Consider the following 230686-nt stretch of genomic DNA (forward strand, 5'->3'; position numbering starts at 1 on the left):
CCTCGCCAGTCCAATCTGGCCCACAGACGCGGCAGCCTGAGCATCGGCCAGGCTCGCGCGCCCCCCGCGCTCCAGCCCCAGACGTGCCGCACCCAGCGCAATTGCTCCGGAGCTGACGATCACGACCCGCTGGCCGCGCGCACGCATACTTGCAATTTCCGCGACCAATCGAGTCAGCCACTCCTCCCGCGGGTTGCCGCCCTGATCCACCAGCAAGGCCGAACCCACTTTCACAACCAGCGTTCTGCACTGGTCAGTCGAAGCCAGATCACGGAGTGAAGCGATAATCATGGTTCAGGACTAGCTCCGCCGCCCCGTGTTTTGAAGCATGCTTAGACGGACCGCATCAGATGGGCGACCAGGGTTTCGCATCGGCCAGGTCCTCCTCTTCTGCAGCGTTGGTTTCAGTCGAGGTGCGATCAGGCAGAAAACCCAACACGGCATCCATCAAATCATCAATGCCCTGCCCTGTCGCGCCGGAAATCGCGAAGACCTGCTTGGCGCCCGCGTCACGTAATTCCTTGGCAAAGCCCCGCACCAGTTCGGTATCGGCCAGATCGCGTTTATTGAGCACGATCAATTGCGGTTTATTTTCCAGTCCGCCGCCGTAAGCTGCCAGCTCGTTTTGCACGGTGACCATAGCCTGCGCCGGATCGTCACCCGAAATATCAACCAGGTGGATCAGCGCGCGGCACCGTTCGATATGACCCAGAAACCGGTCACCAATCCCCGCGCCATCAGCCGCGCCTTCGATCAGGCCGGGAATGTCTGCAATAACAAATTCGCGGCCCTTGTGCTGGACCACGCCAAGTTTGGGGACAAGAGTGGTAAACGCATATGCCCCAACCTTGGCTTTGGCGTTGGATACCGCATTGATGAAAGTGGACTTGCCCGCATTTGGCAGGCCCAACAGCCCCACATCGGCAAGCAGTTTCAGGCGTAGCCAAACCCACATCTCTTCGGCTGGTTCGCCCGGCTGATGCTGGCGCGGAGCGCGGTTGGTGGAACTTTTGAAGCTGGCATTGCCGCGGCCGCCCATTCCGCCTTCCAGCATGGTGACCCGCTGACCGACTTCGGTAAAATCGGCAATCACTGCGTTCTTATCTTCGGACAGAACCTGCGTGCCCACCGGGACATGGATCACCAGATCGTCTGCCCCGGCACCGTACCTATCGCGCCCCATGCCGTGATTGCCGCGTTTCGCCTTGAAATGCTGCGCATACCGGAAATCGATGAGCGTGTTGAGGCCTTGGACTGCCTCGAATATGATGTCTCCGCCCTTGCCGCCATTGCCGCCGTCGGGGCCGCCAAATTCGACGTATTTTTCACGCCGGAAACTGACCGCCCCCGGGCCGCCTGCGCCTGATTTCAAAAAGATTTTGGCTTGGTCGAGGAAGTGCATGACGCGGCCTTTAGGCAGAAATCTCTGGTATGGCGAGTCATCACCGCGAAACGCTATGGCGGATCGCAAATAGCCGATGCGGCCACCCAGACAGGCCTTTGGCGAAAGCCGCCCGGTTTACTCGCCGCCCGTCTCATCCGCAGGCGATAATGCCGGTTCAGCTATTATAAACGGATCGGATGACGCAGGCTGCGACGGGGATACCTCAACGTCAAAGACGGGCCCGGTATTCACGCCGCTGGCAGGCGGCCCGAACAGTGTATTCGGTACCGCAGCGGCTGGGGGGGCATATTCGGCATCCCATGCTGCAACGTCAATCTGATATTGCTCATACCGGGAATAGAAATTGTCAAACACACCATCAAGAACGGGCAGATTGGCGAGCGCAAAACCCTCCAGCTCTGCAGGTGCCACAGCGATTGAAGCGGTCGCGATCTGCAGAGCCGTGTCGCAGAAATCACTCTGTGCCGGTGGCAGCGCGAAATAATTATACACTTGCGTCATGTAATTATCAAACGCGTCGCGGAATGCACTGCCATATTGCGCGCGATATTCACCCGTAATGGTATCGTTCACGCGTTTCAGCTTGCTGCGGTTCTCCTGCAACAATGACGAATAGGCCGGTAGAATTCCAGCATGCTCCGCCGACTGGCAATTGAGTGCCGCGACATTCAGGCCGGACCGCAAATTCCACACAGCTTGCGCCGTAGACACGCCGTAATTGACCGACCGGCGAATACCATCGGGGCCGCGCGGCGGAATATACATGCCCAGCGCAGCATTGCCCGGAGGAACAGGGCGAGCGGGAATTATTTTTACCGGAGGCGGCGGGGGCGGCGGCGGAGGCGGCGGAGGAGGAGGCGTTACGCATCCGGCCAGTAAAGCCAGCCCCATCAGAGTTCCAGCGAGGCGAATTGTGGCCATAGGCGATTGAAACATGAAAACGGCGCCCTCCTTAGCGCATAATTTACATCAGCTGATTGAGTATGACTATAGTCTGAAGATCAACCCTAATGCCCTAATATCGCGAAAGAAATGCCCGAAATACGCTTGGCACTCCGGGCATCTCAATTTTGGTTCAATGCGTTATTTTACAGTGATGCGTGGCAATATCAGTCTTGGCTACCCAGGAAACTGAGCAGGAACTGGAACATGTTGATGAAGTCCAGATACAGCGTCAGCGCGCCCAGAATGACCATCTTGCCGACCGGATATTGCTCTGCCACGGCCGGATTCGTGATCTTTGCGTGCTGGACAGCCAGATATTCCCGCTTCAACCGCTGCGTGTCATAAGCCGTAAGACCGGCAAAAATAAGCACACCGATAAAGCTTATGGCGTACATCAGCGGTGCGGATTGAATGAACATATTGGCGATCATCGCAACGAGCAGTCCGATAACACCCATGATCAGGAAGCTGCCAATACCGGACATGTTCTTCTTGGTGGTGTAACCAAACAGGCTAAGGCCCGCAAACGCCGCCGAGGTGGCAAAGAATGTCACCGCAATCGATCCGCCTGTATAACGCAGGAAGATTGTCGAGAGCGATACGCCCATCAGGGCCGCAAACGCCCAGAACATGATTTGTAACGTTGCCGTGCTGAATTTGTTGCGGCCAAAGCTCATCGCAAATACGATCGCGAGCGGTGACAACACCACAAGCCACATGATCGGGCTACCCACCATCGCAGCGGCATAGCCGGCATTGGCGAAGACCATTGCAATGATACCGGACAGCAAAACGCCCGATGTCATATAATTATAGATTGAGAGCATGTGCTTGCGCAGGCCCTCGTCAAAAACGGCACGGGTCCCGACGTCCCCTACGGTGCCGGACATGTTGCCGAACCCGCTTCTTTCCTGACGGGTGTCGTTCCAATCAGCCATATCAAATATAACTCCTTTTCCCGGGATCCCGATAGATTCCGGCTCTGATGGCAATATCGGGATTTACGCAGCGTTTTTCAAGCAAAACCGCACATTTTGCCGTTCGATTATGTTAACTCTGTTTGCGGCCAAGTTCCGCCATTTCCAAGCCCCTATCGCGGGCAGCGCGTAAACATTCAGTCAGCAAATTTCGCAAGGCGTCATCCGCATCAAGCACATCGAGCCCCTTTTGCGTCATGCCACCCGGGCTTGCGACGCGTTGCGCCAGATCGCCGGGTCCATCATCGGATGCTGACGCCAAAGCGGCAGCGCCATCGACCATAACCGTGGCCAGACGCACCGATTGCGTCTCATCCAGGCCCAATTTTGCCGCGCCCGCCGCCAAGGCATCGATAAAGCGGTAGACAAAGCCAGGACCAGAGCCTGCAAGAGCCGTCACCAGATCAAACTTGCTTTCATCCTCCAGCCATTCCGCAGTGCCGATATCGGCGGCCAGCCGGGTGACGGCTGTGCGGCGATCATCGTCAAGCCCTTCGGCAATCAGCGCATTGGGCGATTTGCGCAAAGCAACCGCAAGATTGGGCATGAACCGCACCACTCCGGCGGCATGCGGGAAACGGTCACGAAGGCTGGACAGTTCAATCCCCGCCAGCACCGAAAGGACGGTCGCACCCGTTGCAGTAAGGGGTTCCAATCCGCCCGCAACTTCATCGAGCATATGCGGTTTCACGCCCAACAAAACCGCATCAAAACCCGTCTGCGGCCAGTCATTATGGATCGTAAGCCCATGATCCACATGGGTTTTGGAAGGGTGGTAGACTTCGAATGTGGATACCGGATACCCCGCTGCCATCCATCCATCCACCATCGCCCCGGTCATGGTGCCAAACCCGGCGATCAATATTTTCTTGAACTGCATAGCCTGCCCTTGTTTTTACGGACGGCCTTAAGCCTCACCCGCGGCATCAACAAGCGCGCTATCCAGCGCATCACGCGGGGCCTTGTCACCCCACACCACAAACTGAAACGCCGGATAAAACCGGTCGCATTCTTCCACCGCCGTCTCGATCATGGCCTGCGCCTGATCAAGGCTCAGCAAACCCTCATTGCCGAGCATCACGCCGTTGCGATAGACCAGCACGTGGCCGGTGGACCAGATATCGAAATGCCCAAGCCACATTTGCTCATTCACCAGCGCGAGCAGCTCATAGGCATTGCTGCGTTTATCCTTCGCCACGCGAACATCGGGCAGACACAGCAACTGCAGGACCTTATCCTCTGCCCGCCAAATGGCGCGCAATTGATATTTCGCCCAGCTGCCTTGAATTTCGCCCGATATCTCTTCGGTTGACAACGCTTCAAATGGCCATCCGCGCGCTTCGAAGAGAGCTGCCAGCATATCGACGGGGGCCGCGTCATCATTTCCGGGAAATGCGGGTTGGATGGACCTCATACCGACCCGCTCTGCTTAAATGCGGTTGTACACTGTGGTTTGGCGGGGGTTCTACCGGTCATGAGGACCAACTGACCGCGCGCCGGATTGAGCGCAATGGCACGGCTTCGCAGTGCTGGGGAGAAGTAAAATTGCCTGTTTATACACTGTGCAAAAGCCGCTCTGACGCGGGTCAGTCCGATCAGGCAAAGATCTACAGCGTGATCTACAGCCTGATCTACAGCGTGTTGATTTCCTGCCCCTCCGGACTGGTGAAAGTGAAGCTGTCTATCTCTTTTTCTTTTAGCGAATTCATCATATTACGCGCCGCGCGGGAACTGTCATACGGCCCGGCAAGCAGGCGGTTTGATTGTCCCCAAGGCGTTACGAACGGACCTTTACCGTCCAACGCGCCGCCAGCTTTGCGGTTGATGCGCCGCCAGTCGAACCGCAATGCACTGGTATCTTTTCCAGTGGCGATCTGAACCCAAAAACGGCGCGGATGGTCAGGCTTTTCAGGCCTGGACGCTTCGGGCTGTGCGGATGTGGCAGACGCTGGCCGTTCGACTTCACGCGGCGGGTCAATCGCAGTGATATCAACCCCGCCGCTCGGCCGCGTCGCCGGCCCCGGATCAAGATCAAGATTGGCGAACGCTTCCGCCACGCTTTCGGGCTTTGCAGGCTGGGAGGCAACGACGTCAATTGACGTCACGGCCTCAACCTGCCGCGTGCCCACATTGGCCAAATCGAAGCTGTCAGGGCGCGGCGCCGCAGAGATTGATGGCGTAGACGCCTCCGCGATCACTGGTGCCGACGGTTCGGGTGGTGGTGCGGCTGCAGCCTGTGCCGGGGCCGCTTCTGGCGATGCAGCAGACGGACTGACCGCAGCGGGGACACGGTTGCGTGTGCGGGTCCGCGTGAAGGGATCCGTCGCCGCTTCCAGATCCACTTTGGCGACGCGCGCAGGCTCTGCAGCCGGTTCTGCGGCAGCGACTGCGCTTGCCCCACCGTCAGAGGGGAGGCTTGGGTTCGCATTGGCGGGTCTGGGGCCAAGCGGCTCTCCCTGAGGGGCCAGCCGGGCATCGGCATCACGCCCTGCCCGCGCGGTCCCGGCGTAACGCGCGATTTGCGGTGTATCGCGGCCGATTTGCGCAGCACGCGGAAAAATGCCGAGATTGGCAGCGGCGGCTTGCTGCGCCTTGGTTAGCCGCCGCATATATCGCAAATAGGGCGTAATCCGCGCCGCCATATCACGCGGCATGACCGCCTCGGTGATGCTTATGGCTTCATCCTCCTCTCCCAGAATAGCAAGCCCGAATGCGCGCGTCCGGTACGATGCGAAATCCTGGGCCTCAAGCAGCGGCAATAAGACCGCCTCAAATTCTTTGCGGTTACCGGTAATGGCGTGGCTCAAAGCAAACCGGCGGCGGGTCTCACTATCGCTATTGTTGCCAAGCGCCTGAATATAAAGCTGCTGCGCAGAAGCATTATCGCCCACCAGATCATAGGCAAGGCCGCGATCGGTCGCCAACGCGCCCGCCGCAACGCCCGCCCGCTCTGCCTCGTTAAACAGAGCCAGCGCATCTATGGGCCGCTGGGTGCGAACAAATGCCGCCGCCAGCCCCAGCTTGACGCGCGGATTATTGGGAGAGAGATCATCTGCCCGCCCAAAAAAACCGATCGCCGCATCAATATCATTCACGCCGAGCGACGCATTTCCAGCGTCAATCAGTGCATTCACATCTTGCGAATTGCGCGCCAGCTTGCGCAATGCCGCATTGAGCTTCGTCACTTCTGCAGGTGGTAATTGCTGCACCACTTCGCGTGATACGAACCCGTCCGATGTTTGCGCCGCAACAGGCGCACCGAGCGTGATGGCCGCAAGCACGCCTCCGAAGGCCAGTGACTTTGCAGCGCGCGAATAGGCGTCAATTGTTCCGGCAAAAGGCACGGGAAACCAACCTTCTCATCGTGGCAGATTAATGGTCACTACCCATCCTAGCATGAACCAGTTGAAAACGGACAAATATGTCAGCTGTCACGGTGCAGTTATTGGTTGTTTTGCCGGCCGAGGAAGCGCGGAATATTGAGCGAAGATCCGTCATCGCCGTCTTCACCATCATCATCGTCCTCGCCCGCGTCAGTTTTGTTTGTGCTACGTGACAGATTGGCCATCCGCTCGAACAGCGTTTTCCCGGCCACCGCGCCGCCGTCCGAAGCAGCCCCTGCACCAGCGGCACCGCCTCCGCTTTCAGCATCTTTGTCGCCGTCCCCGGCAACAAGACCGCGCCTGCGGCCGTCCCCCTGCTTCACCGGTTCATTTCCGGCAGACAGCGCATCGGCATTGCGCAGCAGATCATCCTGCGGCTCGTCTGCTTCTGCGACAAGATCGAGCGGCTCGGTATCACTGGAAGAGCTCACCGGGCCGGGTGCACCGGAAGTATCGCCCCAATCGTCAATGTCGTCCTCAACCTCAGCGCCTGGCGCCTCGTTTTCTGCAGTCGGTGATATGACAGGCTCGGGCTCGGGCTCGGGCTTAGGCCTAGGCTTAGGCTCAGGCTCAGGCTCAGGCTCGGGCTTAGGCTCAGGCTTTGCTTGAGCCCGACGAAGCCCGGCCAAAGGGTCAACGATTTCATTTACATCATCGTCATCGTCATCTTCGTCGTCTTCGCCAAGCGTCAGATCAGCGAAAGGCTGCGGAACAGCCTTACGCTCGGCCGGAGCAGGGGCGGGCGCGCGTGCAACGCTTTCATCCTCCTCTGGAAGGTCCAGTACCGGGCGTTTCGGCGCGCGGCCTCCGCCCAGCGATAGCGAATGCGTCTCGCCCGAACCATCTACCATGCCGGAACCCGGCTCAATACCTGTGGCAACAACCGAAACGCGGATTTTGCCATCGAGATCAGGGTTGAATGCAGAGCCCCAGATAATATTGGCGTCTTCATCAACCAATTCACGAATATGATTGGCCGCCTCGTCCACTTCGAGCAGCTTCATATCCTCGCCGCCGATAATCGAAATAATGACACCCTTTGCGCCCTGCATCGACACACCATCAAGCAGCGGGTTGGCGATGGCGCGCTCTGCCGCCTCCAGAGCACGGTTTTCACCCTCACCCTCACCTGTACCCATCATCGCCTTGCCCATTTCCTCCATCACCGACTTCACATCGGCGAAATCGAGATTGATTAGGCCAGGCATGACCATCAGATCGGTAATCGACCGCACGCCCTGCTGCAGAACCTCATCAGCGAGCTGAAATGCCTCCTTAAAGGTCGTATCGGCGCTGGCGATCAGGAACAGGTTCTGGTTCGGGATGACGATCAGAGTGTCGACATGCTTTTGCAGCTCTTCAATACCCGCTTCTGCAGCGCGCATCCGGCGCACGCCTTCGAACAGAAACGGTTTGGTGACCACACCGACCGTCAGAACGCCCTTCCGGCGAGCGGCCTCGGCAATTACTGCCGCAGCGCCAGTACCGGTCCCGCCGCCCATCCCGGCTGCGATGAAGCACATATTCACGCCTTCCAGCGCGTCTTCAATATCTCCGACCGTTTCTTCCGCAGCGGCCTTGCCCACTTCCGGCCGCGCGCCTGCACCCAGACCGCCGGTTATTTCCGGGCCAAGCTGGATGCGCATATCGGCAGCCGCAGTATTGAGCGCCTGCGCATCGGTATTGGCGACAATGAAATCGACGCCTTCAATCTGCGCTGCGATCATATTGGCAATCGCATTTCCGCCCGCGCCGCCAACACCGATCACGGTAATTTTTGGGCGAAGTTCGTCAGACGCTGCTGGGCCGATATTGATACTCATTGGGTGTCCCTCCAAGGGAAAATACACAATTATTGAAAACTGTTTCTAGTTTGGCACAAACCGAATCGCCCGTGCATAGGGTTAATGTTCTTATCCACAGCGGTGGATAAGTTCGGCTGACTTAGAAATACTCCTTAAGCGCACGAAAAACCTTTCCGGCCATTGCCGTACCGGTGGCTGTGACGGTTTCCTGATGCCGCGACTGGATCGCGCGAATATCCACTGGATCATCCGCCGCATACAGGCAAAGACCTGAAAGCGTCGCGAAACCCGGTGTCGAATGTGCCTCCGGCAAACCGCGCAATGACAATGCCTTGCCAATTCGCACTGGCCTGCCCAGCGCGCTTTGCGTGAATTCGGCAATACCGGCCAGTTCGGCGCCGCCGCCGGTCAGCACAACCTGATTTCCGCGCGCGCCGGCAAAACCCAGTTCCTTCAGCGCCTTGTTGATCGCATCTGTCAGGCGTGACAATTCCTCTGTAACAACAGATACCAGCTCAGCCCGCGGGATACGGTTTTTGTCATCAGCGCCGCGCGCTGCGGGCCCCGCGCCATTATCGCCAGGGCCGCCAATCGGTATCATTTCGCGGTGATCAGTCGGGCTTGCAATGGCCGACCCGGCAACGCATTTCAGCCGTTCTGCCTGAAAACGCCTGATCCCAAACGCGCTGGCAATCGCATCGGTGATATCTGCCGCGCCCAGCGGTATTGCCTTGAGCCCGAGCAGCATACCGGCTGCATAGACCGACACGTTGGTTACATCACCCCCGATCTCTATCAATGCCGTACCCAGCTCGCGCTCTTCGGGGCTGAGGCAGGCATAACCGCCCGCAATCGGCGCAGCAACCACGCTTTCCACATCAAGATGGGCGTTCTGCACCGCCTCTATCATATTGCGTATCGGTGCACCGTCAGCCAGCATGACGTGAATATCGACGCCAAGCCGTTCTGCATGCAGCCCCTTGGGATTGGCCACACCATGCGCGCCGTCAAGCGTGTAATGGGCTGGCTGCGCGTGGAGCACCATGCGGCCATCGGGCTGGATTGAATCGCGGGCAGTCACCAGCAATTGCTCGATATCTTCTTCCTCAATCCGGCGGCCGCCAATATCAATTTCGACTTTGGCGATCTGGCTGGCGAGCCCGGCCCCGGCGCAGCCGATCCAGACGCTGGAGACGCTGGCACCTGCATTTTTCTCGGCGCGCTCTACCGCGTCGCGGATGGCGTAGGTTGCAGCAACCATATCCGTCACATAGCCGCGTTTAATCCCTTGGCTGGCGCGGTGACCGGACCCCAGCACAATCATCTCTCCCGTTTCGGAAAGGCCCATTATCATTGCCGAGATGCGGAAGGATCCAACATTCACGGCACCAAAAACCTTGCTGATACGCGGCATCGCCATCAGCTGCCCCCGCCTGTATTCAATCTTTCTTTGGCACGGCCTGGAATACGCATATAAATCCGCTCGGGCGCGCGCATATCAAATGTGGCAACTTTTCCGCCGAGCAGGCGGCTTTTTCCATCGAGCTGGGCAAACTGCACCAATGCGGCAGCAGAAATATCTTCGCCCTGGGGCAGGGCCAGCATCTGCCCTGTTCCAAAGGTCAAATTCCAACGGCGATTGCCGATCCATTCGGCCTCTGCAACCTGCGGGCGTAGCGCCGGAGCGGCATTGAGCAGATCGGCCAATTCCCTGACATATTTGCGCGCACCGGGGCCGGAAATCACCAGCATACCTTTGGCATTGGTTTCTGATATCGGCTCCAGATCGTGACCCTCTGCATCAATCAGCACAAAACGATCGGGCTGCTTCAATACTGCATGCGGGGTCCGCTCGACGATATCGACCACCACCACATTGGGCAATTGACGGGAAATACGGGCATCCTTGACCCAGTTGAGCTCCAGCAGGTCAGACCGGATCGCTTCCAAATTGACGTCGGTCATGGGCTGGCCCAGTTGCACCCGCTGATACACTTTGAGCTCGTTCATCCGGTCAACACCGCGCAAAGTGACATTGCGCACTACGAAACCGCTATTTTCTGCCAGTGCAGAAACTTTCTGACCAGCCATTGCAGGAACTCCGGCCAAACTGGCCACGAACCACGCCAGCGCCGCTGCGCCGCCAATGATCACTGCCAAAAACACACGGTGCAGCTGGTCTTCGGTAAACGGCAGCAGTGCCATCGCCGCATCCATGACCGAACCGGTCTTCGCTTTCGCCCGGCGCGCTGTATTGGCACGGCTGGTTGCAGCGGCTGACCGGCGCACGCCCTTTGCCTTGCGTCTAACCGTCGCCATGCGGTACTTCCTTCTGCTCAAAATCGCCAGTGTTATGGCCATGTAATGTATGACAGCGCAAAGCCTCGGCCACAATTGCCTCGACCAGATCACCGTAATCCATGCCGCAATGCTGGGCCTGTTCCGGCACCAGGCTGAGCGGTGTCATGCCTGGCTGCGTATTGGTTTCAAGCACGAACAACCCGGCCTCACCCCGCGTATCATCCCAGCGATAATCTGTCCGGCTGGTCCCCTTGCAGCCGAGCACCTGATGTGCGCGTACTGCATAATCAAGGCACAGCTGCGTGATGGCGTCCGGCAAATCGGCAGGGCAGATATGATCTGTCATACCGTCTGTATATTTGGCATCGAAGTCGTAAAATCCGCGTTTTGGTACAAGTTCGGTGACGGTCAGCGCGCGCGGCCCATCGGGGCCATCAATAACCGCTGTGGTCATTTCACGCCCGCGGATGAAAGGCTCTGCCAGCAGACTATCAAACTCCTGCCACGGCCCCGCCGCATCGCGCCGGATGGGGTTGCCGCAATGGCTTTCATCGGTGATGATCGCCACCCCGACAGAGGATCCTTCATTAACCGGTTTGAGAACATAGGGTCGCGGCAGCGGATCGCCCGCATACAGATCTTCGCTCGCCACAATACGCCCGCCTGGCATAGGTATGCCCGCAGGGACGAGCGCCTGCTTGGTCAACACCTTGTCAATTGCGACAACCGATGTGGCAAGGCCGGAATGCGTATACGCAATGCCCATCAGGTCAAGCATGCCCTGCACTGTGCCATCTTCGCCCGGCACGCCGTGCAGAGCGTTGAATACGACATCGGGCTGCGCGTCTGCGATGCGCGCGGCAACATCACGGCCCATATCAATGCGGGTCACTGTGTGGCCGCGGCTTTCCAACGCATCGGCGACACCCGCCCCCGACATGAGCGAAACAGGGCGTTCATTGGCCCAGCCGCCCATCAGGACTGCAATGTGCAGTTTTTCAAGCATGCTCATGGCCGCCCTACTCGTTGAATTTCCCATTCCAGGTCGACACCCGATTGGGCATAGACGCGTCGGCGGACCTCTTCGCCGAGCCCTTCAATATCTGCGCTGGTCGCATCACCTGTATTGATCATGAAATTGGTATGTTTCTCGCTCACTTGTGCGCCGCCAATGGTCAGACCCCTGCAGCCTGCTTCATCCACCAGCTGCCATGCCTTGTGGCCATCGGGGTTTTTGAAGGTGGAGCCGCCCGTTTTGCTACGCAGTGGCTGAGAGTCCTCGCGGGCCTGCGCAATCCGGTCCATTTCTGCGCCAATATCAACCGGATCGCCCGCGCTTCCCTGAAAGCGTGCACCGGTCACAACCGCTCCACCGGGCAAGGCGGAATGGCGATATGTGTAAGCGAGATCGCTGGCCGGCAGCGTCACGGCTTCGCCGCTGGGCAGGGTCACATCGCAATCGATCAATATATCGGCCACTTCGCGGCCATAGGCGCCGCCATTCATGCGCACAAACCCGCCCACAGTTCCAGGAATGCCGCGCAAAAATTCAAGACCGGCGATCCCGGCATCGCGGGCGGTGGACGACACCAGAATGCCGCTCGCACCGCCGCCACAAGCAATGACGTGATCGTCTGCAACGCGCACCGTTGCAAAGGGTTTACCCAGCCTAATGACAATACCGGGGACGCCGCCATCGCGAACGATCAGATTGGACCCAAGACCCAAAGCCATAACCGGGAAATTACCGTCCAAGCGACCCAGGAATTCAGCCAGATCATTCATATCTACCGGTTCAAACAACCAGTCGGCACAGCCGCCCGATTTGAACCACACCAGCCTGGCAAGCGGCGCCTGCGCTGTCAGCTTGCCGCGAATACCATCGACCGAAACGGGCGCATCAATGGTCCCGCCAACTGCACAGGAAGGGGCGCAGCCATCATCATCATGCGCGCTCTCGCCAGCCTGATAAGCGGTCATTTTTCCGCCCTTTCCGCCTCGATTGCGCCTGCCAGATTGGCCGCCCATTTGGTGATGTCACCAGCGCCCAGACACACAACAATATCATTATCTTCCAGATCACCGGCCACTCTTTTTGCCAGATCGCGCTCGTCCGACACCGACGCGGCAAAGCGGTGTCCGCGTGATTTTAATCCCGATACCAGCGATGCCGAACTCACCCCTTCAATCGGCTCCTCGCCAGCTTCATAAACGGGTGTGATATAAACCCGGTCGGCATCATTGAAGCAGTTCTGGAAATCATCCATCAAATCATGCAGCCGCGTATAGCGGTGCGGCTGCATGACCGCGATTACACGGCCCTCGCCGCGCGCCGACACCGTTTCGCGCGCCGCGCCCAGCACTGCACGGATTTCAACCGGGTGGTGTGCGTAATCATCAATGATCGTCGCCCCGCAAGCGGTGCCGACTTGAGTGAAACGGCGGCGAACGCCAGTAAATTCGCCAAATCCACCGCGAATGACGTCATCAGCGCAGCCCATTTCAACCGCGACCGCAATCGCGGCAAGTGCGTTTTGGACATTGTGTCTGCCGGGCATGGGCAGTTCAACCCCTTCGATCCGTCGGTCTTCTTCGCCTCTCTGGCGGACGACGACATCAAAGGCGCTTCCGCCGTCTACCGGGCGTATATTGACGCCGCAAATATCCGCCTGGAGCGAGAAGCCATAGGTGACCACACGCCGGTCACGGACTTTGCCCACCACAGCCTGTACCTCGGGATGATCGATGCACAGGATCGCGGCGCCGTAGAACGGGACATTGTGGATAAATTCCACAAACGCATCTTTGACGCCGTCAAAATCGCCATAATGGTCAAGATGTTCCGGATCGATATTGGTCACCACAGCGATCGTTCCATCGAGCCGCAGGAAACTGCCGTCGCTCTCGTCGGCCTCCACGACCATCCAATTGCTGTCACCCATGCGCGCGTTGGAACCATATTGCTCGATGATCCCGCCATTGATCACCGTCGGATCGACCGCGCCTGCATCCAGCAGCGCAGCGATCATGCTCGTCGTGGTGGTTTTGCCGTGCGTTCCAGCCACCGCAACCGTGCTTTTCAGCCGCATCAATTCCGCAAGCATTTCTGCCCGGCGAACAACCGGAATGCGGTTTTCCAGCGCATAGGCGACTTCGGGATTGGTCCGCCTCACCGCAGTGGATGTGACGACCACAGCTGCGCCGTCCACATTTTCTTTCGCGTGGCCGATGCAGATCGTGATACCGCGCTCGCGAAGACGCACGACGCCGGGGCTCTCGGCAAGGTCAGAGCCTTGTACCGTGTATCCCAGATTGTGCATCACCTCGGCAATGCCGGACATGCCGATGCCGCCTATCCCGACGAAGTGGACCGTCCCGATATCGGTAGCAACACCCTTCATCGCGCAGCATCCTTCGTTGCGCCGGTTGGCATGCGAACGGTCTGCTTGGCGCCGCTCGTTTTGTCAGCGCCGACGCGGATTACATCCATCATTTCTGCGCCGCCTGCATTTTCAACAAGATCGGCGAGATCCTCGACCGCTTTGGGCCGTCCGCAATTCCAAGCGGCATGAGCCGCCGTGGCAAGCGTATCGGGCCGCTGCGCCATCGCCTGAATTTGTTTGGCCAGTTCCTTGGCCGTGAAAAATGGCTGTTTGATTGCGCGCGCACCTCCCGCCTTGACTATTTCACCGGTATTGATTGCCTGATGATTATCGGTTGCAATTGGCAGCGGGATCAGAATGGCGGGGCGGCCCACCGCCGTCAGTTCCGCGATGGTAGAGGCGCCTGCCCGTCCGATAAACAAGTGGGCATCGGCAAGGCGCGCAGCCATATCTTCAAAATACGTGCCCAGCTCAGCGGGGATATCATGCGTGCGATAGCGTTCACGCACCGTATCCAGATCCTCCGCTCGGCATTGCTGGGTGACTTGCAGACGAGACCGTAGCGCAGGTTGCAGCATTGCCAGGCCATCGGGCACGACATCCGACAGGACACTCGCCCCCTGACTGCCGCCGGTGACCAGCACTCGCAGCAAACCGTCTTCGGTAAATGGCGGAAAGGGTTCATCGCGCAACTGCAGCACTTCGGGGCGGACAGGATTGCCGACAAGATGGACTTTGTCAGCATGTTTGGGCCGCAGCCGCCTGACACCGGGAAACGCGGTAGCGATCGCCTGTACCCGGCCAGCAAGAAACCGGTTCACTCGCCCCAGAACGGCGTTTTGCTCATGCACCACACTCGGAATTTCTGCTGACGTAGACGCCAGCAAAGCAGGCGCTGCCGGGTACCCGCCAAATCCGATTACCGCGCTGGGCTTAAAACTCTCAAACAGGCGCAGCGCCATACGCCGCCCCTCCACAATCGAACGAATGCCCGAAATCCAGCTCAGCGGGTTTTTGGTGATGCGGCCGGCGGGTAGAACATGCGCCGGCAGGAATTCCGGTTTGCCAGGGATGTTGGCACCGCGCGCGTCAGTAATCAGCGCCACGTGATGGCCACGTTTTTCCAGTTCTATCGCCAAAGCAAAAGCGGGGATCAAATGCCCGCCCGTTCCGCCCGCAGCCAGAACGAAATGTTTGCTCGCGCCGCTCATGGGCTGTTCCTCTCGCGAGATGTCCCGCCAATAGTCGATATGTGATCGGCCATAATGGTCCGCAGTCCCGGCGATTGCCGTTTCAAATATGGATTACGCCGTGTTATCGCGAGCAATAGTCCCACAGCCAGGCACACTGCAATAGTCGATGATCCGCCATAGGACACCAGGGGTAACGTCATTCCCTTGGAAGGGAACAATTGCAGGTTGACCAGAATGTTGATGAAGGCCTGTCCGCCGATCTGGGTGACCAGTCCGGCACCGGCCAGCAGTGTAAAAAGAGAATCCTCATCCGATAATCGTTTGAGCACCTGGATCACGATTGCGAGGTATATGATCACGATGGCGGCACAGGCAATCAAGCCAAATTCCTCGCCAATAACTGAGAAGATATAGTCGGTATGCGCCTCTGGCAGTTTGTTCTTGCGCACACCAAGCCAGATACCGCTGCCGGTCCATCCACCCGCCAGCAAGGTGCGCTGCGCCAGATCGACCTGGTCAAACGCGGTCCCGCCGCCCAAAAACGCGTCAATCCGGTGGCGCGCATTATCATACAGGAAATACGCAGCGGTCAGCAGGCCAAACGCACCGGCGACCACCATGCCAAGTCGCTGGACCGGCACCCCCGACAGCAGCACGAGGACAAACCAGACGCCGCAAAACAGGATCGTCGCGCCCAGATTGGGTTGCAGCATTAACAGCCCGCCGACCAGCACCATGATGGCGCTGACCGTGCGCAAAACCGGCAAACTGGGATCACGCAATCTCCAGGATAATATCCATGCCAGCATAATAGCAAAACCGGGCTTCAAAAACTCCGATGGCTGGAAACGCATGCCCAGATTGATCCACCGTCTGGCGCCATTTACCTCATAACCGATCAGCGGCACCAGTAACAAAAAGAACAGCATAGAGCCCGCCAATACCACCCCCAGACGGCGGGCATCCTCGCGCGATAGCATCGAAGCGCCGATCAACACTGCAAAACCCACAATCTGCCAGCGGATATGCGCCCAATAGAAATACAGTTCGGGCAATGTCACATCGTCTGTCGAAAGGCGCTGCGCACTGGCAGGAGATGCAGCAAAGACGGCAGCTGTACCAATTGCCATCAATGCCATCACCAGAAACAATAATGCCCGGTCTATCTCGCGCCACCAGATGCGCAGTTCAGCATAGCGAGAGCTTTGATAGCGTTCAGCCGAAGGGCTGCGGTCCGCGCGCGGAATATAGGGCTGGCTATTGTTCATGCGCAGCTCCTGCTGGCGGCCGGTCATGGGTAAGGGCGGAAACGATCTGGCGGAAATGTTCGCCGCGTTTTTCGTAGTCACGAAACTGGTCAAAACTGGCGCAGGCAGGCGATAGCAGAACCACATCGCCCGTTTTGGCGTTTCTGACTGCCCGGACAACCGCTTCGCATAGCAGCTCTGCCTTATGCACGGTAACAGTTCCTTCCAGCAGTTCCGCAAAACGCGGGCCAGATTCCCCAATTGTGTACGCAGCAGCGACATTACCGAGATAACGCGCGCATTCGCCCAAGCCGTCCTCTTTCGCTAAACCGCCGACAATCCAGTGGACCCGTTTATCGGGCGATGGCGGATAGGCGGCGAGTGCGGGCGCAGAGGATGCCTGATTGGTGGCTTTACTGTCATTGATGAAAGTGACACCGGCATGCTCGGCAACAATTTCCATTCGGTGCGGCAGACCTGCAAAGGATTCAAGCGCGCGGTGGAGATCGGCATCGCTAATACCCAAGGCGTGGCCCGCAGATGCTGCAACAAGCGCGTTTTGCAGGTTGTGCGGGCCCTGCAATGCAGGCCAACGCCGCTGATCGGCATCTGGCAAATGGCTCAGGTCAACGACATCGTCTGCGCGGCCAGCGGCTCCAAGTGCCTGCATGATGTCGAGGGACTTTTGATCCGCGCCTGAAATGATGGCGGGACTGCCCGGTCCCATCATAGAAAACAGCCGCGCTTTGGCTGCGGCATAGGCATCAAAACTGTCATATCTATCCAGATGATCGGGTGAGATATTGAGCAAAATGCCGATGTCGCAATCAAGATTATATGTCAGGTCGATCTGGTAACTCGACAGCTCCAGCACATACACGGCATCGCCATTCTGGTTGGGTTCCAGCGCGGGCTGTGCCATGATCGGCAGGCCGATATTGCCGCCCATCAGACTGGGCAGACCAGCCTCTTTGCACATATGCTGGATCAGTGCAGTGGTGGTCGATTTACCGTTCGTACCGGTTACGCCGACAATCCTGTGCGGCGGCAGGCTGCTTCTTGCCAATGCAAACAATTCTATATCGCCAATTACCGGCACCCCATATCTGGCCGCATGCGCCGCAATGGGATGGGTATTGAGCGGCACGCCAGGCGATACCACCACGCCGTCATAGCCAGTCAAATCAAGAGCGAGTGGATCAGCCAGCTCTGCGCGGCCTTCCGACACGGCATCGGTCAATGCCGCGCGGGCTATATCCTGGCGGTCCCACGCCGTAATCCGCGCGCCGCTGGCCAGCAGAGCCTGCGCCGCCGCTAGGCCCGAGCGCGCAAGCCCCAGTATGGCGTACCGTTTGCCATGAAAGGCGGCCGAGGTGATCATGAACGGTTCATCGCAGTTTCAGCGTTGCCAGCCCCATGAGTGCCAAAACAATCGACACGATCCAGAAACGGATAACCACGGTCGATTCTGCCCAGCCCTTCTGCTCAAAATGGTGATGAACAGGCGCCATGCGGAATACCCGCTTGCCTGTCCGCTTGAACCAGAACACCTGAATGATGACCGACAAAGCTTCCATCACGAACAGACCGCCGACGATGGCCAGGACAATTTCATGATGCGATGCCACCGCAATCGCACCGAGCGCCCCGCCAAGCGCGAGACTGCCGGTATCGCCCATGAAAACTGCGGCGGGCGGCGCGTTGAACCACAGAAATGCCAGCCCTGCCCCCATTATGGCCGAGCATAGAATTGCAAGCTCACCCGCACCGGGTACATGCGGAATACCAAGATATTCCGAAAAGTCAGCGCGCCCCACAAGATAGGCGATAATTGCAAAGGTACCCGCCGCGATAATGACTGGCATGGTGGCCAGGCCGTCCAACCCGTCGGTCAGATTGACCGCATTTCCAGCGCCAACGATCACGACCGCCGCGAATACGTAATATAGCGGGCCAAGCGGGATCGATACATCCGACAGGAACGGCACGTAAAGATTGGTACTGATCTGGCTGACAATCATGTAGGATGCGATACCGGCTACCATAAATTCCAGCAGCAAGCGCGTTTTGCCCGACACCCCCTTATGGCTTGCTTTGGAAACCTTGTCATAATCGTCCAGAAAGCCGATCAGGCCAAAGCCAGCGGTTACTGCCAGACAGGCCCATACAAACGGATTGCGCAAATCCATCCACAGCATCATCGACAGCACCAATGATATGATGATCATCAATCCGCCCATTGTCGGGGTACCACGTTTTGCCAGATGGCTTTGCGGCCCATCTTCGCGGATCGGCTGGCCTTTGCCCTGACGGACGCGGAGCATATTGATAAAACGCGGACCGATGATGAGGCCAATAACGAGCGCGGTTATCAGCGTCGCGCCCGAGCGGAAGGTCTGGTACCGGACCAGATTGAATATACCTTCAAAATTTAGCCATTCGGCTATCAGATAGAGCATCAATGTCCCTCTTGAGGCAGAAGCGCCTCACGGCGGTTTAAATTCTGGCCGTAAAATGTTCGACCAGCCTGCCAAGACCCACGGAATTTGATCCCTTGACCAGAATAGCGTCACCTGACGTGATGCCGAATTCCTCAAGGGCGGAAATCGCCTCTGCAGGACTTTCGCAATGGGCGAAGCTCATGCCTGCTGCAAGCGCCCCGCCCGCGCCTTTCCCCAAATCCTGTGCAAGGGCTTTCATCTCTTCGCCGACAAGGACCGCGTAATCGACGTTGGCTTCGGCCAGGGGCTGGGCCAGCTGGGCGTGGAAACGCGGAGCAAAATCACCCAATTCCTTCATCGCGCCCAAAACCACCACCCGGCGCGTTGCAGGCGTCTGGCCAAGCGCGCGCAAAGTCGCCCGCATCGATGCCGGATTGGCATTGTAACTCTCGTCAATCATCAGCGCCTTGCCGCTATGGGCGGCAATCCGATGCCGCGCACCGCGCCCTTTCAGACCGCCCATTTCTGCCAGCGCCAGACCAGCAGAGCCCAGATCACCCCCGACCGCCTGAACCGCTGCCATCACGGCGAGCGCATTACTGACCCAGTGCTCGCCTGGCTCCGCAACGGTAAAGCACACCCTTTGATCGCCAAGATCCGCTGTCACCAGTGAACCGCCATTGGCCGATGGGATCGCATCGAGCAGACGCACATCGGCATGCGCGCTTTTCCCAAAGGAGCGGATGGTCACGCCGCATGCCAATGCAGCGGCACGCAATTGCGTATATTGCGGTATGTCGGCGGGGATAACGGCAATGCCGCCTTCGACCAGCCCTCCGAAAATCTCCGCCTTCGCGTCAGCAATCGCCTCGATACTGCCGAGATTTTCAATATGCGCAGGGGCGATGGTGGTGATCACGGCAACATGCGGTTGGACCTGGGCGGTTAATCCAGCGATTTCTCCTGCATGGTTCATGCCCATTTCAAACACGCCGTAATGGCTGCGCACGGGCATTCGGGCGAGGCTGAGCGGTACACCGACATGGTTGTTGTAACTGCGGACCGAGCGATGGGTATGGCCGCGGCTGGACCGGTCAAGCGCGGCAAAAATCGCTTCTTTTACGCCAGTCTTGCCAACCGAGCCCGTAACCCCGATCCGGCGTGCGGCGCAGCGGTCGCGCGCGGCGGCGGCCAAGTGTTTCAGCGCGGCATGGGTGTCAGGCACCAGAATATGCGGATAATCAACCGCGCGGTCAACGATGGCAGCTGCGGCGCCATTGGCGAACGCCTTATCAAGGAACCGGTGCCCGTCCATCGTCTCGCCCTGCAAAGCAAAAAACAGATCACCGGAGCGAACATCGCGCGAATCAATCTCGACGCCCGACACCTGAAATGCGCCACTGGCCGAACTGCCCAAAGCTTGTGCCAAAGCCTCAGAATCCCACAGCGCCATGCGCAGTGCATCGCGCCGCTCGGCGGGCCAACTGCGCAATATGGTCAGAGCGTTCATTGTGTGATCCCCACCTGCGCCGCGCATTCGCGCGCGGCAGTAACATCATCAAATGGCAAAATGCGCATTGCCGCTCCGCTGCCGACAATCTGGCCTTGTTCGTGCCCCTTGCCAGCGATCAGAACGATATCATCGTGGTTGGCCTGGCGGATGGCCGCAGCGATCGCTTCACGCCGATCGCCAATTTCTGCCGCATCGCGTGTCCCGCGCATAATCTGCGCGCGAATGGCGGCGGCATCTTCACCGCGCGGATTATCATCGGTTACGATAACCACGTCAGAATGGGCCGACACTACCTTGCCCATTGCGGATCGCTTGCCCTGGTCGCGGTCGCCGCCTGCACCGAATACCGTAATCAAGCGGCCTTTGACGTGCGGCTGCAATGCAGCGATGGCGGATTCCAGAGCGTCCGGCGTATGCGCATAATCGACATAGACGGGCGCGCCCGCCTGCGTAATCACGGCGCGTTCCAGTCGCCCGCGTACCGGCTGCAGACGGGCGACTGCGTCAAACACAGCGGACGCCTCTGTACCGGTGGCCAGCGCCAGTCCCGCCGCGACGAGCGCGTTGGCGGATTGATAGGCGCCAATGAGTGGCAAATTGATCGTGCGGCGAACACCATCATGCTCAATCTCAAGCTGTTGCCCCAGTTGCGTCGGGGTTTGGGTGAGCAGACGGATACCATCAGGGCCATTGCCCTGCTGTTCGCCCCTCTGCTCACCCACTCTGAACACGCGCAAGCCTCTTTGCTCGGCATGGTCGATAGCCCGGCCGGTCCACTCGCCAGTTCCCGTCCAGACAACAGCAGTCGCAGTATCGCTGACGACTTCATCAAACAGCCGCATCTTGGCCGCGAAATAGCCTTCCATCGTTTCGTGATAATCGAGGTGATCGCGGCTGAAATTGGTAAATCCCGCCGCGCTGACAACCAGCCCTTCATTGCGATATTGCGACAGGCCGTGGCTTGACGCCTCATAGGCGACATGGCTCACTCCTTCGCGCGCCAATCCGCTCATATTGGATAAGAATGTGACGATATCGGGCGTCGTCAAACCGGTCGAGACCGACCCGTCGGGCGTGGTTACACCCAGCGTTCCGATAGACGCTGCGCGGTGGCCGCACATCCGCCAAATTTGCCGTGTCATTTCGACAGTAGATGTTTTTCCGTTCGTACCGGTGACCGCGACAATAGTTTCCGGAACAGGCGTAAAGAACTGCGCCGCCAACTGCGCAAAGGTTTGTCGTGGCTCTTCCGACACGATATGCACTGCGCCAGAGACCTCGGCTTGCGGCCGGGCGACAACGGCTATCGCACCCGCTTGTATCGCGGCAGGAATGAAATCCTCGCCATTCACCACGGTACCCTGAAATGCACCAAACACAGTGCCTGGTGCGACTTTCCGGTTATCGATGGCAAAGCCGGTCACTGCCGCGTGACACGGGCCGGGCAAGCCAATTCCGGCAGCTGCGGCAAGAGCGTCTAGTGTCATCGGCGCGCGCCTGGCAATAGAGGCTCAAGATCGCTCATATCGATATCACGCGACATGTCGGGGCGGACACCCATCACGGGGCCTATGCGCGGTACCAGGCGGCCGACAATTGGGGCCGCATTCCATGATGCTGTCCGCTGGAAGGAGCTTGCGGTCGTGCCTTTCGGCTCATCCAGCATCGCAATCACGACAAAACGCGGCTTGTCCATCGGGAAGGCTGCGGCAAAGGTCGAAACGAGCGAAGTCTTGCGGTAACCGCCAGACCCCGGCTTTTCCGCGCTGCCGGTTTTACCACCAACCCGAAACCCCGCTGCGTTGGCATTTTTGCCAGTGCCATAAACGGCAATCATCCGCAGCAATTGCCGCATTCTTGACGAGGTAGAGGCTTTGAACACCCGGCGACCCTTTGGCGCGGCTCCCGGCTCCAGCTTGCGCAACGTTGCCGGTCGCCACACACCGCCATTGACCATTGCGGCATAGGCGCTGGCTAGATGCAGCGGAGTAACCGCAATCCCGTGTCCGTAGCTTACTGTCATATTGCGCAGACGCGGCCAGTTTTTGCCCGGCCAGATGGGGTGACCGCGCGCAGGCAGCTCAATGTAGGGACGCTCACTCATGCCCAGATCCATCATGGTCTGGCGCATTTTTTCCGGGCCCAGTTCGTCAGCGATACGCGCCGTGACCGTATTGGATGAATGGATCAGCGATTCCGCGACATTGAGATGGTTGCCCAGGAAGTGACTGTCCGTGATTTCAAACCGGCCAACCTTGATCGGCCGGGCGTTGTATCGGCGGCCGAAATCGCGCACCGTACCGGCATCAATCGCAGCCGCAACCGCCAGTGGTTTGAACGTAGAACCAAGTTCATACACCTGGTTGGTCACGCGGTTGAAGCTGGCTGGCACATCGCCGCGCTCCATCCGTTCCTTGGGCAGGACGAGATCGCTACTGCTGACTTTATTGGGGTCAAATTCGGGCAGGGATGCCAGCGCCATAACCTCGCCTGTGTCCACATCCAGAATGATGCCCGCGGCACCCTTGGCGTTGGTGGAAAGCATTCCCGTGCGCAGTTCATCCTCCAGCGCGCCCTGCACCCGCATATCGATCGATAGCGGCACAGGCTCACCCCGCCGCGCCGGATCGGTCAGCTGATCGTTCAGAACCTGCTCCATCCCGACGCGGCCCTGTCCGTCAGTATTGACATAACCAAGCACATGCGCGCCCATTGATCCTTGCGGATAATGGCGATCGGTCTCTTCGGGCAATTCCAGCGCAAGCTCACCCAGTTCATGAACGCGGTTGGCATCATCGGGCAATACGCGCCGGACAAGGTATGTCGCGCGGCCAGCCTCCAGCTTGCGGATGGTTTGGCCGACATCAAGGCTGGGAAAAATCTGCGCCAGACGCGCGGCAACATCGGGTGCACTTTTCACCAGCGGATCATCCGGATCACCAAGTGCTTTGGGGTTATACCACAAAGCATAGGCCGGAAATGCACGCGCCAGGGGGACGCCGTTACGATCTGTCAGCTCTCCGCGCGGAGGGAGCAATTCTTCCGCCATCGACGCTGTGCGCACGCCTGTATCGCTCAACCCTATATAACCGATGCGCAAAATGGCCGCTGCAGCAATCAGTGCAAAGATCATCGCGACCCACAATACACGCAATTGCGCAACAGCAAGAGAATGCTGACGCGCCGACACCGAATGGACGCTGGCGCGCGGCATGGCGGTACTGACAGCGCCCATATTGGCGGTTATCAAATTCATTCGGACGCCTCGGCCAATTGAGCGCCGATGGGGTTATGTATTGCAAGCCTGTCTGCCAGAGACTGGCCGTCCAGGCCGGCATCATCGGTGGCTGGACGTTCGCTGTCATCGCTGTCATCGCGGGCATCGCTGGCCTCATTTTCATCACTTGCAAGCCCATTGCCAAAGGCCCCCCCGGTCAATGGTGACACCAAAGCGGGGAAGCCAGCTTCAAAATCGCTTTCATCCGCAGCCCGCGCCACACGGATCGGGTTGGGCGCGTCTAGGCCGCGCGGCACGCCCAGACTTGCCAACTGTCTTTCGCCTTCAAGATACTGCCCCGCATCAGGAGCTGCGTAACCGAACTCAATACGGTTCCAGTCGGCCAATTGTTGCTGGTTGGCGCGCGATTGAAATTCAGTCTCAAGCTGAATTTTCTCCTTTTGAAGTGCGACAATCTGACGCTCCGCCAGACGCACTTCGCTTTTAACAGCATTGACGCGGAACGTGAGCGCGGCGAATGCGCTCAGGCAGACGGCGAATAATGCGGCCCAACCAATTTGACGGATACGGCTTCCGCGGATCATCATGCTACCTCCCTCGCTGGCACGGCAGTACGAAGGGCATGACGCAAAGTGGCCGAGCGGCTGCGCGGATTTCGGCTTACTTCGCTGGCAGAAGCCCGAATGGCCTTCGACACATTGCGATAGACAGGCGGCGCTGGCTCCACCGCCGGCAAATGGCGCGATCCGCCGCCGGTCGATGATGCCTCTTTCAAATATCGTTTCACGATCCGGTCTTCCAGGCTGTGGAAGCTGACCACCGCCAACCTGCCGCCCTCGGCCAGCAATTGCTCGGCCCCAGCCAGCCCGGCTTTCAATTCGTGCAATTCGGCATTCACATGAATGCGGATTGCCTGGAAACTACGGGTTGCAGGGTCTTTGGGCGCACCAATGCGGTACCCCAGAACCTTGCGGACAGCCCCGGCCAGATCGCCTGTCGTTGAAAGCGGACGGGCCGCTACGATCGCGCGCGCGACACGGCGAGACTGACGCTCTTCTCCGTAATGATAGAGCACGTCGGCAATGGTTTCCTCTTCAGCAGAATTAAGAAATTGCGCCGCCGTTTCGCCGTCCTGCGACATCCGCATGTCGAGTGGTCCGTCGGCGGAAAAGGCAAATCCGCGCTCTGCCTGGTCAAGCTGCATCGACGATACACCGATATCCAAGGTAATTCCGTCAACCCGGTCAACGCCGATATCCTTCATGGCCTGGACCATGTGCGAAAAACGCTGTGCATGAAGGATAAGGCGTGGCGGCTTTTCCTGCGTTTCTGACCAGGCCGCCCCTTGCGCAATAGCATCGGGATCACGGTCAAAAGCATGGACAGTCGCGCCGGCATCAAGCAGTTTTCGCGTGTAACCGCCAGCACCAAACGTCGCATCTATCATGACATCCCCAGCCTGCGGGGCGAGCGCAGACAGTACTTCATCGAGCAACACGGGAACATGCGGGGCGGTATCGGCGGCGTAAGTCACTTCCCCTTACCTCCAGCCTTGGCGCGTTTGGCCTTGGCTGCCGCTTCGGCCATCATATCAGCGCATGCGGCCTTGGCACTTGCCCAGCCATCATCCTGACAGGCGAGCACTTCGGGGCTCCAGATGGTAAAGGACGAGCCAGCCCCCTGAAAATACAGCGCATCGGTAATTTTACCTAGCGAGATCAGATAGTCAGGCATGGTAAAGCGGCCGCTATCATCGAACGGGATCTTCTTATAGCCGTATAGCTGGTTGGAGCGTTTGAGGCGGCTGAAATCACGGCCCAGACGGATGGCGCGGTCTTCCTCGCGGTCCAGCATGGCTTCAAAATCATCCTCGCGGGACAGACCAAAACCGACCAGGCAATCGAACTCCTCGTCTTTCAACAGACACAGCGTGCGGCCTTCGCTGGACAGCTTTACGGTATTGCGAAATTCCGGCGGCAAAACGAAACGACCCTTGTCACCCAGAAGAGTGAGAGCCTGTCCATTATATTTATGTGGTAGCGCCTGCGCCACATCATCCCCGATATTTCTCACCCCGACGACAGACACATCTTCCCCGCTTCCACCCGCGCATGAAAACGGGTATCCGCCTTGCAGAGGCAAAGCATGGCACGAGACAATCTGTCTGATGGGATATGGTTCTAACTCGCGATAAGCGGGGATGCTAGGGGAAATTAAGGGATTGGCGGGGATTGACCGCTAAGCCTCTGACAAACAAACGAAATTATCGTTAATTCACGCCCGTGGTCCGTTTCGAAACAGGCAAAACGAGCTTTAAATCCGTGGGTACATGCCCGAATCCTGCCCAGATCCCGTAAAATTCCCGATCTAATCGGGTAATATGCCGCGCTATCCCGCCTCATCCCCAAAAACGGCGTTAATCGGCAAACGCGGCATCCATCAGCGCCCTCAGCGCGCGGCTTTTCGCTGCTGTCTGGGGCTCTCTTGCAAGTAGATGGGCATCCAGCACGATAATCGCCCGTCCCCTTCCTACCTCGCATTGGGCGATCACGCCGCCGCTGGTGATCGCGCAAGGCCGTACGTCATTTCGCGCGGTAAACAGTCCATATTTATGAACTGGCAACACGATATTTCCGAACGTCACGGCGGAGGGTTGCGCCGACTGGGCGATATCGAATGTCTCTGTCAGACCAAGCCGGTTTATCAGCGGGGATATGGTCGCCATATCCTGCGGGCGGCGGCGATCCCCAAGGCCAAACCCGGTTTCCTCTGTCAGCAGCGGATCCGCGAACAGTAATAGGCGCCCCCCGCCGCGCACCCAGCTGTCCAGCGCCACCAAATCAGCGGGCGGCAAGGCGGCAGGCTGCGCCAGCAAAAGATATCGCAGCTTCGCCAAACGCGGATTGGGGGCAAGGCCGTCCGCTTCGGCCAGGTTGTCGAGCAGAATAATGTCGTAACGCTTTTGCGTTTCGGCGCGTACCCAGTGAACCGCATCCGGTGCGTTTTGTGCGGTATCGAGCATGTCCGACAGATCACCGCCAGACCAGTAAATCGGCAGCGAAGTGATCATGCCCAGCGGCTGTCTTTCCCGCTGTGCCACCGTACCCCAAGCCGTGAAACCGATTACCAGGACGGCCAGCAGGCCAGCACTCACGCTCGCAATCGTGAGCCTACTGCGCACTGTTACCCTGTGCTTGCGGTGCGGCCGGTGCAGATCCCGGTTCGGGCGAAGCGGTCGGCTCTGCGGGCAGATCAGGCACTACCCCTGCCTCGACCAGCGGGTCGCTTTGCGGGGTCCCTGTTTCCTTGGCAGCTACGGTCGATGCGGCTTCGGGTACCGCAATCGATTCGGTCTGCGCTGCGCGGTCCTGAATGAGGTCAGCCAGCGCCACCAACAGGATCATTGCAACAACCCCGGCCACCCCAACCTGCAGACGCTGAACCGATTGTGCGCGGGTGCCGCCAAGCGGCGCAGCATCAGCATCAGAGGGTCCGTAAAATATGCGTTGAAGGATTTTGTTTGCCATAAGCGTACTGCTAGCCGAGCCAGCTTTACAGTCAACGGTCGATGCAGCCGTCATGCTGGCTATTGCGGCGGTTCCAACCAATCAAACACTGGCAGGCCCTTAGCCTTGAGCCATTGCGCGTTATAGAGCGAGGACAAATACCGGAAACCGCTATCGCACAGGATGGTCGCCACGCGCGGATTCTTACGCCCTGATGCAATCAAATGCTGCCCCAGCGCAATTGCGCCCGCCACATTGATGCCCGATGATAATCCCAGACACAGCCCCTCTTCGCGCAGCAGACGCGCAACCCAGACCAGACCTTCTTCATCCGAAATTCGAAACTGCGTATCGATTGGCGCATTTTCCAGATTGGCCGTTATGCGTCCCTGCCCGATCCCCTCTGCGACAGAGCTGCCTTCGGATTTGAGTTCGCCTTCTGCGTAGTAGCTATAGAGTGCGGCGCCATGCGGATCGGTCAGGGCGATCTGCACCGTTTCGTCAAATTCCTTCAGGCCCAGCCCGACACCGCAGATGGTTCCGCCCGTACCGGCGGCACAGGTGAACCCGTCAATACGGCCGTCAAGCTGATGCCACAGCTCTGCCGCTGTCGTTTCTATGTGCACTTTGCGGTTCGCGATATTGTCAAACTGGTTGGCCCAAACCGCCCCCTCGGTTTCCTCTGCCAAGCGGCGCGATGTATGGACGAAATGGCACGGATCAGCGAATTTGGTTGGCGGCACCAGCACCAGCTGCGCACCCAAAGCACGCAGTGTGTCCATTTTTTCCTGAGACTGGTTGTCGGGCATAACGATGATGGTTGTATAGCCCAAGGCATTGGCGACCAGCGCGATACCGATCCCGGTATTGCCCGCAGTCCCTTCAACAATGGTGCCGCCTGGCTGCAATTCACCGCGCGCCTCCGCATCACGAATAATGCCCAGCGCCGCCCGGTCTTTCACCGACGCGCCCGGATTGACAAATTCGCACTTGCCGTAGATCTCGCAGCCAGCCGCCTCGCTCGGACCTTCCAGCAGGACCAGCGGCGTATTGCCGATTAATTCAAGCGTGTTGGCATGCGGGTGCATCATTTTCATAGATGACGATTTAGGTCAGTTAAGGGGGCGGCACAATGCAGTTCCGCTACCCTGCCCCACACTCAATCTTCTGGCGCAATCGTCACCTTCAGGCCATCTAAATCCGCTGTCAATGGAACCTGGCAGGAAAGGCGCGAGGTTTCAGCACGGTGATCGGAGCTTTCCAGCAAATCATCTTCATCTTCGGACATGGCAGGCAATTTATCCGCAAATGCTGGATCGACATGGATGTGGCATGTCGCGCAGGAACAACAGCCGCCGCACAGCGCCAGCAATTCATCAAACCCGTTGTCACGGATCGCTTCCATAACGGTCAGGCCATCTTCTACGTCGATCGTCGATTCTTCACCGGCACGGTTGACGACAGTCATCTTGGGCATGATGGGGGACTCCGAATTAATGCGTGGCCGGAAAATGGCCAAATGGTGTGGCCACCAATATCAGGGCTGCTAAAATACCGAGACACGTTTGGCAAGCAGCCGGGGGACGAGATGGGATTAAGCGCAGAGCAAATCAAGCGCGGTGTTGATCACATTGCCGCGCTGGAACCTGCTTTCGCGCGCGGTTTGGCGGTGGCGGGATATCCTGAACCGCGTATTCGGGCGACCGGATATCGCACATTATTGCGTACCATTGTGGGCCAGCAAGTCAGCGTTGCAGCGGCGGCATCTGTATGGAACAAGCTGGTATCTGAGCTAGGCGAAGATATTTTGCCCGATGCGTTACTGGCGCGCGATTTCGATACGCTGCGCGCCTGCGGCCTGTCGCGGCAAAAGCAGGGCTATGCGCGCTCGCTGTGCGAATTGGTGGTAAGCGACGCACTTGATCTCGATAATCTGCCCGGCGATGATGAGGAAGCGATTGCCCAATTAACGCAGATTAAGGGCATTGGCCGCTGGTCGGCTGAAATTTATCTGCTGTTTGCAGAGGGCCGTCCGGACATCTGGCCTGCCGGCGATTTGGCCGTGCAGGTGGCGCTGCAGAAAATTTTGGCCCTGCCCGAACGCCCAAGCGAAAAAGCGGCACGCTCGCTGTCGGTCAACTGGCGGCCGCACCGGGGTGCAATCGCAATATTTGCGTGGCATTGTTACGATAATCCGGCGCTTTAGGCGGTTAGTCGATTGGTGCTCGCGCTGGGCAATTGGTTTTGTAAGCCATCCTTTATGGTACATATGCTTTTTTGTTCTGCAGGAGAAACGAATGCTTAATCCCTATGCACAATCATTCCTCGCAAGCTGCGCGCTTGCGGCAATCAGCACAGCCTTACCAGCGGCTGCACATGCTCAACCCAGAGAGACCTCACCAACAATGACCATTCCGGCAGAAGCTGTTCCGATGATCCCGCGCGAACATTTGTTTGGCAATCCAGAAAAAGCAGGCGGCCAGATTAGCCCTGACGGCCAGTGGCTAAGCTGGCGCGCGCCCAAAAACGGAGTGCTCAATGTGTGGATCGCCCCGGCATCTGATCCATCCGCTGCCAAAGCGATGACCAGCGCCGCCGACCGGCCGATTTCCCAATATTTCTGGGCCCCCGATTCGCGGAGCCTTCTTTACATCCAGGACAAGGGCGGTGACGAAAACTTTCTGCTCTACGGTGTCGATATTGCAACCGGCGCAGAGCGGACCTTGACTGATTTTGAGAATACGCGGGTTCAGCTTATCGGCACTTCGGAAACTATCCGTGATAAAATTCTGGTTGGGCTGAACAACCGCGATGCCCGGCTGCACGATGCGTATTTGCTCGATTTGAAATCAGGCGAATTAACGCTGGTGCAGCAAAACGATGGCTTTGCCGGATTTCTGGCTGATGACAATTTGAACCTGCGTATGGCGCTGCGCCCCAATGCCGCAGGCGGAATGGACTTTTTCACAATTACCGACGGCGTGATTGCGGCAGCACCAACTGACAGCACGGCCCTGGAGGATTCGCTCACTACGCAGCCGGCCGGGTTCACTACCGACGGCGAAACAATGTACTGGATCGACAGCCGCGGGCGCGACACCGCCGCGCTGATCGCACAGAATGTTGCCACCGGCGTCAAGACTGTCATCGCGGAAAATGACAGGGCCGATATTGGCGGCGCAATGACGGACCCGAAAACGGGCGAAATAGAGGCCTATTCCTTCACCTATCTCAAAACCGAATGGACTGCGATTGATCCCGACATTCAGTCGTCGCTCGAATGGCTGGGCACCCGGCTTGAGGGCGAATTTGGCGTGTCCAGCCGGACCGAGGATGACAGCAAGTGGATCGTATGGAACGACCCGGTGACCGCGCCTTCACAAACGTTCATTTATGATCGCAAGGCGCAATCCCTGGCCAGCTTTTATGTCGGGCGGCCAGAGCTGGAAGGCGCGCCGTTGCAACCGATGCAGACGCTGGAACTGACCAGCCGTGACGGCCTCACTCTGCCATCCTATCTCACTTTGCCGGCCGGAAGCGATGCGGATGCAGATGGAATTCCCGAAGCAGCCGTGCCGATGGTGCTGCTGGTTCACGGCGGTCCGTGGGCGCGCGACAGTTATGGTTACAACAGCTACCACCAATGGCTCGCCAATCGCGGCTATGCTGTGCTCAGCGTCAATTTCCGGGGTTCGACAGGGTTCGGGAAGGGGTTTATTTCAGCGGGCGACCTTGAATGGGGCCGCAAGATGCACGACGATCTGATTGATGCGGTCAATTGGGCGGTCGAACAGGGTATCACGGCCGATGACCGCGTGGCTATCATGGGCGGTTCTTATGGCGGATATGCGACGCTGGCAGGTCTGGCCTTTACGCCAGACGAATTTGCCTGCGGTGTCGACATTGTCGGGCCATCAAATCTGGAGACGCTGCTCGCCACTATCCCGCCTTATTGGGAGCCGGTAATCGCCCAATTCCACGAACGGATGGGCAATCCTGATACACCTGAAGGCCTGGCCATGCTGAAGGAGCGGAGCCCGCTTTATTCCGCTGGCAACATCACCAAACCGTTGCTGATCGGACAGGGTGCAAACGACCCCCGCGTCAACCAGGCGGAGAGTGACCAGATCGTGTCGGCCATGAAGGATAAAGGCATTCCGGTCACTTATGTCCTATATCCCGATGAAGGGCACGGTTTCGCGAAACCTGCCAATAACGTTGCCTTCAATGCAGTGGCCGAGAACTTTCTTGCCACCTGTCTGGGGGGACGGTCAGAACCGATTGGCGATACAATTGCCAATTCGACCGCGGAAATTGTTGAAGGAGCTGAATTTGTAAAGGGTCTGAAAGACGCGATGGGCGGCTAATACCCGGTCCATAGCTGACAGACAGATCGCACGGGGGTAGGCACCGCTGGATAGCGGCCTGCGGACCCGTGCGGTTTTTTTGTCCCTGTTTGGGGACATCCGTGTTACGGCATATCGCTGTTAAGGAGAGCCGTGTTGAGCACCAGAAAAGCCATTTTCATTACCGGCGGCGGATCGGGCATCGGCCGCGCGATTGCGCAATATTTTGGGGAACGCGGATGGTTTGTCGGGCTCGGCGATATTGATAGGCAAGGTATGGCGGGCACCGAGGCGCTGCTGCCCGGCGGCCATTGTTACAGCCACACATTCGATGTGCGTGACCGCGCCGCTTGGGACACCGCGCTGGAGGCATTTTCTGTCGCGGCTGGCGGGCGAATTGATGTGATGGCCAATAATGCCGGAATCCCCATCGGCGGGTCGCTGACTGATAATACCGTCGGCGAGATAGAACGCTGCCTCGATATCAATCTGAAAGGCGTGCTGTTTGGCGCGCAGGCAGCCTTTCCTTATCTCAAGAAAACCGCGCCCGGCAGCTGTCTGCTCAATACTGCCAGTGCCGCCGGAATCTACGGAACACCGGGCGGATCAGTCTACGCCGCGACCAAATTCGGCGTTCGGGCGGTGACAGAATCGCTCGATGCAGAATGGGCCGCAGACAGAGTCAATGTTCGCTCCTTGATGCCCAGTTTTATCGAGACACCGCTGCTCGACCACGCTCCCAACCATACGACCAATCAGGGTATCCGCGAACGGGTGATCCGGGGCGGTATGGAAATCACGCCCGTGATCGAAGTGGCCGAGGCGGCATGGAACGCGGTTCACGGCAACAGTTTGCACACAGTCGTGGGCAAGACCGCCAAGCGGGTGGCGTTTGCAGCGCGGTGGATGCCAGGGCGGCTGCGCAGACAGGTGCGCACTTCGCTCAGCCCCCTGGGTGACTAGACGTCAGTTGAGCGCATCTATCGCCTTGGCCAGAGTTATATCGCGCTGTGACAAGCCATCTGCATCATGTGTGGTCAGCGTGATCTCGACCCGGTCATAGACATTGAGCCATTCAGGGTGATGATCCTGTTTTTCAGCAAGAATGGCCACACGCGCCATAAAGCCGAAAGCCTCGACAAAATTATTAAACGTAAATGTCCGCTCCATCGCTGCGCCATTGCGGGCAAGCGACCAGTCGCCCAGTTCTTTTAAGGCTGCATTGCGTTCTGCTTCGGTCAATTTCGCGGGGTTCATCAGGTTATCCTTGTGCTGATCAGGTGCTTGTCCAGTACCCGCCTTTCCCCTATCGCTGCGCGCCATGCAAGCCCGCAGCCTTACTGCCCACGATATCGTCTGCCGCAGGGGTGACAGGATCCTGTTTGGAGGCGTGAGGATAGCGGCTTCGCCGGGCGAGGCATTGCATATCACCGGCGCGAATGGGATCGGCAAAAGCAGTTTGATGCGGATTCTGGCCGGGCTGATGGCTCCGTTTTCGGGAACCGTAACACGGACGGGTACGATCGGAATGGTTGATGAGCGCCCTGCTCTCGATCCGCAATTGCCGCTCGGTGCAGCAATTGCTTTTTGGGCACAGCTTGACGGCGCGGCCAATATGGATCGTCACGCGGAGCGGTTGGGGCTGGCGGAGCTGCTTGAGGTGCCCGTCCGCTATCTTTCGACAGGCCAGAAAAAGCGGGCCGCACTGGTCCGTCTGCTCGGCCAAAATGCGGATATCTGGCTGCTCGATGAGCCGCTCAATGGCTTGGACAGGGACGGTGCGGAGCTGGTCGAAGCGTTAGTTGCCGAGTATCGCGCCGATGGCGGCATAGCGATTATCGCATCGCATCAATCCATCCGCTTGCCCGCTGTCAAAACGCTCGATCTGCGGGAGTTCATCGTATGATCTGGCAGTTGCTCAAGCGTGATCTATCCTTGCTTCTACCCGGCGGAAAACGCGGCGGAACAATGCTGCCGCTGCTGTTTTTTCTGGCGGTCGCAATGCTTTACCCTTTTGCGGTGGGGCCGGATGCGCCGCTGCTGGCGCGGACCGGGGGCGGGGTTATCTGGGTCGCTGCATTGCTTGCCGCTATCCTGCCGCTTGACCGGTTGATCGCGCCCGATCTGGAACTGGGCGTTTTCGATCAACTGGCCTTGCGCGGCATATCGGAAGACATCGCAATTGCCGTGCGGATTATCGCCCATTGGCTGAGTTTCGCGCCGCTCCTGCTGCTGGCAACGCTGCCAGCCGCCGCTTTACTGGGGTTGGAAGGCGAGACAGTGGGTCTGGTGCTGCTCGGCTTGCTGGCAGGTACGCCGGGATTGGCGGCAATCGGCGTGATGATTGCCGCACTCACCGCAGGGTTACGCGGCGGGGCGGCCTTGTCCGGTCTGATGCTGATCCCGCTATCCGTACCGATCCTGATTTTCGGCGCTGGCAGTCTGGCGCGCGGAGACATTACCGGCATTGCGCTATGCGGTGCGATCAGCTTGCTCTTGCTTGCCGCCGGGCCGTTTGCTGGCGGTGCAGCGATCAGAGCGGCACGTGAGAGTTAGTTATAGGGGGGCTTGTGCAAGCCCTTTCCACTGAGTGTGAAAATCTCATGGCCGGTTTCGGTAATTGCCAGCGAGTGTTCAAACTGAGCAGATAGCGACTTGTCGCGGGTGACCGCAGTCCAGCCATCGCTGAGCAATTTGACCCACGGCTTACCGATATTGATCATTGGTTCGATAGTGAAGAACATGCCGGGGCGCAGTTCCGGCCCGGTGCCCGCTTTTGCGGCATGAACAACTTCGGGCGCATCATGAAACAAACGCCCCAAGCCATGCCCGCAAAATTCGCGCACAACGCCGTAACGGTGCTGCTGCGCATGCTCCATAATCGCCGCGCCTATATCACCCAGCCGGTTGCCGGGCTGCGCCTGTTCGATACCAATCATCAGGCATTCATGCGTCACATCAACCAGTTTGCGCGCTTTCAAGGCGACATCACCGACCAGATACATCCGGCTGGTATCGCCGTGCCATCCATTCAGCAGCGGCGTAACATCAATATTGACGATATCGCCGTCTTTCAGCGCCTTTTCACCCGGAATGCCGTGGCACACGACATGATTGATCGAAATGCAGCAGCTATGCGTATACCCGCGATAGCCCATTGTGGCCGGAACCGCCCCGCCCGCCAAAGTCAGCTCGCGCACTTTGTCATCAATCGCCCCGGTGGTCACGCCGGGTTGCACCATCGGAGCGATCGTGTCGAGAATGCTCGCGGCAAGCTGCCCCGCCTTGCGCATTCCATCAAAACCTGCCTCTCCGTGCAGTTTTATTGTGCCGTCGCGGATGACGGTTTCGTTACCTTCGATAGTCTGATATTCGGTCATGGAATGCCATATAGAACGCGCGCGACCAAATTGCGAGCTTGGAACGCGCCGCCGCCTTGTCTACATATCATTCCATGAGCAAAACCACCCAATTAATTCAGGCCGATCGCGGCCAGGATGCTGTCGCTATTCATCTCGTCACCAAAGACAGTTTTTCCGATTTCGCCAAGGCCCTGCCAGCGGGCCAGCGCGCCGCTTTATCAGGCCAGAAATTTGACGGCAGCGCGTTTCAAACCGCGATTGTGAGCGACGGCGATGGCTGGTTTGCAGTGGGCGGCATTGCCGATCCGGAAGATCTCGGCAGTTACTGCCTTGCCAAATTGGCCGAAGTGTTACCGGGCGGCACTTACCGTCTGGCGTCAGGGGAACCGATGGCAGCGATGCATGGATGGGTAACCGCCCAGCACACATTTGACCGCTACAAGAAAGCTGAAAATGATACCGGGCCGCGCATTTTGTTAAGCAAACAGGCCAGGCATATTGACGCCGCCCTTGCCGAAGCGGAGGCTGTTAATCTGGTGTGCGATCTGGTGAATACGCCCGCTGAAGATATGGGCCCTGCCGCATTGGAAGCTGAGGCAGAACGTCTGGCCAAAACCCACCAGGCGCAGATCTCTGTCACGAAGGGCGATAGGCTGGAGCAGGAATATCCGATGATCCATGCGGTCGGCCGCGCTGCCGCCCGCCATCACGCGCCGCGCCTGATCCAGCTTGAATGGGGCGATCCCTCGCATCCGCGCGTGGCCATTATCGGCAAGGGTGTGACATTTGATTCCGGCGGACTGGATGTGAAATCTGCCGTCGGGATGAAACTGATGAAGAAAGACATGGGCGGCGCAGCCCATGCCCTCGCCCTCGCCGGTCTCATCATGCATGCCGGGCTGAAACTGCGTCTGCATCTGCTGGTACCTGCGGTGGAGAACGCGATTGCGGGCAATGCTTTCCGGCCGGGCGATGTGCTCGCGACCCGCAAGGGGCTAACCGTAGAAATCGGCAACACCGATGCGGAAGGCCGCCTGGTTCTAGGGGACGCTTTGACCCGTGCCAGCGAAGACAATCCCGAGCTGATGATCGATTTCGCGACTTTAACCGGTGCAGCGCGGGTTGCACTCGGCCCTGATCTGCCCGCCCTGATGACGCGCCGCGATGAAACCGCTGACGCACTGATTGCAGCGGGCCGCGCGCATGATGATGAACCGTGGCGCTTACCGCTTCCCGATGAATATCGCGAATGGCTCAATTCCGACATTGCTGACCTCAACAACGCCCATGCCAACCCCTATGCCGGGGCCAGCGTGGCGGGATTATTCCTCGACCGGTTTGTTGGCGACGGGATCGACTGGGCGCATTTTGACACGTTTGCATGGCGGCCCTTTGCCAAACCGGGGCGGCAGAAGGGCGGCGCTGCGTATGGACTGCGGGCGGCATTTCACATGCTCGCCGCGCGCTACTCCGGCGCATAAACTTGCCGCATAGCGCCTTAGCGTATATGCGCGCCCATTCGTCCACCGGCATGGGTTAGCCGCACGGGCGCTAAAGGGGCGAAGAACACTTGTGAGTGATGCTGCGAAATATGGAATTCCTTCAGGAGTGCTTGGGCTGAAAGGGCCCACCGCGCATCCAAGCGAGGGAAGCCTGCCCATTCGCGGTGATCTGGCGCATATCGCCTTGGCTGACCGCTATCTGGTCGCGCATTATGTGGAACCGCAGATCCGCATGATCGGGTCGAGCGACATCCCGTTGCATATCCGTCCCGATATTGGCTCACCAGCCATCACTACCCTGCCCGCCGGATCGATATTTGAAGTTCTCGATTTTTCGGGCGGATGGTGCTGGGGCTGCCTCGGCGCAGAAGGCCCTGCAGGTTATGTGCAGGCTGCGGCGCTTGCCCCGCTGGGCACATGACAGTTTCCGTTTTCATTGACGGTGCGGCTGGCACGACGGGTCTGGAAATACGTGATCGGCTGGCGGCTCGCAGCGAATTTTCGCTGGTCACTTTGGAAGAGGAGCGGCGCAAGGATGTGTCCTCACGCAGACAGGCGCTGAATGATTGCGATGTTGCAATACTCTGCCTGCCCGATGATGCAGCGCGCCAATCCGTTACCCTGATTACAAATGACACTACGCGCGTAATCGATGCCTCGACCGCGCATCGGACCGCCGATGGGTGGACCTATGGTTTTCCCGAACTGATCGGCAGGGATGCGGTGGCAGCTGCAAAGCGGATCAGTAATCCTGGTTGTTATCCTACCGGCTTTCTGGCCATAATTGCGCCATTAATACGCGCGGGTATTCTGCCCGCAGATTGGCCTTACACCGTCAACGCGGTGTCAGGATATTCGGGCGGCGGAATTGCGCTGATTGACCGGTTTGAGAGCGAGCGAACTATTGCTTGGCGCGGATATGGTTTGGGCCTTGGCCACAAGCATATCCGCGAAATGCAGCTCTATGCAGGGCTCGCTCATGCGCCCCTGTTTGCCCCGGCCGTGATCGATGCGCATCGCGGTATGGTGGTTGAGATCCCCGTTCCGGTCGGTGCGATACCCGGCGCCGGAAATGCGCAGGCCATACACCAGACCCTGCATCAATTTTACGCGGATGCGGCGCTGGTGAACATCGGTAAGCTGAACGAGGTGCCGCACGAATTGCTGATACATAGGGATGCTGCACCGTGGGACGGCATGATGATATATGTGGCGGGCGATGAAGAGCATGTTCGCCTGATTGCTCGGCTCGACAATCTGGGCAAAGGGGCAAGCGGCGCCGCTGTTCAATCGCTCAACCTGATTGCCGGTCTGCCAGAGGAAACTGGTTTAATCACCGCTGCCTAAATTTTGGGCATGCTTTGCCAGCTATTGAGGCAAAACAGGGTGTTGGCCGATGGCCGTTGAAAGCCCGAGATTCGCCGTTACACTTGGCTGGCTGGCGCGATTCCACGAGTCGCAGCTCCCGCTTTTCGCAGTAACCACTGGGCGGCTGATCTGGCACGGTTCTTGGATGGCTTTTTGCAAGAAATTGGTGCAATCGTTGGTCAGATAGCATGCGGCGGAACATCAGTGCCGGAGCATCGTTTGGGAACTGGGTTCAAAAAACGCCCGAGAGAGGCCACGTGTGAAAAAAATTGAAGCGATCATTAAACCTTTCAAGCTGGATGAAGTGAAGGAGGCGCTTCACGAAATCGGGGTGTCGGGTATCACGGTCACCGAGGCGAAGGGTTTTGGCCGTCAGAAAGGCCATACGGAGCTCTATCGCGGGGCGGAATATGTCGTCGATTTTCTGCCAAAGGTAAAACTCGAGGTGGCCGTGTCTGACGATATTGCCAGCCGCGTGGTCGAGGCGATTGCGTCGGCTGCACAGACTGGCCGCATCGGTGACGGCAAGATTTTCGTATCGCCAATTGAAAGCGCGCTGCGCATCCGCACCGGCGAAACTGATAACGAGGCAATCTGAATCCCGTCGGGAGGCAAGCGGGCCGGCCCCGCACGCCATCCTTTCAATCTTAATACTCGCACATTTTTAAGGGAAATATTATGGCTACCGCAAAAGACGTTCTCGACCAGATCAAAGAGCATGATATTGAATGGGTCGATCTCCGCTTCACAGACCCCAAGGGGAAATGGCAGCATCTGACTATGGTTGCCGGCGTACTGGGTGAAGATGAACTGGAAGACGGACTGATGTTTGATGGCTCGTCTATCGCCGGGTGGAAAGTCATTAACGAATCCGACATGATCCTGCGCCCTGATCTGGACCGCGTCTATGTCGATCCCTTCAGCGCGACACCGATGCTGATCCTCTTTTGTGATATTGTCGAACCATCGACCGGTGAACTCTACTCCCGCGATCCCCGCTCGACCGCGAAACGTGCTGAGGCTTTTGTGAAATCCTCCGGCCTGGGCGATACGATTTTCGTTGGTACGGAAGCCGAGTTTTTCATGTTCGACGATGTGCGTTTCGAAGACGGATACGCAGCTTCGGGTTTCGCGCTGGATGATGTCGAACTGCCGACCAATTCGGGCAAAGAATATGAAGGCGGCAATATGGCGCACCGCCCGCGCGCAAAGGGTGGCTATTTCCCTGTCGCGCCGGTCGATAGCGCCGTTGACATCCGCGGTGAAATGGTTGCAACCATGATCGAAATGGGTCTGCCCTGCGATAAACATCACCACGAAGTGGCTTCTGCACAGCACGAATTGGGGGTGACCTTTGCAAGCTTGCTGGAAACCGCCGATAACATGCAAATCTATAAATATGTGGTGCAGCAGGTTGCGCATGCGTACGGCAAGACCGCGACTTTCATGCCGAAGCCGATCAAGGATGATAATGGCAGCGGGATGCACACACACATGTCGATCTGGAATGACGGCAAAAACACATTCGCCGGTAATGGCTATGCCGGTTTGTCGGACACCTGCCTGTACTATATCGGCGGCGTCATCAAACATGCCAAGGCGCTGAACGCGTTTACCAACCCGACCACCAACAGCTACAAGCGGCTGGTCCCGGGTTTTGAAGCGCCGGTGTTGCTGGCATATTCGGCGCGCAACCGCTCTGCATCATGCCGTATTCCGTATGGTGCGGGCGAGAAGGCGAAACGCGTTGAATTCCGTTTTCCCGACGCGTTGGCCAACCCGTATCTTTCCTCAGCTGCCTTGCTGATGGCGGGTATTGACGGGATCAAGAACAAGATCCACCCGGGCGAAGCGATGGATAAAAACCTGTATGATCTTCCGCCTGCGGAATTGGCAGAAGTACCGACAGTGTGCGGTTCCTTGCGCGAAGCCCTGGAGGCGCTTGAGGCCGATCATGACTTCCTGTTGCAAGGTGATGTATTCAGCAAGGATCAAATCCTGGCTTATACAGAACTCAAATGGGAAGAGGTCAGCCGGTGGGAAACGACCCCAAGCGCAGTTGAATACGACATGTATTACAGCGCGTAAGTTTTACGCACCACATCCTTACTGTTGTAAAAATATGACGGCGGTCGGTTCATCTCGGCCGCCGTTTTACATGTCGCAACTATACTATAGGCGAATCGGGTCGGCATGGTTACTCAAAGCTATCGGGAAACGTAACGTTTCGTAAAATCTGGGGTATTCACACAATGACACGTTCCACCAATCGTCTTCTGCTGAGCAGCGCGCCTTTTGCTCTGGCGCTCGCTGCTGTAAGTTCACCGGCCCACGCTATTGTGCCTGGCGAAAACACCAATTCCGACGACATTGTCGATGAAGATGATGAATTTGCCGGGGTTGGCCAATTTTTCTCCAATAGCGGGATTGATGGCGATACCGGGCTGGGACTGTGCACCGGCACGCTGATCAACCCACGTACTGTTCTGTTTGCCGCGCACTGTGTCAACAGCTTGCCCGCGACTGCTTACAATGACGGCACACGGATCAGCTCGTTCGGTTTCAATGTCGATAATCTTCCTGCCGTGCGCGAATGGCTGGCGCCTTTTATCGACCCGGAAGGCCGCTTTGTTTTCAGCACCGCCAGGCTGACGCAGGAAGAAATCGATGCGCTGATCCCCAACCCTCTTTTGCGCTCCACCTCCATTGCAAACAATCTGTTCAATATCAGCCAGATCCAGTATGATCCCAGATCACTGCAAAACCCTCAAGCGCGCGGCTTTATCGAAGCCGATATTGCACTGGCCACATTGGATACACCCGCAGCAAATATCCCGACATGGGCGTTGCTGTTCTCGATCCTTCCCGCCCCAGAGAATATCAATTCGATTACCGGCACAGGTTACAACGTCAATATTACCGGTTATGGCGGTACGGGTAACGCCTTCGAAGGGGACGTAGAGGGTATCGATTTCCGCCGCCGCGCGGCAGAGAATGTCTTGGGCGGTTTCTTGTCGCTCGACGATGTCGACAATGCCATCTTCGGTCCGGCTGGTCCGAACCTTCCGCAAAATCTGTATCAGACCGATTTTGATTCCCAAACACCCGATAATTTCTTCTTTGATTTTAATATTCACGGTGATGCGGCACGGCCTAATGAAGGCACCACCGCAGGCGGCGATTCCGGTGGCCCGTTAATTCTGGATGCGGCCAACAATGCTATCACCGATGAAGATTTGGTGATCGGCGTGCTGTCTGGCGGATCTTCCTTGTTGGGCCGTTTCAGCAGCATCGGCTCTTCCAGCTTTTATCAGCCTCTGGCCCTGTATTGGCAATATATCGTAGCCGCCAACCCCTACCGTTATGTCGGCGCGGTCAGCGGCGATGGCGATTGGGAAGACGGCGACCATTGGGTTAGCCTGCTTGATCCGAACTACCGCGCAATTGATGCTGACGGAAACATCGTCAACGCTCTCCCGACTACTCCTGAGCTGGGGCTGAACGGTACCGGCGGTGACTTTGGCCTCGTATGCGTTGAAGGTATCAGTGGTCCTGCTCTTGGGCCAAACGAATGTTTGGATACTGCAACGGGCGAAGTCAGCCGTTCGGGTGTCCCGGCTGACAATGGTGATGCGGCGGCGGGCGCAGGTTCGACATCGGTAACCGGATCGGAAACGTCCATAAACAACATCGGTTGGGCCGATATTGGCGTGGTAAACGGCCTGGGTTCCGCCACATTGGTAGGCGGCGACACTGCAACCGGCAATGATGCCGCAACCATCAGCGCCCTCGCACCGCCTTCGGAAAGCGCCGAGATGGAGGCAGCTCCCACGCTTCCGGACCCGACAATTGAAAATGGATTGGCCGGCGCGACAGGCTTCGTTCCGGACAATATCAATCCCGGCTTTACTGCAGCCGGAGAGGTTATCAATGGCCGGTATTTTGATGTTACCCTGTCGAACACCGGCACCACCACTCTCAACAGCGAGCGTGAGATTGACCGCCTGACGGTTTCCGGCATGGCCGGGCTCAACATCACGAGCGGCGCCAATCTGGATGTGCTGATTGACATCAGCCAGATGGGCGGCATGATCAATGTTGATGGCGGCCTGTCTTCGGTTGGGGATTACACCCTCTTCGCCGGCATGTTAACCGGCGGCGGTACCGTAACTGCGCCGTTTTTCACCAATATCGCCGGCGCTATCTCGCCAGGTGAGATGGGCACGATTGATACGCTGACGATTGATGGCAATGCCATCCTGTCATCCGCTTCCACTCTCATGATTGATATTGGCCCCGACGGTGCGTCGGACACGCTGGATGTCACCGGTATTGCCAATGTCGGCGGTTTGGTCAGCGTCGGTTCGGGTATCTTTGATCAGGTCAATCTTGATGGTACGCAATATACAATCGTCACCGCTGATGTCGGTGTGAGCGGTACATTTACAGAGCGCCGCCTCTCGGACCTGATCAGCCAGTCATTTGTTTACGGACCAAAATCTGTATTGCTGCAGATTGACGTGGCGAGCTTTGCGACGGTCATTGATCCTGATAATGCGGTTCAATCTGCCTATGCCCAATTGTTCGATCAGAATCGCGGCAATGCCGCCGTTGCCGGTCTTTACGGGCTGGACTTCGCGTCTGCCGCAGTGATCAGGGATACGTTTGACCGGCTGGCACCAACATCCGAAACCGATATTCGGACGCTGACTGCACAAAGCTTCAACCAAATGATGCAGTTTAATGACCGGCGGCTGAATTCTTCACGCCGCTCAAATGCTGGCGGAACTTTGGCGACGCTATCCAGTCCGTTTACCGGTATTGGCGATCAGTCGGCGCGGTCTGCACAGCCGCAAACTGCCGGTGATCTCGGTCTGGCCGAAACCGATATCGAAGAAGGCGCCGTTGCGGATAACATTGCGATATACTTCGCTGCCGGTTCGATTGACGGCCGGGGCGAACCGATGTCGGGTGTGGCGGTGAGAGATACCGATTTTGACGGCTATTATCTGGGCGGAGGCATAGATGTTTTCGTGAGCGACAACACTATGGTCGGTGCCTCGGTCTATTATTCGGATCTCGATGCTAACGGTGCATTCGGTAATCAGGCCAATAGCGAGATGTTGACCGGCTCTGTCTATGGACGGATCAGTTCGGAGGCGGGCCTGGCTGTAAAAGGCCAATTCAATATTTCAGATTACAAAACCAATACCTCGCGAACTGTTGATTTCCTCGGCACGGCGCAGACATTGGTCGCTGACCGCGACAGCACCGGCATATCGGGTGCGGTAGGCGTGTCGTATGATCTGAACGCTGCCATCGGAACATTTTCTCCTGGTGTAGAGCTGCGCTATTCAAAAGTATCGTCGGCGGCAGTGACCGAAACCGGCGGTGTTGCGGCGCTATCGTTCAACCGTGAAAAGTTCGAGAGTACGCAAGGCCGTTATGGAATTGATTTTGCGACCTTGGATGACCGGGCCGTTCAGTTCCGTGCTGGTGTGGACTTCGTACACGAATTCAACGATGGACCGCAATTGTTCCAGGCCAATTTCGCTAACGGAACTGGCCCGACAGCAGCCTTTGCTTACAGCCCGACTGATCGCAACTGGGCCGAGTTGAGCGCCTCCACGACATTTGGAAACGGGCCGCTCCAGCTGGGCGTCGGTGTCGACACAGTAATCGGCCGTGAAAACTTTAACGCGACCACCCTATCTGCAAGCGCAACGATCAAATTCTGATGGTTTGATCGCAGCGGTTCAGGCCAACACCAAAGGCGTCCGGAGCGATCCGGGCGCCTTTTTTTCGCATGCGGATATATCGGAAGCTTTTCGCTATTCTATTGTAACGCGCTGGCCGTGCTTCGTTTAGGCCTCCGGGCCCTTCTGACGGATATGCCGGTATATCCGTGATGTCGGCTGGTACATCTCTCTTCGTTTCCGGTTGGGTTGTATGTGTGTGGGCGGTGCCGCTTTATCTGTTCTTGATGTTTTGACGGTGTGCACCGCATTTTTGCCTGGCCGATAAATGGTGCGTATGCCGCCAATCGGCTTAAGGCACAAAGCCGAGCACGACCCAAATTGCGAGCGTCCGAAGAAATTTCAGGAGACCGGCAAACGCGGACGGTCCGGTATTGGACACAGTAGCGGATCGGTCGCTGTGATCAGTCATTCTCAGGCTCCCACTCGTCAATAAACAGTTCCGGCACCGGCATGGCGAACAGCTTCGCCACGCGTAGCGCCAATGGCAGGCTGGGATCATACTTATCGGTTTCCACCGCATTGATGGTTTGCCGCGATACGCCAAGCCGCCGGGCCAATTCGCCTTGGCTCCAACCATGTTCCTCCCGGTAATGTTTCAAGCGGTTATTCACCGAATTATCCTCGCTGCCTGACAAGAGGTCTGGACACTATCCCCTTGCGACAAGTATGCCTCGACTCTGGTGGGGGCAGTGATATGAGTGGGGGATGCTCAAATATTTCACAAAGGCTGATAGCTTACTGGATGTCGGCCAACGTTGGTGGCCTGTTCTCGGCGTTGTCTGGCTTGCACTATCTTGGGTGTTCAAACAAATGACCGCTCTCGGCACGATCAATTGGCCGGAAGCAGTGATTATTGGTTTCTTCACCACTCTGTTGTTGATGCTCGTTATTTCGATTGGATTGGTCGCAATCCGAATTTTTCGACCTGTCAAAAGCGGTGAAACGGACTCTAAAACTGTTGTGAAAGACGATCCGAATTTGAAAAATGAATTAAGGTCTCTGCATACTAGGACAACTTCATCGCAAGACAAGATAGCCGCTATTCTTCCGATTTTAGATGGGTTGCCCGATAAATACGCATCGCGAGCTGCGCACGAACGTCTCGCAGAAAAAATCCAAGAATTGGAAGTTCTTACCGATTGCATCCGACACAAGCAGGAAGAGGCTTTAAATCAGCAGACCGCAACACATGGAAGCCTTGTCCGAGATAGTGCCGCTCGAAACCACGCATTACGGAAATTACCCATACTTGTAAGCCTCATGATCGGGTGCGCCTCCATCAAGCGGTATGTCGACGACACTTTGAGCAAGGACAAGAAACCAGAAGCTGAAACTGTCGAGGTTTGGTTTAAATCTGCCTTGAACCTTGGAAAAGAAGCAAGACTGATCGAGGGCGAAAACGAATATTCCATGTCTGAATTTGGCCGCGATATAGAGTGCATAGAAGACTACCCACCTGATCCGTTCCCTGATGAGACCAATAGAAGAGAGGGGTGGGGGGAAGACGCCGGAAAAATCATATACCTTATTCGGTTCAGCCGTGAGGTGGCATCAAAATACTGCGATTTAGATTTCACCCAGAAAATTGCGACGCAGCTATATTGTGAAGGCGAGGTACATTGATTCATTCAAAAGAGGGCGCGCGCTTCGACCGCCTCTTGGAGGCCATGACAGGCCCTAGCGCTGAAAAGCCAGCATCAGCTCGGAAAGCATCGTCTCGGGACGGTTCCGGCGATTGTGACGAAACTCAAACTCGCCCAGATACTTCACGAGATGCTTCCCGCTGACGTGGATGTGCGTTCCGTTGATACCGCGTTTTAGGTTCGCCCAGAAGCCCTCGATCGTTTGCACGTGGCTATCACCGCGCACCCATTCGTTGCGGTTATGGTTCACTGCTGAATGATTGAAGCCCATGTGAGGTAGGTTGCGATAGGTGTGGTTCTGGTCGGTGTGAACGTCGCTGCCGCGCACGATACCGGCCTTTACGACTGGCAGCAGGTTGTGCTTGCGGACGTTCGGGATGATGCGCGTCATGACGTTGCCGCCGCGTTCGGCCATGCCGACCACGACCGTCTTGTTCTGGCGATATTTACCTCGCCCGCCGCCCTTCATCGCGCCGCCGATTAGGGTTTCGTCCACTTCCACGGCCTTGCCTTCGCCGCCTAGCGGTTCGTCACCGTCGATCTGCGCCATATACTTGCGGATTTCATGGCACATCCGCCACGCCGTCTTGTAGGTCACGCCGATCTGGCGCTCGACTTCCTTGGCAGCGACACCGTTGCGCGAGGTCGTGAACAGAAACATCACATGGAACCAGTCACGCAGGCTTGTGCGGGTGCGATGGAACGGGGTGCTGGCGGTAGGATAGACCTGCGCACCGCAATATTCGCAGGCGTAGGACCGACGCTTCGCTACCCGATAAAACTTGGCGTCCTTGCCGCACCTTTCGCAATCGTGACGCTCACCAAACCGCACTAGTTTTAGATGCTCCAGGCAGCTTTCCTCTGTCGGGAAGCGATCTTGAAACTGGCGGAGTGTGGGGGCTTTGGACATGCCATTTTCTAGCACAACCCCTTACTTGTCGCAAGGGGATAATCGCCAGAGGTCTTTACAGATCTTGTTGCAGCGAGTTGATTTCAAGCCTTTCTTTCGGAGGGGCTTACTGCCGCAGGATCTCCTGCTAGATCATATAATCGGACCCCATTGAAAGGTTTCCCAATAGTACAAAGCAGTAATTTTAGATCGTCAAGCCATTGTTTGCATTCACATATATTCTATTGTAAACGAGTGTATTAAACAGGTTTTATCGGAGTTTTATAAATGAATCGCCTCTCTCGGTTTGTTGCATCTGCAACTATTTCTGCCGCTATGTTTGCTATGTCTGCCCCAGCACTCGCAAACTGGCGAGTTGCCGAGACAGATCACTTCATATACTATAGCGAAGCTCCAGAAGAAGAATTACTAAAAACAGTCAAAGAGATGGAAACTTTTGATACGCTTGTCAGAGCCCTCACGAAAAATGATAAGCCAGCCAGCCCAGTCAAAGTCGTAATGTTCGAGGTAGCGACTATGGACGATGTTAATAAAACATTTCCATACCCATCACAAGGCGTAGGCGGATACTACAGTAGCACCACGTCCGGGCCATTTTTAGTTACTTTCCGCAATACACTTAGACGTGGTCGAGGGAGTGTTAGGAAAACAGAACAACGTGCATACGCATGGGGTCCCGAGGTTCGCCAGCACGAATATCTTCATCACTATATGTACCAATACTTTTATACCAATTACCCTAGTTGGTATTCTGAAGGATTTGCCGAATATTATGGGACGATGGCCTTTCCTGAAGAAGGAGTAGTTGAGATAGGCCACGCTCCTTTCTTCCGAATGGATGCTATTCGCGGTGGGAGCTGGGTAGATGCTAAGGATCTGCTAACTGCAAAATCCTATGCTGATATTGATGACGTTTCAGCTTTGTATGCACAAGGCTGGCTACTAACCCATCTCGCATCGCAAAATCCCGAGATAGGTAATCAGTTGCAGAACTATCTCGTGAAAGTCGCCGGTGGAGAGGACTATCTCAAGGCAGCTGAAGCTTCGTTCGGAGATCTTAATCAGCTCAATAAGAAATTGAAGAGCCATCGTAGGAACATTAAGGCAATGCGCCTTTCTCTAAAACCTATTGATTTTGGCGAAATACCAATCCGCGAACTGACTGACATGGAGAGCGAATTAATGCGTTATAAAATTCGCCTTTATTCTGGGTTCGAGTATTCCGATCTTGCCTATATCCTTAGAGGATTTGACGATATTACCGCCTCTGATCCAAACAATGTCATGGGTTTGGAGATTAGATCTCAATTGGAGAATTTAGCAGGCAAACATTCTGATGCATTGCGCTCTTCAGACGAGCTGCTTGCAATAAATCCCGGCAACGTAGAAGCGCTGACACAAAAAGGAATCGCTTCGGCCGCCCTTTTGTCACCGAGCAGCGCAACTAGCGACTGGGATAAGGCGCGCGAACCGCTCAATCTGGCTATAGAAAGCTCGTCGATTGCAATTGCCCCACGTGTCGCCATGTTCAAAACTTTTTTAGATCAAAAAATAACCCCTTCAATCAAAGCTCAAAACGCGTTGGTAGAAGCTTTTTCACTAATGCCGCAGAATGATGAAATCAGGTACCTGCTTGCACATGATTTTGAAAAACGTGGGCTTCTCGACGACGCTATCGCAGTTATCAAACCGTCGGCATTTGGGACATTCGACGGTGATGAAGGAGAAAAACGCAAGCGTGATAAATTCAGACAAGAGGCTGCTGACCGGTTCACTCATATTACCGCCTATGAGGACGCAAAAGTTATGCTGTCTCGCCTAGAAGCCAAACGCGACGGCAGCTGGGATGAAGCTTCCCAATCAATAATTACAAAAGACGCTTCAGACGATCAGACCAGTATCTCATTTTTGTCAGGTCAGTAGCCTTCAGATATAAAATTTCGAGTTTTGCTAGGAATCTGTTTTGAACGGCTGGTGAAGTTTTGGGTATGCTCGTTATCACCGTTATTACGGTCTGATCGTAGAGAGACGATGTCAGCTTGGCGTTTAAAAGACTGAACGCAGCGATAAATCATTTTCCTACTCGCGCATTATCTGCCTAATCGCTGTGCCTCCTTTCCAGACCGCAGCGAGGCCCCGATGAAGCGCGAACCGATTTTTCAGACTGTCCGAAACATTTTGGGGCGCGGGTTCCGGCCTGCTGAAGTTGCGCAGATTGACGCCGCGGTCGATTGCGCAAGCGGAGAAGCCGCCGCATGTGACGCGCTGCACAGCGGCACGGTCCCCACCCGCATCGGCCCTGCAGGAACTGCGCTGATCAAGGAATTTGAAGGGTGCGCGCGTGTGCGGCGTGACGGATTGGTCGAGGCGTATCCCGATCCCGGTACGGGCGGCGATCCATGGACAATTGGCTGGGGCGCAACCGGCACCGGCCTGAACGGGCAGCCGATCGGCCCAGGTACTGTCTGGACCCAGCAGCAATGCGATGCCAGGTTGGAGCGCGACCTGCTGCGATACGCCGATGATGTGGCGCGCGCTCTGGGTAGCGCCCCGACGACCCAAGCCCAATTTGATGCTCTGGTCAGTTTCCACTATAATACTGGTGCCATCGCGCGCGCGACTTTGACACGGTATCACAAGGCCCGCGATTACGCAGCTGCGATTAAGCAGTTCGCCCGCTGGAACCGCGCTGGCGGACGGGTGCTAAAAGGGCTAACCCGCCGCCGCCTGGCAGAAGCCGCATTGTATGGAGGGCGCGGATGACCCAGCCGCTATCAAGCGACGCGATGGCGATATTGTCGGCCCTGAAACCCCAGGAATCCGCGCTCAGCCCCAAGGCGCAAGCGGATTTGTGGGTCAAGCTGGGCATTGCCACATTCAGCATTGTAATGATTGGCGGGTTCGGCCTGATCATGACCGAAATTTCGCGCAACGGCATGGCGACATCAGCCAATAGCGAGAAGATTGATATTCTGACCGAGAACGTCACACAGCTGGTCATCGCATCGCAAAACATGCAAGGCGAATTGACCAAGCGCGGCGGCTGGATGGACGGTCAGGATCTCTATTCCGAACAGTCCCGGCTCAAGGATCAGGAACATGATCAAAGGCTGACTGCGTTGGAGGCCAAAGGTGATTAGGCCGCATTTCTGCCCGAGCAAGAAACCGGTCAGTAATCACGGCTGACCTCGGCCACCACACTTTCGCGTCCGATCGTCGACACACTGCCAAGCAATGATAGCCAGCTGGTCACCCGAAATTCAGCCTCGGTTGCGCTGTACCCCCGGCCGTCCGTAATTATCTCTACATAGAATTTGCGGCCAATATTCTTGCCGAGCGCGACCCCGGTCTGACGGCCCAGAGCGGCATCGGCGCTGACTATGCGCAACCGGTCCAGCCCGATCGCATTGCGCAGCTGGTTGATTGGATCAAGCCCGCCGCCACCGCCGCGCAGGCTTGCCAATGCTGCGCCCAATTGCAGCGCATCGGTCGCAGCAAGTTCTGTGATGGAACCGCCAAACAGCAATTGGGACAGAATTTCCTCTTCCGGCAGAAGCGGATCGGAAGTGAAAGTGATTTCGGGTTGCAACGCATTGCCTTGAACACTGACAATCACCTCAACAGTATTCGTTTCAGTTTCTGCACGAATATCGAGACGCGGATCAATTGGCTGTTCCTGATCAAATTCAATCTGCCCGCGCGTCAATTCGAACCGCGTACCGGCAAAACTGTAATATCCACGCACGACCCGTGCCTGCCCGCCAATACGCGGATCGGCGGTGGTGCCGCGCAGCCGAATATCGGCGCTCCATTCGCTTTCCAGACCGAGCCCGTCCACATCAATACGGCGGGCTGCGCTGGCATCGATCAGATATCGCCAGGGACGCGTTACCGCATTGGCAGGCGCGATATCGGCGGGCCGGTTGATTTCCTGCGTGCGGATTTGCGGCAATCGGTCAGCGGAGGTCGCAGTGCCCAAATTCCAGCCTGCACGGTCGACCTGAAGACGCCCGGCGATTGTGCCGCCCAGACCGCTTGAAACAATCCGCAGCGGCCCTGTAACAACCGCATTGAGGCCAGCTGCTTTAAGCAAATTGGCGTTCTTAGCGGAGATCCGCAGATCGATTTGCGGCGCTCTGGTGGCAAGATCAAGGAACCCGATCATGCCGCTACCCGTCACGGTGCCGCCATTCGACGTCGTCCCGGCAAACCGCCGCAGTTTCAGCTGTGAACCGGAGAATGTCCCGCGCACTGACAGGTCCTCCACGTCGGTTCCCGAAAGCGAACTTTGGAGCCGCAGATTATCGCTTGATACAGACCCGCGCACAACCGGATCGGTCAATGTTCCCGTCACGTTCGCGGCGGCTTCAAGCGGCCCTGTCAAATCGAACCCTTCCACACCCGATAACCGCCAGACAGATGCAGCAGGCCCGTCAAACCGGAATTGCGCAAACAAGTCACCGCCCTCCAACCGCTGGCCAAGTCCGCCTGCAAGCGGCATGTTGTTGATCCGGGCTTGCAACCGGCCACGTTGCTTTCCGTCTTCCCTGATGATCGTACGCGCCTCCAAGCTGTTTGCAGACAGATTGGTGACCAGCGCCAGATCTATTGGTTTAGACGTTAGAACGAGGCCGGACCGCGTCAGATCATCGACCAAAACCCGCGCCGTACCGGTCGGTGCACTGCGGCCTGTGTGTTCAAAGCTGATCAGACCCGACACAGTCCCGCCCAACCCGATATCGGCCAGTGCGAGATCGACCAGCGAGAGCGGCATTGTATCCAGTTTCAGGGTCCCGCGCAGCGTATCCCCGCCAAACGCGCCCGATGCAAGCATCGCGCCGCTGCCATAGGATATTTGTGTTTTGGCCAGCGTCCATCCGCCGCCGTCCTGTTGGTCCAACACTGCGCGGCGCGGCATCCGAATTGCCTTTCCAGCAAAGTCGCCCTGCGCTGCTATCGCGATCTGTCTGGGGACAAAATTGGCATTGAGCTGTAAATTGAACCGGTTACCCCGCCGCCCGGCCACCGAGGCCGTGACATTGCCCCGGCCATTATCAATCTCTGCCTGCCCCGCAATGCGGCCCAGAAACAGCCCGCCATACGTTAGACCTTGGCCTCGAAAATTACCCTCAACTGTACTGGTTCCATCTTTCAGATATCCGCGAGATTCCAAATTCGCGCGCGTGATGGAAATCGTCGTATCGCCGCCGAAACGGGCATTATCGGCAGTGACCTGTGCCGCAAATGCCTGCCCCCCTTCGCGCGCTGCCAGGCCGATGCGGCCATCCAGCCCGCCTCCGCTCAGCATCAGGCGGCCATCAGCGCCCCCTTCACCCAAAGCAATATTACCGGTCACCGCTGTGTTCCAGACGTTCAACCGGTCAATCGCAATTTGCGCGGGACCGTCTGCGGCGGCAAGCAGTCGCAACGATCCGTCAAATCCACCCAGCAGCGATTCGCCTGTTGCATCAATCGCCAACCCGTTATCAGTCGGCGCGATAGCCACGCGCACATCCCTCAGACCGGCTGCGGGCAGCGGGCTGGCGAAAACCAGAACGGCGGTGGGCCCGGTATCATTCAGCGCAGCCTCGATTGTGAAATCGCCATAATCCACCTGAGAACCGCTGCCTGCGACGGAGGTAGTACCGGGCCGAACTGTGCCATTCAGCGATAGCGACAGTTTGTCCGATGCCAGCCGCACCCGGCGCAAATCCAGCGGTGCGGCGCTGCCCATTGAAACCCCGCCATCAAGCCGCAGCGATGGTCCCGCCAGAGTGACAATGGTTTTATTGGTGACGCGCGGCACCCGCGCATCAACATCCGCCGCCAATGTCCACGCGTCATCCCGGCCGATGCGGAGATCAATATCCGCCGAACCATTGACTGCACCGATACCGTCAATCGGCAATCCGTTGGCAGCCACCGGACCGGCCAAAATGTAGGAGCCCGCAGCACTATTCCCGCGCAGCGCCAGCCGTGCATTGGCAGAGGGGAATGTCAATGCGAGATCATCGGAAAACAGAGTGTCACCGGCATAGGTCAAAACTCCGCCTATGGTCCCGCCAACCAGTTGCGGATCGATCAGCGCATTGTCGGTAATAATACGCGCAACCGACACATTGAGCGGCACGGTCCAGCGTGATCCGTCATAAGTCGCTGTCGCTTGCTGGACCAGACCGCTGAGCGTGGTCCTGCCCGATCGCGCCGTGCCCACGGACAGGCGGTAATCGACCGACAGATCACGAAATCCACCGTCCACCGCCGCCTCCAGCGCCGTATCATTGAGCACCAATGCCTCACCAAACAGTTGCGGATCGCGCAGGGCCGCGGTGATCTTCAGATCATCAACCGCATTGTTGGCCAGATCGGCGGTGCCCGCTATCCGCGCCTGGAAAGCCCGCCCGACAAAGTCGATCTGCCCTGCAGCAGTGCTGTCCAGCAGCGTACCGGCCGCGGCCACGGACACTGTTTTACCGGCGGTATTTGCTGGCAAACCGGTTAGCAGATCACCGGGCTGCGCCTGACCCAGTACCCGGTATTGCCCTGCGCGGTTTGTCAGAGTGAATGCAGCCAAGCGGGCATCGCTGCGGCGTATAACCGCAGCACCGTCCCATTCGGTCCATGTACCCTCCCCCGCGATCTTGGCACTATAGCCCTCTGGTGCATCCAGCATGGAGGCAATCGCCCCTCCGGCAGGAGCATTGTAATCAAGCCGGATATCAAACTGGTCATCGCCTGGCTGGGCGTCGATCAGCGCGAGAAGCCGGTCCCGGTCGCCCAGCTTGCCGCCAGCTTTCAGCATAACCCGGCCCGTGCGGATGTCGGCTGCAGCCTCAAAATTGGCAAGCAGCGCCGCCTCGCCCGCAACACCGGCAGCCAGCGTCCAATCCTGCACCGCAAACTGGCCGACATAGACATCAAAATCAGGCAGCAAAGGTGCATCGGGATCACCGGGAAGAAGCTCGGGCAATCGCGCTAAAGCGCCGCGCCGCATAATCAGCGTCTCGACGTGCAGTCCGCTCGTCAGCCATTTCAGTGGCCGCCAGCTAAGCGTGATCTCCGGAATGGTCAGGAATTCGCCTTTCGGGTCCAGTACCGCGACATCGTATAACACCGCATCGCCAAACACATCGCCGTCGATACGGCCAATCTCTAACCGCAAGCCGGAGGCAGGCGCCGCGGCAGCAATCTGGTCAGCGATAAAGCGTTTGCCGATGGGGCTGTTAATGAGCGCAAAGCCAAGCACGAGCACGCCCACCAAAGCCAGTATGCCGCGCCAAAGCCAGCGGCTGATACCGGCTTTTTGCGCGATTTGGCCGCTCTGCTGATCGGGCTCAGTCTGCTCACTCTGGCGCATCAGAAGGCTTGACCCAGCGAGACGTAGACGGCGACTGGATTATCGTTGGGCCCTGGATTGAGCGGCACCCCGACATCCACGCGCAACGGGCCAAAGCCGCTATCGTAACGGATACCCAGACCTGCACCAAACCGGATGTCATCAAAATCGGGCGCTGGATCGCTGCCGATCGAGCCTGCATCTATGAACGGCACGGCCCACAGCGCGCCGCCGAAAAAACCGGTTTTTATGCGGGCTTCAAGTGCGCTCTCGACCACTGAGCGCCCGCCACTTGGCGCGCCCGCTGTATCGCGCGGACCGATTTGCTGGAACCCGTACCCGCGCACAGAACTGCCGCCCCCTGCATAATAGCGCCGCGAGGGCGCGATATTGTCCAGTGACGTGCCCGGTATCGTGCCGAGCCTGACCCGGCCTGCAAGCACCAGACCCGGATTGACACTGTGATAGGCGCTCGCATCAAATTGCGTGCGAATGTAAATGCTTTGTGTTCCGCTATTGCGTGAAATTTCAGGCGATAACCTGCCGCCTAACCGAAATCCCTGGCTTGGGTTGAGCAGATCATCTGTCGTGTCATACAAAATCGTCGCAGGTACGGCGCCGGTCAGAAAAGTTTCTCGCCGTGGCTGAGTTGCGCCCGCATTTGGTGCCCTCTCGCGCGATCCGACCAGCTCAAAGCCGACGCTCCATCCCAATTGCTTCTGAAAAAGTAACGTCGATGCCCGCTCATATGTTCCGATCAGCGCGATCGACTGCGCATCAAATGCATCGCTGTCGAGAGTGCTGACAAAGGCATCAAACGTCAACACGCGGTCGCGGCCGCCAAAATTATTCTTGCGGAAAGTTATCCCGCCAAGCTGTTCTTTGGTACCCAATATTCCGCGCAGTTTCAAAGCCCCTTCGGGCGGGAAAAGATTGCGATGTTCCCAGCTTGCCTGGACGCGGACCCCCTCTTCCGCGCCGTAACCAATCGCGCCCGCAATGGTGCGCAGTTTTGCCTTGGTCAAATCAATATCAAGCGCGGCGGAACCGGGCCGTCCGCGTGTCGGCGGGGTTAACTCACGCGGGGTGATCGTGGCCGATGACACCAGCCCCGTCGCGGTGATTGCCCGCCGTAAATCCGTAACCAGGCTGCGCTGATATATATCACCTGCATCAAACCGTGCGATAGTCGCCAAATGCTGGCCGGACAGAAAATCGGGTTCAGAACTGACAATAGCGGCAATGACATATTTGCCGTTAGGGCGCACCGCAAGTGTGATGTCGCCCTCGCTCCGGCTATGATCAATCAGCAGCTGCGGGGGATCGATCTCGGCAAAAGGATAACCGGTTTCTCCCAAGGCAAGATTGAGTGAAAGCTGGCTGCTGACAATGGTATCGCTTGAAAGCAGGTCACCGCTGGCAATTGGAAACTGGCCCCGCAGATAAGCAAAATCGGGCGCGGTGTGCAATTGCCCCAGATCAATTGCGCCAACCGTATAACGCTGGCCCGGAATGATATCGAAACGCACGCCGGGCGGGCCGTCTGCCTCACTCGCGCCAGACGCTGCGCTGCCAATGGTGCGCGTGATCTGCGCGTCATAATATCCGTATACGCGCAGCAGATCGGTCAATAGCGTTTCATCCGCCCGCGCCCGTGCGGCAAGTTGCGCGACGCTTTCGGCAGTGCCTGACAAATCGGTGATGGTTGACAGCGTTTTGAACCGGGAAACGAATTCCTGCCGCAATGGGAACGCGGCAAAATCCGCCGGGAAGGCGATTGTGAGAGTTGAGCCGATTGCCTCAACCGTGCCGTTTTGCAGGATCAGTTGCGATGCCAATGCTTCACGGGCAAACGCGATATCTGTTTCAGGGTCCAAAGTCTCAATCGGCGGGAGAGACAGATCCTCCGGCCAGCCGATCGTTAATTCCGGCACGTCAGCCATCGGCGTATCGCGGGCCGAAGGGGTATCATCCTGTACCGGTGATGCCCGAGATTGCGTTGCGTCAGCCGCCCAATCATCCGGGTTGTTGACGGCTGCATCAGGGATCAGATCATCCAGCCGGAGCGGTGACGCTGTTTCCTGCCCGCATGCCGGCAGCGCCGAGAAGAAAACTACGCCTGCTGCCAGTGATGCAGCCGATCGGGCGGCCGCATCGATTCGGGCTTTAACGACGGACGCTGGAATACTGCTGCGGCGTTCCGTCTTTATGGGCTGACGCAGTATCGGCAACAGGGTCGGTTTCAACTACGTTCTCTTTATTGCTACTCTGCGCGATCAAGGCCGATTGTTCATCAGCGGTCATGCGCTGCCAACCATTACGGGTCAGGCGTTCCAACGGACGATACCGTACCTTGTACCGCATCCGGTCAGACCCTTCGACCCAATAGCCCAGATAAACATAGGGAAGGCCCTGCTCAGCCGAATGAACAATATGATTAAGGATTATGTAGTTGCCGAGGCCTGAACGCTGCGAATGGTCAGGATCGTAAAAGCTGTAGATCATCGACAGGCCATCTGCCTGCCGGTCAGTAAGGCATGCACCCACCAGACGGCCGGGCGTTATGCCGTCGCGCGATGGTTCGCGGTATTCCATGACATAGCTGCTGACCGGCGTATGCTCGACCATGTCGGCATAATCGGTCTCGTCCATTGTCGCCATACCGCCCCCGGGGTGGCGCACGCCAAGATATTTCTGCAGCAGTTCAAACTGTTCATCGGTCGCCCACGGACGGCATTCGGTCATGACCAGATCGCTATTGCGGCGCAGGTTGCGGCGCTGGGTTTGGCTGGGTGAAAATTCGCTCGCGGCAACCCGAACCGACACACAGGCCTGGCAGCCCGCACAGCTGGGCCGATAGGCGACAGTCTGGCTGCGGCGGAACCCGATCCGTCCCAGAGCCTCGTTCAATTGTTCCGCGTGCGGGCCTTTTAACTCGGTGAACACTTTGCGCTCGCTCTTACCGGGAAGATAAGGGCAAGGCGCAGGCGTCGTCACAAAAAAACGGGGAAAGCGAACAGGAGCCGTCACGGGTGCAGGCACATCCTTTTAAGCGGGGAATCGGTAACAAACGAAGGCATTGTTATGGCTCGCCAAGCGCCGCGGTAAAAGTCCCTTAACCATCAATTACGGTTAACCTTTGATTATTTTGCACAATTTCACCGGCGCTTAAGGCTTTGACCGGCCAGTGTCCTAATTCAATTCAACTTGATTCACGGTGTAACCGGCTGCGCGCAGCGCGGCGATAAGCGAGTCGAGCTGCGTGCGATCACGCGCTTCGCATTCAATATCGGTGATCAGACCTTTGGCGGGCAGGCTGGTGAAGACGCGCTGATGATAGATCTCAATAATATTGACGTTGTGATCATCAAATACGCCCATGACTTTGTACAAAGCCCCGGGCCGGTCCTGCAAAGTCACACGCAAACGCGCCAGCCGCCCTTCGCGTGCCAGATCACGCAGCAAGACATTGGCAAGCAGGCGTGTATCGATATTGCCGCCACATAAGACGAGGCCGATTTTCTTGCCGGTGAATCTTTCCGGATTGGCGAGCACTGCGGCGAGACCCGCAGCCCCAGCACCCTCGACCACGGTTTTCTCTATTTGCAGCAGCAGTGATACCGCTTTTTCCAATGCAGCTTCATTAACCAGCAGAATATCATCGACGCGCTCGGCGATGATTCTAGACGTAAACTCACCAGGCGCTTTGACCGAAATACCCTCCGCCAGAGAATCCCCGCCGCAGTCCATATTGCGGCCCTTTACCCGCGCATACATGGAAGGGTAGAGCTCTGCCTGTACGCCAATGACTTCCATGTCCGGCTTGAGCGCGCGCGCGGCCGTCGCCATGCCGGACATCAGACCGCCACCGCCAATCGGGGTGACAATGCAATCCAGATCGGGCGCATCGGCAAACATTTCCAGCGCCACACTGCCTTGCCCGGCAGCAACATCGGGATCATCAAACGGATGCACGAATGTCAGCCCGCGCTCCTGCTCCAGCTTTAGCGCATGCGCATATGCATCATCATAGGTTTCCCCGTGCAGCACGACATTGCCCCCGACCGCTTCAGTTTGCATCACTTTTACTGTCGGCGTCGTGCGCGGCATGACAATGGTTACAGGTACACCCAAACGCCGCCCGTGATAGCTAAGGCCCTGCGAATGATTGCCAGCCGAGGCCGCAATGACGCCCTGTTGGCGTTTGTGTTGTGGCAGCAGCAGCAAAGCGTTGAGCGCGCCGCGTTCCTTATAGGCAGCAGTGAATTGCTGATTTTCAAACTTCAGCCAGATTTGCGCACCGGTAATTTCCGACAGAGTAATCGAGTGCATTGTGGGCGTATGCACCACCGCGCCCCTAATCCGGTCGGCGGCCGCACGGATATGGTCGATAGTCAGGCGGTCTGTTGCACTTTCAGTCATGGCGCAGGACTAGGCGAAATGCAGTTTTTGGGGAACACATGATTGCGTTTAACCCCCTATGCATTTGCTTTGCGCGCCAGATTGCCTAATCCGTCAATATGACACGCAAACCTGCACTCGCTTTTCTGGGCCTGGGCGTTATGGGCAGACCCATCGCCGCACATCTTGCCAGAGCCGGATATGATATCGCGATTTACAACCGCACAACCCAGCGCGCGCAAGATTTAGCCGCTGCTCTCAAAGGCGAGGGTTACGAGGTCGCCATTGGGGTAACTCCGGCAGAGGCTGCGGCGCGGCGCGAGATCATTATCACCTGCGTGGGCAATGATGATGATCTGGCACATGTGCTGAACGGCCCGCACGGCGCCCTATCGGTGATGCACGGCAATGTCTTGATAGATCACACCACCGTGTCACCGGGAATGGCGCGCAAAGTGGCCAAATTATGCGCGGCCCGTAATATTGCCGCTGTCGACGCGCCTGTTTCCGGCGGACAGGCAGGCGCCGAAAACGCAGCTTTGGCGATTATGTGCGGCGGCACGGCAGACGCCTTTGCCAAGGCAGAACAGGTGATGAAGGTTTACGGCAAAACGATTGTCCATATTGGCGAAGCCGGGGCGGGCCAAACTGCCAAAATGGCAAACCAGATGTGCATCGCAGGAATATTGGGCGGGCTCAGCGAAGCAATCCGGCTGGTGCAGGCATCCGGCGTCGATGCGGAGAAAGTTCTGGCGGCGATTTCGGGCGGTGCCGCCCAAAGCTGGCAGATGGACAATCGCTGGCCAACTATGGTGGCGGGTGAATTTGATTTCGGCTTCGCCATTGATTGGATGCGCAAGGATTTGGGCTATGCCCTGCAAGAGGCAGAGCGGCTTGGATTGGACAGTCCGGTCACGCAGCTGGTTGATACGCTGTATAAAGACGTGCAAGAATTGGACGGCGGCGCGCGGCAAGATACCAGCGCGCTCATTCGCCGGTTACCGCTGAAATCGGGGAATGAGTAAATGAGGAAGCCCATGAAACGCCTGTCACTCCGGCGAACCGTTCTTTCAGGACTGACCGCCACTGCCGCTATGTTCAGCGCAACCGCTTACGCCGATACTCTGGTGGATAATATCCAAGGCATAACCATTGGCGACAATGGCCAGGTTGAACGCTTTTCCGCTTTATGGATTGATGATGACGGGCGGATCAAGCAAGTGCTGACTCGCAACGATGATCTACCGCGAGGGACCGACTTCCGCGTCGATGGCAAGGGAAAGTACGTCATCCCTGGTCTGATTGATTCGCATTTGCATGTGATGGGACTGGGCTTTGGCGCGCTGACACTGGATTTGTCCGGCACAAATTCTCTTGCTGAGGCGCAGGTACTGATCGCGCAATATGCTGCGGAAAATCCGGGGCGGCGCTGGATCATCGGGCGCGGCTGGAATCAGGAGAAATGGGGCCTCGGCCGCTTTCCGACCGCCGCCGAGCTGGATGCAGCCGTGGCAGACCGTCCGGTTTGGCTGGAACGGGTTGATGGCCATGCAGGCTGGGCAAATAGCCGGGCGATGGAGCTTGCAGGCGTCACCAGAGCGACCAGGGCGCCATCAGGCGGCAGCATCACCCGCGACAGCAATGGTAACCCGGCCGGCATTTTCGTGGATAATGCCGCCGCCCTCGTCCAGGGCTCTGTCCCGCAGCCCCGCCCCGAAGATCGCGATCTTGCCTTATCCAGGGCGCAGGACATTCTGCTCAGCTTCGGTATTACAGCTGCTGCTGACATGGGCACCACTATCGAAGATTGGCAATCCTTCCGCCGGGCTGGCGATGGCGGATGGCTGAAAATGCGCATCCTGTCCTATGCTGCCGGGACAGAAGCGATGGAACTGATCGGCGGTCCGGGCCCGTCACCCTGGCTTTATGACGATAAATTGCGCCTGAACGGTGTGAAGCTGTATCTTGATGGCGCGCTTGGTTCACGCGGCGCATGGCTCAAACAGCCCTATAGCGATGATGCTGACAATATCGGACTACCCCTGCAAACCGGCGCGCAATTGCGCAATCTGATGAGCCGGGCGGCGCTGGACAAATTTCAACTGGCAATCCACGCCATCGGCGATGCAGCCAATAGCGAAGTGTTGCAGGCGGTCGATGAACTGTCGGGCACATATGATGGCGACCGCCGGTGGCGGGTCGAACATGCGCAGATCATCGACCCGCAAGACATCGCTGCTTTCGGCAAGCACGGAATAATCGCCTCGATGCAACCGGTCCATCAAACATCCGACAGGACTATGGCGGAGGCTCGGCTTGATGAGCCCCGACTGGAAGGCGCTTATGCGTGGCGCAGCATGCTCGCGGCGGGTGCTCGATTGGCGTTCGGATCGGACGCGCCGGTCGAATCGCCAGATCCTTTTGCCGGTCTCGCGGCGGCAATGTCACGCACCGGACCCGATGGGGAGCCATTTGGCGGCTGGCGCGCGAAAGAAGCGGTCAGCAGAGAGCACGCTCTGGCCGGATTTACTTCCGATGGCGCCTATGCCGGATTTGCTGAGGGACGATTCGGACGATTGGTAGCTGGCGAGCGTGCCGATTTCGTAATCATCGACCGCGACCTGATGCTGTCGTCACCCGCGGACATCCGCGCGACTCGCGTTTTGGCAACATGGGTCGGGGGCGCCGAAGTCTATTCGGCTGCGCCAAACCGGTAATGCCATGCTTCGGATCTTGCGCGGCAAACGCCTTGTCGGGTTTGTGGAACGCTTGAACCACAGACGCCTGACGATTGCGCGCGTTAATAAAAACGAAACGATAGACGGGCATTGGCCTGACCGGTGGACGCCAGGCACTGCGCAAGCTTTGCTGCGGTAGACTATGCGGTTGGGCGGATGGTTGGGCCCTGCGGAATATCGTTACAATCCGGTAACATTTTCGGCATTTGATACAAAGTTAGGGGTTGCCTCATTGAGACCAGTCCCCTATCGAGACATCGAGAATTAAACAATTAAAGTGCTCTAAGGAGACATCAATGAAGTTTCGTAATATTCTTGCTGCAACTGCTGCAGTAACCTTGGCTGCTTCGCCAGCCGTTGCACAAGCTGTTGAAGCTGATCGTGACGCCGCACCGGTAACTGGTGAGAGCGAGCTCGGTGGTAAAGGTGGCGCGGGTCTTATTCTTGCTCTGCTGGCAGCTGCGGCGATCATCGGCGGTATCGTAATCGCTGCTGACAACAATGATGATGATAACCCAGTTAGCCCATAAGCTTACTACTTTTGAATTGAAAAAACGGGGCTTTCGGGCCCCGTTTTTTTGTGCGCGTCACAAATTGGGCCCTAACCAGACTTCACAGGACGAGATTTTCATAGAGACCGCAGCCACGACACAAGGAGGGTAAGCGGGCCACAACGGGCGGGGCAGCGATTACGATGCACCGCTATTGCCCAGACATGTTGTCCTATGCTGGGTCCGGTTTTGCAGCCTTGCGTTCACCAAACCGCATGATCAGCAGAGATCCTTCGAAAAGCAACAAGAGCGGGACGGCGAGAATGAGCTGGGACCCTGGATCGGGCGGTGTCACAATTGCGGATAGCGCGAACACCAGAACGATTACATAGCGGCGAGCGCCCGCCAGTTGCTGGCGGTTCACGATACCTGCGCGGTTGAGCAATAACAGCAACACGGGCAGCAGGAAACTGATGCCAAATGCCAGGATAAACTGCATCACGAGCGACAGATACTCGCCAGCTGCGGGCAATGCTTCCAGCTTTACGCCGCCGGTTACGCCTTCAAAGCCGATAAACCACCGGAATGCGGTGGGCATGACGATATAATATGCCAGCGCCGCCCCGGCGCCAAACAATATCGGTGTCGCGAATAGAAACGGCAAAAATGCCCTTTTCTCGTTGGCGTAAAGCCCAGGCGCGACGAACGCCCAGAGCTGGTTAGCTATAATCGGAAATGTCAGGAAGAACCCGGCAAACAGCGCGACTTTTAACTGCACGAAAAACGCTTCATACAGCTTTGTATAGATCAACGTCCCTTCCCCGGGCGGGAATGCTGCCTCCAACGGCCGTACCAAAAATCCATATACTTCATTGGCGAAATACAGCCCGATGCCAAACCCAATCACCAATGCGATGATGCAGCGCACCAGCCGCCCGCGCAGCTCGATCAGGTGGTCGAGCAGAGGGGCTTGCGACTCGTCGATATCATCTATGCCAATTGCCATCCGGGCTACTTCCCGCGCGGCTTGCCAAGCGGCAGCGTGGGTTCATCGGCATCAGGCCTGTCAGTGCCGGACCGCGATGACTGCCGGGGGGACTGCCGGGGGGACTGTTTGGCAGACTGTACTGGCGTGATATCAGCAGGTCCGGGCGGCAGTTCGCCAACATTGTCTTGCCGCTTGGTTGGCGTGGGCCCGGCATCCGGGCCGCTTTCACCATATGGGTCCGCAGCGGTTTCCAGCGGGCCCATTTCCCCTGCGGGCGTTTCTGCCATGATCCGGGCGTTCTGTTCTTTCCACTTTTTCTCCATATCCTCCATCTCGGCTTCACGAACGATAGAGTCGAACCCGGCCCGGAACTGCGCGGAGGCATTGCGCAATTTACCGACCCAGCGCCCTGCAACACGCAGAGCCGCAGGCATATCCTTTGGCCCGATCACTATGATCGCAACCACGGCGATCATCAGCAGTTCGAGAGCACCAATATCAAACATGGAAAAAGCGGTGCCTTAGCGAATATCAGGAGGGGTCCGGGGTTTTGCTCTTGGCCGGATCGGAGGCGGCGGCGTCTTTGGCAGGCGCTTCCAGAGAACCGGCGGATTTGGCATCTGCGGTATCATCCTCGTTCATGCCTTGTTTGAAGCTTTTGATACCTTTGCCAAAATCGCCCATCATTTCAGAAATACGTCCGCGACCAAACAGGACAAGGACGACGAGAGCGATAATGATGAGCTGCCAGGGACCTAGCGACATGATTGAGTTCCAATTCCAAAAGCGCGTATCTTCCCGGCCGATATAGGTATGATCAGAGCGAAACGCCAGTGTATCGCCATTGGTCACACCTTCTCATCATCAGCACCGGAGGCGGAACCGCTCTCAATCTCTTCTGCGCCGGTGAGAAGACCATAGGCCTCATCGACCGGATCAAGCAGACCAGCGGCGCGCAACTCATCCATCCCGGGTAAATCGCGGCGCGACTTGAGCCCGAAATGCTGGAGAAATTCCGGCGTCGTGGCGTAAATAACCGGGCGGCCTGGTACTTCACGCCTACCCGCCGCGCGCACCCAGCCCGCCTCCATCAATACGTCAAGCGTCCCTTTTGCGGTTTGCACGCCGCGTATTGATTCAATCTCGGCGCGGCTGACCGGTTCGTGATAGGCGATAATCGCGCATAGTTCGGTCGCCGCGCGTGACAGGCGGCGGACCTGCTCCTTCTCGCGCCGCAGCAGATGCGCCAGATCGGCAGCGGTCTGGAAATGCCATGCCTTTGCCCGCTCAACCAGAGTGATACCGCGATCCTGATAATGGCTTTGTAACGCGGCAAGACCCTCTCGGATTGTGCCTTTTTCTGCATCTCCCAAATGTGCGGCCAAAGCGTCAACGCTCATCGGCTCTTCCGACGCGAACAAAGTCGCCTCCAACGCCCGCTCCAGCGAACCGGGTACGGCCTCGCTCATGCAGAAGCGCGCCCGGCCAATCGGCGCAAACGCAGCGGACCGAAAATATCGTCCTGCTGCATTTCTGCCTTGCCCATACGCGCCAGTTCCAGGGCCGCAACGAAACTGGATGCCAAGGCAGAGCGGCGCAGGCGCGGTTCGGCATGCGGCGGCAAGAAATCCTCCAGCACCATCCAGTCGAGCGTTACACTGAGCATGTTGGAGACCCGGTCAAGCGCGCTTTCCAGAGTCATTACCGGACGGTTGCGAACCATGTGGACCGCCGGTGCGGTGCGCGCTTTCACCCGCCCATACGCCTGCACCAACGCATACCAATCGCAGCGCCACTGCGTTGTCCGGTCAGTGCGCAGCCCCTCGGGCGCGCCGCGCAAAAACACGTCCCGGCCGATCCGGTCACGCGCCATCAGCCGCGCCGCCGCTTCTCGCATTGCGCCCAGCCGCTGAAGCCGTAATTGCAGTTTTAACGCCAGTTCTTCGGGGCTGGGATCCTCCTGCTCCTCCTTGGGCAGCAGCATCGAGGATTTCAGGTAAGCAAGCCAGGCGGCCATCACCAGATAATCTGCCGCCAGTTCCAGTTTGAGCGTCTCCGCCCGGTCAATATATTCAAGATATTGATCGACCAGATTGAGAATGGAAATCGCGCGCAGATCGACTTTTTGCCGCCGCGCCAGATCGAGCAGCAGATCGAGCGGCCCGGCCCAGCCATCTAACTCCAGATAGAGCGCGGCATCGCCGGGTTCAGCCGCAGTCCGAGCCGTCCAGTCAGCATCGCTGGACGGTTTAGCTGGCCCTTGGGCGGGCGCTTCAAACATGAAGCCGCCACCGCGCGCATCAGTGACAGCCTTTGCACTGCCATCAGCCTGTTTTACGCCGCGCTCCTGATCAATCATGCGGCGGATTTCGCAATGGCCAGAAACTCGTCCCGCTTGACCAGCAATTCGGTCTTGTCGCCCGGCATTTGCAGTTCGTCTGCGTAGTGTAAGGCGCGCTCGAGCCGCTGTGACACTGTTTCAGACATAACGGGAATACGCGCGGTCAATTGCTCCATATCAGCCATCTTCGCCCAGCAATTGAGAACGATATCGCACCCTGCAGCTATGGCTTTTTCAGACCGTTCCGGCACGGTCCCCGGCAACGCCTGCATATCGATATCATCGGTCAGCAGCAGCCCGTCAAAACCGATATGTTCGCGGATTACTTCGCGAATAATCGTTTCGGACAGCGTTGCGGGATTATCTCCATCCCAGGCAGTGAACAGCAAATGGCCAGTCATGCCTACCGGCGCGTCGGACATGCTGCGAAATGGCGCAATATCCCGCTCCAGCTCTGCCCTGTTCGCTGTGACAGTCGGCATTTCCTTGTGCGTATCGGTGAGTGATCGCCCGTGGCCCGGCATATGCTTGATACAGCCAGCCACACCGCCGCGCGCCAGCCCGTCCAGAGCCGCCCGCCCCAATGCCGCCACCTGTTTGGGTTCGCGCCCAAATGCGCGGTCGCCGATCACATCATGCGCGCCATCCTGACGCACATCGAGCGGCGGATAATAGTCGACGGAAACGCCCATCTCGGCCAGTTCGAGCCCCATCGCATAGGCATTGAGGCGGGCTGCCTCGATCGCACTGGCCGGGGCAATCTGATACAGCGCATCGAACGCCTCGCCCGCTGGAAAGGGGGACCATAATGGCGGACGCAACCGCGCCACGCGCCCGCCCTCCTGATCGATCGAAATCAGCAGTTTCTCCCGCCCGTGAATTGCGCGCAGAGAATCTGTGAGAGCACGCAATTGCCCCGGAGTTTCGCAGTTTCGCCCGAACAGAATATAGCCTGCCGGATCAGCCTCCTTGAAGAAGGCTGTCTCATTTGGCGTCAGAGCGGTTCCGGCCAATCCAAAAATTGCAGGTGTCATCACCGATAAGCGTTGCACCAGCCCGCGCTTTGCGCAAGCATTTGTGGCCGCCCCCATGTGCAAAAGTTGCCGGGCGCAGCAATCAATCGCTGCGCCCCCTTACCCCTCACTTCACCTGACACGCAATCCCGTCAGCCTTCAAAGCACGGCACAGCTGATCGGCCGCAGCCCGGTCGCTGGCGATGGCTTGCAGGCGGAACACAGTGCCAATATCGGCCTGCCCTTGCTCAATCCGGTATGTGAAGCCATTCAAGGCATCGGTTTGGCGGGTCAGACGGTTCCAGCCTTCGACCGCGCTTTCCCGTGTCGAGAAGGCAGCGACCTGAACGCCGACACCGCCGGACCGCGCGGCTGAACCACTTGCAGAGGCATCGGCATTATCAGCAGCACTGTCCGAACCGCCACCTCCGGCGCCGATTGTGGCTGCGTCAATACTCGGTTTGGCGCCCTCGGCATTGCTGCCATCAGCACTACCGGTATTCATCCGCCCTTCCCGGCTCTGACCATCACCCACGACCGGTGCGACATCGCCAGTGCCCGCAAATTCCTTGCCGCCAGCGTCTTCCGGGCGCGTTTTCATCGGCCCTTCGGGCGCTGCTATCGTGCTGCCATCGGCAACCAGCTCAGGATCAGGACCGCGATTACTGAAATAGTATATAGCGCCCAAAATTAGCGCGAGCAGCAGCAATGCGAGAAGGCCAAGACCGATAATCCGGCCGGTATCCACGCCCTCATCCTCCTCATCGTAATCCGATTCCAGCCACGGCAAGGGGCCGTCATCTTCCACGAGGGAGAGTTCGTCACTATCGCGGTCGATTTCGCCCGTTGTCACTACGGTATCATAGCCGGTTTCAGGGCCGGTCTCAGGGCCGGTTTCAGGGGTGCCATCAAGATCGGTCATGTCATCACCGGATGCATCACCACTGCGGCCATTATCATTCTGAATAGTCATTACTTCACATCTCCTCGACCGCTTCGACACCCAGCAAAGCCAATCCGTTTCGGATAATCTGCCCGATTTGGGACGCCAGGAACAGCCTTGCCGCGCTCAAATCAGCTTGCTGTGCCACGATGAACCGCTTTTCAGGCCGGTCATTGCCGAGATTGTAATAGGCATGAAATGCTCCGGCGAGGTCGTAGAGATAAAACGCAATGCGGTGCGGTTCGCGCGCCGCGGCTGCCGCTTCGACAATCCGCGGAAATTGCGCCGCTTGTTTAACCAGATCGAGCTCTTCAGCGCCCAGCAGTGCCGTATGATCGGGCGACGGGAAAAACCCCTCTTTCGCACCCTTGAGCAGTGTCGAATGGACGCGCGCATGGGCATATTGAACATAGAATACAGGGTTCTCCTTCGACGCCTCTATCACCTTGGCAAAGTCAAACTCCATCTGCGCTTCGGGTTTGCGCGTCAGCATCGTGAAGCGGACAACATCCTTGCCCACTTCCTCGACCATGTCGGCCAGGGTTACGAAATTGCCCGATCGTTTGGACATTTTCAGCGGCTCGCCGTCGCGCATCAGCTGGACCATTTGCACCACCTTCACGTCAAACGGAATGGTTTTGCCTTCGCCTTCGGCCAGCGCAGCAACAGCAGCCTTGATCCGCTTGACCGTGCCCGCATGATCGGCACCCCAGATATTGATCAGCGCATCGGCATTTTCCGCCTTCTGCATGTGGTAAGCGAGATCGGCCCCGAAATAGGTCCATTTGCCGTCTGACTTTTTGATCGGGCGGTCCTGATCATCACCGAACCTGGTCGAGCGGAACAAGGGCAATTCGACCGCTTCCCAATCCTCCGGCGGGGCCTTGCCCTTGGGTGCCTCCAGCACGCCATCATACACCAGATCATGCTGGCGGAGCCATTGTTCCGCAGCGTGCGGCTTGCCATCGGCCTGCAAGACCGCTTCGGAAGCGAACACATCATGATGAATGTCAAGCGAGGCAAGATCAGCTTTGATCATGTCCATCATCGCTGCAACCGCATGTTTACGGAACGGTTCCAGCCATTGGCTTTCATCCGCGTCTTTGAACCGGTCGCCAAAATCTGCGGCGAGCGTCTGGCCAACCGGGATCAGATAGTCCCCGGGATAAAGCCCTTCGGGGATCGCGCCGATATCTTCGCCCAGCGCCTCGCGGTAGCGCAGATGAACCGACCGCGCGAGCACATCGACCTGGCCGCCAGCATCATTGACATAATATTCGCGAATAACGCGGTGGCCCGAATATTCAAGCAATGCCGCCAGCGCATCGCCGACCACGGCCCCGCGGCAATGGCCCATATGCATCGGGCCGGTCGGATTGGCAGAGACATATTCGACATTAACCGACAAGCCGCCACCCATTGGGGACCGGCCATAATCAGCGCCCAAGGCGGCTATTGTGCCGAGCTCTTGCTGCCATGCGCTGTCCGACAGACGCATATTGATGAACCCCGGTCCCGCAATTTCCGCTGAGACAATATCCGGATCAGCGGCCAGCTTCTCAGTGATTTTCTCGGCCAGAGCGCGCGGATTGGTTTTGGCGGATTTGGCCAGTACCATCGCGGCGTTGGTTGCCAGATCACCGTGGCTGGGATCGCGAGGGGGTTCAACCGCGACGTTGCTGCGGGGTGTTGCGGCGGGCAAAGCGCCTTCGGTTTCCAGTGCGGCGAGAACGGCATCCACCTTTGCGGCAAAGGCTGCGTGAACGGTGGTCGCGGCAAGCGCGGCGGCGGCAGCGGCAGGGGCAGGTATTTCAGACATCACGCGCGCCTAGCCGAATTGGGCAGAATCGCAAGAGTGCGGCGTCGCACCCCGAAAAGAGACAGCAAACCAGTTACCGGGTGGCGTTATAGGCCAATTGCTGTTGAGTCAGCTGAAAACCGATCAGCAGTTCAAAAGTTGCCCGGTTCAATGCAGCGCGCACTTGCGGATCAGCCAGCGGATCAAGTGCGGCATCGGGATCACCGGCCTTGCGGCGGCGGGTGATTTTCTCGCGAATATCATCAGGCAAGGTGGCCGAAGCACGGTCCACAAAGGCGCCGGCCCTGGCAATGCCCTGCGCGCGTTCAGCACCGTCAGCAAAGGCAATCGTCACAGTGCCGATGCGCTTGGCCTGAACCGCCGAGCCGCCTTGCAATACGGTGGAAAAAAACGGCAGTTCAACCGTGCGGGCCCCGCGTGTGTCGGTGCGGCGTGCCAGCACGTCAAAGCGTGCCTCGGAATAGACTTTCGCACCGGCATCACTGCATGTGCTACGTACATTGGTGATGGCCGCAACCACGTCAATCTGGTCGGCAGTGGACGCACCAGCAGTTCTAAAAGTGGTGATATCACCGGTAAAATCGGGAATGCCCACCGCCGGACAGGCCGAGCGGACCGCGGAAATACCGACCCCCTGATCCACAATCAGATCGCCTTCGCGCGAACAACCCGCCAGAGCAGCCATCAAAATCAGCGCAGAAAAAATCGGTCGGCGAAGGGTCATGCAAGGTAGCCTTTAAAAATCGAACGACGCGGCTCTAGCGGTGCGCGTGGCAAAACGCTAGAGGGGTGGATATGAACGCCCCCTTGCAATCCCCCGAGAATAGCGCGGCCAGCCCCGCCCTCACGCTCCTAATCGCGGCGCCGCGCGGCTTTTGCGCCGGTGTTGACCGCGCGATCGAGATCGTCGAACGCGCGCTCGACCGTTATGGTGCGCCCGTCTATGTCCGCCACGAAATCGTCCATAACAAATTCGTGGTGGATGGCCTGAAGGAGAAAGGCGCGATCTTTGTCGAGGAACTGGACGAAGTTCCCGATGGCGCGCCGGTCGTGTTCAGCGCGCATGGTGTACCCAAGGCTGTTCCCGCCGAAGCAGAGCGGCGCGGCCTTGATTATCTCGATGCGACGTGCCCGCTGGTCAGCAAGGTTCACCGGCAGGCGGAACGGCAGATCGAGGCAGACAGACATATCATCTTTATCGGCCACCGCGGCCATCCCGAAGTCATCGGCACGATGGGTCAGGTACCCAAAGGCATGATGACTCTGGTAGAAACGGTAAACGATGTCACCGCCTTGTCATTCACGCTGGAAGAGCCGCTGGCATTTTTGACGCAGACGACATTGTCAGTCGACGACACAGCCGAAATCGTGCAGGCGCTGCAAACCAAATATCCACAGATCGTCGGGCCGAAGGCCGAAGACATCTGCTACGCCACATCCAACCGCCAGGCAGCGGTCAAACAGATCGCACCCGGCAGCGATCTGATCCTGGTGATCGGTGCCCGCAACAGCTCCAATTCCGTCAGACTGGTTGAAGTGGCCGAAAAATGCGGAACCGATGCCAGGTTGATCCAGCGCGCGAGCGATATCGATCCGGCATGGCTGGACGGTGTTGGCACACTTGGCCTGACGGCGGGTGCCTCTGCGCCCGAGCAGCTGATCCGCGAAGTCGTCGATAAAATTGCCGAATGGCGTATTGTCGAGGAGCATACCCTGGTGACGGCGGAAGAAAAAATGGTCTTCAAACTTCCGCGCCAGCTGACCGACTGAACCGCGCCGCATCATGGCAGTGTACACCCATCTTGGCGCGGAAGTTCTGGCGGAGCTGATCAGCCATTATGATGTCGGCGCGCTGGTATCGGCCAAGGGGATTGCAGAGGGTGTTTCAAACAGTAATTGGCTGATTGAAACGACTGGCACCGCTGGCGCCAATACGCGGTTTATACTGACCATGTACGAACGGCGCATTGACGTGCGCGAATTGCCATTTTTTCTTGGCCTGCTTGATCACCTCGCGGCACAAAATTGCCCGGTTCCTGCCACGATCCATGATCGCAGCGGCAATGCGTTCCGGCAATTGGACGGCAAACATGTTGCGCTGATCGAATTTCTGCCCGGCGTTTCAGTGGATGAGCCCACCCCTGACCAAGCCCGCGCAGTGGGCACCGCGCTGGCGCAAATCCATACCGCATCGGAAAGTTTTGCGGCGTGCAGAGCCAATGATCTGCGCCCCAAAGACTGGCAGGATCTGTTCGCGCAGTGCAGCAACGGCGCCATGACCGCGATCGACGCGGCACTGCCCGAAGCCATCGCGCGCTATCTACCCGATCTGATACATATGTGGCCGGATCATCTACCCACCGCGACCATTCACGCCGATCTGTTTCCTGACAATGTCCTGATGCTGGGTGACCGCGTGACCGGACTGATCGACTTCTATTTCGCCTGCACCGATATTGCCGCTTACGATTTGGCCGTAACGCATGCAGCGTGGTCTTTTTCAGATGATGGGAGCCGATTCCGTGCAGATATTTCTGCCGCCTTGATCGGCGGCTACACCGCTGTAAAGCCGCTCAGCCCGCAGGAAGCAGACGCCCTTCCGATCCTTGCCAGAGGCGCTGCAATGCGTTTCGCCGCAACCCGCACGTTTGATTGGATCAATACGCCAGATACCGCTTTGGTCGCGCGTAAAGACCCAATGGCATTTATCCGTAGACTGCACCATTATGATGCGCTTGAACACAAAGCCTTCCAAACACATATCTAAACGGGCAGAGCAGCCATCATGAAACGTGTTGAATTATTCACCGATGGTGCTTGCAAGGGCAACCCTGGCCCCGGTGGATGGGGCGCATTGCTGCGCATGGGCAGCCACGAGAAAGAGCTGTCGGGCGCGAGCGCGGATACCACCAATAACCGGATGGAGCTGACCGCTGCAATCAGGGGCCTGGAAGCGTTGATCGAACCGTGCGAGGTCGATCTGTATTCGGACAGCAAATATGTTCTCGACGGGATGACCAAATGGGTCGAGGGGTGGAAGAAACGCGGCTGGGTCAATGCCAGCAAGAAGCCTGTCCGCAATGCCGACTTATGGCATGAGCTGATCGAAGCTGCGGCCCGCCATAGGGTTCATTGGCATTGGGTAAAGGGACATAGCGGACATCCCGAAAATGAACGGGTGGACCGGCTCGCATCTGATCAGGCGGACAGTGTCCGATAAGCGTGACCCGAAACAAACCAGCCCGACCCTTACCGATCGGGCTTCTAATATAGAGGCCAAAACCCCCTATTTGGTCGTATCGACCACTTCAGCGGCCGGGCCGTTTTTGAGAACCGATTTGATCGCGTTTTGCGCAGCCGCTTTGGAGCTGTAGCCTTCTGTCCACCAGATTGTTTCCGAATTATAGATGAAGTAGGATACAAATTCGCCTTTTTTATTATTCCGGATTTCAAAACGGTGTGCCATCAATTATTCTCCTTGCATGGTGGTACCGCGCGCATTCTAGCCGGTGAGGCGAGAAAATCTAGGCAAAGCGGCGTGATGCGTATTGTGCTGCATTGATCTGCACCAGATCATCAGGAACGGTGTTGCCCAGCATTTGTGCAGCAACCAGTCTGGCGGCCGCCGGTGCCGTCTGGATACCCGATCCGCCTTGCCCCGCAAACCAGATGAAATCGGGATTGTGACTATCCGGCCCATGAACTGGCAAACGGTCAGGCGCAAAACTGCGCAGCCCCGCCCATTTCCGTTCAACCGCCTGCACACGCCAATCGGTCACTTCGCCCAAACGCTGAATCGCCAGCGCCACGGCCATCTCTTCGGGCGCGGCATCGCAGGGCTGTGACACCGCCTCGTCATGCGGGCTGAGCCATATTCGCCCTGCTTCCGGCTTGAAATAAAAACTTCCGCCAATATCCAGTACCAAAGGCATATCGGCCGGTGGCTGCCGGTCGACGCGCAATTGTATAACGGTACGCCGCAGCGGTGTGATCCCCACCGGCTTGCATCCGGCCAGCCGGGCAATCTCATCTGCCCAGGCGCCAGCTGCATTGACCAGTTGTTGCGCCCGAACCATCGCGCCGGATGTACTGCGGATGGTCCAGATGCCATCGGAACGGGCCGCACCCGCCATTCGAAACCGCGTATGCAGAACGGCCCGTTGCCGCCTTGCCCTGGCCAGATATTCGGCATGTAGGCCGCCCACATCAATATCGCAGCAGGCCGGTTCCCAGATCGCGCCTGTCCATTCTGAACGGATACCGGGTATATGCGCCGCTATGTCCGATTGGCCGATGCGGCTGATAGTTGCGCCTGTTTCAGCAAATCTTTGCATAAAGCTATCAAGCGCCGCATGGTCGCTGCCGCGCCCGATATACAGTGCCCCGCGCCGGTTCAGGAACCCGCCAGCGCGCAGCGCGCGTTCAGACGCAAGCGTCAGCGGGACTATATCGGGGCCGCCATAACATTCTTCCCAGAAAGCAGCCGAACGGCCAGTCGCATGATAGCCTGGATGATCTTCGGCCTCCAGCATCACCACATCGCTGGTGGTGGAAAGCTCGGCTGCAAGGCTGGTGCCCGCAATACCGGCACCGACAATCGCGAAATCGTGGACCGGCGTCGTCATCGCCCTCATCTTTGTCATCGTCAACGTGCTCTCACCGCGCTGGCAAAACTCGGTCAAGGAACCCGGCAATCGCATTCATCGCGCGATCGCGAACCGGATCGACTTCACGCAGGATTTCGTGGCGCGCCTCTTTGCCGAATTCAAACAGCTCCCCGGCAGGCAGTCTGCGCGCAGCGTCGCGAATCGCCTTGTGATCGACCAGCTTGTCATGGCGCGTGGACACCAGCAATACCGGCGTATCGACCGCTTCCAGGCGGCCTGGCGCAAAAATCGCTTTCATCGAGGCATACCCGCGCTCCACCCAGCCCCAGCTGCCTGGTCCCATGACCAGTTCTGGCCGGTGCTCGCGCCACCACAGCTCGTCTTCATACCGCTGCGCATCATGAGTCAGCAGATTGATCCGGCCAATCGGTACTTCACCGGGCTTCTCGCTCCATTTCCACGCCTGGGTTTTCGCGCCGCGCCAGTTACGGATCCATCTGGCGGCCCGGTGCATCAGCGAACCGGGCAGGACATTGCCGAAAAAGCCAAGCATTGGCGCTGACAAAAATACCGCATCAGGCGTAACCCGCTGCTCCACCACGCCGCGCAGGACAAGGTGCCCGCCCATAGAATGGCCCGACAGGACATGCGGCCCCGGCGCCGTGTCGCTCCACTCATTCCAGAACGATGCCAGATCATCGATCCAGATCGAATAATCATCAATGTGACCGGTGACCGCATCATCCCCCAGCCGCCCCGATCCCGCCTGTCCGCGCCAGTCCGAAGCGGTGACATTCCAGCCAGCATCATACCATTGCTGCAACGCTTCGAGATATTTTTCATAGGCATCGCCGCGGCCCGGAAAGAACATGATTGAGCCTTTTACCGTTGCGGATGTGTCGCTGTGCCGCCAGTCGATACGCCGGACCGCCTGGCCATCTCCTGCGTGCCAGACGCTTTCAGCGGCGGTGCCGGGAATGCTTCGCCGGTCGAATATGGAAGCCATCATGGCTAAATTGCCCCTTTGCCTAACGCCGCATTATTGCGCTTGGTTACTATTTGGTAAGTGATCGCCTGTAGCACCCTGATCGACGCCACTTTTTGGGGATTACAATGCTTGGTGAATACATCCATTACGGACTGCTCGCAGCCTTGGCAATCGCGCTGCTTTTTGCAGCCTTTACCGATATTCGCCGCAGGCAAATCGACAATTGGCTAAATATTGCGATTGTCATCGGTGCTCCGCTCTTCTGGTGGTCGAGCGGTCTGTCTCTATGGCCGGATGTGGCCATGCAGCTGGGGGTGGCGCTGGCCGCCTTTGCGGTTCTGGCCGGTTTGTTCGCCTTGCGCGCGATGGGCGGCGGCGATGTCAAACTGCTTACCGCACTGGCATTGTGGATCGAGCCAAACGCATTCATGCAATTGCTGATCATGATGGCGCTGCTGGGCGGTGCCCTCACCATAGTGATGGGCGGCTGGCATGTCATGCGCCGCCAGAAAGACCGGCTCGCCATCCCTTATGGCGTGGCGATCTCTGCCGCCGGTCTTTGGGTGATCGGAACACAATATATTCCTGCGGAAAGCATGAAAGCCATGTTGGGGTGAACCCGATTTTAACCAATCACCGCGTATTAGACACAATTGTAAACACGTTCAACACGATCCCGCGCCAGTTGCGGGCCGAATTAGGGGGCTAGATTAGCCATGGATAGGAAGAAAATGGTACTGCTGATTGGGGCGCTGATCATCGCGATCGGTACCGCATTTGCAGCACGCAGCATGTTTGCCGGGGCAGGCGCTCCACAGACAGAAGCCGCTCCTCCCGTACCCAAGGGCCCCAAAGTGCTCGTGGCGCAGCGAGGCCTGCCAACCGGCACCATCATCACAGCTGATTCGATCAGTTTCCAGATGTGGCCCGAGGAACTGGTCCAGGATGCCTACTTCATTGACGGCGAATCAGATGTACAAAGCCTGATCGGTACAGTCGTGCGCCATCAGATCACGGCTGGCGAGCCGGTGACCCAGGGTTCATTGGTGAAACCGGGTGATCGCGGCTTCCTTGCGGCGGCACTGGGCGCTGGTATGCGCGCAGTCACTGTTCCTGTATCAGCCAAGACCGGCGTTGGCGGCTTCGTCTTTCCGGGTGACCGCGTCGATCTGGTGCTGACCCAGTCCGTCAAGGGCGAAGATGGCGGAGAAGGCATCAAGGCATCGGAAACGATCCTGAGCAATATCCGCGTGCTGGCAACCGACCAATCTACCACGCAGGAAACCGTCGAAGGCAAAACCGTCGTTCGCGCATTTCGTACCGTGACACTCGAAGTGACCCCGCGCATCGCGGAAAAGGTCGCTGTTGCACAGACGCTCGGTACTCTCAGCCTGTCACTGCGCTCTATCGCAGACAATCAAGGCGAGCTTGAAAAAGCGATTGCATCGGGCGCTGTAAAAATCCCTGACAATGCCACTCCCGAGGAAGAAGAGCGTTTGCTGGCCCAGGCCGCATCGCGCCCGACCGAAGGGGCGACAAGCTTTCAAACCGGCGGTGACGTGTCACGTTTCCAACGCCGCACGATCGAAAAGGTCGAACCACGCGTCGCGACTGCCCCGCCCTCCATCGGGGTACCGGCTGGCACACCGCGCGCAGTGGTCGCAGCGGGCCCGGCAGTTCGGGTGACACGCGGCAAGAACACCTCGCAAGTTCCGGTTGCACCGATCGGCGGCATGGCCGTCCAGAACAGCCAGGACGAGAGTGATGACGATTATGAGGGTGAGGACGAATGATGAACCGTATTCTATCGTCGGTGCCGCCATTTGGCGCTCGATCCGCCCATCAAACCGGCAGCAACGCCGCTTCCAATCCTCAAACTAGGGGCACGACCATGACACGCCGCCTTACTGCAACTTTACTGATGGCCGGATTGGCCGCTGCGCCCCTCGCTGGAATTCCAGCCGGCGCCGCCAATGCCCAGTCAGTCCAAAAACCGCGCGGAGACATTGTTCTTTCGATCGGCCGCGGCGAACTGGTCAACGTGCCTGACGCGATGGCAGATGTGTTCATCGCCAATGATACGGTCGCTGACGTGCAGATCAAATCGCAGCGCCAGCTCTATGTGTTCGGCAAAACCGGCGGTGAAACCACCGTATATGCCAGCAACGCACGCGGCGATATTGTCTGGTCCGCCAACATCCGTGTCGGCTCCAACATCGACAGCGTCGATCAGATGCTCGCACTGGCCATGCCAGAAGCAAAAGTCTCTGTCGCCACTATGGGTGCCAATACGATGCTGCTGACTGGCACTGTCGCTGCTCCGGAAGATGCGTCCGAAGCGGAACGGTTGGTAAAGGCATTCGTCGGCGACGATGTGAATGTGATCAGCCGCCTGAAAATGGCCACCCCGCTGCAGGTTAATTTGCGCGTCCGGTTTGCCGAGGTCAGCCGTAGCTGGGTCCGCGAAGTCGGTGCCAATCTGGCGACTTTCGACGGGACTGACGGTTTCCGCTTTGGTGTCGGCAATGGCCGTACCGGTGCGATCCCGCAATATAGCGTGGGCGGCGGCGTGTTCACCGGCGTTACCACCGGCTCGGCAGGCACCTCTGTGGTGACCTCGCAAGGCACCGGTTCAACCATCAGCGGCTTTGGGAAGTTTCTCGGCCTTGATCTGGCTGGCGCTCTTGATCTTGCCGAACGTAACGGCCTCGTCACCACATTGTCCGAACCGAACCTGACAGCCTTGTCAGGCGAGACGGCAGATTTCCTTGCGGGCGGCGAATTTCCGATCCCGATCAGTCAAGGTCTTGGCACGACCGCGATTGAATATCGCAAATTCGGGGTCAGCCTGGCTTACACACCAACAGTTCTTGCCAATGGCCGGATTTCCATGCGGGTTCGCCCCGAAGTATCCGAATTGTCGAGCCAGGGTGCGGTGACACTGAACGGATTTCAGATCCCCGCTCTCACTATCCGCCGTGCTGAAACAACTGTGGAACTGGGTTCCGGCCAAAGCTTCATGATCGCTGGTCTGATGAGCAACAATGCGCAAAATTCGATCGATAAAGCGCCCGGAGTTGGCGATGTGCCAATCCTTGGTAACCTGTTCCGCTCCCGCTCATTCCGCAAGGGTGAAACCGAGCTGGTTATCGTCGTGACACCATATTTGGTGAAGCCGGTGAATGACAGCGACATTGTTCTGCCAACTGACGGCTTCCGCGCCGCAACCGAGCTGCAATCGCTTATCGGCTATCGCGGCAGTGACGGGGTTAGCGGCGGAACGCGCCAGGGGCCAACCGCCCGGAATGCTGATGGTTCACCGCCAGAAGTATCACGGATTGATCCCTCAACAGTTCTCGCGACCGGCGAGCCATCCAATGAACAGCCTCGCGCAAGCGAACGCAGTGCCAGTGCCCCAGCCGCACCTGGCTTCAGCCTCAAGCAATAAAGGGTATTACGATGCGTATTGCAAACAATAGCAAGCTAGCCGGTGCCTTGGCACTTTCGATCGGCCTTACCCTGAGTGCGTGCGGCGGAATGGCGACCAACCGCAGTCTCGAAAGCGTCAAGCAGCCTGTCGTGGAACGGACCAATTATACATTGGACGTGCGCGCGGGTGGCAGCGGTCTTTCCATTCCTGAACAGCAGCGTCTGTCTGACTGGTTTGAGGTGATGGACCTGCGGTATGGTGACCGCGTTTCGATCGAAGATCCAATGATGAGCAAATCCACGCGCGATGCGGTTGGTGCCCTGGCCGCGCGCCACGGTATTCTGCTGAGCGAAGGTGCGCCTGTTACATCGGGTTATGTCAATCCGGGTAATGCCCGGATCGTCATCACCCGCTCGACCGCCAGCGTGCCGGGATGCCCGGACTGGTCCGCCAATTCGGATTCCAATTACAACAACGGCACAAACCCCAATTATGGCTGCTCGGTAAACAGCAATATGGCGGCGATGATCGCCAATCCGGAAGATTTAATCCGCGGCCAGACCGGCTCCGGTCAGACCACCGTCTCCACCTCGACGAAAGCTATCGATAGCTACCGTGAGCAGCCCGTTACCGGGGCAGGCGGTCTTTCTAACACCAGTCCGAGCGAAGGAGGTTAAGCCATGAACGCACCTTGGAAACCAGGCGCTGGCGGTAACCGCGATCCATTTGCAGCCTATATCTGTGACGAAGCGGCGCTGGATATTTTGCGTCCTGTCGTGATCGAATTGGGCTGGCAGCCGGAAAAATGCAACAAAGGCGGCCTGCGCAATGCCGTGCAATCCCTGTCTGTCGCAGCCAGCCCGAATATCTTGATGGTCGATCTGTCAGAAAGCGGCGACCCGCTGAATGACATTAACGGTCTGGCCGAAGTGTGTGAGCCGGGCACGGTCGTTATCGCGATTGGCCAGGTCAATGACGTACGCCTGTACCGCGATCTGCTGGCCAGCGGCATTCATGATTATCTGCTGAAACCGCTATCGGCGGGCGCATTGCGCGACTCGCTCAATCAGGCTCAGGCTGTGTTTGCTGCACCGCGTGCGAGCGACCCGGAAGCAGCCAAACGCCACATCTCGACCGCTGTGGTCGGCACGCGCGGCGGAGTCGGCGCGTCGATGCTTGCGACATCGCTGGCGTGGCTGTTCAGTGATGAGCATGAACTGCCCACCGCACTGCTCGATCTTGATGTCCATTTCGGTACCGGCGCTCTTGCGCTGGATCTGGAGCCTGGACGCGGACTGACCGATGCGATTGATAATCCTAGCCGGATTGACGGTCTGTTTATTGAACGCGCTATGGTCCGTGCCAACGAAAAGCTCGCCATTTTGTCAGCCGAGGCGCCGATCAACGCGCCGCTGATGACGGATGGATCGGCATTCGTGCAGCTGGAAGAAGAATTCCGCCAGGTGTTTGAAATGACGATGATTGATCTGCCGCGCAACATGCTGATCAATTTCCCGCATTTGCTGGCGGACGTAAACGTGGTGATCCTGGCGACCGAGATGACGCTGGCTTCGGCTCGCGATTCCATCAGGATACTCGCATGGCTCAAAACCAACGCGCCGCACGCTCTGCCGATCGTTGTCGCCAATAAGGTACAAAACGGTTCCGGTGAGATCAGTAAAGCCGATTTCGAAGCCTCTATCGAACGGAAGATCGACTTCACCATCCCGTATGATGTGAAAGCATCGACCAATGCGGCGAAGCTGGGTCAGACATTTGTGGCGGCGAACAAGTCCAGCAAATCGACTGCGATTGTGAAGCAGCTGGCCGACCGAATCATGGGTGCAAGCGAGGAAGAAATGGGCGGCGAGGAGCCTGCCAAGAAATCGCTTCTCGGCAGCTTCGATCTCAAATCGCTCATGCCCAAGAAAAAAGCCAAAAGCACGCAGCAGGCCCCTGCTGACGCTTAGGCTTAAACTCTACGGTAAACGTAACCGGGCTGCCGCCACTGCGGCTGGCAGCCCACAATATCCGGGTACTTCCGGCAATAAAGTAAGGAAAGGCAGGTCAATAGCATGAGCATTCTACAGCTCCTGCTGGTAGGCGCAGGGCTTATGGCCCTGATGGTGATCGGATATTCGTTATTCGCCGGCCCTTCCGCTGTTAAAGAAGGCCAGCGCCGCCTCGACGCTGTGCGTTTTCGCCACTCTGAAAGCACCGACACCAAGGTGGAATCGCAGCTCAAGAAAGCGATTGCCGCGCGCAAACCGAAAGCGCACAAGGTTGCCGGTTCAACCTCGCGCATAGAGGCTCTTGCCATCCGGCTCGACCGGACCGGCAAAAGCTGGACGGTCACGCAATATTTCTATGCAACTTTCGGTCTCGCTTTGGCGATTGCCCTGGTGATCTATCTGCGTAGCGGGGCGGCACTGTTGTCTGCCGGTATTGGCCTGGTCATCGGTGCGGGTCTTCCGCACATGGTCGTCAATTTCTTCATCAAGAAACGAACCAACGATTTTACGGCAAAATTTCCCGATGCGATCGAACTGCTGGTGCGCGGGCTGCGTTCCGGTCTGCCGGTCACCGAGACACTGGGTGTGGTCGCGCAGGAATTGCCCGGCCCGGTCGGCACCGAATTCAAAGGCATCACCGAACGTATCCGCATCGGTAAATCGATGGACGAATCGCTCCAGGATGCAGCTGACAAAATCGGTATTCCAGAATTCAATTTCTTCTGCATCACGCTTGCCATTCAACGCGAAACCGGTGGTAATCTGGCAGAGACACTGTCGAACCTTTCCGACGTGCTGCGCAAGCGGTCGCAAATGAAGCTGAAAATCAAAGCGATGAGCTCGGAATCCAAGGCCTCTGCCTATATTGTGGGCGCATTGCCCTTCATCGTGTTTGGCATGATCTATTGGATCAATCCGGGATATGTCGGCGGTTTCTTCTACGAGGAGCGCCTGATCGTGACCGGTCTTGGCGGACTGGTATGGATGTCGATTGGCGCATTCATCATGGCCAAAATGGTCAGCTTCGAGATTTGAGCAAGGACAGAGAGAAATGATCAATCAAGCTCCTGGACCGACTCTTCTTGGTGTCGATGTCGTTTTTGTCGGAACCATTCTGGCAGGCGTCGCTGCGTTCATGGTGGTGCTGGCAATCTATGCCGCCGTCACCGTGAAAGATCCGATGGCAAAGCGGGTCAAGGCGCTCAATTCGCGCCGTGACGAGCTGAAGGCGGGCATCGTGCACAGCCAGGCGAAAAAACGCGCCAGCCTGATTCGCAAGACCGATCAGACCGAAAAAATGAAAGACGCTTTGTCAGGCATGAAAGTGCTTCAACAAAGCCAGATCGAGATTATCCAGCAGAAGCTGGCCCATGCCGGTTACCGCAACAAGGAACTGGCGGTTCTGGTCATCGCCGCACGGTTGGCCTTGCCGATTGTTCTGGGCAGCCTTGGCTTCCTGATGATCTACGTCGTTGATTATTTCCCTGACTGGGGTGATATGAAGCGCCTCGGCGCGTTCGCAGCTTTGCTGGCGGTAGGCTATAAAGGTCCAGAGTTTTACCTGAAGAACAAAGCCGGCAAGCGCACTGATCTGATCCGCAAGGGTTTGCCCGATGCGCTCGACCTGCTGGTGATTTGTGCCGAAGCCGGTCTGACGGTTGACGCTGCATTCAACCGCGTCGCCAAGGAACTTGGCCGTGCCTATCCCGAACTGGGTGACGAGTTTGCGCTGACTGCCATCGAATTGTCCTTCCTGACCGAACGGAAAATGGCATTTGACAACCTTGCTTACCGGGTCGACCTGGAAGCGGTCCGGGGGGTTGTGACCACTATGGTCCAAACCGAACGCTACGGTACGCCGCTGGCCTCTGCTTTGCGAGTTTTGTCCGCTGAATTTCGTAATGAACGGATGATGCGCGCTGAGGAAAAAGCGGCGCGTCTGCCAGCGATTATGACAGTCCCGCTGATCCTGTTCATCCTGCCGGTTCTGTTTATCGTGATCCTTGGCCCTGCGGCCTGCTCGATAACCGATGCCTTTGCCGCCAAGCCGGGGCAGTAAATACGCAGTAAATACAAGGCATTTAAGCCGCGGCCCCGGCGCAGATGGTGCGGCGGGGCCGTGTGCGGGCCGAATGCAGCTGGCGTGCAGAATTACCGCGCGGCCTTCCGGTCAGCATGACTGCGGACCAGGTCCAGCAAATCCCGCAAAATGCGCTGCTGCGATTTACTCAGCGGCGCGAGCATGTGGGCTTCACGCTCCAGTACAAGCGGAACAATCGCCCGGTACATGGATAGGCCATCACCGGTTAGCTCAAGGTGATGCGAGCGGCCATCCTGCTGGTTGGGTGACCGGCGGGCTAGGCCGCGCATTTCCAATGCTTTGCACGCACGGTTGACCGCCACTTTATCCATCAATGTTTTCGCGGTCAGATCACGCTGGGTCATCGGGCCGCCATCGCCGAGCATTGCCATCACGCGCCATTCAGTGACTTTGAGGCCAAATTGCTGCTCGTACACACCCGCCATATCATTGCTGACCGCATTGGACGCGACGGACAATTGATAGGGCAGAAATTCTGCAAGATGGAAGCTGTCAGTGCTCATCGATCCGGTTACTAATGCAACCGGTTTACTTGGCAAGAGCGAAGTGCCTCCCGCCGCCGCCCGGGCGGTGGTCAGGCGTAGCCCGGCTCGTCCCACCACGGATAAAAGTCTGGCATATCTTCGCTGACGCTGCCCGAATATTCGGGCGCGCGTTTTTCTAGAAAGCTCTGCACGCCTTCCGCCGCATCCTTACCGCGCGACAATGTATAGATGGAGCGGCTGTCAATCCGGTGGGCCATCATCGGATGGTTTTCCGAGGGCAAGCGCCACAGCATCGCCCGCGTAATCGCGACCGAAATTGCCGATGTATTCCGGGCAATCTCCAGCGCCAACCCGCGCGCCGCGTCCATCAATTCAGATGGCGGGTGGATCGACCGGATCAGCCCGCCCTTAAGAGCTTCCTCAGCACCGAATATGCGCCCGGTCATGCACCATTCCAGCGCCTGCTGCTGCCCAACCAGACGCGGCAGGAACCAGCTGGATGCCGCTTCCGGTACAATACCGCGCCTGGCGAAGACAAATCCATAGCGCGCCGTATCCGATGCAAGCCGGAAATCCATTGGCAGCTGCATCGTCGCACCAACCCCCACAGCGACACCGTTACAGGCGGAGATGAGCGGTTTGGCCGATTGAAACATCCGCAGGGTCAGCCGTCCGCCGCCATCGCGCACAACATCGTCGGACAGATCAGTCACTTCCGTAGTGCTGGAAAATGGCTTCGTACCATCATCAGGCGTCAGATCGGCTCCGGCGCAAAAGGCGCGGTCCCCCGCCCCGGTGATAATGACCGCGCGGATATCATCATCGGCATCGGTATCATCGAATGCCGCGATCATTTCCGCCATCATGTGGCGGGTATAGGCGTTCATCTTGTCCGGCCGGTTGAGCGTAATCGTGGCTATCGGTCCGTCTTTTTCAAGCAGGATCTGGCTATATGCGCTCATCGTTCTCTCCGGAAAAAATATGGCCGTCAAAGGCCCCGCTTGCGCGGAGCCTTCGTATAGCGGCGGATCAGCGCGGCGCCATCCGGATCGAACCATCCAGCCGGACATCCTCGCCATTGAAATACCCGTTTTCGATCATGGTCATGGCAAGATGCGCATATTCTTCAGGGTGGCCCAGGCGTTTGGGGAACGGGACCGATGCAGCCAGTGCGTCCTTCACCTGCGGCGGGGCAGCGGCCATCAGCGGAGTCTCGAATATACCCGGCAGAATGGTGTTGACCCGAATGCCTTCACTCATAAGGTCGCGCGCGATGGGCAAAGTCATGCCGATCACGCCGCCTTTCGATGCCGAATATGCCGCCTGGCCGATTTGACCGTCTTCACCGGCAACCGATGCGGTGTTGACGATAGCGCCGCGGTCGCCATCATCGCTCAGCGGATCGATGCTCATCATGCCCGCTGCGGATTTGGCAATGCAGCGGAATGTACCGACAAGATTGATCTGGATCAGCCAGTTGAACGCATCGAGCGGGAAGTGCGAGATTTCGCCGGTGTTGCGGTCACGCTTGGCCGTTTTGATGGCATTGCCGGTACCAGCGCAATTGACCAGGATACGCTCCTGACCGTGGGCTTCGCGGGCTTTGGCAAAGCCTGCATCGACCGACGCGTCTTCGGTAACATTTACTTCGCAGAAAATACCGCCAATCTCGGAAGCGACTTTCAGGCCCTTTTCTTCCTGGAGATCAAAAATGGCGACCTTTGCGCCCTTGGCAGCCAGCGCGCGCGCAGTTGCCTCGCCAAGACCTGATGCGCCGCCGGTAACGACTGCGGGTGTGTTTGCGCCGATTTCCATTGTGTACTCCTTCTCAAATTCTAAAATCAATTGGGGTTTCAAGGCGTTAAATTACAGCGATTCAACAATTGTGACATTGGCAACACCGCCGCCTTCACACATCGTCTGCAATCCGTATTTCTTGCCGCGCGTTTTCAGCGCATGAACCAAAGTCGCCATCAATTTGGTACCCGACGCGCCCAGCGGATGGCCCAGCGCAATTGCGCCGCCATTGACATTGAGCCTATCCGGATCGGCACCGGTATGTTTGAGCCACGCCAGCGGAACCGGCGCGAAGGCTTCATTCACCTCGTAAAGATCAATATCGCCGATGCTCAGGCCCGCGCGCTGCAACGCCTTGTCGGTCGCAAATAATGGCTCCTCCAGCATGATAACCGGATCGCCAGCGGTCACCGTCAAATTGTGAATACGCGCCAGCGGTGTCAGATTATGCGTTTTCAGAAATTCTTCTGATACCACCAGCACGCCGCTCGACCCATCGCAGATCTGGCTGGCGCTCGCCGCCGTCACAGAGCCGCCTTCCTGGATCAGTTTGACCGAGCTGATGCTCTCCAGAGTGGCGTCAAAGCGAATGCCCTCATCGACGGTGTGCTGCTGCTCCCCCTCGGGGGTTTCGATGGTTACCGGCACGATCTCGTTATCAAACGCCCCTGCATTGGTCGCGGCGATCGCTTTCTGGTGACTAGCGAGCGCGAACCTGTCCAGATCGTCTTTGGACAATCCGTGTTTCTTGACGATCATTTCCGCGCCCATAAATTGCGAGAACACGATGTTCGGATATTTCGCTTCAAGGCCCGGTGATTTACAATGTCCCAGCCCTTCCTTCATGTGGAAGGTCGCATTTGATCCCATCGGGACGCGGCTCATGCTTTCGATCCCGGCGGCGATAACCGCATCCTGCGTGCCCGACATCACAGCTTGCGCCGCAAACTGGATCGCCTGCTGCGATGATCCGCACTGGCGGTCAATCGTCACCGCCGGGGTCGATTGCGGCAGATGCTTGGATGCCATCACCGCGTTGCGGCCAACCTGCATCGCCTGTTCGCCCGCCTGGCTGACGCAGCCCATCACCACATCGTCAATCGCGCTGGGATCAACGCCAGTGCGCTCCATCAATGCATCAAGCGACAATGCCGCCAGATCGACCGGGTGAACACCCGAAAGCCGCCCCCCGCGGCGCCCGCCCGCCGTCCGCACTGCATCAACAATATAGGCTGCGGCCATAATATGCTCTCCTGAGAAGGTTCACTTAGTTACCTATGTTACGGGCAATGAGGTAGCATCGCAGGCTTTGCCGTCAAGCTGCGACGTTTGAAATTCGGACTGCCAAATGAACAAGCAACTCTTCATCCGGCACTGTTGCAGCAATGTTACATGACTCCATGAAACTAGGCCATTCATAAGCTTTTGCGTTGCTTGCAAACCAGCAGAGACGCATCAGGCGGCAATGCAACTGCCGTAATTTGCGTAAGGCAATTGTTAATCTGAACGTTTCGGAACTGGTTTTACCAGTTACAAAGGGGACTAATTACCTATGAAAAAATCTTCTATTTTGAAGGCAAGTACAGCACCTCTTGCGCTCGGGCTTATGCTCGCAGCGTCGCCTGCTGTTGTTGCTGCACAAGAGGCTGACGAGGAAGGTGCTCAAGCTGAAGTCATCACTCCAATCGTCGTTACCGGTTCGCGGATCGCCCGCCCTAACCTTGAGGGCTCGAGCCCAATCACAGTGGTTGGTTCAGAGCAGATTGAACTTACCGGTACGGTAACGCTCGAAACTTTGCTGAACGACCTGCCGCAGGTCATTCCCGGCAACAACCGTTCTTCAAACAACTCCGGCGGTGAAGCATTTGCAACTCTGGACCTTCGTGGCCTCGGTCCAAACCGTAACCTTATCCTGGTCGACGGCGAGCGTCTTGCGGCGTCTTCGACTACCGGCACTGTTGACATTTCGCAGATCCCGAATGCTCTTATCGAGCGGATTGAAGTCGTAACGGGCGGCGCTACTGCTGTTTATGGTTCCGATGCGATCTCGGGCGTTATCAACTTTGTCCTTAAGGACGATTTTGAGGGAGTATCCTTGAGCGGTCAGGCAAACATCGCTGAAGAAGGCGTTGGTTTCAACCACAACATTCAAGGTATTTTCGGCGGAAACTTTGATGACGGTCGTGGTAACTTGACCGTTTCCGCGTCGTACTTTGACCGTGATAGCGTAAGCCAGGGCCGCTTTGACTACTCGCGCGTTTCTGCCGGGCTAGGGCTAGTTAACGGCGTATTGAGCGTGATTGATGATCCCATCAATGATCTTGGTGCGGGCGATTCCATTCTATTCTCTGGCGGATCAGGTACGAACCCATACGGCACGGTTGTCAATGATGGCACTAATCCGTTCCGGAACCTCAACACGATCAGTCCAAACTTTGCCAGCTTCGATAATGATTGTAACCCCGCGACTGCAAACACTACAGTCACTGGCGGATCTATTTCATTTACGGACGCTGGTACAATTCGGCCTAACTCGACTGGTGGATTTTGTGCAATTCCGGTCAACGGTTCGCGTCGCTTCAACTTCGCACCGCTAAACAGCCTGGCAATCGCCTTTGACAGGTTCAATTTCGCATCAACCGGTAGCTATGAATTCTCGGAAAATACTTCTGCGAAAATCTATGCCAGCTATACGCGGACCGAATCAACTGCAGAACTCGCTCCAACTCCGGCAGCGGGCGGTACTGGTTTCACAATCGGCGTAGACAGCCCGCTCATCCCTGATGATCTTGCTGCTGCACTTGCATCACGTACTTTCTTTACGCCGTCCATGTCATCCGTACGGTTTGGTAGTCAGGCCGCATGTGAAGACACTGACGGAGATGACGTGGCGGATCGTGCGTGTACCGAACAATCTGGTGCAAACGACCCATTTTCGTTCAACCGCCGGTTCTTTGAAACGGGTCCCCGGATTGCTACGACTGAGTCTGAAGCGTTCCAAATCCGTTCGATCGTTGAGCACCGTCTTACTGACAATCTGACAGCCAGCTTCGTCGCGAGCTTCGGTCGCTCAGAGCTCGATCAGCGCGGTCAAGGTAACATCAACCGTACTGCGGTTGAGCAAGGCTTGGCAGATTGTATCAATGCTGACGGCGTTCGGAATGGTGCCGGAATACTGCCAGGTTGTGTGGCGGTAGATATCTTCGGTATCAACACACTGACCCCTGATATGGTCAACTTCGTACAAACTGATACGTTTGATACAGATACATTCGAACAAATTCGGGTTGCAGCCAACGTTGCAGGTAGCCTGTTCGATCTCCCAGCGGGGCCTTTGGGCATTGCTGTTGGTGCTGAATATCGTAAGGATACCGGTGAATCGGTCCCTGATGATGCCAAGCGTCGCGGTGAAATCATCGGCTTCAACCAGGCTAACCCGCTTTCCGGCGTTATCGACGTTCGCGAAGTTTACGGGGAAGTTCGTATTCCAGTCCTGGGCGGTGATGCTGGTATTGTTGACTCGCTCGTTTTGGAAGCGGGTGCACGGTACTCCGATTACAACCTTATCGGCGGATTGTTCAACTGGAAGGTTGGCGTTGAGCTTGCACCGGTAAACTGGCTGCGGTTCCGTGCTGCTTACAATAAAGCGGCGCGCGCTCCGAGTGTCTTCGAACTGTTCCAGAACGGTGACCAGGGCTTCCCATCCTATACGGATCCTTGTAACGCCATCAACGCCGGTCGGGATGATGCGTTTTGTGTTGCCCAGGGTGTTCCGGCTTCGGCACTTCCTACTTTTGCGCAGGCAAATAGTCAGGTCCAAGCCTTTGCGTTCGGTAACCCGAATCTGAGCGAAGAAAACGCTGAAACTTACACCATTGGCGGTGTGTTGACGCCTGACTTCTTCCCGCTTGGTCGCTTGTCGTTGACTGTCGATTACTACAACATTGAAATTAATGATCTGAACGCTGCACAAGGCGCACAGTTCTTCATCAATGATTGCTTCAACAACCAGACAGTTGATTCCTGTAATCGGATCACTCGTGATACAAGCGGTCAGATTGTTCGTGTAAACACAACTCGTGTGAACAGTGCCAATGCTCTGAAAACTTCGGGCATTGATGCCGGTCTTAACTGGTCGATTCCGATTGACGAAATCTTCGGTAGCGGTAACGGTCGGATTACTATCGACGAACTGTTCACATGGGTGGACTCGTACTCAATCGGTGGTACTGAATTCGTTGATACAGCAGATGCAGGTTTGGGCGGTATCACATCCGAATTCGCATCGACACTCACAGTCGGCTACCAAAATGAAGGCTTCACTGGCCAAGTTCGCTGGGTCTACAAGAGTGGCGGTGAGCAAGGTGGAAACCTGTTCGGTACTGATGACCAAACCGGCTTCATTACACCACGTGTTCCAGATTTGAACTCAGTCGATCTGTCCTTGCGCTATAACTTTGGCGGTAATTTCTCGCTGACAGGTATTGTGCATAACGTATTCAATGAACTTCCACCGCAAACTGCGGTTGGTATCTTTGAGCAGGCAAACTCAAACGTATCGTTCTACAACCCGCTTCTGTTGGGCCGGAACTTTACCGTTCAAGCGCAAGTCCGCTTCTAAGACCTGAGACATTGAAAAGGGGTGTCGGAAGCAATTCCGGCACCCCTTTTTGTTGTAACATAGCCTTTTGGGCTGGGCTCCTCCGAATTTTTCGGACTTTTGGGCTCTGACTACGATTAGTCTGGGATGACATCAAAAGCAGCGGTCAGCCGTGTTTGCTCTCCCGGGAATGGAATGGTCCCATGCCACAAATAGGAAGGGAACAACACTACCATTCCGACTTTCGGCTGGATCGACAACTCCGACGCTAAATCCAGTTCCAATCGCTCTGGCGGAACGCCGAATTGCAGCCACCCTGCACGATTACTTTCGGTACCAATACTATCCGGCAATTCAGCATAATATACAGAGCTGATCCAGCCTTGATCATGGAAATGGGCGATATGATGGCCATCTCCGTTGAGACGAACCGACCAAGACCCCCGAAAGCGAAAATTCCGCGACGCCCTTGCTAAAAAAGGGTGCTCAGGATCTTGAGGTAAATTTCGAATTTTGGAGTCGAGGATATGCGTTAATCGCTCCCGAAAACTCGCAAGAAACTCGTCTGACCGATTAAATAGGCTTCCAGAAGTCTGCGTGCCCTGGCGCAAGGACTGATTACCGGGGGCAGTGTGAGTTTTGTGCAACCGCTTCAATGAATTTGCGAGGCTTGATACGTAATCATTCGTATCAGCAGTTTGGACATCGATATTATGCGTGGTCACTAACGTGTCGTAATTGCACAGCCAGTTTTTGCGGGGATGATCAAGTAATCGCCATGCAGTCGAACGATAGGCCCATGCTGCTTGCGAGAACGGCTCACTCTCTATGACTTTCGCAGCATAATATTCTGCGCCATCAGGGTCATTACAAGCAAGCCGTATTTCAGCCAACGTGAGGTTAAGCGAATGGTCTTTCGGCGATAGGTGGACTAGTTTTTCGAGTATATCCAGAGCAATTTCGCGATTGCCAGCCCAAGCTTCTCCGAGCGCCCTGAAATAAGCGATTTTTGAATTGTCTGCGTGTTGCGTGGCTGCTTCATTTGCTGCACTCAATAGGCGCTCGTATTCTCCAAACGCTAATATTGCTGTCAAATATGTGTCCCACCAGGCAAATTCACCCGGATTAGAGCGCGCACGATTTCCAAGGTGCTCAAAAGGATCTTCGTGCAGTAAGTACTCATGACGCAATCTCACCAAGGCTTGACCGGCTTCTCCGTCGCCGGCTGCGAAAGCGCGCTTATATAAAACCTCTGCAGCTTCCACTTGATCCAATTCCAGCAGAACCGCCGCTTTTGCGGAATCGATCTGCGGTCCACGGGTACCCAGCCTTTCTAACTCCTCATATACTGCTAATGCCTCGTCATGCCTTTCACCTGCTCGCAGAGTAACTCCTCGGTTGAATAGAGTAACAGCGCGGCCCGGCTCAAGCCGCAACGCTTGATCGAAAGCTTTGACCGCGTCGTCAATCTGATCCAAATTTTTAAGGATAGTCCCCTTAACAGACCACATTCGAGCATTTTCAGGAAATGTGCGCAGGCTTTCATTTATCAGGGTCAGCGCGTGTTTTTCGTCGATCTTTTGGGCAGTAATCGCACGATTTATATGCGCATCAACAAGGTCTGGAAATTTCCCAAGAATTTTCTCAAACTGAAAGAGAGCTTTATCATTTTGACCATCAGCGGACAATGTATTGGCGTAGATATTGGCAATTTGTGGATCGGATGCATTTCGCGATTGGGCTTTACTGAAACAATCCAAAGCGACATCAAAACGGCTTATGTCTCGGGCCATCAAACCTGCGGCCATCAGAAGCTGAACATTATCACTGCCCCGCGAAACGATTGGCAATAATATGGCCAACGCATCGCTAATACGCCCTAACTGATGCAAATTTTGCGCCTTAGACAGTGCTTGGGGCTCAGTCATCGAAATATTCATCGGAAAATGCTATTGCTGACGTTTAACACGTATTCCTAGGCCGTCATTTACCCTAGCCATAAAACTTCCCAACGCTGCCCGTTTAATCGTAATAGGGTCGCCTCGCTTGGGCCGATTGATATATGTTGTGTCGGTCTGATACCAGACTGAACCATCCTCTAGCGTGAAAATATACCCTCGACGGCCTTCAGCTGCAGCTTTGATAATAGCGGTAATCTCTTTGACCTGTAGCTCTTCCTGATCATCACCTGATCTGCCGGAAAACAAGCCTATGCGGGGTAGTTGAAGGCCGAATAGGCCTCGCCTTTCATTACGTACATCCTCCCTACTGGCCACCAACAAATTGTCATTTTCTTCGGCGCTGGCCAAGGCGGTTACCGCTAAATCGTAACAAGTGACACGAAGGGCATCATCAACAATCGCCCGGCACTCCAGAACTTTGGTGAAGACCTCCGGCCTCGCCCGTTCGTCTTCTGCCAAAGCGACCGACGATGTAACCAGAGCCGCGATTGAAAAAGAGCTGGTAAATATAGTTTTTTTCATTCGAAACTCTCCGTTACATGCACTTTTTTCTCAATAGCCACTGTAGCGAAAAAAATTGATGAACGAAACCGTTCTTGAACGTTCGTTCGGTGGCTCGCTTCAGAAATTTTTAAACCCCCACCACCATCTCCAGCGCGCCGTCGCCCTCGTCGATGCTCACTGTGCTGCCGTCGGGGACTTCGCCCTGCAAGATCATCTCGGCAAGCGGGTCCTGCAAATAGCGTTGCACTGCGCGTTTTAGCGGCCGGGCGCCGTAGACCGGGTCATAGCCAACCCGGCCCAGCCAGCGCAGAGCGGCTTCGCTCAGATCGAGCGTGATCTTCCGGTCAGTCAGCAGTTTCTGTACCCTGCCCACCTGAATTTCAACGATTGGGGCCATGTGCTCTTGTCCCAGGCGGTGAAACAGGATGATCTCGTCCAGCCGGTTGAGAAATTCAGGGCGAAAATGCCCGCGGACCACATCCATCACCTGCGGTTCAACGTCGGCAACCTTCTGATCGTCCTCCATATTGGCGAGATACTGGCTGCCTAGGTTGGAAGTCAGAATGATCAGCGTATTCGCAAAATCGACCACGCGCCCCTGTCCATCGGTCAGGCGCCCGTCGTCGAGCACTTGCAGAAGCACGTTAAATACGTCGCTATGCGCTTTTTCCACCTCGTCAAAAAGCACCACCTGATAGGGCCGGCGGCGTACGCTTTCGGTGAGCACGCCGCCCTCTTCATACCCGACATAGCCCGGAGGCGCGCCAATCAGCCGCGCGACTGCGTGCTTTTCCATAAATTCGCTCATATCGATGCGGACCATCGCGCTGTCATCGTCAAACAGAAACTCTGCCAGAGCTTTCGTCAGCTCGGTTTTGCCGACCCCGGTGGGGCCCAGGAACAGAAAGCTGCCGAGCGGACGGTTCGGATCTTGCAGCCCGGCCCGCGCACGGCGGATGGCTTTTGACACCGCTTCAATGGGCTGGCGCTGGCCGATCACGCGCTTGCCGATAATCTCCTCCATCTGGAGCAGCTTCTCGCGCTCGCCTTCCATCATCCGGTCCATCGGAATGCCGGTGGCGCGGCTGACAACTGCGGCGATATCGTCTTCGGTCACTTCCTCGCGCAGCATCGCATTTTCGGTATGCTGGCCTGCGGCGTCGATCGCTTTTTCAAGTTCGGGTATTTTGCCGTAGGACAGCTCGCCCGCTTTGGCCAAATCGCCTTCACGCTGCGCCTGCTCAAGCTCAAGACGCGCCACGTCGAGCTGCTCCTTCAGCTTGCTCTCCGCATTGATTTTGTCGCGCTCGTTCTGCCAGCGGGTCGTCAATTCGGATGACTGCTGCTCAAGATTGGCGAGTTCCTCTCGCAGAGCGGTCAGCCGGTCTTTTGACGCGCTGTCTTTTTCCCTCGACAGCGCCGATTCTTCGATTTTCAGCTGGATGATCCTGCGGTCCAGCCCTTCTATCTCTTCAGGCTTGCTTTCCACTTCCATACGGATGCGGCTCGCGGCCTCATCCATCAGATCGATCGCCTTATCGGGAAGGAAACGGTTCTGGATATAGCGGTTGGACAGTGTCGCAGCCGCCACGATTGCGCCATCGGTTATACGCACGCCGTGGTGCAGCTCGTATTTCTCTTTCAGTCCGCGCAGAATGGAAATGGTGTCGGCCACGGTCGGCTCGTCAATATAAACCGACTGGAACCGCCGTTGCAGCGCGGGATCCTTCTCAACATATTTCTGATATTCATCGAGCGTGGTTGCCCCGATGCAATGCAGCTCACCGCGTGACAGAGCGGGTTTCAGCAGGTTGGACGCATCCATGCTGCCTTCCGATGCGCCGGCCCCGATCAACGTGTGCATCTCGTCGATGAACAGGATGATCTGGCCATCAGCGCCTTTCACCTCGTCGAGCACAGCCTTCAACCGTTCTTCAAATTCGCCGCGATATTTTGCGCCGGCAATCAGTGAACCCATGTCGAGGCTCATCAGAGTGCGGCCTTTCAGGCTATCGGGCACGTCACCATTGGCGATCCGCAAGGCAAGGCCCTCTGCAATGGCGGTTTTACCTGTTCCGGGCTCACCGATCAGGGCCGGATTGTTCTTGGTCCGGCGCGCGAGTATCTGAATTGTGCGGCGGATTTCCTCATCGCGGCCAATTACCGGGTCCAGCTTACCATCGCGCGCGGCCTGAGTCAGATCGCGGGCATATTTCTTCATCGCATCATAGGCATCTTCGGCGCTCGCCGTATCGGCTGTGCGCCCGCCGCGCAGTTCGCTGATTGCCGCATTGAGAGCTTTGGGATCAAGCTGCGCCTCTTTCAGCGCCTGTCCGGCGGTCGTGGTCGATGCGAGAGCCAGGGCGACGAGCAACCGTTCAACCGTGACATAGCTGTCACCGGCTTTCTCCGCGATGGTTTCTGCCTGATCAAGCACCCGTACTGCATCATTATCAAGACCCGGCGTCTGCTGCGCCCCCCCGCCCGATACGGCAGGAATTTTCGCCAGAGCGTCATCCACCATATCCTGCGCCGTACGGACATTACCGCCAGCACGCTGGATCAGGCCAGCTGCCATCCCTTCATCATCCTCCAGCAGCGCCTTGAGCAGGTGGGTCGGGGAAATACGCTGGTGGTTGTTGCGGATCGCGACCGTCTGCGCCGATTGCAGGAAACCTTTCGCGCGGTCAGTGAATTTTTCCAGGTTCATCGAAAATCCTTTGTCAATTGCTGGTCCAATATGGTGTGATATATCAGCAACACAAGATGTGGCAGCAAACTCTGTCCGCTGTGCTCCCGGTATAGCGGGGTGCGCGCAGCCAAGCTGCAATCTCAACCATATAAATTCACAGCCCTTTTCCAATCGTGCGCGCTTCACCTGCCGTCAGAAACCGGCTACGTCTGCGGATGAAAGAGAGTGTCGTATGAAGAAATGGCTGGCGCGTTCCGGATGGCTGCTATTGACTGCGGTATTGGTGGTCTTGGTTGGGCTGATGGTATGGGAACCATTCTTGGCGCAGAAAGGCCGCGCTGCTGAGGGGTCAGCCAGCCGGACATACGAGGCAGAGATCATCCGCAGCGAATACGGCGTGCCGCATATTTACGGCAAGACCGACGCCGATGTCGCTTACGGGGTGGCTATTGCCCATGCAGAGGATGATTTCTTCACGCTGCAGGATGTGATCGCAATGGCGCGCGGGCGCTATGGCGCGATTGCCGGGGAGGAAGGCGCGCAAGTTGATTACGTCTATCATCTGCTCGATGCACGCGGCACAGCGCGGCGCCATTATCCGGGTCTGCCCGCTGATACGCGCGCTCTTTTTGAAGCCTATGCCACCGGCCTCAACCAATATGCTGAGGAGAACGCTGGCGAGGTGAAATTGGGCAATCTGTTTCCGGTCAATGGGGAGGATGTCGCGACCGGCTTTGCGCTGCGTCAGCCGTTTTTCTTCGGACTGAACAATGTAATCGGTCCGCTCGTCGCGGGCGAACCTTTGCCGCCCGAATTCGGCCCGGCCATTCCGGGATATGACCCATCGGAAACAGCGCCGCCAATCATGAACAATCCCGATGGGAGCGAAACCGCCGCTGCCCTGCCCATTCATATGGGGGAAGACGGCGCAATGGCGGGGTCGAATGCATGGGCCATCGCTCCGGCAAAGTCAGGCGACGGCGTAACCCGGCTCGTATCCAACAGCCACCAGCCTTGGCGCGGCGGTGTCGCATGGTATGAACTGGTGGTTGAGAGCGAAGAGGGCTGGCATTATGCGGGGGCGAACTTTCCTGGCAGCCCGTTTCCCTTCCTTGGCCATAATGAGCATCTGGGATGGACCAATACAGTCAACCGGCCTGACATGACCGATATTTACAGGCTGGAAATGGATGATAGCGGTACGCGCTACCGGCTTGATGGCGAATGGCGCGATCTGGAAAGCACAACCGTGACACTGCCGGTCAGGATGGGGCCATTGGTGCTGCCGGTTCGCCGGACCGTTCACCGCAGCGCGCATGGACCTGTGATCATAAATGACAATGGTGCCTTCGCGATCCGCTATGGCGGGATCGACAATATCGGGCAGCTTGATGCCTATTACCGGCTCAACAAAGCCGAAACACTGGCCGAATGGGAAAGCGTTCTGGCACGGATGGATATCCCTTCGACCAATTTTATTTACGGCGATAAGGACGGCAATATCGCCTATGTCTATAATGCGGCGATCCCCAACCGGCAGGCCGGGCCCAACTGGCGCGGCATCCTGCCCGGCAATGATAGCAGCCTGATTTGGCAAGGCGCTGTCGATTACAACCGGCTGCCCAAAATCATCAATCCGGGCAGCGGGTGGCTGTATAACGCCAATAACCAGCCCTATTCTGCCGCTGGCCCCGCTGACGATATTGACCCCGGCAGCATTGCCCCTGAACTGGGGGTAGAGCTGAAAATGACCAATCGCGCGCGGCGGACTGAGGAATTGATGGCGCAGTTCGACATCATTGACCGTCCGACATTGGAACGGATCAAATATGATACGGGATACGTCCGGGCGGATTATGTCTCCACGATGATGGACGGGGTCGCGGCGATTGATACCACAGGCAAACCGCAATTGGCGCAAGCGCAGACACTGCTCGCCAGCTGGGATATTACATCGGACAATATCGGGGATGCCGACGCGCTGGCTCTGCTGATGATCCGCCCGTGGATGGGCGCAGAATATCAGAATCAGCCGCTGCCAGACGCAGAGGAAGAGCTGCAACAGGCCGCCGATCATCTGATGAAGCATTTCGGTACTCTGACCCCGCCGATGTCGGACCTGCTGCGATTGCGGCAAGGCCCCGGCAAATATGCGGTCGATCTGCCGCTCGATGGGGGCAGCGATACCCTGCGCGCCTCCACATTATGGAATGTCGATGAAGATGGGCGTTTATCCGTCCGGCATGGCGACAGTTTCCTGATGTTTATCGAATGGGAACCGGGCCAGCCAGTACGCAGCCAGTCGATCCAGCCATTTGGCGCCGCGACGACGCGGCCAGACAGCCCGCATTTCACCGATCAGGCGGCGCTGTTCGTCAGGAAGGAATTGAAACCGGTTCATTTCTGGCGCGTTGATGCGCTCAAAAACGCACGCAGCCGCAAAACTGTACGCAGCAACTGATTTCTGCCTATCATTCAAGGGACGATTACATATGCGCCTTACCCCCATTACCCGCTTTGCCTCGGCCAGCATTTTCGCTCTGTCACTTGTCGCCATGCCCGCCTCGGCGCAGGACCGCGCCGCCCGCGCAGGAATGGCTGCAAATGAGACTGCGGCGCCCGGTGATGCTGCGGCACCCGCCCCTGTGTCGCAGCTGATCGATGCAGTATCCATTCCGTATGAGCAATTCACGCTGGACAATGGCCTGACGGTGCTGGTCCATGAAGACCGCAAAGCGCCCGTCGTGGGCGTATCCGTGTGGTATGATGTCGGCTCCAAGCATGAACCGGAGGGCAAGACCGGGTTCGCGCATCTTTTCGAACATTTGATGTTTAATGGCAGCGAGAATGCACCCGGCGATTTCTTTGAACCATTGCAGCAAGTCGGCGCGACCGATTTCAACGGCACCACATGGTTTGACCGGACCAATTATTTCCAGACTGTACCGACCGGCGCGCTTGACCGGACATTAATGCTCGAAAGCGACCGGATGGGCTATCTGCTCGGTGCGGTGACGCAGGAAAAACTCGATAACCAGATTGGCGTTGTACAGAATGAGAAGCGCCAGGGGGATAACCAGCCTTACGGCCTGGTGGAATATGAACAGCTGGAAAACCTGTACCCCTCAGGCCACCCGTATCATCACTCCACCATCGGTTCGATGGCGGACCTGTCGGGCGCAACGTTGGATGACGTGAAGCAGTGGTTCCGCGACAATTACGGACCCAACAACGCCATTCTAGTGCTTGCGGGGGATATAGATACTGACACTGCCAAGGCCAAAGTCACTCAGTGGTTTGGCGCTATTGCACGCGGGCCGGAAACCGCTGCGGTGGATGCACCGGTCCCGACACTGGATGCGCCGCAAAGCAAAACTATTTACGATCAGGTCGCGACCCCGCGCATTTACCGCATGTGGGCCGTCCCCGGCCTTGATAATCCTGAAAACCTGCCGCTTTCGATGGGCGCCACCGTGCTGGGCGGCCTTGCCTCCTCGCGGCTTGATGAGGCGCTGGTGCGCGGCAAGCAGCTTGCGGTTCGGGTCGTCGCCCGCGCCAGCATTTTTTCCCAGGCGGGACAGTTCGTTGTCTATGCCGATGCGCGGCCAGGCGTTGATCAGGCTGTTCTGGCAGCGGCCCTGGACGAGGAAATCGCCAAGTTCATCGCCGAGGGGCCGACAGATGCAGAAATCCAGCGCGCCACCACGGTCTATGCTGCGGGCCAGATACGCGGGCTGGAGCAGGTTGGCGGGTTCGGCGGCAAAGCGCCCACACTGGCGCAAGGGCTCCTGTATGAAGGCAATCCCGCCGCTTACAAAGCCACATTGGAGCGCGCGGCCGCCTTGACCCCTGAAGAAGTGCGTGAGGCGACAGCCAAATGGATATCGCGCCCGGTCTTTGAATTGATCGTCGAACCCGGAGAACGCCGGGAAGGCGGTGAGAACCGTGCGGGGTTCGTGGTTTCCCCAGAGGGAACCGGTCCTCAGCCAGCGTTCTATATCAATCCCGTCACCCAGCAGGGTTCGGCTGCGGTGCCCGCGATTGCCGAAGCGGACCGGTCCGAGCTGCCGCCAATCGGTGAACTGAAACCGCTTGATTTCCCGGATATTGAACGGGCCACATTGTCGAACGGGATGGAGGTGTTTTTCGCCCGCCGCGATGCCGTGCCCGTGGTCAGCGTGCGTGTGTCATTCGATGCTGGTTTTGCCGCTGACCCTGAAAACCGGCTCGGTCTGCATTCGCTGATGCTGAGCGCGATGGATGAAGGGACCACCAGCCTGACCGCTTCGGAATTTTCGGTCGCCCGCGAATCGCTTGGTGCAAGCATTTTCGGTAGCGCCAGCGCCGACACGACCTTCTTTGGTATGGACGCGGTCACGCCCAATCTGCTCGGTTCTCTCACTCTGCTGGCCGATTTTATTCGCAATCCCGCATTTGATGAAGCCGCTCTGGAACGCGTGCGGGCGCAGCAGCTGACTCGTATCACCGCAGAGCTCAACAGCCCCGTCGCAATCGGCCAGCGCGTGCTGGCACCGATCCTGTTCGGGGCGCAGCATCCCTATGGCAATCCGCCATCGGGCACTGGCAGCGCCGAAGTGGTTTCCGCCATCACGCGTGAGGAGCTGGCTGAGTTCCACAGCAGCTGGCTGCGGCCCGATCTCGCCAAAGTGTTTGTTGTTGGTGATACCACGCTGGCCGATACGGTCACGCAGCTGGAGGCCAGCTTTGGCGACTGGGCCGCGCCCGAAGCGGCTGCGCCTGTAAAAAGCTATGCCGCGCCCATTCCTGCGCCCGAACCCAAGATTGTGCTGGTGGACCGGCCCAATTCCCCGCAATCGATTATTTTTGGTGCGCGGGTGCTTGAACAGAAGGGGACTGATGATCTGACCGTGCTGAATGCGGCCAATGAGGTGTTTGGGGGCAGCTTCCTGAGCCGGATCAACATGAATCTGCGAGAGACCAAAGGCTGGTCCTACGGCGTGCGCAGCATAGTGCAGGCCCCGCAAGACCGTGCGACTTTCCTTATTTACGCACCGGTCCAGGCCGACCGTACGGGCGATTCGGTGGCGGAGTTGCGGGCCGATCTGGGCTCCTATGTCAGCGGGAACGGGGTCACCGCGCAAGAACTGACGCGGCTCGTCAACGGCAATGTCCGCGAACTGCCCGGACGGTTTGAAACCAGCGGCGATGTCCTGGGCGGGATAGTCAATATTGTCACTTATGAACGGCCCGATGACTATTATGAAACTCTGGCAGAAAAATATTCTGCGCTGACGGCACAGCAGCTCGACGCTGCGGCATTGCAGTCTTTCAAGGGAGACGAGCTGACTTTTGTAATCGTTGGCGATGCGCAGATTGTCCGCCCACAGCTTGACGCGCTGGGCCTGCCCGTGGAAGTGCGGGAAACACTTGGCGAATAAACCGTTAGAGACACAATAAAAGGAGAATATATATGTCCGTAGCAGGTACCTATGACTGCGTAACCAAAAGCCCGATGGGCGACCAGAAAAGCACTGTCACCATCGTGCCAAACGATGATGGAACCGAATTCACCGGGACCAATCAGGGCGCGATGGGCGCAATGGATCTGGAAAATGGCAAGATTGACGGCAACAAGCTGACATGGACGATGAACATGACCGTTCCCATGCCAATGAAACTGGAAGGCGAAGCCACAGTCGAGGGCGATCAACTGGTGGGTGAAGTCGATGCGGGCGCATTTGGAAAAATGGCCATGACCGGCGAACGCAAGAGCTGATAACTGCTCATACCGCGCTCGTGAAAGAGCCATGAGCGGCCCCGCATTTCGTGATGGAATGCGGGGCTTTTCATATCTCCTGTCAACGGACAATACGGCTTGTCGATACCGGCGGTGGATGGAATGTCCTGCCCGGAGGGTTCGCGGCGCTTTGCGAGCGGCCGCCAGAGGGGCCAAGGCAACTGCGCGATCTGGATTGGAACCGTGCGAATTGCATGATGCCTCGGCATGCACGCAAACGTGCTCCTCACGAATGCGACCTGCGGCTAGCGAAATTGCCCGCGCAATGCCTGATAGGCAGCCGCCGCAACCGCGTTTGCAAGATTGAGAGAACGCACGATATCGGACCGCATCGGCAGATTGACCATCTGTGCGCTGTGCGCCGCCACGATGGCTGGCGGCAACCCCTTGGTTTCCTGGCCGAACACCAGATAGGCATCGGCGGGATAGTCTGGCGCGTAAAAACTGCGCGCGCCATATTCCTCAAACAGGAACATCTGATCCGCGCGCGGGGTACGCGCAGCAATGAATTGCTCCCAACTGGGAAATTCCGCCAGCCGTATATGCGGCCAGTAATCGAGGCCCGAACGCTTCACCCGCTTGTCTGACAGGTCAAAGCCAAGCGGATGGATCAGTACCAATTCCATATCCAGCGCCACGCAGGTCCGCCCGATCGCGCCCGTATTGCCGGGAATTTCCGGCGACACGAGGACGATGGACATACGCGGTGCGGTCATCGCCCGCGTATCAGCCCAATCACAAACATCAACCACCCCGCCAGCACAAGCACGCTGGAGCTGATGATCACTGCGCTGCTCGCCAATTCGAGCGGCGGTGACGCAGAGTGCCCTGCGCCCGCGATCGGCAAGGCTTCACTCGCGCCGGTCATGGCCGCCAGAGTGATCCCCAGCCACAGCCCAACCATCCCGGCAGAAAGCGCCCAGCGGGCGATTTTCTCCGTGAAAGGGGCCCATTTGCACGCGCTCCAGAAGACTGCGGCGATCATCACCGCCATGCCGCTTTGCACGGCATCGAGATGCGCGGACAGCGCCATGCGCGGATTGGCAAACTGTTGGACCACCAGCCCCTGCAACAGACCGGCCAGAAAGAGCAACGCGCCGACAAACGCCAGCGTCCTCGCACCTTCTTCCAGCCTGATCTGCATCAGCCCAATTTCGCTTTCAGCAATTGATTGACCACTTGCGGGTTCGCTTTGCCCTGCATCGCTTTCATCGTTTGGCCCACAAAGAAGCCGAACAGCTTGTCCTTGCCCGCTTTGTACTGTTCGACCTTATCCTGATTGGCAGCAAGGATTGCGTCAATCTCGGTTTCAATCGCGCCCGTATCCGATAGCTGTTTCAGCCCTTCTGTCTCGGCAATTTCGGTGGGTTTGCGGCCGGTTTTAAGGACAATCTCGTAGATTTCCTTGGCCTGACTGCCAGAGATATCGCCCGCGCCCTGCATACCCAGAATGGACGCTTGTGCTTCGGCAGTGGCATATTCCAGATTTGCCTCATCACCCAGCGACTTTACCACGCCGGGCGCGGTGGACATGGACCAATTGGCAACCGTGGTCGCAATCTCTGCCTCCGGCTTACCCAGATGCTTGGCGGTAATCGCCAGCAGCGTTTCAAACCGGGCGAATGTCTCGACCTCCACCGTCAGCACCGCCGCATTGTAATCGCTCAGGCCCAATTTTTCGACATAGCGGATGTGCTTGGCATCGGGCAGTTCGGGCAAGCTCGCGCGGCATTCCTCCAGGAAGGAATTCTCCAGATTCACCGGCAGCAAGTCGGGATCGGGGAAGTAACGATAATCATGCGCGTCTTCCTTGCTGCGCATCGAGCGTGTCTCGTTCTTGTCCGGATCATACAGCCGCGTTTCCTGCACCACGGTGCCGCCATCTTCGATCAGATCAACCTGACGGCGCGCCTCGCTTTCGATCACCGCCATCACGAAGCGGACCGAATTGACGTTCTTGGTTTCGGTGCGTGTGCCCAGCTCGGTATCGCCAACCTTACGCACCGATACGTTGACGTCCGCGCGCATGGAGCCTTGCTCCATATTGCCGTCGCACGATCCGACATAGCGCAGGATCGAACGCAATTTGCGCACATAGGCACCGGCCTCTGCGGGCGATGTCATATGCGGCATGGAGACAATCTCCATCAGCGCGACACCGCAGCGGTTGAGATCGACATAGGACATGGTTGGGTGCTGGTCATGCATCAGCTTGCCCGCATCCTGCTCGACGTGAATCCGCTCGATCCCGATGATCTTGTCTTCGGCGATACCGGCCTTCTCGTCTTTCTCGATGAGCAGCTGCCCCTCGCCCACGATGGGGTGGTACAGCTGAGAGATTTGATAGCCCTGCGGCAAATCGGCGTAGAAGTAGTTCTTCCGGTCGAAGCGTGAATATGTGTTGATCTCGGCCTCGATAGCCATGCCGGTGCGCACCGCCTGACGGATGCATTCGGCATTGGGCACGGGCAGCATGCCGGGCATCGCCGCATCGATCAGGCTGACCTGCGTATTCGGCTCCGCGCCAAAGGTCGTATCCGCACCGCTGAACAGCTTGGACGCCGATGTGATCTGCGCATGGACCTCAAGGCCGATCACGACCTCCCATTCGGCGCTCACGCCCTGGATGCGGTAGTTAGACATCAGAATCAATCTCCACAGTGCTTTTCTTCGGACCAATCGCGCGATCTAGCACGCCTTCATATTGCCACGGAATCGTGAATTCTATGCGAGACACGGTCTGAGCTTCATCCGCTCCCTTACCACCGACATCAACACCAGCCCCAAACACTTGTAACTTCAAACCGCCGCCAGCTTCCTTTGACTGTTTAGCAGTTACCGCGATATCGAACTTGACGTCTTTAGGCATTCGGAAGGCTTCTGCCCCAACTGGGCCAAACGCTTGAGATATCCCAGATTTCTTAATTCCGTCATTTATCGCTCGCAAAGACTGTGCAATGAACTCTGTCAGTTCATTATCTTCTTCAGTTTTAGCTTCGTCAGGCATAATTCACCACCACTTCTCCGGTTTCGCTGTGAACCCAGCACGCTCTTCAATCGCGAGGCCAGCGTTCATCACGCCTTGCTCGTCAAAAGCTTTGCCGACGATCTGGAGGCCCAGCGGAAGCCCTTCCGAGTTCACACCGCAGGGCACGCTCATCGCTGGCAATCCCGCAAGCGAAGCTGGCACAGCGAACACATCGTTGAGATACATGCCCAGCGGATCATCCGACTTCTCACCCAGGCCAAAGCTGGCGGTGGGCGTAGTCGGCGCGAGGATTACGTCGCATTCCTTGAACGCATTCTCAAAATCCTGCGCCACCAGCGCCCGCACCTTTTGCGCCTGCGTGTAATAGGCATCGTAGAAGCCCGCGCTCAGCACATAAGTGCCGATCAGAATGCGGCGTTTGACCTCGTCACCGAAACCTTCAGCGCGAGTGGCGGCGTACATATCCTGCAGGCCTGCGCCCTCTGGCAGATCGCGCAAACCATACCGCACCCCGTCATAACGCGCGAGATTGCTCGATGCCTCTGCGGGGGCGATGATGTAATAGGCAGGCAGCGCATATTTGGTGTGCGGCAGGCTGATATCGACCACCTGTGCGCCCGCATCTTTCAGCCATGCAATCCCGTTATCCCAGCTTTTGAGGATTTCGGGATCGGTGCCCTCCATCCTATATTCGCGCGGAATGCCGACTGTCTTGCCCTTCATGTCCGAGTTCAGGCCAGCGGCCCAATCGGGAACGGGCATGTCGAGGCTGGTCGCATCCTTGGGATCAAACCCCGCCATCGCGCCGAGCATAATCGCGCAGTCGCGCACATCATGCGCCATCGGGCCGGCCTGATCGAGGCTGCTGGCAAATGCCACCACGCCCCACCGGCTGCACCGGCCGTAAGTCGGCTTCACGCCTGTGATGCCGGTGAAGGCTGCGGGCTGACGGATCGACCCGCCCGTATCTGTGCCTGTCGCCGCCGGGGCGAGGCGCGCTGATACGGCGGTCGAGCTGCCCCCCGAAGACCCGCCGGGGCTCATCGGAGTATTCGACCCATCGGGGCGGCGCCACGGCGATGTGACGTTGCCGAAGTATGATGTCTCGTTGGAGGAGCCCATCGCGAACTGGTCTAGGTTCAGCTTGCCCAGCATCCCTGCGCCAGCGGCCCACAGATTGCTCGACACAGTGCTTTCATATTCCGGCGTGAAGCCTTCGAGAATATGGCTCGCCGCAGTGGTCTGCACACCTTTGGTGGCAAACAGATCCTTCATGCCAATCGGCACGCCGGCCATAATGCCCAGCGGCTTGCCCGCCGCACGGTCAGCATCGACGGCATCGGCGGCTTCGAGAGCCTTTTCCGGCGTCGTGACAATGAACGCGTTTAGCGCGCTGGCAGCGGCAACATTGGCGTTGAACGCCTCCGCCACTTCGCGCGCAGAAAAGATTCCGTCTTTTACGCCATCACGAATGGCCGCAACGCCCAGGTCGGTGAGGTTGGTCATATCTCGTCACCCTGAACGTGTTTCGGGGTCCATTTTTCCATCAGCTCAGTTTTCGCGGCAATCATGCAGAGTCCTTGTTTCTGGATCCTGAAACACGCGCTGCTGCGCAGCTGTTCAGGATGATTGAATGAAAATGCAATCTTCATTCAATCACCTTCGGCACGCCAAAAAATCCATGCTCGGCAGCGGGAGCATTGGCGAGAATATCATCGCGCCGGTCGCCTCCGGTTTTCGGATCGGCATTCACTTCATCCGCACGCAAGCGCAGCACGTTTGGAATAACGGCCGTCATCGGTTCGACATGGGTACAATCGACCTCGCTCAACTGGTCGACCCAGCCGAGGATTTGATTGAGTTCCGGAACCATACGCTCCAGCGCGGCATCATCCATTTTGATCCGCGCCAGCGCGGCGATTTTCGCAACGGTGGTCTTGTCAACGGACATATCGTGTGCCCTTTTTGATAGTCTATAAGAAAGCGCCGCCGCTATGGCCGCGCCCGGTTTTTACTGGCCAGAAGGCGGCCCCGCAGGAGGCGCGCCCGGAGGTCCACCCGGTGCGCCATCAGGCCCGCCCTGTTGTTGCTGCATCATTTGCTGCAACCCTTGCAAGCGCATCTGGAAATCTGATCCGGCCATAAATTCGGTCACTTCAATCTCGAATATGAGATCGGCATTTGGCGGGATCGGCGCGCCTTCTGGCGGGTTGGCGCCATAGGCTTTGTCGGACGGGATCGTCAGCACATACTTGCCGCCGGTCTGCATCTGGCGCAGACCTTCCAGAAATCCGTCAATCGCCGCCCCTTCTTCAATCGGGAACGGGTTGCCCTTGGGGAAAATGCCCGGCGGGATCGGCGGATCCTGCGATTCGTCGAACACCGTGCCATCGGTCAATTTGCCGACATAGTTGATGAATACCACATCGCCCTCGCTTGGCGTCGGGCCGGTGCCTTCGACCAGAGTTTCCAGCGAAACGCTTTTCGGGACAGCGGACCATGCAATACCCGCACCCACCAAGATGGCGACAATAATGCCGAGCCATAATTTGGTCAGCGAGCCTTTGGCCACGGGTTTGATTGGTACGCGGGTGACTTCGGTCATTGAGGATTCCTGAAAGTTTGGCCCGATAAACAAAAGGGCGCAGATTGCTCTGCGCCCTGATGGCTTATCACTGAACGCAGTTCAAGCGAGTAAGTGATGTAATGCGGCGATTATCCGTCACGTTCCATCCGCTTGCGATCCATCTTGCGGGCGCGGCGGACGGCAGCAGCCTTCTCACGGGCACGCTTTTCGGAAGGCTTTTCAAAATGGCGGCGCAATTTCATTTCGCGATACACGCCCTCACGCTGCAGCTTCTTTTTGAGCGCGCGGAGAGCTTGATCGACATTGTTATCGCGAACCATAATTTGCATAAATTCAAAAACCTCAAAAACGACACGAGCGGTTGCCCCGCCAGAGAGCGGAGGATGCCCTGTAAATACCACATAGAAAAGGGCCGAATCCGCGCGGGACCGGCTCAATATATGAGTCATGTAGCGAAACACGGCTGTTCTGGCAAGAGTTAAGGCGCCGAAGATGCAGCAGCGATGCAGCGTCGATGCAGCAGCGCGATGGCGAAGCCACTGGCACTGCGGCGCGTTCATGGCTAAGGGGCACCGCATGTCTTCCCTCTCACCATTGGCCGCCACGCTCAATGTCGCAATGGGCGGCGCTGCGGGCGCGGTGCTGCGATATCAATTGGGCCGCAGCCTGACGCAGTGGTTGGGCCCGCACGCAATGGTGGCATTCCCGTGGGCCACGCTGGCGGTGAATGTAATCGGCAGCTTGCTGATGGGGATGCTGGCGGGATGGCTCGCCAAGCATGGCGGCGAGCATAATGGCGAACAATGGCGGCTGCTGATTGGCGTGGGTCTGCTCGGCGGATTTACGACATTTTCCAGCTTCAGCCTTGAAATGATGCTACTGATCGAACGCGGGCAATGGGGACTGTCCTTTACCTATGCTGCGGTATCGCTGCTGGCCGGTCTGACCGGCCTGTATCTCGGTTTGATAATTATGAGGCTGGCCGCATGAGCGCCAATAGACATAATGACGCGGATGAAGGCTCCGGCAGCAATCCGTGGGATGCGGGCAAATCGCCCGACACGGTCCGGCAATTCACCGTTAGGCCCGACGATAATGACATCCGGGTCGACCGGTGGTTCAAACGCAATCTGCCGCAAATTGGCTTTGCGATGGTCAGCCGCTGGGCGCGTACCGGGCAAATCCGCGTCGATGGCAAACGCGTCAAGCCGGAGGACCGCCTCTGCGCAGGGCAGGTGCTGCGTGTTCCGCCGGGCGGCGTGTCCGCCCCGCGCGGGCCGCGCAGACGCGAAGAATTGTCGGGCGATGATATTGAACGCGCCGAGCGGATGCTCATCACGCAGGACAAGGCCGCCATCGTGCTTAACAAACCGCCCGGTCTGGCAACTCAGGGCGGCACCGGCACGCGCGATCATGTGGACCGGTTGCTGGATGCCTTTGCCGATGAGACATCACCCCGCCCGCGCCTCGTCCACCGGCTCGATAAAGATACCAGCGGCGTTCTGTTGACCGCGCGCACGCCGGGCAGCGCGGCGTTTTTCTCCAAGCGGTTTTCAGGCCGTTCGGCCAAGAAAGTCTATTGGGCGCTGGTGGTGGGCGTCCCCGAAGTACATGACGGTATTATCGAGGCAAAACTGGCCAAGCAGCCGGGCACTGGCGGCGAGAAAATGCATGTGGACGAGAAAGAAGGCCAGACCGCCAAAACCCGCTACCGCGTGGTTGACCGCGCCGGAAACCGCGCCGCATGGGTCGAATTGCAGCCTTTCACCGGCCGCACGCACCAGCTGCGGGTGCATATGGCGGCGATCGGCCATCCGATCGTGGGCGACGGCAAATATGGCGGCCAGGACGCGTTTCTTACCGGCAGCATCAGCCGCAAGATGCATCTGCATGCACGCCGCCTGATTATCGAACATCCCGACGGTGTGCCGCTGGATGCAACCGCAGAATTGCCCGAGCATTTTGCGGGCAGCATGGAACAGCTCGGCTTTGACGAGAATGACAGTGACGCCGCGCCCGATCCAGATCGCGGCCCGATGCCCAAATCGCTCCAGAAAAAAGCGGCGAAACAGCATTCCAAACAGATTCGCAAGGATGCACGCGGCGAACGGCGCGAACGCGGCACGGGCGGCGGCAGGCAGAAGCTGGGCAAGAAATCTGCGGCAAAATTCGCTAAGGGGCCCAGAGACGGAAGGCGTGGTGCTAAACCGGCAGGAAAACCAGCAGGCAAGCCCACCGGCCAATCAGGCCCGCGCCAAGGTTCCGCGCCCAAAGGTCGCCGGTAATGCATCCCAATCCGGCCTATCGTAACGGCACCCGCGCGCTGCATGAACAGGTGATAGAGCAAGCCGGGTTCGGAATGATTTTTGCTGAAACATCCGATGGCCCGCGCGTGGCGCATACGCCGTTTGTTTCGACCAGGGATGGCGCGGTGCAATTCCATCTGTCGCGCGCCAATGCGCTGACCAGACATATTGCCGGCACGACCGCGCTGGCCGTGATCAATGGCCCCGATGCCTATATTTCGGCCCGCTGGCACACCGACCGAAATTCGGTGCCGACATGGAATTTTGTTGCCCTGGAACTGGAAGGCCGCGTGCGCCGGATGGAACCGGAAGGGACATTGGCCATGCTCGAGACACTATCTTTGCGGCACGAGGCCCATACCGCTGGCGGCGCCCCGTGGAGCATGCGCGAGTTGACGGCTGACAGGGAAAAACGCCTGCTGGCCGGAATTGCCGGTTTCGAAATGGAAGTGCGCGAATGGCGCGATACAGTGAAGCTGTCGCAGGATGACAGCGCCCGGGATCGCGCCTCCATCGTTGCAGGGTTGGAGGAAAACGGCGAGACTATGATGGCCAATCTGATACAGAACCCGCCTGTCGCTGATCCTGCTGCTGTTCTCATCGGCGATCTGGCGAGAAAGCGGAACGCGCGATGACGGTGAAACTCGCCATATTTGACTGCGACGGGACGCTGGTCGATGGCCAGGCGAGCATATGCGAGGCGATGGAAAGCGCCTTTTCTGCCGCGCGTCTGCCCGCCCCGCCCCGCACTGCCATCCGCCGGATTGTCGGGCTGAGCCTGCCGCAAGCCTTGCGCCGCCTGGCCCCCGATGCGACCGAAGATCAAAACGCCACCGCAGTCGCCGCATATAAGGACGCATTCCGCAGCAGCCGGATGGCCGGGCGGTTGCAGGAACCGCTTTATGACGGCATCACCGATTTGCTGGACCGGCTGAGATCGGCCGGATGGAAGCTGGCCGTCGCAACGGGCAAATCGGACCGCGGATTGATATCCTGCCTAGCCGCGCATGGGCTGAGCGACCATTTCATCTCGCTCCAGACGGCGGACCGCCATCCATCCAAGCCGCACCCGGCAATGTTGGAGGCTGCACTGGGGGATGCGGGCGCGCTGGCAAAACATGCCGTAATGATCGGCGATACTACCTTTGATATGGAAATGGCTGGCGCTGCCAATGTGCGCGCCATCGGGGTGGATTGGGGATATCATACGCCGCAGGAACTGATCGGCACAGGGGCGGAAATAATTGCCACATCGGCGCAGCATTTGGGGGAGTATCTGGCATGAGCGACCAGCCAATCGGCGGGCAACAGGCCGAGGCCGCAGCCAGAATGCGCTTTTTTATCATCAGCGGCACGCGGCTGATCGGTGCAGTTCTGGTTATGCTGGCGATCATGGTGCTGATCGGAACGCTCGATTGGCCAGATTATGCCGGCTATATACTGCTCGGTATCGGGCTGGTCGATAGCTTCGTCATTCCGCAAATACTGATCCGGCGGTGGAGCACACGCGGGCGATGAAACGGTTTTACAAGGCGGTTGACGTCGCCCCCACCGGCGATGATTTTACCGTCACGCTCGACAGCAGGGCGGTAAAAACACCGCTAGGCGCGGTGCAGCGCGTACCCACCCGCGCGCTGGCCGATGCGCTTGCCGCAGAATGGAACGGGCAAGGCGATATGCTGGATTTGGCACTGTTCCGGCTGCGCGACCTGGCCGATTATGCGATTGATATCGTTGCCCCGGCACCGGAGGAAATGGCGACGAAGCTCCTCGCTTTCCTCGAAACCGATACGCTGTGTTACCGCGCCGATCCCGATGAATTGTTTTTTAAACGACAATTGGCCGTTTGGGAACCTGTGCTGACCGCGTTTGAAGCCGATCATTCGATAAAGCTGGAGCGCATCAGCGGCATCATGCACCGCCCCCAGCCGGACAGAACAGTGGCGACACTGCGCGCCGCGATCAGTGCGCTGGATGCTTTTACTCTGAGCGAATTAATGGCCAAAACTTCCCTATCCGCATCATTGGCGGTGGGCATGGCATCGCTCAGGCCAGATGCAGACCCGGCCGGCCTGTGGGCCGCCGCCAATCTGGAGGAGGATTGGCAGATTGAACAGTGGGGCAGCGATTACGAGGCCGAATTGGTGCGCAAGCGCCGCACCGCCGATTTCATGAACGCCCATGCTTTCGGGCAGTTTTTACGGTAATCACGCTGCGCCGCCAGCACCGGTGATCCAGCTGACAAGCTGGCCCGCCACATCATTGGCAGCATCATTCAGTGCATCTGCCACAGGACCCGCCTCTGCAACGACCCCCGGCTGCACGCTTTCAAAACGCTGCGTATAGGTGGTCCCATCACCCACCGTCCAGACAGCGTCAAAACGGATGATCGCGGAACCATTGCGCGCATCATAGCCAAATTCGCGGATGACCCCGCGCAAATTGCCATCAGCCTTCAGCCCCGGATCATCGCCATCAATCACGAAGCTGGAGGTGCGCGCTCGAATCGTTTCCGCCACCAGGCTGCGGAACAGCCGCGCGGGCTTGTCCACCCAGATCGCATCTTTGAGATAGGCAATTTCTGTCGCATCAACCTGCACCGGTACGCGATTGATATTGATTTTGGCCGGGGTTTCCAGCTCAAAAATGCGGATTGCGGATTTGGTCGCGCTCTGGATGGATACGCCGGACGACAGCGCATCATCGCTCGTCAATGTCAGCAGACTGGGCGGTGGTTCCGCTCCGCCAAGGCTCACACATGATGCAAGCCCCAATGCAGCAATAGCGACAAAGCCTGCGCGAAAAATGGCTGCGGGGCGAAATACTGGCCGCATACCGGCTCCTTTCATGATGCTCATGGCTCATACTCCGGCACGGGCGGCGCACCGAGCAGCGATCCGGCACCTTCTGTTTCCAGCCGTTCGGTCACACTGCGCAGCGCCTTGCTGGTCGCACGCAAATCTTCCAGCGTGGCCTGCGCTGCTGGCAACGTTTCTGTGGTCAGCTGCCGCGCAGCAGGGCGGGCATCATCAAGAGTGTCCGACAGCGATTGCGCCGCACCGCCCGCTGACGCCAGCGTTTCGCGCAGTTGCACCGCAAGCGACGCGCCCTCCTTATTGAGCAGAGTATCGGTTGATTTGGTGACCGCTTCGAAGGCATCCAAGGCTTGCGATGCTTCCACCAAAGTCCCCTCTAGCTCCTTCATGGTCGCCTGAAATTGCGGACCGGCATCTGCCAGTTGATCGGTCATGCGGTTGGTATTTGCCAGAATCGCACTGATTTCTGACTGGTTACGGTCTGACAATAGCAGAGTCATCCGCTCGGTCAGCGTGGCCAGGCGTTCCAGCAGCACCGGCGCGCTGGACAGCAATGCACCGATGCCCCCCGCCTTGGGCGGGATTTGCGGGATGCCATCTTCAAAGCACGCCGTCGCTGCGCAGGTAATCGGGGGTGCATCCTTGCGCGCGCCCTCCAGCAGAATGGTCGAGACGCCGGTGAAGGAACCCTGGATTGTCGCGGTGGTGCCGATCAGGATAGGAACATCCTGTTCAACCTTGATCCGGACCCGGACAAATTCCAGATTTTCTTCAAACAGTCTGATCTGGCTGACCTGACCGACAGGAACGCCAGCAAAGGATACTTGTGATCCCGTGGCCAGGCCGGAAACATCCTGACCAAACAGAATGTCATATTCTTTCTGCTTGCCCTGCCCCAATTGGGCAAGCCAGATAATGCCCGCAGCAATACCGGCAAGCAGCAGCAATGTGACTGCACCGACCCAGAGATGATTTGCCCGTGTTTCCATGACTGTCCTCTATGCCCCGTTTATGGCGGGCTTGTCCATCGATCTGGAATTGCTCGACATTGCGCGTTTGCTTTCGCGCGTCTGTGCTGCTTGCGCCGCACGTCCGCGCGGTCCGGTGAAGTAATCCTGTATCCACGGATGGTCGGTGGCCAGCAATTCAGGGATGGTGCCCACCGCAATCACGCGCTTATCCGCCAGCACAGCCACCCGGTCACAAATCTCGTACAGCGTATCAAGATCATGCGTGATCAGGAACACCGTCAGGCCCAGCGTTTCTTTAAGTTCCCTGGTCAGCTGATCGAATTTCGCCGCGCCGATCGGGTCCAGCCCGGCCGTCGGTTCATCAAGAAACAACAATTCAGGGTCCAGCGCAAGCGCCCGTGCCAGCCCGGCGCGCTTCTTCATCCCGCCCGACAATTCTACCGGATATTTGCTGGCCGCATCTGCCGGCAGACCCGACAGCATGACTTTATACTGCGCAATTTCATTGAGCAATTCTGCGCCCAGTTCGGAATAGAACTGCTTCAGCGGCACTTGCACATTCTCGCCCACCGTCAGAGTGGAAAACAGCGCGCCGCCCTGGAACAATACGCCCCAGCGATTGCGCACGCCAATCTGCTCGTCAGGCTCCGCATCGGTGATGGAATTGCCGAACACGTCGATCGACCCTTCGGCGGGTCGCTGCAATCCGATGATGGACCGCATCAGGACCGATTTGCCGGTTCCCGATCCGCCGACCACGCCGAGGATCTCGCCCTTTCGTACATCCAGGCTGAGATCATCATGCACGGTCTGCTTGCCGAACCGGTTGACCAGCCCGGAAATACGGATCGGAAAATCATCCTGGTCCATCAGCTCCACCCGATTTCGGTGAAGAACACAGCGAAAAACGCATCAATCACGATGACCATGAAAATCGCCGAAACCACCGCCTGTGTGGTCCGCTTGCCAACCTGTTCTGAATCGCCCTCGACCTGCATCCCCTGATAACAACCCGCAAGGCCGATGATCAGGCCGAATACCGGCGCTTTGATCATCCCGACCCACAGATCGTGGATTGGCACCACGTCCTTGATCCGTTCAAGAAAATTCAGAAACGGTATGCCCAGCGCAACTTCGCCGATAACCGCACCACCGATGATCGCGACCACAGCCGCATAGGCGCCGAGCAGCGGCATCATCAGCACCGATGCCAGAATACGCGGCAGGACCAGTGCCTCGACCGGGGAAATACCGATGGTGCGCATGGCATCGACTTCCTCGGTCAGTTTCATCGTCCCGATTTGCGCGGCGAAAGCAGAGCCTGATCGGCCTGCGACCATGATTGCCGTCATCAACACGCCCAATTCGCGCAGAGTGATCCGGCCCACCAGATTGACAGTGAGCGTTTCGGCCCCGAATTGCGCCAATTGCACCGCGCCCTGCTGGGCAATGACGATCCCGATCAGGAAGCTCATCAATCCGACTATCGGCAGCGCGCTGACGCCAACCAGTTCCATCTGACGTACCAGCGCCCTGCCGCGGAAACGGCTCGGATGCCGGATGACCGATCCGATGGCGAGAATGATCTGGCCCAGAAATCCGACGACCCCGGCCATTCCGCGCAGCAAATCGCGCATCATCGCGCCGACATGATCGGGAACGCGTTGCCAGACAGGCAGCCTGTCGGGCGCGACGCTGCCTGATGATTCGCGAATTTTCACCGCCTCAAGCAAACGCAGGCTGCGTTCTTTTGCCCCGGTAATCTCTGCGCCGTGGCGCTGCGCCAATGTGGAGGCAACCCACGCGCCGACCGTGTCAATCGCGGTCACACCAGCCAGATCGACCGCAGACACGGGCGCGTCAATGGCACGCAATTGCTGGTTTGTCCTGCCCAGGGTAGACACCAGATAGCGCCCGCTCAGCACCAGCCGGTTGCCGCCTGCGCCATCGTCTTCCAAACTGAATTGCGGCCCCTCGTCCATGAACACAGCTATGCGATGAAACCAATTGTATCACAACCCATTGTTTGGCCATTCCCGCGCCCCGATCGCCGGCTGCGGGACAGGCAAGTGCCCGCCCGCCGGGTATGCGCGCTTATCTGTGTTGCGCGGCGGCAAGACCGCTGGCAAAGGCTGCGTCATCATGACCAGCAAGCTTTCAACCACATTCGACCCGTCTTCCATCGAACAAAAGTGGTACAGCCACTGGGAAGATAATGGCCTGTTCCGGCCAGAACGCCCGGACGCGCAGCCTTTCACCATTGTGAACCCGCCGCCCAATGTCACCGGATCGCTGCATATCGGCCATGCGCTGGATAATACGCTGCAGGACATCGTGATCCGGTATGAGCGGCTGCGCGGCAAGGATGCGCTGTGGGTTGTGGGCATGGACCATGCCGGGATCGCGACGCAGATGGTGGTCGAACGCCAGATGGAGGGACAGGGCGACAGGCGAACCAATTACAGCCGCGAGCAGTTCATCCAGAAAGTCTGGGACTGGAAAGCAGAAAGCGGCGGAACCATAACGGGCCAATTGCGCCGTCTTGGCTGTTCGATGGACTGGAGCCGCGAACAATTCACGATGGACGAGCATTTCAGCAAGGCCGTGCTGAAAACTTTCGTCGATCTGTATAATGACGGATTTATCTATCGCGATAAGCGGCTGGTCAATTGGGACCCCAAGCTCAAAACCGCGATTTCCGATCTTGAGGTTGAGACGCAGGATGTGAAGGGGCACTTCTGGCATTTCAAATATCCGCTGGCGGACGGTGTAACCTTGGCCGATGGACGTGATTATATCGAAGTGGCGACCACGCGCCCTGAAACAATGCTCGCCGATATGGCGGTTGCGGTGCACCCGGATGATGCGCGGTATGCCAGTGTTGTGGGCAAAGAAGTTGTCCTGCCGATTACAGGACGGCGTGTGAAAATTGTCGAAGACGAGCACGCCGATCCTGAACTCGGCAGCGGCGCGGTGAAGATCACGCCGGGGCATGATTTCAACGATTTCGAGGTTGGCAAACGCGCCGGTTTTGCGGCGGCCAATATGCTCAATATGTTCGATAGCGAAGCCAATGTTTGCCAGACGGCAGATAACCGGGTGCCCGATGAATATCTCGGCCTGCACCGGTTTAAGCGCGACGGAGTTGATGGTGCGCGAGAGCTGGTTGTGAAGCAGCTGAAAGAGCTCGGCCTGCTGATCCCGCACACCACCAAAACGAAAAAGGGTGAGGAGCTCGCACTGGACTGCGAACCGCGCACCATCGCAACGCCGTTCGGTGATCGCGGCGGCGTGGTGATCGAACCCTGGCTGACCGATCAATGGTATGTCGATGCCGAGAGTCTCGCGGCCCGCCCGATGGAAGCCGTGCGCAAGGGCGATATCGAGATCATCCCGCAAAGCTGGGAAAAAACCTTCTTCCACTGGATGGAAAATATCCAGCCGTGGTGCATTTCACGGCAGCTCTGGTGGGGCCACCGGATTCCGGCCTGGTTCGGACCGAGCAAAGATGAGAACGGCTTACTTGCAACTCATATGGAGCAGCAATTTCATGCGGACGGTTCGTTTTCAGAAACGAATAGCTCTCAAAATCAGACGTTCGTTGCCTACTCTGAAGAAGAAGCAGTCCAACAAGCTAAAGAGTATTATGGAGAAACATACAGCATACAGATTGATCACACCCGCGTATTCCCACGAGCGACGAATGATACAGTTACACTAACTCGAGACAATGACGTCCTCGATACATGGTTCTCCTCCGGCCTGTGGCCTTTCGCCACGCTTGGCTGGCCCGATGAGAACGCGCCGCTTTATCAGAAACACTATCCCAATGATCTGCTGATTTCCGGCTTTGATATCCTGTTTTTCTGGGATGCGCGGATGGCAATGCAGGGGATGAAGCTGACCGGTCAGGCACCGTGGAAGCGGCTCTATCTGCACGGCCTTGTGCGCGCAGCGGACGGTTCCAAAATGTCCAAATCGAAAGGCAATGTGGTCGATCCGCTGGGGCTGATTGACCAATATGGCGCCGATGCGCTGCGGTTTTTTATGGCATCGATGGAAAGCCAGGGCCGCGATATCAAAATGGATGATGAGCGGGTCAAGGGATACCGCAATTTCGCCACCAAATTATGGAACGCCACGCGTTTCTGCCAATCGAACGGTATTGGCGGCAGCACCACTCTGGAAGCGCCCACCGCGACCAGCGCGGTCAATCGCTGGATCATTGGCGAAGTCGCCGAAACGCTGGCGAGCCTCGACAAAGCGATGGCCGATCTGCGTTTCGATGCGGCGGCCAATATCATCTACCACTTTGCATGGGATACATTCTGCGACTGGTATATCGAGCTTATTAAACCTGCATTGTCTGAAAAGCCCTCTCCCCTTGAGGGGAGAGGGTTGGGAGAGGGGAGTGCTGCGCCTGATAGCGACATCCCCCTCCCCCTGGCCCCCTCCCCTGAAGGTGAGGGGGAGACAAAAGCCGTTGCCGGTTGGGTGCTCGACCAGATTCTGGTTATGCTGCACCCGTTCATGCCCTTCGTCACCGAGGAACTATGGAACGCGCAGGCGGACCGTACAAACTACCCGCTGATTACTGCCAAATGGCCGGAATTCAGCGCCAGCGTGGATAATGATGCGAAGGCAGAAGTGGATTGGCTGATCGGCCTGACAAAGGCAGTGCGCGGCGCGAAGAATGAACTTGGCGTACCGCCCGGGCAAAAGCTGGAAGCCTATTGCCCCGCGCCAAGCGCGCTCGCCGTTGATGCCATTGCGCGCAATTCCGCCGCGATTGAACGGCTGGCGCGGATCACCGCGATCCATACCTCCGATGCGCCCGGCGGCGCAGCGATGCAGATCGGTGCGGGTTCCGACACGCTCATTATTCCGCTGGAAGGCCTGGTCGATATTGAAGCGGAAAAAGCGCGCCTTAATAAAGCACGCGAAGCTTCGGCCAAGGAAGCCAAATCGCTTGAAGGGCGCCTGAGCAATGCAAATTTCGCCGAACGCGCAAAACCCGAAGCGGTTGAAAAAGCCAAGGCCGACTTCGCCCATCATAGCGCAGAGGTAGAGCGGCTGACAGCGGCGCTATCGCGGCTGGGGTAAGCGAAGCGCCGAATATTTTCCTACGCGGATATTTCGTGCCATAAGCGCGAAATATTGTTGAAACGGGTGGCTGCTTGCATGTTTGACCGCCCGCCATCCATGTGTTCGGGGGGGGGGGCTATACCGCACTGTGTCAAGCGGCCAATATAGCTATAAAATGTTATGATACAGTATGTTAAACCTCGTTATCCCGCTTGACACAGTGTCAATTGTGTCAAGCAAGTAGGAAATAATCGATCGCTATGGCGCAATTAACGCTCGCAACTGATGATGATGGGGGGCCGGAAATCTTTGCCTCAGTTCAGGGCGAAGGACCCAGCATCGGCGCGCCGTGCACGTTCATCCGCCTGTCGCGCTGCAATCTCGCCTGTATGTGGTGCGATACCGCCTATACGTGGCGCTTTGATGGTGATGCGCACAACCCACCGCGCGCGCACCGCGATGATGTGACGTTTGATCGCAAGGCCAATCAGGTGACATTGGCTGTTGCCGATGCCGCCGCGCGGATTGAATCGCTTGGACAGAGACGCCTGATCATCACTGGCGGTGAACCCTTATTGCAAACCGGGCCGCTGGCCGAATTGCTTGAACTGCTGCCCGATATGACGGTTGAAGTGGAAACCAACGGCACCACCACTGCCCCGCCCCGGCTCGATATTCGCATTGACCAGTATAATGTCAGCCCAAAACTCGCGCATAGCGGCAATGCAGCAGAGCTGGCGCTGATCCCCGAACGGCTGCGCAGCTATGCCATCGATCCGCGCGCGGTCTTCAAATTCGTTGTCGCAAGTGAGACCGATGTTGTGGAGGTCGCCGAACTGGTCCGCGCCCATGCCCTGCCCAGAGAGCGGATATATCTGATGCCCGAAGGGACCGATAGCGAAAGCCTGCGGACACGCGAAAAATGGCTGACGCAGAGCTGCCTCGATCACGGGTTCCGGTTGAGTGACCGGCTGCATATCCATCTGTTCGGCGATACGCGCGGGACATGATGCGCGCGCTATTATGGACGCTTGGCGCAGCCTATCTGATCGCGCTGCATGCGGTGGCCGCGCTCGCCCTTTTCGCGCCGCATATGCTCCCCTATCAGGGGTGGCGGCTCGGCCTGCCGCCTGCCGAACCGACCGCCTATGTGGCGGAGCGGCACCGCTATATTGAATGGCTGGACAGACATGCAGAGGCAGGCGCGGTCGCCCTTGTCGGGGCCAGCCATTTGGAAGCGATGGACGGATCGCTGCTCGGCCGTCCGGTATTGAAATATGCCGCTGGCGGGGATAGCCTGCGCCAGACGGGGCAGCGGATTATGACCTATCCGAATTTGGATAAAGCCTCTGCCATCATTCTATGGGCCGGCTTCAACGATACGGCGCATCGCAAACCGCCGGAAATCATCGCCGATCTGCCAATGGTTCTGGGCCGTTTGCCTGCCAATGTGCCGGTGATCACACTGGCTCTCGCGCCGACCAGCGTGGCGCAGAAAAAGACCGATATTGCCGCGATCAATACAGGCTATGCTCGCCAATGCGCCGCAGTGCCGCGCTGTATATTTGTCGATACGGCGCGCGCGCTGGCTGGCCCCGATGGCGGCCTGGCGCGCAAATATGATCGCGGCGACGGCATCCATCTGAACCAGGCCGGATATCGCGCCCTGGCGCAACTGATCAAACCGGTTCTGCCCCCTGTGGAGGGTTAACAGCTGCCCTAAACCCCTTGCGAGCGCCACCGTTCGACAGTCCGCTCCACCGCGTCCTCCTCGCCGCCGGGAGCGTTCCATAATTCGACGAAGCTGGGATCTTCTGATGCGGGGCGTTTGATCTCCTCCAGATTATCAAAGGATACCCTGATCGGAATGGCCACACCTTCGCCGCAGATAATGCATTCACGGTTACGCAGCGCCGGGATGGAATCGAGGAAACCGCGTGCCCCCTCGGGCATCGCCGCTTTCACAAAGGCCTGATCGCGGTCATTGTTGAGCCGCATGGAAATGATCGTGCCGCATTGTGACAGAACACCTTCGGCGAGATCCGAGGGGCGCTGGGTGATGAGGCCCAGCGAGATTCCGTATTTGCGCCCTTCCTTGGCAATCCGGCCAAGGATATTGCCCACGGTCGAGCCGTCCGCATTCGCCTCGTTGGGAACGTAACGGTGCGCCTCTTCGCAGACCAGCAGGATCGGCCGCGTCTTTTCTTCGCGGCTCCAGATAGCAAAATCGAACACCAGGCGGCTGAGAACCGCAACCACGGTGGACGTGATATCCGACGGGACACCCGATACATCAATGATGGAAATGGGCTTGCCCTCTCCTGGCATACGGAACACCTTGGCGATGAAATCTGCCATTGTGTCGCCAACCAGCATGCCGGAAAACATGAATTGGTACCGCGGATCATTCTTCACTTCGTCAAGCTTGTTCTTGATCCGCATGAACGGGGCGCTGTTGGTCGATTTGTCGAGCTTGCCCATTTCGGTCTGCACTTCATTGGCAAGGTCAGACAGCAAATAGGGGATCGGCGAATCAACGGTGATTTTGCCCAGGTTTTCTGCCAGCCTGTTCCTGCTGCGCGCCTTGAGCAGACAGCGCGACAGGATGTCGGCGTCGATTTGACGCTCATTGCCGTTGGAGGTCAGCAGTATTTCGCAATGCTCCTCAAAATTCATCAACCAGTATGGCATCGCCAGATTGGTCACATCGAGGATTTGGCCATTGGTTTTGAATGCGGCGGAATATTCGCCATGCGGGTCTATCATCACGATGTGGCCGTCAGGCGCGGCTTCGCAGATGCGGTGCAGGATCAGCGCGGCACTGGTTGATTTACCGGTCCCGGTCGAACCCAGCAGCGCGAAATGCTTGCCCAGCATGGCGTCAATATAGATACCGGCGCGGATATCTTTGGTCGGATAGACGGTGCCGACCTGAATGTTGGAACGGCCATCACTGGCATAGATCTGGCGCAAATCCGCCGTGGTTGCCGGATAGATCATGGCGCCAGGTACGGGGTAGCGCGTGACACCGCGGCGGAAGCTGCGGATTTTGCCGGTCAGCTTTTCCTCATTTCCTTCCCCGAGAAAATCAATATTCGCCAGCACTCCGCCATTGGCGCGGCGGTCCTGCCGCTGATTGCGGACACTGGCAAGAAGCCATGTATCGCCGACCCGGATCTTGATCTGGCTACCCACTTGTCCAGCCAATGCGACCGATGGATCGGCATCCTGCGTGCACGCGTTCAGACGCTGGAGATCGAGCGCGATTTGCGATCCGGAACCGGCAATTTCAAGAACCACACCGATCGGCTGGGCTGCGTTATCTACCGCGGCAGTATCTGCAACAGTTTGAGGCTGCTGAAAGTTATGGTTAGACATGTCATTCATAATGCGCCCACTTACCGTGTGTTTATCTGGCTTTGCATTACGAACGATAGGGTTAATATCGCGTCAATTTTTGCGATAGGCCAGATTAGATCATGGCAAACAGGCGGCCAGCCATCCACCCCATCAGGATCGACAGCGACACTGCAAACAGGCCGTAAAACAGCGATTGCTGCTGCGCGAATATCTCGACCAGACGGCCAAACCCAACTTTGCGCACATTGACCTCGGCAATTTCGGAGGCAATTACGCGGCCCCGCGAGATGGCGAATGTTTCTGCGGTATATTGGCCCGTTTGCACATTTGATGGAAGCGTGATCCGCGCCTGATACAGCACCTGTTCGTTAATCTGGACGCCGTCCATATCTTCCTTGAACAGGCCCTGCCGCTGGCGCAGATCAACAAAACCTTCGGTAAAACGGGCCTGTTCTTCGGGATCGATTGTGCCGCTGGGGGAAAGCTGGATGAAATCCAGTCCCAGCTCGTAAATGGCGGCTGTCCGCTCATCAACAATGCTCGCAATATCGGTGGAGGATGCCACGGCAAAAAAGGACGGTGCGGACCGGAAGGCGGTGCTTTCTGCGTTCATCCAGATGCCGCCAATGCGGTCTTTCTCCCTCAGCTGGATGGGTTCCGTGGGTCCTTTCAAAATAACGACGATATCATATTGCTGGCCCGCCCGCGCCCCCGATGGATCAAGGATCGCGCCAAACAGCAGCAGTTCGGTGCCGACAAAACCCTGTTGCACCTGCACCTCGTGCTGGGAAACTTCGGGCACCAGAATCGGATCACGCTGCGCCGGCAGGGCCAGGAGGCACAGCGCAAGAAACAGGTAGCGGATCATAATGGCGTTACCGTATAAATCTCGTCCGGCTGAAAACCGAGCCCGAAGAACATCCGCAATGCCACCACCAAAACGATGGCCGCGAGGATCAGCCGGAGCCATTCCGGTTTTGCCTTTTGCGCAATCAAAGTACCAAACTGAGCGCCAGTAACCGACCCGAACAGCAAAAGACCGGCCAGCACAATATCAACCGCCTGTGTCGTCAGCGCATGCATCATCGTGGTAGCAATCGTGACAAACAGGATATTGAACAAGGACGTGCCAACAACCACGCCCGCGCTCATCCCCAGAATATACAGCATCGCCGGGACCAGAATAAAACCGCCGCCAACGCCCATCAGCATTGTCAGAATGCCAACAATCACGCCAAGAATAAGCGGCGCAAATGGCGAGATATACAAACCGGAACGATAGAACCGCCAGCGCAATGGCAAGGCTGTCACCAAGCGATGGTGCCGCCTTTTGGGTGCGGCAACAGCCTCTGCATTCTCGCGCGGCCGGATGACATCCAAAGCCTCCTTGGCCATCAGCGATCCGATCGTGCCGAGCATGACCACATATAGAATATTGATCACCACATCGATCTGGCCGACCGATTGGAAGAAGCGAAACAGCACGGCCCCGATCATCGCGCCAAAGATGCCGCCAACCACGGTCACGCCGCCAAGCTTGTAATCGACTCCGTTGCGCTTGGAATGGGCGAAAACGCCCGATACGCTTGCCCCGGTGACCTGTGTCGATGCTGATGCCGCCGCCACCGTGGGCGGGATGCCGTAAAAGATCAGCAGGGGTGTGGTCAGAAATCCTCCACCCACTCCGAACAGGCCCGACAAAATACCCGTCAGCGCCCCAAGCAGGACGATAACCGCACCATTGACTGACAGGTTTGCAATGGGAAGGTAGACGGGCAGGAGATCTTCCATACCTCCCCTTAACCCAGCGCGATTGGGGTGGAAAGAAGGAGACATGACGGCAGCCGTATAATCCGCGCCAATAGTGCTTTTTGGGAACTAGAAACCTGTAGTGAGCGTGATGGCTGCGCCGTTCTGCGGATCAGCCCTGCCCGCAGCGCGGTATCGGTAATCGGCAGACAGTCTGGCCGGCCTCCCGGCAATATCAAGCTCTGCACTGATCGAAGGGCCAATGTCCAGCCGTTCGGCACCATCCTGAGCGCCGCCCCATATGCCGCCGCCAGCGCGTATTGCGGCAAAGCGAGCGCGGGCAACTTCCCGATCAATTCGGGCTTGCCCGTCGGCAAAGAGAGTGGAAAAATCACGGCCGACATATCCGGCTTGCGCATAGACTTCCGCGCGGAATTCATGCGGCAGAGATATGGCGGGCATCTGTGTATAGGCAAACAGCGCGGGCCGGATTTCGGTGCCCGCATTCTGGCGGCTGACGCGCGCCTCGGCAGCGATAATCACCGGAATTCTGGGCATCGGCTGCGCCGAAATACCGGCCGCCAATTCCTGTTCGCGGGTTTTTTCAAGCGCGGATGTAACGCGCATATGGGCGGCGGGCCGATGCGCACTGGTTGGTGCAAGCCGGTACCGGAGCACCGCGCCCGCCTGGCTTGCCCCATATGTCGGCGGCCTTTGCCCGCTAGCTGACAGCGGTCCAGCCACATTGTCAGAACGGTAGAGCAACCAGCCATTCAGCGACCATCTCTGCTCCTCTGCCGCATCGAAAGAGCGTATGTCGGGCGGGGGTTCCGGGGCGGCGGCCAATCGCGGTAACGGGCCCATCGCGGTGATGTCTGGCGGCGATAATGCAGCGAGCGAGGGCATAAGCGGACCGGCATCTGGTGGACCAGTCTCCAAGCCGGAATTGCTTAAACCATCGTCCTGCACGGCTGGATTGGCGAATCCATCCAGCAGCAAAATCTGCCTGTCAGCAGTGAACGGTAATGCTACCTGCTGCGCAAACCCGATATCATTCATTGGTCTGTGTTCCGGCGTTCGCGCAGAAGGCGGCTGGTCAGCAGCCGCCTTCTGCGCAGTATGTACGCCTTCGCTCGTCAAAGCCGGGGGCATCTGAGAGAGAGGCATTTCCCACCAATATGCGCGCAGGGCGATATACAACAGTAAGACACCGATCAACGCATAGAGCGGCTGCCCGGCGGACCTGGTGGTTGCCGCAATGGTCTGTCGCTGCGCAACTAAGTTCACGCCCGCGCTTTCTTATGTATAAGCAACGGGTGGGCGGCATGATCGGTCTTGTCCCATTGCGGCAATTGCCCGGCCAATGTCCCGATATATGCAAATAAAGCGCGCCGCCCTGCCATGATTGCAATGATGTTCGTGACCGGAATGCGCAGCACCGCGCATAAGCCCTCGCGCCAGCCATATTCGCGTGTCGTAAACGCAAACCGCATGATAGCGCGCCACATGAAGCTGATGAAATTTAGCGTCAGGACCCATTTCAATCCCTCCGGCAATGCAGCAGGCTCGCCATAGCCATTTGCTGACAGCACCCAGCCAAGGGTCGATAGAATCAGCAGAATATACGCGGTGGCCAGCACCAGAGCAGTAAGCGGCCCGCGCCGGTCGCGCAGCCGCATCCAGATTTCTGCGGGGCGCGCTTTCCATCCCAGCCGGTCCCAACCCTGAAGCGCGACACCGTGTATCCAGCGCGTTTTTTGCCGCACCGCCTGGTCCAATTCTTTTGGGAAGCATGCGCGCGTTGCGATCAGATCACCACTGTCATCACGCATTCGAATAAAGCGGGCCGAGCCGCCCAATTCCGCCACACCCAGACCCAGCTCGTAATCTTCGGTGAGGCATTCTGCCGAAAACGGCAATCGGTCAGGCTTTGTTTCCGCCAGAGCGGTCAGCGTTTGCCGCGAAATAGCGCAGCCCACACCGGCCAGCGGCATCGCGGCCCGCATGGCATCGCGCACCACCATCGCTTTGCCATGCGCTTCGGCAAATTCTTCCTGATAGTGACCAGATATCCACAGCGATGATGGCTGCTTGACCGGCAAAACCGGCAATTGCACCAGATCAGAGCGTTCCATAGCCGATGTCATCAGCGCAAGAGCGGCAGGGTCAACCATGTCTTCTGCATCGTGCAACACGATAAACCCGCTGGTAAAGCGTTGCTGCGCCTCGTCAGTTTGAAGAGCTTGATACAGACGGTTCAGGCAATCCGCTTTGGTTGTCGGGCCGGCGCGGTCGTTAACTACCATCCGCAACCGCGTATCGCCGCGCGCTGCATGGATCACTGCCGCCATCGTTTCAGGATCGTTGCGATAACAGCCGATATAGAAGCGGATATTTTTTTGCGGCCACACCGTCAGCGCGTGACGGATGGTCGCACCGATCACTGCGGCTTCCTGCCAGGTTGGAATAAAGACAATCGCGTGGCTATCCTGCAGTGACAGCCGAGCGCCGCTTCCAGCCGCAGTGAAGCGGGCCGTCTTGGCACGCCCGGTCAGCTTCAGCCAGAACCACGCCAGATCGACGATCAGCTCGTCTAATGACCCGATTAAAAAGAACACTCCGGCGAATAATAGCAATTCGTGCTGGAACAGCACAAACCACTGCCATGCAGTGAAATCGCCCAATTTTTTGACCCCTGCCCGTGAGGTCCTCATCGCAAATAGGACTACCGTACGAACGCAGCCCTTGCAACGTGTAAAGAATTGCGAAAAGGGGGCAACAATATGGCTGAAAAAAAATTACCGCTTCGCTCCGTCTTTGCTCCTGTCCGCGCGCTGTTTGTCAGCGATGCGTCTGCCGGAATCCTGCTTATCGTCGTTGCAGCCGCGGCGATGCTTGCGGCCAACTCTGATCTGGCAACCGAATATACGACATTGTTCAACGGAAAACTGGGCTGGACCCCGATCGGGAAACTCGACACGCTGCATTACTGGATCAATGACGGCCTGATGGCGATTTTCTTTTTCGTGGTCGGGCTTGAAGTGAAACGGGAACTGATCTGCGGCCAGCTTTCCACACCCGAACAGCGCCGTTTGCCCGTTCTCGCGGCCATTGCCGGTATGCTCGTACCCGCCGCAGTTTACATCGCCATTGCTGGCGGCGATCCGCAGTTGATACGCGGCTGGGCGATTCCGGCGGCAACCGACATCGCCTTTGCGATGGGAGTGTTGGGGCTCCTCGGCAGCCGGGTTCCGGCTTCCCTAAGGCTGTTCCTGCTGACTGTTGCGATCGTGGATGATATTGGCGCCGTGCTGGTCATCGCCGCGTTCTATACAGCCAATATCAAACTTATGTGGCTGGTTGCTTCCTTGGCTGTTTTCGGCGTGATGGTGGCCATGAACAGATTTGGCGTGGCGCGTGTGTGGGCCTATATTCTGGTCGCGCTGGTCCTGTGGTTCTGCGTGCTTAATTCAGGCGTCCACGCGACCATTGCCGGTGTGGTGGCCGCGCTGACCATTCCGATGAACACAAAGGACGGCAACAGTTTGCTGGAAAAAATGGAGCACGGCCTTGCGCCGTGGAGTGCCTATGCCATCGTACCGATCTTCGGTTTTGCCAATGCGGGCGTGAATCTGAGCGATGTTGGCATGGACAAGATGCTCGATCCATTGCCGCTGGCGGTTGCAGCGGGACTGGTTTTTGGAAAGCAAGTCGGCATTTTCAGCTGCATCTTCATTGCCGCGAAAATCGGCTTCGCCAAACCGCCCATAGGCGCAAGCTGGGCAGAGATCTGGGGTGTATCGATCCTGTGCGGTATCGGCTTCACCATGTCGCTATTCATCGGCGAATTGGCATTCCCTGAATATCGCCTGCTGATTGACGAGGCGAAAATCGGTATTCTGGCTGGCTCCGTGGTTTCTGCGGTCTTGGGATATGTGGTGTTGCGCTTGACGACTACGCATCCCAACGACCCAACCGCAGGAACCAGTCTCGCGTAACTTGGTCCGGCACTGGCCCAGCACTGCCCCAGCACTGGCCCAGAACAGGCCCAGGCGCGCTTACCAGCTGCCAGTGTTTTCCATGCTCGCCCAAGGCTCCTGCGGCGGCAGATTGCCATCCTGAAGCAGTTCGATGGAAATGCCATCGGGTGAGCGGACAAACGCCATATGCCCATCACGCGGCGGACGATTGATGGTTACGCCTGCATCCATCAAACGCTGGCAGGTCGCGTAGATATTCTCGACGCGGTAAGCGAGATGGCCAAAGTTGCGCCCGCCATCATAGCGTTCGGGCTCAGTGCCGTCTGCAGACGGCCAGTTATAGGTGAGTTCGACTTCGGCTATGCCCGCCTGCCCCGGTGCCGCGAGGAAGATCAGTGTAAAACGACCGGCCTCCACGTCAAATCGCCGCACTTCTTCCAGGCCGATCAGTTTGAAGAATTCGACTGTCGCTTCGGGATCGCTGACACGGATCATGCTGTGCAAATATTTGGTCATCAAAGCTCCCTTCGCAGCGCCGGAACTGCGCGGAATGCGCGGTTTGGCGGTCTGGTCGCATCAGCACTAGCCACAGAATTTCGGGAGATATACTGAAAATTGCACGCCGGGGCTGCTAGCAGCCGGCGCATCCATCTGTACGGCACAAGGAAAAGGCCCGTCCCGCCTGCACCCCCTACAGACGAAACGGGCCTGATCGCGCGCGCTAGCCCGTTTTAGAAGCTGGCGCTCAGCGTGAAGACGACCGCGTCGTCAACAAAGTCATACGCCGGGGCAACAATATCACCCTCTGCGCCGACATAGGCGATACCCAGGGTCAGCGGTGTCGTCGGGACCGCCGCCTCTGCACCAACCGACCAGTCAAACGCCTTGCTATCACCGGTGAATGTCAGGAAGCCATCAGTATAACCCAAATGCCCGGTAACCGTGATCGGCGTATCGGGAATCCCAACCCCGAGGTCGGTATAGATATATGTATTGTCAGTGCTGCCAAGCGAATCCTGATCGGGTGCATAGGCCAGGCCGAGCGTAGCCTCTGCCGGGCCGAAAGTGAAACCGACAGAACCGTAAAATTCGGTGTAATCAAAATCACCCGGACCCGCGTCCGGATAGATATACTGGATGACGCCGACATCAATGCTGACGCCGTCGGTTACTTCACCGCTCCAGCCGCCGTAAATATCGAGTTCGGTACTGCCGAAGCCCACGGTGGTCTCGTCAAGAGAAGACGCCCATGTCCCGATATAGAAGCCCGAATCATGTGCGACATCAACGCCGCCCTGAATGGCCAGTTCACCGCCGGACAAGTCAACGCCGCGAAAACGGTATTCGCTCGTCAAAGCGACATTGGCGGAAACGGAGATAGAGGAGTCTTCTTCCTGCGCGATGGCAGATGTGGAAGACAGTACAGCGCACGCTGCGAGAGTTGCTGCGGTCATGCCGCGAATGGACGATTGCATACCATAAATTCCTTGGTTTGGTGTTGCTACGTCCCACCTGCATAATTGCCGGCCGCTTCATTTTGGTGTGCGGTCTCGTGCAAATATGAAATAAACTTGCCGATGAATGCTGCATCGCACAAGAGATATTACCGCAATCAGCACAACGCGGGTAAATGTGTGGGCTTTTTACATCACATTGGTACACGTGCCGCTATGCTCGATCATTGCAGCACGCATTGGCCTGTCCTATGGCCGCCGCATATTTGCACGCCAAATCTCTGGATTCCATAAGCTTCGATGTTCAATCCCATTCGCAAGGCATTTCGCAGAAAGTCCTCGCAGCGCGCCCCGCGTCTGCCCGAGGGCGAGCGCGTCTATGCAATAGGCGATATTCATGGCCGGCGTGATCTGTTCGATGCGCTGGTTGCGGCCATTGAGAAGGATGACCGGAAAAGCGGCAAGGCCAATACGACTATCGTGCTGCTGGGTGATCTGATCGACCGCGGCCCTGACAGTGCAGGTGTTATCAAAGCCGCGCGTGCATTGCAGGACCGGCATACGGTGCGCTATCTGATCGGCAATCACGAGGAAATGCTGCTCGATGCGTTCAAAAGTATCGATGTCATGCGGCATTTTCTGAAGCATGGCGGACGCGAAACCATTCTCAGCTACGGCGTTTCAATCAAGACATTCAACGGTTCAACCACCGAAGAATTACAGAAAATGATGAAGGCGCTGATTCCCAAATCGGACCGCAATTTCATCAAAGGCTTTGAAGAGATAATCGAAATCGGCGATTATGTGTTCGTACATGCCGGGATCGATCCAGAACGACCGGTGTCCGAACAGCGCAGGCGTGACACGCGCTGGATACGCGACCCGTTCCTCAATTCGACCAAGCAGCACTCGCATATGATTGTTCATGGTCATACTATTGCCGAAGAGATTGACCAGCGCGCCAACCGGATCGGGCTAGATACGGGCGCATATAAATTCGGGAAATTAACTGCTATTGTCCTTCAAGGAACCACGCGCCGCTACATTCAGGCCATCGAAGATGCCAACGGCACAATCTTGATCCAGAAAAGGGATGCTGCACAATGAAAATTGCAATGGTGGGCTCGGGCTATGTCGGCCTGGTTTCTGGGGCATGCTTTGCCGATTTCGGGCATGATGTGGTATGTATTGACAAGGACCAGTCCAAAATTGACCGGCTGCATGATGGTGTCATGCCGATTTTCGAACCCGGCCTGGCTGAACTGGTTGGCAAAAATGTCAAATCCGGGCGCCTGTCCTTCACTACCGAACTGGCTGACGGCATCAAGGATGCGCAGGCAATTTTCATCGCAGTGGGAACACCCAGTCGGCGCGGGGATGGCCATGCTGATTTGTCGTTCGTCTACGCCGTTGCCGAAGATATAGGCGCCAATCTCGCCAACGATGCGGTTATTGTCACCAAATCGACCGTTCCGGTTGGCACTGGGGATGAGGTTGAGCGCATTCTGGACGCAAGCGGCACGGCGCACACAGCGGCGGTTGTTTCCAACCCCGAATTTCTGCGCGAAGGGGCCGCGATCAGTGATTTCAAGCGTCCTGACCGGATCGTAATCGGCACAGAAGACGAATTTGCCCGCGATATTATGCGCGAAGTGTACCGGCCGCTATATCTGAACGAGTCCCCGATCATGTTTACGAGCCGCCGCAGCGCGGAACTGATCAAATATGCGGCCAATGCATTTTTGGCGACGAAGATCACATTTATCAACGAAATGGCAGATCTGTGCGAGAAAGTGGGCGCCAACGTACAGGATGTCAGCCGAGGCATCGGCAGCGACAACCGGATTGGCCCAAAGTTTCTCAATGCCGGTCCCGGCTATGGCGGATCATGCTTCCCCAAAGATACCCTCGCGCTGCTGAAAACCGCAGAGGATTACGAGAGCCCGGTGCGCATTATTGAGGCTGTAGTAAAAACCAACGATACCCGCAAACGCGCGATGGGCCGAAAAGTCATTGATGCGTTGGGCGGCCCCGATGCGGCGCGCGGCAAAAAAGTCGCTCTGCTGGGACTGACTTTCAAGCCAAACACGGACGATATGCGCGATAGCCCGGCAATCGCTGTGGCGCAGACGCTGCATGATGCAGGAGTCGTGGTCGAAGCGTATGATCCTGAAGGTATGGAGCAAGCCGCTCCGCTCATGCCCGAAGTCACGATGATGACCGATCCCTATACCGCGATTAAGGGCGCTGATGCGGTTGCAATTGTCACGGAATGGGATGCATTCCGTGCGCTGGATCTGAAACGGGTCAAGGCGCTTGCAAAAGCACCGGTGCTCGTTGATCTGCGCAATATCTACACCCCCGATGATGTGCGCGCGGCAGGTTTCGAATATTCGAGTATCGGCCGCAGTTAAACCGCTGCTGCAGACGCCCCGCCGCCCAGCCAATGGTGGCGGTCTGTGCGGTCGCTCAATTTTGCCAGAACGGCATATATCACCGCCAATGCAGAGACAGCTGTGGCTACCGCGATGGCCCAGCTTTCCTGCCCGCCGCGAAAATATATCGCCAGCAATGCCCAGCAAAATACCAGCGCATACCACGGGTTACCGCGGCTGCGCCAGACGGCTATCGCCGCGATAGTCCCGCCGATCAGAATGATACCGGCTGCGATAAAAGGATGCGCGAAACCGCCGCCCAGTCCGTAATATGTGAGCGTTGCGGCTATATTGACGATTGATGCCGCAGTAAGCCACGCTGCCAGCGCGCTGAAAGTCAGCCCGGCGATCCACCGTTCGCCCGCCGTAAATGGCCGCTGGACAGCGACCAGCTCTCGCAAAACCACCAGCAATGCACCCAGTGACGTAAGAATGATTACCACCGACATGGCGGTGAGATTGGCCCATTGCGTATAGGTTGCCCACGCCCCTTGCGCAGCGAGCGCAATTGCAGATGCCCAGCCGATCCGCCCGATCAGATCATTGTGTTTTTGCGCGGGCAGCGCCTGCCACACCGCATAAATTGCGGAGCCTAAAAACAGGAGCCCCCATATCGAGAAAGCCCAGCCGGACGGCGTGATGAGTGTCCTTACAGAATCAGAGCGGTCGCCAATGGGTTCACCCAGTCCCAATTGCGGGAGGAATGTCGCGCCGATCTGCCAGAACACGGCAAGCGGGATGGCCACACGCTGGGCAAGGCTGCGCTGGCGGACTGTGTGTTTCATGATATTTTCAACCGTTAACCCTGCGGCCGGTTCCGCCGGGCCATACGGCGTTTGAAACTGCGCTCAACGATAAAATCATCGAGCGCGGGCACCTGCATCTCTTCAGCAAACCGGGCGTAACTCCACGGATAGGATGCCACGCGGCCTTGCGGATCGAAATACCAGCTATCGCAGCCGCTTGTCCAAATGGTCCCCGCCATCGCATTACGAAGCTGTGCATTATAAGCATGGGTGACATCGTCTTTTGGTTCGATTGTGCGCGCGCGGCCTTCTGCAATTTCGCCGATCAAGGATGCGATATATCTGGCCTGCATCTCTGCAGTCATCAGATAGCTGAAATTGCCAATCGGGCTGTTGGGCCCGCCCACCATAAACCAGTTGGGAAACCCAGGAACCGCAACAGACCGGTACGCGGCGTTGCCAGTCTTCCACTGCTCCAGCAAATCGCCCCCGTCGCGCCCGGTGATGCGCATTGGGTGGCACAGGCTATGCGCGTGAAAACCGGTTGCGTAAATGATGACGTCCAGCGAGTGCAGAATGCCATCGGCAGTGCGCACGCCCGCGGGCTCGATATGCGCGATATCGGCAGTTTCCAGATGTACATTTGGCTGCTGGATCGCCTGATAGAACCGGTCAGACACAACCAGGCGTTTGCAGCCAACCTTGTAATCAGGCGTCAGCTTGGCGCGTAATTCTGGATCGTGCACATTGGTATTGAGATTAACCATGCAGGCCTGCGCCATATGCGCGTATGCTTCTGCGTTATGGCCGGACACAGCATCGGCAAACACACTGTTAAACCGATCCGCGAGATAGTGATAATAGCTGTCCATTGATGCAGCATCATCGCGATATTCCTGACGCTTCCCCTCGTCGATCGGATGATTGGGAAGATGCATGATCCATTGCGCCGTTCGCTGGAACAGAGTGAGCTGTGCTGCCACGTCCGCCACAGCACACACGATCTGCGTTCCGGTTGATCCGCTGCCGATAATGCCAACCCGTTTGCCGCCGAGATCCAGCGTATCATCCCACCGCGCGGAGTGGCAGGCCTTACCCGCGAAGCTATCAATACCGTCAATGCCAGGCATTTTAGGGTGATGCAGCGCGCCGCCTGCGGATATGACTGCATCGAAAATGCCTTGCGGGCCGGCATCGGTGGTAACGCTCCACCGGCCGTCTGAATAGACCGCCTCGGTCACTTCATTATCGAAGCGGATATGATCATAGATGCCCGTTTTATGCGCGACATCTACCATATATCGCTGTATTTCGTCACCCGGCGAGCATCGCTGTGTCCATTCTGCGTTGGGCGCGAAAGTGAACCGGTACAAATGTGACGGAACATCGCAGGCCACGCCGGGGTAGCGGTTATCGCGCCAGGTCCCGCCCATCTGCGCAGCTTTTTCGAACAGAGTGACATCGTCAATGCCGCGATCCATCAAATAATATGCCGCTGCAATACCCGACGCGCCCGATCCGATAATCGCTACACGCATATCATTGGTCCCCATAAAGCGGCTTTATGATCAGCACCGCGCACACCGCCCCGGCCAATTGCGCAATGATAAAGCCGATCACATCGGCCGGTGCGATACCGGCAAACGTATCCGACAGGCTACGGGCAATCGTAATAGCGGGATTTGCAAAGCTCGTCGATGATGTGAACCAATAGGCCGCCGTAATATACAGCCCGACGCTGGCGGGCACCCATGCTGCGTTGACCCGGATCGTGCCCAGAATGGTGAGCACCAATCCAAACGTTGCAATGAACTCTCCCAGCCATTGGCCGGTGCCCGTTCGGGGCTTGAGCGAATATTGCAGCACGTCCAGATCGAACATCACATGCGCGGCCCATACGCCGGCGATACCGGCGGCAATCTGCACACCAACAAACGCGAACGCTTCACCCGTTGGGATTTCCCCCCGAATACGGAAGGCCAGCGTAACCGCAGGATTGAAATGCGCGCCTGACACCGGCCCGAGCATCGCAATCAGCACCGCCAATATGGCTCCGGTCGCAATCGTGTTGCCCAGCAAAGCCACGGCGTTATTTCCGTTGGCCAGATCTTCCGCCATGACGCCCGAGCCGATAACGCAGGCAAACAGGAAAAAGCTGCCGAGGGCTTCGGCTAAAAGCTTGCGTAGCGTGGTCACTGTGTCACTCATGCGCTTAAGGCCGCACAATTTCGAAATACGGTGCCTGCTCATCCAATGCGCCAAACAAAGTGCCCAGCACAGCGATGTCGCCTGCAAATGTCGCGGCCCCTGATGCCAGGAGCTGAGGCAGCTGCACCTCCTGCGCAAGCAGTAGATTCAGGTCGCTGCGCCTGATCGACAGGGTGACGGCGGCATCCGGCGCGGTTCCGGCGCGCGGAAACAGCACACTTTTTCGCATATCCACCGAAATGCTCTCCTGCGTATCAGGAAAATTGAACGTCAACACAGCTTCCGCACCTTGCATTTTCTTCGGGTTGAACCGCGCAGCCAATGCGTCAAACAGATCAAGCGTTGGAACCGCCGCCAGGACCGAAGCCGTCACCGTGTTCAAGCTGTCATTGTCTGCCGGAGCGCGCAATTCCAGCGCAGCAGAGAGGTAAATATTGCGCCAGGTACCGCCTTCCGCTTGATAGCCCAGCTGCTCATAAATCGCGGCTAACCACGCTTTCGCAGCCGCATTGTCAGGCTCTGCGAAAACCAGCGTTTGCAGCAAACGCGCACCCCAGCGATAATCTCCATCAGAAAATGCTTTCTCGCCCTGGGCGAGAGCCGCCGCGCCGCCGCCCAATGCCGCGATCCATTTTTTCGCCTCTTCGACTTTGGGCAGTGCTGCGTAATCGGCAGGAACGGCATTCCACCATCCGAAATAACGCTGATATACGGCTTTCGAATTATGTTCGAACGTGCCGTAATATCCGCGCACCCCAAAATCCGTGGTGGCGAAATCGGGTTCGCCAATAGCTTCCGCGATCTCGTCCATAGTCATACCCTGATTGGCCATGCGCAATGTCTGATCGTGGATGTAGCGATAGGCATCGCGCTGATTGCGCAATTTTGCGCGCACAGCCTCCCCGCCCCAGCTCGGCCAGTGATGCGAAGCCAGCATGACGTCGCTTCTGCTGCCAAACCGCATAAGGAATTCGTCGATCTTGCGACTCCATTGCAGGCTGTCGCGTACAATCGCGCCGCGCGGGGTGAGAATATTATGTTGCACCCGCGTGACGACTTCAGCGCCGTGAAAAGCATTGAACTGCGGCAGATAGAATACAAATTCGGACGGTGCCTCGGTCTGGCCCGCATCGACAAATTCAAACGTGATCCCGTCAATATCCAGTGTTTCCCCGTCTGGGGACAATTCGCGGGACGGCGGCAATAATCCGATCGTGCCTGCCGATAATTTCGGACCAAGCCCGACACCGATTGCGCCAGCTGGACCAGGGGGAACATTGGTGCCGAATTGATATTGCGCGCGGCGGCTCATCGCGTTGCCTGCCAATACGCTTTCGCCAACGGTTTCCCGAGTGAAGCCGTGCGGCGCGTAAATCACAACATCGCCTGCTGCCAATTCTTCGCGAGAGGTTACCCCCATCACGCCGCCAAAATGGTCCGCATGGCTGTGCGTGTAGAGCACAGCGACAACCGGCTTTTGACCCAGCGTCGCGTTGGCAAGTTCCAGTCCAGCGCGCGCCGGGGCCGCACTTAGCAGGGGATCGATCACTATCCAACCGCTGTCGCCCGCAATCAATGTCATTACGGACAGGTCATATCCGCGTATCTGGTAGATACCCGGAACCACTTCGAACAATCCGTGGATCGCCGCCAATTGGCTTTGTCGCCATAGCGAGGGGTTGGCGGTAGGCGGTGCCGCACCTTGCAGGAAATCAAACGTGTCAATACTCCATGCGATGGAGCCATCAGACGCCGCAATATCGCTGTCGAGCTGAGCCAGCAGACCGCGCCGGGCATCGGCGAAGTCCTGCGGATCGGACAGCGGCAGCCGCTCGGCAACGGCCTGGTTGTGCTGCGCTGTCTGATCGGTTGCGGCGCCCTGCGGAGGACTGGCATTCCCCAATGCCAAACCGGCGATGGCGGCCGCGACGAGCGATCTTGCTGCGTGCATTATATTCCCCCCCTATTACTCGGCCTTCTGGGACAATCTATCGGATCAAGGCAAGCGCTTTTTCCAGCCCAGATGCAACGTCAGGGGGCCTGTAAGCCGGGTTCTGTCTTGGCAGCGGTATCCGCAGCGGACCTGCCCGCCAAGGGCAACCATTCCTCTAGGCTGCGGATTGCTCCGCAGCTCAAGCAGCCAACCCGGGCGATCACAGTCCGAAACCGACCTGCCGTGAACCGAAATTCTCAGCGCGCCGCCCCTATTTGGCCTTGCTCCGGGTGGGGTTTACCATGCCGCGATTGTTGCCAACCGCGCGGTGCGCTCTTACCGCACCCTTTCACCCTTACCCCGCATGCGGGGCGGTTTTCTCTCTGTGGCACTGTCCCTGAACCTCGCCGCTTTGCAGTTTTGAGGCCCGGCGGGCGTTACCCGCCACCCTTGTTTCGTGGAGCCCGGACTTTCCTCGGATGAGTTACCCCATACGCGGTTGCCCGGCCCCCTGACGGCTGCCTATCTAGCGGCTCCGCGATCCCTGTCGAGCAAAAGCTGGAACAATATCGCGCGGATTTCTGCATTGATCACGCCGTCTATGGTCCGCGGGCACCAGCGGCGCTGAAAGGCCTCCACCGCCCTGGGCCCGTCCGTAATGTCATAGCCATAGCGTTCAAGAGCGAGATAGACCGCCCCATCATTATCGAACACATCGGTCAGGCTGGGTTTGGGCGTTTCAATCGCCAGTCCCAGCTGCGCCAGCCGTTCCCAAGGGAACAATTCCCCCGGATCGGTCTTGCGCGCGGGCGCGACATCGGAATGCGCGACCACATTGGCACGCGGAATATTATACTGCTTCACGATCCGGTGAAGCAGCGGGATCAGCGCATCGATCTGCGCATCGGCAAAGGGCCGGTAACCCAGCCGATGCCCTGGATGATCCAGTTCAATTCCAATACTGGCGGAGTTTACGTCCTTGATCCCGCGCCAATAGCTTGCCCCTGCATGCCATGCCCGCTTGTCCTCCGGCACCAGCAAGGTAACTTCGCCTTCCTCGCTGATCAGATAATGCGCGCTCACCTGCGCCTCGGGATCGCACAGCCGGTCCAGCGCCGTCTCAACCGGTTGCATTTCTGTATAATGCAGCACCGCCATCGTGACCGGCAATTGCCGCGCATTGCAATTGGGCGACAGCCGTGTGTGATGAACCAACTCGTCCTTCATATCACGGCATGATCGTAGGGGTAATTATCCAGAATGTGCGGCAGGACCATCAGCCGATAAGACCTTCCGGCTGGGGTAACACGGCGCCCAGAACCAGCGCATCATCGCTCAATTGATATTGCAAGCCGCCGTCCGATTTTTCAGCCAGCAGATAGAGCATATGCGCGGGCGCGGTCCGGCTGGATAATTCCTCAGCGGGCAGATTGCCTTCCAGCGCCTTGCCGATGCTTTCATCAAAAGCGATTTTTGCGCCCGCTGCGCGGACCACGATCTCGCTATTGCCGCCCACTATTTCCGCGCCAATATCCAGCGTGCCGCCGCGCACCAGCGCGTCAAGCGCCATATGCGCGAAATTGAGCATGACTTTGACCGCATCTTTGGGGAGCTTGGCGGCATCCATTGCCCAGTTAACGTCAACCCGCTTTTTATCGGCAATCAGCGCATCGATAACCGCTTTGGGCTCTGCCACTTCGACCATTTCGCCAAAACCGCCCGCTGCGCCATAAGCGAGCCGAAAGAATTTGAGCTTGTCGGTACTTGTCTTGGCGCTTTGTCCCAGCAATTCCATACATTGCTGTTTCATCGCCGGATCGCTCTCATCCGCGAGCAATTCCAGCCCGTTGCTCATCGCGCCAACCGGGCTGAGGAGATCATGGCACAGCCGTGAACACAGCAAAGCGGCGAGATCGACAGAAGAATTATCGTTCATTGTGGCGGGACGTTTCTTGTTGGGAAGGGACATATATTTGTCGGAAAGGACCATAAATCTGTAGGAAAGGGACACATGGGACACTGTATTAACCTAAATTCGTGCCGCCGCCACCCGCCTATGGAAAAAACCGCTCCTGGCAGGTTTGATGGGACATTCAGAGAAGGCGTGCGAACGGGCATCGCAGCGAATTACTCGCCTGTAACCGAGTAGGAAAGCGGCGCAAACCCGTGCGGAGTATCACGCCAGAACGTCACCTCAGTGCGAGTAACAATGGCCCAGACTGTCCCGTCACCCGCCGCCATCGCCGCATCGGTGGGTGACGGGCGCGCCAGTCCGTTGGGATGCGAGTGATAGTACCCCAGCAACGCATCGCCGCCTTCGCGTGCTGCCTTGTGCGCAGCGATCAGGGCTGCCGGATCAATCTCAAAATGTGTCTGCGGGTTTGGATGGACATTGCGCGCTGGTTCGGCACGCGTGACCGCGTTGCCGCGGCCCAAGAGCAAGCCGCAGCATTCTGCCTGCCCTGCACCGTGGGCAGCCGACAGTACGGTTTCAAGCGCAATTTGGGCAATCTGTACATCCATCAGAACCGGCTCTAGCATATAGAGACAAGCCCGATGCAACAGGTTATGGAACGGATGTGTCAGAAACTTCCACCATCACCGGTACTCTTGCAGCGTCGGGCCGCCTCGACAAATTGCTGGCCGAGGCATCAGGGCTATCGCGTGAGCGGGTCAAAACCTTGATGGCAGCAGGCGCAGTACGCGTGGGCAAAACCACCGCGACCAATCCGTCAGCAAAAATGCAGGCGGGTGCGCATTTCATCATCGATGTTCCGCCCACGACAGAGCCCGAAGCGCAACCGGAAGACATTGCGCTGGAGGTCACCTTTGAGGACGCGCATCTGATTGTCGTCAATAAACCTGCCGGAATGGTCGTCCATCCTGCGGCGGGCAATCTGACCGGCACTCTGGTCAACGCGCTGCTTCATCGCTGTCACGGCCAATTGTCCGGTATCGGCGGAGTCGCGCGTCCGGGCATTGTCCACCGAATTGACAAGGACACGTCTGGTTTGCTGGTGGTCGCCAAATCTGCTGCCGCGCATGAAGGGTTGGCCGCGCAGTTTGCTGACCATTCGGTCCATCGCCGCTATATGGCGGTATGCGGCGGCTATCCAGCGCCAGCCGATGGCACGATCGAAGGGATCATCGGGCGCTCTTTCGGCAACCGCAAAAAGATGGCCGTTCTGGATGAGGGTTCGGGGCGCGGAAAACATGCGGTCACGCACTACAAAACTCTTGAAAAACTTAATAATTCGAGTCTGGTCGAATGCCGGCTTGAAACCGGTAGAACCCATCAGGTGCGCGTTCACTTTGCGTCAATCGGCCATGCGTTATTAGGGGACCCAGTATATGGACGTACAGGTGCAGTTTTACGGCCGATTCTCCAGCGGCTCGGCTTTGTCCGGCAGGCTCTTCACGCGGCGTCATTGGGGTTCAATCACCCTGTGACCGGCGAATATGTGGAGTTTCATGCCGGTCTACCTGCAGATATGCGGGAACTGATCGACGAAACTATGCGTTAAATTAGATGAATAGCACTGCAAATTCTTTGTAAGTGCGTCTATATGTAACCATGCGGCCCGAACCTGCGGATGCCCATCAGGGGTCCGTGAACATGCGGCTGGCGATAGAAAGGTTAGGATAGAGTGAGCAATACAGTAGCAAAGATCCCGGCCCTTGGCGGCGAGCAGAGCCTCAACCGTTATTTGGCCGAAATCAAGAAATATCCGGTATTGACGGCGGAGCAGGAATATATGCTCGCCAAAGCCTATGCGGAACACGAAGATCCCGAAGCGGCTGCGCAATTGGTGACCAGTCACCTGCGTCTCGTCGCGAAAATCGCAATGGGGTATCGCGGCTACGGCCTGCCGGTATCGGATCTGATTTCCGAAGGTAATGTCGGCCTGATGCAAGGCGTGAAAAAATTCGAACCAGAGCGCGGCTTCCGCCTTGCCACCTATGCAATGTGGTGGATCAAGGCGAGCATGCAGGAATTTATCCTGCGTAGCTGGTCACTGGTAAAAATGGGTACCACTGCCGCACAGAAGAAGCTGTTTTTCAACCTTCGCCGGATGAAAAAAGAGCTGGAAGCCTATGAAGACAGCGATTTGCATCCCGATGATGTAACACAGATCGCGACCACTCTGGGCGTGGCTGAACAAGAAGTCATCAATATGAACCGGCGCATGATGATGGGCGGCGATGGCTCGCTCAACACCAAAATGCGCGGTGACGAGGACGATGGCGGACAGTGGCAGGATTGGCTGGTTGATGACCGCCCCTTGCAGGACGAAACCGTTGCCGATGCCGAAGAGGCAGAGGTGCGCCACGAAATGCTTGCCGAAGCAATGGGCAGCCTGAACGAGCGCGAGAAACACATTCTTACCGAACGCCGCCTGACAGAAAATCCGCAAACGCTCGAAGAGCTTAGCCAGGTATATTCAGTCAGCCGCGAACGTATTCGCCAGATCGAAGTGCGCGCGTTCGAGAAATTGCAAAAGGCAATGAAGAGCATCGCAGGTGAACGGTTCATGCCGTCAGCTGCGTAATTTTACCCGGTAGCATCACGAAAGACCCCGCTGGCAGCGATGCCGGCGGGGTTTGTTTTGGCGCGGTTTGTTTTGGCGGGGTTTGGGTTGGCGGGAGCGATCGCATACAGTAAACGGTACTGATGATCCGCATTGCCCGCTTCCTTGCCAAGACCGTCTTGTGGTTCACCGGCCTCAGCCTTGCCTTTGTGCTCCTATTCAAATTTGTTCCGCCACCGGTTACCGCCACTATGGTGATGAATGGCGACGGGATCACAAAGGATTGGGAAACGCTGTCCAATATTGACCGCAATCTGGTGTCCGCCGTTATCGCTGCGGAGGATAGCAAATTCTGCAGCCATAACGGTTTTGACACGCAGGCTATCGAAACCGCGATCAAACGCAACCGCGAAGGAGGACGGATCAGAGGCGGCTCCACCATCAGTCAACAGACCGCGAAAAATGTGTTCCTGTGGCAAGGCGGCGGCTATGTCCGCAAGGGTTTTGAGGCGTGGTTCACCTTCCTGATCGAGAAAATCTGGGGCAAGCGGCGGATCATGGAAGTCTACCTGAATGTTGCAGAAACCGGCATTGGCACTTACGGCGCAGAAGCGGGCGCGCAGCGGTATTTTGATCGCTCGGCTGCCAAATTAAGCACGATAGAGGCCGCCCGGATGGCTGCCGCTCTGCCCCTGCCGCAAAAACGCTCTGTCACCAACCCCACTGGCTTTACCCGACGCTATGGCAATACAATTGCAGCGCGCATGGGCGCGGTAAGGCGTGACGGATTGGATTCTTGCGTTTACGAATGATCTGATGGGCGCCGCACATTCTCACAGCCGATCCAATGGAAACAGCCATCGGCATTCGCACGCCGGTGCTGTGCGTAATGGTGATGGGCATTCTGGCCACAGCCATGCCCCAGCAGATTTCGGCCGCGCCTTTGCCATCGGAATCATCCTCAACGCCGCTTTCGTGATCGTGGAGGCGACCTATGGCTTCGTGTCCGGGTCGATGGCGCTGGTCGCTGATGCCGGTCACAACCTGTCGGATGTACTCGCCTTGCTGCTGGCATGGGGCGCAAGCCTGGCGGCCAAACGCGCGCCGACCGATCGCTTCACATATGGCTATAAGAGCTCGACCATCTTGGCCGCTCTTGCCAATGCCGCATTGCTGTTATTTGCTATGGGCGCAATTTTGTTTGAGACGCTGCACCGAATCGCAGACCCTGCGCCGGTTGAGGGAATGACGGTGGTGATCGTCGCAAGCATCGGTATCGTCATCAACACCTTTACTGCGCTGCTATTTATGAAAGGCAGCAAGCATGATCTAAACATTCGCGGTGCCTATCTGCACATGGCCGCCGATGCGCTTGTCTCCGCTGGCGTGGTGATCGCCGGTATCGCGATTGTCTGGACCGGGGCCCGGGGGATCAACGGGGCCTGGATCGATCCGGCAACCAGCCTGATAATCGTTGCAATCATTGCGCGAGGTACCTGGGGCTTGCTGAAAGACAGCGTCAAGATGGGTCTGCTCGGCGTACCCGAGGGTATTTGTGAAAGCAGCGTGCGCGGTTATTTGGCCGCGCTGCCCGGGGTCGACGCGGTGCATGATCTGCATATCTGGCCGATGAGCACAACCGAAACCGCTCTCACCGCGCATCTGGTCATGCCAGCGGGCCATCCCGGCGATGTATTCCTGCATGATATTGCCAGAGAATTGGACCATCATCACTCTATCGGCCACGCGACCATCCAGATCGAGCAGAACCGAGAATGCGCGCAATTGGTCGAGGGATGCGCTGCATGAGCGCCGCCGTCGATCAGGCCCGCGAGGAGCTGAAAGCAGCGATTGCGCGGCTGGCTGATGGCGACCAATCGGCGCTCGAATTTATCTATCAAGCCACATCGGCGAAACTATTTGGCATTTGCCTGCGTATCTTGGGTGACCGTGATGATGCCGAGGATGCTTTGCAGGACGTATATATCAGCCTGTGGCGCAGTGCGCGCCGCTATGATCCGGAACGGGCGAGCCCGATTAGCTGGCTCGCGACCTTCGCGCGCAATCGCGCAATTGACCGGTTGCGTTCGCTCAATTCCGGCAGCGCGCAAATGACGCGCGCCAGCGCCCCGGTGGACGATGCGATAGACATTCGCGACACTGCACCGCTCGCGGATGCCCTGTTGGAAACGCAGGAAAGCGACGCCAAAGTGCATCGATGCATTGCTAAGCTGGAAGACCGGCAACGCGCCGCCATCCGTACCGCCTTTTTCAATGGCGCGACCTATGCCGAGATGGCCGAAACGCAAAACGTGCCGCTGGGCACAATGAAAAGCTGGGTCCGGCGCGGCCTTGCCAAATTGAAAAAGTGTTTGGAAACATGACCCGTCCCGATCAACAGCACCCGCGATCGCCCGAGATGGACCGGCTGGCCGCAGAGCATGCATTGCGCCTGCTAGAGGGGGAGGAACTGGTCACGGCGCGCGGCCTGATGGCCAGTGATACCGGTTTCGCAGCGGCAGTGGCGGACTGGGAAAACAAACTTGCTCCGCTTCATGACATTACGCAAAGTGCTGACCCCTCCCCGCAGGTCTGGGCGCGGATAGCCGCCGAATTATACCGTCAGGCTCCCTCCGCAGAAGTCGTGACACTGAAACAGCGTGTGCGCCGCTGGCAGCTTGCCGCATCTGCCGCAGCGGCAGTGGCGGTTTGTGCATTTGCTTTTTCTGTCGTAAACCCGGACTCGGCCGGTCTGCCGCCAAACACTGCGGGACAAGATATCAACCAGCCGCCCTTGATGGCCAATATCCCCATCGTGGGCACGCCGCTTCGCCTGGCCATAACCTATCTGCCCGGCAGGTCCGAAATGCTGGTCTCTGCCAGCGGACTGACCGCGGACGGCGTGCATGATCACGAATTATGGCTGGTTACTCCAGATGATGGCGCAAGGTCGCTCGGCGTTGTGGTGCCCGGTGCAGAGCGCCGCGTGACCATCGATCCCGCGCTTGCTGCGAAAATCGTGCCAGGCGCGCAGATCGCGCTGAGCCGGGAAGCGCTGGGCGGCGCAGCCGACGCGAATACGCCCGGTCCCGTAGTCGCATCAGGTGCTTTTTCAGAAACTTGAATTAATTTGCATCCATATCACCTGCTGAAGCGTAGCTTCACTATCAGGCAAGGACGGGGCCTTGGTTATAGAGGAGAAGCAATGTTTATTTCATCGAAAACTTCAGCAGCAGCACTTACCGCAATGGCATTAGCCACCGTGGGTTGCTCCAATGAAAACTACCGCGGCCAAAGCGTAGCGAGCGCCAATACCGAGGCAACCGTAATGGTCGGCGGTGCAGCGATGTACCCAAGCCGCAACATCATTGAAAACGCAGTAAATTCTAACGATCACACCACATTGGTTGCGGCCGTAAAAGCTGCCGGCCTAGTGGAAACACTGTCCGGCCCGGGTCCGTTTACGGTCTTTGCACCGACCAATGATGCCTTTGCAAAATTGCCCGCAGGCACTGTCGATACGCTGCTCAAACCTGAAAATAAGACTGCGCTTGCCGGAGTGTTGACATATCACGTGGTGCCTGGCCGGGTAACCGCTGGCGAACTTGTCAAAATGATCGGCAATGGCGGCGGAATGGCTAAGCTGACCACCGTCAATGGCGCAACTCTGACCGCAAAAATGATGAACGGCAATGTCGTGTTGGTCGATGCAAAGGGCGGTACTGCCACTGTCACCCAGGCTGACGTCATGCAGTCAAATGGCGTCATTCATGTCACCAATGCGGTTTCCATACCCGGCTAAGCGCATGATATAACGTGTTTTGCGCTGCACGCATCCCCCACAGGCAGCGCAACCGAACCCCGTCTGGCCAGTCTTACCGACTAGGCCGGGCGGGGTTTAATTTTTGGAACGCGAGAGGGGTATAACGGCTATGTATGCTCTCTTGCCCACCGGACGTTCAGCCACAGCACCAAAGCCTGTGCCGCCAACACAACGAAACCGCACACAACAGCTGCGGTGACAGGGTTTCCGTTCTGCATCTCGCGCGGGGTCAGCACCATCGCCACTGCAACCGCCATCAACACGGTAGACAGCGTAACCGGTAGCAGCCACACCATAGTTCTGCGCGGTGCCAGATGGGTCGCCTTGCCATCAAACCCGAAATGGCCGGGTAGCTGCTCTAATTGCTTGAAACGGCGGGCCGACCAGACACCCGACAGGATCAGCAACAGTATAAATGGCAGACATACCATCACGGGCAGCCACCCATCCATATCAGGCAGCTTCTTCCTTCTCACCGCCGACAACGCGGATCGGGTCTTTTTTGCCTTCGACAACATCCTTGTCGATCACGATTTCGGTTACACCGTCCATATCGGGCAGATCGAACATCGTATCAAGCAGCATACCTTCAACAATCGACCGCAGCCCGCGCGCACCGGTTTTGCGCTCAATTGCTTTTTCAGCAATCGACACCAGCGCATCATCGGTGAAGGTCAATTCGACATTTTCAAGCTCGAACAGCTTGGCATATTGCTTGGCCAGCGCATTTTTTGGCTCGCTGAGAATCTTTACCAATGCATCGATATCCAGATCGCGCAGAGTAGCAATAACTGGCAGACGGCCAACAAATTCCGGAATCAGGCCAAATTTGAGCAGATCTTCCGGCTCACATTTTTCCAGCAATTCGCCCACTTTGCGTTTGTCCGGATCGGCAACATGCGCGCCGAAACCGATGCTGCGTTTCTGCAGACGGTCAGCGATAACTTTATCCAGACCGGCAAACGCGCCGCCGCAAATGAACAGGATATTGGTAGTATCAACTTGCAGAAATTCCTGCTGTGGATGCTTGCGCCCCCCCTGCGGAGGAACAGAGGCGGTTGTGCCTTCCATCAATTTAAGCAGCGCCTGCTGAACGCCCTCACCCGACACATCGCGCGTTATGCTGGGGTTTTCCGCCTTGCGGGTGATTTTGTCGATCTCGTCAATATAGACGATGCCGTGCTGCGCCTTGTCGACATTGTAATCGCTGGATTGCAGTAGTTTGAGAATGATATTCTCGACATCTTCACCCACATAACCCGCCTCGGTCAATGTGGTGGCATCGGCCATCGTGAAAGGCACATCGAATGTCCGCGCCAACGTTTGCGCCAGCAGCGTCTTGCCGCAGCCGGTTGGGCCGACCAGCAGAATGTTCGATTTGGCGAGTTCGACTTCACCTGCTTTGCCGCCATGTTTCAAACGTTTGTAATGATTATGTACCGCCACAGACAGCACGCGTTTGGCGCGGTCTTGCCCGATCACATAATCGTTTAACGTAGTGAAGATATCCATCGGCGACGGGACTTCGCCTTCTTTGCGGCCGGTCAGACCCGCTTTGGTTTCCTCACGAATAATATCGTTACACAGCTCCACGCACTCATCACAGATGAACACGGTGGGGCCAGCGATGAGCTTGCGCACTTCGTGCTGCGATTTGCCGCAGAAACTACAATATAGCGTGGACTTGGAGTCGGTTCCGCTCAATTTCGTCATATCCCGTATTCCCGAATCCCCCGCCGACAAATGGCGAAAGGAGTTCGTCCGACTCTAAAGCCGGATATTTGATAATCAACCTGCAGTCTCTAACAGGCAGCCCTTACAATAGGCTGAAGCGGCAGGGTTGCTGAAATGCTACACTTAACGTCCCGCACCGGCACAGAGCGGCGCTATGCCCCTCCGCAAAAGACGAACCTGCATTTACACAGGGGCGCCGCCTGCGCCCTTATCCTTATCATCCAGGCCAGGCTCTTCGCCCTCTGGCCGCGTCTCGAACACCTTGTCGACCAGGCCGAATTTCATCGCCTCATCGGCCTCAAGAAACGTGTCGCGATCCATCGCTTTCTCGATCTCGGACAGTTTCTTGCCAGTGTATTTCACATAAAGATTATTCATGCTTGTCTTGATGCGCAAAATTTCACGGGCCTGTATTTCGATATCCGATGCCATGCCGCGTGCCCCGCCCGAAGGCTGGTGGATCATGATCCGCGCATTGGGCAGCGCGACCCGCATACCCGGTTCACCCGCTGCGAGCAGGAAACTGCCCATTGATGCCGCCTGTCCCATGCACACAGTCGAAACACGCGGTTTGATATATTGCATGGTATCATGGATCGCCATGCCCGCGGTGACTACGCCGCCGGGCGAATTAATATACATAGAAATCGGCTTGGAAGGGTTTTCACTTTCCAGATAAAGCAATTGCGCGGTGATCAGCGAAGCCATACCGTCCTCAACCTGTCCGGTCACAAACACGATACGTTCGCGCAGAAGGCGGCTGAAAATATCGAAAGCGCGCTCGCCCCGGCTGGTTTGCTCAACCACCGTCGGCACCAAAGCGCCGGTTACAGGATCGCGGATAAATTGGCCCTGAGCGCCGTAAGTATCACCAAGCTGCGCAGAAAGATCGATCATGGTATTCCTTCAAGTCATCTGTTTGAGCATGCTATGTCGCGATTACGCCGCCGATGTTCAAGGGCGTTTACCTTTGCGACTGGGCAAAAGGTCGTGAACCGCATCGGGCCTGCCGCAATGGCTTCAAAGCGTTTGACGTTCATAAAGCGTTTGACGTTCATAAAGCGTTTGAGGTTCAAAAAAAGCGTTTGGCGAGGGCGTTTGCAGGCACGGCTGCCAAACCGGACCGTTCGTCGCGCAAAGTCACCGTCCGGTCGATGGAGACTATACCGCCCACGCACTATCGCTTCACGGTCGGCAAAGCTAATTCGCGCAGATCCTTTGCCCTTTGGCGGCAGACATTTTACGCCTTGGTTGCAGGATCATTACGTTTTTTTGCAGACTCATTTTTGGGGCAGGATAATTTTTTGAAAATCTGTATCCTGCCTTGGCTTCTCACCAGCTCAGCCATGATCGCATGCAGCCCGGTGCTGGCGCAGGAAACATCGGAACCAGCAGATGGCGCGGCCCCGCTTCCTGCGGCCTTTGCGCCGGAAAACGTGTATGAGCCGGAATATTTCGAACGCTTCGCGCCGCGCAACGCGCTCGATATGGTCAGCCAGATACCGGGATTTGTGGTGCGCGGCGGTGGCGGCGGGCGCGGATTGGGGCAGGCGAACGAGAATGTGCTGATCAATGGCGAGCGTCTGACCAGCAAATCGGACAGCGCACGCGATCAGCTGGGCCGTATTCCGGCAAGCAACGTCGTACGAATCGAAATTATTGACGGCACGGCGCTGGATATTCCCGGGCTGACAGGTCAGGTCGCCAATATTATCATCGCGCAAAGCGGGATTACCGGACAGTTCGAATGGGAAGGCGCGCTGCGTACGACCGCAGTCGATCCGGAATGGTATGGGGGCGAAATATCGCTATCGGGCAGCGTCGGCGCCCTCGATTTTACACTGGCACTGGAAAACAATAATAACCGTTTTGGTGCGACCGGCCCAATCATCTTCACCGATGGCACAGGTGCGCGGATAGAAACCACCCGGGCGGTCTTCACCGGTGCGTTTGATGTCCCGCGCGTCAGCGGTGCATTCGGCTATGATTTTGGCAGCGATGTCAAAGCCAATCTCAATCTCAGTTACGGACGGTCCTATTTCACTCGCTTTGTCACCGAGAGGCGCAACATAACCGGTAGCGGGCTGGTACTGCGTGATGATCTGCGCACGGGCGGCACGCCCGAATATGAGATTAGCGGAGATATCACGGTCCCGCTCGGTACCGGCTCGCTCAAGCTCATCGGCCTGGAAGCCTATGATGAGGAACTGTCCGACAGTGTGATCATCGATACGGTCAATGCGACCGGCGCGGCGACGGGTGACCGTTTTCTGCGATCAGGCGGCGATGGTGAACGGATTGGACGGTTCGAATATCGCTGGCCAATGCTCGGCGGCGATTGGCAAGTATCGGGCGAGGCTGCGTTTAACCGGCTGGAACGGGTTTCCGGCCTGTTTGAACTGGCAGCTGACGGCAGTTTTACCGAGATCGATTTCCCCGAGGGTACCGGCGGGGTTACTGAAGACCGTTATGAAGTGATCCTTGCCTATAGCCGGCAATTGACTTCAACACTGGCCCTGCAGGCGGCCGCCGGGGGCGAATATTCGCAGCTGAAACAAACTGGTTCAGGGGCCAATACACGCACATTCCAACGCCCCAAAGGCAATATCTCGCTTGCCTGGCAGCCGCAGTCCGGGCTGGATGTGTCCCTCGAGGTGCTGCGCGAAGTAGGCCAGCTGTCCTTCGGTGACTTTCTGGCGAACGTATCACTCGGCAATAATACCCAAAATGCCGGCAACAACCAGCTTGTTCCGCAGCAGAGCTGGGGCGTTGATGTCGAGATAAACAAGCAGCTTGGTCAACTGGGCTCTACCACTCTGACTTTCCAGCAGCGTTGGATCGAGGATTATATCGACTTGATCCTGCTGGCGGGCGGCGGCGAGGCGCGCGGCAATATTGCCTCTGCGCGCAGCAGTGAACTGGGCTGGAACACAACCATCAGGCTCGACACATTGGGGTGGGCGGGCGGCCAGATCGATTGGGAAATTGATCTGTTCCTCAGTACTGTTCGTGACCCGCTTAGCGGCAGAAATCGAGCTTTTTCAAACGCAGGGGATATCGATATCGAAGTGGATTACCGGCATGACATTCCCGGATCAGACTTTGCCTATGGCGCTGGCCTGAATTACGAACACCGGCAGCCATCTTTCCGCCTGTCAGAAACGACTGTCGATTTTGAAGGGCCGACTTTCGCCAACATCTTTATTGAGCATAAGGATGTGTTTGGCCTGACGGCGCGCGCAACATACGCCAATATTCTTGGCGGAAGAGAGCGCACAGTCCGCACCGTGTTCAATGGGCCGCGTACCGCCGGTCAGGTCGAATTTATCGAAGACCGCAATTTGCGGATCGGCCCCATTTTCCGGGTCAGCGTCGCCGGGAATTTCTGACCCTTATTCGGCAGGCTGAAGCGGCAAGGGATTACTGCCCTGCGCCTTGGCCACGCGTTTGCGCCGGATTGCCTGAATGTCGGTCTTGCCATTCAATAATAGCCGGGCAAGATAGAAGCGGCGCACGACAAATTCGTGAAGCACGATAACGGTAGCGGCGGCACCAATGGTCAGAACCGAAAACTCCAGCCAGATCGGCCATTCCACGGCCACCAGCCAGCGCCCATAAACATAGACGAGGCAGTGGTGAAACAGATACATCGATAACGCGCAATCGGCGAGCCACGCCGTTTTCGGGCCGCCATCCCTGAAATAACGATGAAAGAATTGCAGAATAAACAGCACGATCGTCCAAATGGCGAGCTGATTGGCGAACAGCATAAAAAGCGATAACAGCTCGCTCTGCTCAGACCTGGCATAGGGCTGAATGATCAAGGCCGCCGCCGCTGCATAGGGCATCCACCTGCGCCACTTGACCAGTGTTGAAAGAAAACCGGGTGACAATGCCGCCATTACTCCGGCGACGAAAAACGGAAATTCGCTGACCAATTTGTACCAGCTCTGGAACCCCGGAACGATCAGCTCATATGCGCTTGGCACTTGTCCAGCCACCAGATAATTGACAGTATTGCCCACCGCCAACAGGATAAGGAAAAGCGCAAAGGCTCCGCTTGATCTGGCCGCGACAGAAATCCAATCGGGCACCGCCACCGCCTTGCTCCGCAGCGCCGACCCTTGCGGTATGAATATCTGCACCAAAGCCGCAAACAGGAACATCGGGATCAAGCTGACGAGGAACCATAGGTGCAGCGCCCACAGCCCGCTCGACCATATGGCGTTAAAGTTCGCGCTTCCGATCCAGCCGGCAAAGCTCTCCGTCCCGCCAGCATCAATGTGGCGCAGATACAGCTCTATCATATTCAGCGTTATCGCAATCGTGACCAGAGGAACGCCGGTCCGCAGCAACCGGTTGAGCAAAAAATCCCCTACCGCACGGCGCGATAGCAGAAGCACTGCGAAAAATCCGCCGACGAAGAAGAAAGTCGGGGTTACAAACAGATGAAATCCAAAGATGAGCCAGTCAAAAAACTCATGCCGGGCGGTGTTGGCGGTAATCCACGGCCGCGCAGGCGCGTAGACAGTCCCTGCATGGAGCGCGACAGACAGAAACATCAGGACAGAGCGCGCCCCGTCAATATCGTGATAATGCTGCGGTTTAATCGCCCCGGATAATGGTAGTGCTGTCATATTCATCTACGGCGCACGCATCCCCTTTGCGGCACGGCTTCGCCAATCCCCATGCCTCAATTTTAAACGAGGATGTAGCGTGCTGGGGTAAAGTTGCGGTAAATACCGATGGCGGTGTCTCGTGATCTGACAGAAAGCTTGCGATAAATTACCAAACTGGCACTCATGTAAACATGACACTGAACAATCGCATGCTCACTGCGTTTTTTTCCAGCGCCTGTATTCTTGGCGTAACTGGACCTGCATTTGCGCAAGAACAATCCGGCACAATCGCTCGTATCGAACAGAAAGTATCGCACGCAGACGACGCAATTGAGCGCATTCGGCAGTTGGATGATGCCGGGCCAATGCTGAATGCGGTGATCGCTTACAATCCCGAGGCGCAAGCCCTTTCGGACATCATGGGCAAAACCGCCCTGCGCGGGATGCCCATTTTGGTCAAAGACAATATCGAAACGATCGAATGGCCGACCACTGCGGGTAGCCTTGCCCTAAAAAACAATCTCACACACCGTGATGCGCCGCTTGTGGCCAACATACGTGCGGCAGGCGGTGTGATATTAGGTAAAACGAACTTATCTGAATGGGCTAATATTCGCGATAGTAAATCAACCAGTGGATGGAGCGCAATTGGCGGTTTGACCCGCAACCCCCATGCAATTGATCGCAATTCTTGCGGCTCATCATCGGGCAGCGGCGCCGCTGTAGCTGCCGGATTTGCTTGGGCAGCTATTGGAACAGAAACGAATGGGTCAATCACATGTACAGCCAGCATTAACGGCGTGGTCGGGTTCAAGCCGAGCGTTGGTTTGGTCAGCCGCCGCCATATTATCCCGATCAGCAGTACACAGGATACCGCTGGGCCTATGGCGAAAACTGTTACTGATGCGGCGCTGCTATTGGGGGCAATGGCAGGTGAAGACCCACAAGACGCTGTCACGCTAACGGTTCCCAATCGTCGGTTGGATTATGTGGCAGGCCTTAATGAGGCATCACTGCATGGCGTGCGTATCGGCGTGATGCGCAATCAGATTGGCGATAATGGCGATGTAGAGGCGGTCTTTGAGGTGGCTTTGGCCGATTTGCAGCGCGCCGGTGCGGTACTCGTCGATATTGAATTTGAACCTAATGGACAGGTGTATGATGATAGTTTCACCGTATTATTGTTCGAATTGCGTGAGGAAATGGGCAAATATTTGCGCTCCATCCCGAAAATGGATGGCCCGGCACAGACGCCTCGCAGCTTAGCGGATTTAATCGCTTTCAACTCCGCCAATTCTGACACCGAAATGCGCTATTTCGGGCAAGGTTTTTTCCAGATCGCCGAACGTACCACAGACCGCGCCGCTTATGAGACAGCCCGGACCAACGCAGTGCGGATTGCCGGCGAAGAAACAATCGACATGCTACTCGCCAAGCATAATGTTACATATTTGGTGGCTCCGACACGCGGGCCAAGCTGGCCCAACGATCTCGTCAATGGTGACAATTTCAACGGCAGCATCGGCTTTGGCAGTCCATCCGCGATTGCGGGTTATCCGCATTTGACCGTACCAATGGGTGCAGTTGAACGCCTGCCAGTCGGCATCAGCTTCTTCGGAGCGAAATGGTCTGATTATGAAGTCTTGCAAGCAGGCGCCGCCTATGAAAAATTTCGTAGTGCATCTTTGCCTGAACCATCCTTTGAACGGTGGTCATCTGCCACTGAGTAGTCCCGAGCAGATACAAAACGGGCCGCAGCGGTATAACCGTGCGGCCCGTTTTATGTTGTTGCTGAAACTTATTTTTTGGCAGCAGGCTTTTTTGCCGGGGCTTTCTTGGCCGGAGCTTTCTTGGCCGCAACTTTCTTGGCCGGAGCTTTCTTGGCCGCTGCCGTTTGAGTGGCTGGCTTCGTCGCAGGAGAAGTCTTCTTGGCAGCCTGCTTTTTCGCAGGTGCCTTCTTGGCCACTGGCTTGTCCGCGTCCTCCTTGGCTGCGGCGTTCTCTGCCGGTGCTTTCTTTGTCGGTGCTTTCTTTGCCGGCGCTTTTTTGGCGGCCGGTTTTTTCTTGGCAGGCTTCTTCGCAGCAGCGTCTCCTGCGGCTTCGTCCGCCTCAATAGCCGCTTCCAGTTCTTCTCTCGTCACTTCACGCTCGGTGATATCAGCCTGTTCAAACAGGAAATCGACGACTTTGTCTTCATACATCGGCGCACGCAGCTGGGCCGCAGCCATCGGGTCTTGCTGGACATATTGCATGAAGCGTTGACGGTCCGCTTCATTATATTGCTGTGCCGCTTGCTGGATCAGCATCGACATTTCCTGCTGAGTGACTTCGACACCGTTTTTCTGCCCGATTTCGCTCAGCAAAAGTCCCAGCCGTACCCGGCGTTCTGCGATGCTGCGATAATCGTCTTTTTCCGATTCGATTTCTTTCAGCGCCTTTTCAGGGTTTTCATCTTTGGCCGCCTCTTGCTGCAATTGCGCCCAGATCTGCTCGAATTCGGCATCGACCATTTTGCCGGGCACTTCAAAATCATGTCCGGCAGCCAATTGGTCGAGCAATTGACGCTTCATTTGCGTGCGAGTCAGACCGTTTGTCTCTTGTTCAAGCTGGCCTTTCAGCAGCTCTTTCAACTTGTCGAGGCTATCGAGACCAAGCGATGTAGCAAAATCATCATCAAGCTTGGTTTCCGTTTCAACTTTCACCTGCTTCACGGCAATCTTAAATTGCGCGTCTTTGCCCTTCAGGTTTTCTGCCGGATAATCGTCCGGGAATGTGACGGTGATGGTTTTCTCGTCCCCCGTTTTCGCGCCGGTCAATTGCTCCTCGAAACCAGGAATAAACTGGCCCGAACCAATCACCAGCGGCGCATCTTCAGCCTTGCCGCCGTCAAATTCAACACCATCAACGCTGCCGGTGAAATCGATAATCAGCTGATCGCCATCTGATGCCTTTCTGGTTTTAGGCGCATCTTTGTAGCTTTTCTGCTGGTCCGCGATGTTTTTGAGCGATTCTGCAATTTGCGCATCGGATACGGCCACGGTCAGACGCTCAAGTTTCAGACCCTCGGTTTCCGGGGCGTCCACCACTGGCAAAATTTCAAGATCCACGGTTACAACCGCATCTTTGCCTTCTTCATACCCTTCGGCAAGATCGATCGCTGGCTGCATGGCAGGACGAAGGGTCTTTTCCTTCATCAGATTATCGACTGATTCGCGGATCACATCATTTACGGTTTGCGCATGAAGCTGTTCGCCATGCATTTTCTTAACCAGATTGGCGGGAACTTTGCCGGGGCGAAAGCCGGGCATTTTGACCTGAGGCGCAATCTTCTTCACTTCAGCGTCGATTCGCGCCGCAATATCTGCAGCAGGAATGGTCACTTCATAAGCACGTGAGAGGCCTTTGTTGTTGGTTTCTTTAATTTGCATGACGGGCAGTAAAACCTTTTCAAAAATTCTGTTATTGCCATTCTGTTATTCGACGGGGCACAGCGATGGTATGGTGCGGGCGAAGGGACTCGAACCCCCACATCGTTAGATACTGGTACCTAAAACCAGCGCGTCTACCAATTCCGCCACGCCCGCAGCACAAACACCGCCGCGCGCACACGCCGAATGGGCGCGAACCTCGCGAGCAAGGGCGCGCCTTAAAAGGACCTGCGCAAAAGGGCAAGCAGACTTAGTGATTGGGCTGCGGTATTTCGCCCCGCCCATCGCCCTGCCCATCGCCCTGCCCGTCGTCCTGCCCATCGCCCTGCCCATCGTCTGCCAATCTTGGCGGCGCGTCACCGGCTACTGACTTGCCTGCGTTGACGCGGGGCATTACAGAACCGGGCATGACAGATGCAAACGCACCAGAAACACCTGACACCCCAACTGCCGGCCCAGATGTTCCGCCAGACCGTATTTCGGTTAATCCGCGCAGCGAACTGTTCAACAGCGAATTGCTGCAGCGCGGCATCGGTATCCGGTTCAAAGGGACCGAACGGACCAATATCGAGGAATATTGCATTTCGGAAGGCTGGGTACGGGTACAGGCCGGTAAAACGCTGGACCGAAAGGGTCAGCCATTGACGATCAAGCTGAACGGCCCGGTCGAGGCATGGTATGAGGATTTGGGCGATAGCCCGCCCGTTGCGAAGGCTGGCTAAACCCTAATTATCATATTTGGCGATAATGGACTCGAAATCGTCATTCTGGCGGATTGGCGCGGCTGGTGTAACTGCTGAGGTGCGTGCGGATTGCCTGCCTGCACGATTTTTTGCGCGGGTTTGGAGCGCAGGACGAACCGGAGCGGCGGCAGCGTCCAGATTTGCAAACGCGCTCAAAAACTGCCCGGATGGCTGCGGCGTTTGACGGCTAACACTGCGCGGAGAAGGCGTATCACGGCGTGCAGAAACGCGCGCCGAAGCCGCTGGCTTGGCACGGGCAACCCGCACAGGCGGTTTGGCGACCCGCCCGAAATCGGGCGCTTTGTCAGAATAGATAAAGCCGTGCACCGGCCAGGCGGTCTTACCCAATGCCTGGATCGGATCATACCAGACACGCACCTCGCTCCAGTCATTATTGCGTGACACATCGATCGCCCGAACATCATTTTCTATCTGCCCGCGGCGGCCATTGATCGGGGACCAATTGGCGTGACGCAGCAAAACCGTGCGGCGATCGATAATCTTGCTGACCGCGGCCACATGGCCCAGCTGCATATTGCGGTGCGGCTGGAACGCCATCACCGCGCCTACTTTCGGGCGATTGCCGCGATCGAAACGGCCCTCTGCCTTGCTCCACCATTCATGGGCATCGCCGTAAATCTGAATGCCTGATTGTTCGCGCGCATAGGGAACGCATTGCAGATAGGCGGGCAATTCGGCGCCAGAGTGCGTGCCTCCTGTACGGAATCCATCGGAGGTTTCAGCCGTTGCCGGGGCGGCAAAAGCCAGCGCGGACAGAATCGCGGTGCATGTAACTAAACGTATCATGCATCCCTAATGACCGATTAGTCTTGCCGGATAGCTGCGCAGTAAGGTTAACGTGAACTAACCATAAAATGGGTAAGTGGCAGGAACACTTGCCATCGCCGCAAGAAAGCGCCACCTGCCCCTAACATGCTCCCACAAGTCATCATTATCGGTCGCCCGAATGTCGGTAAATCGACACTGTTCAACCGTCTGGTGGGCAAAAAGCTCGCTTTGGTGGATGACCAGCCCGGCGTCACTCGCGACCGGCGCAGCGGCGATGCCGAAATTGCCGGATTGAAATTCCAGATCGTCGATACGGCGGGCTGGGAGGATGATGATCCCGATACACTACCGGGCCGGATGCGGCACCAGACGGAACTCAGTCTGGTTGGGGCGGACGCGGCATTGATGGTGATCGATGCCCGCGCAGGCGTGACCACGCTGGACGAAGAAATCGCGCTGTGGTTGCGCAACCAGAAAGTACCGGTCGTGATGGTGTGTAACAAGGCCGAAGGGAAATCTGCCGAAGCTGGCATTTATGAAAGTTACGCGCTGGGCTTTGGTGATCCCGTGCCGGTATCTGCCGAACACGGCGAAGGGATTGCCGACCTGTTTGGCGCGCTATGGCCGATCATCGGGGACAGCGAAGAACGCATCATCGCCGAAGAAGCCGAAGCTGATGACATCAAAAAACAGGACGAACTGGCCGCCCGCGCCGCTGCCGAGGCGCTGGGCGAGGACTATGTGCCGGAGGATGAAGACCTTTCCGCACCGCTCAAACTCGCCATTGTTGGCCGGCCCAATGCAGGCAAAAGCACTTTGATAAACCGGCTGCTTGGTGAAGACCGCCTGCTGACCGGGCCAGAGGCCGGCATCACGCGCGATTCGATTGCGGTTGATTGGGTGTGGCATGACCCAACCATCGGCAAAGACCGGGATATCCGATTGATTGATACCGCCGGAATGCGCAAGCGCGCCAAAGTGACGGAGAAGCTGGAACGCCTGGCGGTCCAGGATGCCAAGCTGGCGATCGATTTTGCCGAAGTGGTGGTCCTGCTGCTCGATGCGACACAGGGGCTTGAACATCAGGATCTCAAAATTGCCAGCCAGGCGCTTGAAGAAGGGCGCGCCTTGATGATCGCCATTAACAAATGGGATGTCGCCGTGCAGACCGGAGCAGACGATGCGTCCAGCCTGTTTAACGGGGTGAGAGAGGCGCTGAATGAAGGTCTCGCTCAGGTGCGCGGCGTTCCGCTTTTTGCTGTGTCGGCAAAAACCGGCAAGGGGCTTGATACAATGCTACGCGCGGCGTTCACGCTTCGGGCCAGCTGGTCCAAGCGGGTGCCGACTGCGGCGCTTAATCGCTGGTTCGAAGACGCGCAGAACGCCAACCCTCCCCCTGCCCCGAAAGGCAAGCGGATTAAAATGCGGTATATTACGCAATCGAGCACCCGCCCGCCGCGGTTCGTCGTATTCGGAAACCGTCTGGAAATGCTTCCGACCAGCTATGAACGGTATCTGATCAACGGTATCCGCAAAAATCTGGGGTTTGACAGCGTGCCTGTGCGCGTCACGTTCAAGGGGTCAAAGAACCCGTTCCACGTGCGCCAGCAAGCGAGTAAACAGGAACGGACCGAGCGTTAACGCGGTCGCCAGCTATCATTGCGGACTGGCATCGCAGACCCGAACGGGCGACATCGACCCGGCGACATCGAACCGCACCTGCAGCCTTGCCCAGATATAATCATTATTCCCCGGCGGGTTTGCTCTGTAACTGCACGTAATTTTCCAAGCCCATCCGTTCGATCATGTCGAACTGGGTTTCAAGAAAGTCAACGTGCTCCTCTTCACTCGCCAGAATGCCCGCAAACAGATCGCGGGTCACATAATCGCGCACTTTATCGCAATACTCGATCGCATCTGTCAGCAATGGGCAGGCATCATGCTCGACAGCCAGATCAGCTTTCAGAATCTCCTCGACGGTTTCGCCAACCCGCAAATTGTGAATGGCCTGAAAATTGGGCAGACCGCCCAAAAATAAAATGCGTTCCGCCAGCTGATCCGCATGCTTCATCTCATCTATCGATTCGTGACGCTCATATTCGGCCAGCTTGGTCACACCCCAGTCCTGAAGTACGCGGTAATGCAGCCAGTACTGATTGATTGCTGTCAGCTCGTTAGTGAGAGCCTTGTTCAAAAATTCGATTACTTTCGCGTCGCCCTTCATGGCCCGTCTCCTGACAGAAATGCTGAACTGTCATATGACCCAGAATGTGCCGCTTAACAATCCCCCGAACTTTGAAAAACGGCAGAATTGCGCTACTTGCGAGTGATTTGCGTTAGTAAAATATCTTACTCTGCGTAAGCGGGCAGCTGCGCCATTTCACGCTCTTCAGATATTATTGCATTGGCATCGGCGAGGCATTGGCCGCAATTGGGGCGTTTGCCCAGACGCGCATACACAGCCTCTGCATCGCCAGAATTCTGTACCGCCGCACGGCGCAAGTCGGTCTCTCTTATGGCGTTACAAATACAAATATACACGCGGGCAATCCCCTTCGACTGGCAAAGAGTTAATGCGACTTACTCTCAATAGCAAGCGTTATTGTGCGTGGTCTGGGCATCGTGGCCGGACTGCATTTTGCCCGGTCTGCATCGTGCCCGGTCTGCATCGTGCGTGGTCTGGGCAAAAAAAATGCCCTTCCCGTCAGGGAAGGGCAGTACTCGCTTGGGAATGTGAATTCGTAAATGCCGGCTCCTAGCGTGCGGCCATCCGTACGCCGCGATCCTGAGCCCCGGGAAGAGGCGCAGCAGCGGCCCATGTGATACAGCCATTGCCTGACTTTTTCACGGTGGAGCACATCGAGTTGGCACTGGCGCGCTGATCGAAACCGCCAGCGGACACACGGAAATATGTTTTGCCGCGCACCTGCGCTTTGGTGATGACCATTTGATACTTGCTCAGTTGCGGTATGTCTTTGGCGTAAATACCCCATGCCCGCTTGGCCCCCGCTTCGCTGGAAAACGAACCAAGCTGGATCAAATGACCGCCTGCGGAAGGCGTGCTATTGCTGTCCGGCGATGATGTCGCAGGTGCCGCAGCACCCAGCCGAACGGGCATTTTTTGAACAACCGGATCAGAAACGAACTGAACCGCGCTGCTGGTCACCTCAGCCAGCGTAGCACCTCCGGGTGCTTTTGCGGCAAATGCATCTTCAAAACTGTCTGGTTTGGCAACAGACGATGCAGCATAAGCCTGCGCTGCCTGCACGGGTTCAACCCCTGTCGATGGTCCGTTAACTGGCATCAGCTCACCCCCTAGCGGCGGCAATTCATAGGATGCGGCGGCAGCAGTCTGGGTGTTTGGTGCAACAAGAGCTGACGCTTCTGCCGCCAATTGCTGTGCACCGACACTGTTGGCCAGAGCGAGCTGCGCAGGCAACCCGCCGTCCAGGATCACGGGCACTTCCAACAGATCTGCCACGCGCTGTTGATAGGCTTCTGGATTGGCTGTCTGTGCCCATTGACCGATACGGTCGTCAATCTGGTCTGCTGGAACATCTTCCGCAGCCATCAATCGGGCAGCGCGCCAGTCACCGTGCAGCGCATAGGAATAGGCTAGATTCTGCCGCACTTTCGCACTCGATTGACCGCCGCGCAGGGCATTGCCCAGTATATGGATACCGCGCTGGGGTTGCCCCGCCAGCGAGAATGCCAAGCCAAGATCGGCCGGATCAATTTCATCGCGCCAATCATCCAGCACGGCCAGCGCAGCCGCGTTATCGCCCGCAGCAATTTCTGCCAGAGCATAGCTGAGCGCAGTGCGCGGGCTGTTATCACCCAATGACATGGCATCTTTAAAACTGGTCGCAGCGGATGTGAACCTGCCTGCCTCCATATAGGTCGCGCCCAGCATGGCGCGATAGGCCGCGTTACGCGGCTCCGCGAGCACAGCCTGCTCGGCGTGGCTAAGTGCAGCGGTGGTATCGCCTTTCACCAGCGCAGTTTGCGCATCACTGGCCGAGGCAGAGGCTATTGGCGCAGCTTTGGTTGCACAACCGCCGAGGGCAGTCGTGGCAAGGATCGTGGTTACCGCAAGCATGATTGCACGGTTGCCTGATGTTTTCTCCGGCATTTTCTTAGTCATGATACGGTCACCCTTGTTTCATTCTCTAATTCTTCAATCTGTACCGCGCACGTGTGCGGCCAGAGTATCAACATCGTTCATCTGTCCAAGAAGCTGGTCGAGCGCCTCGGTTACCAATTGCTGCGCGCTGCGATTGCGCAAAGTGCAGGCCAGACGCAGTTTCAAATGGCGCTGCGCATCCAACCGCAATGTAAATGCAGCCCGTTTGCCCCGCTCCAGCGCTGGCCTGCGGACCCGTTTGCTGCGGGTTTTGCGGGCTGTCTGCTCCGATATTTGCGGGACTTTCTGTTCCGATGCTGGTCCCGAAACAAGCGCAGCAGATGTTGCTGCTGGCTCTGATGACGGGGCAGCATCCGGGTCCGGTGTGGGGCCGGATACCGGTGCGGGGTCAGGTAGCGATGCGGCGGCGCCTGAGCGTCGCAATGGCGGCGCGGTGTCAGCTTGCCCGGCAGGGCGCGCGTCAATGCGCTGCGCAATCTCTTCCTGCTGACGCAGAACGTTGGGCTTCTTCGCCAGTAACGGCGTGTCAAGCGCCGCCTCTACCGCATCGGGAGCGGCTATTTCAGCATGGCCGCCAGACTGTGCCGGCTGGTTTGAAGGCAATTCGCCGCTGTCATCTTCCACAACCGCGTCGTCGCCACCAGCCGTTGCCGGGGAAAGCCGGAGAACATCGCCAGTGCGCTGATACGCAGCGTTCGCCCCTTCATCGGCGTCTTCGCCCATGTCGTTCCAGCCCAAATCTTCCAGGTTCTGGGTGTCACCGCCAGCCCCCGGCAACACGGCAACCTGACGCCGCATAGCTGGCCTGGCCCCACCTTTGCGGGCAAGCAGGCCGGGGCCTAAAGATGCAAAATTATCGCTCATTTCAGTGTACCCGTCCCCGATTACTGCACGACGCGGCGGCCGAAGCCACCAGCTGCACGATGCGCCGGAGCGACCTGGGCAACGGAATTTGGTGTCGCAAATACCGTGCGGCGGAAATTCTTTTCGAGCCGGTCAGCCATATAATTCCACAGGGCGGTAACCTCGGCTGCAGACCGGCTGTCCGGATCGACTTCCATGACAGTACGGCCATCGATCATTGATGCTGCAAAATCTGTCCGGTGGTGGAGAGTGATCGGCGCCACGGTGCCATGCTGTGACAGTGCGACAGCGGCCTCCGACGTGATCTTGGCTTTTGGCGTTGCGCCGTTGACGACAAATACCAGCGGCTTTCCAGCGCGTTCGCACAGATCGACCGTCGCACCCACTGCACGCAAGTCATGCGGGCTTGGCCGGGTCGGGACGACGATCAGTTCGGCCACGCCGATCACAGACTGGATGGCCAGAGTGATCGCGGGCGGCGTATCGATGACCGCCAGCTTGAACCCCTGCTGGCGCAATGCCTGAAGATCATTTGCCAAACGGGCGACGGTTGTTTGCGCGAATGCAGGATACTCATCCTCACGCTCGTTCCACCAATCGGCGAGCGAACCCTGTGGATCAATGTCAATCAGCACAACTGGACCAGCCCCGGCGCGCTGCGCCTGAACTGCCAGATGCCCTGACAAGGTGGTCTTACCTGATCCACCCTTCTGCGATGCCAATGCCAGTACTCGCAAGGCCAATTCCCCTGATAATCCGTTACATGATCCGCTAGATTGCGATTCACGTATTGAAATCGCAGGATAGGACTAATTTTAGGTTAACGGGCTGCTCATCTCGCCTGAGAAACGGTCCAATCGGTGCAAAACGTAAAAAGAACGCGGCTGGAAACACTTTACTAACGCCCTGTTCACTATACCGTCTGCACGTACTTATGCGGTAAAGAAGGCTCGCAGATAACATGTTGATTGCACGCGCGTTGAAATTGATGGTCGCTGGCGGCGTTCTCGCTGCGTCGGGTCCTGCATTGGCTGATGTCAAAGCGGGGGTGGATGCATGGAGCGCGGGCAATTACTCTGCCGCAGTGGCTGAATGGCGCGGGCCTTCCAATGCCGGTGATCCTGACGCCCAGTTTAACATGGCTCAGGCCTACCGTTTGGGCCGCGGGGTTGAGGCAAATGCGAAGCAGGCAGAAATTCTGTATGCGAAAGCGGCTGCACAGGGGCATATCAAGGCGGCAGACAATTATGGCTTGCTGCTGTTTCAGGACGGTCGGCGCGAAGAGGCGATGCCCTATGTCACTGCCGCTGCCGACCGGGGTGATCCGCGCGCGCAATATTTGATCGGCATCGCCCATTTTAACGGTGATCTTCTACAAAAGGATTGGGTGCGCGCCTATGCGCTGCTGACGCTGGCCAACAGCACCGGTCTGCCGCAAGCCAAACCGGCCATCGCGCAGATGGATGACTTCATTCCGCTGGCACAGCGGCAGGAGGCACAAATTGTCGCGCAATCGCTGAAACGCCAGGCCGAAAGCAACCGCGCGCAGCAATTGGCCGCAGCCGATCTGGGTGTAACGCAGCCATCCTCAGGGGCCATTCCGGCACGCGTTGCACCCAATCCGCCGCGACCGACGCCTGCCCAAGTGGCCGCTGCCGCATCAGTGCGTCCCGTTCTACCCAGCCCGGTAAACCGGATACCGCAGCCGATTGAGCGCACGGTTGTTGCACCCTCCATTGCCGCTGCACGCACGGCCGTATCAGAAGCTGAACGGGTCACCGGCACCGAAACACCCGCCACGGCCGGCGCTGACTTCACCCGTCCTGCTGCATCAACCCCCGCGCCAGTACGCACCGCAAGCGCGCCCCCACCCGGCCCCTCGCCGCGCGCGGCTGCGCCCAGCATAGGCGGCGCAGCTCCGGCAGATCAAGGCGGGACGCCCGAAACCAGTGCGAGTGGCCCTTGGCGGGTGCAGCTTGGTGCATTTGGCGTTCGCAGCAATGCTGACCGATTGTGGTCGCGCCTGTCGGGCAATTCTGCCTTGCGCGGAACGCAGAAACTGGTCGTTCCATCGGGCCGTTTGGTCCGTCTGCAAGCCGCAGGCTTTACGAGCCGCGGCGCCGCACAATCAGCTTGCAATGCGCTGAAACGGAGTGGCCAAAGCTGCCTCGTTACCAAATGAACCCGCCGCCGGTGCTTGTAATACTGCTCGGCAAATACGGATCATTGGCAGCTTTATGATGGTATTGTGAACGCTAGTCTGCGAAAACAGACCATCAGGCAATGAGGGGCGGCCATGAATACGAGCGCACAACATGATGCACATTGGGATGAGGGTATTGGCAAAAATTCCGTAGCCAAGACCGCGCGATTGGTCAGTTTGGATTATATTCGCGGGATCGCTGTCATGGGTATTCTGGCGGCCAATATTGTCGCGTTTGGCCAGCCGTTCATCGCTTATATGTGGCCAGAGGCCTTTCTGACACCGCACGACGCCACATCCGATTATCTTTGGGCCGCGCAATTTGTTGCAGTCGATGGCAAGATGCGCGGGCTGTTCACGTTGCTGTTCGGGGCCGGCATGATGCTGTTTCTTGAAAAAGCTTGGGCGCGCGGATCGGGGCGAAGATTACAGGCGCGCCGATTGCTGTGGCTGTTGATGTTCGGCCTTGTTCATTTCTATCTGATCTGGCGCGGCGATATTTTGATACTCTATGCGATTGCAGGGTTTGCCGCTCTGGCGTTTGTGAAAATGAGCGCGAAACGCCAAATGGTGCTGGGCCTGCTTGGCTATCTCGCCGGGGCGGTGCTCTATGCGCTATTCATGGTTTTGCCTTACATGATTGCCGAGACCGATTTCGGTGAGAACGCAGCATTTGCGGAAACACGGGCAGAGATGGTCAGGGAAACGCAGCGCGAGATTGACGACGCGGCAACTGAAACCAGCATTATCACGCAAGGCAATTATTTTGAATTCGTCAATCACACCATAACTGCGCACGGAACCGATCCGCTATTCACGCTGTTCCTGTTTGGTTTTGAAACTTTGCCACTGATGCTGATCGGTATGGCGCTGTATAATTGGGGCCTTTTTTCAGGCAGATGGAATCCCACGAGAATGCAAATATGGGGGTGGACCGGGGTCATTGGCGGATCGTTGCTGACTGTGCCAATCGCAATATGGGCGCTGGCTGACGGGCTTACCTATTGGGGAACGCTGGCGGCATTTGTCGGCATATCACCCCTGCCCCGCTTACCAGTTATTCTGGGCCTTGTGACTTTGCTCGCGCTTTACGGCACGCATGCCACCGGATGGCTGGGGCAGCGCGTTTCTGCAGCAGGCCGGATGGCGTTTTCCAACTATCTTGGCACCTCGCTCGTTATGATGCTGGTTTTCCACGGATGGGCCGGTGGATTATATGGCGCGCTTACCCGGCCAGAGCTGTATCTGGTGGTGCTGGCGGCGTGGGCAATAATGCTCGCATGGTCCAAACCGTGGCTGGAACGTTTCCAATACGGGCCGCTCGAATGGCTGTGGCGCTGCCTGACATATGGCGCGCTTCTGCCTGTCAAACGAGAGACTTAGGCTCCGGGCCTAAGGCGATGCGCCAACGCGCACACCGCCCTTGAAAACAGCCGTTGCGCGGCCTTGCGCGGGTTGGCGGTCAAATGGGGTATTACCTGCTGATGCCGCCATTCTGGCAGAATCGACGATCCACGGCTTGACCGGGTCGATCAGGCAGATATCGGCATCCTGCCCCGCTTCCAACACCCCGCAATTGACACCAAGCAGCCTGGCCGGGTTGGCCGACAGCAACGCAAGCGCGCGCGGCATATCGATGACATCATCACGCACCAGCGTGAGAGTCATCGCCAGCAGAGTTTCCGCGCCAGCCATGCCCGGCGCGGCATCGGCAAAAGGCAACCGCTTATCTTCGGGTCCGCGCGGATCATGGCCCGATGCAATGATGTCAATCGTACCGTCAGCGATGGCGGCAATCACAGCCTTGCGATCATCCTCGCACCGCAATGGCGGGGAGATTTTGGCGAAAGTACGGAATTGTGCGGTGGCCAAATCGGAAAGCATGAAATGCGCAGGTGTTACCCCGGCTGTAACCGATACGCCCCGCGCCTTAGCACGGCGCACCAAATGCAGCGCGGCAGCCGTGGTGACTTGCCGTATGTGTAACCGGGCATTCGCCATTTCTGCGAGCGCAATATCGCGCGCCACAGCCAGAGCCTCTGCCTCGGCCGGGGCGCTGGGTAGGCCCAGCCGCGTCGCCATATCGCCCGCAGTCGCTGCGGCGTTACCCGCAATCCCGGAATCTTCCGCGTGGCTGACCACCACCAGATTGAGCATTGCGGCATAGCGCAGCAGGCGCAGCATTGCGCCCGAATCCGCGATCCAGCTGCGACCGGTTGCAACACCGCGCGCACCGGCCGCCTGCATCAGACCAATCTCTGCCAATTCCCTGCCCGCAAGGCCCTTGGTCGCCGCCGCCAGCGGATGAACCCACAGATCAGGCTTCCCGCTTTGCGCTACCAACCGCACGCGCGATGGGTGATCGAGGGCAGGAGATTGATCGGGCATCACTACCGCACGGGTTATGCCGCCAAAGTGAAACGCCGGTTTGTCCACCGCAAACGCCCCGAAATCGATCAATCCCGGTGCGATAAACTGCCCGCGCGCATCGACAATCTCGTCACCATCTTCGGGCGAGATATCGCCGGCAGCAGCGATGAGACCGTCCACCAGCCGGACCGCGCCCGCCACCACTTCGCCTGGCAAAACCAATTGTCCGTCAGTAATGGTCAGAGGCAGACGCTGCTTCATACCCAGCCTTCCACCTGGCGTGCCGTGCGGGTCAGCACGTCCAATGCTGCCATCCGGATCGCGACACCCATCTCAACCTGCCGGGTAATGATTGACCGGCCGATCATGTCGGCCACATCGCTATCAATTTCGACGCCGCGATTCATCGGGCCTGGGTGCATCACGAGCGCATCGGGTGCAGCATTTTCAAGCCGCCTTTTGGTGAGGCCAAACAAATGATGATATTCCCGAGCGGAGGGGATGAATTGGCCTTCCATCCGCTCGGTCTGGAGCCGCAGCATCATTACCACATCCGCGCCGTCCAAGGCCGCATCAAACGTGTCAAACGGCTGCGCGCCCATTGCCCTGACACCGTAAGGCATCAACGCTGGCGGCGCACAAAGGCGCACAGTAGCCCCCAGAGCGGTCAGACATAGAATGTTTGACCGTGCCACCCGGCTGTGCAGGATATCGCCGCAAATCGTCACTGTCAGGCCGGTGAAATCATCGGCATTATGCCCGCGTTCTCGTAGAGCATGACGCAGCGCCAGTGCATCGAGCAGCGCCTGTGTCGGATGCTCATGCTGCCCGTCACCAGCATTCAGCACCGGACAATCGACTTTGCCGGCAATCAATTCAACCGCGCCGCTGGAACCATGCCGGATCACAATCGCATCAGCCCGCATCGCGTTGAGAGTGATCGCAGTATCAATCAGCGTCTCACCTTTTTTCACACTGCTGGTCGCGGCGTGCATGTTCACGACATCAGCACCGAGCCGTTTGCCAGCAATTTCGAAACTGAGCAGCGTTCGCGTAGAGTTTTCGAAAAACGCATTGATAACCGTCAGGCCAGCCAGAACGTCGCTATGCTTGGCGCTCTGGCGGTTAAGATTGACCCATTGTTCAGCTTCATCCAGCAAGAACAGAATTTCGTGACGTGCCAACTGCCCGATCCCGACCAGATCGCGGTGCGGAAAGGCCAGCTTCCCCGCTGGGTATTCCCGCGAAAGGCCAGACCTGGCTGGTGTGGATTGGACCGGTATCATCAAACCAAAGCCCTTAGTCGAGCCAAGTTGACGGCTCAAGCGGTTTCGGCTGGCATCACGCTGTTATCATCTCTAAGCAGCCATCATACATTCTACAGGGACTGACATAATATGGCATTTGCAGGTAAAGTATGGCGATTGCTGGTTGGTATTAAGGATGGTCTCGGCCTGATCTTTCTGCTGCTGTTTTTTTCATTATTGTACAGCGTATTGACTGCCAGCCCCAGCCCGGCCCAGGTTCGCGACGGCGCTTTGCTGCTCGATCTTGACGGGATTGTGGTCGAGGAAAAATCGGTCGTCGATCCGGTTGACGCGCTGCTCTCCGGCCAGCAGCCAATCGCTGAATTCCAGATCCGCGATCTGGTCCACGCCCTCGATACTGCAGCCGCTGATGAGCGGATTACATCGGTCGTGTTTGATCTTTCAAGCTTGATCGGCGGCGGTCAAGTGCACATGCAAGCTCTTGGTGAGGCGATTGAACGGGTCAAAGCCGCCGATAAACCAGTCCTTACCTATGCGATCAGCTATACAGATGACGCGATGAAAATCGCCGCCCATGCTAGCGAGGCATGGGTTGACCCGCTGGGCGGCGCATTCATCGCGGGGCCAGGCGGCTCGCGGCTTTATTTTGGCGAACTGCTAGAAAATCTGAAGATCAACGCGCGCGTCTATCGGGTCGGCACTTACAAATCCGCAGTGGAACCGTATCTGCGCAGTGGAATGTCACCCGAGGCGCGCGAAAATGCCGAAGCACTTTACGGTGCGTTGTGGGAAGAATGGCAAGCCAATGTCAGCAAAGCGCGCCCCGGTCTTGATCTTGATTTGGTAACCAAAACACCCGCTGAATGGATCGCTGCCAATGAGGGGGATCTGGCGACAGCAGCATTGGAAGCCGGCCTTGTTGACAAGCTGGGCAGCCGCACCGAATTTGGTGACCGTGTTGCTGAACTGTCGGGCAAGGATGAGTGGGACAAAACGCCGGGCGCTTACACATCAACGCCGCTTGACGCATGGCTGGCTGACAATCCGGTTGAGGAAGATGGCGATGCGATTGCGGTCGTTACCATAGCTGGTGTGATCGTTGATGGAGACGCTGGCCCGGGTACGGCTGGCGGAGACCGCATCGCCGGGCTGCTCGACGACGCGTTGGAACAGGAGCCAAAGGGACTGATTATTCGGGTCGATTCGCCAGGTGGTTCGGTTTTGGCGTCAGAAGAAATCCGCCGCGCGGTGCTGCGTCACAAGGCCAAGGATATCCCGATTGCCGTGTCGATGGCCAACGTGGCGGCCAGCGGCGGTTACTGGGTGGCAACGCCCGCTGATCGCATTTTTGCGGAACCGGAAACCATAACCGGTTCAATCGGCATTTTTGCAGTTATCCCGACCTTTGAAAACGCGGCAGCAGAGTGGGGTATTAATGGCGACGGCGTCAACACAACACCTTTGTCAGGCCAGCCCAATCTCGTGGCAGGCTTCACGCCGGAAGTCGATGCCATTTTGCAGAGTGTCATTGAGGATGGCTATTCCGATTTCCTGACCCGCGTGGCCGAGGCGCGCGGCATGACAGCAGCCCAGGTGGACGCGGTTGGCCAGGGCCGTGTGTGGGATGGCGGCACGGCGCGCCAGATCGGTCTGGTTGATCAGTATGGCGGTATTGAAGATGCCGCTGAATGGGTTGCCAAGGAAGCCGGATTGGCGGAAGGTGAATGGTATCTGGATTACCTTGCAAGCGCGCCAGGCGAATATGACAATCTGCTTCGTGCGCTGATGAGCGGCGACGCGCCGCCCGCCAGAAATGGCGACATGTTTGCTATGGTATCGGGGCGGCAACAGGCGATCATAGCACAGGCACAGGCCGATTTCGAATTATTGACGTCGGGCCGGGGTATGCAGGCCTATTGTCTGGAATGTCCAGGTGTCGCTCCGGCGCGGGTCCATGCAGATGCACGTCAGGGTTGGTTCGCACGGCTTGCGGCGGCCTTCATCGGCTAGCAAGGCAACGCATATTACGCAGCCAGGGCAATCATAGCTGAATTGCGGCGGTTGGCTGGCCAGGACCACGCTGAGCCTCAATGCAGGGCCGCGCGGTGGCAACCGTATCGCCTATTGGCGGCGTCACCTGCGCTGCCGTGGCGGTATCGACCGGCGTTACCTGCTGCCACAAAGGTGGCCTGTACGCATGCCCTAATGCCGCCAACGGCCGATCCTGGAAGCCGGTTTCGGAGGCTGCCCTCGCGGTCGTGGGCGGGGTACGCAGTGGTAAAAAAAGCGCGAGAGCCATGCCTTGGTCCCCGCGCTTTTGGTAAACATGCTTGCCCGATGGTTACATTGCTGTCGCCTTGACCTTCGGCGGGTTCTTTGCAGGAGGATTGGTTGCTGGGGGATTGGTTGCTGGGGGCGCTGCACCTTCCTGCTTTTCAGAATATTTCTTCCATGCATATCCGCCAGCGGCAATTGCAACCATTGCGGGGATACTTGCCCGGCGCAAAACGGCCATAGACACAATTCCCAAGGCCGCACCAGCGGGTCCGCCGATGCTGTTTGTCGTTCCCGCCAGCTTTTTGCCGGCAATTCCTGCGATAATATTCTTGATCATGATACGCTCCTTTATGGGATATCAATAACTTGGCCGCGCTTTCGTTCCGTGCGGGCGTTGGCGGCTTCCACGGTAAAGCTGCGTGGTTTGCGGTCCCAGTCTGCGTTGGCGAAGATCACCAGATCGTCCGGTGCGACATCATTGGCTGCGTAAATGTCCCATGTCATATGGATCATGTCGGGATGGCCCCATATGCGCACCGCATTCCAATACCGGTCATCACGAAATCCGACAAAATGAAGAAGCGCAGCCATGCCAGTAAATAGCCATGCGAATGCTTGAGGCAAAATCAAAACGAGTCCATAGCATCCGCCATGCATGATATTCGTACTATTCGCGAAAACCCCGAAGCTTTCGATGCCGCGATTACCCGGCGCGGGATAGAACCCGTGGCTGCCAAAATTATTGAGCTGGATGAAGCACGCAGAGCCGCTGCAACCAAAATTCAGGAAGCACAATCCAAACGTAACGCCGCTTCCAAAGCTATCGGCCAAGCAATGGGGCAAGGCGACACAGCCAAAGCGGAGACGCTGAAAGCCGAAGTTGCAGACATCAAGCAGACCATGCCTGTGCTGGAGGAAGACAACCGGCGATTAGGCGCGGAGCTGCAAGATTACCTCGCGCGTATACCCAACCTGCCCGCTAGCGATGTGCCCGCTGGCGATGATGAAGACGCGAATGTCGAAATTTCCGTCTGGGGCACAAAACGCACCTTTGATTTCACCCCGCAGGAACATGCCGATATCGGTCCCGCATTGGGGATGGATTTTGAAACCGGCGCGAAGCTATCGGGTGCGCGATTTACCTTTCTGCGCGGCGGAATGGCCCGGCTGCACCGCGCGCTCGGCCAATTCATGCTCGACCATCAGGTCACCGCGAACGGGTATACCGAATGCGCCCCGCCCGTATTGGTGCGTGACGAGGCAATGTATGGTACGGATAAGTTGCCTAAGTTTGCCGAGGATTCCTTCCGAACGACTGATGATCGCTGGCTTATCCCCACAGCGGAAGTCAGCCTGACCGCTTCGGTTCAAGGCGATCTGCTTGACGAGACTGTTTTTCCGATCCGCATGGCTGCGCTGACCCAATGTTTCCGCAGCGAAGCAGGGTCTGCGGGCAAGGATACGCGCGGTTTCATCCGCCAGCACCAGTTTGAAAAATGCGAACTGGTCAGCATCGTCAAGCCCGAAGAGAGCGAGGCCGAGCACGAGCGGATGACTGATTGCGCAGAACAAATATTGCGGGCACTCGAATTGCCCTATCGCAAGATGCTGCTGTGCATCGGCGATATGGGTTTCGGCGCGCGCAAAACCTATGATCTGGAGGTTTGGCTGCCAGGACAAGGCGCTTACCGTGAAATCAGTTCCTGTTCCAATACAGGCGATTTCCAAGCCCGGCGTATGGGCACACGCTTTAAGCCTGAGGGCGAGAAAAACTCTGTCTTCCCGCATACTCTAAATGGTTCCGGCCTGGCCGTGGGGCGCACGGTGGTGGCGGTGATGGAGAATTATCAAAACGCCGATGGCAGCATTACCGTTCCGGCTGCATTACACCCCTATATGGGCGGCGTTGAAACGCTGGAGCCAACTGCCTGATGCGCATTCTGCTCACCAATGATGACGGTATTTTTGCGCCCGGTTTGGAAGTGCTGGAAGACATAGCGGCGCAATTTAGCGATGATGTCTGGATCTGCGCCCCGCATGAGGAACAATCGGGCGCGGGCCATTCATTGTCGCTCAATGCCCCTGTACGCCTCCACAAACATGGTCCGCGCCGCTTTTCGGTCACCGGAACACCGACCGATGCGGTGACTTTGGCGCTGCGCAAAGTGATGGACAGCCCGCCCGATGTGATTCTGTCGGGCGTCAATCGCGGTGCCAATCTGGGCGATGATATTACTTATTCGGGCACTGTCTCTGCTGCTATCGAAGGCGCGCTGGCGGGGATCCGCTCGATCGCGTTGAGTCAGGTGTATGATCGCGGCGCCAATCACGAACAGTTTGACGCAGCGCGGCAGTGGGGCGCAAGGGCGGTTGCGCCCTTACTCGATACGCCCCTGCCCTCAAGAACTCTGGTCAATGTAAACTTTCCCCCGATTACAGGCGCAGCAGTTGCCGGGATCCGCGCAGTCCGCCAGGGTTTTCACGACTATTCACGCGGCTCAGTAGTCGAAGGGAAGGACCCGCGCGGTCTGCCCTATTACTGGTTTGGGCTGCACGCGATCGAGCATACGCTGGATCACGGGACCGATCTGGAAGCAATTGACGAAGGCTTTGTATCGGTGACACCGCTGCAATTGGACCTGACCCATCACGCCTCCATCGGCGCTTTAGCTGAAAGGTATCAGACATGAAAAACTGGGTGCTCCTTGTACTGTCTCCTTTATTGTTGGCGGCGGGCAATCCCGCAACCGAGACAGAGCATACGGTCGAGGAAGGCGAGACGCTTGGCGGAATTGCAGGGCGCGCGAATGTACCCGCAGCGGTTATTGCGGCGGCAAACGGCCTGGTCGAACCCTATAATGTGCGGGCCGGCCAGACGCTGCAGATACCCCGCCAGCGCGTGCATATTGTGAAGGACGGCGATACCGGTTTCGGTATTGCCCAGCGTTACGGTGTGCCCTTTGCCAATATCGCCATCGCGAATGGACTGGCGGAGCCCTATACTATGGTAACCGGTGACCGGCTGATTATCCCGGCAGTGATGAAGGTGGCCGAAAACCCGCAGGCACCGCGCACAGAACCTTATTTCCGTTGGCCCCATGACGGGCGCGTAATGCTCGGCTATTCGCTACGGGCTGATGGCGGCGGCCATGATGGGCTCGATTTCGCCGCCAACCGTGGCGATATGGTTCGCGCAGCAGCGTCGGGCAGCGTGGTCTTCGCCGATCTTGAACCAAAACGCTTTGGCCGGCTGGTGGTGATCGACCACGGCAATGGCTGGCGCACCCGCTACGGCCATTTGGACAGGATTACTGTCAAGCTGGGTGATGTCGTCAAAACCGGTGAACGGATCGGCACAGCAGGACAGGCGGGCGTGGCGACGCGGCCGGAGGTCCATTTCGAAATCATGCAGAATAACAAGCGCGTCGATCCGGCCAGCAAATTGCCAGGGCGATAGACTGCGATGGATCAGCAAATCGACCGGATCGGAACCGGCAGCGGGCGGCGGCGCGTGCGGGGGCCGAAGTTCCAACCGCTGCGCCGCGCCACCCGCGTCCCCGTATGGGGCGATCTGGCCATTCGTATCGGGTTGGCACTATTCCTGATCACAATTGTGGTGCTGATCCATTGGTGGGACCGTGGCGGTCTGGTCGATTCAGTGGACGGCGAGGTCAGCTTCTCAGACGTGATTTATTTCACCATGATTTCGGTGACCACCACCGGCTTTGGAGACATTGCCCCGGTTACCGATCGCGCGCGCATGGTGGAAGCGATAATCGTTACCCCCATCCGGTTTGCGGTATTCTTCATTTTCGTAGGCACAGCCTATAATTTCATCATCAAGCGCAGCTGGGAGAAGTTTCGCATGGCGCGTATTCAGGAAAAACTATCGGGTCATGTAATCGTCCTGGGATATGGCGTGTCCGGCTCTGAATCGGTTAGCGAGTTGATCGAACGGGGTACTGACCCGCAAGACATTGTCGTCATCGACCCTAGCGAGGAACGACTGCTGGAAGCCGAAAAGCTGGGCTGCAATGTTATGGCGGGCGATTCCACCCGCGATGAAATCCTTAAGGCAGTGCGCGTGACGGAAGCCAAAAACGTGCTGGTTTCTGCCGGGCGTGACGATACTTCGATCCTGATCGTTCTGACGGTACGCCATCTGGCCCCCAAAGTGCCGATCAGCGTGGTGGTTCGCGCTGACGACAATGAATTGCTGGCCCGGCAGGCCGGCGCCAATATTGTGATCAACCCGGTCCGCTTCACCGGTCTGTTACTCGCAGGGTCCGCCAAGGGCGCGCATATCGCCGATTATCTTGCGGACCTGGCCTCCGTCACCGGCAGGGTGCAGCTGGTGGAACGCGAAATTACCGAAGCGGAATGCGGCTGCGGCATTACCGAGCTTGGGACAGGCGGGCGCGGATTGCGCGTATATCGTGATGGCCGCGTCCTCGGCTTTTGGGAAGACGAATGCCAGAATTTGCAGGCTGGCGATATTGTGGTCGAGATCGTCCCCACCGAAAGCGGCGAAAATCAGGGTGACGGCCATAATGGCCAGCATTGATCGGTAATATCTGGCATGCGCTGATATTCCAGTGTAGTGCGCGCCCCGATCATGGACACACAGACCCGCACCCCGCACACCATTCCCGCCGCCAAGACCGTGGGCATGGTCAGCCTCGGCTGTCCCAAGGCGCTGGTCGATTCAGAACGCATCCTGACCCGCCTCCGCGCCGATGGCTACGCCATGTCGCCCGATTATGCGGGCGCGGATGTGGTGCTGGTCAACACCTGCGGCTTCCTCGACAGTGCGAAGGAGGAAAGCCTGGCCGCGATCGGCGAAGCCATTGCCGAGAACGGCCGCGTCATCGTGACCGGCTGCATGGGCGAGGATGCCGATGCCATCCGCGCCGCGCATCCGCGGGTCCTCGCGGTTACGGGCGCGCATCAATATGAACAGGTCGTCGATGCCGTTCATACCCATGCCCCGCCCAGCCAGGGCCCGTTTGTCGATCTGGTCCCGCAACCATCGCAGATCGATATCAAACTCACCCCGCGCCATTACAGCTACCTCAAGATTTCAGAGGGCTGCAACCATTCCTGCGCGTTCTGCATCATTCCCGATCTGCGCGGGAAACTCGCCAGCCGCCGGATCGATGCCGTTTTGCGAGAGGCGGAGAAACTCGTCGCGGCGGGCACCAAAGAACTACTCATCATCAGCCAGGACACCTCGGCTTACGGGGTCGATACACGGCATGAGAGCCGCGAGTGGAAGGGCCGCGAGGTCCGCGCGCATATGACCGACCTTGCGCGCGAGCTGGGCCAGCTCAAAACTCCCGAGGGGGCCACCGCGTGGACCCGCCTGCATTATGTCTACCCCTACCCCCATGTTGACGCGGTGATCCCGCTCATGGCGGACGGGCTGCTGACGCCCTATCTCGACATTCCGTTCCAGCACGCCAGCCCAAAAGTGCTAAAAGCGATGCGCCGCCCGGCTAATGAAGCCAAAGTGCTCGAACGGCTGAAAAGCTGGCGCGCAATCTGCCCCGATATCGCCATTCGCAGCAGCTTCGTGGTCGGTTTCCCGGGCGAGACGGAGGAGGATTTCCAGTACCTGATAGACTGGCTGGAGGAAGCGCAATTGGACCGCGTGGGCGCGTTCCGCTTTGAACCGGTCGAGGGCGCGCGGGCCAATGCCCTGCCCGATCCTGTGCCGGAGGGCGTGAAGGAAGAACGCTACGCCCGGTTGATGGAAGTGACCGCGCGGATCAGCGCCGCCAAATTGCAGGCCAAGATCGGCAAAACCATCCCCGTGATCGTGGATGAAGTGGGCGAGGCGGACGAGGACGGCGACACCGCCGGTTCTCGCGGAGCAAACGCGCGCAGCCAGGCCGACGCGCCGGAGATTGACGGCAATGTCTTCCTGCGCAACGTGCCCGCGACTCTGACGCCCGGCGATATTCTGGATGTACAAGTGGAGGATGCCGACGCGCATGATCTCTACGCGGTTCCGGTTTAGGCTCCGGTTTAGGCGCATTTGTAGGACACGGTTGGAAAGGGACGGTCACCGCCTTTTTCGCACAGTGTGACCTTTCGCGCAAACCTCTGAAATGACGGAGATTTTGCAGGTACACGCGCGAAAGAGTGTGACCTTTGGCGCGAACGGTGTTGGATATACCGGCAATGCGCAAAAAGCTGGCGCAGAAAACTGGCGCAGAAAACTGGCGCATAATCGAGGGATCGACAATGGGAAAGAGCGCCGCGAGCAATAGCCGCCAATCCGCCTGTAGGAAACGGCAAACCCTCTCCGCTGAAGGGGGAGAGGAAGGAGGCGCGCGAGCGCCGGGAGGAGAGGGGAAAGAACCGCGCCAATCACTCCGGGATCACTCCGGGATCACTCCGGAATCACTCCGGTATCACTCCGGAATCACTTGGGGGCCCTCAACCATTGCCCCACTCCCTTCGCAGCCATGCTGCTCTTCCCTCTCCCCTAAAGGGTAGAGGGAACCTCACGCCTCCAGCGGCAGTACGATCTCGCCCATGATCCGGTCCGTTTCGGTCAGGATTTTGATGATGTTCTGATAATGGCCAATATCATCCCATGACAATGCGCGCCCCTTGCGGTCTTTCAGCCATTTCTGCGCGGGCTGGTATCCGCCAATATGGAACTCCCACGCGGTTTGCGGCACGCCGTCAAAATACTGGTCGGGGTTGATGTGGACGCGGCCAACACAGCCCACCCCGCTGCGACTAACGTCACCTTCGGTTCCGTAAGTCTCGCTCCCCTCCCGCTTGCGGGAGGGGTTGGGGGTGGGCAACGTGCCGCCTACAAATTTCGGATACCCCGCCGCGACCACGCTATCGCCCTCGCCCTCGGCAACCTCGCCCATAAAGGGATAGGGCGCCTCCCCAATTGCGGTGGCTTCCATCAGGTGCAAGCGGCGCAGTTCTTCGCCCTTCTCGTTAATATGCGCGAACATTTGCGGGTTCGCGGGATAGGGTATGCGCGGGAAATCGATTTTCAAAAATTCGGCAAAGGTCGCGCGGTAATCGGGTGAATGCAGCACGCCGTAAATATAATCGAACACTTTGACTTCGGATGGGCGCGCATCGCCCGTGGCGGCGCGGAAGGATGCTTTGCTCCCCTCCCCGTGGGGAGGGGTTGGGGGTGGGGGTTCCGCGCTACTGGAACGCCGCACACCCACACCCTCCGCGCTGCGCGCTCCTCCCTCTCCCTCAAGGGAGAGGGCTTTGGCGCGCGCCATATCGGTATCGGCGGGATCAATCTCGGCAGCTTTGCAGATTGCAGCGTAGAGTTTGGGGTCGAGGTTGAGCCGCACCTCTTCATTCAAACGACCATCTGCATGATAGACTGGCTTGTTCGGGTCGGGGTAGAGGTAGAGGGGGGCAAACATACTACCGGTGGTACGCTCAGCACATTTTACATCTGATATGGCGTTCGAGGCGAAAAAGTGATCAACGTTGGACGACTTGTTACTCCGAGCGAACAGGAGCGTTATATTAGCGTTCAATAGATGATCTGAGACCGAGCCGCGCGCCCTATAGGATTTTGGAAGTCGAACTCCGTCCATGAATGGAGAGGGGTCGCTAAAGTACGCAAACCAACGATGATCGAAAGGCTTGTGTAGAAATCTTGTGACTACGTAACTTCGCTCTGGAAATTCGGTTGCGAGGAAATCGCCAAGCTCATTTTGATCAAAGCTTATCAACTCTGACTCGCGGCCAGACTGTATACCCGTCGTGTTATGGGCGAGCAGTTTTTCCAACGAAAAGCCAACCTCATAGATGGGCAATAGCTCATCATTGCGCGGGACAAAATCACACCGCTCACTGCCTCCCTTGAGTATATCGCCACCGAGTTGGGCTCGAAACAGAGCTTTGTTTTTGGATAGCCTAGACCCCCAAAGGTCAGAATGAAAAATGACCGCAGGTTCATTCGGCGCTTTGGACGCGCGCTTTACTGCGATAATTATTGAAACGCCCTGCTTGATGTCAAAGACGTTTTCGTCAGCCTTCCCACCGGGCGCTTTTTCTTCCTTATTGGAGTTCCCGTGCAGGTCGAAAACGTAAATCTTGTCAAACGTATCTTGCAAGTGCCACCGCATTCCTCGCAAGGTTGGGTCGGATAAATATCCGTGGCTCGAAATAAAGCCCACTACTCCGCACCCGTTTTTCTCGATCAGATTTTCGGCCATACGAATAAATTTGTGCTCATCCTTTTTGACCCATTTGGGGTTGCGCTCCTGCAACCTTTGTTTTCCCCCCGGCTCGATCATGTAAGCCTCCATCAGTGACTCAATCCACTCTCCCTTATTCGACGAGTGACCAGAATAGGGCGGATTGCCGATAATGCACATGATCGGGCTTTGCCGCTTTACCTCGCTTGCGCCGCGCGCTTCATCCGCGAGTTGCTGGAAGAACAAATCCTTCACTTCGCGTTCGGCAGGTTCCAGCGCATTGGTCAGCCAGACGGACAAGCGGGGCGGGCTTTTGCTCGGTTTGTACCCGCTCTCGGTCAGCTGCATATCCAGTTTCATATGGCACATGGCGTAACTGGCCATCAACAATTCAAACCCGTGCAGGCGCGGCAGCAATTCCTCCTCCACATAGCTGGACCATTTGCCCGGCGCGCGTTTTTTCACCCGGTCGGCAATGGTCTGAACCGTTTTAGCCAGAAACGTGCCGGTGCCCGTGGCGGGATCAAGTATCTGGACGCGGTGGACGTGCTTTTCAACATAGGTGCGCTTGCCCGTTTTTGGGTCGTCTTGACCCGTATCCCATTGAACAGGGATTTTCTTGGTATCGGCCAGCCCGTCGGGAATATCGAATTCTGTCTTCAGAACATCATCCACCGCGCGCACGATGAAATCGACCACCGGTTCGGGCGTGTACCAGACGCCGCGGCTTTTGCGTTTCTTGGGATTATACGCCGCCAGAAACGTCTCGTAAAAATGGATAAACGGATCATTGCGGGCGGTGAATTTGCCAAATTCCGCGAACAGCGAATGCGGATCGCTGGCGCGCAGCACCTCTGCCAGATCATCCACCACATAACGCAGCCGGTCGGGAATGTCGTATCCGGCGATATAGTGGAACAGCCCGCGCAGGAACGGGTTGGATTTGGGCAGTTTTTCCAGCGCCTCCTGACGGCTGAACGTGTCCAGCGTATCATCATGCAGCCGCGCGGCGAACATGCCGTAAGTAATCGTCTCGGCATAGATATCGGCAAATTCGCCCGGTGTCAGATTGGGCAGCAGATTGTCTTTGAAAGTCGTGAACTGGCGGCCCAGCCCCTGTCGGTATTCGGGATCCTGTGCCAGCGCGATGCCGACCTCGTCCTTGATAATCGCCGCCTTGCCCGCCATCATATCGGCCAGCTTGGCCGCGCTTTTGATGCTGATCGGTTTCTGCTGGACGAAGGATTGTAACTGGCGTTCCAGCTCGCCAAACTTGTCAGGCAGCGGCCCCAGCCCGCCCAGATCGCCCATGAAATCGGCGATGGATGTGTGATGGATCACTTCCTTATCGCGGATAAATTCAAAATCGACCCCATTGGTATAGAGCAGATTGGGGTAGGCATTCTCGTACCGTTTGCGCTGCTCGACGCTGTAGCCCTTTAATTTGACCACATCCTTGGGCAGGTCTTTTGCCTCTGCCCAGCCAAACGCCACGCCGTCCCGCTGGAACAGGAAATCGGGCATTCCCCCTTCGGACCGTTTGGGTTCGTTAATAACGTCGATATCGGGATCGATCGAGCGGAACAGTTCCTCCAGCGCGGCGCGGTAACTGTGCTCTGTCGCCTGACCACTGGCAAAAGTGGCGCTGACCTTGCTGAGGTAACCTTCTATATCCATTGAGTAATTCCCCTGGCCCTCATGTGGTCTTCATAAATAAGACCTTTCGCCGATCACCGCACTATCGGCAAGCTGCGATTTTCTATAGAGGGGCGGCATGACCTCCCCCACCACGCTCGAAATCTCCTCCTCCTTCGCCTTTGCCGCGGATAGCCCCACCGACTGCCTGTTGCAGTTTGAGGTGGCGGTGGCGCCGGGGCAGCGGATTGTCTCCTCTGCGGCCAGCGTAACCGACGGCATCACCACCAACCATGTGGTCGCGGATGACGGGCTTGGCAGCCGGATGTGGCTGACGGCAGATGGCAATGTCTCGGTCACCTATTCGGCGCAGATGGAAATTACGCGGCAGGCGGCGCCCCTGGCCAGCCTTGCCGCAGCGGCCCCGCATGATCTGCCGGGCGAAGCGGTGAAATATCTGTTCGACAGCCGCTATTGCCCGGCGGGCCGGTTTGGCATGTATGTCGATAGCGAATTTGGCGATACCGCAGGGCGCGCGAATGGCGGCGTTCGGGTGGAGGCGATCCGCGCCTGGATCGCGCGGCATTTCAGCTATACCGCCGGGGTCAGCGGGCCGAATACGACAGGCGCGGACAGCTTTATCGACCGCGCGGGTGTGTGCCGTGATTATGCGCATGTGATGGTGATGCTGGCCCGGGCAAGCGGTATTCCCGCCCGCTATGTCAGTTGCTATGGGCCCGATGTATCGCCGCAGGATTTTCATGCTGCGGCGCAGGTCTATCTGGCGGATGGTAGCGGCGCGGGCGCATGGCATCTGGTCGATGCGACCGGCATGGCGCGCGCAGAGGACACCGCGATCATCGGGGTGGGCCGCGATGCCGCTGATGTCAGTTTCCTGACCAGTTTCGGGATGGTAGAGTTTCACTCGAGCGCGGTGGAGGTGGTGCGCGCCTGACGGATGATGTGAATACGTCTGCCGGGCCGAATGCGCGCGTGCGTTCCTGATCCGCACTTGCTACGCTGCCGGTGATTATGGACAAGGTAGCGCAATTACTATGAGTTTTACCGCAGACCGTTTGCTGTTATTCGGCGCCACCGGCGATTTATCGCAGCGGATGTTGCTGCCCTCTTTATGCGCATTGCATGCTGACGAGCTGATCGCGCCCGACCTCAAAATTATCGGTACCGCGCGCTCCGAAATGAGCGACGCAGAATTCCGTAACTTCGCGCGCGAAGCGTTGGAAACACACATGCCCGCCGACCGGCGCGGCCGCATGGCGGATTTCCTCAACCGGCTGAGCTATCAGACATTGGATGCGACATCGCTCGACGGGTTTGATGATCTCGCCAAAGCGGTCGGCCCGACGCAGCGCGGCCTGGCGATTTTCCTCTCCACCGCGCCCAGCCTGTTCGAACCCACGATCAAGGGTCTCCACCATGCGGGGCTGGACGGCGAGATTGTGCGGATCGGGCTGGAAAAACCGCTCGGCAATGATCTCGCCAGCAGCTGCGCGATTAATGATGCGGTCGCCAGTACTTTTTCCGAAGACCGGATTTACCGGATCGACCATTATCTGGGCAAGGAAACGGTGCAGAACCTGCTGGCCCTGCGGTTCGGCAATATCATGTTCGAACCGTTGTGGAATGCCGCGCATATCGATCATGTGCAGATAACAGTGGCGGAGACGGTCGGGCTGGAAAGCCGCGCGGGCTATTATGATACCAGCGGCGCATTGCGCGATATGGTGCAAAACCACATGCTGCAATTGCTCGCATTGGTGGCGATGGAGCCGCCCGGCGATTTTGATGCGACTGCCGTGCGTGACGAAAAGGTGAAAGTGCTCCGCGCATTGCGCCCCGTCAGCGAAGGCGAAACGGTAACCGGTCAATATCGCGCGGGCGCGATCGGCGGCGAAGCGGTGCCCGGATATGATGATGAATTGGGTAAGGATTCCGATACCGAAACCTATGTCGCGATCAAGGCGCATGTCGATAATTGGCGCTGGAAAGGCGTGCCGTTCTACTTGCGTACCGGCAAACGTCTGCCCCAGCGGCGTACCGAAATCGTCGTGCAGTTCCGCTGCGTACCGCATTCGATCTTCGCCGGTAAGGGCGCGAAAATGGAAGCCAACCGCCTGGTTATCGGTATCCAGCCGGAGGAGAATATCTCGCTCAATCTCATGGCGAAAGTGCCAGGCCTTGGCCGCGAAGGGATCCGCCTGCGTTCGGTCCCGCTTGATATTGCCATGCCCGATGCCTTTGTCGGCCAGCACCGGCGGATCGCCTATGAACGGCTGCTGCTTGATCTGATCGAAGGTGATCAGACATTGTTTGTACGCCGTGACGAGGTGGAAGCGCAGTGGGACTGGATTGACGCAATCCGCGCCAATTGGGCGCAAAACGGCCTGACACCCAAAACCTACACTGCCGGTAGCTGGGGGCCAAGCGCCGCGATTGCCCTGGCAGAACGCGATGGAGTGACATGGAATGAGTAGGTTTGGGAATGAGTAGGTTTGGGAATGAGTAAACAACTCCACGACACTCTTCACCGCGTGACGCAGCGCGTGATCGAAAAGTCCCGCGACTCTCGCAGCCGCTATCTCGATCTGATCCAGCGCGAGGGCGATAACCAGCCAGACCGTAACCAGGTATCGTGTTCCAACCTCGCCCATGCCTATGCCGGCGCGCTGGAGGATCAGAGGGCGCTGACTGCTGCAAAAGGTCCCAATATCGGGATCGTCACCAGCTATAATGATATGCTGTCCGCACACCAGCCCTATGGCCGCTATCCTGAAAAGCTGAAAATTTACGCGCGCGAAGTGGGCGCAACCGCGCAGGTTGCCGGTGCCACACCGGCCATGTGCGACGGCGTGACCCAGGGTGAAACCGGCATGGAGCTCAGCCTGTTCAGCCGCGATGTCATCGCGCTCAGCACCGGTGTCGCGCTCAGCCATGCAATGTATGACGGCGCACTGATGCTGGGCATATGCGACAAGATCGTGCCCGGCCTGTTGATCGGCGCGCTGCGTTTCGGGCACCTTCCTGCGATTTTCGTGCCCAGCGGCCCGATGCCCAGCGGCATCTCGAACAAACAGAAACAGGAAACGCGCCAGCTCTATGCAGAGGGCAAAGTGGGCCGCGCCGAATTGCTGGCGAGTGAGCTGGGCAGTTACCACTCACCCGGTACCTGTACATTCTACGGCACTGCCAATTCCAACCAGATGATGATGGAAATGATGGGGCTGCATGTTCCAGGCAGTGCTTTCATCCAGCCGGGTACGCAGTTACGCCAAGCACTCGACCGCGCCGCCGTCCACCGCGTGACAGAAATTGGTATGGGCGGCGATGATTACCGCCCGATCGGCCATTGTGTGGACGAGAAAGCGATTATCAACGCGGCGGTTGGCCTGCTGGCAACCGGCGGATCGACCAATCACGCAATCCACATTCCCGCGATGGCGCGCGCGGCGGGCGTGCAACTGGATTGGACCGACCTGTCCGAGCTGTCCTCCATCGTGCCGTTGCTGGCGCGCGTTTATCCCAACGGATCGGGCGATGTGAACCATTTCCACTCCGCGGGCGGTATGGGCTATATCATCGGCGAACTGCTGGAGGCCGGCCTCGCGCATCAGGATATTCTGACCGTGGGGGACAGCGATCTGGCCCGTTACGCGCAGGAACCGGGGCTGGATGGGGATATTCTGACATGGCGCGCGGTTGGCCCCAGCGGCGATGACACAATGCTGCGCCCTGCCTCCGATCCGTTTCAGCCCGATGGCGGAATGCGTCTGGTCGAAGGCAATCTGGGCCGCGCCACATTCAAAACCAGCGCGGTTTCGCAGGAACGCTACACAATAGAGGCACCGTGCCGCGTATTTGAAAATCAGGCCGATGTGACCGCCGCATTCAAAGCGGGCGAGCTTGACCGCGATGTGGTGGTGGTGGTCCGGTTCCAGGGGCCGCGCGCCAATGGTATGCCCGAATTGCACAGCCTCACGCCTCCGCTGGCCGTGTTGCAGGAACGCGGATACCGCGTTGCCTTGGTTACTGACGGGCGGATGTCGGGCGCGAGCGGTAAAGTGCCCGCCGCGATCCATTGCACTCCCGAGGCGTTGGGCGGCGGACCGCTGGCCAGATTACGCGATGGCGATATGGTGAAACTGTGCGCCAATACCGGCGCGCTGACCACCGCTGCCGATCTGTCAGCGCGCGATGCTGTGCCTGATCCGGCCAGTCATGCCGGATTTGGGCGCGAGCTGTTCACCATGTTCCGCGCCCATGCAGACGGCGCTGAACAGGGCGGATCATCCATGCTGGCGCAGGCAGGTTTATGACTGAGCTGGTCGCGGTGGATATTGGCGGCACCCATGCCCGCTTTGCGATTGCCGATATTGGCAGTGATGGCAGCATTAGCCTGGACGAGCCAGAGACACTGCATACCAGTGACCATGTCAGTTTCCAGACCGCGTGGGAGGATTATCGCGCGCGACAGGGCGGCACCTTGCCGCGCGCTGTATCGATGGCGATTGCGGGCAGTGTCGGGCACCCTGAAGAGGCGCACCGCACAATCCGCTTCACCAATAATCCGTGGATCATCCGCCCTGCATTGATCCGCGAGAAGCTGGATGTAGACGCATTTTCTCTCGTCAATGATTTCGAAGCGGTGGCCCATGCCGTTGCGCGGTCGGATGATAGCCAGTTCCTCCATCTCACCGGCCCTGACACGCCGCTGCCGGCAACGGGCCGCTTGACAGTGCTTGGCCCCGGCACTGGCCTGGGCGTGGCGCATCTTTACCGCGAGACACACGGTGGTTACCGTGTGTCTGCCACGGAAGGCGGCCATATCGATTTCGCCCCGCTTGACAGTATTGAGGACGCGATTCTCGCCCGGCTGCGCAAACGGCACAACCGCGTATCGGTGGAGCGCGTCGTGGCCGGCCCTGCGATCAGCGATATCTACCAGACGCTCGCCGCGCTGGAAGGGAAAGCCGTCGCAGAAGAAGACGATATCACCATCTGGACGCGCGGGCAGGATGGCAGCGACAGTCTGGCTGCCGCCGCCGTGGACCGGTTCTGCCTGTCTTTGGGCAGCGTTGCTGGCGATATGGCGCTGGCGCACGGGGCCAAGGGCGTGGTCATTGCGGGCGGACTTGGCTACCGTATCCGCGACACCCTGACCGCATCGGGTTTTGCCGAACGGTTCCGCGCCAAAGGGCGTTTTGCCGAACTTATGGCGGCTATGCCGGTGAAACTCATCATCCATCCCCAGCCCGGCCTGTATGGCGCGGCGGCGGCCTTTGCATCTGAACACCTTGGAGACACTTTGTGAGCAATATCGAAACCATTATGCGGCTTGCGCCGGTTGTCCCTGTGATTGTGGTGGAGGATGCGAGCCATGCGGTGCCTTTGGCAGAAGCATTGGTGGCGGGCGGTTTGCGCGCATTGGAAGTCACTCTGCGCACCCCGGCTGCGCTCGATGCGATCCGCGCGATGAAACAGGTAAAAGGCGCCGTGGTGGGCGCAGGCACTGTTACCAATGAGGAAGAGCTGGAGGACGCATTGGAAGCGGGCAGCGAATTTATCGTGTCTCCCGGCCTGACCACCAAACTCGGCCAGGCAGCGATCCGCCATGATGTGCCGTTCCTGCCCGGCACCGCCAATGCGGGCGATATTATGCTCGGTCTTGATCTGGGCCTCACCCATTTCAAATTCTTCCCCGCGATGGCAGCAGGCGGCCTGCCCGCTTTGAAAGCCTTGGCAGCGCCGTTTGGCCAGTGCCGGTTCTGTCCCACCGGCGGGATCAGCGCATCCAATGCAGCAGAATGGCTTGCTTTTGACCCTGTGCTGTGTGTCGGGGGAAGCTGGGTCGCGCCCACCGGCAAGCCCGACCAGAGAATGATCGAGGCGATGGCCCGTGAAGCGATGGGCCTGCGCGCATGAAAACCGTGGCCGATCTGACCAAACGTCTGAGCGAACTGCACCAGCAAACGCAGGAAACGCCGCTGTTCAATCCGGTGTTCCAGCTTTCGCTTGACCTGTCGCGGAAGCTGGAGGCGGGTGAATTGTCGCTCAATGATATTGAGAGCATGGTCGCCGAACTGGAATGTCATTCATTGAAAACCCGTGCCGGGCGGCTGCGGGGCACTATCGCCCCGGTTAATTTCCAGTCAAATAGCGACATTCTTGCCGGGCATTGCGATCTCGGCGATTTTGATGCGTTCCGCGCGCAATGGGAAAATCCCAGCCTGCATGCCGTATTCACCGCGCACCCGACATTCCTGCTGACACCCGCACAATCCGCCGCAGTGGCGAGTGCGGCAAGCAGCGATGCCGAGATCACTGACAGCACCTGCACACCGGACGGCGAGCGCCCCGCGATCACACTGCGATACGAGCATGAGCGGGCCATGTTCGCGATCGCCAATGCGCAGGACGCGCGTGACCGGATGGTGGCACAGGCATTGGCCACAGCCGAGCAAAACTGGCCTGCCAAGTGGCATACCGCGCAGCCGCTGCCGTTCCGTTTCGCCAGTTGGGTCGGGTATGACATGGATGGGCGGACAGACATCAAATGGTTCGATTCCATCGGTTTCCGTCTGGCCGAAAAGGCGGAGCGTTTGGGCCGCTATACCGCGTCATTGGAAACGATTGATGACGCGCACCCATTGCTGGATACACTGCGCGATGCCGCGGCCTATTCGCGGGACCGCGCAGCCGATTTCCGCGATGATCTGTCCGAACCGGCGGCATTGTCACAAGCCGCCAATACGCTGACCAGCGATCACCCGCACAAATTGCTCTCTCTAACCCCCGTGATCGACGCGCTGGAAACAGAGGCGGCCGGGGCAGAGACGCAGCGGGCGATTGATCTCAAAACTCTCGCCGCGGCAATGCGGGCCGATGGCCTGGGCATGAGCTGGATCCATTTCCGCGTCAATTCCAGCCAGCTGCACAACGCGATCCGCCGCCGGATTGACCCGGACAATACGCTTGATCTGGGCAGCAAAGGCGCAATGGCGACGCTGCGAGAACTGCTCGAAAAAGTGCAGCCGCTAAGAGCGAATTTTGCCGCGCTGGCTATCGAAAGCAGTACTGCAATCCGGCAGTTCCTGGCGATGGCGCAGATTATCCAGCATGTTGACGGCGATGCGCCGATCCGGATGCTGATTGCCGAATGCGAGCAGCCCTCCACCATTTTGGCGGCGCTTTATTTCTCCAAATTGTTCGGCATTGAAGACAAGGTCGATGTCTCGCCCCTGTTTGAAACAGAAAGCGCGCTGGAACATGGCGGACGCTTTCTTGATGCCTTGCTGGCAGAGCCGATATACCAGACCTACGCACGGCGCCGCGGGCGCGTGGCGATCCAGACGGGCTTTTCCGATGCGGGACGGTTTGTCGGGCAGATCCCCGCCAGCCTCGCGATTGAACGCCTGCAGGGGCGCATGGCCGATGCAATGCGCGATAACGGGCTGACTGATGTGGCCGCTCTGATATTCAATACCCACGGTGAAAGCATGGGGCGCGGCGCGCATCCTGGCGGATTTAGGGACCGGCTCGAATGGCCGCTCAGCCCGTGGGCGCGGCGGCGGTTTGTCCGTGCAGGGATCCCGTTGGAACCAGAGGTCAGCTTCCAGGGCGGCGATGGCTATCTCCATTTCGCCACGCCCGAACTGGCAATGGCAACGCTCACGCGGATTGCCACTTTGCAGCCATCATCAAACGATGCCGGCGCGCCAACCGATCCGTTCTACCGGCGTACCGATCTCAGCCTCGATTTCTACCGGGCAATCCGCAAGCATCAGCGCGACCATCTGGAAAGTGCAACCTACAGCCGCGCGCTCACCGCATTCGGACTGGGTTTGCTCAACAACACCGGCAGCCGCGTCTCGCGCCGCCAGTCTGACCTCAGTGCCGACCGCGACATGAATTTGCGCCAGATCCGTGCGATCCCGCATAATGCGGTCCTTCAACAGCTCGGCTATCCGGTCAACATCATCTCCGGCGTGGGCAGCGCGGCGGACGGCAATTATGAAGATATCGCCGCCTTGCTGAACGACAGCGAACGCGGCAGGCAATTGGTGCGTCTGGTGCGCGCATCCAACGCGCTGGCAAGCATCAAGACTGTGGCGGCCTTTGGCGAGCTGTTCAATTCCGCCTATTGGGCCAGCCGCCCCTATCGCGGCACCGAAAGCCATCTGGCCGGTGCGTGCGAGACACTGGCAGAATACCTCACCAAGGATGACCGGACTGGCGTGTTCCGCCGCCTTGCATCCCGTCTCAGAGTCGATGCGCTGAAACTTCACCGCCTGCTCGCGCTGATCCCGGATGAGGAACCGCACCCTGAACGAGAGACTGTGCGCCGCTCGATTGGCGCGTTGCAGGCATTGCGGCTGACCCTGCTTCAGCACATGTTTATCAAGGCCGTATCGGTTCCGGCCTTTAGCCGCGCCAACGATATCAGCCGTGATGATGTGATCGAAATGGTGTTTACCTTGCGGATCGATGATGCTTTGGCACAGTTGCGCCGCGCCTACCCGACCAGCTTTCCTGGTCTGGAGGATTTTGCCATCAATGAACCAAGCGATTATCCCGATGGCGAAGGCGAAGGTTATACCATCATCCGGCGCGATTATATCGACCCGCTGGACCGGTCATACCAGCTGATCCTGCGGATCGGCGGTGCCATCGCCAATGAATTCGGCGCGCATGGATGAAGACAGTATCCGGTACAACATTTTACCACGCTGGAAAAGCTGTTCCGCCTTGGGACGCGGTGCAATGCTGACTCGCATTTTTAATAATTAGCGGCCATATGTTGTGCATGAGCCCGATGGTAAAATGGATTGGCGGCACCACGGCCGCATTGGTACTGCTTTTTGGCGGCGCTAGCCTCGCTAGCGATTTGATAGCTGGCGATCGTGCGTCATCTGTGGAATTGGCGCAGAACGCCCCCACTCTGGAAGACGCCATTCCGGTCAGCGAAGCCGCCATCACCGGTGCCGCGCCAGCTGCCGCCAGTGATGATGCAGATCGGACGCCGGGCACCGATGGCGCATTGCGAACCGCCGGGATGACAACCGATGATGCAGCTCTTGGCGGCGCACAGCCCAAGCCAGAGCCCGCTGCCAGCCGCAATGACGAAGCCTTTGTGATCAAGCGCATTCTGCCCATTGATGGCCCGATCAAATATGGCGAATGGCATTGGGATGATAAGGGTGTGCCTGACGGGCCGATCGTGATGACGGTTGATCTCGATGCCCGCGTATTATCCGTGTTCAAGGGCGGCTATGAAATTGGCGCGACCGCTGTTCTGCTGGGCACGCAGGAACATCCAACCCCGCTCGGCGTGTTCCCGATCCTTCAGAAGAAGAAGGACAACATCTCCAGCATTTACAACGTTCCGATGCCCTATACGCTGCGGCTGACATGGGACGGAGTTGCGATCCATGCGTCTGACGTGGAAAACGGCTTTGCCAGCCACGGCTGTATCGGCACGCCTGATCCCTTCGCCGCGAAGCTCTTCGCCTTGGTGAAAAAGGGTGACAAGGTGATCATCACCCGGGGCAAACGTATCGGTATGGGCGACCAGATCCTGTAATCTGGATCAGGCAGCGGGGCCGCGCGGCGGCTCCTTCTCGAACCGCCATGCATCGCCCACGGGTTTCACCAGCACGCCGCCCAGATTGCCAGCTTGCCCTGACTGCAAGCGGCCGCGTAACCGGTCAATCGCGCTCCGGCTGACTTTGGACGCAGAGCCGCCGGCAATCATGCAAATCACTCGCTCTATCACCAGCAATTGGACCTGCTCGGGCTGGTGCGGCCGGTAAACATAACGTCTGCCGATGCGCTTCACCTGCCCGTCCCATTCACGTTGGGCGAGCACCTCCAAGGTATTCTGCGCGCGCTCCAGATGCGCCGCGCTCCGGGCAATGGCCGCCACATCCAGCCAATCCGCATCGGCGAGTATGGTGCGCATACGGACACGGTCGAACCGGTCATCAGCATTGGAGGGATCGCGCACCGGATCGATACCGGCGGCGGCCACAATCGCCTCCAGTTCCGCTTTGCGCCAGTCCAGCAAGGGCCGAAACAGCGCGCCGCCGTGACCGGGAATAGTCGTCATCGGGCGGATGCCGGACAGCCCGCCCAGCCCGCTACCGCGATTGAGCCGCATCAGAAATGTCTCTGCCTGATCATCCGCATGATGCGCGGTCATTACCGCAGCGACATTGGCTGCATCATGCCATTTGCCCAGAGCTGCGTAGCGCGCATTGCGCGCCTCGCCCTGAATATTGCCCGGTTTGACGGTTACATTCATTACCGTGTGCGCGACGCCAATCCTGCTGCATAGAGCGGCCACCATTTGCGCCTCTGCGGCGCTGGCTGTCCGCAAGCCATGATCGACCGTGACCGCCCTGACCTCACCGGGACAGGCGGCATGCGCCAGCAATAACAGCGCCAGACTGTCTGGTCCGCCAGATACGGCGACACCCAGTCGATTGGAAGCAAGACCGTGTGTCTCCAGCCCGCCGTGAAACCGGTGGACTAATGCAGGATCGACGCGGCCCAATTCGTTACGGGCCAGTTCGTGGCGGGCCAAATTCGGCGAGCTATCAATTGCAATCGACCTTCGCCAGATTGGCCTGGTACTGGCTGCTGAGGCGGCCCGATGCGAGTGCAGGATACTCATCAGCAAATTCGGCCAGCGCGATACAGGCCCGGCTGGTATCATTCAGGGCAATCATCGCCTCGCCCAGATAGAGCAAGCTGTCAGGCGCGCGCGCGTCAGTCTTATTGGTGGAGTAATTTTTGAGAAACCACGGGGCGGCTTCCTGCGCCTTGCCATCGTCGAGGTAAACACGGCCCAACAGATTGCGGCCATATGTGGCCCGCCAATGGTTGGGATATTGTTCGACAAACATGGTCAGCTGCTGCTGCGCTTCGGGATAGAAGCCAGCATTCCACAGACGAAAGCCGTAGGAATATTCATCATCGGCGGCATCATCGGTTTGCGGTTTGGCAATTTGTTGCACAGCAGCCAGACGCGCGGCGGAGGGGCCGGACGCAGCCGTGGCAGTTTGCGCAGGGACCGGTGTAGCAGATGTAACCGGTGTGACCGTTGATGAATTGCCCGAACCCGCAGCTGTATTGGCCAGTATATTGGCAGGCGCACTGGACGATGCGGCCGCATTACTGCCGCTGGCAGCCGAACCCGGCGTTGTTTCCAGCGCGACCAACCGGTTGGTGATCTGTACCAGCGCATTGCTGTTTACCTCGGTCTGCGCTGTTAAAGATGCGATTTGCGCCTCCATCGCGTCCAACCGGATCAGGATATCGGTGACCGCTGTTGTTGACGGCGCAGTGTTGGCACCGTTTGCGGCGGGCGCGCTGGAAATCTGCGGTTCGAAATACCGCCCGTCACCTCCAGGAAAAACCTGCCGCTGAAGCGCGCGGACTTCAGATTCCAGCTTGCGCAATCGGGCCTCTTCACCAGTTGACTGTGCCAGAGCCGGTATCCCCGTTCCAGCCACGGCAAAAATTGCGAGGCCGCTAATGACGATACGGCGCAAACTGTTACTCATGGTCTTAAACGCTCCAACTTGGTGCATGATGCGGATACCCGCACGATCAATGGCGATGCATGGCATAGGCTGAATGTCCGGTGATGTTAAGCATGTTTCCTGCCCGGACAAAGCCTGTTTGTCGAGCCGGTGGGGCGCTTGATCGGTGGAGACGCAGAAGCGGTCAGCTCTCCGGCGCGGCAATACCCGTCTGCTTGCGGGCAGATTGCGCCGCGAGCAATCCTGCGGCGGTGACATCGACATCGCTGACAACCTGGCTTCTGTCAGACAGAGTACCGATTTCATCACCGCCAATAATGATCGCCAGAGCTTCAGGTTGGCCGGTGCGCAATTGTGGGCCATTGGCAGTGGCAGGAACCGTATAGGTTTCCCCCAACGCCATCTGTTTTTCCATCAGACGCTCACCCTCGGCGTCATAGAATCTGACCCAGACCCCCTCGCCCAGAGATTTGAAAACCACTTGCGGCGAGGGATCAGGCGCGCCGGCAGGCGCGGTGTTTGCCGCCGCCTCTCGAGCTGGCATATCTGACGACGCCTGCTCCTGGCTGATCAGCGCGGCCGGGCCGGAACCGGGTATGAAATAGCTGCGGAAGAACGCGAACCCGCCCACAATAAGCAAGATTGCCGCAAAGGCGCTGAACCATGCCAGACCGCGTGACGGGACGCGCGCAGGATCACCCGGCTCGAATGTTGCCCCGCGGTGCGCGGTATGATCATTACCCAGTTCAGCCAAATGGCCGCGCACCTGCTCGGCAATCTCCTGGTCATTGAGATCAACTGCGCGCGCATATGTCCGCGAAAAGCCAAGTGCATAGGTGCGCGAGGGCAGAGCGCCAAAATCATTCGCTTCTATAGTCTCTAGATGCCGCTGCGGAATACGGGTCTTGGCAGCGACCTGCTCCAGCGTCTGATCCGCAGCTTCCCGCGCGCGGCGCAATCGCGCGCCGGCACTGTCGAGCGGCAACTCGCCATCTGGAAGCTCTGTGTCATCGCTCATCAAAAATCCCTTGAAGCCGGTTTTTCTATCATGCGTAAGAGAAGAGGTCCGCGCTCATACTGTCAAGCATGTAAACTGGCTGAAATGTAAAATCTTGCGGTCTTTGTGGTACGAACTTCGCGGCATGATACTGTTGTGATGTGGGGTTCTTGTTACGCGGGCCCAGGGATGCCCTTACTCGGCCGCGATGCCGCGCTGCTCTGCCCAGGCCTTTATCTCTGCGCGCAGATCCGGCGGCGGGCTGGCCAGCCAGCCGTTCATCGCCGCAGTGATTTCGGCCAGATCGACTTGCCGGACCAGTTCCTTGACCGGGCCAACGGATACAGGCGTGATGGATAGCCGCCGATAGCCAAGCCCGAGCAACGCCAACGCCTCCAGATTGCGCCCGCCCATTTCGCCGCACACGCCCAAATCCACCGCCTGGCCGACCGCTGCCTGTGAAATGCGTCGCAGGAACCGCAAGATCGCAGGGCTCAGCCAGTCATACCGCTCCGCCAGTTTGGGATTGGCGCGGTCTGCCGCAAACAGGAACTGGGTCAGATCATTGGTACCAATCGACAGAAATGACAGCTTGGGAATGAGCAGATCGAGAACTTCAGCCAGAGCCGGAACTTCAAGCATCGCGCCGTAATGGATGGTATCGGGCAATTGTTTCTTGCGTGTCTTCAGAAATGCCAGTTGCTGTTCAAAAACCGCTTTTGCCGCGTCAAATTCCCACGGTTCCGAGACCATCGGAAACATCACGTGTAACGATCGGCCCGCCGCCGCTTCCAGCAATGCACGCGCCTGCACTTTCATCAAGCCTTCACGTTCCAGCGCCAGGCGCAGCGCACGCCAGCCCATCGCCGGGTTTTCATCGGCGTCCGATAATGCCGAACGCAGATACGGGACTGCCTTGTCCCCGCCAATATCGACCGTGCGGAAAATAACCGGCCGGTCACCCGCTGCATCCAACACATCCCGGTATAAACGCAATTGCCGCTCGCGCTGGGGCAGCGTGGCAGACACCAAGAACTGAAATTCCGTACGAAACAGCCCGATTCCATCCGCCCCGACCAGATTGAGATTGGTGATATCGTCACGCAGTCCGGCATTCATCATCACCTGGATGCGCGTGCCGCAACGGGTGAACGGTTCGACATCACGCAATTCGGCATATGCGGCCTGGCGCTCTTTGGTTTTGGCAAAACGCGTAAAGAATGCATCCGCCACAGACTGCGATGGCCGTATTGTTGCGGTGGCCCCGTTGGCATCAAGCAATATCTCGTCACCCTCGCGCACCAGCCCGCGCAGACCGCGCGTCTGACCCAGCACGGCGATCCCCATTGCCCGCGCCACAATAACCACATGCGCGGTCAGCGACCCCTCCTCCAGGATCACGCCTTTCAGCCGCCGCCGGTCATATTCCAGCAGCTCAGCCGGGCCGAGATTCTTGGCAATCAGGATGGTGTCCCGGCGCAGCCCCTGCGTGGCGGCAGTGCCCAGCTGGCCCGACACGATCCGCAGCAACCGGTTCGCCAGATCTTCCAGGTCGTGCATCCGATCGGCGAGCAGAGGATCGTCAATCTCACGCATCCGCATCCGGGTATGCTGCTGGACGCGCTCAATCGCCGCCTCTGCGGTCAGCCCGGAATCGATCGCTTCATTGATCCGGCGACCCCAGCCTTCATCATACGCGAACATCTTGTATGTCTCGAGCACCTCTTCATGCTCGCCGCCTTTGCCAAACTCGGCATTGCTGGCCATTGCATCAATCTGCTCACGCATTTTATCAAATGCGCGGTACACCCGCTGGCGCTCGGCCTCGGTATCGTCCGCCATAACCTGGTCAATGGTGACGCGCGGTTGATGATAGACGGCATGACCGCTCGCCAGCCCCTTTACCAGGGGCAAGCCGCTAAGCGTCAAGGGGCCGGTCGCCTCCGGCGCGAGACCCAGCGCTTCTTCCTCGTCGATCAGCGCATTATTGGAAATCAGTTCTGACAGCACCATTGCCGTTGTCTGCAGCGCCTCGATCTCGATATCTTCATAACGGCGCGGTTCAACATGCTGGACACACACCACACCCACCGCACGTTCGCGGTAGACAATCGGCACACCGGCAAAGGAATGGAATTTGTCTTCACCGGTTTCAGGCCGATACTGAAAATCGGGATGCGCTTTCGCTTCGGCCAGATTGAGCGTTTTGACATTTTCAGCAATGGTGCCGGTCAGCCCTTCACCAATAGCCATGCGCGTAACGTGAACCGCGCTTTTGTTCAGTCCGTGCGTGGCGAATAATTCGAGCATTCCCTCGCGCAGCAAATAGATCGAAACCACTTCGCTATCGAGGTTTTCAGCGATAATATCGACCACGCGGTCCAGCTTGCCCTGGGCATGGGTGCGCGATGCCATAATAGCATGGAGCTGGGTCAGGATCTGGCGGGCGGCAGCAGCTGCGGTCATAGTGATCGGTTACACTATCCTGTCAGGCTTGTTAATGCCCCCCAGCCAAGCCTTCCTGAAGTATCTGCCGCGTTACTGCGCGGACAGTTCCTCCTTAATCCGCAATTTCTTTTTCTTGAGCGTTTGTATAATCGCGGCATCAGGCTCTGGCCGGTTCAGTTCATCGTGAAGCTGGGCTTCAATACCGGCATGTTTGGTTTTCAAGGCGCTGATGTGGGACGATTCCATATGGCTCTCCTGATGTGCAAAATATGCAATACAGCGACTCGTCCTGACTGGACCGCCGCCTGATCTGCATAGAAACATATTCCGCAGCACTTGCGAAGACCGAATTAACCCGTAAGCGTTGGGCGGCAGACTATGTACGGCAAGCCGTGCGGATTACGTTGAATGGGCAGACGCTGAGTGAACGAGCAAGAATTGCGCAAAAAACTGGCCTCTTTGAGCACAGAGCACCGCGATCTCGATGCCGCGATTGATGCGCTGATTATGTCGCGCTCGACCGATGAATTGCAGATCGCCCGGTTGAAAAAGCGCAAGCTGTTTCTGAAAGACCAGATGGCAATCATCGAAGATGCGTTGATACCCGATATTATAGCATAGTCATTTCGCGTCTATCTTGGCCTCAGGCGCCGGTCGCTTGCGTGCTCGTATAGGCTCAAGCGGCCGGTCCGCCTTGCCAACCCTTTCGGGTTGGGCGCATTCCATGCCATATATCGGGCACCCATCCTTGGTTGCAGCAGCCATATGGCCAAGCGGCCCGCCCGCAGCGACGCGGTCTATGATCGCATCAACAAGAACGCCCGTCCCGGCGATGCAGGCGCGCCGCGTTTGAGGAAAAAAACAATCGGACAGCAAAAAACTGCCCCAAAATGAAACGGTTGCGATTTGTATCGGGATAATCCGGCAAGCGGCCTAGCCGCCGCACATTTACTTCAATAGTCGTGAGCCGCGATGGGGCAAACCACTGATATTAGCCGCCCAATTATCGAGGCATTATACTGCGAGGCATTGGTTCTTGCAGATGACGTGCGTCAGGTGTTTGACCTCAATCCTGTGCATGACACGGGTGAGGATGCGGATCGTGTGCGGATGGCTTTATCCGTGGAAGGTTTACGGACCACCACGCGCATCATGCATGTGCTGGCCTGGCTGCTTAATTACCGCGCGTATTTTGACGGCGAATTGACCGAGTTCCAGCTGCGCCGCCACAGTAAATTACCCCCCGACCGTGTTTCCGAAATTGACAATATGGAACTGCTGGAACAGCCGACTTGCGACCTTATCAACGAAACGGAGCGGCTCCATGCCCGTATTTCCCGGCTTGATCATGCATGGCGTGACGGTTTCGAAATGCAGCCCGCCGCGATCCGCCGGTTGCAGGAGCGGCTCGGGCATGCGGTTGGCGCCCGGTAACGTGCCTGTTTTGCGCTAGGGCCAGCGCCTATGCGGCCGCCAGGGCCTTGTTCCAGGCGGCGAGGCGGGCTTGCCTGATGCTGTCGTCCATTGATGGGGTAAATCTGTCAGGAGAGCCGCGCATCGCTTCGCCGGCTTCCCCCAGCGAAGCGAAAATCCCCGCCCCTTTGGCTGCCATCATTGCCGCGCCCAGCGCCGTTGTTTCGACAAATTGAGGCCGCTCGACCGGCAGGCCGAGAACATTGGCGATATCCTGCGCCATCCAGTCATTTGCGCTCATGCCGCCATCCACTTTCAGCGATGTCCATTCAGCGCCATCAGCGGCGAAGGCTTGCGCAAGGTCATAGGTCTGGTGCGCCATAGCTTCCAATGCTGCGCGGGCAATCTGCGCCCGTCCGGTGGCAAAGCTGAGCCCGGCAATCACTCCGCGCGCTTCGGGTTGCCAGTGCGGCGCTCCCAGCCCGGACATCGCAGGAACGATTACCACGCCGCCGGTATCATCAATCGACCGGGCCAGCGTTTCGGTTTCTGCCGCGGTTCCCAGCAATCCCAGCCCGTCGCGAAGCCACTGGACGAGACTGCCCGCAACAAACACTGCTCCCTCCAGCGCGTAGGTGCGTGTTCCGCTGTCCTGATACAAGACCGTACCCAGCAAGCGGTTGCTGGATGCGGGGATATCCTGCCCCTTATTGGCGAGAATAAATGCGCCGGTGCCAAATGTTGCCTTGGTTTCGCCGGGCGACAGGCACCCCTGCCCAATCGTCGCGGCTTGCTGGTCCCCTACCATGCCGGTGATCGGTATGGGCGCGCCAAGCAATTCAGGCAGGGTTGATCCGAATGCGCCCGAACTGTCGACAACCTCTGCCAATGCCGCCTTGGGCACGCCAAACAATGTGCACAATCCGTCATCAAACTGCCCGCCGCTCAGCGGCAGCAATAAGGTGCGGCTGGCATTGCTCGCATCGCTGATGAAGGTGCCGCCGGTCAGCTTATATATCAGCCAGCTTTCTATCGTACCCAGGGCCAATGTGCCCGCATCATCGGCGGCTTTCACCGCCGGATCATTGTCGAGCAACCAGCGCATTTTCGTGCCGGAGAAATAGGGATCAAGCAGCAGGCCAGTGTGTTTTTGAACCTCCGCCTCGTGCCCGGCAGACTTCAAGGTTTCGCAGATATTCGCTGTTCGCCGGTCCTGCCACACCAGCGCGCGGGCAAGCGGTTCGCCCGTGCCCGTGTCCCACGCCACCACTGTCTCGCGCTGATTGGTGATGCCGATCGCGGCAATCCGGTGTGCGCCGCCCGCTTTCTCCACCATCTCGCGCGCACAGGCCAGAGTGCGGTGCCAGATTTCGGTCGCATCATGCTCCACCTGGCCGGGCGCGGGATAATATTGTGTCAATTCCTGCTGCGCGCTGCCGCGCAACTTGCCATCTGCCGTAAGCAGCATGGCGCGGGTCGAGGTGGTGCCTTCATCAAGGACGAGGATCGTTTCGGTCATGGCGCTGCTTTGCCGGGGCACAGCGATGATCGCAAGCCTGACCGGCCACGCGCTAGCTCGACATTCGCGCGCACAATCCCCATATTCAGCCGATGCAAATGCCTGAAAAACCGTGGCCGACCGGCCTGTCTGAACGTGCCGAACCATTGGTGCAGCGCGTGCTTGCGCCCAACCCCTCGCCCTATACCTATACCGGCACGCAGACCTATATTGTCGGGGCAGAAGGCGATGTGGCCGTGATTGATCCTGGCCCGGCGGAGCCCGCGCATATTGAGGCGATTATGGCGGCCATCGATGATGCGAAAGTCACCGCGATCATGTGTACGCATACGCACCGCGATCATTCGCCAGCGGCTGCGCCTTTGGCCAAATTAACCGGGGCACCCATTATCGGCTGCGCGCCATTGGTGCTGGATGTCGGCGGCCCCCGTTCCGATGAGGCGTTTGACACCACCTATGCGCCCGACCGCGTGCTGGAAGATGGCGAGCACATGAAAGGCACCGGCTGGACGCTGACCGCTATACATACGCCCGGCCACACGTCAAACCATCTGTGCTATGCCCTTAAGGAGAGCGGCGCGCTGTTTACCGGCGATCACGTCATGGGGTGGTCCACCAGCGTTGTTGTCCCCCCGGACGGGAATATGGGTGAGTACATGGCCAGCCTCGATCGTCTATATGCCCGCGCCGGGGACGGCCGCGACACGGTGTATTACGCTGCCCACGGCGCACCAATTACCAACCCGCGCCAATTGGTGCGCGGAATGATTGGACACCGGCGCCAGCGCGAAAAGCAGATACTTAGCCTGCTCGGAATAGAGGCCCGCGCGATCAAGGATTTGGTGCCGGTAATGTATAAAGGCCTTGATCCGCGATTGAGCGGTGCGGCTGGCATGAGCGTGAAAGCGCATTTGCTTGATTTGGAACATCGCAGCATGGTCAGCCGTTCGGGGGATATATGGCAGATGAAATGAATACCGAAACCGACGGCGCGGAGAGAGTGATCGCCCAGCCGAAAGCGCAAAAATCTCTGGCGCGGGTGCAGGCTGTGCCGTGGCTGATCGTGATACTTCTGATCGCCGCCACCGCATGGCTGGGTTGGCGCGCGTTTTTCTATCAGGCGGAAGGCGATCCGGTGGGCAGCGCGATGCTGGCTTTTGAAAAGCAGAACTCTCTGACGGTCTTCAGCAGCCGATTTGAAGTGGTCGCCGAAAGCACCAATACCACCGCGCTCGGGCCGATAACTTTGGCCCAAGCGCGTCAGGCAGCGATTATCCCCGCGCGTGTCGAATACCGCGTCAACCTCGCCACAGTCGGGCGCGACCGGATTGCGTGGGATGCGGGCCAGCAAGTCATGGACATCACTCTGCCAGCACTGAAAATCTCGCGTCCCAATCTGGATGAGGCGCAGCAGAAAACCTTTACCGAAGGGGTCTGGGTCAGCCGCGCCGCCTCCGCCAATCTCAGCCGCGAAAATTCACGCCAGGCCGAAGCCAAAGCCGCCGCCTTTGCGAAAAATCGGGAAGTTTTGGCATTGGCGCGCGGGGCCGCTAAGGACGCGGTCAGACAGAATCTGACCATTCCGTTACAGATGGCGGGGTTTGAGGATATTACAGTGAATGTCCGTTTTGACGGTGAGAAGGTACAATAATGAGCGAAGTGTCAAAAATGCCCGCCGGTGATGATCTGCTGGCGGAAATCGCCCGTCTGCGCAAAGAGCGTAATGCGGTGATCCTCGCGCATTATTATCAGCGCCCGGAAATTCAGGATCTGGCCGATTATGTCGGCGATTCGCTCCAGCTTAGCCAGATGGCGGCGCAGACCGATGCGGATGTGATCGCCTTTTGCGGGGTCAAGTTTATGGCCGATACCGCAAAAATCCTCAGCCCTGAAAAAATCGTTGTGCTGCCCGATATGGATGCGGGGTGCAGTCTTGAGGATAGCTGCCCACCGGATAAGTTCGCCGCATTCCGCGAGGCGCATCCCGATCATATTGCACTCACTTACATCAATTGCTCGACCGAAGTGAAAGCACTGTCTGATGTGATCGTGACCAGCTCCAGCGCAGAGACGATCCTGCAGCAAATTCCGGCGGACCAGAAAATTATCTTCGGCCCGGATCGCCATTTGGGCGGCTATCTCAGCCGCAAATTCAACCGTGAAATGCTGCTCTGGCCGGGCGTGTGCATTGTCCATGAGGCGTTTAGCGAGACCGAATTGCTCAAGCTGAAGCAAGAACATCCCGATGCGCCGATTGCCGCGCACCCTGAATGTCCGCCAACCATTGTCGACCATGCCGACTATGTCGGTTCAACCAGCGGCATCCTGAAATTCGCTCAAGATTTTCCCGGCGACACACTGATCGTCGCAACCGAGCCGCATATCATCCACCAGATGGAAAAGGCGCTGCCCGGCAAAACCTTCATCGGCGCGCCCGGCGCAGACGGCAACTGCAATTGCAACATCTGCCCCTATATGGCGCTCAACACGCTGGAAAAACTATACACCGCGCTGCGCGATCTCGAACCCCGCGTTGAGATCGAGGAAGAGCTTCGGCTGAAAGCAAAAAAGAGCCTGGACGCCATGCTCGACATGGCCAGCGGGACCGTTGGCAAGGGTGATCTGGGTCCCGCCGCGTAAATCACGCAGCAACCCTTTGCGCCGCTGCGCGTTATGCCCGATATGACAGCTGAAATTCGTTTTTTCTGGGCGCGCCTGCTCGCCAATTATTGGTTCTTTCCGGCGGTTTTTTCGGTGCTGGCGGCCCTATTGGCGACCACGATGATCGCGGTTGATCGCTCTGGCGCGGCGGAGATGCTGAACAATGCAGGCTGGCTGGTGCCCGCACGGCCCACGGGTGCCGCGGATATGCTCACGGTTATTGCCGGTTCGATGATCGGCGTCGCGTCAACCGTGTTTTCGATAACCCTGGTGGCCGTAACCTATGCAAGCGGCAATTACGGCCCGCGATTATTGACCAATTTTATGGAAGATCGCGGCAACCAGCTGAGCCTGGCGACGTTTATTGGCAGTTTTGTTTACGCTCTCATCGTGCTGCGCAGCGTGCGGGCGGAGGATGAGACACCCGCTGGCGGAACAGCCGCCGCAGCGGCAGATACCCTGCCCGGTTTCGTGCCGCAATTGTCTTTGCTGGTTGCTTATCTGCTGATGGTTGTCTGCGTCGCCGTGCTGGTATTTTTTCTCCACCACATCCCGTCCAGCATTCGCATCAATACGGTGTTGGAAAAAATTGGCACCAAACTGATATCCGCAATCCGTAAAACCTATCCGGTCGAAGACGAATTTTCGGAAAGCATCGAACAGGTGGGCGGAACGCCGGTATTGGCTGATGGCCACGGTTACGTCCAAATGATCGATTTTCAGGATCTTGAGAAAACTGCGCGTGAACACGATTGCACTCTTTCGCTCAAGGTGCGCACTGGGGATTTCGTTCACCGTGATCTGCCATTGCTGGAAGTCGATGGCGGGGATGCGGAAAAACTGGCCAGCGTGCTGCGCGGCTATTTCACGCTGGGGGCGTCGCGCACACCGGAACAGGATCCGCAATTTCTGATTGATGAACTGGTGGAAATTGGGCTGCGCGCTTTATCACCCGGGATCAATGATCCCTTCACCGCAATCACCGCGCTGCACTGGCTTGGCGCTGCCACGTCCGAGATTGGCCGCCGTGATCTGCGCAAGGATGTCTGCGGCGCTGATGCGGAAGAGTGCCCGGTCATCCCGCTGCCGGACAATTTTGACCATTATCTGCGGCGCGGTTTCGGCTCTATCCGCAGCGCCGTGGCCCGCTCTCCCACAGCCGCAGAAGTGATGCTGGAGACAATATCCAACGCAGCCACACCGATTAAAGACGAAAAGCGCCATGCAATGCTGCGCGATCAGGGGAAACTGCTGATCGCGCAGACGCGCGAGCATCTCACCGGTCCCGACCGCGATCGGTTTGAACAGCAGGCGTCGCGGTTTGAACGGTGTTTCTGGGATGATGCAAGCAGCAAGTAATCACCGCACCGCGCATATTGGGCAGTGAGTTGGCCAGTGCAGCGAAATTCAATCCCGCTTTATCCGCGCCACAAACAACGCACCGCCGAGCATCAGCATCCCGGCAATATCGAGCGCCGTGAGCACCTCGCCAAATATGTGCCATCCGATAATTGCGGCAATGGCTGGCTGGATCAGCAAGGCCAGTCCGATTATCAGCGGTGAAAAGTGGCGCAGGCTGAAAACCATCAGGCCTTGCCCGATCAGCTGGCTGGTCACGAAAAGAATAATCACCGGCGTCCAATCGGCCGGCCACACGGGCTCACCCAGGATGAGCGCCAGAGCCAGAATGGCCGGACAGGCAAAGATACTGACCCAGGCAAGCAAGCTCCACGCGCCAATATCTTGGCCGATAGTTTTACGCGCATCCTGCAAGGCCAGCAAATAGACCGCATAGAACAGGCCGGCGGCAAGGCAGAATATATCGCCGATCATGGTCGCGGTGCTGATTTCAAGGCTGCGGCCCATCAATATGCCCGCCCCGCCCAAAGCAAGAATGATCGCCAACCATTCCATCGCGCGCGGCAAGGTGCGGCTGATGATAAAGGCCCAGAACAGCAGCACGATGCTGCCCGCATTACCAAACAGCGTCGCATTCCCCAGGCGGGTCTGCTCAATCCCGATATGCCAGCTTGACAGATCAAGCGCGAAAGCCAGCGATCCGGCAGCCACCCAGGCTAATGTCCGCCTGGGTATTCCGGTCAGCCGCTGGGCTGACGCGCGCGCAAACAGGATGAGAAATGGCAGCGCCAGAAACAGCCGCCAGAATGCGGCAGACACTGGACCGGTATCCGCCAGCCGGACGAACCAGGGTCCCGCTGCCAGAGCAATATTCCCCGCCAGCAGCGCCGCAAGCAGAACCCAGCGCGGCAAAGAATAGCTTTTGACCCTGATCGGCGTTGTTGCGGTTGCGTTGCTCACAGTGCAGCCTTAGCTCGCATCAACACACAATAAACAGATTTCATGGGGATCATCATGCATGACGCACTTTTCCAGCCGATCACTTTAGGCGCGATCGAGGCCAAAAACCGTATTTTGATGGCTCCGCTCACGCGCGGGCGTGCGACCAGCCCGGGCTTTGTCCCCAACGCAATGATGGCAACCTATTACCGCCAGCGCGCATCGGCGGGACTGATCATCAGCGAAGCAACCGGTATCAGCGTGGAAGGGCTCGGCTGGCCATCCGCGCCGGGCATCTGGAGCGATGAGCAGGTGGAAGGCTGGCGCGCCGTGACCGATGCTGTCCATAGCGAGGGCGGCAAGATCGTGCTGCAATTATGGCATATGGGCCGGATCGTGCATCCTGATTTTCTGGGCGGCAAACCCGGCGTATCGGCCAGCGCGACGACGGCGCCCGATCATGCCCATACCCCCACCGGCCGCCAGCCGCATCAACAGGCGCGCGCATTGGAGACCAGCGAAATTGCGCGGGTGATCGCGGATTACCGCCATGCCGCAGAAAACGCCAAGAAGGCCGGTTTTGACGGCGTACAGCTGCACGGCGCGAACGGTTATCTGGTTGATCAATTCCTGCGCGAAACCACCAATTTGCGGACCGATGAATATGGCGGATCGCCCGAAAACCGTGTGCGGTTCCTGCGTGAGGCATTGGAGGCGCTGATTGATGTATGGGGCGCTGACCGTGTATCAGTGCGCCTGTCGCCCAATGGCGAAACCCAGGGCGCAGACGATAGCGATCCGGCGGCGCTGTTCGGCGCGGCGGCGCGAGTCATCGAAGAGCTGGGCGTTGGTTTCCTGGAACTGCGTCAACCGGGGCCAGAGGGAACTTTCGGGCGCACGGATGTGCCCAAACAGGATCCGGTTATCCGCAAAATCTATACCGGTCCGCTGGTACTCAACAGCGATTATTCTGCCGAGGAAGGCGCAGCAGACATCGAATCTGGCCGGGCGGATGCAATCAGTTATGGCCGCCCATTCATCTCCAACCCCGATCTGCCAGACCGAATAGCCAAAGGTGCGGAATGGGCACCCAACACCAATGTCCCGAAAAGCTGGTATTTGCCCGGCGCAGAGGGATATATCGATTACCCCGCGCTGAATCAGCAATAAGCGTGCCGTAGCCTATTGCGCTGCATCAGCGGCGTCCTGCGCCGGATCACTTTCACTCTCCGCGTCGGCATCGGGGGCGGCAGCGGGAGCGGGAGCGGCAGGCGGTGATTGGGATTGTAACGTATCCAATGGGATCATTGCGTCGCTGATCGATCCTTCCAGCACATTGCCGGCCGCATTGGCATCATCGGCCACCGGTGCTGCCGTCTCCGGATCATCCGAACAGGCCCCCAGCAGAGCGGCGGCAGCGACGATCGGGAACGCGAATTTTGTCATGGTTGGGCTCTTGGTCATGGGTTGGGGTTTTCGGGTAAACTGTCCAGGAAAGCGGCAGCGCGCGAAAGCAAGGCATCGTCCCATTCTCGCGCACTGACCGGCACGCCCAGCCGTGCGAGGCTGGTTACGCCAAATTCGGCGATACCGCATGGCACGATACCGGCAAAATGCGACAGGTCAGGATCAAGATTGACGGATAAGCCGTGCATCGTGATCCATCGCCGCACGCGCACGCCGATGGCGCCGATCTTTGCCTCGCGGCCATCAATATCGTGCGTCCAGATGCCGATGCGCCCCTCGGTCCGCCAGCTTTTCACGCCAAAATCCCGCAGTGTATCGATCACCCACCCTTCCAGCGCATGAACAAAGCAGCGCACATCGCGCCCCCTTTTTGTGAGGTCGAGCATGGCATAGCCAATCCGCTGGCCCGGCCCGTGATAGGTATATCGCCCGCCCCGGCCAGCCTCGATCACTTCAAAACGCGGATCGAGCAGCTCGCCCGCCGCCGCGCTGGTACCGGCGGTGTATACACTCGGATGTTCGAGCAACCAGAGCAACTCGCGCGCTTCGCCAGCGGCAATCGCGCGGCTTCTGCGGTCCATTTCCGCCAGCGCATCGCGGTACGGCACGTGATCCTGCGCGCGGCGGATATCGACCGTCCTACCGATACAGATACCCGGCGGAATATCATTTTGGGCTGTTGGCGATATAGTCATGGGGATTGCGTGGCGTGCCTTACTCGGGTTATCAAGAAAGAAATAGACATGTGGGGATAGAAGCGATGAAATTGGATATTGGCCAGGCGTGGAACGATGCCACAGCATTGATGCTGGGTAACAAGGACATGCTGGGTATCGTTGCGGCGGTGTTTTTCTTCCTGCCGACTTTGGCGCTCAGCGTTCTGGCTCCCACTGCCCAACTGGAAGCAGCAGCAGCGGGCGGATCCGAACAGCTGCAGTCGGCAATGATGGATTTTCTGGCGGAAAACTGGCTGTTGCTGCTGGTCTATCTGGCGGCCTCGACAGTGGGATCGCTGACCGTCTTTGCCCTGCTGGGCAGGCGGCATCGGCTGACCGTTGGTGAAGCGTTGAAAACCGGCCTGTCTGCGACCCTTCCCTATCTGGTTGCGACGCTGGCGATCGGTATGGCGGCCGGCCTGATTTTTGCGATTGTTGGCGTGGTGAGCGCCGCGATATCCCCGGTGGTTGGCGGGATCTTGGGAATTATTCTGGCTGCGCTTGCGGTGATTGCCCTGATCCGTCTGCTGCTGATCGGCCCGGTTATGGCAGCAGAAAATACGCTCAATCCGGTTTCGGCGATCAAACGCTCGTGGCAATTGGTGACTGGCAATACGCGGCGTGTGTTCCTGTTTGTGGTCTTGCTTACAATTGCGATATTTGTCGTCACATCGGTACTTGGGATCATCTTTGGATTACTCGGCGCGGTGGTCGGCGGCCCGGCCGGGCTCTGGGCGGAGAGTATTCCAGCCGCGATCATCAGTGCGGTTTCCACTGTTATTATGTTGTCGGTCTATATGTCCGTATATCACGGGCTGTCAGGCAGCGTTTCGCAGGCGGAAATTGACACTTTCGAATAACCGCCTGTCTGATGAGAGCGAATTTATCCGCTATTCTGATTTCCAGCCCCAAAAAAGCCGGCAGGGCAGAACATTCCAAAACTCAAACCCGCTATCGATGCTGGTAAAATGCCTGGCCATATAGCTGCGCGCTTTGGCACTGAACTGATATACCAGAAACGCACCGCCGGGCCGTAAGACCGCATGGGTCGCCTTGACAATTGCCGGGCCCACACCATCCGGCAAAGTGGAGAACGGCAGGCCTGACAAAATGTAATCGGCATGGCCGTGGCCCGATTGCCGGACAATCTGTTCCACATCAGCAGCAGAGCCCAGAACTGCGGTGAACCGGCTATCGGCAATCGTCCGGTTGAGATAGTCAATGTATAGCGGATTTGTATCAATCACGAGCAACGCTGCGCCAGCTGGCAACCGCTCCAGAACAGGACGGCAGAACGTTCCGACCCCGGGCCCATATTCGACAAACAGGCGGCAATTGGCCCAATCCACCGGAGCGAGCATCTTGTTAACGGTGAAACGGGACGAGGGTATGATTGAGCCGACCATACGCGGATGCTTGACGAACCCTTGAAAGAAAACGCCAGCCTGATCGGAGAAACGGGATATTTTTTCGGCCATCCGTTTTGGCAGGCTGCGCGGTAATGCTGAAGGTTTGGTCACTTTGACCCCTTTTTCAATCGTCTTTCGGGAATATGGGCGGCGTCTGCCCGCTGCGTTATTCGGGATATTATTCAAGTCAAGCCGGATTGTCATAACCGTCTATCAGGCCTAGCGGGGGCGCAATGGATGCTGCCAAACCCGCTCTGAAAGACGCACCGCCCAAGCCGATTTCGCGCGACCGGATGGCGCTGCTGTTTGCCGTCATGTTGACCACGGCGGCGGGCAACACCGCGATGCAATCCGTCATGCCCTCTATTGGGACCGCGCTGCGAGTGGACGATGTCTGGATCAGTCTCGCCTATACCTGGTCAGCACTGCTGTGGGTGGTGTGCGCGCCAATTTGGGCGAGACGATCGGACAGGCGCGGGCGCAAGGCGATGATGGCGCTGGGCCTGATCGGATTTATTGTCTCGATGGGGCTGTGCGGCCTGGTTTTATGGTTTGGCCTGGCAGGATTGATCCCGGCATTCTGGACGCTGATCCTGTTTGCCCTTTCGCGCAGCCTGTATGGCGGTTTCGGATCAGCTGCTCCGCCTGCGGTACAGGCCTATGTCGCCGCGCGCACCGCGCGCTCCGAACGGACACAGGCATTATCGCTCATCGCTTCCAGCTTTGGCCTGGGAACCGTGCTTGGCCCTGCTCTTGCGCCATTGTTGATTTTTCCCGGCATCGGCCTGACCGGACCGTTTCTGGCATTTGTGATTCTGGGCGCGGTCACGCTGATTGCGTTGCGCATATTGCTGCCCGATGACGAGCCGCGCTATGCTGCCCGCGGAGCGACGTATGATGCGCCTTTCGGTTCCAGTTCAGGCTCGGCCGGCCATTCTGATGATGACGGGCGCACCGGGGAACCGGATGTCCACGATCCTGATGCGATTCCCAAAATGGGCTGGTTCGAAGCGCGTTTGCGCCCGTGGGTGATCGCGGGCCTGCTGGGCGGACATGCCCATGCAATGGTTCTGGGGATCGCCGGATTTCTGGTATTGGACCGGTTGGGGTTGCGCGGTGCACCCGCAGAGGGCGCAGGCCCTGTAGGGATTGTGCTGATGTGCGGCGCAATTGCAACGCTGCTCGCCCAATGGGGCGTGATCCCGCGCCTAAATCTGGGACCGCGTGCGGCGATATTGTCGGGCGTTGCGCTCGCAGCGTTGGGCACGATCCTGTTTGGCGCAGCGCAAAATCTGCATGGTATTGCACTGGGATATGCAATCGCATCGCTGGGCTTCGGGCTGTTTCGTCCCGGCTTCACCGCAGGCGCGTCACTTGCTGTGTCGCGCTCTGAACAGGGCGAGGCTTCGGGCGTCGTGGCGTCGGTAACCGGAGCTGCCTTCGTCTTCGCTCCGGCGCTGGGCGTCTGGCTCTACGGCCATTCGGACAATCTGGCCTTTATCGTCATCGTCGCATTATGCATTGCCGTCGCGATTATCGGCTGGGGTTCCCTGACCAGCGACGACACAGCCGAACAGACTTGAGCATTATCGGCCGCCTGCGCCAAAGTTTTAGAGGATTTCTTCAACCATCTCTTGCGGGCGGCATAACCGGACACCCTTCTCGGTTTCGACCAATGGGCGATTGATCAGAATCGGCTCTGCCGCCATTGCATCGAGCACCGCGTCCGGTCCTGCATCCGGCAACCCGCGTTCTGCTGCATCGGTACCGCGCAGCCGCAAGCCGTCTGCCGGAGCCATTCCAGCATCAGCAAATAATTGCGCAAGCTTGTCGCGCGGTGGCGGCGTTTTCAGATACTCGACGACTGTAACATCAACCCCGTCACGCTCCTGCAAAATAGCCAGCGTTTTGCGCGATGTTCCGCAATTGGGGTTATGCCAAATAGTTGCTTGCACGCAGTTCACTCCAGCTGCCGGGTTATATGGGTAGCGGCCAAGCCATATATCCACACGCAATCCAAGCCAAGCCGAAACACTCCTTGCAAATGCGAATAATTCGCAATAGTTGCCGTCTATCGCGAGTCATTCGCATCTGGAGGTTTGTATGTTTCGGTTCCCCCTACCCTGCGCTTTGTTCGCGGGCGCGGCCTGTCTGTCGGGGCCGGTACTGGCGCAAGCGGCCGATGGGGGTTCTGATACCGCCGATACACAGCCAGCCGACATCATTGTCACGGGAAAGATCCTTTACACAGACCAGGTCAATGCTCTGCGATCCCCCACACCCATCCTTGATGTGCCGCAGAGCCTGTCCATCGTGACAGCGCAAGAGATCGAGCGGCGCGGCTACACCAATATTGGCCAGATTGTCGATTACACCGCGGGAGTGAACAATTCGCAGGGCGAGGGTCACCGCGATTCCATAGTAATACGCGGCGTGCGCTCCACCGCGGACTTCTTCATCGATGGCGTGCGGGATGACGTCCAATATTATCGCGGCCTGTATAATCTGGAGCAGGTCGAAATTCTGCGCGGCCCCAACGCGCTATTGTTCGGACGCGGCGGCACTGGCGGCATAGTGAACCGGGTGACCAAAAAAGGCACCACTGGCCAGACCTTCGGCAGCGGCCAGATTGCAGCCAATACTTTTGGCGCGTTCAGCATTCAGGGCGATGTCAATCTCTCCACCAGTGACACGGTCGCCGTGCGTCTGAACGGTGCGTATGAAAGCCTGAACAATCACCGCGACTTCTATGGCGGTAACCGTATCGGTGTTAACCCGGCGGTGCGCTTTGCCATCGGCCCTCAGACAACGCTGGATCTCTCTTATGAGTATGCCGATCACCGACGCTTCATTGATCGGGGAATACCCACGGGCATCGATGGCCGCCCTGTTGAAGCATTTCAGAATATTGTCTTCGGCGATGAAGTGCTCAATTTCGCAGAACTGGAAGCGCATTTGCTACGCGCCAATCTCAGCCATCAATTCTCCGAGAATGTGAAGGGCAACTTCTCCGCTTTTTTTGGCGATTATGACAAAGTCTATTCAAATTTCTATGCCTCTGATTACAACCAGCTGGCAACGCCTGACCGTGTTACGACCGATGGCTATATCGATAACACACAGCGTCAGAACCTGATCCTGTCAGGTAATTTGGTTGGCGAATTTGATACCGGCACCGTCCACCACACGTTGATTTTTGGCGGCGAATATATCCGCACTTCATCTGATCAGAACCGGTTTAATCCGGTCTGGGACCAGACAGATGATGATAATGAAGTGTTTCTGATCAACCGCCCGCTTGCCCTGCGTGGCGGTGTGGGTGTGAATGCGTCGGGGGACATTACCACAGTTGATCTGACAGCTGCGCTCAATGATGACACGCGGGTCACGATCGATGTGTATTCTGTCTATCTTCAGGATGAAATTGAACTGACAGACTGGCTGAATATCGTTGTCGGCGGCCGGTTCGATAGCTTTGATATTGCCGTGAACAATATCGTCGCCAATGACGTTCGCACACGCCGCGATAAAGAGTTTTCCCCGCGCGGCGGCATTATCCTGAAACCACAGGATAATATCTCGATCTATGCCAGCTATTCAGAGAGCTTCCTGCCGCGTTCGGGCGAGCAATTTGCGGACATAAATGGCAATAATAACGCGCTTGCTCCCGACACTTTCACCAACCTTGAAGCCGGCGTGAAATGGGACTTTGCGCAGCAGCTTAGCCTGACAGCGGCGGTTTTTGAGATCGAGCAAAGCTCGCCGCAGCCAAGCGACAACGACCCGGCCACACTGGATATCATCGATTCCAGAATTCAGGGCTTTGAAGTGCAATTGCAAGGTCAAGTGACTGACATCTGGTCAATTGCCGCAGGATACAGCTTCCTTGATGGCGTGCAGGTCGATGTATTTGGTAATGAAGGGCTCCGCCCGCGCGAATTACCCGAAACCATGTTTTCAGTCTGGAACACCGTTGAAGTCACCCCTCGGCTCGGCATAGGATTTGGTCTGACACATCAGGGCGAAAGTTTTATCACCAACAGCACAGTCACCTATACCGGTGCCAACGGCGACAGCGTGACAACACGCGCCCTGTTGCCCGCTTACACCCGGATTGATGCCGCCGCTTATTATGACCTGTCCGATACGATCCGGTTGCAAGTGAATGTCGAGAATGTGACCGATACAGATTACTTCCCCAATTCGCATTCCACGCATCAGGCCAGCGTTGGCGCGCCGTTACATGCGCGGTTTGCGGCCAATATCCGCTTCTAAAGCGGCGGATATCAGCGTTCGGGATCGGGCGCAGCGATAGCGGGAACTTCGCCTGCGGCATCTTCTGCGCTGATCCCGGGCGCAGGCGCTGCGCTGATCGTTTCCAGCCGCCGTGCCACGCGCCCCGCCCGCTGGACCGCCTTGACGAGCCGCGGATAGACGCCGCAGCGGCACAGATTGGGGATCGCTTCCTCAATCTCCTGCTTGGAAGGGTTGGCATTGCGCGCAATCAATGCGGCAGCAGAGATGGCAATGCCCGGCGTGCAAAAACCGCATTGAATGGCCTGCTCCGCCACCAATGCCTGCTGGACGGGATGCGAACGATCACGCGAGAGACCTTCGACGGTGGTGACAAAGCGGCCCTCGGCCTCGGCAATGGTAATCAGGCAGCTGCGCAGGGCTTCGCCATCGACCAGCACCATGCACGCACCGCAATCGCCCACGCCGCACCCATATTTGGTACCCGTCAGATTGGCGGCATCGCGGATCGCCCATAGCAGCGGGGTCTCATTCGCCATGTCGAACTCAAGCGGCTGGTCGTTCAGGGTCAGGCGCGGCATTGGTGGCACTCTTGTAAAAATAGAACGTGTACTGCACCCGTCTTAGCGCCGGTGCTGGCATTCGATCAATTCAATAAAGCCGCCGCAATTTTTATCGCTTCCCTGACAGGCACGGCGCAGCTACGGCGCGGCTGATGAGCGAAGATGCAAAACTGACGCGCGGCGATATTCGCGGGCATCTGGTTTCCCAAGCCACCCCGATGATGATTGGAGTGGCCGCGATCATGTCGATCGGATTGGTCGATTCTTATTTTATTGGCCAATTGGGCAGCGCAGAACTGGCGGCGATTTCGTTTATCTTCCCCATCAGTGTGGCCCTTTCCAGCCTTGGCGTGGGTATCTCGGTCGGGATTAACTCGGTTGTTGCACGCGCACTTGGTCAAGGCGACCGAGAGCGTGCGGCCCGGCTTGGCAATTTCGGGATAGTCATGGCCACCGGCGCAGGCGTGCTGATGTCTGCGGCACTCTATCTCCTGCTCGACCCTTTATTTGCGTTGATGCAAGCGGATGAAACACAATTGCCGCTGATCCGTGCCTATATGGTGCCGTTCACGATCGGCTTTCCGCTGTTGCTGGTCATCATGGGCCTGAACGGCGTTTTGCGAGGACAGGGAGAGGCCAAGAAAACATCATATGTTTCGGTCACTTACGCGGCGGTCAATTGGGTGCTCGATCCGATCTTCATTACCGGCGCGTTCGGATTTTCAGGGTTTGGTATCGAAGGGGCAGCCTATGCATCGATCACCGGTTGGATGGTTGCCGTTATATTCGGCTTCTGGATGCTGAGCAAAACCACTTTGCCGTTCAATCCTGCAAAGCTGCGCGAATGTGCGATCGGTCCATCGTTCAAATCGGTTATCAATGTCGCCGGTCCCGCAGCCTTCTCCAATGCGATCAACCCTGTCGGCCTGTCCGTGCTAACCGCCCTTGCAGCATCACAAAGCCAGGCCGCCGTGGCAGGGTTTGGCGCTGCGGGCAGGCTACAGAGTTTCGCAGTCGTCCCTTTGCTTGCCTTATCGGGCGCAATTGGCGCGATCGTGGGCCAAAACTGGGGCGCAGACAAGCCCGACCGATCGCGCGAGGCAATGGTCTGGGCGGGCGCATTTTCGCTGGTGTACGGATTGGTTCTGGCAGTAATCCTGTTCGCTGCGGGCGAGTGGTTTGCCAATTTTTTCACCGAAGACCCCGCCGTCATTCGCGAATTTGCCGCCTATCTGTCTATCGCGGCGTGGGGCTATGCCGGATATGGTTTGCTGATAGTCAGCAATGGCGCGCTGAATGCGGTCGATAAAGCGCGCTGGGCCATGTTGCAGAGTTTCGCCCGGGTGTTCTTGATCATGATGCCCACTGCGTGGTTGCTGCTGCCATCATCGGGGGCCGATGCGATCTATATCGCAGAACTTGCCGCCAATGTCATCGGCGGCGCAGTGGCTGTAATCATCGTTTGGCGGATATTGCAGCGTAAGCAGTGACGCTTCGTTAACCATCATCCTCCATAAATAGCCAGCACTGATACTGGGAACCAGACGGATGGATGATCTGCTCGCGGATTTCGTCGCAGAAACGCGCGAAATGCTGGAAGCCATTACCGGAGAACTCGTGATCTGGGAACAGAACCCGGGTGAACGCGCGCGTCTTGATGCAATTTTTCGCTTTGTCCACACCGTGAAGGGCAATTGCGGTTTTTTCGATTTTCCCCGGCTGGAGGCGCTCAGCCACGCCGCCGAGACTGCTCTGGGTGATGTTCGCGCGGGCCGGCGAACAGCTGACGCGGCAATGGTGTCGGCTGTGCTTGCGATTATTGACCAGATTGCTGTGATCACGTCGGCTATCGAAGTTGGGCAGGATATGCCCGCAGGCAGCGATGATACCCTGATTGCGGCACTGGATTGCACCGGCAGCGAGCCTGTTCCCGGACCCGATGCTCAATCCCCTGCGCCTTCCCCGCCAACCAAACCGCCTGAAAACATTTCGGTCACGCCGCGTACTATCCGTTTGCCGGTCGAGCTGCTCGACCGCGTGATGAGCGGCGTATCCGACATGGTCCTGGCGCGTAATGATCTGGCCCGTGGGTTGCGCGATACCGGCGGCGAGCCAACGCTTGACGGGCAGTTTCAGAGGCTGTCAGCCATTCTCACCGATGTCCGCGATGCGGTCACCCGGATGCGGATGCAGCGGATGGAACATGTGTACAACGGTTTGCCGCGTCTGGTCCGTGATCTGTCAGCAGAGCTGGGTAAGACTGTTGTTATCGAGACCGAAGGAGGCACTGTGGAACTCGACCGCGAAATGATCGAGATGATCCGCGATCCAATCACCCATTTGATCCGCAATGCAGCCGACCACGGTATTGAAACCCCCGATCAGCGCGAGGCGGCGGGCAAATCCACGACCGGCCGGATCTCCATCATATCACGTCAATCCGGTAATAAAATCGCGATCGTCCTGTCCGATGATGGCGCTGGTCTTGATATCGACAGGATCAAGGAACAGGCGCTCGCCGCTGGTCTGCTTAGTCACTCAGAGCTCAACGCGATGACTGACCTCGCCATTGGCGATCTTATATTCACGGCGGGATTGTCCACCGCAGATAGTATCAGCGGCATATCGGGCCGCGGCGTCGGCATGGATGTGGTCCGCTCCAACATCGAAAAGATTGGCGGGACGATCGAAGTCCGCTCCGTAGCGGGCCAGGGCGCCACCTTCATCATGCATCTGCCGCTCACTTTGAGCATCATTTCGGCGCTAACTGTATCTACCGCCGGCCAGACCTTCGCCATTCCCCAATCCTGCATCGCGGAAATAGCGAACGGAAAATCGCCAGCGATTGCGTTCTCTCAAGTGGGCGATGCCGATCTCGTGACAATTCGAGGCAGCCGGATACCGTGCCTTACACTCGGCAATATTCTGGGACTGACAGACCGGCGTGCCGGCCATGACCAGCGGCTGGTGATGATCCGGTTAAGCAGCGGCGAGACATTTGCTTTGGCGGTCGACCAAATCCACGATCAGGAGGATCTGGTCGTCAAACCGCTCGCCCCCACCATTGTGAACGCGAAGATATATGGCGGCAGCACGCTGCGCGATGATGGCCAGCCTGTGTTGCTGCTGGATGCCCTTGCAATCGCCAAGATGCACGGCCTGTTATCGGCCAGTCAGACACGGGCTGTGCACAGCGAGGATGCTATGGCCGATCAGCCAGCGGCCGCCACCTGCACATTTATGACCTTTACCGATTTGCATGGCCGATACCGCGCCATCGCAATAGATCTGGTAACCCGTATTGAACATATTGCTGCATCTGCGATCACGGTGGAGGGCCAGTCCGGTTGCGCGGTCATAGACGGGCATATGCTGGCGCTGGCGGGCATTGATGGTGCCCCCATCCCCGAAGGCGCTATCTTTCTGCTGCATCTGTCTGACGGCAAAAGCGCGATCGGGTACCCGGTATCCAAACTGGGCGAAACCATTGATGCTCCACACGCTTTTAAACCCGAAGATAGCGACCCGATGATAGCAGGACTTGCTGTGCTGGACGGCAAAGCCGTGCCAGTCATTGACGGGTACGCTTTGTTTGGCCGCTTTGGTGCACGCGGCAGCCCCGCTGGCAGGCCGATCTGCTCTTTGCCAGACGATAATGAATGGGCGCGCACAATACTGGCGCCGCTCATTTCCTCCGCCGGTTACGACGTGACGCTGGGGCGCGAAGGGGCGGCTGATGTATCCATTGTCATTGATGAGGGTGATGAAGACATCGCGGATGTTCCCGGCACGGCTATCCGGCTGCATTTCGACATCAATCAGGCCGGCAATCCTGACTGCGGCATCTACAGCTACGACCGGCCTGCCTTGCTGGCGGCGCTGCGCTCCATTCGGCTGGACATGGCATTATGAGCGGACTGGTCTTGATAATTACCATTGGCGGGACACGCGCCGCCATCGCCGCCCCCGCAGTCGATTCGGTGATGGAGCTGGACAATGTCTATCCTGTCCCGCGCACCCCCCGCCATGTTGCCGGGCTGGCCGCCATACGCAGCCAGACGATGACCGTGATAGATTGCAAAGCCGCGCTCGGTCTCCACCCTGCATCGCTGCATTCTGGCCGGTGTCCGGTCGTTGCGGTTGACGGCCATATGTATGCGCTGTTGGTGGACGCGGTCGAAGACGTCGTCGAGACGATATCCGATGTTCGTGATATTCCCGGCGGATACGGCGCGGCATGGACGGCCGTGGCGCTTGGAATGATCGAAACCGCATCCGGGCCGGTTCTGCTGATTGATCCAGCCAAGCTGGTCGTAAACCCGGCAGCCGAGGCGGCTTAATCAGTTGGTTACCGGCGTAACGCTATAGCACCCGTAAACATAAGGGCCCGGCTGTAATGAAACGCTGTTTGATAATTGACGATTCCCGCGTGATACGCCGCGTATCGCGCCACATTCTTGAATCGCTCAATTTCACAGTGGAGGAGGCGGAAAACGGCCAGCAAGGTATCGATCTTTGTCAGGCCGCCATGCCCGATGCGGTTCTGCTCGACTGGAATATGCCCGTGATGACCGGTATTGAATTCGTCACGCAATTGCGCACTTTGCCAGGCGGGCACGCCCCCAAAGTCGTATTCTGCACCACAGAAAACGATATGGCGCATATTCGCGAAGCCATTGATGCCGGTGCGGACGAATATGTTATGAAACCCTTCGACCACGAAACACTTCAGATCAAACTGCAATTGGTTGGAATGGGGTGAGCCCATTCTTATGGGCACCACCCCTTCCCCTGCATTAGCCAAGCCAGCCCGGCGGCCTTCGCTGTTGCGCACAACGCGGGTAATGGTTGTGGACGATTCGCTGATCGTTCGCACAGTACTTGCGCGCATTATAGGAAAAGAGCCCGATCTCGACGTTGTTTGCACGGTCAGCAGCGCCGAGCTGGCTTTGAAGCAATTGAACCGCACACCGGTTGATGTCGTTGTGCTCGATCTGGAAATGCCCGGAATTGGCGGGCTCGGCGCATTGCCCGATATTCTCTCTTGCGCGCCGCAGGTGCAAGTGCTGGTCGTATCCAGCCTGACCGCAGACGGCACAGAACACGCACTTACCGCGCTTTCAATGGGCGCCGCCGATACACTGGCCAAGCCGCATGCAGGCGAATTTGGTGACACATATGGCGCGACACTGGTCGAGAAAATCCGCGCTCTGGGCACGTCACGGACCGCCCGTGAATACGCCCGAGCGGCGCCCCCACATCCAGCCCAGCGGCAGCCTTCGCTCCGCAAACCGAACCATGAACGACCCCGGCTACTCGCAATTGGAGCATCAACCGGCGGGATCCATGCCATGTGCACATTTCTGGAAAATCTGCCGCAGCACTTCGATTTGCCGGTCATAATCACGCAGCACTTGCCCGCATCATTCATGCCCGTTTTTGCCCGGCAGCTTGAATTGGCCTCTTCGCGTGCCGCACGGGTGGCGATTGACGGGATGCTGCTGGAGCCGGGCACTTTGTATATTGCGCCTGGTGACGGCCATCTGACGGTGCGCCCTGCGGGTAAGAAACTGGCAATCCAGATTACGCAGACCCCCGCCCCCAGCGGCTGTTTGCCGTCGGTTGATCCCATGCTGGAATCGCTGGTCCGGGCGCTTGACGGCAAAGCAGTGGCCATAATCTTGTCCGGAATGGGCCGTGATGGTGCCATCGGCGCGGCGAAACTGGCCGAAGCGGGCGGGACCATTTTTGCGCAGGACCAGGATAGCGCCGCTGTGTGGGGGATGCCGCGAGCGGTTGCCGAACTGGGACTGGCTTCGGCAATCTTGCCGCCAGCCGATTTAAGCAAGGCTGTGATGCGCGCAGCCGGAGCAGCCGCGTGGAAGTAAGCGAGGTATCCTTCCGTATTGTTGCCGATTTGCTCGAAGCGCGCACGGGCCAGCAACTTACCCGAAACCGTCAATGGCGGATCGGTAGCGCGCTGGCGGGCGTATTCCGCGAACATGGCATTTCCAACGTCGATCAACTGGTGTGCCTGCTGGCAAACCCAGGATCTGGCCCGCTGGCACAGCAAGTCGTTGAGGCTCTGCTCAACAATGAAACCTATTTCTTCCGGGACCGATCGGCGTTCGATCTGCTGGAACAGCGTATATTCCCCGCTTTGGCGGAAAAACGCGCACGATCAAAACGGCTGTCAATCTGGTCGGCGGGATGCTCGACCGGGCAAGAGGCTCTCTCGCTTGCGATGATATTTGCTGGCCAAGCAAATAAATGGGCCGGCTGGCACATTGATATTGTCGGTACTGACATCTCACAGCAAGCGGTCATCACCGCACAGACCGGCCTGTACACCCAGTTTGAAATCCAGCGCGGGCTGGGCGTTACGCAAATGCTCAGCCATTTTACCGAAACCGATCGGGGCTGGTATGCCTCGCCCGAGTTGCGCAGGATGGTACGCTTCAAACACAAAAGCATACTTGAACCATCGCACGCAATACAGCGTTTTGATCTGGTCTTATGCCGCAATGTCCTTTTGTATTTCGGTCAGCGCGCGCGGTTGCAGGCTTTTGATCAGATTGCGGCGCAAATGGCTGATGATGGCACTTTGATGCTGGGTGCGGGCGAAACGACTGTGGGCAGGACCGATATCTTCCGGCCATCGCCAGGGTTACCGGGCCTTTTCACCCGGTCCTCTGCGGCGGAAACGATACCAAATGCGGACCCGCTCGTCCCGTTTGCGCAAATGCGCAAGTAAACCCGAAATTAACCGTTCCTTAGTCCCGGTTGGGTAGCATCACGGCGCAAAATGAGCGCGGCTGCGCAGTGATTGCGGTGATGTATAAAGGGGCGTTATAGTGATGATGACTTTGCGCAAGCTGGTAATGCCCCCGGCAATGATTGTGATATTACCACTGCTGGTCCTATCAGTCATTTTCGCGATCGTAATTGGTACGTCTTTCTTTGCCGATGACCTTTCAGGGCCCGGCGTCACATCGCTTCTGGTTGGCGGAATATCGATCTATGCCGCTGCTGTTGGCCTGCTGTGCAAAATCGGCTTTGCCAGCATTGGCCGGCTCGAAATGCTCGGCCTGACCGACAGCCTGAGCATGCTCCCCAATCGGCGGGCGCTGCACAAGAAAGTCCGCGCGATTGTTCATCATGACGGCGAAATTGCCATCGCGCTGATCGATCTGGACGGGTTCAAAATGGTCAATGACCTGTACGGCCACGCTGTGGGTGACGATGTCATCAAGGAAGCGGCAGCGATCCTCACAAATCTCTGCCAGGATGATGCGCAATGTTTCCGTCTGGGCGGAGACGAATTTGCGATCATTATGACTGGCCCGTTATCCAGCACTATTTTGGAGGGTATTTGTCGCCGACTGATCGACCGGCTGCGGCACCCTATCGAGATTGCTGATCGGCGGATTGCCATCGGTGCGAGCGTTGGGCTGGCGCTCAGTAAAGACAGACAGAACCCGCATCACACGCTGCTGACCAGCTCGGAATTATTGCGCCGCGCCGATGTCGCCATGTATGCGTCAAAACGCGGCGGACGAATGCGCTGCACATGGTTCAAGAGCGAATTTGACCGTAATCTGGAAGCCATTCGCACTTTGGATGAAGAGCTCCGCCATGCGCTGCGCAATGACGAGTTCCAAGTGCATTACCAACCGCTGGTTGATGCACAGACCAAAGCCATAGTTGCGGTGGAATCGCTTATCCGCTGGCACCGGCCGGACGGCAAGATGATCGGCCCCGCCCTGTTTATTCCGGTGGCCGAAAAATCGGGCCTGATCCATGCCATTGGGCTTTTGGTCCTGCGTCAATCGTGCCAGGATGCCTTGCAATGGCGCGGCATCAAACTGTCGGTCAACATTTCTGCGGCACAATTGCGCGATCCGGCATTTCCGGTACAGCTTGGCCAGATCCTGGAAGATACCGGATTCCCGCCAGAATTGCTTGAGCTGGAAATTACCGAGACCTGCCTGGTGCTCGATCCGATCGTTGCAGAACGCAGCCTGGACGTAATCCGCGGCTTTGGCGTGCGCGTCGTGCTTGATGATTTCGGCACCGGATATGCTTCAATCGGGTTTTTGCGCCAGTTCCGCTTTGAAAAACTGAAACTGGATCGCTCTTTAATCGTCGGGTCTGCCGATGACGAGGGGTCGCGCGCCATGATGCTGTCGAGCATATCAATGGCACAGGCGCTCAAAATGGATGTCACTGCCGAGGGCGTGGAAACCGAGGCCCAGGCCGATCTGGTCCGCGCGGCAGGCTGTGATCAAATTCAGGGCTGGCTATACTTCAAAGCGATGCCTGCTGACCAGATTGCAAGGCATCTTGCGCATCATCCTGCGCCGGGCGCCGCGCCGGATTTACCCGGTCATACTTCTGAAAAGGCTGCATCATGAGCGTGATGGAAACCATCGTTGCCGAAATCTCGACGGAAATGGAGAAAACCAAAAAGCCCGCTACGCCTGAAAACACGCGCGCTATCAGGCCGGTTGTCTGGTTCCAGAACCTGCCGATCAAGGCCAAGCTGATTGCCGTTTTCGGATCATTCTTTATCGTCTCGCTGGGTCTGGCAGCCGTTGCCGGGATCGGCATGACGAATGTCTACCACAAATATCAGACCACCACTGCGATAAATCATGCCGCGGCAGATGCAGCCGACCTGCGTAATATTGCCGGTGAAATGCGCTATCAGGCCCTGCGGTATACTGTCGCTGGCGAAAGCGCAGCCAGTGCGCAGATGACCGCGCATCTGAACCAGGCCAAAGCCAAGAATGCACAGATCAGGCTGGCTGTTATGCGCCACAAGGCAGAACTTGTCCCTGCTGTGGATGCGCTATCAGAGCAATTGACAGTTTACCAGACCTCCTTCGGGCGGGTTCAGGCCAGCCTGGCGGCGACTGGACGCAGCGATGAAACAACGCGTCTGGCATATGATCTGGCTGCGACAGGTGATGCGCTCTACCGTCAGACTGATGACTTGCAGAAGGACATGTTCGCCCGGATTGCCGAAATGGAAGAAGCCGGGATGGCCTATTTCACCAATCTGGTCGTGTTTGTACTGGCCATCTCTGTACTGGCTATCGTCATCCTGACTTTGGGGCTGCGGTATCTGTCCTCTGACCTGGTTGGCAAAGTGACCGAAATCAATGGCGCGATGAACAAGCTTGCCATTGGCGAAGCTGACTTTGAGATAGAGGGTAGCGGCCGCAAGGATGAAATTGGCGACATGGTGCGGGCCCTGGATGTCTTCAAAGCGGCCAATGCGCGGCTGATCCGCCACGCCAAGGAGCGTGAGAGCGTACAGCAAAAACAGCGCGACATCCTTCACGGGCTGGCAGACCGTTTTGAACGCACTGTCGGCGATATTGTTAGCGGCGTGGCCGCTGCCTCAACCCAATTAAAATCGACCGCTGGCGAGATGGCGGGTGCCGCAGACGGCTCGTCCCATCAGGCCGACATGGTGTCGAGCGCCATGAGCGATGCCTCCACCGGTGTCACCGCAGCCGCTACCGCGAGCGACGAATTTGCCATGTCGATTGGTGAAATAAGCCGCCAGGCAGCCTCCTCTGCAGAGCTTGCCCGCCAGGCATCGGTATCTGCCCATCAGGCCGATGAAACCATTTCTGCTTTGTCTGTTTCGGCACAACAGGTCGGCAATATCGTCGAGCTGATCCATTCGATTGCAAGGCGTACCAACCTTCTGGCGCTGAATGCTTCGATTGAGGCCGCACGTGGCGGCGATGCGGGCCGCGGCTTTGCCGTGGTTGCCTCCGAAGTGAAAGAGCTTGCCGCACAGACCAGCCGCGCGACAGAAGAGGTGGCCGATCAAATCCGCGCGATGCAGAGCTCCACCACCGACAGCGTTACGGCATTGCGCAGCATCGGCCAGCAGGTTTCGCAGTTGGAGACCGCTGCTATTTCGATCGCCTCTGCCGTTGATGAGCAATCAGTGGCGGGACAGGATCTGGCACGCAGCATCGATCTGGCAGCGCGCAGCAGCGACGAGGTATCCGCCAGTATTTCCAGCGTCCGCGAAGCATCGCTGGCGACGGGCGCAGCCGCTTCCCAGGTCCTCAATTCCGCGACTGATCTGGAAGAGCAGGCGGCAACATTGCGCAACCATGTGACGGACTTTCTCAACCGGGTGCGCAACTAGGGTCAGGACCGGTAAATCCCACAGGCGCGGCTGGACTGCACCCTTTTACGTGCGTAAAACCCGCATGTTCAACAAGGGAATTGTCCATGAAATCCAGCGTCACTTCGGCCCTCGCCAGCGTGCTCTTTGCCGCAACGCTCGCTTCCTCTCCCGCCAATGCTCAGGCGGCCGCAGAGGAGGAGGCGGACAATGCGCCGTGGGATGTCAATGCGCCCACTGGCGCGAACATACGGCAAGTCCCGATCACGGTTGAGGAAGGCAGCTGGATAGATGTCGATGTTAGCCCTGACGGGCGCTTAATCGCATTTTCTCTGCTCGGCGACATTTACACAATGCCGATTGCCGGCGGAACTCCTACGCGCATTGCCGAGGGTATGGCGTGGGAAGTCCAGCCGCGTTTCTCCCCCGACGGCAGCCAAATCGCCTTTACATCGGACCGCGGCGGCGGTGACAATATCTGGCTGATGAATGCAGATGGCAGCGATATGCGCCAAGTGACCAAGGAAAGCTTCCGCTTGATGCACCAAGCGACTTGGAGCCCCGATGGCCGCTTCTTGGCCGCGAAGAAGCACTTCACCACCGGGCGCTCGCTCGGCACAGGGGAAATCTGGCTCTACCATGTATCGGGCGGCGGCGGCGTGAAGCTGGTCGAGCGGCCCAATGAAACGCACCAGAAAGAGCTGGGCGAACCGATCTATGCGCCCGATGGCAGCGCGATATACTATACCCGCAATACGACACCGGGGCCAGTGTTTGAATATGCGCAGGATTCGCTGCAGGGTATCTTTGATATTGAGCGGTATGACCTGACCACCGGTGACGTCACGACTGCTGTTTCCGGTTTTGGCGGCGCAGTTCGCCCCGCCCCTTCGCCCGATGGCACGAAAATCGCATTCGTCCGGCGCGAACAGGACAAATCGCGGCTGTTTGTGAAAGATATCGCGTCGGGCATTGAGACAAAAGTCTACAATGATCTGGATAAGGATGTTCAGGAAACATGGGCGGTTACAGGCGTTTATCCGAATATGGACTGGACGCCGGATTCGCGCTCGATCGTGTTTTGGGCGGGCGGAAAAATCCGCAGAGTGAATTTTGACGGAACCGGCGCGGCGATAATTCCGTTCAGCATTTCCGACACCCGCGGGATCGCCGATGCGCCGCATCCGGTTATTGATGTGGCCCCGGAAAGTTTTTCCACCAGCATTGCGAAATTCACGTCGGTATCACCTGACGGGCGAACAGTGCTGTTTGAAACGCTGGGTAAATTATACACCAAGCCGGTGAGTGGCGGGTTGCCCAAACGGCTAACGCCTGATGCGAGCGGCGCGATAGAAGCCTTCCCCAGCTGGTCCCGCGATGGCCGCCAGATTGCATTTGTGAGTTGGACCGACCAAGAGCTGGGCACGATTAAGACAGTCAGCGCCAGCGGAGCCAATGCACGGCCTGTTACCAGCCAGCCAGGCCATTACGCGATGCCCAGATTCTCCCCCGATGGCGCGACCATTGTGTATGAGAAGCGCAGCGGGGGTTACCTCACCTCGCCCGACTGGTCTGAGAAGGCGGGTGTTTACCGCATCCCGGCCGGAGGCGGCACGCCGACACTGATCGCGCGCGGCAATGGATCACCGCAATTTGGCGCGGCGTCCGACCGGCTGTTTATGGTCGGTGGCAGCGGCGGTGATCTGCAATTGGTTTCGACCGATCTGAACGGCGAAGCCGAGCGCATTCATGCCGCGGGCGAACTGGTCAATGATTTCACCGTCTCGCCCGATGGCAAATTCTTTGCCTTTCGCCAAAATTATGAAGCCTTCGCCATGCCGCTGATGCCTGGCGGGCAGATGGTCACTGTCAGCCCCAATGCCAATGCATTGCCGGTCACACAGGCGAGCAAGGGCGGCGCGGATTATATTGGGTGGTCAGGAGGCGGGCGTCAGCTCAATTGGAGCATCGGACCAAATCTCTACTCGGCAGCAACGGGGGCGATGTTCCCCGATGCACCGGCCGCAGATGGCGCGGGATATTCGCCGCCAACCACAGGAATATCGCTGTCCATGACGCAGCGCGCGGCGAAGCCTTCCGGCATGATTGCCCTCACCGGCGCGCGTATCCTGACCATGTCAGGCGATGGTGCCGGTGCAATCGACAATGGGACGATCCTGATCGAAGGCGACCGGATCAAAGCGGTCGGTGCGGCAGGCGATGTCCCCCTGCCGGCCGGCGTCAGACAGCTCGACATGACGGGCAAGATTATCATGCCCGGACTGGTCGATGCGCATGCGCATGGGGCGCAGGGGACGGGCGATCTGGTCCCGCAACAAAACTGGTCTCTGGTGCAAAACCTCGCGCTTGGCACCACCACAATGCATGACCCATCATCATCCGCCAGCCAGATTTTCGCCGCTGCAGAACGCCAGCGAGCCGGAACCTTGCTGGCCCCGCGGATTTTTTCCACCGGGGAGATTATCTATGGCGCAAAGTCCCCGCGGGTATATGCAGAAATCAACAATTATGAAGACGCGTTGGCGCATGTCCAGCGGATTAAGGCGCAAGGCGGTATATCGGTCAAAAACTATAACCAGCCGCGCCGCGAACAGCGCCAGCAGGTGACGATGGCCGCAGCAGCAGAAAACATGCTGGTGGTGGCCGAAGGCGGATCGCTGTTCGGGATGGACATGAACCTGATCGCCGATGGAAACTCGACGCTGGAGCATAATATACCGCTGGATATTTTCTATGACGATGTGATCCAGTTCTTCAGCCAGAGCCAGACCAATTATACGCCTACTATCGTGGTAACCTATGGCGGGCTTGCCGGTGATCCTTATTGGCGGCAAGCGACCGATGTCTGGGCCAATCCGCTGATGGTCCATACCCCGCCCAAGCAGTTGCTTGCAGACACTGTGCGCCGCGTAAAAGCACCCGACTGGGCATTTGTCGATGATGACAATGCGCGGGAAGCCAAAAAGCTGGCCGATGCGGGTGTCAAAGTCGCCATCGGCGCGCATGGTCAGCAGGCCGGGATCGCCGCGCATTGGGAACTATGGAGCTTTGTGCGCGGAGGGATGAGCCCGGTCGAGGCGCTTCGTGCCGGCACGATCGCATCAGCGCAGTCTCTTGGCATGGATCAGGATATTGGCAGTCTGGAGCCAGGCAAGCTGGCCGATTTGATTGTGCTCAGCGCGGACCCGTCGGTTGATATCAGTAATAGCGATGATATCGATCAGGTGATGCTGGGCGGCAGATTATATGATGCTGCGACTATGAATGAAGTTGAAACGGGCGATAGCAAGCGTCTGCCCTATTGGTGGGAGAAAACACCTTAATAGCTGGCCCTAGTCCGCCCATTATTGCGGTTGGTCGATTGCGCCGCCAAACCGCTTTGATTTTTTCGGTTTCTCTCACATAATGAGTTAAAGGGGGAGTCGGCGATTGAAACACGGATGCGCCCATCAGGCACGGTTGAGCTTCATATCGCGCGGGGGCATTGCTGCGTTGGCACTGTTTGCGCTTGGCGGCTGTGCGACAGCTCTGACCACCATTGACGCCCCGCAATCGGGCATCGCAGTGCCAGCTGGCTGGACCGCGCCTGCCCCCGCTATCGAAACCGATATAGATCAATATTGGCAATTGCTCGATGATCCGCTGCTGACGCGGTTTGTTGATGCAGCAATCGCCAATAATTTTGATATTGCGCAGGCGGCTGGCCGGTTGGAACAAGCTCGCGCCAGTTTGAAAAGCGCCAGCGCACGCCGCCTGCCAAGGCTGTCTGCGAGCGGCGGTGTGCGCCGCGATGTAGGTGATTTCTCCGATCCCGATCTGCTGCTCTCGGGCGGGCTCGATGCGAGCTGGGAAGCCGATCTGTTCGGGCAAATCAGCAATTCGGTAACCGCATCGCGTGCCGATCTGGCCGCTGCAGGATATTCACTGGCTGATGTACAGCGGCTGGTCATCGGCAATGTCGCGCTGTCCACAATTGCTGCGCGCTCGACCCTAGTGCAGCTTCGGATCGCACGCGATACTTTGTCCAATCAGGACGAGAATTTGCAAATCGCCCGCTGGCGCAATCAAGCGGGGCTGGTATCGAGCCTGGATGTAGAACAGGCGCGTGTCCAGCGCGCACAAACCGCCGCCAGCATCCCCGCGCTGGAGAGCGATCTGGCGGCGACGGCCAACGCGATTTCCACTCTGATTGGCGAGCCGCCGGGCCGTGTCCTGGGATTGCTACAGCAGGATGCCGCCATTCCCGCCCCGCCCGATAGTTTTGGCATGTCTGCCCCGGCAGAGGTTCTCCGCCGCCGCCCTGATGTTCGCAGCGCAGAGGCATCCTTGTATGCCGACACTGCGCGGATCAACGTCGCCCGCGCACAATTGCTGCCGCTGGTACAGCTTAGCGGATCAATCGGATCATCCACCCGCAGCATCAATAGCCTGTTTGATATCATTACCGGCAATTTGTTCGCCGGTATTAGCCAGCTTATTTTTGACGGAGGGCAAACCCGCGCGCAGATTGATACTGCGCAAGCCTCCGCGCAAATCTCTCTCGCAGCATGGCAACAGACCATTTTGCGCGCGCTGGAAGATGTCGAAAGTTCGGCCACCGATCTTGATGCGTCGCGCCAGCGCGTGGGCATTCTGGCTGACGCGCAGGACGCCGCCAATAATGCAGCGTTCCTGGCACGCAACCAGTATCAGGCTGGCATTATCGATTTCCAATTGCTGCTGACCAGCGAGAACCAGTTACTGTCAGCGCGCAATTCCTTGGCTGCGGCGCAGGCCCAACGCGCCAGTGCCTTTGTCCGCCTGACACAAGCATTGGGTGGCGGCTGGACCCAAGCGACAGACACGAACCCAGATGACAGTGCTGAAGGAAGCGCACCATGACCGACACGACCGCTCAACCAAGCGTTGAGGAATTTCTGGGAGAGAAAGAGCGCCCGCGCTGGCGCCGCTGGGCCAAATATTGGATACCGGCACTGGTTATCCTGCTGCTGGTCCTTGCGGTCACCCAATGTTCGGGCGGTGATGAAGGACCCGAATATATCACTCAGGATGTGGCGGAAAGATCGCTTGACCTAACCGTTTCCGCCACCGGCAATTTGCGCCCGACGAACCAGGTGGAAGTCGGTTCTGAAATTTCCGGGCGGATCGATGATATTCGCGTTGATGTGAATGACCGCGTCACACGCGGCCAGATCCTGGCGGTGGTAAACACCGAAATAATCGACGATCAGATTGCGCAGGCCAACGCCAATCTCAACGCTGCGAAAGCGCAGGTTGCACAGGCTGCTGCAGGGCTCAATGTCAATACTGCACAGCTCAACCGTTTTCGAGAGGTATTCCGCTTGTCCGGCGGAAAGGTTCCCTCCAAAGTCGAGCTTGAGCAGGCCGAAGCCGCCGTTGCGCGTGACAGAGCCGCCGTCGCCACAGCGCGCGCAAATGTCCGCGCTGCACAAGCGACATTGTCATCCAACAATGTCCAGCGCAGCCGGGCGGTTATCCGCAGCCCTGTGGCCGGTGTTGTGCTCGCCCGCCGGGTGGAGCCGGGCCAGACATTTGCCGCAGCGTTCAATACGCCCACACTATTCGTGCTCGCTGAAGATCTGTCGGTTATGCAATTGCGCGTGGCGATTGACGAGGCGGATGTCGGACAAATTGCAGCCGGTCAGAAAGCCAGCTTTACCGTCGATGCCTATCCCGGGCAGCGTTTTCCGGCAACGGTGGAGCGGGTTGATCTGGCATCCAACACCACTGCCGGCGATACCGCCGCTGGTGCCGTGACGGCAAATTCTGTGGTCAGTTACGAAGCCCGCTTGTCAGTTGCGAACAGCGACGGCTTGCTTCGCCCTGGCATGACAGCGACCGCCACGGTCTCTACCCAAAGTACCGGCAAGCAGATGCTGGTACCAAACGGGGCATTGCGGTTCAAACCCGATGCGGAAGCGGAGGACGAAGGCGGCGTGCTTAACCCGCAAATCGGCTTGGACCGGGCAGAGCAGCAGGCCTCCATCGGGGCCGGCAGTCAGCAACAGGTGCATATATTGCAGGACGATGGCACGATTAAATCGGTTTCCGTCGTTACCGGCCAGAGCGATGGCCGGATGACAGTGGTGAAATCGCGTGATCTCAAACCCGGTATGGCGGTTATCACCGGCGTCAAGGCGGCTGAGTGATGAGCGCCGAACCGCTGATTGAACTGGACGGCATAACCAAGACGTTTGGCAGAGGCGAAGCCGCGTTTCAGGCGTTGAAAGGTGTGAATCTGTCGATCGAGCGCGGCGATTTTGTTGCCGTGATGGGGCCCTCCGGCTCGGGCAAATCGACCACAATGAACATTCTTGGCTGCCTGGATATACCCACGTCCGGCATATTCCGGTTTCGCGGCACGGAGGTTCAGGCACTCACCCGCGATCAGCGCAGCCTGCTGCGGCGGCGCTATCTCGGTTTTGTATTCCAGGGCTTCAATCTGCTTTCGCGAACGACCGCGTTGGAGAATGTCGAGCTGCCCTTGCTATATCGCGGGGAGAACAAGGCCCAGCGCCGCGAAGCTGGTTTGCGCGCTCTCGATATGGTCGGCCTGGTACCGTGGGCCAAACATACACCGGCTGAACTGTCGGGCGGACAGCAGCAGCGCGTCGCCATCGCCCGCGCGTTGGTGACCGAGCCTGATGTGCTGTTGGCAGATGAACCCACCGGCAATCTGGACAGCGAACGCTCGGTCGAGATTATGGAATTGCTGACCGATCTCAACACCACCGGTATCACCGTTTTGATGGTCACCCATGAAGAAGAAATGGCCAGCTTTGCCAAAACGATCATTCATTTCCGCGATGGGGTTGTGGCACGGACAGAACGCGGCGCGCGTGCGCGAAATCCTGCAAAGGCAAGCGCCTGATGTTTGGCATATTTGGCGCCACTTTGCTGCTGTCCCTGCGCGAAATCCGTCGTCATTTGATGCGGTCTTTCCTGACAACATTGGGCATTATCATCGGCGTGGCATCGGTCATCACTATGGTCACGCTTGGCAATGGTGTCACTGCGTCGATCAGCGAGGATATTTCATCGCTGGGGGCCAATGTGTTTATCGTGGTGCCAGTACGGTCCGAACGCGGAAGTCCCCGTCCGTTTGACGAAGCTGACGTCGCTGCGATCAGCAACCAGATCGCAGGCATCGAAGTGGCCGCTGGAAGCGTAGCGGCCAGCGCAACCGCTTTCCACAATGGGCAGAACTGGTCCACCTCGGTCAACGGCGTAAACAGCGATTTCCTGCTCGCGCAGTCCATTGATCTGGCAGAAGGCCGCCGCTTTACAATGGCAGAGGAAAGCTCGGGCCAGAATGTCTGCATTCTGGGGCCCAAAGTACGCGAGGCAATCTTTGTCCCGGACACGTCACCAGTGGGCGCCGAGATGCGGCTCGATTCCGTATCGTGTACAGTCATCGGCGTATTGGAGGAACGCGGTCAAGGCGGCGGCGGAAGCGATGAAGACAATGTTGTCATGATGCCGCTTAAAACTGTCCAGCGGCGCTTCACCGGCAATGACAATATCCAGTTTTTTGTGGCCAAATATGATGCTGCCTATTCCAGCGCGGTCATTCAAACCGGACTGGTCGATTTGCTCCGGGAGCGCAGACTCCTTCAGGAGGGACAGGAAAACGATTTCAACATCTTCGATACCGCGCAGGTCAATGATGCGCTGGGAAGTGTCATCGGCGCGCTGACCGCGATGGTCGCGGCTATCGCATCGATCAGCCTGCTCGTGGGCGGGATCGGAATCATGAACATCATGCTGGTATCGGTGACCGAGCGAACGCGAGAGATCGGTATCCGGCTGGCCATCGGGGCGCTGGCCCGCGAAGTCCGGTTGCAGTTCCTGACAGAGGCAGTCGTGCTGTGCTGTCTGGGCGGATTGGTTGGGATTGTATTCGCCTTTGGTCTGTCATTCGGGCTGGCCGCTGCGATTGATGTGCCGTTTATCTTCGATCCGGCAATTAACATTCTCAGCTTTGTATTCTCTGCCGCGATGGGCATTATTTTTGGCTATTACCCTGCCAAGCGCGCGTCCAAGCTCGATCCGATCGACGCGCTCCGTCATGAGTAAAGCAATCAGCAGCACGAATTGAGTGCGCGCCTGCAAATAGTCTGTTAGGCGGCGCGCCATGCTGGGAATTAACGGAATTACTGTGCGGCTTGGCGGCCGGACCATTATTGACCGCGCAACAGCGGCGATCCCGCCGGGCGGGCGTGTGGGCCTGATCGGGCGCAATGGCGCAGGCAAATCCACTTTGATGAAAGCCATCATTGGCGATATCGAACCGGATGATGGCAGCGTGGATATGCCGCGCAATACGCGGCTGGGATATATCGCGCAGGATGCCCCCGCAGGCACGATGACACCGCTGGAATCGGTACTTGCCGCAGATACCGAACGCACCGAATTACTGGCCGAAAGCGAGGTATGCGAAGACCCCGACCGGCTCGGCGACGTATATGAAAGGCTGCTGGCGATTGATGCCTATTCCGCCCCTTCGCGCGCCGCACGCATTCTGATCGGTCTTGGTTTTGACGAGGCGATGCAGGAACAGCCGATAGACAGCTTCTCCGGCGGCTGGAAAATGCGCATCGCACTGGCTGCGTTGCTGTTTACCCAGCCCGATGTTCTGCTTCTGGATGAGCCATCGAACCATCTGGATCTGGAAGCCACATTGTGGCTTGAAAACTTCCTCAAATCCTATCCCGCCACTGTGCTGGTCATCAGTCACGAGCGTGATCTGCTCAATAATGTGGTCGATAACATCCTTCATCTGCAAGGCGGCAAGCTGACCCTGTATCCGGGCGGGTATGACAGTTTTGAACGTCAGCGCGCCGAACGTGCTGCGCAATTGGAAGCGGCCCGTGCCTCGCAGGAAAACCAGCGTGCGCGTTTACAGGATTACGTCAATCGCAACTCGGCCCGCGCCTCAACCGCGAAACAGGCCCAGTCGCGCGCCAAAATGCTGGCCAAAATGCAGCCGATTGCCGCGCTGATGGAAGACCCCTCGCTCAGCTTTGATTTTCCCCAGCCAACTGAACTGAAACCGCCACTGGTTACGCTGGACCTGGCAGCGGTCGGTTACGAAGACGACACACCTATCCTCCAGCGGCTAAATCTGCGCATCGATCCGGATGAACGCCTCGCTTTGCTGGGCCGGAACGGGAATGGCAAGACAACACTGGCCCGGCTGCTGGCCGCGCAATTGCTACCGATGGATGGCGAAATGAATGCATCGGGCAAAATGAGCGTCGGGTATTTCACCCAGTATCAGGTCGAAGAACTGGCCGGGGACGCCACGCCGCTGGACCATATGACGCGGGTCATGAAAGACGCGAAGCCCGGCGCGGTCCGCGCCCAACTGGGCCGGTTCGGTTTTTCGGGCGAGCGCGCAACCCAGCTGGTCAGCAAACTGTCAGGCGGAGAACGCGCCAGGCTCGCGCTGGCTTTGATTACCCGTCATGCCCCTCATTTGCTGATTTTGGATGAACCCACCAACCACTTGGATGTGGATGCGCGCGAGGCTCTGGTCCAGGCGCTTCATGCCTATAACGGCGCAGTAATTCTGATCAGTCACGACCGTCACATGGTGGAGCTGACCGCAGACCGCCTGGTGCTGGTCGATAGCGGCCGCGCCGAAGATTATGACGGCAGTATGGAAGATTATATCGATTTTGTGCTGGGCCGGAAGCAACCCAAAGCGAGCGATAAACCCAAGCTGCCGCGGAAGGACAAGCATACCGCCGCCAGACAGCGCGCCGATGCGCGGGCTGCGAAGGCTAAACTGGCCGCTTGCGAGAAAGACATTGCTGCGCTGGAGCGGCAGTGTTCGGTAATTGACAAGGCAATGTTCGAACCCGATCAGGCCGCGCCCGAAATCCGCAATTTGTCCATTAGCGATCTGTCCGCGCGGCGCGGCAAATTGACCAAGCAGCTCGAAGAGAAAGAAGCCGAATGGCTTGTCGTGAGCGAGCAGATAGAAGCGCATGAATAGGCCAATGGCACGGCTGATCCTGTTCAATAAACCGCATGGCGTGCTGTCCCAGTTCACCGACCGGGGAACACATAGCACGCGGCCTACCCTTACAGATTTTATCGATATCCCCGGTATCTATCCCGCTGGGCGGCTCGATCGTGACAGCGAAGGGTTGCTGCTGCTTACCGATGACGGCACACTGCAATCGCGGATTACCGACCCGAAATATACCATGCCCAAAACCTATCTCGTGCAAGTGGAAGGCGCACCGGATGACAGCCAGATCGCCGCCTTGTGCGCCGGTATTGAGCTGAAAGACGGGATGACCCGGCCCGCCGCGGCCAGGCGGATCGATGCGCCCATTTTGTGGCAGCGAGATCCCCCGGTCCGCTTTCGTAAAACGGTGCCTGATAGCTGGATCAGCCTGACCATAACCGAAGGGCGCAACCGCCAGGTCAGGCGGATGACGGCGGCGGTAGGATTGCCGACTTTGCGGCTGGTTCGCTGGTCTGTTGGCAAATGGTCGGTCGGCAGGCTGCAGACCGGCCAGTGGCAGGACACCGAGGCACTTCTGTAGCGCCCGTGCCGTAGGTGAGGGGCGTCTACCCGGCTTCGGCCCATTCCAGCGCACCGTCATTATATAGCGCGGCCAACACATCCATCGTCGCCTCATCAGCCATGTCAGCAGCCGGCAATTCTAGCAAATGATCCAGACACAGTTGCTCTGCCAGACGCGCGGCACCGCCCTCGCAAAAATGGCTTTGCCCGTTCACATGCAAATATAGGGTGTTTTTGGCGGCACGGGTGAAGGCAAAACGAAATGCCGGATTACAGCGCAGCACGTGCCCCAGTGCCAATTTTCCTTTGAGCATGGAACGCGTGAGCGGCTCCTGCGGCGACCAGTCAATATCGGGATATTTGGATGCGGTAGTATATGCGCCTGCCCAGCGCGCGAATTCATGCGGATCATTCAATTGTTCCAGCACCATCGCCTGCATCCGCTGCAAAGCCTGCGGTAGAATCTCACCAGGATTGGTCTGAATGGCCAGATCAGGATCAGCGTAACGCGCATCACCGGTCATCCGCAAAAGCACATCATCCGCATAGTCGGCGAGCATCTCGCTGACCGATGGGGCACGGAATCCGACAGAATAGGTCATGCAATTATCGCTGGCCGCAACACCATTATGCGCGATACCGGGCGGCACATACAGCATATCGCCGGGTTCGAGCACCCATTCATCCCTCACCTTAAAATCCGCCAGCAGCAGCAGATCATCATGCGGCAACACTGCGCTGTCCCGGTCACAATTTTGCCCGATTTGCCATTTGCGCAGCCCTGCCCCCTGGATCAAAAACACATCATACTGGTCAAAATGCGGCCCCACCCCGCCGCCATGATTGGCGAGGCTGACCATGACATCATCAATGCGCCAATCGGGTATGAAGCGAAACGGCTGCACCAAAGCTGCGATTTCGGGAATAAACTGGTCAGCGGCCTGAACCAGCAGCGTCCAAGCATTAGGACCCAGTTCCTGAAGCTGCTGTGGCTGCATGGGCCCATGCGTCAGCGCAAGGCCGGTGCCGATGTGTTCTATCAACCGCGATTCTACCGCCGGCTCGCATGCCAGCCCGGCGATGTCGTTCGCGTCAGCCGGGTTCACCCATTCTGTCCACGCATTGCGGATCACAGCCGGTTTTTTCTGCCAGAAATTCGCCAGAAAATCAGCAGGATCAAATTGGCTCAACTTCATAATCTGTCAAATATCCTGAATGAAGGTATGGATCGCACAGCGTTTCGCCTGATAGTAAAACCTGAATTTTTTGTGTAATAATTAGAGTTTCTTTTAATATCGGCTGTATAACTGCATTATGGCCAATATGCGATGGGTACCACAGACTATAAGCGGTAAGGCGCTGGCGATCATTTTGCCAGCCGCGATCCTGCTATTTTCTGTAATGACTTGGGCCGCCTATGATGGGGAGAGACAACGCGCCATCCGTGCAACGATAGAGATGCTCGATGATGACCGCAATCTTGCGCAGCAGCGGCTGGCGCAGCGGTTCGATGCGATTGCCGCCGCCGAACGCAAAGCGGCTAATCTGATGCTGCAGGGCATGACGGGCCCGTCATCCGGGGCCGGCGCATTCAATACTCTGTTTCCGGCCAAGGGTGATGGTACCCGCCGCAGTTCTGCGCTGCTATGGACCGGGCAATCCGGCGTTCTGTCGCCAAAAGGATACGGTGCTTTCATTTCAGCAACGGATGTGCCCGACGAACGGCGCAATGCGTTGATGGCCGCGTACGGTGCGCTGCGATTAATGGCGGAAGGATTGCCCGCAGGGGTAGATAATCTATATTTCTTCTCACCCGATAATGACCTGATCATCTATGCACCCAAGCGCGCGGACCGGCTGGAATTCTACCGGATGAACGCGCCGGCAGATTTTGATTTTCAGAGCGAAGAATTCTCGGCCATTTCCACGCTTTCGGCCAACCCCCAAGGGGTGATGCGGTGCACCGGTTTGCAGCCGAACGTATCCGACACACAGCGCACCACCTGGACAACTGGCTGCATGACGCCTGTACGACAAGACGCAAACCATATCGGGGCATGGGGATCAAGCATTGCGCTGGATGCCATTGTCCCTGCTGTAAGCGCAGTGAACAGCGATAGCGCAATCGCGCAGATCATCGTGACAGCCGA

At 57.8% G+C, this 230686-nt stretch carries 207 protein-coding genes, 1 tRNA gene and 1 other RNA gene (2 of these 209 running past the window's edge); 96 read left to right on the forward strand and 113 right to left on the reverse strand.

Features of this window, described 5'->3' with window-relative positions:
* From proB to WA922_RS06155, 27 genes are all read right to left on the reverse strand, one after another.
* Positions 1 to 291: the 5' portion of a glutamate 5-kinase gene (gene proB, locus WA922_RS06025; RefSeq protein ID WP_424770783.1), read on the reverse strand. 843 nt of this gene lie to the left of the window's left edge; only the first 291 of its 1134 coding nucleotides appear in the window; it begins with the start codon at positions 289 to 291; the stop codon falls past the left edge of the window.
* 55 nt (positions 292 to 346) lie between these two features.
* A complete protein-coding gene (cgtA, locus tag WA922_RS06030; RefSeq protein ID WP_424770784.1) occupies positions 347 to 1402 on the reverse strand; it encodes an Obg family GTPase CgtA in 1056 nt (351 codons plus the stop codon).
* Positions 1403 to 1519: 117 nt separating this feature from the next.
* Positions 1520 to 2341, reverse strand: coding sequence for a hypothetical protein (locus WA922_RS06035; protein ID WP_424770785.1), 822 nt, complete (start codon positions 2339 to 2341; stop codon positions 1520 to 1522).
* A 173-nt stretch (positions 2342 to 2514) separates the two neighbouring features.
* Positions 2515 to 3288, reverse strand: coding sequence for a Bax inhibitor-1/YccA family protein (locus WA922_RS06040; RefSeq protein ID WP_424770786.1), 774 nt, complete (start codon positions 3286 to 3288; stop codon positions 2515 to 2517).
* A 112-nt stretch (positions 3289 to 3400) separates the two neighbouring features.
* Positions 3401 to 4207, reverse strand: coding sequence for a pyrroline-5-carboxylate reductase family protein (locus WA922_RS06045; RefSeq protein WP_424770787.1), 807 nt, complete (start codon positions 4205 to 4207; stop codon positions 3401 to 3403).
* Positions 4208 to 4234: 27 nt separating this feature from the next.
* Positions 4235 to 4741, reverse strand: coding sequence for a YbjN domain-containing protein (locus tag WA922_RS06050; RefSeq protein WP_424770788.1), 507 nt, complete (start codon positions 4739 to 4741; stop codon positions 4235 to 4237).
* A gap of 217 nt (positions 4742 to 4958) precedes the next feature.
* The gene (locus WA922_RS06055; RefSeq protein WP_424770789.1) at positions 4959 to 6671 is read right to left on the reverse strand and encodes an SPOR domain-containing protein; all 1713 of its coding nucleotides are present in this window, start codon (positions 6669 to 6671) and stop codon (positions 4959 to 4961) included.
* A gap of 98 nt (positions 6672 to 6769) precedes the next feature.
* Positions 6770 to 8533, reverse strand: coding sequence for a cell division protein FtsZ (ftsZ, locus tag WA922_RS06060; RefSeq protein ID WP_424770790.1), 1764 nt, complete (start codon positions 8531 to 8533; stop codon positions 6770 to 6772).
* 121 nt (positions 8534 to 8654) lie between these two features.
* Positions 8655 to 9935: a cell division protein FtsA gene (ftsA, locus tag WA922_RS06065; RefSeq protein ID WP_424770791.1), complete on the reverse strand. Its 1281-nt coding sequence runs from the start codon at positions 9933 to 9935 to the stop codon at positions 8655 to 8657.
* The gene (locus tag WA922_RS06070; RefSeq protein WP_424770792.1) at positions 9935 to 10834 is read right to left on the reverse strand and encodes a cell division protein FtsQ/DivIB; all 900 of its coding nucleotides are present in this window, start codon (positions 10832 to 10834) and stop codon (positions 9935 to 9937) included. Before WA922_RS06070 ends, ftsA begins: the two co-directional genes overlap by 1 nt.
* Entirely contained in the window at positions 10821 to 11828 is a 1008-nt protein-coding gene (locus tag WA922_RS06075; RefSeq protein WP_424770793.1) for a D-alanine--D-alanine ligase, read from the reverse strand. Before WA922_RS06075 ends, WA922_RS06070 begins: the two co-directional genes overlap by 14 nt.
* Positions 11825 to 12796 carry a UDP-N-acetylmuramate dehydrogenase gene (gene murB / locus WA922_RS06080; RefSeq protein ID WP_424770794.1) on the reverse strand — a complete coding sequence of 324 codons (972 nt, stop codon included), beginning with the start codon at positions 12794 to 12796 and terminating at the stop codon, positions 11825 to 11827. The genes WA922_RS06075 and murB overlap by 4 nt, the downstream gene beginning before the upstream one ends.
* A complete protein-coding gene (gene murC / locus WA922_RS06085; protein WP_424770795.1) occupies positions 12793 to 14217 on the reverse strand; it encodes a UDP-N-acetylmuramate--L-alanine ligase in 1425 nt (474 codons plus the stop codon). Before murC ends, murB begins: the two co-directional genes overlap by 4 nt.
* Positions 14214 to 15410: an undecaprenyldiphospho-muramoylpentapeptide beta-N-acetylglucosaminyltransferase gene (gene murG, locus WA922_RS06090; protein WP_424770796.1), complete on the reverse strand. Its 1197-nt coding sequence runs from the start codon at positions 15408 to 15410 to the stop codon at positions 14214 to 14216. The genes murC and murG overlap by 4 nt, the downstream gene beginning before the upstream one ends.
* Positions 15407 to 16660 carry an FtsW/RodA/SpoVE family cell cycle protein gene (locus WA922_RS06095; protein WP_424770797.1) on the reverse strand — a complete coding sequence of 418 codons (1254 nt, stop codon included), beginning with the start codon at positions 16658 to 16660 and terminating at the stop codon, positions 15407 to 15409. The genes murG and WA922_RS06095 overlap by 4 nt, the downstream gene beginning before the upstream one ends.
* Positions 16650 to 18020, reverse strand: coding sequence for a UDP-N-acetylmuramoyl-L-alanine--D-glutamate ligase (gene murD / locus WA922_RS06100; protein WP_424770798.1), 1371 nt, complete (start codon positions 18018 to 18020; stop codon positions 16650 to 16652). Before murD ends, WA922_RS06095 begins: the two co-directional genes overlap by 11 nt.
* A gap of 7 nt (positions 18021 to 18027) precedes the next feature.
* On the reverse strand, positions 18028 to 19098 hold the full coding sequence (gene mraY / locus WA922_RS06105) for a phospho-N-acetylmuramoyl-pentapeptide-transferase (protein WP_424770799.1): 1071 nt from the start codon (positions 19096 to 19098) through the stop codon (positions 18028 to 18030).
* 37 nt (positions 19099 to 19135) lie between these two features.
* A complete protein-coding gene (locus WA922_RS06110; RefSeq protein WP_424770800.1) occupies positions 19136 to 20590 on the reverse strand; it encodes a UDP-N-acetylmuramoyl-tripeptide--D-alanyl-D-alanine ligase in 1455 nt (484 codons plus the stop codon).
* Positions 20587 to 22080, reverse strand: coding sequence for a UDP-N-acetylmuramoyl-L-alanyl-D-glutamate--2,6-diaminopimelate ligase (locus tag WA922_RS06115; RefSeq protein WP_424770801.1), 1494 nt, complete (start codon positions 22078 to 22080; stop codon positions 20587 to 20589). The genes WA922_RS06110 and WA922_RS06115 overlap by 4 nt, the downstream gene beginning before the upstream one ends.
* Positions 22077 to 23849: a peptidoglycan D,D-transpeptidase FtsI family protein gene (locus WA922_RS06120; RefSeq protein ID WP_424770802.1), complete on the reverse strand. Its 1773-nt coding sequence runs from the start codon at positions 23847 to 23849 to the stop codon at positions 22077 to 22079. The genes WA922_RS06115 and WA922_RS06120 overlap by 4 nt, the downstream gene beginning before the upstream one ends.
* Positions 23846 to 24418: a hypothetical protein gene (locus WA922_RS06125; protein WP_424770803.1), complete on the reverse strand. Its 573-nt coding sequence runs from the start codon at positions 24416 to 24418 to the stop codon at positions 23846 to 23848. Before WA922_RS06125 ends, WA922_RS06120 begins: the two co-directional genes overlap by 4 nt.
* Complete coding sequence (gene rsmH, locus WA922_RS06130) at positions 24415 to 25365, reverse strand: 16S rRNA (cytosine(1402)-N(4))-methyltransferase RsmH (protein WP_424770804.1); 951 nt, start codon at positions 25363 to 25365, stop codon at positions 24415 to 24417. Before rsmH ends, WA922_RS06125 begins: the two co-directional genes overlap by 4 nt.
* Entirely contained in the window at positions 25362 to 25919 is a 558-nt protein-coding gene (locus WA922_RS06135) for a division/cell wall cluster transcriptional repressor MraZ (RefSeq protein WP_424770805.1), read from the reverse strand. Before WA922_RS06135 ends, rsmH begins: the two co-directional genes overlap by 4 nt.
* Before the next feature lie 328 nt (positions 25920 to 26247).
* On the reverse strand, positions 26248 to 26985 hold the full coding sequence (locus WA922_RS06140; protein WP_424770806.1) for an ABC transporter: 738 nt from the start codon (positions 26983 to 26985) through the stop codon (positions 26248 to 26250).
* Positions 26986 to 27001: 16 nt separating this feature from the next.
* A complete protein-coding gene (locus WA922_RS06145) occupies positions 27002 to 27358 on the reverse strand; it encodes a hypothetical protein (RefSeq protein WP_424770807.1) in 357 nt (118 codons plus the stop codon).
* 59 nt (positions 27359 to 27417) lie between these two features.
* Complete coding sequence (locus tag WA922_RS06150; protein ID WP_424770808.1) at positions 27418 to 28434, reverse strand: cysteine synthase A; 1017 nt, start codon at positions 28432 to 28434, stop codon at positions 27418 to 27420.
* 62 nt (positions 28435 to 28496) lie between these two features.
* Positions 28497 to 28814 carry a 2Fe-2S iron-sulfur cluster-binding protein gene (locus WA922_RS06155; RefSeq protein ID WP_424770809.1) on the reverse strand — a complete coding sequence of 106 codons (318 nt, stop codon included), beginning with the start codon at positions 28812 to 28814 and terminating at the stop codon, positions 28497 to 28499.
* 111 nt (positions 28815 to 28925) lie between these two features.
* Here WA922_RS06155 and WA922_RS06160 point away from each other — a divergent pair, with 111 nt between their 5' ends.
* The 3 genes from WA922_RS06160 (at position 28926) to WA922_RS06170 (ending at position 32646) form a co-directional block, all read left to right on the forward strand.
* A complete protein-coding gene (locus WA922_RS06160) occupies positions 28926 to 29543 on the forward strand; it encodes a DNA-3-methyladenine glycosylase family protein (RefSeq protein WP_424771000.1) in 618 nt (205 codons plus the stop codon).
* Positions 29544 to 29634: 91 nt separating this feature from the next.
* On the forward strand, positions 29635 to 31704 hold the full coding sequence (locus tag WA922_RS06165; protein WP_424770810.1) for an alpha/beta fold hydrolase: 2070 nt from the start codon (positions 29635 to 29637) through the stop codon (positions 31702 to 31704).
* Positions 31705 to 31839: 135 nt separating this feature from the next.
* Positions 31840 to 32646, forward strand: a complete 807-nt coding sequence (locus tag WA922_RS06170) for an SDR family oxidoreductase (RefSeq protein ID WP_424770811.1) — start codon at positions 31840 to 31842, stop codon at positions 32644 to 32646.
* A 3-nt stretch (positions 32647 to 32649) separates the two neighbouring features.
* Here WA922_RS06170 and WA922_RS06175 read toward each other — a convergent pair whose 3' ends face one another.
* Positions 32650 to 32940, reverse strand: a complete 291-nt coding sequence (locus WA922_RS06175) for a 4a-hydroxytetrahydrobiopterin dehydratase (RefSeq protein WP_424770812.1) — start codon at positions 32938 to 32940, stop codon at positions 32650 to 32652.
* Between the two features lie 64 nt (positions 32941 to 33004).
* On the opposite strand from WA922_RS06175, the gene ccmA reads away from it, so the two are divergent.
* Positions 33005 to 33589 (forward strand): heme ABC exporter ATP-binding protein CcmA, encoded by a 585-nt coding sequence (gene ccmA / locus WA922_RS06180; RefSeq protein ID WP_424770813.1) that lies wholly within the window; start codon positions 33005 to 33007, stop codon positions 33587 to 33589.
* Positions 33586 to 34239 (forward strand): heme exporter protein CcmB, encoded by a 654-nt coding sequence (locus WA922_RS06185; protein ID WP_424770814.1) that lies wholly within the window; start codon positions 33586 to 33588, stop codon positions 34237 to 34239. The genes ccmA and WA922_RS06185 overlap by 4 nt, the downstream gene beginning before the upstream one ends.
* On the opposite strand, the gene map is transcribed toward WA922_RS06185, so the two are convergent.
* On the reverse strand, positions 34236 to 35063 hold the full coding sequence (gene map, locus WA922_RS06190) for a type I methionyl aminopeptidase (protein WP_424770815.1): 828 nt from the start codon (positions 35061 to 35063) through the stop codon (positions 34236 to 34238). The two genes, WA922_RS06185 and map, sit on opposite strands and share 4 nt — an antisense overlap.
* 74 nt (positions 35064 to 35137) lie before the next feature.
* On the opposite strand from map, the gene WA922_RS06195 reads away from it, so the two are divergent.
* From WA922_RS06195 to WA922_RS06220, 6 genes are all read left to right on the forward strand, one after another.
* The gene (locus tag WA922_RS06195) at positions 35138 to 36526 is read left to right on the forward strand and encodes a leucyl aminopeptidase family protein (protein WP_424770816.1); all 1389 of its coding nucleotides are present in this window, start codon (positions 35138 to 35140) and stop codon (positions 36524 to 36526) included.
* A 91-nt stretch (positions 36527 to 36617) separates the two neighbouring features.
* Positions 36618 to 36968, forward strand: coding sequence for a hypothetical protein (locus WA922_RS06200; protein WP_424770817.1), 351 nt, complete (start codon positions 36618 to 36620; stop codon positions 36966 to 36968).
* A complete protein-coding gene (argC, locus tag WA922_RS06205) occupies positions 36965 to 37894 on the forward strand; it encodes an N-acetyl-gamma-glutamyl-phosphate reductase (RefSeq protein WP_424770818.1) in 930 nt (309 codons plus the stop codon). Before WA922_RS06200 ends, argC begins: the two co-directional genes overlap by 4 nt.
* Positions 37895 to 38174: 280 nt before the next feature.
* A complete protein-coding gene (locus WA922_RS06210) occupies positions 38175 to 38513 on the forward strand; it encodes a P-II family nitrogen regulator (RefSeq protein WP_424770819.1) in 339 nt (112 codons plus the stop codon).
* Between the two features lie 80 nt (positions 38514 to 38593).
* On the forward strand, positions 38594 to 40003 hold the full coding sequence (gene glnA, locus WA922_RS06215; RefSeq protein ID WP_424770820.1) for a type I glutamate--ammonia ligase: 1410 nt from the start codon (positions 38594 to 38596) through the stop codon (positions 40001 to 40003).
* A gap of 164 nt (positions 40004 to 40167) precedes the next feature.
* Positions 40168 to 43653, forward strand: coding sequence for an autotransporter domain-containing protein (locus tag WA922_RS06220; RefSeq protein ID WP_424770821.1), 3486 nt, complete (start codon positions 40168 to 40170; stop codon positions 43651 to 43653).
* A gap of 422 nt (positions 43654 to 44075) precedes the next feature.
* On the opposite strand, the gene WA922_RS06225 is transcribed toward WA922_RS06220, so the two are convergent.
* Positions 44076 to 44285: a helix-turn-helix transcriptional regulator gene (locus WA922_RS06225; RefSeq protein WP_424770822.1), complete on the reverse strand. Its 210-nt coding sequence runs from the start codon at positions 44283 to 44285 to the stop codon at positions 44076 to 44078.
* 94 nt (positions 44286 to 44379) lie between these two features.
* On the opposite strand from WA922_RS06225, the gene WA922_RS06230 reads away from it, so the two are divergent.
* Complete coding sequence (locus WA922_RS06230) at positions 44380 to 45297, forward strand: hypothetical protein (RefSeq protein ID WP_424770823.1); 918 nt, start codon at positions 44380 to 44382, stop codon at positions 45295 to 45297.
* A 54-nt stretch (positions 45298 to 45351) separates the two neighbouring features.
* On the opposite strand, the gene WA922_RS06235 is transcribed toward WA922_RS06230, so the two are convergent.
* Positions 45352 to 46227 (reverse strand): IS1595 family transposase, encoded by an 876-nt coding sequence (locus WA922_RS06235; protein WP_424770824.1) that lies wholly within the window; start codon positions 46225 to 46227, stop codon positions 45352 to 45354.
* Between the two features lie 267 nt (positions 46228 to 46494).
* On the opposite strand from WA922_RS06235, the gene WA922_RS06240 reads away from it, so the two are divergent.
* The 3 genes from WA922_RS06240 to WA922_RS06250 all read left to right on the forward strand — a co-directional run bounded on the left by WA922_RS06240 (position 46495) and on the right by WA922_RS06250 (position 49367).
* Positions 46495 to 48150, forward strand: coding sequence for a tetratricopeptide repeat protein (locus WA922_RS06240; protein WP_424770825.1), 1656 nt, complete (start codon positions 46495 to 46497; stop codon positions 48148 to 48150).
* A gap of 216 nt (positions 48151 to 48366) precedes the next feature.
* Positions 48367 to 48990, forward strand: a complete 624-nt coding sequence (locus WA922_RS06245) for a lysozyme (RefSeq protein ID WP_424770826.1) — start codon at positions 48367 to 48369, stop codon at positions 48988 to 48990.
* Positions 48987 to 49367 carry a hypothetical protein gene (locus WA922_RS06250; protein WP_424770827.1) on the forward strand — a complete coding sequence of 127 codons (381 nt, stop codon included), beginning with the start codon at positions 48987 to 48989 and terminating at the stop codon, positions 49365 to 49367. Before WA922_RS06245 ends, WA922_RS06250 begins: the two co-directional genes overlap by 4 nt.
* A 29-nt stretch (positions 49368 to 49396) precedes the next feature.
* Here the strand turns inward: WA922_RS06250 and WA922_RS06255 are convergent, their stop codons facing one another.
* The 4 genes from WA922_RS06255 to WA922_RS06270 form a co-directional block, all read right to left on the reverse strand.
* Positions 49397 to 53584, reverse strand: a complete 4188-nt coding sequence (locus WA922_RS06255; protein ID WP_424770828.1) for a translocation/assembly module TamB domain-containing protein — start codon at positions 53582 to 53584, stop codon at positions 49397 to 49399.
* Entirely contained in the window at positions 53584 to 55809 is a 2226-nt protein-coding gene (locus WA922_RS06260) for an autotransporter assembly complex protein TamA (protein ID WP_424770829.1), read from the reverse strand. The genes WA922_RS06255 and WA922_RS06260 overlap by 1 nt, the downstream gene beginning before the upstream one ends.
* Positions 55730 to 56593: an arginyltransferase gene (locus WA922_RS06265; protein ID WP_424770830.1), complete on the reverse strand. Its 864-nt coding sequence runs from the start codon at positions 56591 to 56593 to the stop codon at positions 55730 to 55732. Before WA922_RS06265 ends, WA922_RS06260 begins: the two co-directional genes overlap by 80 nt.
* Positions 56594 to 56755: 162 nt before the next feature.
* On the reverse strand, positions 56756 to 57985 hold the full coding sequence (locus WA922_RS06270; RefSeq protein WP_424770831.1) for a threonine ammonia-lyase: 1230 nt from the start codon (positions 57983 to 57985) through the stop codon (positions 56756 to 56758).
* A 98-nt stretch (positions 57986 to 58083) separates the two neighbouring features.
* On the opposite strand from WA922_RS06270, the gene WA922_RS06275 reads away from it, so the two are divergent.
* From WA922_RS06275 to WA922_RS06285, 3 genes are all read left to right on the forward strand, one after another.
* Positions 58084 to 58989 (forward strand): NAD(P)-dependent oxidoreductase, encoded by a 906-nt coding sequence (locus WA922_RS06275; protein ID WP_424770832.1) that lies wholly within the window; start codon positions 58084 to 58086, stop codon positions 58987 to 58989.
* 12 nt (positions 58990 to 59001) lie between these two features.
* On the forward strand, positions 59002 to 60681 hold the full coding sequence (locus tag WA922_RS06280) for an amidohydrolase (protein ID WP_424770833.1): 1680 nt from the start codon (positions 59002 to 59004) through the stop codon (positions 60679 to 60681).
* 317 nt (positions 60682 to 60998) lie between these two features.
* Positions 60999 to 61232, forward strand: a complete 234-nt coding sequence (locus tag WA922_RS06285; protein ID WP_424770834.1) for a hypothetical protein — start codon at positions 60999 to 61001, stop codon at positions 61230 to 61232.
* Positions 61233 to 61425: 193 nt separating this feature from the next.
* Here WA922_RS06285 and tatC read toward each other — a convergent pair whose 3' ends face one another.
* The 9 genes from tatC to WA922_RS06330 all read right to left on the reverse strand — a co-directional run bounded on the left by tatC (position 61426) and on the right by WA922_RS06330 (position 69021).
* The gene (gene tatC, locus WA922_RS06290; protein WP_424770835.1) at positions 61426 to 62199 is read right to left on the reverse strand and encodes a twin-arginine translocase subunit TatC; all 774 of its coding nucleotides are present in this window, start codon (positions 62197 to 62199) and stop codon (positions 61426 to 61428) included.
* 5 nt (positions 62200 to 62204) lie between these two features.
* Positions 62205 to 62687, reverse strand: coding sequence for a Sec-independent protein translocase protein TatB (gene tatB / locus WA922_RS06295; RefSeq protein WP_424770836.1), 483 nt, complete (start codon positions 62685 to 62687; stop codon positions 62205 to 62207).
* 25 nt (positions 62688 to 62712) lie between these two features.
* On the reverse strand, positions 62713 to 62946 hold the full coding sequence (gene tatA / locus WA922_RS06300; RefSeq protein WP_424771001.1) for a twin-arginine translocase TatA/TatE family subunit: 234 nt from the start codon (positions 62944 to 62946) through the stop codon (positions 62713 to 62715).
* A gap of 83 nt (positions 62947 to 63029) precedes the next feature.
* Complete coding sequence (scpB, locus tag WA922_RS06305; RefSeq protein WP_424770837.1) at positions 63030 to 63650, reverse strand: SMC-Scp complex subunit ScpB; 621 nt, start codon at positions 63648 to 63650, stop codon at positions 63030 to 63032.
* Positions 63647 to 64462: a segregation and condensation protein A gene (locus WA922_RS06310; RefSeq protein WP_424771002.1), complete on the reverse strand. Its 816-nt coding sequence runs from the start codon at positions 64460 to 64462 to the stop codon at positions 63647 to 63649. Before WA922_RS06310 ends, scpB begins: the two co-directional genes overlap by 4 nt.
* A 74-nt stretch (positions 64463 to 64536) precedes the next feature.
* Entirely contained in the window at positions 64537 to 65556 is a 1020-nt protein-coding gene (gene nagZ / locus WA922_RS06315) for a beta-N-acetylhexosaminidase (RefSeq protein WP_424770838.1), read from the reverse strand.
* A 106-nt stretch (positions 65557 to 65662) separates the two neighbouring features.
* Positions 65663 to 66508: an SPOR domain-containing protein gene (locus tag WA922_RS06320; protein ID WP_424770839.1), complete on the reverse strand. Its 846-nt coding sequence runs from the start codon at positions 66506 to 66508 to the stop codon at positions 65663 to 65665.
* A 4-nt stretch (positions 66509 to 66512) separates the two neighbouring features.
* Positions 66513 to 68297, reverse strand: coding sequence for an arginine--tRNA ligase (gene argS, locus WA922_RS06325; RefSeq protein ID WP_424770840.1), 1785 nt, complete (start codon positions 68295 to 68297; stop codon positions 66513 to 66515).
* A 73-nt stretch (positions 68298 to 68370) separates the two neighbouring features.
* Positions 68371 to 69021 carry a hypothetical protein gene (locus WA922_RS06330; RefSeq protein ID WP_424770841.1) on the reverse strand — a complete coding sequence of 217 codons (651 nt, stop codon included), beginning with the start codon at positions 69019 to 69021 and terminating at the stop codon, positions 68371 to 68373.
* A 71-nt stretch (positions 69022 to 69092) separates the two neighbouring features.
* Here WA922_RS06330 and ispH point away from each other — a divergent pair, with 71 nt between their 5' ends.
* From ispH to rnhA, 3 genes are read left to right on the forward strand one after another with little or no spacing between them, the layout of a single operon-like run.
* The gene (gene ispH, locus WA922_RS06335) at positions 69093 to 70067 is read left to right on the forward strand and encodes a 4-hydroxy-3-methylbut-2-enyl diphosphate reductase (protein ID WP_424770842.1); all 975 of its coding nucleotides are present in this window, start codon (positions 69093 to 69095) and stop codon (positions 70065 to 70067) included.
* Positions 70068 to 70080: 13 nt separating this feature from the next.
* Entirely contained in the window at positions 70081 to 71064 is a 984-nt protein-coding gene (gene thrB / locus WA922_RS06340) for a homoserine kinase (RefSeq protein ID WP_424770843.1), read from the forward strand.
* Between the two features lie 18 nt (positions 71065 to 71082).
* Entirely contained in the window at positions 71083 to 71517 is a 435-nt protein-coding gene (gene rnhA, locus WA922_RS06345) for a ribonuclease HI (protein ID WP_424770844.1), read from the forward strand.
* A 66-nt stretch (positions 71518 to 71583) separates the two neighbouring features.
* On the opposite strand, the gene WA922_RS06350 is transcribed toward rnhA, so the two are convergent.
* From WA922_RS06350 to WA922_RS06360, 3 genes are read right to left on the reverse strand one after another with little or no spacing between them, the layout of a single operon-like run.
* A complete protein-coding gene (locus WA922_RS06350) occupies positions 71584 to 71763 on the reverse strand; it encodes a YegP family protein (RefSeq protein ID WP_424770845.1) in 180 nt (59 codons plus the stop codon).
* A gap of 58 nt (positions 71764 to 71821) precedes the next feature.
* Entirely contained in the window at positions 71822 to 72922 is a 1101-nt protein-coding gene (locus tag WA922_RS06355; RefSeq protein ID WP_424770846.1) for an NAD(P)/FAD-dependent oxidoreductase, read from the reverse strand.
* 31 nt (positions 72923 to 72953) lie between these two features.
* Positions 72954 to 73913 (reverse strand): alpha/beta fold hydrolase, encoded by a 960-nt coding sequence (locus WA922_RS06360; RefSeq protein ID WP_424770847.1) that lies wholly within the window; start codon positions 73911 to 73913, stop codon positions 72954 to 72956.
* A 104-nt stretch (positions 73914 to 74017) separates the two neighbouring features.
* Here WA922_RS06360 and WA922_RS06365 point away from each other — a divergent pair, with 104 nt between their 5' ends.
* The 7 genes from WA922_RS06365 (at position 74018) to WA922_RS06395 (ending at position 81393) form a co-directional block, all read left to right on the forward strand.
* Positions 74018 to 74509, forward strand: a complete 492-nt coding sequence (locus WA922_RS06365) for an A24 family peptidase (protein ID WP_424770848.1) — start codon at positions 74018 to 74020, stop codon at positions 74507 to 74509.
* 99 nt (positions 74510 to 74608) lie between these two features.
* Positions 74609 to 75685 carry a Flp pilus assembly protein CpaB gene (cpaB, locus tag WA922_RS06370; protein ID WP_424770849.1) on the forward strand — a complete coding sequence of 359 codons (1077 nt, stop codon included), beginning with the start codon at positions 74609 to 74611 and terminating at the stop codon, positions 75683 to 75685.
* A gap of 98 nt (positions 75686 to 75783) precedes the next feature.
* Entirely contained in the window at positions 75784 to 77340 is a 1557-nt protein-coding gene (locus tag WA922_RS06375) for a type II and III secretion system protein family protein (RefSeq protein WP_424770850.1), read from the forward strand.
* Between the two features lie 11 nt (positions 77341 to 77351).
* Entirely contained in the window at positions 77352 to 77999 is a 648-nt protein-coding gene (locus WA922_RS06380; RefSeq protein ID WP_424770851.1) for a CpaD family pilus assembly protein, read from the forward strand.
* Positions 78000 to 78002: 3 nt separating this feature from the next.
* Complete coding sequence (locus WA922_RS06385) at positions 78003 to 79292, forward strand: pilus assembly protein CpaE (protein WP_424770852.1); 1290 nt, start codon at positions 78003 to 78005, stop codon at positions 79290 to 79292.
* A 105-nt stretch (positions 79293 to 79397) separates the two neighbouring features.
* A complete protein-coding gene (locus tag WA922_RS06390; RefSeq protein ID WP_424770853.1) occupies positions 79398 to 80369 on the forward strand; it encodes a type II secretion system F family protein in 972 nt (323 codons plus the stop codon).
* 16 nt (positions 80370 to 80385) lie between these two features.
* Positions 80386 to 81393, forward strand: a complete 1008-nt coding sequence (locus WA922_RS06395; RefSeq protein ID WP_424770854.1) for a type II secretion system F family protein — start codon at positions 80386 to 80388, stop codon at positions 81391 to 81393.
* A gap of 92 nt (positions 81394 to 81485) precedes the next feature.
* On the opposite strand, the gene WA922_RS06400 is transcribed toward WA922_RS06395, so the two are convergent.
* The 4 genes from WA922_RS06400 to WA922_RS06415 all read right to left on the reverse strand — a co-directional run bounded on the left by WA922_RS06400 (position 81486) and on the right by WA922_RS06415 (position 84959).
* On the reverse strand, positions 81486 to 81938 hold the full coding sequence (locus WA922_RS06400; protein ID WP_424770855.1) for a MarR family winged helix-turn-helix transcriptional regulator: 453 nt from the start codon (positions 81936 to 81938) through the stop codon (positions 81486 to 81488).
* Positions 81939 to 82009: 71 nt separating this feature from the next.
* Entirely contained in the window at positions 82010 to 82882 is an 873-nt protein-coding gene (locus tag WA922_RS06405) for a crotonase/enoyl-CoA hydratase family protein (protein ID WP_424770856.1), read from the reverse strand.
* A 67-nt stretch (positions 82883 to 82949) separates the two neighbouring features.
* Positions 82950 to 83735, reverse strand: a complete 786-nt coding sequence (locus tag WA922_RS06410; protein ID WP_424770857.1) for an SDR family NAD(P)-dependent oxidoreductase — start codon at positions 83733 to 83735, stop codon at positions 82950 to 82952.
* A gap of 51 nt (positions 83736 to 83786) precedes the next feature.
* Positions 83787 to 84959: an acetyl-CoA C-acetyltransferase gene (locus WA922_RS06415; protein WP_424770858.1), complete on the reverse strand. Its 1173-nt coding sequence runs from the start codon at positions 84957 to 84959 to the stop codon at positions 83787 to 83789.
* A gap of 310 nt (positions 84960 to 85269) precedes the next feature.
* Here WA922_RS06415 and WA922_RS06420 point away from each other — a divergent pair, with 310 nt between their 5' ends.
* Entirely contained in the window at positions 85270 to 88338 is a 3069-nt protein-coding gene (locus tag WA922_RS06420; RefSeq protein WP_424770859.1) for a TonB-dependent receptor plug domain-containing protein, read from the forward strand.
* Between the two features lie 116 nt (positions 88339 to 88454).
* Here the strand turns inward: WA922_RS06420 and WA922_RS06425 are convergent, their stop codons facing one another.
* From WA922_RS06425 to clpB, 3 genes are all read right to left on the reverse strand, one after another.
* The gene (locus WA922_RS06425; protein WP_424770860.1) at positions 88455 to 90257 is read right to left on the reverse strand and encodes a putative 2OG-Fe(II) oxygenase; all 1803 of its coding nucleotides are present in this window, start codon (positions 90255 to 90257) and stop codon (positions 88455 to 88457) included.
* 9 nt (positions 90258 to 90266) lie between these two features.
* Positions 90267 to 90800: a hypothetical protein gene (locus WA922_RS06430; RefSeq protein WP_424770861.1), complete on the reverse strand. Its 534-nt coding sequence runs from the start codon at positions 90798 to 90800 to the stop codon at positions 90267 to 90269.
* 109 nt (positions 90801 to 90909) lie between these two features.
* A complete protein-coding gene (clpB, locus tag WA922_RS06435; RefSeq protein WP_424770862.1) occupies positions 90910 to 93492 on the reverse strand; it encodes an ATP-dependent chaperone ClpB in 2583 nt (860 codons plus the stop codon).
* Between the two features lie 214 nt (positions 93493 to 93706).
* Between clpB and WA922_RS06440 the strand changes: the two genes are divergently transcribed.
* The 3 genes from WA922_RS06440 to WA922_RS06450 are packed head-to-tail and all read left to right on the forward strand — an operon-like array spanning position 93707 to position 99232.
* A complete protein-coding gene (locus WA922_RS06440; protein ID WP_424770863.1) occupies positions 93707 to 95935 on the forward strand; it encodes an acylase in 2229 nt (742 codons plus the stop codon).
* Positions 95936 to 95966: 31 nt separating this feature from the next.
* Positions 95967 to 98894, forward strand: coding sequence for a M16 family metallopeptidase (locus WA922_RS06445; RefSeq protein ID WP_424770864.1), 2928 nt, complete (start codon positions 95967 to 95969; stop codon positions 98892 to 98894).
* Positions 98895 to 98926: 32 nt separating this feature from the next.
* Entirely contained in the window at positions 98927 to 99232 is a 306-nt protein-coding gene (locus WA922_RS06450) for a hypothetical protein (protein ID WP_424770865.1), read from the forward strand.
* 266 nt (positions 99233 to 99498) lie between these two features.
* Here the strand turns inward: WA922_RS06450 and WA922_RS06455 are convergent, their stop codons facing one another.
* The 9 genes from WA922_RS06455 to rpsU all read right to left on the reverse strand — a co-directional run bounded on the left by WA922_RS06455 (position 99499) and on the right by rpsU (position 105158).
* The gene (locus tag WA922_RS06455; protein ID WP_424770866.1) at positions 99499 to 99969 is read right to left on the reverse strand and encodes a tRNA (cytidine(34)-2'-O)-methyltransferase; all 471 of its coding nucleotides are present in this window, start codon (positions 99967 to 99969) and stop codon (positions 99499 to 99501) included.
* The gene (locus tag WA922_RS06460; RefSeq protein WP_424770867.1) at positions 99966 to 100397 is read right to left on the reverse strand and encodes a hypothetical protein; all 432 of its coding nucleotides are present in this window, start codon (positions 100395 to 100397) and stop codon (positions 99966 to 99968) included. Before WA922_RS06460 ends, WA922_RS06455 begins: the two co-directional genes overlap by 4 nt.
* Positions 100397 to 101896 carry an Asp-tRNA(Asn)/Glu-tRNA(Gln) amidotransferase subunit GatB gene (gatB, locus tag WA922_RS06465; RefSeq protein WP_424770868.1) on the reverse strand — a complete coding sequence of 500 codons (1500 nt, stop codon included), beginning with the start codon at positions 101894 to 101896 and terminating at the stop codon, positions 100397 to 100399. The genes WA922_RS06460 and gatB overlap by 1 nt, the downstream gene beginning before the upstream one ends.
* Positions 101889 to 102260, reverse strand: a complete 372-nt coding sequence (locus WA922_RS06470; RefSeq protein WP_424770869.1) for a trypco2 family protein — start codon at positions 102258 to 102260, stop codon at positions 101889 to 101891. Before WA922_RS06470 ends, gatB begins: the two co-directional genes overlap by 8 nt.
* Positions 102261 to 102263: 3 nt before the next feature.
* Positions 102264 to 103748 (reverse strand): Asp-tRNA(Asn)/Glu-tRNA(Gln) amidotransferase subunit GatA, encoded by a 1485-nt coding sequence (gatA, locus tag WA922_RS06475; RefSeq protein WP_424770870.1) that lies wholly within the window; start codon positions 103746 to 103748, stop codon positions 102264 to 102266.
* The gene (locus tag WA922_RS06480) at positions 103745 to 103894 is read right to left on the reverse strand and encodes a hypothetical protein (protein ID WP_424770871.1); all 150 of its coding nucleotides are present in this window, start codon (positions 103892 to 103894) and stop codon (positions 103745 to 103747) included. The genes gatA and WA922_RS06480 overlap by 4 nt, the downstream gene beginning before the upstream one ends.
* Positions 103891 to 104193, reverse strand: coding sequence for an Asp-tRNA(Asn)/Glu-tRNA(Gln) amidotransferase subunit GatC (gatC, locus tag WA922_RS06485; protein ID WP_424770872.1), 303 nt, complete (start codon positions 104191 to 104193; stop codon positions 103891 to 103893). Before gatC ends, WA922_RS06480 begins: the two co-directional genes overlap by 4 nt.
* 60 nt (positions 104194 to 104253) lie before the next feature.
* Positions 104254 to 104847, reverse strand: coding sequence for an FKBP-type peptidyl-prolyl cis-trans isomerase (locus WA922_RS06490; RefSeq protein WP_424770873.1), 594 nt, complete (start codon positions 104845 to 104847; stop codon positions 104254 to 104256).
* Positions 104848 to 104957: 110 nt separating this feature from the next.
* Positions 104958 to 105158, reverse strand: a complete 201-nt coding sequence (rpsU, locus tag WA922_RS06495) for a 30S ribosomal protein S21 (protein ID WP_424771003.1) — start codon at positions 105156 to 105158, stop codon at positions 104958 to 104960.
* Positions 105159 to 105405: 247 nt separating this feature from the next.
* On the opposite strand from rpsU, the gene crcB reads away from it, so the two are divergent.
* The 6 genes from crcB to WA922_RS06525 are packed head-to-tail and all read left to right on the forward strand — an operon-like array spanning position 105406 to position 109342.
* A complete protein-coding gene (crcB, locus tag WA922_RS06500) occupies positions 105406 to 105819 on the forward strand; it encodes a fluoride efflux transporter CrcB (RefSeq protein WP_424770874.1) in 414 nt (137 codons plus the stop codon).
* Complete coding sequence (locus WA922_RS06505; protein WP_424770875.1) at positions 105816 to 107114, forward strand: pseudouridine synthase; 1299 nt, start codon at positions 105816 to 105818, stop codon at positions 107112 to 107114. Before crcB ends, WA922_RS06505 begins: the two co-directional genes overlap by 4 nt.
* Positions 107114 to 107770, forward strand: a complete 657-nt coding sequence (locus tag WA922_RS06510; RefSeq protein WP_424770876.1) for an FMN-binding negative transcriptional regulator — start codon at positions 107114 to 107116, stop codon at positions 107768 to 107770. Before WA922_RS06505 ends, WA922_RS06510 begins: the two co-directional genes overlap by 1 nt.
* Positions 107767 to 108420, forward strand: a complete 654-nt coding sequence (locus tag WA922_RS06515; RefSeq protein WP_424770877.1) for an HAD-IA family hydrolase — start codon at positions 107767 to 107769, stop codon at positions 108418 to 108420. The genes WA922_RS06510 and WA922_RS06515 overlap by 4 nt, the downstream gene beginning before the upstream one ends.
* Complete coding sequence (locus WA922_RS06520; RefSeq protein WP_424770878.1) at positions 108417 to 108653, forward strand: hypothetical protein; 237 nt, start codon at positions 108417 to 108419, stop codon at positions 108651 to 108653. The genes WA922_RS06515 and WA922_RS06520 overlap by 4 nt, the downstream gene beginning before the upstream one ends.
* Positions 108650 to 109342, forward strand: a complete 693-nt coding sequence (locus tag WA922_RS06525) for an ATP12 family chaperone protein (RefSeq protein WP_424770879.1) — start codon at positions 108650 to 108652, stop codon at positions 109340 to 109342. Before WA922_RS06520 ends, WA922_RS06525 begins: the two co-directional genes overlap by 4 nt.
* On the opposite strand, the gene WA922_RS06530 is transcribed toward WA922_RS06525, so the two are convergent.
* Genes WA922_RS06530 through WA922_RS06545 form a run of 4 tightly spaced genes read right to left on the reverse strand, consistent with a single transcriptional unit; the run spans position 109343 to position 112904 of the window.
* Complete coding sequence (locus tag WA922_RS06530; RefSeq protein WP_424770880.1) at positions 109343 to 109993, reverse strand: ABC-type transport auxiliary lipoprotein family protein; 651 nt, start codon at positions 109991 to 109993, stop codon at positions 109343 to 109345.
* Positions 109990 to 110940: an MlaD family protein gene (locus WA922_RS06535; protein WP_424770881.1), complete on the reverse strand. Its 951-nt coding sequence runs from the start codon at positions 110938 to 110940 to the stop codon at positions 109990 to 109992. Before WA922_RS06535 ends, WA922_RS06530 begins: the two co-directional genes overlap by 4 nt.
* Positions 110941 to 110949: 9 nt before the next feature.
* The gene (locus WA922_RS06540; protein WP_424770882.1) at positions 110950 to 111792 is read right to left on the reverse strand and encodes an ABC transporter ATP-binding protein; all 843 of its coding nucleotides are present in this window, start codon (positions 111790 to 111792) and stop codon (positions 110950 to 110952) included.
* Positions 111792 to 112904: an MlaE family lipid ABC transporter permease subunit gene (locus WA922_RS06545; protein ID WP_424770883.1), complete on the reverse strand. Its 1113-nt coding sequence runs from the start codon at positions 112902 to 112904 to the stop codon at positions 111792 to 111794. The genes WA922_RS06540 and WA922_RS06545 overlap by 1 nt, the downstream gene beginning before the upstream one ends.
* 160 nt (positions 112905 to 113064) lie before the next feature.
* On the opposite strand from WA922_RS06545, the gene WA922_RS06550 reads away from it, so the two are divergent.
* The 3 genes from WA922_RS06550 to WA922_RS06560 all read left to right on the forward strand — a co-directional run bounded on the left by WA922_RS06550 (position 113065) and on the right by WA922_RS06560 (position 117718).
* Entirely contained in the window at positions 113065 to 116025 is a 2961-nt protein-coding gene (locus WA922_RS06550; protein WP_424770884.1) for a valine--tRNA ligase, read from the forward strand.
* A 242-nt stretch (positions 116026 to 116267) separates the two neighbouring features.
* Positions 116268 to 117017 (forward strand): 7-carboxy-7-deazaguanine synthase QueE, encoded by a 750-nt coding sequence (locus WA922_RS06555; protein ID WP_424770885.1) that lies wholly within the window; start codon positions 116268 to 116270, stop codon positions 117015 to 117017.
* The gene (locus WA922_RS06560) at positions 117014 to 117718 is read left to right on the forward strand and encodes a GDSL-type esterase/lipase family protein (RefSeq protein ID WP_424770886.1); all 705 of its coding nucleotides are present in this window, start codon (positions 117014 to 117016) and stop codon (positions 117716 to 117718) included. The genes WA922_RS06555 and WA922_RS06560 overlap by 4 nt, the downstream gene beginning before the upstream one ends.
* A gap of 8 nt (positions 117719 to 117726) precedes the next feature.
* Here WA922_RS06560 and WA922_RS06565 read toward each other — a convergent pair whose 3' ends face one another.
* The 5 genes from WA922_RS06565 to WA922_RS06585 form a co-directional block, all read right to left on the reverse strand.
* Entirely contained in the window at positions 117727 to 119385 is a 1659-nt protein-coding gene (locus WA922_RS06565; protein WP_424770887.1) for an ATP-binding protein, read from the reverse strand.
* A gap of 94 nt (positions 119386 to 119479) precedes the next feature.
* Positions 119480 to 120235 (reverse strand): TIGR02186 family protein, encoded by a 756-nt coding sequence (locus WA922_RS06570; protein ID WP_424770888.1) that lies wholly within the window; start codon positions 120233 to 120235, stop codon positions 119480 to 119482.
* Complete coding sequence (locus tag WA922_RS06575; RefSeq protein WP_424771004.1) at positions 120232 to 121146, reverse strand: sulfite exporter TauE/SafE family protein; 915 nt, start codon at positions 121144 to 121146, stop codon at positions 120232 to 120234. Before WA922_RS06575 ends, WA922_RS06570 begins: the two co-directional genes overlap by 4 nt.
* A gap of 99 nt (positions 121147 to 121245) precedes the next feature.
* Positions 121246 to 122403 (reverse strand): hypothetical protein, encoded by a 1158-nt coding sequence (locus WA922_RS06580; protein WP_424770889.1) that lies wholly within the window; start codon positions 122401 to 122403, stop codon positions 121246 to 121248.
* The gene (locus WA922_RS06585) at positions 122400 to 123800 is read right to left on the reverse strand and encodes a glycosyl transferase family protein (RefSeq protein WP_424770890.1); all 1401 of its coding nucleotides are present in this window, start codon (positions 123798 to 123800) and stop codon (positions 122400 to 122402) included. The genes WA922_RS06580 and WA922_RS06585 overlap by 4 nt, the downstream gene beginning before the upstream one ends.
* A 99-nt stretch (positions 123801 to 123899) precedes the next feature.
* Here WA922_RS06585 and nhaA point away from each other — a divergent pair, with 99 nt between their 5' ends.
* Entirely contained in the window at positions 123900 to 125114 is a 1215-nt protein-coding gene (nhaA, locus tag WA922_RS06590) for a Na+/H+ antiporter NhaA (protein ID WP_424770891.1), read from the forward strand.
* A gap of 60 nt (positions 125115 to 125174) precedes the next feature.
* On the opposite strand, the gene WA922_RS06595 is transcribed toward nhaA, so the two are convergent.
* Together WA922_RS06595 and WA922_RS06600 are read right to left on the reverse strand one after the other, a co-directional pair.
* Complete coding sequence (locus tag WA922_RS06595) at positions 125175 to 125612, reverse strand: VOC family protein (protein ID WP_424770892.1); 438 nt, start codon at positions 125610 to 125612, stop codon at positions 125175 to 125177.
* Positions 125613 to 125827: 215 nt separating this feature from the next.
* Positions 125828 to 126571, reverse strand: coding sequence for a TorF family putative porin (locus WA922_RS06600; protein ID WP_424770893.1), 744 nt, complete (start codon positions 126569 to 126571; stop codon positions 125828 to 125830).
* 279 nt (positions 126572 to 126850) lie between these two features.
* Between WA922_RS06600 and WA922_RS06605 the strand changes: the two genes are divergently transcribed.
* Positions 126851 to 127657 carry a metallophosphoesterase family protein gene (locus WA922_RS06605; RefSeq protein ID WP_424770894.1) on the forward strand — a complete coding sequence of 269 codons (807 nt, stop codon included), beginning with the start codon at positions 126851 to 126853 and terminating at the stop codon, positions 127655 to 127657.
* Entirely contained in the window at positions 127654 to 128964 is a 1311-nt protein-coding gene (locus tag WA922_RS06610; RefSeq protein WP_424770895.1) for a UDP-glucose dehydrogenase family protein, read from the forward strand. Before WA922_RS06605 ends, WA922_RS06610 begins: the two co-directional genes overlap by 4 nt.
* Here WA922_RS06610 and WA922_RS06615 read toward each other — a convergent pair.
* The 8 genes from WA922_RS06615 to WA922_RS06650 all read right to left on the reverse strand — a co-directional run bounded on the left by WA922_RS06615 (position 128961) and on the right by WA922_RS06650 (position 136395).
* Positions 128961 to 129770, reverse strand: a complete 810-nt coding sequence (locus tag WA922_RS06615) for a hypothetical protein (RefSeq protein ID WP_424770896.1) — start codon at positions 129768 to 129770, stop codon at positions 128961 to 128963. The two genes, WA922_RS06610 and WA922_RS06615, sit on opposite strands and share 4 nt — an antisense overlap.
* Before the next feature lie 14 nt (positions 129771 to 129784).
* Positions 129785 to 131284 carry a flavin-containing monooxygenase gene (locus tag WA922_RS06620; protein WP_424770897.1) on the reverse strand — a complete coding sequence of 500 codons (1500 nt, stop codon included), beginning with the start codon at positions 131282 to 131284 and terminating at the stop codon, positions 129785 to 129787.
* The gene (locus tag WA922_RS06625; protein WP_424770898.1) at positions 131271 to 131939 is read right to left on the reverse strand and encodes an aquaporin; all 669 of its coding nucleotides are present in this window, start codon (positions 131937 to 131939) and stop codon (positions 131271 to 131273) included. Before WA922_RS06625 ends, WA922_RS06620 begins: the two co-directional genes overlap by 14 nt.
* 4 nt (positions 131940 to 131943) lie before the next feature.
* Entirely contained in the window at positions 131944 to 133890 is a 1947-nt protein-coding gene (locus WA922_RS06630; RefSeq protein ID WP_424770899.1) for an alkyl/aryl-sulfatase, read from the reverse strand.
* 76 nt (positions 133891 to 133966) lie between these two features.
* Positions 133967 to 134387: RNase P RNA component class A (gene rnpB, locus WA922_RS06635), an RNA gene on the reverse strand.
* A 7-nt stretch (positions 134388 to 134394) separates the two neighbouring features.
* Positions 134395 to 135099, reverse strand: coding sequence for an N-acetylmuramoyl-L-alanine amidase (locus tag WA922_RS06640; protein ID WP_424770900.1), 705 nt, complete (start codon positions 135097 to 135099; stop codon positions 134395 to 134397).
* A 49-nt stretch (positions 135100 to 135148) separates the two neighbouring features.
* The gene (locus WA922_RS06645) at positions 135149 to 135808 is read right to left on the reverse strand and encodes a histidine phosphotransferase family protein (RefSeq protein ID WP_424770901.1); all 660 of its coding nucleotides are present in this window, start codon (positions 135806 to 135808) and stop codon (positions 135149 to 135151) included.
* Positions 135809 to 135999: 191 nt separating this feature from the next.
* The gene (locus WA922_RS06650) at positions 136000 to 136395 is read right to left on the reverse strand and encodes a Mov34/MPN/PAD-1 family protein (protein WP_424770902.1); all 396 of its coding nucleotides are present in this window, start codon (positions 136393 to 136395) and stop codon (positions 136000 to 136002) included.
* 56 nt (positions 136396 to 136451) lie between these two features.
* Here WA922_RS06650 and WA922_RS06655 point away from each other — a divergent pair, with 56 nt between their 5' ends.
* The 7 genes from WA922_RS06655 to WA922_RS06685 all read left to right on the forward strand — a co-directional run bounded on the left by WA922_RS06655 (position 136452) and on the right by WA922_RS06685 (position 142203).
* Positions 136452 to 137396, forward strand: coding sequence for an RluA family pseudouridine synthase (locus WA922_RS06655; RefSeq protein ID WP_424770903.1), 945 nt, complete (start codon positions 136452 to 136454; stop codon positions 137394 to 137396).
* A 123-nt stretch (positions 137397 to 137519) separates the two neighbouring features.
* Positions 137520 to 138422: an RNA polymerase sigma factor RpoH gene (rpoH, locus tag WA922_RS06660; protein WP_424770904.1), complete on the forward strand. Its 903-nt coding sequence runs from the start codon at positions 137520 to 137522 to the stop codon at positions 138420 to 138422.
* Between the two features lie 122 nt (positions 138423 to 138544).
* Positions 138545 to 139213, forward strand: a complete 669-nt coding sequence (gene mtgA, locus WA922_RS06665) for a monofunctional biosynthetic peptidoglycan transglycosylase (protein ID WP_424770905.1) — start codon at positions 138545 to 138547, stop codon at positions 139211 to 139213.
* A 4-nt stretch (positions 139214 to 139217) separates the two neighbouring features.
* Entirely contained in the window at positions 139218 to 140210 is a 993-nt protein-coding gene (locus WA922_RS06670; RefSeq protein ID WP_424771005.1) for a cation diffusion facilitator family transporter, read from the forward strand.
* Positions 140207 to 140785, forward strand: coding sequence for a sigma-70 family RNA polymerase sigma factor (locus WA922_RS06675; RefSeq protein WP_424770906.1), 579 nt, complete (start codon positions 140207 to 140209; stop codon positions 140783 to 140785). Before WA922_RS06670 ends, WA922_RS06675 begins: the two co-directional genes overlap by 4 nt.
* Entirely contained in the window at positions 140782 to 141525 is a 744-nt protein-coding gene (locus WA922_RS06680; RefSeq protein WP_424770907.1) for an anti-sigma factor, read from the forward strand. The genes WA922_RS06675 and WA922_RS06680 overlap by 4 nt, the downstream gene beginning before the upstream one ends.
* A gap of 81 nt (positions 141526 to 141606) precedes the next feature.
* Entirely contained in the window at positions 141607 to 142203 is a 597-nt protein-coding gene (locus WA922_RS06685) for a fasciclin domain-containing protein (RefSeq protein WP_424770908.1), read from the forward strand.
* 128 nt (positions 142204 to 142331) lie between these two features.
* Here WA922_RS06685 and WA922_RS06690 read toward each other — a convergent pair whose 3' ends face one another.
* The 3 genes from WA922_RS06690 to WA922_RS06700 all read right to left on the reverse strand — a co-directional run bounded on the left by WA922_RS06690 (position 142332) and on the right by WA922_RS06700 (position 144855).
* Entirely contained in the window at positions 142332 to 142676 is a 345-nt protein-coding gene (locus WA922_RS06690; protein WP_424770909.1) for a hypothetical protein, read from the reverse strand.
* A 1-nt stretch (position 142677) separates the two neighbouring features.
* Complete coding sequence (gene clpX / locus WA922_RS06695; RefSeq protein ID WP_424770910.1) at positions 142678 to 143937, reverse strand: ATP-dependent Clp protease ATP-binding subunit ClpX; 1260 nt, start codon at positions 143935 to 143937, stop codon at positions 142678 to 142680.
* Between the two features lie 204 nt (positions 143938 to 144141).
* Positions 144142 to 144855, reverse strand: a complete 714-nt coding sequence (locus tag WA922_RS06700) for an ATP-dependent Clp protease proteolytic subunit (RefSeq protein WP_424770911.1) — start codon at positions 144853 to 144855, stop codon at positions 144142 to 144144.
* A gap of 53 nt (positions 144856 to 144908) precedes the next feature.
* Between WA922_RS06700 and WA922_RS06705 the strand changes: the two genes are divergently transcribed.
* The gene (locus tag WA922_RS06705) at positions 144909 to 147347 is read left to right on the forward strand and encodes a TonB-dependent receptor plug domain-containing protein (protein ID WP_424770912.1); all 2439 of its coding nucleotides are present in this window, start codon (positions 144909 to 144911) and stop codon (positions 147345 to 147347) included.
* A 3-nt stretch (positions 147348 to 147350) separates the two neighbouring features.
* On the opposite strand, the gene WA922_RS06710 is transcribed toward WA922_RS06705, so the two are convergent.
* The gene (locus WA922_RS06710) at positions 147351 to 148595 is read right to left on the reverse strand and encodes an acyltransferase family protein (RefSeq protein WP_424770913.1); all 1245 of its coding nucleotides are present in this window, start codon (positions 148593 to 148595) and stop codon (positions 147351 to 147353) included.
* A gap of 173 nt (positions 148596 to 148768) precedes the next feature.
* On the opposite strand from WA922_RS06710, the gene WA922_RS06715 reads away from it, so the two are divergent.
* Complete coding sequence (locus tag WA922_RS06715) at positions 148769 to 150307, forward strand: amidase (protein WP_424770914.1); 1539 nt, start codon at positions 148769 to 148771, stop codon at positions 150305 to 150307.
* 68 nt (positions 150308 to 150375) lie between these two features.
* Here WA922_RS06715 and tig read toward each other — a convergent pair whose 3' ends face one another.
* The 3 genes from tig to WA922_RS06730 form a co-directional block, all read right to left on the reverse strand.
* A complete protein-coding gene (gene tig / locus WA922_RS06720; RefSeq protein ID WP_424770915.1) occupies positions 150376 to 152004 on the reverse strand; it encodes a trigger factor in 1629 nt (542 codons plus the stop codon).
* Between the two features lie 71 nt (positions 152005 to 152075).
* A tRNA-Leu gene (locus WA922_RS06725) sits at positions 152076 to 152160 on the reverse strand.
* Positions 152161 to 152254: 94 nt separating this feature from the next.
* Positions 152255 to 152413, reverse strand: a complete 159-nt coding sequence (locus tag WA922_RS06730; RefSeq protein WP_424770916.1) for a hypothetical protein — start codon at positions 152411 to 152413, stop codon at positions 152255 to 152257.
* Here WA922_RS06730 and WA922_RS06735 point away from each other — a divergent pair.
* Positions 152412 to 152726 carry a DUF3297 family protein gene (locus tag WA922_RS06735; RefSeq protein WP_424770917.1) on the forward strand — a complete coding sequence of 105 codons (315 nt, stop codon included), beginning with the start codon at positions 152412 to 152414 and terminating at the stop codon, positions 152724 to 152726. The genes WA922_RS06730 and WA922_RS06735 overlap by 2 nt on opposite strands.
* A gap of 3 nt (positions 152727 to 152729) precedes the next feature.
* On the opposite strand, the gene WA922_RS06740 is transcribed toward WA922_RS06735, so the two are convergent.
* Complete coding sequence (locus WA922_RS06740) at positions 152730 to 153554, reverse strand: CHAP domain-containing protein (RefSeq protein ID WP_424770918.1); 825 nt, start codon at positions 153552 to 153554, stop codon at positions 152730 to 152732.
* Positions 153555 to 153680: 126 nt separating this feature from the next.
* On the opposite strand from WA922_RS06740, the gene der reads away from it, so the two are divergent.
* A complete protein-coding gene (gene der / locus WA922_RS06745) occupies positions 153681 to 155177 on the forward strand; it encodes a ribosome biogenesis GTPase Der (RefSeq protein ID WP_424770919.1) in 1497 nt (498 codons plus the stop codon).
* A 103-nt stretch (positions 155178 to 155280) separates the two neighbouring features.
* On the opposite strand, the gene bfr is transcribed toward der, so the two are convergent.
* The 5 genes from bfr to WA922_RS06770 all read right to left on the reverse strand — a co-directional run bounded on the left by bfr (position 155281) and on the right by WA922_RS06770 (position 159281).
* Positions 155281 to 155760, reverse strand: coding sequence for a bacterioferritin (bfr, locus tag WA922_RS06750; RefSeq protein WP_424770920.1), 480 nt, complete (start codon positions 155758 to 155760; stop codon positions 155281 to 155283).
* A 125-nt stretch (positions 155761 to 155885) separates the two neighbouring features.
* Complete coding sequence (locus tag WA922_RS06755) at positions 155886 to 156077, reverse strand: (2Fe-2S)-binding protein (RefSeq protein WP_424770921.1); 192 nt, start codon at positions 156075 to 156077, stop codon at positions 155886 to 155888.
* A gap of 214 nt (positions 156078 to 156291) precedes the next feature.
* Complete coding sequence (locus tag WA922_RS06760; protein ID WP_424770922.1) at positions 156292 to 157680, reverse strand: SPOR domain-containing protein; 1389 nt, start codon at positions 157678 to 157680, stop codon at positions 156292 to 156294.
* A 33-nt stretch (positions 157681 to 157713) separates the two neighbouring features.
* Positions 157714 to 158544: a hypothetical protein gene (locus tag WA922_RS06765; protein WP_424770923.1), complete on the reverse strand. Its 831-nt coding sequence runs from the start codon at positions 158542 to 158544 to the stop codon at positions 157714 to 157716.
* Positions 158545 to 158564: 20 nt separating this feature from the next.
* Entirely contained in the window at positions 158565 to 159281 is a 717-nt protein-coding gene (locus WA922_RS06770; RefSeq protein WP_424770924.1) for an AAA family ATPase, read from the reverse strand.
* A 224-nt stretch (positions 159282 to 159505) separates the two neighbouring features.
* Here WA922_RS06770 and WA922_RS06775 point away from each other — a divergent pair, with 224 nt between their 5' ends.
* Entirely contained in the window at positions 159506 to 160726 is a 1221-nt protein-coding gene (locus WA922_RS06775) for an SPOR domain-containing protein (protein ID WP_424770925.1), read from the forward strand.
* A 114-nt stretch (positions 160727 to 160840) separates the two neighbouring features.
* Positions 160841 to 162130, forward strand: a complete 1290-nt coding sequence (locus tag WA922_RS06780) for a DUF418 domain-containing protein (protein WP_424770926.1) — start codon at positions 160841 to 160843, stop codon at positions 162128 to 162130.
* A 9-nt stretch (positions 162131 to 162139) separates the two neighbouring features.
* On the opposite strand, the gene WA922_RS06785 is transcribed toward WA922_RS06780, so the two are convergent.
* Entirely contained in the window at positions 162140 to 163378 is a 1239-nt protein-coding gene (locus WA922_RS06785; RefSeq protein WP_424770927.1) for a dihydroorotase, read from the reverse strand.
* Positions 163375 to 164403 (reverse strand): aspartate carbamoyltransferase catalytic subunit, encoded by a 1029-nt coding sequence (locus WA922_RS06790; protein WP_424771006.1) that lies wholly within the window; start codon positions 164401 to 164403, stop codon positions 163375 to 163377. The genes WA922_RS06785 and WA922_RS06790 overlap by 4 nt, the downstream gene beginning before the upstream one ends.
* Positions 164404 to 164514: 111 nt before the next feature.
* Here WA922_RS06790 and sppA point away from each other — a divergent pair, with 111 nt between their 5' ends.
* Entirely contained in the window at positions 164515 to 166395 is a 1881-nt protein-coding gene (gene sppA, locus WA922_RS06795) for a signal peptide peptidase SppA (protein ID WP_424770928.1), read from the forward strand.
* A 331-nt stretch (positions 166396 to 166726) separates the two neighbouring features.
* Here the strand turns inward: sppA and WA922_RS06800 are convergent, their stop codons facing one another.
* Complete coding sequence (locus WA922_RS06800; RefSeq protein WP_424770929.1) at positions 166727 to 166999, reverse strand: hypothetical protein; 273 nt, start codon at positions 166997 to 166999, stop codon at positions 166727 to 166729.
* A gap of 11 nt (positions 167000 to 167010) precedes the next feature.
* Entirely contained in the window at positions 167011 to 167253 is a 243-nt protein-coding gene (locus WA922_RS06805) for a hypothetical protein (RefSeq protein WP_424770930.1), read from the reverse strand.
* Positions 167254 to 167313: 60 nt separating this feature from the next.
* Between WA922_RS06805 and serS the strand changes: the two genes are divergently transcribed.
* From serS to rimO, 5 genes are read left to right on the forward strand one after another with little or no spacing between them, the layout of a single operon-like run.
* The gene (gene serS / locus WA922_RS06810) at positions 167314 to 168594 is read left to right on the forward strand and encodes a serine--tRNA ligase (RefSeq protein ID WP_424770931.1); all 1281 of its coding nucleotides are present in this window, start codon (positions 167314 to 167316) and stop codon (positions 168592 to 168594) included.
* The gene (gene surE, locus WA922_RS06815) at positions 168594 to 169352 is read left to right on the forward strand and encodes a 5'/3'-nucleotidase SurE (RefSeq protein ID WP_424770932.1); all 759 of its coding nucleotides are present in this window, start codon (positions 168594 to 168596) and stop codon (positions 169350 to 169352) included. Before serS ends, surE begins: the two co-directional genes overlap by 1 nt.
* Positions 169349 to 170119 carry a peptidoglycan DD-metalloendopeptidase family protein gene (locus WA922_RS06820; protein WP_424770933.1) on the forward strand — a complete coding sequence of 257 codons (771 nt, stop codon included), beginning with the start codon at positions 169349 to 169351 and terminating at the stop codon, positions 170117 to 170119. Before surE ends, WA922_RS06820 begins: the two co-directional genes overlap by 4 nt.
* A 6-nt stretch (positions 170120 to 170125) precedes the next feature.
* On the forward strand, positions 170126 to 171226 hold the full coding sequence (locus tag WA922_RS06825) for a potassium channel family protein (protein WP_424770934.1): 1101 nt from the start codon (positions 170126 to 170128) through the stop codon (positions 171224 to 171226).
* A gap of 51 nt (positions 171227 to 171277) precedes the next feature.
* Entirely contained in the window at positions 171278 to 172681 is a 1404-nt protein-coding gene (gene rimO, locus WA922_RS06830) for a 30S ribosomal protein S12 methylthiotransferase RimO (protein ID WP_424770935.1), read from the forward strand.
* A gap of 490 nt (positions 172682 to 173171) precedes the next feature.
* Here rimO and WA922_RS06835 read toward each other — a convergent pair whose 3' ends face one another.
* On the reverse strand, positions 173172 to 176537 hold the full coding sequence (locus tag WA922_RS06835; RefSeq protein WP_424770936.1) for a type ISP restriction/modification enzyme: 3366 nt from the start codon (positions 176535 to 176537) through the stop codon (positions 173172 to 173174).
* Positions 176538 to 176634: 97 nt separating this feature from the next.
* Between WA922_RS06835 and WA922_RS06840 the strand changes: the two genes are divergently transcribed.
* The 7 genes from WA922_RS06840 (at position 176635) to WA922_RS06870 (ending at position 186093) form a co-directional block, all read left to right on the forward strand.
* A complete protein-coding gene (locus WA922_RS06840) occupies positions 176635 to 177450 on the forward strand; it encodes a transglutaminase-like domain-containing protein (protein WP_424770937.1) in 816 nt (271 codons plus the stop codon).
* 100 nt (positions 177451 to 177550) lie between these two features.
* Complete coding sequence (gene zwf / locus WA922_RS06845; protein ID WP_424770938.1) at positions 177551 to 178990, forward strand: glucose-6-phosphate dehydrogenase; 1440 nt, start codon at positions 177551 to 177553, stop codon at positions 178988 to 178990.
* Between the two features lie 24 nt (positions 178991 to 179014).
* On the forward strand, positions 179015 to 180829 hold the full coding sequence (edd, locus tag WA922_RS06850; protein ID WP_424770939.1) for a phosphogluconate dehydratase: 1815 nt from the start codon (positions 179015 to 179017) through the stop codon (positions 180827 to 180829).
* Positions 180826 to 181824, forward strand: a complete 999-nt coding sequence (locus WA922_RS06855; RefSeq protein WP_424770940.1) for an ROK family protein — start codon at positions 180826 to 180828, stop codon at positions 181822 to 181824. The genes edd and WA922_RS06855 overlap by 4 nt, the downstream gene beginning before the upstream one ends.
* Entirely contained in the window at positions 181821 to 182435 is a 615-nt protein-coding gene (eda, locus tag WA922_RS06860; RefSeq protein ID WP_424770941.1) for a bifunctional 4-hydroxy-2-oxoglutarate aldolase/2-dehydro-3-deoxy-phosphogluconate aldolase, read from the forward strand. The genes WA922_RS06855 and eda overlap by 4 nt, the downstream gene beginning before the upstream one ends.
* The gene (locus WA922_RS06865; RefSeq protein WP_424770942.1) at positions 182432 to 185209 is read left to right on the forward strand and encodes a phosphoenolpyruvate carboxylase; all 2778 of its coding nucleotides are present in this window, start codon (positions 182432 to 182434) and stop codon (positions 185207 to 185209) included. Before eda ends, WA922_RS06865 begins: the two co-directional genes overlap by 4 nt.
* Positions 185210 to 185316: 107 nt before the next feature.
* Entirely contained in the window at positions 185317 to 186093 is a 777-nt protein-coding gene (locus tag WA922_RS06870) for a L,D-transpeptidase family protein (RefSeq protein ID WP_424770943.1), read from the forward strand.
* Between the two features lie 6 nt (positions 186094 to 186099).
* Here the strand turns inward: WA922_RS06870 and tilS are convergent, their stop codons facing one another.
* The 5 genes from tilS to WA922_RS06895 form a co-directional block, all read right to left on the reverse strand.
* Positions 186100 to 187095 carry a tRNA lysidine(34) synthetase TilS gene (gene tilS / locus WA922_RS06875; RefSeq protein ID WP_424770944.1) on the reverse strand — a complete coding sequence of 332 codons (996 nt, stop codon included), beginning with the start codon at positions 187093 to 187095 and terminating at the stop codon, positions 186100 to 186102.
* 13 nt (positions 187096 to 187108) lie between these two features.
* Positions 187109 to 188077, reverse strand: coding sequence for a tetratricopeptide repeat protein (locus tag WA922_RS06880; protein WP_424770945.1), 969 nt, complete (start codon positions 188075 to 188077; stop codon positions 187109 to 187111).
* Positions 188078 to 188240: 163 nt separating this feature from the next.
* Entirely contained in the window at positions 188241 to 189074 is an 834-nt protein-coding gene (locus tag WA922_RS06885) for a RodZ domain-containing protein (RefSeq protein ID WP_424770946.1), read from the reverse strand.
* A gap of 174 nt (positions 189075 to 189248) precedes the next feature.
* A complete protein-coding gene (ptsP, locus tag WA922_RS06890) occupies positions 189249 to 191519 on the reverse strand; it encodes a phosphoenolpyruvate--protein phosphotransferase (RefSeq protein ID WP_424770947.1) in 2271 nt (756 codons plus the stop codon).
* A 72-nt stretch (positions 191520 to 191591) separates the two neighbouring features.
* Positions 191592 to 191747: a YdcH family protein gene (locus tag WA922_RS06895; RefSeq protein ID WP_424770948.1), complete on the reverse strand. Its 156-nt coding sequence runs from the start codon at positions 191745 to 191747 to the stop codon at positions 191592 to 191594.
* Between the two features lie 177 nt (positions 191748 to 191924).
* Here WA922_RS06895 and WA922_RS06900 point away from each other — a divergent pair, with 177 nt between their 5' ends.
* Together WA922_RS06900 and WA922_RS06905 are read left to right on the forward strand one after the other, a co-directional pair.
* Positions 191925 to 192122: a YdcH family protein gene (locus tag WA922_RS06900; RefSeq protein ID WP_424770949.1), complete on the forward strand. Its 198-nt coding sequence runs from the start codon at positions 191925 to 191927 to the stop codon at positions 192120 to 192122.
* A gap of 351 nt (positions 192123 to 192473) precedes the next feature.
* Positions 192474 to 192935: a DUF1465 family protein gene (locus WA922_RS06905; protein ID WP_424770950.1), complete on the forward strand. Its 462-nt coding sequence runs from the start codon at positions 192474 to 192476 to the stop codon at positions 192933 to 192935.
* Between the two features lie 28 nt (positions 192936 to 192963).
* Here the strand turns inward: WA922_RS06905 and glpK are convergent, their stop codons facing one another.
* Positions 192964 to 194433 carry a glycerol kinase GlpK gene (gene glpK, locus WA922_RS06910; RefSeq protein ID WP_424770951.1) on the reverse strand — a complete coding sequence of 490 codons (1470 nt, stop codon included), beginning with the start codon at positions 194431 to 194433 and terminating at the stop codon, positions 192964 to 192966.
* A gap of 98 nt (positions 194434 to 194531) precedes the next feature.
* On the opposite strand from glpK, the gene WA922_RS06915 reads away from it, so the two are divergent.
* The 4 genes from WA922_RS06915 to WA922_RS06930 are packed head-to-tail and all read left to right on the forward strand — an operon-like array spanning position 194532 to position 198453.
* Entirely contained in the window at positions 194532 to 195407 is an 876-nt protein-coding gene (locus WA922_RS06915; RefSeq protein ID WP_424771007.1) for an MBL fold metallo-hydrolase, read from the forward strand.
* Positions 195404 to 196084, forward strand: coding sequence for a DUF4230 domain-containing protein (locus tag WA922_RS06920; protein ID WP_424770952.1), 681 nt, complete (start codon positions 195404 to 195406; stop codon positions 196082 to 196084). Before WA922_RS06915 ends, WA922_RS06920 begins: the two co-directional genes overlap by 4 nt.
* A complete protein-coding gene (gene nadA / locus WA922_RS06925) occupies positions 196084 to 197073 on the forward strand; it encodes a quinolinate synthase NadA (RefSeq protein ID WP_424770953.1) in 990 nt (329 codons plus the stop codon). The genes WA922_RS06920 and nadA overlap by 1 nt, the downstream gene beginning before the upstream one ends.
* 42 nt (positions 197074 to 197115) lie before the next feature.
* On the forward strand, positions 197116 to 198453 hold the full coding sequence (locus tag WA922_RS06930) for a DUF2254 domain-containing protein (RefSeq protein WP_424770954.1): 1338 nt from the start codon (positions 197116 to 197118) through the stop codon (positions 198451 to 198453).
* Positions 198454 to 198501: 48 nt separating this feature from the next.
* On the opposite strand, the gene WA922_RS06935 is transcribed toward WA922_RS06930, so the two are convergent.
* Positions 198502 to 199413, reverse strand: coding sequence for a DMT family transporter (locus WA922_RS06935; RefSeq protein WP_424770955.1), 912 nt, complete (start codon positions 199411 to 199413; stop codon positions 198502 to 198504).
* 54 nt (positions 199414 to 199467) lie between these two features.
* Here WA922_RS06935 and WA922_RS06940 point away from each other — a divergent pair, with 54 nt between their 5' ends.
* The gene (locus WA922_RS06940) at positions 199468 to 200562 is read left to right on the forward strand and encodes an alkene reductase (protein ID WP_424770956.1); all 1095 of its coding nucleotides are present in this window, start codon (positions 199468 to 199470) and stop codon (positions 200560 to 200562) included.
* A 12-nt stretch (positions 200563 to 200574) separates the two neighbouring features.
* Here the strand turns inward: WA922_RS06940 and WA922_RS06945 are convergent, their stop codons facing one another.
* Entirely contained in the window at positions 200575 to 200838 is a 264-nt protein-coding gene (locus WA922_RS06945; RefSeq protein ID WP_424771011.1) for a hypothetical protein, read from the reverse strand.
* A gap of 14 nt (positions 200839 to 200852) precedes the next feature.
* Positions 200853 to 201554 (reverse strand): lipoyl(octanoyl) transferase LipB, encoded by a 702-nt coding sequence (lipB, locus tag WA922_RS06950; protein ID WP_424770957.1) that lies wholly within the window; start codon positions 201552 to 201554, stop codon positions 200853 to 200855.
* Between the two features lie 65 nt (positions 201555 to 201619).
* On the opposite strand from lipB, the gene WA922_RS06955 reads away from it, so the two are divergent.
* Entirely contained in the window at positions 201620 to 202435 is an 816-nt protein-coding gene (locus WA922_RS06955; protein WP_424770958.1) for a glycerophosphoryl diester phosphodiesterase membrane domain-containing protein, read from the forward strand.
* 30 nt (positions 202436 to 202465) lie between these two features.
* Here the strand turns inward: WA922_RS06955 and WA922_RS06960 are convergent, their stop codons facing one another.
* Complete coding sequence (locus WA922_RS06960) at positions 202466 to 203053, reverse strand: class I SAM-dependent methyltransferase (RefSeq protein ID WP_424771008.1); 588 nt, start codon at positions 203051 to 203053, stop codon at positions 202466 to 202468.
* Positions 203054 to 203217: 164 nt separating this feature from the next.
* On the opposite strand from WA922_RS06960, the gene WA922_RS06965 reads away from it, so the two are divergent.
* Positions 203218 to 204567 (forward strand): MFS transporter, encoded by a 1350-nt coding sequence (locus WA922_RS06965; RefSeq protein WP_424770959.1) that lies wholly within the window; start codon positions 203218 to 203220, stop codon positions 204565 to 204567.
* A gap of 27 nt (positions 204568 to 204594) precedes the next feature.
* On the opposite strand, the gene WA922_RS06970 is transcribed toward WA922_RS06965, so the two are convergent.
* The gene (locus WA922_RS06970; RefSeq protein ID WP_424770960.1) at positions 204595 to 204939 is read right to left on the reverse strand and encodes an arsenate reductase family protein; all 345 of its coding nucleotides are present in this window, start codon (positions 204937 to 204939) and stop codon (positions 204595 to 204597) included.
* A 148-nt stretch (positions 204940 to 205087) separates the two neighbouring features.
* Between WA922_RS06970 and WA922_RS06975 the strand changes: the two genes are divergently transcribed.
* Positions 205088 to 207259: a TonB-dependent receptor gene (locus tag WA922_RS06975; RefSeq protein WP_424770961.1), complete on the forward strand. Its 2172-nt coding sequence runs from the start codon at positions 205088 to 205090 to the stop codon at positions 207257 to 207259.
* 11 nt (positions 207260 to 207270) lie between these two features.
* Here the strand turns inward: WA922_RS06975 and WA922_RS06980 are convergent, their stop codons facing one another.
* The gene (locus tag WA922_RS06980; protein WP_424770962.1) at positions 207271 to 207819 is read right to left on the reverse strand and encodes a (2Fe-2S)-binding protein; all 549 of its coding nucleotides are present in this window, start codon (positions 207817 to 207819) and stop codon (positions 207271 to 207273) included.
* Positions 207820 to 207953: 134 nt separating this feature from the next.
* Here WA922_RS06980 and WA922_RS06985 point away from each other — a divergent pair, with 134 nt between their 5' ends.
* The 15 genes from WA922_RS06985 (at position 207954) to WA922_RS07055 (ending at position 228555) form a co-directional block, all read left to right on the forward strand.
* On the forward strand, positions 207954 to 209291 hold the full coding sequence (locus WA922_RS06985; RefSeq protein WP_424770963.1) for an MATE family efflux transporter: 1338 nt from the start codon (positions 207954 to 207956) through the stop codon (positions 209289 to 209291).
* A gap of 58 nt (positions 209292 to 209349) precedes the next feature.
* Entirely contained in the window at positions 209350 to 211713 is a 2364-nt protein-coding gene (locus WA922_RS06990) for a chemotaxis protein CheA (RefSeq protein ID WP_424770964.1), read from the forward strand.
* Positions 211710 to 212141: a chemotaxis protein CheW gene (locus WA922_RS06995; RefSeq protein ID WP_424770965.1), complete on the forward strand. Its 432-nt coding sequence runs from the start codon at positions 211710 to 211712 to the stop codon at positions 212139 to 212141. Before WA922_RS06990 ends, WA922_RS06995 begins: the two co-directional genes overlap by 4 nt.
* A 56-nt stretch (positions 212142 to 212197) precedes the next feature.
* Positions 212198 to 212563 carry a response regulator gene (locus tag WA922_RS07000; protein ID WP_424770966.1) on the forward strand — a complete coding sequence of 122 codons (366 nt, stop codon included), beginning with the start codon at positions 212198 to 212200 and terminating at the stop codon, positions 212561 to 212563.
* Positions 212564 to 212573: 10 nt separating this feature from the next.
* The gene (gene cheB, locus WA922_RS07005; RefSeq protein ID WP_424770967.1) at positions 212574 to 213689 is read left to right on the forward strand and encodes a chemotaxis-specific protein-glutamate methyltransferase CheB; all 1116 of its coding nucleotides are present in this window, start codon (positions 212574 to 212576) and stop codon (positions 213687 to 213689) included.
* On the forward strand, positions 213680 to 214555 hold the full coding sequence (locus WA922_RS07010; RefSeq protein WP_424770968.1) for a CheR family methyltransferase: 876 nt from the start codon (positions 213680 to 213682) through the stop codon (positions 214553 to 214555). Before cheB ends, WA922_RS07010 begins: the two co-directional genes overlap by 10 nt.
* Before the next feature lie 103 nt (positions 214556 to 214658).
* The gene (locus WA922_RS07015) at positions 214659 to 216215 is read left to right on the forward strand and encodes a putative bifunctional diguanylate cyclase/phosphodiesterase (protein ID WP_424771009.1); all 1557 of its coding nucleotides are present in this window, start codon (positions 214659 to 214661) and stop codon (positions 216213 to 216215) included.
* Positions 216212 to 217975, forward strand: a complete 1764-nt coding sequence (locus tag WA922_RS07020; RefSeq protein WP_424770969.1) for a methyl-accepting chemotaxis protein — start codon at positions 216212 to 216214, stop codon at positions 217973 to 217975. The genes WA922_RS07015 and WA922_RS07020 overlap by 4 nt, the downstream gene beginning before the upstream one ends.
* An 86-nt stretch (positions 217976 to 218061) precedes the next feature.
* Positions 218062 to 221298, forward strand: coding sequence for an amidohydrolase family protein (locus WA922_RS07025; RefSeq protein ID WP_424770970.1), 3237 nt, complete (start codon positions 218062 to 218064; stop codon positions 221296 to 221298).
* Positions 221299 to 221404: 106 nt separating this feature from the next.
* A complete protein-coding gene (locus tag WA922_RS07030; protein WP_424770971.1) occupies positions 221405 to 222856 on the forward strand; it encodes an efflux transporter outer membrane subunit in 1452 nt (483 codons plus the stop codon).
* On the forward strand, positions 222853 to 224145 hold the full coding sequence (locus WA922_RS07035; protein ID WP_424770972.1) for an efflux RND transporter periplasmic adaptor subunit: 1293 nt from the start codon (positions 222853 to 222855) through the stop codon (positions 224143 to 224145). The genes WA922_RS07030 and WA922_RS07035 overlap by 4 nt, the downstream gene beginning before the upstream one ends.
* Entirely contained in the window at positions 224145 to 224867 is a 723-nt protein-coding gene (locus WA922_RS07040) for an ABC transporter ATP-binding protein (protein ID WP_424770973.1), read from the forward strand. The genes WA922_RS07035 and WA922_RS07040 overlap by 1 nt, the downstream gene beginning before the upstream one ends.
* Positions 224868 to 224875: 8 nt before the next feature.
* Positions 224876 to 226072 carry an ABC transporter permease gene (locus WA922_RS07045; RefSeq protein WP_424771010.1) on the forward strand — a complete coding sequence of 399 codons (1197 nt, stop codon included), beginning with the start codon at positions 224876 to 224878 and terminating at the stop codon, positions 226070 to 226072.
* A 58-nt stretch (positions 226073 to 226130) separates the two neighbouring features.
* Positions 226131 to 227996 (forward strand): ABC-F family ATP-binding cassette domain-containing protein, encoded by a 1866-nt coding sequence (locus tag WA922_RS07050; protein ID WP_424770974.1) that lies wholly within the window; start codon positions 226131 to 226133, stop codon positions 227994 to 227996.
* A gap of 4 nt (positions 227997 to 228000) precedes the next feature.
* The gene (locus WA922_RS07055; RefSeq protein ID WP_424770975.1) at positions 228001 to 228555 is read left to right on the forward strand and encodes a pseudouridine synthase; all 555 of its coding nucleotides are present in this window, start codon (positions 228001 to 228003) and stop codon (positions 228553 to 228555) included.
* A 25-nt stretch (positions 228556 to 228580) separates the two neighbouring features.
* On the opposite strand, the gene WA922_RS07060 is transcribed toward WA922_RS07055, so the two are convergent.
* Entirely contained in the window at positions 228581 to 229732 is a 1152-nt protein-coding gene (locus WA922_RS07060) for a cupin domain-containing protein (RefSeq protein WP_424770976.1), read from the reverse strand.
* A gap of 127 nt (positions 229733 to 229859) precedes the next feature.
* Between WA922_RS07060 and WA922_RS07065 the strand changes: the two genes are divergently transcribed.
* Positions 229860 to 230686, forward strand: the beginning of a protein-coding gene (locus WA922_RS07065) for a PAS domain-containing sensor histidine kinase (RefSeq protein WP_424770977.1). 1924 nt of this gene lie beyond the right edge of the window; the window shows 827 of its 2751 coding nt (coding positions 1-827); it begins with the start codon at positions 229860 to 229862; its stop codon lies beyond the right edge, outside the window.

Source organism: Pontixanthobacter sp. (assembly GCF_049682855.1).
Classification (GTDB): domain Bacteria; phylum Pseudomonadota; class Alphaproteobacteria; order Sphingomonadales; family Sphingomonadaceae; genus Pontixanthobacter.

Excerpts from the sequence above, each read along its gene's own strand:
- cgtA (WP_424770784.1), bottom strand. The coding sequence starts at position 1,402 with ATGCACTTCCTCGACCAAGCCAAAATCTTTTTGAAATCAGGCGCAGGC.
- WA922_RS06035 (WP_424770785.1), bottom strand. The coding sequence starts at position 2,341 with ATGTTTCAATCGCCTATGGCCACAATTCGCCTCGCTGGAACTCTGATG.
- WA922_RS06040 (WP_424770786.1), bottom strand. The coding sequence starts at position 3,288 with ATGGCTGATTGGAACGACACCCGTCAGGAAAGAAGCGGGTTCGGCAAC.
- WA922_RS06045 (WP_424770787.1), bottom strand. The coding sequence starts at position 4,207 with ATGCAGTTCAAGAAAATATTGATCGCCGGGTTTGGCACCATGACCGGG.
- WA922_RS06050 (WP_424770788.1), bottom strand. The coding sequence starts at position 4,741 with ATGAGGTCCATCCAACCCGCATTTCCCGGAAATGATGACGCGGCCCCC.
- ftsZ (WP_424770790.1), bottom strand. The coding sequence starts at position 8,533 with ATGAGTATCAATATCGGCCCAGCAGCGTCTGACGAACTTCGCCCAAAA.
- ftsA (WP_424770791.1), bottom strand. The coding sequence starts at position 9,935 with ATGGCGATGCCGCGTATCAGCAAGGTTTTTGGTGCCGTGAATGTTGGA.
- WA922_RS06070 (WP_424770792.1), bottom strand. The coding sequence starts at position 10,834 with ATGGCGACGGTTAGACGCAAGGCAAAGGGCGTGCGCCGGTCAGCCGCT.
- WA922_RS06075 (WP_424770793.1), bottom strand. The coding sequence starts at position 11,828 with ATGAGCATGCTTGAAAAACTGCACATTGCAGTCCTGATGGGCGGCTGG.
- murB (WP_424770794.1), bottom strand. The coding sequence starts at position 12,796 with ATGACCGCTTATCAGGCTGGCGAGAGCGCGCATGATGATGATGGCTGC.
- murC (WP_424770795.1), bottom strand. The coding sequence starts at position 14,217 with ATGAAGGGTGTTGCTACCGATATCGGGACGGTCCACTTCGTCGGGATA.
- murG (WP_424770796.1), bottom strand. The coding sequence starts at position 15,410 with ATGAGCGGCGCGAGCAAACATTTCGTTCTGGCTGCGGGCGGAACGGGC.
- WA922_RS06095 (WP_424770797.1), bottom strand. The coding sequence starts at position 16,660 with ATGAACAATAGCCAGCCCTATATTCCGCGCGCGGACCGCAGCCCTTCG.
- murD (WP_424770798.1), bottom strand. The coding sequence starts at position 18,020 with ATGATCACCTCGGCCGCCTTTCATGGCAAACGGTACGCCATACTGGGG.
- mraY (WP_424770799.1), bottom strand. The coding sequence starts at position 19,098 with ATGCTCTATCTGATAGCCGAATGGCTAAATTTTGAAGGTATATTCAAT.
- WA922_RS06110 (WP_424770800.1), bottom strand. The coding sequence starts at position 20,590 with ATGAACGCTCTGACCATATTGCGCAGTTGGCCCGCCGAGCGGCGCGAT.
- WA922_RS06115 (WP_424770801.1), bottom strand. The coding sequence starts at position 22,080 with ATGACACTAGACGCTCTTGCCGCAGCTGCCGGAATTGGCTTGCCCGGC.
- WA922_RS06120 (WP_424770802.1), bottom strand. The coding sequence starts at position 23,849 with ATGAATTTGATAACCGCCAATATGGGCGCTGTCAGTACCGCCATGCCG.
- WA922_RS06125 (WP_424770803.1), bottom strand. The coding sequence starts at position 24,418 with ATGATGATCCGCGGAAGCCGTATCCGTCAAATTGGTTGGGCCGCATTA.
- WA922_RS06145 (WP_424770807.1), bottom strand. The coding sequence starts at position 27,358 with ATGGCAAACAAAATCCTTCAACGCATATTTTACGGACCCTCTGATGCT.
- WA922_RS06150 (WP_424770808.1), bottom strand. The coding sequence starts at position 28,434 with ATGAAAATGATGCACCCGCATGCCAACACGCTTGAATTAATCGGCAAT.
- WA922_RS06155 (WP_424770809.1), bottom strand. The coding sequence starts at position 28,814 with ATGCCCAAGATGACTGTCGTCAACCGTGCCGGTGAAGAATCGACGATC.
- WA922_RS06160 (WP_424771000.1), top strand. The coding sequence starts at position 28,926 with ATGGGATTAAGCGCAGAGCAAATCAAGCGCGGTGTTGATCACATTGCC.
- WA922_RS06165 (WP_424770810.1), top strand. The coding sequence starts at position 29,635 with ATGCTTAATCCCTATGCACAATCATTCCTCGCAAGCTGCGCGCTTGCG.
- WA922_RS06175 (WP_424770812.1), bottom strand. The coding sequence starts at position 32,940 with ATGAACCCCGCGAAATTGACCGAAGCAGAACGCAATGCAGCCTTAAAA.
- ccmA (WP_424770813.1), top strand. The coding sequence starts at position 33,005 with ATGCAAGCCCGCAGCCTTACTGCCCACGATATCGTCTGCCGCAGGGGT.
- WA922_RS06185 (WP_424770814.1), top strand. The coding sequence starts at position 33,586 with ATGATCTGGCAGTTGCTCAAGCGTGATCTATCCTTGCTTCTACCCGGC.
- map (WP_424770815.1), bottom strand. The coding sequence starts at position 35,063 with ATGACCGAATATCAGACTATCGAAGGTAACGAAACCGTCATCCGCGAC.
- WA922_RS06195 (WP_424770816.1), top strand. The coding sequence starts at position 35,138 with ATGAGCAAAACCACCCAATTAATTCAGGCCGATCGCGGCCAGGATGCT.
- argC (WP_424770818.1), top strand. The coding sequence starts at position 36,965 with ATGACAGTTTCCGTTTTCATTGACGGTGCGGCTGGCACGACGGGTCTG.
- glnA (WP_424770820.1), top strand. The coding sequence starts at position 38,594 with ATGGCTACCGCAAAAGACGTTCTCGACCAGATCAAAGAGCATGATATT.
- WA922_RS06220 (WP_424770821.1), top strand. The coding sequence starts at position 40,168 with ATGACACGTTCCACCAATCGTCTTCTGCTGAGCAGCGCGCCTTTTGCT.
- WA922_RS06230 (WP_424770823.1), top strand. The coding sequence starts at position 44,380 with ATGCTCAAATATTTCACAAAGGCTGATAGCTTACTGGATGTCGGCCAA.
- WA922_RS06235 (WP_424770824.1), bottom strand. The coding sequence starts at position 46,227 with ATGTCCAAAGCCCCCACACTCCGCCAGTTTCAAGATCGCTTCCCGACA.
- WA922_RS06240 (WP_424770825.1), top strand. The coding sequence starts at position 46,495 with ATGAATCGCCTCTCTCGGTTTGTTGCATCTGCAACTATTTCTGCCGCT.
- WA922_RS06245 (WP_424770826.1), top strand. The coding sequence starts at position 48,367 with ATGAAGCGCGAACCGATTTTTCAGACTGTCCGAAACATTTTGGGGCGC.
- WA922_RS06250 (WP_424770827.1), top strand. The coding sequence starts at position 48,987 with ATGACCCAGCCGCTATCAAGCGACGCGATGGCGATATTGTCGGCCCTG.
- WA922_RS06255 (WP_424770828.1), bottom strand. The coding sequence starts at position 53,584 with ATGCGCCAGAGTGAGCAGACTGAGCCCGATCAGCAGAGCGGCCAAATC.
- WA922_RS06270 (WP_424770831.1), bottom strand. The coding sequence starts at position 57,985 with ATGACTGAAAGTGCAACAGACCGCCTGACTATCGACCATATCCGTGCG.
- WA922_RS06275 (WP_424770832.1), top strand. The coding sequence starts at position 58,084 with ATGACACGCAAACCTGCACTCGCTTTTCTGGGCCTGGGCGTTATGGGC.
- WA922_RS06280 (WP_424770833.1), top strand. The coding sequence starts at position 59,002 with ATGAAACGCCTGTCACTCCGGCGAACCGTTCTTTCAGGACTGACCGCC.
- WA922_RS06285 (WP_424770834.1), top strand. The coding sequence starts at position 60,999 with ATGAAGTTTCGTAATATTCTTGCTGCAACTGCTGCAGTAACCTTGGCT.
- tatC (WP_424770835.1), bottom strand. The coding sequence starts at position 62,199 with ATGGCAATTGGCATAGATGATATCGACGAGTCGCAAGCCCCTCTGCTC.
- tatB (WP_424770836.1), bottom strand. The coding sequence starts at position 62,687 with ATGTTTGATATTGGTGCTCTCGAACTGCTGATGATCGCCGTGGTTGCG.
- tatA (WP_424771001.1), bottom strand. The coding sequence starts at position 62,946 with ATGTCGCTAGGTCCCTGGCAGCTCATCATTATCGCTCTCGTCGTCCTT.
- scpB (WP_424770837.1), bottom strand. The coding sequence starts at position 63,650 with ATGAGCGAGGCCGTACCCGGTTCGCTGGAGCGGGCGTTGGAGGCGACT.
- WA922_RS06310 (WP_424771002.1), bottom strand. The coding sequence starts at position 64,462 with ATGTTTGAAGCGCCCGCCCAAGGGCCAGCTAAACCGTCCAGCGATGCT.
- nagZ (WP_424770838.1), bottom strand. The coding sequence starts at position 65,556 with ATGACACCTGCAATTTTTGGATTGGCCGGAACCGCTCTGACGCCAAAT.
- WA922_RS06320 (WP_424770839.1), bottom strand. The coding sequence starts at position 66,508 with ATGACTATTCAGAATGATAATGGCCGCAGTGGTGATGCATCCGGTGAT.
- argS (WP_424770840.1), bottom strand. The coding sequence starts at position 68,297 with ATGTCTGAAATACCTGCCCCTGCCGCTGCCGCCGCCGCGCTTGCCGCG.
- WA922_RS06330 (WP_424770841.1), bottom strand. The coding sequence starts at position 69,021 with ATGACCCTTCGCCGACCGATTTTTTCTGCGCTGATTTTGATGGCTGCT.
- ispH (WP_424770842.1), top strand. The coding sequence starts at position 69,093 with ATGAACGCCCCCTTGCAATCCCCCGAGAATAGCGCGGCCAGCCCCGCC.
- thrB (WP_424770843.1), top strand. The coding sequence starts at position 70,081 with ATGGCAGTGTACACCCATCTTGGCGCGGAAGTTCTGGCGGAGCTGATC.
- rnhA (WP_424770844.1), top strand. The coding sequence starts at position 71,083 with ATGAAACGTGTTGAATTATTCACCGATGGTGCTTGCAAGGGCAACCCT.
- WA922_RS06350 (WP_424770845.1), bottom strand. The coding sequence starts at position 71,763 with ATGGCACACCGTTTTGAAATCCGGAATAATAAAAAAGGCGAATTTGTA.
- WA922_RS06355 (WP_424770846.1), bottom strand. The coding sequence starts at position 72,922 with ATGACGACGCCGGTCCACGATTTCGCGATTGTCGGTGCCGGTATTGCG.
- WA922_RS06360 (WP_424770847.1), bottom strand. The coding sequence starts at position 73,913 with ATGATGGCTTCCATATTCGACCGGCGAAGCATTCCCGGCACCGCCGCT.
- WA922_RS06365 (WP_424770848.1), top strand. The coding sequence starts at position 74,018 with ATGCTTGGTGAATACATCCATTACGGACTGCTCGCAGCCTTGGCAATC.
- cpaB (WP_424770849.1), top strand. The coding sequence starts at position 74,609 with ATGGATAGGAAGAAAATGGTACTGCTGATTGGGGCGCTGATCATCGCG.
- WA922_RS06375 (WP_424770850.1), top strand. The coding sequence starts at position 75,784 with ATGACACGCCGCCTTACTGCAACTTTACTGATGGCCGGATTGGCCGCT.
- WA922_RS06380 (WP_424770851.1), top strand. The coding sequence starts at position 77,352 with ATGCGTATTGCAAACAATAGCAAGCTAGCCGGTGCCTTGGCACTTTCG.
- WA922_RS06385 (WP_424770852.1), top strand. The coding sequence starts at position 78,003 with ATGAACGCACCTTGGAAACCAGGCGCTGGCGGTAACCGCGATCCATTT.
- WA922_RS06390 (WP_424770853.1), top strand. The coding sequence starts at position 79,398 with ATGAGCATTCTACAGCTCCTGCTGGTAGGCGCAGGGCTTATGGCCCTG.
- WA922_RS06395 (WP_424770854.1), top strand. The coding sequence starts at position 80,386 with ATGATCAATCAAGCTCCTGGACCGACTCTTCTTGGTGTCGATGTCGTT.
- WA922_RS06400 (WP_424770855.1), bottom strand. The coding sequence starts at position 81,938 with ATGAGCACTGACAGCTTCCATCTTGCAGAATTTCTGCCCTATCAATTG.
- WA922_RS06405 (WP_424770856.1), bottom strand. The coding sequence starts at position 82,882 with ATGAGCGCATATAGCCAGATCCTGCTTGAAAAAGACGGACCGATAGCC.
- WA922_RS06410 (WP_424770857.1), bottom strand. The coding sequence starts at position 83,735 with ATGGAAATCGGCGCAAACACACCCGCAGTCGTTACCGGCGGCGCATCA.
- WA922_RS06415 (WP_424770858.1), bottom strand. The coding sequence starts at position 84,959 with ATGGCCGCAGCCTATATTGTTGATGCAGTGCGGACGGCGGGCGGGCGC.
- WA922_RS06420 (WP_424770859.1), top strand. The coding sequence starts at position 85,270 with ATGAAAAAATCTTCTATTTTGAAGGCAAGTACAGCACCTCTTGCGCTC.
- WA922_RS06425 (WP_424770860.1), bottom strand. The coding sequence starts at position 90,257 with ATGAATATTTCGATGACTGAGCCCCAAGCACTGTCTAAGGCGCAAAAT.
- WA922_RS06430 (WP_424770861.1), bottom strand. The coding sequence starts at position 90,800 with ATGAAAAAAACTATATTTACCAGCTCTTTTTCAATCGCGGCTCTGGTT.
- clpB (WP_424770862.1), bottom strand. The coding sequence starts at position 93,492 with ATGAACCTGGAAAAATTCACTGACCGCGCGAAAGGTTTCCTGCAATCG.
- WA922_RS06440 (WP_424770863.1), top strand. The coding sequence starts at position 93,707 with ATGAAGAAATGGCTGGCGCGTTCCGGATGGCTGCTATTGACTGCGGTA.
- WA922_RS06445 (WP_424770864.1), top strand. The coding sequence starts at position 95,967 with ATGCGCCTTACCCCCATTACCCGCTTTGCCTCGGCCAGCATTTTCGCT.
- WA922_RS06450 (WP_424770865.1), top strand. The coding sequence starts at position 98,927 with ATGTCCGTAGCAGGTACCTATGACTGCGTAACCAAAAGCCCGATGGGC.
- WA922_RS06455 (WP_424770866.1), bottom strand. The coding sequence starts at position 99,969 with ATGACCGCACCGCGTATGTCCATCGTCCTCGTGTCGCCGGAAATTCCC.
- WA922_RS06460 (WP_424770867.1), bottom strand. The coding sequence starts at position 100,397 with ATGCAGATCAGGCTGGAAGAAGGTGCGAGGACGCTGGCGTTTGTCGGC.
- gatB (WP_424770868.1), bottom strand. The coding sequence starts at position 101,896 with ATGTCTAACTACCGCATCCAGGGCGTGAGCGCCGAATGGGAGGTCGTG.
- WA922_RS06470 (WP_424770869.1), bottom strand. The coding sequence starts at position 102,260 with ATGCCTGACGAAGCTAAAACTGAAGAAGATAATGAACTGACAGAGTTC.
- gatA (WP_424770870.1), bottom strand. The coding sequence starts at position 103,748 with ATGACCAACCTCACCGACCTGGGCGTTGCGGCCATTCGTGATGGCGTA.
- WA922_RS06480 (WP_424770871.1), bottom strand. The coding sequence starts at position 103,894 with ATGAAGATTGCATTTTCATTCAATCATCCTGAACAGCTGCGCAGCAGC.
- gatC (WP_424770872.1), bottom strand. The coding sequence starts at position 104,193 with ATGTCCGTTGACAAGACCACCGTTGCGAAAATCGCCGCGCTGGCGCGG.
- WA922_RS06490 (WP_424770873.1), bottom strand. The coding sequence starts at position 104,847 with ATGACCGAAGTCACCCGCGTACCAATCAAACCCGTGGCCAAAGGCTCG.
- rpsU (WP_424771003.1), bottom strand. The coding sequence starts at position 105,158 with ATGCAAATTATGGTTCGCGATAACAATGTCGATCAAGCTCTCCGCGCG.
- crcB (WP_424770874.1), top strand. The coding sequence starts at position 105,406 with ATGTCTTCCCTCTCACCATTGGCCGCCACGCTCAATGTCGCAATGGGC.
- WA922_RS06505 (WP_424770875.1), top strand. The coding sequence starts at position 105,816 with ATGAGCGCCAATAGACATAATGACGCGGATGAAGGCTCCGGCAGCAAT.
- WA922_RS06510 (WP_424770876.1), top strand. The coding sequence starts at position 107,114 with ATGCATCCCAATCCGGCCTATCGTAACGGCACCCGCGCGCTGCATGAA.
- WA922_RS06515 (WP_424770877.1), top strand. The coding sequence starts at position 107,767 with ATGACGGTGAAACTCGCCATATTTGACTGCGACGGGACGCTGGTCGAT.
- WA922_RS06520 (WP_424770878.1), top strand. The coding sequence starts at position 108,417 with ATGAGCGACCAGCCAATCGGCGGGCAACAGGCCGAGGCCGCAGCCAGA.
- WA922_RS06525 (WP_424770879.1), top strand. The coding sequence starts at position 108,650 with ATGAAACGGTTTTACAAGGCGGTTGACGTCGCCCCCACCGGCGATGAT.
- WA922_RS06530 (WP_424770880.1), bottom strand. The coding sequence starts at position 109,993 with ATGAGCATCATGAAAGGAGCCGGTATGCGGCCAGTATTTCGCCCCGCA.
- WA922_RS06535 (WP_424770881.1), bottom strand. The coding sequence starts at position 110,940 with ATGGAAACACGGGCAAATCATCTCTGGGTCGGTGCAGTCACATTGCTG.
- WA922_RS06540 (WP_424770882.1), bottom strand. The coding sequence starts at position 111,792 with ATGGACCAGGATGATTTTCCGATCCGTATTTCCGGGCTGGTCAACCGG.
- WA922_RS06545 (WP_424770883.1), bottom strand. The coding sequence starts at position 112,904 with ATGGACGAGGGGCCGCAATTCAGTTTGGAAGACGATGGCGCAGGCGGC.
- WA922_RS06550 (WP_424770884.1), top strand. The coding sequence starts at position 113,065 with ATGACCAGCAAGCTTTCAACCACATTCGACCCGTCTTCCATCGAACAA.
- WA922_RS06555 (WP_424770885.1), top strand. The coding sequence starts at position 116,268 with ATGGCGCAATTAACGCTCGCAACTGATGATGATGGGGGGCCGGAAATC.
- WA922_RS06560 (WP_424770886.1), top strand. The coding sequence starts at position 117,014 with ATGATGCGCGCGCTATTATGGACGCTTGGCGCAGCCTATCTGATCGCG.
- WA922_RS06565 (WP_424770887.1), bottom strand. The coding sequence starts at position 119,385 with ATGTCTAACCATAACTTTCAGCAGCCTCAAACTGTTGCAGATACTGCC.
- WA922_RS06570 (WP_424770888.1), bottom strand. The coding sequence starts at position 120,235 with ATGATCCGCTACCTGTTTCTTGCGCTGTGCCTCCTGGCCCTGCCGGCG.
- nhaA (WP_424770891.1), top strand. The coding sequence starts at position 123,900 with ATGGCTGAAAAAAAATTACCGCTTCGCTCCGTCTTTGCTCCTGTCCGC.
- WA922_RS06595 (WP_424770892.1), bottom strand. The coding sequence starts at position 125,612 with ATGACCAAATATTTGCACAGCATGATCCGTGTCAGCGATCCCGAAGCG.
- WA922_RS06600 (WP_424770893.1), bottom strand. The coding sequence starts at position 126,571 with ATGCAATCGTCCATTCGCGGCATGACCGCAGCAACTCTCGCAGCGTGC.
- WA922_RS06605 (WP_424770894.1), top strand. The coding sequence starts at position 126,851 with ATGTTCAATCCCATTCGCAAGGCATTTCGCAGAAAGTCCTCGCAGCGC.
- WA922_RS06610 (WP_424770895.1), top strand. The coding sequence starts at position 127,654 with ATGAAAATTGCAATGGTGGGCTCGGGCTATGTCGGCCTGGTTTCTGGG.
- WA922_RS06615 (WP_424770896.1), bottom strand. The coding sequence starts at position 129,770 with ATGAAACACACAGTCCGCCAGCGCAGCCTTGCCCAGCGTGTGGCCATC.
- WA922_RS06620 (WP_424770897.1), bottom strand. The coding sequence starts at position 131,284 with ATGGGGACCAATGATATGCGTGTAGCGATTATCGGATCGGGCGCGTCG.
- WA922_RS06625 (WP_424770898.1), bottom strand. The coding sequence starts at position 131,939 with ATGAGTGACACAGTGACCACGCTACGCAAGCTTTTAGCCGAAGCCCTC.
- WA922_RS06630 (WP_424770899.1), bottom strand. The coding sequence starts at position 133,890 with ATGCACGCAGCAAGATCGCTCGTCGCGGCCGCCATCGCCGGTTTGGCA.
- WA922_RS06640 (WP_424770900.1), bottom strand. The coding sequence starts at position 135,099 with ATGAAGGACGAGTTGGTTCATCACACACGGCTGTCGCCCAATTGCAAT.
- WA922_RS06645 (WP_424770901.1), bottom strand. The coding sequence starts at position 135,808 with ATGAACGATAATTCTTCTGTCGATCTCGCCGCTTTGCTGTGTTCACGG.
- WA922_RS06650 (WP_424770902.1), bottom strand. The coding sequence starts at position 136,395 with ATGGATGTACAGATTGCCCAAATTGCGCTTGAAACCGTACTGTCGGCT.
- mtgA (WP_424770905.1), top strand. The coding sequence starts at position 138,545 with ATGATCCGCATTGCCCGCTTCCTTGCCAAGACCGTCTTGTGGTTCACC.
- WA922_RS06670 (WP_424771005.1), top strand. The coding sequence starts at position 139,218 with ATGGGCGCCGCACATTCTCACAGCCGATCCAATGGAAACAGCCATCGG.
- WA922_RS06675 (WP_424770906.1), top strand. The coding sequence starts at position 140,207 with ATGAGCGCCGCCGTCGATCAGGCCCGCGAGGAGCTGAAAGCAGCGATT.
- WA922_RS06680 (WP_424770907.1), top strand. The coding sequence starts at position 140,782 with ATGACCCGTCCCGATCAACAGCACCCGCGATCGCCCGAGATGGACCGG.
- WA922_RS06685 (WP_424770908.1), top strand. The coding sequence starts at position 141,607 with ATGTTTATTTCATCGAAAACTTCAGCAGCAGCACTTACCGCAATGGCA.
- WA922_RS06690 (WP_424770909.1), bottom strand. The coding sequence starts at position 142,676 with ATGGATGGGTGGCTGCCCGTGATGGTATGTCTGCCATTTATACTGTTG.
- clpX (WP_424770910.1), bottom strand. The coding sequence starts at position 143,937 with ATGACGAAATTGAGCGGAACCGACTCCAAGTCCACGCTATATTGTAGT.
- WA922_RS06700 (WP_424770911.1), bottom strand. The coding sequence starts at position 144,855 with ATGATCGATCTTTCTGCGCAGCTTGGTGATACTTACGGCGCTCAGGGC.
- WA922_RS06705 (WP_424770912.1), top strand. The coding sequence starts at position 144,909 with ATGTTCAAGGGCGTTTACCTTTGCGACTGGGCAAAAGGTCGTGAACCG.
- WA922_RS06710 (WP_424770913.1), bottom strand. The coding sequence starts at position 148,595 with ATGACAGCACTACCATTATCCGGGGCGATTAAACCGCAGCATTATCAC.
- WA922_RS06715 (WP_424770914.1), top strand. The coding sequence starts at position 148,769 with ATGACACTGAACAATCGCATGCTCACTGCGTTTTTTTCCAGCGCCTGT.
- tig (WP_424770915.1), bottom strand. The coding sequence starts at position 152,004 with ATGCAAATTAAAGAAACCAACAACAAAGGCCTCTCACGTGCTTATGAA.
- WA922_RS06735 (WP_424770917.1), top strand. The coding sequence starts at position 152,412 with ATGACAGATGCAAACGCACCAGAAACACCTGACACCCCAACTGCCGGC.
- WA922_RS06730 (WP_424770916.1), bottom strand. The coding sequence starts at position 152,413 with ATGCCCGGTTCTGTAATGCCCCGCGTCAACGCAGGCAAGTCAGTAGCC.
- WA922_RS06740 (WP_424770918.1), bottom strand. The coding sequence starts at position 153,554 with ATGATACGTTTAGTTACATGCACCGCGATTCTGTCCGCGCTGGCTTTT.
- der (WP_424770919.1), top strand. The coding sequence starts at position 153,681 with ATGCTCCCACAAGTCATCATTATCGGTCGCCCGAATGTCGGTAAATCG.
- bfr (WP_424770920.1), bottom strand. The coding sequence starts at position 155,760 with ATGAAGGGCGACGCGAAAGTAATCGAATTTTTGAACAAGGCTCTCACT.
- WA922_RS06760 (WP_424770922.1), bottom strand. The coding sequence starts at position 157,680 with ATGACTAAGAAAATGCCGGAGAAAACATCAGGCAACCGTGCAATCATG.
- WA922_RS06765 (WP_424770923.1), bottom strand. The coding sequence starts at position 158,544 with ATGAGCGATAATTTTGCATCTTTAGGCCCCGGCCTGCTTGCCCGCAAA.
- WA922_RS06775 (WP_424770925.1), top strand. The coding sequence starts at position 159,506 with ATGTTGATTGCACGCGCGTTGAAATTGATGGTCGCTGGCGGCGTTCTC.
- WA922_RS06780 (WP_424770926.1), top strand. The coding sequence starts at position 160,841 with ATGAATACGAGCGCACAACATGATGCACATTGGGATGAGGGTATTGGC.
- WA922_RS06785 (WP_424770927.1), bottom strand. The coding sequence starts at position 163,378 with ATGAAGCAGCGTCTGCCTCTGACCATTACTGACGGACAATTGGTTTTG.
- WA922_RS06790 (WP_424771006.1), bottom strand. The coding sequence starts at position 164,403 with ATGATACCGGTCCAATCCACACCAGCCAGGTCTGGCCTTTCGCGGGAA.
- sppA (WP_424770928.1), top strand. The coding sequence starts at position 164,515 with ATGGCATTTGCAGGTAAAGTATGGCGATTGCTGGTTGGTATTAAGGAT.
- WA922_RS06800 (WP_424770929.1), bottom strand. The coding sequence starts at position 166,999 with ATGATCAAGAATATTATCGCAGGAATTGCCGGCAAAAAGCTGGCGGGA.
- WA922_RS06805 (WP_424770930.1), bottom strand. The coding sequence starts at position 167,253 with ATGGCTGCGCTTCTTCATTTTGTCGGATTTCGTGATGACCGGTATTGG.
- serS (WP_424770931.1), top strand. The coding sequence starts at position 167,314 with ATGCATGATATTCGTACTATTCGCGAAAACCCCGAAGCTTTCGATGCC.
- surE (WP_424770932.1), top strand. The coding sequence starts at position 168,594 with ATGCGCATTCTGCTCACCAATGATGACGGTATTTTTGCGCCCGGTTTG.
- WA922_RS06820 (WP_424770933.1), top strand. The coding sequence starts at position 169,349 with ATGAAAAACTGGGTGCTCCTTGTACTGTCTCCTTTATTGTTGGCGGCG.
- WA922_RS06825 (WP_424770934.1), top strand. The coding sequence starts at position 170,126 with ATGGATCAGCAAATCGACCGGATCGGAACCGGCAGCGGGCGGCGGCGC.
- rimO (WP_424770935.1), top strand. The coding sequence starts at position 171,278 with ATGGACACACAGACCCGCACCCCGCACACCATTCCCGCCGCCAAGACC.
- WA922_RS06835 (WP_424770936.1), bottom strand. The coding sequence starts at position 176,537 with ATGGATATAGAAGGTTACCTCAGCAAGGTCAGCGCCACTTTTGCCAGT.
- WA922_RS06840 (WP_424770937.1), top strand. The coding sequence starts at position 176,635 with ATGACCTCCCCCACCACGCTCGAAATCTCCTCCTCCTTCGCCTTTGCC.
- zwf (WP_424770938.1), top strand. The coding sequence starts at position 177,551 with ATGAGTTTTACCGCAGACCGTTTGCTGTTATTCGGCGCCACCGGCGAT.
- edd (WP_424770939.1), top strand. The coding sequence starts at position 179,015 with ATGAGTAAACAACTCCACGACACTCTTCACCGCGTGACGCAGCGCGTG.
- WA922_RS06855 (WP_424770940.1), top strand. The coding sequence starts at position 180,826 with ATGACTGAGCTGGTCGCGGTGGATATTGGCGGCACCCATGCCCGCTTT.
- WA922_RS06865 (WP_424770942.1), top strand. The coding sequence starts at position 182,432 with ATGAAAACCGTGGCCGATCTGACCAAACGTCTGAGCGAACTGCACCAG.
- WA922_RS06870 (WP_424770943.1), top strand. The coding sequence starts at position 185,317 with ATGAGCCCGATGGTAAAATGGATTGGCGGCACCACGGCCGCATTGGTA.
- WA922_RS06880 (WP_424770945.1), bottom strand. The coding sequence starts at position 188,077 with ATGAGTAACAGTTTGCGCCGTATCGTCATTAGCGGCCTCGCAATTTTT.
- WA922_RS06885 (WP_424770946.1), bottom strand. The coding sequence starts at position 189,074 with ATGAGCGATGACACAGAGCTTCCAGATGGCGAGTTGCCGCTCGACAGT.
- ptsP (WP_424770947.1), bottom strand. The coding sequence starts at position 191,519 with ATGACCGCAGCTGCTGCCGCCCGCCAGATCCTGACCCAGCTCCATGCT.
- WA922_RS06895 (WP_424770948.1), bottom strand. The coding sequence starts at position 191,747 with ATGGAATCGTCCCACATCAGCGCCTTGAAAACCAAACATGCCGGTATT.
- WA922_RS06905 (WP_424770950.1), top strand. The coding sequence starts at position 192,474 with ATGGGGCAAACCACTGATATTAGCCGCCCAATTATCGAGGCATTATAC.
- glpK (WP_424770951.1), bottom strand. The coding sequence starts at position 194,433 with ATGACCGAAACGATCCTCGTCCTTGATGAAGGCACCACCTCGACCCGC.
- WA922_RS06915 (WP_424771007.1), top strand. The coding sequence starts at position 194,532 with ATGCCTGAAAAACCGTGGCCGACCGGCCTGTCTGAACGTGCCGAACCA.
- WA922_RS06920 (WP_424770952.1), top strand. The coding sequence starts at position 195,404 with ATGAATACCGAAACCGACGGCGCGGAGAGAGTGATCGCCCAGCCGAAA.
- nadA (WP_424770953.1), top strand. The coding sequence starts at position 196,084 with ATGAGCGAAGTGTCAAAAATGCCCGCCGGTGATGATCTGCTGGCGGAA.
- WA922_RS06930 (WP_424770954.1), top strand. The coding sequence starts at position 197,116 with ATGACAGCTGAAATTCGTTTTTTCTGGGCGCGCCTGCTCGCCAATTAT.
- WA922_RS06940 (WP_424770956.1), top strand. The coding sequence starts at position 199,468 with ATGCATGACGCACTTTTCCAGCCGATCACTTTAGGCGCGATCGAGGCC.
- WA922_RS06945 (WP_424771011.1), bottom strand. The coding sequence starts at position 200,838 with ATGACAAAATTCGCGTTCCCGATCGTCGCTGCCGCCGCTCTGCTGGGG.
- lipB (WP_424770957.1), bottom strand. The coding sequence starts at position 201,554 with ATGACTATATCGCCAACAGCCCAAAATGATATTCCGCCGGGTATCTGT.
- WA922_RS06955 (WP_424770958.1), top strand. The coding sequence starts at position 201,620 with ATGAAATTGGATATTGGCCAGGCGTGGAACGATGCCACAGCATTGATG.
- WA922_RS06960 (WP_424771008.1), bottom strand. The coding sequence starts at position 203,053 with ATGGCCGAAAAAATATCCCGTTTCTCCGATCAGGCTGGCGTTTTCTTT.
- WA922_RS06965 (WP_424770959.1), top strand. The coding sequence starts at position 203,218 with ATGGATGCTGCCAAACCCGCTCTGAAAGACGCACCGCCCAAGCCGATT.
- WA922_RS06975 (WP_424770961.1), top strand. The coding sequence starts at position 205,088 with ATGTTTCGGTTCCCCCTACCCTGCGCTTTGTTCGCGGGCGCGGCCTGT.
- WA922_RS06980 (WP_424770962.1), bottom strand. The coding sequence starts at position 207,819 with ATGCCGCGCCTGACCCTGAACGACCAGCCGCTTGAGTTCGACATGGCG.
- WA922_RS06985 (WP_424770963.1), top strand. The coding sequence starts at position 207,954 with ATGAGCGAAGATGCAAAACTGACGCGCGGCGATATTCGCGGGCATCTG.
- WA922_RS06990 (WP_424770964.1), top strand. The coding sequence starts at position 209,350 with ATGGATGATCTGCTCGCGGATTTCGTCGCAGAAACGCGCGAAATGCTG.
- WA922_RS06995 (WP_424770965.1), top strand. The coding sequence starts at position 211,710 with ATGAGCGGACTGGTCTTGATAATTACCATTGGCGGGACACGCGCCGCC.
- WA922_RS07000 (WP_424770966.1), top strand. The coding sequence starts at position 212,198 with ATGAAACGCTGTTTGATAATTGACGATTCCCGCGTGATACGCCGCGTA.
- cheB (WP_424770967.1), top strand. The coding sequence starts at position 212,574 with ATGGGCACCACCCCTTCCCCTGCATTAGCCAAGCCAGCCCGGCGGCCT.
- WA922_RS07015 (WP_424771009.1), top strand. The coding sequence starts at position 214,659 with ATGATGACTTTGCGCAAGCTGGTAATGCCCCCGGCAATGATTGTGATA.
- WA922_RS07020 (WP_424770969.1), top strand. The coding sequence starts at position 216,212 with ATGAGCGTGATGGAAACCATCGTTGCCGAAATCTCGACGGAAATGGAG.
- WA922_RS07025 (WP_424770970.1), top strand. The coding sequence starts at position 218,062 with ATGAAATCCAGCGTCACTTCGGCCCTCGCCAGCGTGCTCTTTGCCGCA.
- WA922_RS07035 (WP_424770972.1), top strand. The coding sequence starts at position 222,853 with ATGACCGACACGACCGCTCAACCAAGCGTTGAGGAATTTCTGGGAGAG.
- WA922_RS07040 (WP_424770973.1), top strand. The coding sequence starts at position 224,145 with ATGAGCGCCGAACCGCTGATTGAACTGGACGGCATAACCAAGACGTTT.
- WA922_RS07050 (WP_424770974.1), top strand. The coding sequence starts at position 226,131 with ATGCTGGGAATTAACGGAATTACTGTGCGGCTTGGCGGCCGGACCATT.
- WA922_RS07055 (WP_424770975.1), top strand. The coding sequence starts at position 228,001 with ATGGCACGGCTGATCCTGTTCAATAAACCGCATGGCGTGCTGTCCCAG.
- WA922_RS07060 (WP_424770976.1), bottom strand. The coding sequence starts at position 229,732 with ATGAAGTTGAGCCAATTTGATCCTGCTGATTTTCTGGCGAATTTCTGG.